The sequence below is a fragment of the Myxococcus sp. MxC21-1 genome (assembly GCF_032612255.1).
Lineage (GTDB): Bacteria > Myxococcota > Myxococcia > Myxococcales > Myxococcaceae > Myxococcus > Myxococcus virescens.
This window is the reverse complement of record NZ_CP123278.1, coordinates 3,831,888-4,062,573: the sequence shown is the minus strand read 5'-3', so window position 1 is coordinate 4,062,573 and position 230,686 is coordinate 3,831,888. Positions and strand designations below refer to the sequence as shown.

The following is a 230,686-nucleotide window of genomic DNA, read 5'->3' as shown; positions in this document are numbered from 1 at the left end:
GGAGGGCCTTGAGATAAGCCTTGTCCGTCAGGGGCCCCTTGGCCTGAGCCATGTGGAAGAGCTCCTGGCCGAAGTACGGCAGCTCCGACGGCGCGTGCGCTTCGTTGTAGCGGATGAGCTCCGCGAGCGTGCGCGGGGCCGTCCCCTGCTCCAACGTCGCAAGGTAGGCCTCCAGCCCCGCCTTGAACTCGTAGAGGAGGACCTCCAGTTCGGGGGCGTCCACCTGCGCCACCGCGGGAATCGGCGCCGGGTCCACGAGGATGGCGCCGCGGGACTTCATCAAGGCCAAGGCCTCCTCCACGAGCGCGTCGGTGGCCGGGTGGTAGCCGAAGAAGCGCTCCCGGGGCACGCCGATGCGAGCGCCCTTCAGCCCGTCCACGTCGAGGAACCGGGTGTAGTCCGTATGGGCCTTGCCCCGGCTCGCCGCCGTCGCCGCGTCCGAAGGGTCCACGCCCGCGAGCACGCTCAACAGCGCCGCGGCATCCGCTACGGTGCGCGTCATGGGGCCGGCCGTGTCCTGGCTGTGGGAGATGGGAATGATGCCGGAGCGGCTCACCAGTCCCACCGTCGGCTTGAGCCCCACCAACGCGCTGGCCGCCGCGGGCGACACGATGGAACCATCCGTCTCCGTGCCCACGGCCACGGCGCAGAAGTTGGCCGCCGTGGCCGCGCCCGCCCCCGAACTGGAACCCGAAGGAGTCCTGTCCAGCGCATACGGGTTGCGCGTCTGGCCACCCCGCGCGCTCCAGCCACTGGCCGAGCGCGTGGAGCGGAAGTTGGCCCACTCGCTCAGGTTCGTCTTGCCCAGGATGACCGCGCCCGCGGCTCGCAGGCGCTCCACGATGAACGCGTCCCGAGGCGGCCGCGCGCCCACCAACGCCAGGGAGCCCGCCGTCGTCTGCATCTGGTCCGCGGTGGCGATGTTGTCCTTGAGGAGCACCGGGATGCCGTGCAGCGGGCCCCGGGGGCCCTTCTCGCGGCGCTCCTGGTCGAGCGCGGCGGCCGTGGCGAGCGCGTCCGGGTTCAGCTCGATGACGGAGCGCAGCGGCAGGCGCCCGCGCGAGTCCCAGTCAGCGATGCGCGCGAGGTAGCGCTCCGCGAGGCCTTGCGCGGTGAGCTCGCCTGCCTTCATCGCGGCCTGGAGGTCCACCACGGTGGCCTCGGCCAGCTCGAAGGGCCGCTCCGGCGTCGGGGCCGCATGGGCGGGGACATCCAATGAAGCGAGCGCCGTTGCAGCGGCCGTTCCACGCAGGAGCGTGCGGCGGCTGAGGTCCACCGGGGAGCCGGGAGAGGCTGCGGTTTTCTTCATGGTGGGGAGGCTACAGCACCCCGGCGGCACGCGAAGAGTCGCAACCCCGGTGGGGCTTCGTTAGGTTGGCGGGCCGATATGGCCTCCCACCTCACGCTCCTGGCCGGGCCGGACGCGCTCCGGCTCATTCGCGAACGAGGCTTGCGCGGCGACGACGTGGACGTCGTCCCCGGTGCCTCCGGCGGTCCGAAGTGGCTGGTGCTGGCGGGACTGGACCGGGCGCTCTTCGCCGGCCTCTTCCAGAACCGCTCGCGCCCCCTCCACCTCATCGGCAGTTCCATTGGAAGCTGGCGGCTCGCCTGCGTGGCCCAGAAGGACCCGGTGCTGGCCTTGCGCCGCTTCGAGGCGGCGTATATCGACCAACGCTATCCGCCCAAGCCCACGCCCACCCAGGTGAGCGAGACCTGCGAGCGCATCCTGGATGCGCTGCTGGGCGAGGACGGTGAAGCGGAGATTCTGGGCCACCCCTGGGCACGGCTGCATGTCGTCACCGCGCTGTGCCGGGGGGCGGTGGGAATGGAAGGCCCACAGGCGCAGCTCTTCGGCCTCGTGCTCTGCGCCCTGGGCAACCTGGTCAGCCGACGGACGCTGGGGCTCCACATGGAGCGCGTCATCTTCCACACGGCCGGGGACACCAGCCCCTTCGCCGGGCTCAAGGACCTGCCCTCCACCCACCTGCCACTGACACGGGAGAACCTGCGGCTGGCGCTGCTGGCGTCAGGCTCCATCCCCCTGCTCTTCAGCGGCGTGCGTATTCCCGGCGCGCCCGCGGGCGTGTTTCGCGACGGCGGCGTGGTCGACTATCACCTGGACCTGGACTTCGGCCCGGGCACGGGCCTGGTGCTGTACCCGCACTTCTACCCGTACGTGGTGCCGGGCTGGTTCGACAAGTCGCTGCGGTGGCGGCGGGCACGGCCCCGGAACTTCCGCAGGGCGCTGCTCATCGCCCCGTCTCCGGAGCTGGTGGCCCGCCTTCCTGGCGGCCGGATCCCGGACCGGGTCGACTTCGAACGGATGAAGGACGCCGAGCGCATGCGCGCCTGGAACCAGGTGGTCTCCGAGAGCGAGCGCATGGGCGACGAGTTGCACGAGCTGATGGTCACCGGACGCCTCGCGGAGCACGTGCGGCCCCTCTGAGGTCTGCGGCCGTCGGCCCGGAAAAGTCGACGGCCGGCTCCTTGAATCCAGGAGCCGGCCGCCAGGAAGTTCATCTTCAGTCGGCGTTCCGCGACGCCCGGACACTCACTTCATCCGGGCCCCGCGGAGGCCTCCTCCCACCCGGAGGCAGGAGGAGGACCCGCGCGTCTCAGTTCAGACGACGGCGGCGCAGCAGGCCGAGCAGCGCCAGGCCGATCATGCCGACCGGAGCGCCCGCGCCCGTCGCGGAGCAGCCACCGCTGTCACCGCCGTTGCGGGCGGAGAACTGCACGGTGGTGCTGCTCTCGGCGCCCGCGGAGTCCTTCACCGTCAGGCGGAACGAGAACGACGCCGTCTTGTCGTCGAGGTCAGGCAGGTTGACGACCGCAACCGCCTGGTCCGCGCCGGAGATGGTCGCGTTCGGGCCGGAGACCTGCGTCCAGTGGTACGTCAGCACATCGCCGTTCGCGTCGCTAGAAGCCGAGCCGTCGAGCGTGGCCGACGTCTGGTTGCCAGAGAGCACCGCGCGAGCGGTCGCCACCGGCGCGACGTTCTCCTCAGTCACGCTGATGGACGTCACGTCGACGACAGTCGCCGTACCGTCGTTGACCAACAGGAGGAAGGTCAGCGGCTCGGAGGAGGCCGGGGCGGTGAACGTCGGCGTCAGCGAGGACGCGTCAGACAGCGTCACGGGCGTGCCGCCGATCTGCGTCCAGACGATGACGAGCGTGTCACCGTCAGCGTCGGTCGCCGTGCCGTTGAGCGTCACGGTGGCGCCCTCCGCCACGATGGCCGACTCGCCCGCGTCCGCTTCCGGAGCAGTGTTGCTCGGGTTGGCACCCGGGTCCGCCGCCACGACGACGCGCACGACGTCGCTGGTGGTCGAGGTGCCGTCGCTGACCGTCAGGATGAAGCCGAGCGTGTCACCGTTGGCCGTGCTCGGCGCGGTGAACGACGGCGTCAGGGTGTCGGCACCCGTCAGGGTCACCTGCGTGCCACCGATCTGCTCCCAGTGGTACGTCAGCGTGTCACCCTCGGCGTCGCTCGCGGAGCCGCTGAGCGCCACGGTGTCGCCGGCGTTCGCCGTGGCATCGATACCCGCGTTCACGGTCGGCGCCGAGTTCACCGGCAGAGAACCATCGATGATGGTCACCGGCACCGCCTTGGAGGCAGAGGCCGAGCCGTCCGTCGCCGTCACGGTGAACTCGTACGAGCCCGGGACCGGGGTGGCGAAGGAGATGGCGGACGTGTCGGCGCCATTGATGGCAACCGTCGAACCACCCGTCTGCTCCCAGCTGTAGCTGAGCGCATCACCATCCGGGTCGACCGCGGAGGCCGTCACGGTGACAGTACCCGCGGCGAAGGCCACGGACGTGTCGGAGACGATGGGCGCGCGGTTCGCGTTGGTGACCGTCACGGTGACCGTGTCGTTCGCCGTGGCGATGCCGTCGCTGACCGTCAGACGGAAGACCAGCGTGTCATCCACCGTGACCTCGGGCGCGATGAACGTCGCCGTCGGCGTGGTGTAGTCCTTCACCGCCACCGGCGTACCGGAGACCTGGGTCCACAGGTACGTGAGGGCATCGCCGTCCGCGTCGCTGGCGGAGCCGCTCAGCGTGTACTCAGCGCGCTCCTCGACCGTGCCGTCGAGGCCCGCGTTCACGGTGGGCGGATTGTTGGGGAGCGCCACCGTCACGGTCACCGAGTCCGTGGCCGTCTTGACGCCGTCGGAGACGGTCAGCGTGAACACCAGTGCGGTGGCCTCGGTGACCTGCGGCGCCGTGAACGACGGCGTCAGGGTGTCGGCACCCGCCAGGGTGACCGCGGGGCCAGACGTCTGTGCCCAGGTGAAGGTCACCGGCTGGCCTTCCGGATCGGCAGCCGAACCGTAGAGGCTCACCAGTTCACCCGGCGCGATGGACCGGTCCGGACCGGCGTTGGCGATGGGCCAGGGGTTCACACAGACGCCATCCTCAGCCGCGATGGTGGTGAACGGGGTGTTCGTGATGCCGTTGAACTCGAGGTCGTCCAGCAGCCAGCCCGTGTAGCCGGCGCTCATGTCCGTACCGACGCGGAAGCGGACCTGCACCGTCTTGCCGGCGTAGGCCGTGCCCAGGTCGATGGTCGCGGGGAGCATACCCGGGAACTGAGGGTTGTAGCTGGACAGCGCGGGCTTGCCAGCCAGCGGGTTCAGGTTGCCCTCGTAGTTCTCGAGAACCGTGTTGTGGATCGGATCGCCGATGTCCACCCAGGTCTGGCCACCGTCCTCGGTGATTTCGACCGTGGCGCCGTCGTAGTCGTCCTCGAAGTCCCAAGCGTGCAGGAAGTTGATCACGAAGGGCTCAGTCGCGCTGACGTGCAGCTCAGGCGAGATGAGGCGAACGTCGGCGAAGGACGGGGTGTTCTCCGCGTAGAACGTGCGGTTGCCGTCCTCGAACGTGACCACGCTGAACACGGCCGGGGTCAGGGCCTCGTCGTAATCGGTCTCCCAAGGCAGCTTGGACGGGGTGATCTGAACGTCCTCGATGTTGGAGGAGTTCGCACGCTCGTCGAAGTGCGTCGTGAGGATGATGCTGTCCGTGATGTCGCCGGGGATCGCCTGGCCCGCATCACGCGCCGCGATGTCGATGGTCACGTCCTGCTGGCCCGTCGCGCCCGTGAGCGAGACCGGGATGGAGACCGTGGCCGTACCGAACACGGGGATGACCGGGAAGCTCGCCTGACCACCGTTGCCGAACTCGAGACCCGAGAAGGCGGAGGACAGGTTGACGCTGGAGGCGGACGCAGGCAGCGCGCCCGCGTTGCGAATGGTGATCTCGATGCGGCCCGTCTCACCGTTGTCCAGGATGCCGTCGAGGTCGCACGAGCCAGCCTCGACGTCGTCGATGAACTCGGCCGACACGATCTGGATGGCCGAACCAACCACGAAGCTCTCCACGACACCGGCGTGGTTCGTGGAGTAGCGGTCCGGAGCCACGGCACCGACGCCCGCGCCGCGCTTGGCGAAGGCCGCCCAGAACCGCTCGGCGTCCGCCGGGTCGTTGGCGTAGGCCGCCGCGATGACGGCGTCACGCGCCTCCAGGTACGTGGGGGCCGCCGGCGTGAGCTTGTACCCGTTGACCAGGTAGCTCTTCATCCGGTCCTGCGCCTCCTGGAACGGATGCGCGCGGAGCAGCGACGTGTAGCACTCCCACAGCATCGTCGCCCAGATCTCGCCGGAGTTGTGGACCTGCGAGTTCGGCAGACCCGTGTTGCCGTTGAACGGCACGCCCGTGGGCAGCGCCACGCCGTCCATGATGTGACGGAACGACAGCGCGTTCTTGGTCTGGTCCGACGAGTACGTGCCACGGCGGATACCGAAGAACTCGGAGTTCGCGTCCGCGCGCGTGGCGTAGCCCGCGGCGGCGTAGGCGCCGTTCCAGTTCGCGTTGGACGGGACGTTGATGTCCTCGGCGCGAACCATCATCAGCAGAGCGGTGAAGTCACCCCAGCCCTCGCCCATCGCGCGGCCCTGGTTGTTCACCAGACCGGACGAGTTCGCGACGAGGCGGTTGCTGATGTAGTGACCCCACTCGTGCGCCACGATGGCGTTGTCGATGGTGCCGTCGATCCACGTGGTCGGGCCACGCCACAGGGTGACGTTGAGCGCCGGCAGGCCGCTGCGCAGCACGTTGCCATCATCCAGGTTCACGCGAAGCGTGGGGATGGTGATGGTGGTGGACTCGCCGCCCAGGTCGATCGTGGGACCCGCGACGTTGTCGTGGATGATGACGCCGATGGCGCCCGCGTTCTGCGCGTTGGTCACCTTGATGGTGAAGTCGCAGCTGCCGCGGTCGATGATGGCGATCTTGCCAGTGACCTCGGCCGCGTTGGTCAGCGCGGTGCAGCCGTCACGGTCCGTCGGACCCGTGGTGTTGGCCGCGTCCCGCGCCGCCACCACGTCGCCGGTGACCTCGAAGGTCTGCGGACCGAAGGAGGAGGAGACGCCACCCTCGTAGTCACCCGCGACCTCCGCCGGAGCGTTCGCCGTCAGGCGCGAGTTGCGCGGCCCGGCGAACAGGTACATCTGCATGCGCGGCGACGCACCGTCCGCCGGCGTGAGCATGTTGGCGTTGTCGGTGCCGCTGTAGTCCTGCGCCTGCGCCTGCAGACGGTCACCACCCACGCCGCCACGCCCGAAGTTGTCATGCTGGGCGTTGCCGGAGGCCTCGTCGAAGCCGGCGTCGTAGTACCAGTCGTGGAGCCAGTTGTTCAGGAAGAACAGGCTCGTCGTCGCCGCGGCGATCTGCTCGTTGTTGGCGTTCGGCTGGATGCCGAAGTCGATGGTCCGGTCGAACACGCCCGGAGCCGTGACGGAAGCGCGGAGGTCGCCGGCGTTGAAGTAGTCCGGCGCGGTGAGGTCCGCGTACGCGTCGACGTTGTTACCCACCGTCTCCGTCGCGCCGTCCGGCAGCCAGGGATCGTTCCGGCTGAACGGGAGGCTCTCGAGGGTGATCAGGTTCGCCGGAACGTACGGCGACTGGTAGCCGTCCGGGGCGCCGGTCGGGTGCGGCGTACCGCCGCTGCCGATCGGACCGTCGTGCGGGGTGTACGGCGGCGTCGTGTCCGAGAACACGCGGTAGCTGAACTCCGCGTGCGCCTTCAGGTCGTTGCGCATCAGCAACTGACCGTCGGCGGCCGAGATGACGTACGCGAAGTAGTCCGAGTTCACGCTGTTCGCGCGGCCCGTGTTGATCTCCACGTAGTACGCGGGGACCAGCTTGCCAGGCAGCGGGAAGTAGACCTGCTTCGCGCGGGCTGGGATGACAAACCCCTCCTCGAGCGGACGCGCGTAGCTGGCCAGCGTGAAGTGCGAGTACTTGTCGCCCTTCTTCGCGTCGCTCACGCGGGTGAGCAGGTTGCGGTCCAGCGCGGCGCCCGTGAGGTCCTTGTAGGCCACGGCGATCGCCTCGGTCGCGGGCAACGTGAAGCGCGCCTTGGCCTTGGGGATCTCCGCGGAACCGTGCTTGGAGAGGCTGCCGGAGATGGCAACCACCTGGTTGTGCTTGTTCAGCAGCACCTTCAGCGACTGGCGGAAGACCTCGATTCCCGAGGACTCCTGGGCCAGCGTCACGACCTTCACGCCCTGCGTGTTGGTGCTGACGTTGGTGACCGTCGCGCCCGCGGCCTCAAACGAAGAGAGACCGTAGAGAGGAGCGTGGGCAGAAATCTGCGCCAGCGCCGCCTTGGCGGGAGACATCTTCGCGTACTCGCCGCGGAGCTTCGTCTGCTCCGCGGTCGGGTGCGTCCAGATGAACGTCGGGGAACCGGTCAGCGAGTCCTTGTGGGCGACCCGCGCCCCCTTCAGGCTGCTGTTGACCGGCTTGAACCCCGCGGTGGCACGACCCGCGGGCTTCGCGTCCTGGAGTGCATCGTAGTTCGGCAGCGTCCGGGCGACGGAACTGGTACCGGACAGTACCAGGGCAAGCCCGGACAGCGTGGCAACCAACCTTCTCACGTGGGGAAACTCCATTTACGACGGCGGGGGTGGCCGCCTTCCTTACAGCCTGGGTCCAAGGTTCCGGCCCCATCGCCGAAACTCCCAGTCACGGTCAGAAGGCGACCAAGTGACAGATTGTCACCTAGCGGAGAGATTAGTGCCCGATCGGATGTAAGTTAAAAGGCGACACGCGCATTTTTTCCAACGGAGCGCAGAATTCCGCAATTACGGCAGGTTGCGTCGAACATGGGGGAGCCATGAGCGCTGGTTATGCACGCGCAGGCGTCTGGGGAGTGGTGTTTCAGGCACTTGTGCTTGGCGCGACTGGGTGTCCAGGCACCGCGGAACGCCCGTTCCCGCGCGCCGAAGCCACCATGGACCCGGGTAACGCGACACCTGAGTCCATGTCGCGCGGCAACGGAGGCGCGAAGGACTCAGGAAGCGCGACGCAATCCGCCTCCGAGGAGAAAAACAGCACGGCCACATCCCGTGGCTGCCCCTGGGGACATCTGCGCTGCTGTGATGATCAGTGCGCGCCCGCGACGCAGTGCGCCCTGCTGGCGTGCGACCCGAGCCTGCAGCGCACCACCACCGAGACGCGCTGACGCCATCGAGTGTCCGCGATGCGCTCGCGGGCTACGGCTGTGAAGCGAGTGGCAACGTCGCCCGCGCGGAGGCCGACACCCTCCACCGTGCTTCAAGGAAGTCGCGCAGCGTCATGGGCCGGAGCCGCGGGTACTCGGCATTTGCCGGATCGCGCAGTCTCCCCTTCCCCGCAAGCTGCGAGAGCAGACTCAGCTGCGCGGAAGACACCTGGACGGACACGCCTTCGGGCCGAGCGCGCACGAGTTGCCGGCGAAGGTCCTCCACACTTCCCCTGCACAGGCGGCGAAGGCGCTGACCGGTCAGCGCTTCGTACAGGGCGGCCACGTCATTCACCGTCGCCACGTCCCCCACGAACTCCAGCCGCCGGCCCGCGGCGTGAGGATCCACCACCACCTCCGCCACCCATCGCGCCGCATCCGTCATCGCGGTGACGTCGAAGGGCTCGTCTCCCGTGCCCCAGTACGAGACAACGCCGCGCTCGAAGTCGAACACCTGCGCCTGCGGCGACAACGCCGTCTCCATGAACGCGCCGCACAGGACGAAGCTGTATGGCACGCCACTCTTCACCACGGCGTCCGCGACACGGCGGTGCGCATCCATGAAGGCGTCACCCGCATCCGCGTCGGTGTAGTCCAGTGAGTAGTCCGAAGGGATGAAGCGGATGACGCCATGCCGCCGCGCGGAGTCCAGCAACCGGAGCTGCCCTTCCACTTGAACCTCGGATGGCCCGCTCACGGCGGAGACCACCGCGTCCACGCCCTCCAAGGCCGTATCGAGCGAGCGCATGTCATCCAGCGTCCCACTCACCAACGTCACCCCATGTTCCGCCAGGCGCACCAGCGCGTCGTTGCGCGTGCCCGGACGCACCAACACGTGCAGGTGAATGCCGGGGCGCGCCAGCAGCGCCGACGCCAACCTGCCGCCAAAACGCCCCGTGCCTCCGACCAGCAGGACATGCGTGATGTCGGCGTCCATGGACTCCTCCTCGTCGTTGTCGGCGGCGTGAGCCGCGCATCACCGGTGGGGGCAATCCCCTACGAGGAAGATGGACCGTGGTGCCGGGTACGCCTTCACCAGCGAACACAACGCGCTCGGCTGGACGCAGGGCAGCCGTGCCGGAGGAGGGTCGCAGTGTCGAGACGTGCAAAAGAAATCGGCCCGGCCATTCCATGAGAATGACCGGGCCGACTTGAGTTGCGGGGGCAGGATTTGAACCTGCGACCTTCGGGTTATGAGCCCGACGAGCTACCAGGCTGCTCCACCCCGCGTCATGTTTGGGTTCAACGTCTCGAAGTGCAACGAGTTGCGGGGGCAGGATTTGAACCTGCGACCTTCGGGTTATGAGCCCGACGAGCTACCAGGCTGCTCCACCCCGCGACATGTCTTGAGGCTCAACTACTCGAAACCCGACTGCGATTCCAATCAAGTTTCGAAAAACAACGAGTTGCGGGGGCAGGATTTGAACCTGCGACCTTCGGGTTATGAGCCCGACGAGCTACCAGGCTGCTCCACCCCGCGGCAGAGAGAGGCGAGGCGGTAAGTACCGTCCCTCGCCTGGACCGTCAACACCTTTCTCCAGCGCTGACCACATCAACGAAATCAGCGCTGGAGACAGGGAATTACTTGCGCGCCTTGCTGAGCAGATCCGCGAAGGTGCCGAAGCCCTTCTTGCCCGCGCCCTGCGGCTGCTGCGTCTTCTGCCAGGCCTCCACCTCGGCACGCTCCTCCGCGCGGATGGCGGCGGTGACGGACAGGCGGATCTTCCCGGACGCGTCGATGTCCAGGATGGCCACCTTCACCTCCTGGCCCAGCGAGTAGTGCTTGCGCAGGTCGGTGCCACGCTCGGTGCCCGTCTCGCTCGCGGGCAGCAAGCCCTTGCCGCCCGGGAACGCGAGGAACACGCCGTACGGTTCGATGCGATCCACCTTGCCCACGACGACCTGGCCCACCTTGGGACGGGGCGCGGCGGGCTGCGCCGGAGCGGCGGCTTCCGCGGCGGGCGCCGTGCGCTCCTCGGGAGGACGCTGCGCCTCTTCCTCGGAGATGCGGCGCAGGCCGATGCGCTTCTCCTGCGTGTCGATCTTCTCCACCGACACCCAGATGGTCTCCCCTTCCTTCACCACGTCGCGCGGGTGCGCGATGCGGCGGTCGCTGAGCGCGGAGATGTGGACCAGACCGTCCACGCCCGGACGCAGCTCCACGAAGGCGCCGAACTGCTGCAGGCGGACGACCTTGCCCTGGAGGCGGTCGCCTTCCTTGATTTCGGACAGCGCCTTCTGGAACGGATCCTCCTGGCGCGAGCGCATGGACAACGTGATGCGCTCCTTCTGCTTGGACTTGTCCGGCGAGTTGGGCTGGCCGGCCTCCATGCGGAGGATCTCGACCTCGACGTCATCGCCGACCTTCACCACGTCGCTCGGGTGACCGACGCGGGTGTACGAAAGCTCGGAGACGGGAATCATGCCCTCCACGCCGCCCAGGTCCACGAACACGCCGAAGTCGCGCACGCCGGTGACCTTGCCCTTGACGATCTTGCCCTGGGCCAGGTTCTTGCGCGTCTCCGCGGCCAGCTGCCGCTGCTCGTCCTCCAGCAGCGAGCGGCGCGACAGCACCACGTTGCGCTCGCGGACCTCGCTCACGCGGAACTGGAGCTTCTCGCCGATGAACTGGTCCGGCTTCTCCACGTAGCGCAGGTCCAGCTGGCTGATGGGGCAGAACGCGCGGATGTCGCCGATGGCGACCTCCACACCGCCCTTGTTCACGCTCAGCACCAGGCCTTCGACGGGCATGCCGGAAGCGCGGGCCTCGGCCAGCAGGGCCAGGTTCGCGCTGCCCTTGGCCAGCGCGCGGCTGAGCAGGATGCCCTTGGCCCCCACCTCCACCACGTGCGCGTCGATGGTGTCACCCACGCCGAAACGCAGGATGCCCTCGTCGTCCTTCAGCTCGCGAAGCTCGATCATCGCCTCGCTCTTGGCCGCGCCTTCCACGGACACGAACGCGGTGTCCGCGCCGAGCTGGAAGATGGTGCCACGGACCTTCTCGCCCACTCGCAGGCCCTTGCGGCTGGGCGTTCCACCTTCCTTGGCCTGCGCCTCGAACATCTCGGCGAAGGACTGGGACTCGGGAACCTCCTCATACAGCGCGCTGGTCGGCGCCGGCGTCGGCGTGACCGGACGCGGCGTGGGGGCCGGCGTCGCGGCGGAGGATTCGGCGGCGGCGGTCGTCTCCTCGGCCGTCGCGGTCGCCTCGGCGGGAGCATCCCCCACCGGGCCGCGCGTCTCGATGGCACCCGACGCCCGCTTCACGACGACCATGGGGCCCGACGGACGGCGTTCGCCTCCGCCACGGCGCTCGCTCCCGCCACGGGGCCCCCGCTCGTCGCGCGGCGCACCACCCGCCGGACGCGGCTGGGCGTCGCGCTCACCACGGCCACCGCCGCTGCGCTCGCCGCCTCGGCCACCGCCACGCTGTTCGCCCCGACCGCCCTCGCTGCGAGCTCCCCCGGAAGGGATGCCGAGCATCACGTCACCGAAGGTGGCCTTCGGCTTCTTGGGACCCATCCCGCCAGAATTGGAACCGTTCTTCTCGTCGCTCACTGCGAGACCTTCCTGAAGCGAATTCGACCCTGGCTTCCCGAGAAGCCGGGCCCCGGTGAAAAAGGCGGCGCACTCTACACGCGCGCCATGTCCGGAGGAAGCCAGATGACGCACATGCCGTTGACGCCAACGCTCCGTCCTTAACGGAGGCACCCCGTCAGAGCATCCCGGACCCAATGCTTGCAACGCCAAATAGCGGCCGTTCGGCAGGCAGGGAGCCAAGCAATCCCAGGTGGTTAGCGCACCAGACGCAGCTTCCGCCCCACTTTGCGCAACACCGCTCCCGCCTCCGGGATGCCCAGGGCCGCTGACATCCCGAAATAAACAGCACCGAACGGGAGCGCCACCGCTGCGAAGCCCAGAACGGGGTGCAGGCGCGGCGGCATCAGGAAGCCCCCACTCCGCCGTCACACCGGGCATCGGCCCGAGCAGCGAGGTGAGCCCCACCTTGATGCCCACCGCCACCAAGCCAGCCACCACCGCGGCGCCCCACAAGCGAGGCAGCAGTCCAGACGGGACGCCGACCGGCCCGAGCTGCTTCACCAGCTTGCGGCGCAGCAGTCCCGCCTCCAGCCAGGCCACCAGGCCGCTGGCGAGGGTGAGGCCCAACGCGCCCAGGTGCTGCGGCACACCGAGCCACCCTGGCAGCCGCAGGCCCAGCACCCATGCGCCCAGGGTGCCCACCAGCACGCGCACCACCGCGAAGCGCAGCGGCGTCTTCGGATCCTTCAGCGCATAGAAGGCGGAGGCATAGAGGCGCCCCACCGTGGACGCCACCAACCCCAGCGCCGCCCCCATGAGCAGGTACCAGAGGTAGCGCGAGTCCGCCGCATCGAAGCGCCCTGTCTGCAGCAACGCCGCCGCCACCATGTCCCCCAGGAAGAGGAAGGCCGCCGCCGACGGGACGACCCAGAAGCAGATGCGGCGTGCGCCTCCGTCGATGCGTTGGCGCAACCTGGCGGCCACGTCCGCGCCCTCCCCCGTGGCGCGCGACATCTCCGGCAGCTCCGCCGCGGACACCGCCATCCCAAAGAGGCTCACCGGGATGAGGTAGATGGTCTGCGCGTAGAGCAACGAGGACAGCGCGCGATTGGAGATGAGTGACGCGAAGGCCGTGTCCACCCAGGCGCTGAACTGGACCACGCCGCGCCCCAACACGACCGGCCCGAAGTTCTTCAGCACCTGCCGCACGGGCTCCGCCGCCAGCGACAGCGACGGGCGGAAGCGGCCCATCAACTTGAGGACGGAGGGCACCTGCACCGCGAACTGGAGGAAGCTGCCCAGCACCACGGCGTAGGCCAGCACCGAAACCAACGCCTCTTCCCCGTAGCGGCCTCCCGCGGCCACCAACGCGGCGATGATGACCAGGTTCCAGACGACGGGCGCCAGGTACGAAAGGAGGAAGCTCCGGTGGCTGTTGAGGATGCCCAGGCACCAGGCGCTCAGCACCAGCATGCCTGTGCCGGGGAAGAGGATGCGCACCAGGTGGATGGCCAGCTCTCGCTCCTGTCCCTGGAAGCCGGGTGCGATGGCATCCACCAGCAGCGGGGTGAACACCATGCCCAGCGCCACCACCACCGCAGTGACCAGGGACAGGATGCCGAAGACGGCGCCCGCGACCCGGTCCGCCGTCTTCGTGTCCTTGCGGCCCAAGAGCTGCGCGTAGACGGGGATGAAGGAGCCGGAGAGGACGCCCTCGCCAAACAGGTTCTGCAGGAAGTTGGGAATGCGCAGCGCCGCCTTGAAGACGGCCGCGACCTCCGTATTACCCAGGTAGTGGGCGAAGACGCGCTCGCGCACCAGGCCCATCAGCCGGGAAGCAAGGATGCCGGCCGCCACCAGCGCGGCCCCCCCTCCTGAGCGCTCGGGACGAGGAGGCGCAACCGGCGCAATCGGCGGGGCTGGAGACTCGGGCGAAGACGTGGTCACGAGAGCGGCGGACTCTACGCGGGCCGTTCGGTGTCATGAAGCCCGAAACCCCGTCCCCCTGTTTCGCTTGACGCCGAACCCCCTGGATTGCAAGGGTCCGTTCCAATGGCCGGCCCTCCCGACAGTGACTTGGACGACGTGGCGCGCATCCGCCTCGTGCTGGCACGTGAGCTGGAGACGATCAACGAGTACGAAGCCTACGCTCGTGCCTCCTCGAACCCCGAGGTCCGCGCGTTCTTCCAGCACCTGGCCGCCGAGGAGAAGGAGCACGTCTCCGAGGCCGTCCACATGCTTCGCATGTTGGACAGTGGTCAGAACGACCACTTCGCCAAGCCCTTCGTCCCCGGTCATTTCCAGGCCGCCGAGGCCCCCGCCACCGCCACCGTCCATGTGCCCGCACCGGACGGCCCGGCTTTCTCCGTCAACGGCCGCAACGGCCGGCTCCCCTCCGAGCCGCCAACGTCCCTGCCGCCCCAGCGGCTGCTGTACGGCCTGCCTGCGCCGCCGCCCGCCGTGGAGTCGCACCCGCTCACCGTGGGTTCACTGCGCCGGGGTGGCGGTGGTTCCGGCAGCGGTCGCTGAAGCTTTCTTCCCCTTCTCTTCTAGTCGATGCCTCTGGAGCCACATTTCATGCCTGACTTCCTTGGACATGCCGAGAACCCGCTCCGCGAAGAGGAGTGGGCGCGTCTGAACGAGACTGTCATCCAGGTCGCCCGGCGTTCGCTGGTGGGTCGGCGCATCCTGGACATCTACGGGCCACTGGGCGCCGGGGTGCAGACGGTTCCCTACGACGAGTTCCAGGGCGTTTCACCCGGCGCCGTGGACATCGTCGGTGAGCAGGAGACCGCGATGGTCTTCACCGATGCTCGCAAGTTCAAGACCATCCCCATCATCTACAAGGACTTCCTGCTGCACTGGCGCGACATCGAGGCCGCGCGCACGCACAACATGCCGCTGGACGTGTCGGCCGCCGCCGGTGCCGCCGCGCTGTGCGCGCAGCAGGAAGACGAACTCATCTTCTACGGTGACGTGCGCCTGGGCTACGAAGGCCTGATGACGGCCAACGGCCGGCTCACGGTGCCGCTGGGTGACTGGACGTCGCCGGGTGGCGGTTTCCAGGCCATCGTCGAGGCCACGCGCAAGCTCAACGAGCAGGGCCACTTCGGCCCCTACGCCGTCGTCCTGTCGCCGCGGCTGTACTCGCAGCTGCACCGCATCTACGAGAAGACGGGCGTCCTGGAGATTGAGACCATCCGCCAACTCGCGTCGGACGGCGTCTACCAGTCCAACCGCCTGCGCGGGGACTCCGGCGTGGTGGTGTCCACCGGCCGGGAGAACATGGACCTCGCGGTGTCCATGGACATGGTGGCGGCGTACCTGGGCGCGTCGCGGATGAACCACCCGTTCCGCGTTCTGGAGGCGCTGCTGCTGCGCATCAAGCACCCGGACGCCATCTGCACCCTGGAGGGCGCCGGCGCCACGGAACGTCGCTAGTTCCGGTCGCCCGCGGTCACGACTTCCACCATGGCCAAGGTCCTGGTCATCGACGACGAGGCGAACCTCCGCAAGGTGCTCGCCGCGATGCTGCGCCGGGACGGCTTTGACGTCACCGTGGCGGAGAACGGCGAGCAAGGGCTCGCCGAGTTCCACAAGAACGGCGCGGACATCGTGGTTACGGACCTGGTGATGCCCAAGGTGGGCGGCATGGAGGTGCTCGGCACCATCCGCACCGCCAACCCGGACGTCCCCGTCATCATCATCACCGCGCATGGCACGGTGGACTCCGCCGTGGACGCCATCAAGGCGGGCGCGTTCGACTACATCACCAAGCCCTTCGATCAGGCGGAGCTGTCTTCCGTCGTCGCCAAGGCCGCGAAGACGAACGAGAGCGCCCGCCGCTCCGTGCGCCCGGACGTGAAGGCGCGCGCGGCCATCATCGGCGACTCGTCGACGATTCAAGAGGTCTACAAGATCATCGACAAGGTGGCGGACACGCCGTCCACGGTGCTCATCACCGGGGAGAGCGGCACCGGCAAGGAGCTCATCGCCACCGCGCTGCACGGCGCCTCCAGCCGCCGCGACAAGCCGTTCATCAAGATCAACTGCGCCGCCATTCCCCACACGCTGCTGGAGAGCGAGCTCTTCGGCTACGAGCGCGGGGCCTTCACGGGCGCCGTCACATCCAAGCCCGGCCGCTTCGAGCTGGCCGACGAGGGCACCCTCTTCCTGGATGAGATCGGCGAGATTCCGGTGGAGATGCAGGTGAAGCTGCTGCGCGCGATCCAGGAGGGCGAGTTCGAGCGCGTGGGCGGCATCAAGACGACGCGCGTGGACGTGCGGCTCGTGGCCGCCACCAACCGCGACCTCCAGGCGGAGATTGAAGCCGGCCGCTTCCGCAAGGACCTCTACTACCGCCTGGCGGTGGTCCCCATCTCCCTGCCCGCCCTGCGCGAGCGCCGCAGCGACATCCCCATGCTCGCCCGGCACTTCGTGGAGAAGTACAACCGGCGCCTCAACAAGAAGATTGAAGGCATCGCCGACGACGCCATGGCCCTGCTCCAGGGCTACGCGTGGCCGGGCAACATCCGCGAGCTGGAGAACCTCATCGAGCGCGTGCTCCTGTTCGCGGACGGGCCCCTCATCACCGCCCGCGACCTGCCGGAGCCGGTCCGCCAGGGTACGAGCGTCCAGGCGAGCACCAACCTGGCCAGCGCGGTGGCCTCCATCGACGTCCCCACGGGGGAAGTTGGCCTGAAGGACATCGTCCGGATGAAGGCCGCCGAGCTCGAGCGGGACCTCATCGTGAAGAAGCTCGAGGAGACGGGTGGCAACGTCACCCGGGCCGCCCGGTTGCTTCAAATCAGCCGCAAGTCACTCCAGACGAAGATGAAAGAGTTTGGCTTGCGCGACACCACACCAGACGGGCAGGAAGACGGTCCGGACGAATAGACCGCGAGGAAGCGGAATTCCGCTTCGCGCGCGTCGGTTCCGGGCCCGCCCACCCATTCCAACTCAGGGAGCTTGTATGCGGCCGAACCTTCCCACACTCGGTGCCCCTCCGAAGCGCAGTCCCTTCGGCACGGTGGTCGCCGTGTCACTCATCCTCGGCGGTGCCGCCGGCGGCGTGTGGTGGTGGAAGCAGCGGATGGTTCAGGCGACGGAAGAGGCCGCGGCTCAGATGCCCAACGCAGTCCCCGACGCGGGCGCCGTCGCCGCGGCGCCCACGCCGGCGCCCGTGGCCACGGACCCGGTGAAGGCCGCGGGCCTGGAGCGCGTATCGGTGAGCATCAACGGCCCCCTGGAGACCGCGCTCGTCAACGCCGCTGGCTCGGACGTGGGTCCGGCGCTGGCGCAGGTGGTGACGCGCACCCTGGTGTGGTGGGTCTCCGTGCCCGGGGAGATTCTCCGCGGTGACACGCTGGAGGTGCTCTACCAGCGCCGCACCAACGAGGAGCCCCTGGTGCACGCGGTGCGCTTCACCAGCGCCAAGCTGGGCAAGACGCTGAGCGCGTACCGCTACCAGGCCAACGGCGAGCCCAATGCCCGGTACTACCTGTCCGGTGGCGACGAGCTGGAGCTGAGGCTGGAGCGCTCCCCCATCGACGACTACGAGCAGGTGACGTCCCTGCTTCGCGACGGCCGCAAGCACAAGGGCGTGGACTTCCGCACCCCGGTCGGCACGCCCATCAAGGCCCCCTTCAACGGGGTGGTGAAGCGGAAGAACTGGAACTTCAGCAGCAACGGCAACTGCATCGAGCTGGTGGAGTCGGGCGGCAAGGGGCGCCGCGCGCTCTTCCTCCACCTGGACGAGGTGGACAAGAGCGTCAAGCCGGGCACCCGGTTCTCCGTGGGGCAGGTCATCGCCAAGAGCGGCAACACGGGCCGCAGCTTCGCCCCCCACCTCCACTACCAGCTCATGACGCAGGATGACCGGGTGCTGGACCCCTACGACCAGCACAAGACCTACCGCCGCTCACTGGCCGCGCAGCACCGGTCGGGTTTCGAGGCGGAGGTGCGCCGGATGGACGGGTTGCTGAGCGCGTCCGTGGTGGCCGGCAAGTAAAAGCCACCCGTTTCTTGACACTCCTTCGACGGCACGGCTAGCTGGAAGCCCCCCGGGCTTGCCGGTAGGCCAGGGAGATTTGCCGTCGGAGGTCGGATGCACAGGCTTCGCGTCGTACTTGCCGCGCTGACGCTGGGCGCGCCGTTCGCCGCCACCGCGGCGGACATCACCCGGATTGCGTCGTCGCTCGAGGAGGACGACCCGTTCGACCTCTTCATCGACGTCGGCTTCGAGCGCACACAGAACCGCGCGAAGATCATCCGCGAGCAGTTGGCCCCCGCCGGGCAACCGGCGGGCCGACGGGATGCGTCGGAGCTCTGGTACAAGGGCGTGGACGCCCGGCTCAACCTGGAGCTGTCCGTCGGCCTCTACAGGGACCTGGAGTTCTCCTTCGCCCTGCCCGTCGTCTTCTCGCAGAACGAGCGTTGGGACTTCACGTCCAACTCGTCTCCCGAGACGTCCACCATCACCAACAACTGCCTGAACGCCAACGGCTCCGTCATCCCGGGCTGTCTGGAGGGCTCGGCACCGGGCAGCGCCCTGTTCGACGTACCGCAGGAGAGCTTCCGCGGCGGCCTGGGCAACATGCGCTTCGGCCTGGCCTACGCCTTCTTCAACCAGGAGAAGGACGAGACGAAGCCCACCTGGATTGTCGGCCTGGAGTACGAGGCCCCCACCGCGAAGCTGCGCGACGCGGCCGCGGACACCACCAACTCGGACAGCCGCGGCAACATTGGCGACCGCGTCCACAAGTACCAGCTCTACACGGCCTTCTCGCGCCGCATCGGCGCGGCCGAGCCGTACTTCAAGGCGCACTACACCATCCCCGTGCGCGGCCCGGGCGCCTACTCCAATTGCGTCCAGAAGGATTCCAACCCGGACAACCTGGGCGCCCCGGACAACTGCTTCACGGGCCCGTGGAACCGCAAGGAAACGGGCATCAACGCCCCTCACACCGCGGGCATGCTCTTCGGCGTGGAGCTAGTGCCCTTCAACCGGCCGGCGAAGTCGCAGCGCTTCGCCCTGGACGTCCGAGGCATTGGCAACTACGTGGGCAGCGGCCGCTACTACAACGAGCTGAGCGCCGCCCTGCGCAAGCTGCTCACCTCCGAGGACTACTTCCAGGTGGGTGGCATGCTGGGCGTCACGGCGAACGCGTCGCAGGCCTTCCAGATTCGCGCGTCCGGCATGTTCCTCTACAACACCAACCACGCCCTCACCGCTGAGGAGCCGGGGCGCGACGTGAACAACGATGGCGGCGTGGACTTGCGGCCCGGCTCGCCCGACCTCAACCCCAACTTCGACTGGCGCTATGACCTGGTGTCCCGCCGCTTCCTCGCGGTGGAGAGCACCACGTTCCGCTTCGACCTGAGCGCTACGTTCAGCTTCTAGCGCGACCCGGTGGGCGCCGATGACGGCGCCCACCTGGGGACTCAGCGCTTCAGCGAGAGCCCCAGCCGGTAGACGTCCTGACCGGCCCAGCCCGCGCGGCGGGCCAGCTCGGTGCTCAGCGCCTTGAGCTTCTCGCCGCGCGACAGCCCCTCCTCCAGGGCCCGGCGCAGTTCCTCCTCGGACCAGCGTGTCTCGCCGGTGCGGCCCTCCACCAACACCACCACCTCGCCGCGGGGCTCTTCCGCCGCGTAGCGCGCGGCCAGTTCGGACAAGGTGCCCCGGGCGAACTCCTCGTGCAGCTTCGTCAACTCCCGCGCCACGCACGCGCGCCGGTCGCCCCAGGCGTCGAGCAGGTCCGGCAACGTCTCCGACAGGCGGCGTGGGGACTCATAGAGCACCAGGGTGGCGGACAGCTGCGCCACCTCCTCCAGCATCGCCCGGCGCTCGGCGCCCTTTCGCGGGAGGAAGCCCAGGAAGTGGAAGCGCCCCGTGGGTAATCCAGAGGCGCTCAGCGCCGCGACCAGGGCCGTGGGGCCTGGTACCGGCACCACCGCCAAGCCGCGCTCCAGCGCCTCGGCCACCAGCTTCTCGCCCGGATCACTGATGGCGGGGCTGCCCGCGTCGGTCACGAGCGCGCAGTCCTCTCCTTCCCCAATCCGGTCCAGGATGCGTCCGGCTCGCTGCCCTTCCGCGAAGGCAGGCAGGCTCACCAGGTCCTTCCCGCCAATGCCGAAGTGGTCGAGCAGCACCCGCGAGTGCCGCGTGTCCTCACACGCGATGAAGCGCACCGCGCGCAGGGTCTCCAACGCGCGCGACGTGACGTCCCCCAGGTTCCCGATGGGCGTCGCCACCAGATAGAGCGTTCCAGCCATGGCGTCGTCCTCTCACATCCCCGCGTCGAAGGCGCCAGGGATGTGCTCCACGGTGGCGCGCTCCCCGCGTCCCACCACCGAAATCACATCGAAACGGAACATCCGTCCACGCAAGTCATGCGCGAACAGGTACCGAAGCGCCGCCTTCACCACCCGGCGCTGCTTGGCGAAAGACACACTGTGGGAGGGGTCGCCCCAGGTGGCCGTGGAGCGCATCCGCACTTCCACGAAGCACACCAGGTCGTCACGTTCGGCGACCACGTCCAGTTCCCCGAAGCGGCAGGTCCAGTTGCGATCCCGCACCCGCCACCCCTGCGCCTCCAGGAAGCGCACCGCCGCCTCCTCCCCCGCATTCCCGTACTCCCGCCGCTCAGCCGGCGCCGCCCGTCGCATCCACCCCTCCCCCTGCGGACCTCCCCCTGGAGGCAACCCGCCACGTCGCCTCAGACGTTAACGGGGCCGTCCGACATCTGCGCGAAGCCCGGGTGAGAGGTGACATGCAGCACCTGCGTCAGCGTACCCAGGTGCTTCAGCATCCGAGCGATGAGGGGCAGCTTCACCTCCTCCATTCCCGTGAAGACGTCCTCCAGCAGAAAGGGACGCTTCACGCGGGCGCTCGCCTTCTCCACCACCGTCATCCGCAGGGCCAGGTAGTACAAGTCCAAGTCCTTCGCGGGGAGCTCGCCCACCGGCACCCGCCGGCCCGAGGCCAGGGCGAAGGCCTTGCCCTCGCGGTCCCACTCGATGCCCTGGTACCGCCGGTCCGTGAGCGCGGTGAGGTACTGGACGCAGCGCTCCTTCAGCATCGCCTGCACGGACAAGATGTCCGTAGTGAACACGTCCGCCGCCTGGGACAGCAGCATGGGCGACGGGTCCTCCAGCGTCTCCACAGGCACGGATCCATCCGGGCCCGGCGCGGCCGGCGGCGGAGGCGCCTTGGCCAGGGCAATGGACTCCTTCAGCCGGCCCATCTCACGCTCCACCTCGCGTACGTCGCGGACGTACGTACCCTTCTGCGTCAGCTCCTCGTTGAGCGCTTCCGCCTCCGCCTTCAGCGCCTGAACCTGAGCGGCCGCCGCGAGGTAGTCCGGATCCGACTCCATGGTGTGCAGTTGGTCCTGCAGCTCGGCGACTCGCGCGGCCAGCAGCTCCTTGCGCTCCAGGGCCGGGGCGATGCCGTCCAGCTCTTCCACGTCGAGCGCCTTCTGAGCCATGCGCAGCGGCGCGGCTTCCGCTTCGTACTCCTCGAGGATCTTCTTCTCCCGGATGTCGAAGCGGTTCTCCTTGCTGCCATGCCGCGTGGCCTTCTGCAGGTCATCCACGTAGCGAAGCGCCAGGAAGGCGGCGACACCGAAGGCCGGGATGTCCAGCAGCGCCAGGTAGCGGAAGGTCCTGTCCACTCCAAAGCCCAGGCCCACGGCGAGCGCCAGGAACAACACGCCAACGCCCAGGCCGGCCCAGAACCCCATGTTCTGCGTCAGGGGCGGCACCGAGGTGGGACGTGCCTCCGCTTCGTTCTCCCGGTCCGCATTGAGGCGTGCCAGGGCCTCATCACGACGGGCAATCACCTTGGGGTGGCGCTTCAGGCGGTTCACGATGTCCTGAGGCAGCCCCAGGGACTCGGGCGTCGGCGCCGCGCGCCAGGCGGCCTCGGCCTCCGAGATGGCCACCTTGAGCCCCTCGGTCCCCTTCAGCCTCTGCTCGGCGTCGAAGATCTGCGAGGCAACGCCATCTGCCTTGAACTGAAGGCTGTCCACCTCCGTGGACGCAGCCAGTTCCTGCTCCAGCGCGCGCAGCTTCGCCTCGGCGGCGGGGATGTCCTCCGCGGGCAGCACCGTGGAGGCAGACGCCAATGATGGGTACCTGCCGGACGTCTTGGGGTCCACCTTCGCCGCGGCGGCAGCGGACTTCCTCGGGCGTCGTGAGGGAAGCTGCGCGGACTGAAGGCAGTACACCTGCTCGAACGTGGTCTTCGGTGGAAGTCCCGCCTGTCCGCGAAGGAACTGGCTGATCTCCGACGCATCCGACGAGACGAGCTCCGGCTGCTGCGTCGTGGGATTCATCCGGTGCAACGTCCCGGAGCCGCCGAGGTCGCGCAGCACGCGGTACGTCACCCCATCCACTCCGACGAACGTCAGGGCCGCCTTGCCCGACTTCGCACCGGCGGCGATGAAGCTGGCGTCAGTGCCGCGCCCATCCGCGAAGAGCAGCGCGAGGGAGAGGCCCGCCAGGGGGCTCGACTCCGCCGAGGGCGGTTTGAGGACGAGGTATCCCGCCTTCAGGGCAAAGCGCCCCGCGGGGGAGAAACCGCGGACGTTCTGGACGGCGACTTCGGCGAATTGCATGGCTCGCGCATGTTAGCGCGAATGAAAAAAGGAGCGTCCGGGATCGGACGCTCCTTTTCACTGCACAGGCGCTGGAAGCGCTCAGGAGGCCGAGGCGGCCTTCTTGGACGGCTTCGGCTCTTCGATGACGTCGACGCGCGCCGCCTTGCCCTTGAGGTCGCGGAGGTAGAACAGGCGCTTGCGGTTCACGTCACCGCGCGACAGGACCTCGATCTTCTCGTAGCGGGGGCTGTGCAGCGGGAACACGCGCTCCACGCCGACGCCGAAGGAGAGCTTGCGCACCGTGAAGGTGGCGCGGTGGGCGCCCTTGGTCTTCCGGATGACGATGCCCTCGAACGCCTGCACGCGCTCCTTCTCGCCCTCCTTGACCTTCCAGTGGACGCGCACGGAATCACCGGTATTGAACACGGTGACATCCTGGCGCAGGAACTTGGCCTCGATGTGCTGAATGGCGGCGTTGCGCATGACAAACTCCGGAAAACTTGAACTGACGCGATGGTCGCGTGAAGAGCGGGCCGTACTAACAGAGAGAGCGGTGTCGGACAAGCCCTGATGATCCAACCCGCTAGCAACGCTCAGGGTTACAGCTCTTCCTCCCGGCGGGCCAGAAGTTTCTGGTCAGCCTTCGACAGCACCACGCGGGCATACAGGTCCGGGCGGCGCTCGTGGGTGAGCACCAACGACTTCCAGCGCCGCCAGCGGGCAATCCGGGCATGGTCGCCGGACTGCAGGGCTGCCGGCACCTCGACGCCCCGGAAGACAGGCGGGCGGGTGTACTGGGGATGCTCCAGCAGGCCTTCCTCGAAGCTCTCCGTGACGGACGAGTCCACGTTGCCCAGCACCCCGGGCACCAGCCGCGCCACCGCGTCCACCACCGTCATGGCCGCCAGCTCGCCGCCCGTGAGAACGAAGTCCCCCAGGGACAGCTCCCCGTCGAGGTGCGCCATCACCCGCTCGTCCACGCCCTCGTAGCGGCCGCAGACCAGGATGAGGCCCGCCTCGTGACGGACCAGCTCACGCGCAGTGGCCTGGGTGAAGGTGGGCCCTCGGGGGCTCATGAGCAGCACCCGTGCGCCCGGATGCCGCGCTTTGGCCGCCTCAATCGCGGCGACCAGCGGCTCCGGCTTCATGACCATGCCGGCGCCACCGCCGTAGGGCGCGTCGTCGGTGACGCGGTGCTTGCCCTCGGCGTACTCGCGGATATCGGTGATGGTGGTGGCCAGCAGGCCCTTCTCCTGAGCCTTCCCGAGGATGCTGGCCCCCAGGTAACCGGTCACCATGCCGGGGAACAACGTGAGGATCTCCACCGGATACGGTGGGCTCATTCCGCGTCCTCCGGGCCTCCACCTGACTCGGCGCCCTTGCGTCCCGCATCCACGTACTCAGGCGGATGGATGACGATGCGCCGCGCCTCGAGGTCCACGGTGGGGACGAACTCGTCGGCGAAGGGCACCACCAGCTCCTCGCGCCCGGAAGCGCGAATGACCAGGTTGGGCACCTCGCCGGTGGTCCAGATCTCCTCCACCCGGCCCAACGCGTTCCCGTTGGCGTCCACGGCCTCGAGCCCCACCAGGTCACCCTGGAAGAACTCGCCCTCCGCGGGCGGCTCCAGATCCTCGCGGAAGACGAACACCTTGGCGCCCACGAGCGCCTCCGCGTCGTTCCGCGACTCCACGCCTTCGAGGACCACGATGTCCTCCTTGGGCGTGGGCCGGAGCGCCTCCAGCCGCATTTCCCGCTCCACACCGGCACGCGTCCGCACCCAGATGCGATCGACGGTGTCGAGCGTCTCCGACGCCGGATCCAATGCGCGAATGGCGACCTCGCCACGCAGCCCGTGAGCACGCGCGACGTATCCCAACTCCAGATAGGGACTGGTGGCCGTCACTGGGCGGAGTCCGGCGCGACCGGAGCGCCTGCTGCATTGCGCCGGTCGTCGAGAATCTCCAGGCGGACCTTCTGCCCGGACTTCTGTGCGGCGGCATTGAGCAGCGTCCGGAGGGCATTCACGGTGCGCCCGTCACGGCCAATGACCTTGCCGACGTCCTCGGCGGAGACCTTCAGCTCGAAGAGCCGGGCCCCTTCCGCCTCGGAAATGCGCAGGCTGACCTGGTCAGGATGATCGACCAGGGCCCGCGCCAGATAGTTGAGAAGCTGCTCCACGTCCACTCGGGCGTGGCTCAGACCGCGGGAGCGGGCTTGGCCTTACCGGCGACCTTGATCAGGTCCGCAACGGTCTCAGACGGCGTCGCGCCCGTCTTCAGCCAGTAGTTGAGGCGCTCCTCGTTGAACTCCACCTTCGGCGGCTCCTGGTTCGGATCGTACGCGCCCACGGCCTCGATGAACTTGCCGTCCCGGGGGTTGCGGGAATCGGTGGCGACCACGTGGTAGTACGGCTTCTTCTTGACGCCCGCGCGGGCAAGACGGAGGACAACGGCCATTGAATGCTCTCCAACAAACAGGAAACGTCTTAGGAAAGGGGTGGCGCTCTTAACGCCGCTCCCGTTGGATTGTCAAGGAAGTTCGGGAACTTATGTCGTACTATCGGCCCCGGCTTGTGTCTCGCCGCGATTGGCGAGCTGCCCGCAGGCGCCGGCGATGTCCCGGCCCCGGTTCCTGCGGATGTAGGCGGCGACGTGGCCGTCCGCGAGGATGGCGCGGAACTCCTCCGCCCGCTCCTCGCCGGTGGTGTGGAACCCCAGGCCGGGATTCTCGTTGTAGGGGATCAGGTTCACCTTCACCGGGATGCCCTTGAGCAGCTCGATGAGCCGGTGCGCGTCCTCATCCGCGTCGTTGAAGCCCTTGATGAGGACGTACTCGAAGGTGATGCGGCGGCCCTGACGCAGCGGGAACTTCCGGCAGGCGTCCAGCAAGGCCGCGATGTTCCACTTGCGGTTGACGGGCATCGTCTTGCTGCGCTGCTCGTCCGTGCTGGCGTTGAGGGAGATGGCCAGCTTGACGTCCGTCTCCTTGCCGAAACGCTCAATCATCGGCACCAGCCCCACGGTGGAGACGGTGATGTGCCGGTGGCTGAAGTTCGGCCCGTCCTCGGACTGGAGGATGGAGAGCGCCGTCTTGAGGTTCTCGAAGTTGTGGAGCGGCTCCCCCATCCCCATGAACACCAGGTTGGAGAGCGGGCGGAGCGTCTCGTGCCCCTCGTTCTTGCGGACCTCGCGGTTCACCGCGTGGACCTGGGCCACAATCTCGCTGGGCGTCAGGTTGCGCTTGAGCCCCATGGTGCCCGTCATGCAGAAGCCGCAAGCCATGGCGCAGCCCACCTGCGTGGACACGCACAACGTCCTGCGGTCCTCGGTGGGCATGTAGACGGATTCAATGAAGCGCCCGTCCCGCGTCTTCCACCGGTACTTGATGGTGCCGTCGATGCTGCGCAGCTCGCAGTCCTTCACCAGGGGGACGATCTCCGCGCGCGCCCTGAGCTTCTCGCGCAGGACCTTGGAGAGGTCCGTCATCTCGTCGAACGAGGTGGCGCCGCGCTGGTGCAGCCAGCGGTAGATCTGCGGGGCACGGAAGGCGCGCTCACCCAGTTCCTCGGTGACGAAGCGCGACAGCGCCTCCAACGACAGGCTGGCCACGTCCACCAGCTTGGCGGGCGCGGGAGCCGGCAAAGGCTCGGTGACTGGCAGGGAGGTGGCGGAGGTCTCTGACATCGTCATTGCGCTTAACGGTGGGCCCAGGGGCGTCCCTTCCCACACCTGGGCACGGCAAGTCAAAGGAGCCCATGCTCCCCTGCCCGCCTCGGGGACACTACCCGGTAGTGTCTCCTGGAAGAACAGCGGCCCGGGCCCGCGCCTTTGAGAGCGCGAACACCGGGCCTGGAACGGCGGCCCCGCAGGGGGCCGGCCGGCTACTTCTGGTACGGGTAGGAGTGGATCTCCGTCTCCCGGAAGAAGTACGCGATCTCGATCTTCGCGTTCTCCAGGCTGTCGGAGCCGTGCACCGTGTTCTTGTCGATGCTGGTGGCGAAGTCCTTGCGGATGGTGCCCTCGGCCGCCTGCGCGGGGTTGGTGGCGCCCATGATGTCCCGGTTGGCCAGGACCGCGTTCTCACCTTCCAGCACCATCAGGACCACCGGGCCGGAGATCATGAACTGCACCAGGTCCTTGAAGAAGGGCCGGGCCTTGTGGACCGCGTAGAAGCCCTCGGCCTGCGCCTGGGACAGGTGCTGCAGGCGGATGGCGACCGGCTTCAGCCCCTTCTCCTCGAAGCGGCTGATGATCTTCCCGATGACGCCCTTCTCCAGGCCGTCCGGCTTGATGATGGACAGCGTACGCTCGATAGCCATGTGACTGGCTCCTTGTCGTGTTTCCGTTGGGGTTTAGCGCTTCTTCGGAGCGCCCCGCTTGAGGGCCTCCTGAAGGGTGGTGCCCAGCTCGGCGGGGCTGGCGGCCATCAGGATGCCCGCGGCCTCCATGGCCTTGATCTTCTCGGTCGCCGTGCCCTTGCCGCCGGAGATGATGGCGCCAGCGTGGCCCATGCGCTTGCCCGGGGGCGCGGACTGGCCCGCGATGAACCCGGCGATGGGCTTGGTGAACTCGCGCGCCACGTACTCGGCGCCGCGCTCCTCGGCGTCACCGCCGATTTCGCCAATCATGATGACGGCGTCGGTGTCCGGGTCCGCGTTGAAGAGCTTCAGCACGTCCACGAAGTCCGTGCCGTTGACCGGGTCACCGCCGATGCCCACGGCGGTGGACTGGCCCAGGCCCAGCTGGGTGAGCTGGTGCACGGCCTCGTAGGTCAGCGTGCCGGAGCGAGACACCACGCCGATGCGGCCCGGCTTGTGGATGTGGCCCGGCATGATGCCGATCTTGCACAGCGCGCCCGGCGTGATGACGCCCGGACAGTTGGGACCGACCAGCCGGATGCCCGGCTTGCCCTGCAGGTAGCGCTTGGCGCGCACCATGTCGTTGACCGGGATGCCCTCGGTGATGACGATGATGAGGGCCACGCCCGCGTCCGCGGCCTCCATGATGGAGTCAGCGGCGAAGGGGGGCGGCACGAAGACCACGGACGTGTTCGCGCCCGTCGCCTTCACCGCCTCGGCCACCGTGTTGAACACGGGGACCTTGCCTTCGAACGTGGTGCCGCCCTTGCCCGGAGTCACACCGGCAACGAGCTTCGTGCCGTACTCGAGCATCTGCTTCGCGTGGAACGAACCCGCCGAGCCGGTGATGCCCTGGCAGAGGACCTTCGTGTTTTCGTTGACGAGGATGGCCATGGCGTTCTTTCAGGAAAGAGTGCGCGGGATTACTTCACCGCAGCGACGGCCTTCTCCGCCGCCTGACGCAGGTTGTCCGCCGGGGTGATGGCGAGGCCGGAGTTGCTCAGCAGCTCCTTGCCCTTCTCGACGTTGGTGCCTTCCAGCCGCACCACGAGCGGAACCTTAAGCTGGACCTCCTTCGCCGCGGCGATGATGCCCTCGGCGATGACGTCGCACTTCATGATGCCGCCAAAGATGTTGACCAGCACCGCCTTCACGGCCGGGTCCGCCAGGATGAGCTTGAAGGCCGCGGTGACCTTCTCCTTGTTGGCGCCGCCGCCCACGTCCAGGAAGTTGGCCGGGCTGCCGCCCACCAGCTTGATGGTGTCCATGGTGGCCATCGCCAGGCCGGCGCCGTTCACCATGCAGCCGATGTTGCCATCCAGCGCGATGTAGGCCAGGTCCCACTCCTTGGCCTGGATCTCACGGGGCTCCTCCTCGGCCAGGTCGCGGTACTCCAGCAGGTCCTTGTGCCGGTAGAGCGCGTTCTCGTCGAAGGTCACCTTCGCGTCGAGCGCCACCACGCCGCCATCCTTCAGGATGACCAACGGGTTGATCTCCACGAGCGAGGCGTCCGTGTCGATGAACATCCGGTACAGCGCCGAGCAGAACTGGGTGAACTTGTTCACCGTGGGGCCCGTCAGGCCCAGCCCGAAGGCCAGCTTGCGGCCCTGGAAGTCCTGGAAGCCCACGGCCGGGTCCACCGACTCGCGGAGGATCTTCTCCGGGTGCTTCTCCGCCACCTCTTCAATCTCCACGCCGCCCTCGCGGGAGGCCATGAAGGTGATGCGGCTGGTGGCGCGGTCCAGCGTCACGCCCAGGTACAGCTCCTGGCCAATGGCGAGACCTTCTTCGATGTAGACCTTGTGGACCGTCTGGCCTTCCGGCCCGGTCTGGATGGTCTTGAGCTTCATGCCAAGCATCTGCTTGGCCAGCTCCTTGGCTTCCGCGGGGCTCTTGGCCAGCTTCACGCCGCCGCCCTTGCCGCGGCCACCCGCGTGGATCTGGGCCTTCACGACGACCACAGAAGTGCCGAGCTCCTTCGCGGCGGCCTCCGCGTCGTTGGCGGAAACGGCGAGGATGCCCTTCGGCGTGGGCACGCCGTACTTCCGGAAGATTTCCTTGCCCTGGTACTCGTGGATCTTCATCGAGGCTCCGGTGGAGACGAGGGAGACAGCCTGAACAGAGGCGTCAGCGCCGGGCCCTCATTGCGCAGAAAAGGACGGAGTGCAAGACCGTTTGACCCCGGTACACCTGCATCGTCCGACAGGGTGCACGGCAGATAATCAGGGATGTCCGCGAAGATGAGCCTGCCTTCACCGCAGGGTTTTCCACGGACACCCCAACAGCGACGGCCCCGCCCGGCGTCTCGAATGGACGCCGGCCCGGGGCCGCTTAAAGCCAGAGGACGCCGGGAAGTCGCTGGCGAGCGCCCTACCCCGGACCGCTGCCGTGGCCCTTGGGGGCCTCGTCCTGGAAGAAGATGTCCTTGATCGTGAGCTTGGTCACCTCGCGGTTCATCACCGCGATGGAGGTGACGAGCGGAATCTCCTTCGGGCAGACCTTCACGCAGTTCTGCGCCTTGCCGCAGTCCTGGATGCCGCCGGGCCCCATGAGCGAACGCACGCGCTCCTCGGAGTTCATCTTGCCCGTGGGGTTCATGTTGAACAGGCGGGCCTGGCTGATGGCCGCCGCGCCGACGAAGTCGTTCTCCTGCGTCACCTGGGGGCACGCCTCCAGGCAGCTGCCGCAGGTGATGCACGTGGACAGCACGTACATCACCGACTGGTCCACGGGCGCCTGGCGCGGACCCGGCCCCAGGTTGTGCGTGCCGTCGATGGGTACCCAGCCCTTGATGCGCTTGAGCGCGTCGAACATGCGGTCGCGGTTCACCGTGAGGTCACGCACCACGGGGAACTTGCTCATGGGCTCCAGCGTGATCGGCTGCTCCAGCTTGTCGATCAGCGCCGAGCAGGCCATGCGCACGCGGCCGTTGATGTTCATGGCGCAGCTGCCACAGACCTCCTCCAGACATGCGGCGTCCCAGATCACCGGGGCCACGCGCTTGCCCTCCACGGTGACGGGGTTGCGCTGGATCTCCATCAGGCACGAGATGACGTTGGCGCCCTTCACATAGGGAACCTTGAACTCATCGAAGTGACCTGGCTTCGCGGGATCATCCTGCCGCCAGATGCGGAAGGTGATGGTCTTGGTGGTGACAGCGGATGCTTGTGCAGTGTCCATGTGGCTCGACCCTTCACTTCCAAATCGGTTGAGTGGTTCCCGTCTCAGGCGTACCAGCGCGGCTCGGGGTCAAGCACGGGCGTGGGGATGTCCTCGTAGTGGATCTTCGGGCCGGCCTCGCTGTACGTCGCGATGGTCGTCTTCGCCCACTTCTCGTGGCGCGCACGCCACAGGCTCATCCACTCCGGGTCCTGCGTCGGGTCCTTCGTCTTCGGTTCGGGCAGCGAGAAGTCCGGCTTGTAGTGGGCGCCGCGGCTCTCGTCGCGGAGCAGCGCGCTGGTCGCGATGACCTCACCCAGCTCGAACATGTTCCACAGCTGGTTGGTGTACGACAGCGCGCGGTTGGCCACGTTGCCCGTGTCCAGCACGTTGACGTTCTTCCAACGCTCCTTGAGCTCGCGGATCTTCTCGATCGTCTTCTTCAGACGGTCGTTGTAGCGCACGACGGTGCAGTTCTCCGTCATGGTGTCGCCCAGCTCCTTGGCGAGCCCATACGGGTTCTCCGGGCCGCTCATCTTGAGCATGGTGGCGAAGCGGTCCTGCCAGTACTGCCTGGCGGCCTGGAAGTGCTTCTCCGGCATCGCCGCGGCGCTGGTGCCCTGGCTCTTGGCGAAGGACGCCATGGCCGGACCGCCAATCATGCCGGAGTAGATGCACGACAGCAGCGAGTTCGCGCCCAGGCGGTTCGCGCCGTGGAAGGCGTAGTCCGCCTCGCCCGCGGCGTAGAGGCCAGGGATGGTGGTGGACTGGTTCTTGGGGCTGCCCTCGGCCGGCGTCAGCGTCTTCGGGTCGGCCTCGAAGTTCACGTACAGGCCGCCCATGGAGTAGTGCATGCCCGGGAAGATGACCATGGGCACCTTGCGCGGGTCGTCACCGACGAACTTCTCGTAGATCTCCATGACGCCCTTGATCTTGGCGTCCAGCACCGGCGCGGGGATGTGCGTGACGTCCAGGTACACGCCGTCCCGGCCGTTGATGCCCATGCCCAGCTCGCGGCAGACCATGAAGATCTCGCGGGTGGCCACGTCGCGCGGCACCAGGTTCTTGTACTTGGGGTACTTCTCTTCCAGGAAGTACCAGCGCTCCGCCTCGGGGATCTGCTGAGGCGCCCGCGTGTCGCCCTTCTTGCGGGGCACCCAGACCCGGCCGCCCTCTCCACGCACCGACTCGCTCATCAGGCGGAGCTTGTCCTCGCCCGGAATCGACGTCGGGTGCACCTGGATGAACTCACCGTTGGCGTAGTGCGCGCCCTCCATGTAGGCGCGGCCCGCGGCGGTGCCGGTGTTGATGATGGAGTTGGTGGAGCGTCCGAAGACGATGCCCGGGCCACCCGTGGCCAGGCAGACGGCCTCGGCCGGGAAGGTGCGGATCTCCATGGTGCGCAGGTCGACGGCCACGCTGCCGATGCAGCGCCCGTTGTCGTCCTTCACCGTGCCAAGCCACTCCCAATACTCGTACTTGGTGACCTTGCCCTCGGCCTCATAGCGGCGGACCTGCTCGTCCAGCGCGTAGAGCAGCTGCTGGCCGGTGGTGGCGCCGGCGAAGGCCGTGCGGTGGTGCAGCGTGCCGCCGAAGCGGCGGAAGTCCAGCAGACCTTCCGGCGTGCGGTTGAACGTCACGCCCATGCGATCCAACAGGTAGATGATGCCGGGCGCGGCATGACACATGCCCTTCACCGAAACCTGCTCCGCGAGGAAGTCGCCGCCGCGCAGCGTGTCCTTCACGTGGATGTCCGGGTGGTCGCCTTCGCCCTTGGTGTTCACCGCGCCGTTGATGCCGCCCTGGGCACAAACGGAGTGGGAACGCTTCACCGGGACGAGCGAGAGCACATCCACCTGGTGGCCCGCCTCCGCGAGCTTGATCGTCGTCATCAGCCCGGCGAGGCCGCCGCCCACCACCGTGAACCGCGCTGCTGGTGCCATCATCATCTCCTTGACTGCCGGACATCGGACACTGCTCGGTTGAGCCGGCCCGCCAGGTGGCGCGCCAGGGCCCGGACGTCCCGTGCGAGTTCTACAGGCTAGTTAACTTGGTGAAAACGCGCTGCAACGATGGCGTCCGGGGCAATTAGCCCGCGTCATCCACAGCATCAGGCACAGGGCCCGCCGGGTTTCCCCAGCGGGCCGCACGTGACTGTCCAGCGACTACAGCTTGACCGAGTCGACCGTCTTCTTGACCGACTGGAAGGACTTCTCCAGCTCGGCCTTCTCACCGTCGTTCAGCTCGACGGTGTGGATCTTCTCCACGCCGCCCGCGCCGATCTGCACGGGGACGCCGAAGAAGTAACCGTTGATGCCGTACTGGCCCTCCAGGAGGGCGGCGGCCGGCAGCACGCGCTTGCGGTCCTGCAGGAAGCTCTCCGCCATGGCGATGGCGGACGCCGCAGGACCGAAGTAGGCGCTGCCCGTCTTGTACAGACCGACCAGCTCCGCGCCGCCCTCACGGGTGCGCTTGATGATGGCGTCCAGCTTGTCCTTGGCGATCAGCTCCGTCAGAGGCACGCCGCCCACCGTGCTGTGACGGACGAGCGGGACCATGTCGTCGCCGTGGCCGCCCAGCACCAGGGCCTCCACGTCGCGGATGGAACAGCCGAGCGCCTCGGCGACGAAGCACTTGAAGCGGCTGGTGTCCAGCACGCCCGCCATGCCTGCGACCATGTGCTTGGGCAGACCGGCGATCTTGTGGAGCGCGAACACCATCGCGTCCAGCGGGTTGGCCACGTTGATGACGAAGGCGTTGGGGGCGTGCTGCTTGATGTTGCCCGCCACGTCCGTCATGATCTTCAGGTTGATCTCGAGCAGGTCCTCGCGGGACATGCCCGGCTTGCGGGGCATGCCGGCCGTGATGATGATCACGTCCGAGCCGGCCACGTCCTTCCAGTCCGTGGTGCCCTTCACGCGGCAGTCGTAGCCGTCGACCGCGGCCAGCTGGTTGATGTCCAGCGCCTTGCCCTTGACCAGACCCTCGGCCGCCGGGATGTCGTACAGCACCACGTCACCGAGCGACTTCTGCACGGCGAGCAGCGCCAGGTTGCCGCCGATCTGACCGCCGCCGATGAGGCCGATCTTCTTCTTGCCATTCTGAGCCATGGATTCGCCTCTTCCAGATCCCCGACCGGGGACTACATGTTCTTGATGATGGCCTGCCCGAACTCGGAGCACTTGACCTCGGAAACGCCGCTCTGCCCTTCCTGCTTCATCAGGCGGGCGAAGTCGTAGGTCACCGTCTTGCTGGCGATGGCGCGGTCCATGCCCTGGATCATCAGGTCGGCCGCCTCGTGCCAGCCCAGGTGCCGGAACATCATCTCACCGGAGAGGATGACCGAGCCCGGGTTCACCTTGTCCTGGTCGGCGTACTTGGGCGCCGTGCCGTGCGTGGCCTCGAACACCGCGTGGCCCGTGACGTAGTTGATGTTGCCGCCTGGCGCGATGCCGATGCCGCCCACCTGCGCCGCCAGCGCGTCCGACAGGTAGTCACCGTTGAGGTTCAGCGTGGCGATGACGTCGAACTCATCCGGACGGGTGAGGACCTGCTGCAGGGTGATGTCCGCGATGGAGTCCTTGATCAGGATCTTCCCGGCGGCCAGGGCGGCCTTCTGCTCCGCGTTGGCGGCCTCCTCGCCCTTGGCGGCCTTGGTGGCCTCCCACTGGTCCCAGGTGTAGACCTTGTCACCGAACTCCCGGGCGGCCAGCTCGTAGCCCCACTTGCGGAAGGCGCCCTCGGTGAACTTCATGATGTTGCCCTTGTGGACCAGCGTGACGCTCTTGCGCTTGTGGTCCACGGCGTACTGGATGGCGGCGCGGATCAGCCGGTCGCTGCCCTCGTGGGACACCGGCTTGATGCCCAGACCCACGTCGGACGGGAAGCGGATCTTCCCGAACTCCTTCGGGAACTCCTGCTTCAGCAGGCCCAGGAACTTCTCCGCGGCGGCCGTGCCGGCCTCGAACTCGATGCCCGCGTAGATGTCTTCCGTGTTCTCACGGAAGATGGTCATGTCGACCTTGTCCGGCGTCTTCACCGGGCTCGGCACGCCCTTGAAGTAGCGCACGGGGCGCAGACAGACGTACAGGTCCAGCATCTGCCGCAGGGCCACGTTCAGCGACCGGATGCCGCCGCCCACGGGCGTCGTCAGGGGGCCCTTGATGCCCACCAGATAGGTGCGGAACGCCTCGACCGTCTCATCGGGCAGCCAGTTGTTGACCGCCTTGAAGGACTTCTCGCCGGCCAGGACTTCGTACCAGGCGATCTTCTTCTTGCCCTTGTAGGCCTTCTCCACCGCGGCGTCGAACACCGCCTGGGACGCACGCCAGATGTCGCGGCCGGTGCCGTCGCCCTCGATGTAGGGGATGATCGGGTTGTCCGGGACGGACAGCTTGCCGCTCTGCAGGGAGATCTTTTCTCCGGATGACGGGGGCGCCATGGATGTGCTCCTGAGAAGGTGTGACCGTGTAAGAATCGGCGGGGGATAGTCGAGAACCCGCCCCGCGACGTCAAGGAGTTTGGCCACGGGCTCACGCGGAACGACTTATCGGAGCCAATGGCCGGGCGCGGAATAACGGCCGGCCTCCGCGCGAGCACGAAACGATGCGGCCGGCCTCCCCGGCGGCCCAACGAAAAAGGAGGGCCAGGCACTGGCGGCCCGCCCTCCTCTTCCTCTTCAAGTCGTGGATCAGCGGCGGGCATGGCGGCCCGCCCGGACTACCAGCTGGACATCCCCGGCGCGGGCAACTCCACCGTCACGGTGATGCCGGCGGCCGCGCTGCTGGCCACCTCCAAGGTGCCACCCATGGACTCCGTCAGCTCCCGGGCCCGGGCCAGCTTGCGGTGCAGCGGCCCGACCAACATGGGCGACAGGAAGACAGCCTGGAGTTCCCGCGAGGACAGCGACGCCCCCGCGACCTGGACCTGGAAGCGGGGCGGCAGGTCCCCGAAGTCGTCAGCGGAATCCACCATCACACGAACGCCCTGCCCGTTCGACGCATCCGCCGCGTGCGCCAACAACAGCAGCAGCACCTGCTGCAGCCGCCGGTGACTAACATTAGCGGGGACCGGATCCTCTGGAAGCTCCAGGGAAACATGCACTCCTCGCAAGCGGCGCGTGACTGAGAGGAGCTCCACCGCGCCGCCAACGACCTCCGCGACATCCACCCGGAGTACGTCTGGCGAGTCCACCGGCATCAGGCCCGCGGCGCGACCGTGAACAGGCGCTTGGAATTGCTCCAACGCCTGCGTTCCTCCCACAGCGCTCACGACAGCACTCATCCCTCACACCTCCCGCTCGCTGGACTGAGGGAACTCTAACGAGCGGGTCTGACGAACGCCATTTCACTGCGAGAAAGTACGCACAGCCTGCCAGACTTATGACATTACAGCCGCGCAGCATCTTGGCCGTATGAGTGTGCCGTCGCGGCGAATCGCTTCGTAAGACTTGGAAGTGGACTGCTGTCACCTACGACCCAGGGACGTCCATTCCGCCCGCCAGAAAACAGCCTGACTGCACAAATCCGATTTGACTGTTCCCCGGAAATCCGTATGATGCGGACCTATAGCGATTCGCCGCCTAACGCAGCACCGCTGGAGCAGGGAGGAACAACCGTGCTTGCAATTTCGACGACTGCATCAGGGGTTCCTCAGCACCGGAGAAGGGGGCGCCTGATTATGGAAGGGGGAAACCCGCTCTCCGACCGTCGGTCGGTCGAGTTCCGCAGCCGTGACGCGCTGTTCAACGTGATTCCGCTGCCGCCCGCCGAGGCCGCGCTGGATGATTCGGGCTACTCCCTGCACGGGACGGGCGCGGATGCCATCACCTGCTCCGTGGGCACGCTGGATGGCGCCATTGGCGTGGTGACGCGGCTGAGCCCCACCGTGGTGTGGGTGATGCCCCAGGGTGAGGTGGACACCTCCGACGCGCGCAGCCTGCCCGTCTATCTGTCCGGCTGTGGCGTGACGCTGGGCCCCATCCGGGGCGCCTTCATCCGCACGGACGCGGAGACGGCCGGGTCCCCGGTGGGGCTGCAGCTGGCGAACGTCTCCCTGGAGCAGGGCCGTCAAATCCTGGCACTGCTGGCGGACGCGCTGAAGCGTGGCGTCGCGGAGCCGGCCGCGTCTGCCCTTCCGGTGCAGGACACCATCGACGAGGCCGAGCGCATCCGCGCCATCCTCCTGGCCATCAGCACCGCGGGCAACAAGGGTGTGCTGCGCCGCATGGGCCGCACCGTCCGCCTGGTGTTGGAGCGCTACAACGCGGAGACGGAGCAACTGGAGTGGCACGCCGAGGACCCGGTGACCGACTGGGGCGAGGCGCCCTACGACATCGACGTCATCGGCCACAACAGCGCGTACCGCATGCGCCTGGAGGCGGGAACGCCGGACGGCCAGCGCTTCACGTCGCCGCTGCCCGACGTCCTCTTCCGCATCCGTCACCGCTGGCACCGCCGCTCGCCCGCGCCCGAGGGCGTGCGCGTCACCTTCCACCACCCGCTGTGGCGCGAGCAGGGGGAGCTGGAGCGCGCGGTGTTGGACCTGTCCTTCTCCGGCATGTGCATCCGCTGCCGCCCGGAGGACCTGCTGTTCCCGGGCCTGCTGCCGCCCCTGCTCGAGCTCCACACGCCGGACGGCCAGTCCATCAGCCTGCGCGGTGAAATCCGCTACGTCACCAGCGTGCGCGCCGACGGCACCGTGCTGTGTGGCCTGAGCGTGTCGCCCTACTCTTCCGACGAGGCGCGCTGGGTGCGCTTCGTCTCCCAGACGACCAATCCCAACACTTGCACCAGTGACGTGCAGGAAGAGGGGCTCTGGGATGTCTTCACGCTGTCTGGCTTCTTCAGCCTGGCGAACAAGTCCTCTCAGGAATTCGACGCGCTGAAGCAAGCCTTCAGCCACATGGCCAAGCGCGCCGCGGAAGTTCCGCAGCTCTTCTGCCAGGCCGTCTGGCCGTCCGAGCGCGGCCCCGAGGCGACGCTGTCCATCATGAAGTCGTACCGGCACACCTGGATGGGACACCAGGTGGCGAAGCGCCCGGGCAAGCCCGCCATCAAGGGGCTGGAGCCGGGCCGCATCATGCACGACCTGTACGTGCGCTGCTTCGAGCACCCGCAGAGCGACGCCGACTTCCGCTGGGCCGTGGCCTACGTGGAGGGCCTCAACCCGTGGATCGCGCGCGCGCACGTCCGCTACGGCGAGCGCCACATGGCGGCGAACCCGGAGCTGGCCTTCACGCGCAAGGTCCACATGATGGACGTCTACACGTCCGAGATGACGGGCCGGCTGCACGAGGGCATCACCATCAGCCCCGCCACGTCCGCTGAGCTGACGCTGCTGACGGACCACATCGCCCACTCGCGTCCCTCCTGCTACGTGGAGGCGCTCGACTTCACGCGCGACCGCATCGACATGCGCGCGGTGCAGGGACAGTGGAACACCTTTGGCCTGGAGCGCGAGCGCGAGGTCCTCATCGCGCGCCGCAACGGCGTGGCCCTGGCCGCCGCTGTCCTGGAGCTGGGCCAGCAGGGCACCAACCTCTACAGCCTGCTCGACATGGCACGGCTGTTCCCCCTGAGCGACGCGGGGCCTTCCACCTACGTCGCCCTGGTGGACGCGGCACGCCGTTGGTACGCCGCCCGCCACCGCCGTTCGTTCCACTATCTCTGTGAGGACGACGGTGGGCAGTACGTACAGGAAGCCGGGATTCACGCAGGTCCGGACCCGTACATGTGGATCATCTCCGCGAAGTTGATCCCCGACTATCTCGAACACATCAGTGAAGTCTCCATCGGGCGCCGAAGCGCGCCCAACTCTCGCCAGGGGTAATGAACATGAGCAAGCAACTCGTGGAGGAGCTGTACACACCGAACCTGACTGCCACCCGTGAGCGCATCAAGACGGATCCCCGGCTGAAGGTGCTGCTGGACGACAAGGCGGACCCCGCGCTCTTCGAGGCCTTCCTCATCACCTGGAACTCGCTGGGCGTCTACATGACGGAGCCGGTGGACGGGTGGATTCGCCGCGCCGGTGAGGCCACCGTGAAGGTGGGCCTGGACGACGTGGGCCAGAAGCTCATCGCCCACGCCAAGCACGAGGCCGGCCACCATCTGATGATGGTCGAGGACACCAAGCACCTGGTGGCCCGGTGGAACGAGCGCCGCAACCCCAAGCTGAACGCCGAGGAGCTCATCGCCCAGCCGCCCACGCAGGCGATGAAGGAGTACCGGGAGATTCACGAGAACACCATCACCGGTGAGATGCCCGCCGCGCAGGTGGCCATCGAGTACGAAATCGAGGGCCTGTCGACGGTGCTCGGCCCCGTGATTCTCGAGCAGGCCAAGCGCGTCTGTGGCGAGGACATCCTCCAGGGCATGTCCTTCCTCAAGGAGCACACGGAGATTGACGTGGGTCACACCGCGCTCAACGAGGTGATGCTCAACAAGCTCCTGTCGCAGGTGCCGGACAAGGCGCCCATCATCGCCAAGACGGGTGCCAGCGCGCTCGACATCTACCTGCGCTTCATGGGCGACTGCGTGGAGCGCGCCGGGAAGCTGGTCCAGTCCGCCGCCGCGGCCTGAGCCTCCCCGCAGCCCCACTTCGCGGTCGTAGGGCGCCCCGGCCCGGGCGCCTGTTGTTTTTCCGTTCCCCGCCTTTCAGCCCGCCCGCCGGACCTCCGCGCCATTCGGACGCGAGTGAGGGCGGACGCGGCCCTTGAGCGAGCCCAGGAGGTGGCCCCGCTTGCCACCCCCTGCGATGCCGAACACGTAGCGGTCCGGCCGGAGCACCACGAGGTCGGCCGCGTACTGCACGAACCAGGCGCCCAGCCGGCCGTCCAGGTCCACCAGCGTGTCCGGCCCGCCATTTCCCGCGCGGTCCGCCGCGGCCAGCTGCCACCAGCGTGCTCCGAGCTCGTCCGCCAGGGCCCGTGCCTCGCGCTGGGCCTCCTGGGAGGCGCCTGGACGCGTCAGCACCACGAAGCCCTCACCCAGGCAGTCATCCAGCAGCGCCGTCTCTCCGTCGGGCCGCTCCACGCGCGGCTGCGGGAAGTAGGAGCCTTCCGGCACGTCCCCCTTCGCGCGTTGGGCGCCGTGCATGAAGCCCCGGCGCAGCGGCATCTGCGGCTTCACCTTGTAGTCGCGGATGAAGTCGCCCGTCACCGGCAGCCGGTACATCACCTGGATGAGCGCGTTGCGGACGCGAGCCATCACCCGCCCGCCCGACATCATCACCCGGCCCATGGCGTCCGAGCCGCGAATCACCTCCGACACGTGGCCACGCCGCTCCTCCTCGTAGGTGTCGAGCAGCGACGCATCCGCCGCGCCCGCGAGCACCAGCCCCAGCTTCCAGGTCAGGTTCGCCGCGTCCCGGAGCCCCGCGCAGAGCCCCTGCCCCAGGAAGGGCGGCATCAGGTGCGCCGCGTCGCCCAGGAGGAACACGCGGCCCACCCGCCACTGCTCGGACATGCGGCTGTGGTACGAGAAGATCTTGACGGAGTCGAGCTCCACCGATTCCGGGTCCAGGTAGTAGCCGATCAGCCGCCGCACGTTCTCGGGCGAGCGCGCCGCCTTCAGGTCCGCATCTGGCTCCAGGATGATGTCGAAGCGAATCTCGTTCGGCGCGGTGCGCGCGATGAATCCCCGGCGCACGGGGCCGCACAGGTAGCTGGTGAAGTCGGGCTCGGGTGAGGACGTCTTCACGGTGATGGCCAGCGAGTGCTCCAGCGCCGTCGTCCCCACGAGCTTCAGGCCCAGCCGCCGGCGGATGGAGCTGTGCGAGCCGTCGCACGCGAGCAGGAAGCGCGCGCGCACGTTGACCGCACGCTCCCCCGCGACCTCCTTCACGCGGGCGGTGACGCCGTCTTCGTCCTGGACGAAGGACTCCACCTCGTGGCCCAGCCACAGGTCCACGTGCGGGAAGCGCTTCAGGCCCTGCCGAAGCACCGCCTCCATGCGCGGCTGCTGGAAGAAGGCCGCGGGCACGTAGCCGAACGGCCGGTCCAACCGGGTGAAGTCCACCTCCGCCAGCGAGCGCAGCGAGTCATTCAGGTACTGCAGCCGCTTGCACGGATAGAAGCCCGCGCCCAGGTCGCCCACCAGCCCCGCGGACTGGAAGATGCGCTGGCCCTCGTCATCCACGCTGATGGCGCGGGACTGGCCATGAGGCGTGACCTCACGCTCCACCACCAGCGTCCGAATCCCCTGCTGCCCCAGGAGGTTCGCCGCCATCGCTCCCACCGGACCACTGCCCACGATGATGACATCAACGGACTCCGGAGCCATCTCTCCCTCCCGTTGCGAGTACGCGTGCTGAGCTGCCTTTGAGTCATTTCGATATCAAAATCAGCCACGACCTGGAATGTCCTGTTTTCACTCGGAAGCCGGCGTCATTCCCTACCCTCCCCCTGCGTTGTCTCTTCAACTCTTCAACGTCGGGTGTGGAAATCCTTGCATGTTTGAGTTTTGACCTTGGGAGTGAAAGGTTGCAGCCGTATCAGCAATCACGCCGGGGGCACGGCGCGGACGACGCAAGAATGTCCACGTGTCCCAGGTCCGCGCAGGAAATGCAGGCCCCTCCTCGGAGGGCAGGCGGCCGCGCGGGAACACGACATCCCAGAGTGGCTTTTGAAAGATGGCGACCACGTCCGCGGGTTGAGACGGCGACCCTTGTCGGGAAATCGCCACTGACCGCCAGCTTCAACGCGTGGCGTCGTGATTTTCGCGACTTGAAGAGGTCGGATGTGCCCGAACACTGCGGCGCGAAGGAGCACGCACATGGAATGGCTTGAGTTCTCCCGTTGGTCCCCGGAGGTCGAAAAGCAGCTGGCGATGCAGGCGGCCCGACTGGGCACCTTCGAGCACCGGGGCCCGCAGGCCTCCCGTCGGTCCGCGGCTGCCACCACCGTGTCGGCCACCTGCCGGCTGAGCACCGTCCTGCGGCAGTTCCCGCGGACCAATCCCTGGGGCCACCCGATCTCGGAGTGCTGAGACAGGGCGCCCGCCCCACCCCCGTGGGTCAGCGGAGGGCGTGCCGTCTCAGGACGGTGCGCTCGACCTTCCCCATGGCGTTGCGAGGCAGCGCGTCCACCCACACGAAACGCGCGGGCGTCTTGAAGCCCGCCAGGGACTGACGGCACCACGCCGCCAGTGCCTCTTCCCCGGGGTGCGGCTGCCCCGGGCGCGGCGCGACGAAGGCCACGGGCAGTTCGCCCCAGCGGTCGTCCGGGAAGCCCACCACGGCGGCTTCCTGCACGGCGGGGTGGTTGACGAGTACCGCTTCCACCTCCGCGGGGTAGATGTTCTCCCCACCTCGGACGATGAGGTCCGTGCGGCGTGACAGCACGGTGAGCCGCCCCTCTCCATCCAGCACACCGACGTCCTTCGTGCGCAGCCAGCCGTCGCGAACCGCCTCCTGGGTGGCCTCCGGACGCTGCCAGTACCCGGCCATCACCGTGGGCGCGCGCACCTCGATGTCGCCCTCCGCCCCCGCGCCGAGGACTTCCCCCTACGCCGACGATGCGCACCTCGACTCCCGGCAACGGGACGCCAGCGGTGCGGCCGTCCGCATTGTCCGGGCGCTCAGTCGTGACTTGTGAGCAGGCCTCCGTCAGGCCGTACGTCTGAAGGGCTCGCAGGCCCGCGGCCCTCGCTCGTGCGAGGAGGGGCACGGGCACCGGACCTCCGCCTATCAGCGCCCATGCGAAGGAGTCCGGCATGCGCCGGTCACCTCGAGCGTCCAGCATTCGCTCCAGCGTCGTAGCCACGAGGCTTGCGTGGGACACGCCCTCCCCATCGATGGCCCGGTTGGCCGCATCGGCGTCGAAGCGTTCGTGCAGGACGAGGCAGCCTCCCTCGTAGGCAGTGCGAGTGAGCATGGCGATGCCCCCCACGTGGAAGAGCGGCAATGTGCCCAGCCAACGCGAGGCTGGATGCGCCCCCAGGTTGGCCGCCGACGCTCGTGAAGACGCCCGGAAGTTGCCTTCGGTGAGGACCGCGCCCTTGGGCCGGCCCGTTGTCCCGCTGGTGAAGAGCACGACCCGGGGCGATGACGCCTCCAGGGGCTGGCATGTGGAAGACCCCGTGGAGCCGGCCTCCGCGAAGGACTCGAGTGGCCGGGCTCCAGGGAGCCGCTCCACCAGTGCTCCCAGCGCCAGGCTCAAACGGGGCTGGATGTCCTCCACCATGGGCGCCAGCTCCGCGGACGTGAGCCGGGCATTGAGCGGCGCCAACACCGCGCCCAGCCGGCCCAGCGCCCAGAAGAGGCACACGGAGGCGACGTGGTTCGTCGCGAGCGACGCCACCCTGTCCGAAGCGCCGACGCCCTCCGCCTCGAGTGCGGCAACCCATCGGGAGACTTCCGCATCCAGCGCTTCGTAGGACCAGGAGCGGCCCGCGAACGTCAGGGCCTCCGCCTGGGGCTGATGACGAGCGCCTACTCGAATGGGACACAGCAGGACCGACATTCCGTCACCTTGAGGCTTCATTAACGGAGGCCAATCCGTGGGCTCCCATGCGTCGAGCCGTCACACCAGTGACTGGGAGCTCAGTCCGAGCCCCGGGGTGCTCGACAGGCGAATGATGCCTCGCTGCGGATGGTACGGATGACCTTCCGGCTCCTTCGCCAGCAAGCGCCCCACCGCGAGCCCGGAGGCCAGCGCTCCGGATGGCAGTGCCGCCGCGAGGTGTGCCGCGCCAGCCCGCGCCACCACGCCATCAATGGAGCTGGTGACATAGGCCTGCATTCCGAGCCGAGCCGCGCGCATCGCGACCACGAGGCACGGCAACAGTCCGCCCAGCACCATGGGCTTCAGCACCACCGCGCCCACCGCCGGGCCACCGCCCAGCAACGGGTCCACCGTCAGCAGCGCCCGGAGCGCATCGGGAGAAGCCAGGGACTCGTCCGCCGCCACCGTGCAGGGGCGCGGCGCTGAACGCGCCAGAGCGCCGCGAGGTCCTCCGGCGGCGTGGGCTGCTCCACCAACTCCAGGCCGTACCAGCCCAGCCGGTCCAGGGCGCGCTTCGCGTCGGGCTCAGCCCAGCCGCCGTTCGCATCCAGCCGGAGCTTCACGTCCGGCCCTACCGCGTCGCGCACGGCCTTCACTCGCGCCTCGTCGGCGTCCAGCGGCCGGCCGGCGACTTTCAGCTTCAACGTGCCGAAGCCCTCGGCCACGGCCTGCCGGGCCTCTTCCGCCAGGGCCTCGGGGGTATCGGCGCCCAGCAGCGCGTTCACCGCCACTTCCGTCCGCGCCTCCTCCGCCAGCAGCCAGCACAGCGGCACACCCTGGCGTTGCGCGAGCAGGTCCAGCAGCGCCAGCTCCAGCGCGTGTTCCGCGGCCGGCATGGCGCCCGCTGGCGTCACCTGACGTGCACGGATACGCACGCCGTCGCCTCGCGCCACGGCAGGGGGGAACGGCGACAACGTGTCCTCAATGGCCCGGACCGAGTCGCCCAGGAACTGGCCTTTCAGCTCGGACAGCCAGGCGTTCAGCGTCACGCCACAGTCTTCGAGCGACTCGGTGCCGAACGCGGGCAGCGGCATCGCCTCGCCCAGACCTTCGCGCCCCTCCTCGTCGACGACGCGGACGAGGAAGCCTTCTCGCACCGCGTGCACCCCGTGAGACGTCTTCAGGGGCTGGCGCAGCTCCAACCGGAGGGGAATGAGCGAAACCTGGGCAATCCGCATGGCCTCACATCATCGCAGGTAGAGGCCCAACGCGAACAGCACTCCAAACACGAGCTGCAGTCTGGCCGTGGACCCCAGCGCCGGATTCAGCGCGGCCCCCTCCTGCTTCAACACCTGCCGCAACGGGGGAACCGCCAGGGGCAGGCTCAGCAGGGACAGGAACACCCAGGGGCTGGCCAGCTTCAGCGCGTACATCGCGAAGGGCGTGGCGTACGACATCACCAGCAGGAGGAGGTACTCCGCCTTCCCCACGCCCGTGCCGAAGCGGACCGCCAGGGTGCGCTTGCCAGCCTTCACGTCCGTCGTCACGTCGCGCAGGTTGTTGACGACGATGAGCATGGTGCCGCTTGCGCCCACGGGCACCGCCGCCCACCACGCCGCGGGGTCCACCGTCCCCGCCTGCACGTAGTAGGTCCCCGTCACCGCCACCAGGCCGAAGAAGATGAAGACGAACACGTCTCCCAGGCCATTGTAGCCCAGGGGAAAGGGGCCGCCCGTGTATGCGTAGCCGCACAGCAGCGACGCCAGGCCGATGGCGATGATGGGCCAGCCGCCCACCACCACCAGGTACAGGCCCACGGCCGTAGCCAGCGCGAAGCACACGCCCGCGCCCGCCAGCACGGTGCCCGGCGCGATGAGGCCACTCTGCGTCACGCGCTGAGGGCCCAGCCGTTCGTGCGTGTCGGCGCCCTTCTTGAAGTCGTAGTAGTCGTTGATGAAGTTGGTGCCAATCTGGATGAGCACCGCGCCCAGCAGCGCCGCCAACGCGGGCAGCAGGCGCCCCACGCCCGAGCCGAACGCGAGCCCCGTGCCCACCAACACCGGCACCAACGCCGCCGTCAGCGTCTTGGGACGCGCCGCCATCACCCAGTGCTTCACCCCGGGACGGGGCTTCACCGACAGCGGGCCCGGCGCCGGAATCGACGTGCTCACGACGTCACCCTTCCCTCGCGCGCGGTCATGGGGCTGTCGAACTGCGGGGCCTCGTACCAGGGCGTCTGGAGGAACCCGAGGACTTCACGGGCATAGGCCTCCGGCGCCTCCAGGTGCGGCGCGTGGCCACAGCCTTCAAAGGCGTGGCGCCAGACCACCGGCAGCTCCGTGGCCATGCGGCGGGCAATCTGGGTGAACTTCGAATCCAAAGCGCCCGTCAGCAGCAGCGTGGGCAGCCGCTGGGCATGCAGCTCCGGCCAGAAATCCGGCTGGACGCCCAGCCCCAGACACTCCAGCGCGCCCGCGAGCCCTCCGCCGTGCAGGCGCGGCGCTGTGAGCGCAGCGCGTCCTTGCGCTCCTGCGGGAGCTGGCGCAGGCCGTCGAACAGCGGCAATTGCTCCCAGCGGTCCACGAAGGCGTCCACGCCTCGCGAACGGATGAAGGCCGCCAGCTGTCCGTCCGCCTCACGCCGGGCCGCGCGCTCCTGACGCCGATGCAGCCCTGGCGAGCCGCTCTCCATGATGAGCCGGCCGAAGCGGTCCGGCGCGCGCACGGCCGCCGCCAGCGCCACGCGGGCCCCCTGCGAATAGCCCAGCAGGTCCACGGGTCCCTGCCCCAGCGAGTCCACCAGCGCGACGAGCGCGTCCACCGTTTCCACGAAGGCCTCACGCCCCCGCTGGTCCGGCAGCGGCGTGGCCCCATGACCGGGGAGGTCCACCGCCACCGCGCGCACATCGCGGCCCAGGAGCGGACGCAGCCCGTCGAAGGCCCTGCGGCTGCCGGTGAAGCCGTGCAGCAACACGAGCGGACGGGAGCCCTCACCCCACGTCTCGTAAGCCAGCTTCACGCCCATGGTCCTTCTCCCAGTGAGGCCGCCATTCGAGCGAACAGCCGCCGGTGCTCATCCACATTCGCGTTGCGGTCCACACGCACTTCCACCAGGTGGAGCCCGCCCTCCAGGCCCTCGCGCACGGCCGACCTGAGCGCAACGGGCGTCTCCGGCCGGTGGAGCCGGGCGCCGCCCAGCGCCGCCGCGTGGGACAGGTCCACACCGTGCGGCGTACCGAAGAGCGTCTCGAACGTGTCCCGCGGCGCGACCTGGGCGATGGGGAGGAACGAGAAGATGCCGCCCCCATCGTTGTTCACCGCCACCACCGTGAGCGGCACTCGCGTGCGCGACGCGGTGACGAAGGCTCCCACGTCATGCAGCAACGCCAGGTCCCCCGTGAGCAGCACCGCGGGCCGGCCCGCCGCGGCCGCCATGCCGAGCGCGCTGGAGACAATGCCGTCGATTCCGTTGGCCCCTCGATTGGCCAGCACCCGCAGCGGCACCGTGCCCGCCGGAGCGAAGGCGTCCAGGTCGCGGATGGGCATGCTGCTGGATACGAAGAGCGGCGCGCCCGCGGGAAGCGCCGCCACCACCTCGCGAGCGATACGCGGCTCGGAGAGCACGTCGGGCTGCTCCGCGAACGCGGCCTCCAGCGCCGTGCGCACCCGTTGCTCCGCGGCCAGGAAGCCTCGTGCCCACGGCCCCGCGCCGCGCGCGAGTCCTCGCGTCAGGGCCTCACAGGCCGCCACCGCCGAGCCCTCCACCACCGTGGACGCGCGGTGCGCCGGGTCGAACAACCCGCCGCCATCACTGAAGAGGACGATGTCCGCGCCCGAGCCGTCCAGCCACTGCTGAGGCACCTTCGGCGTGAGCCCGCCCCCGAAGCGCAACACGAGCTCCGGACGGTGCGCCTTCGCGAACGGCGCGTGCCGCAACATCGCGTCGTAATAGGACAGCGTGAGCGGGCCGCCGCCATAGCGGGCCTGCGAGGTGGACTCGGCCACCACGGGATAGCCCGTGGCTTGCGACAGCGCGCTGATGGCCGCCGCGAATCCATCCATCTCATCGCGCGGACCACACACGATGACGCCGCGAGTGGTCTCGGCAATCCGGCGGCGCACCTCGTCCAAGGTGGCCGCGTCTGGTACCGGCTCGGGCGGGACGATGCGCGTCAGCGGCGCGCCGGCGCGGCCCGACTTCGCGAGCGCGCTCAAGGCGGCCTCGGGGAAGGGTTCTGCGATGGGGGCCAGCGGCTCGCGGAACGGGACGTTGAGCTGCACGGCGCCCCGCGGCGCGCGCCACGCGCTGACGACCGCGCGGGCAACGGTGGCACGCATGTGAATCAACGCCGCGTCATGCGCCTCGGGCTGACCGAGGTCCGCGTAGAAGCGCGCGTGCTCTCCGAAGAAGCGCGCCTGTGGCACGGTCTGCGGCGCGCCCCAGCCCTGAAGCTCCAGGGGCCGGTCCGCCGTCAGCACCACCAGGGGCACGTGAGACAGCGCGGCCTCGATGACCGCCGGGTAGAAGTGCGCGCCCGCGGTGCCGCTGGTCGCCACCACCACGGCCGGCGCGCGCGACTGCTTCGCGAGCCCCAGGGCGAAGAAGCCCGCGCTGCGCTCGTCGATGACGGACCACGTGCGCAGCCCCTCCGTCCCGGCACAGGCCAGGGCCAGGGGCGATGACCGGGACCCCGGACACACCACCGCGTGACGAACCCCACCGCGCACGAGCTCTTCCAGCAACGCGCGCGCCCACAGCACGTTGAGGTTAGCGTCGGACGACATCCCCGCCTCCCAAGGCCCGCAACATGGCCAGGCTCTTCATCTCCGTCTCCCGCCACTCCGAGTCCGCGTTGGAGCCAGCCACCAGCCCCACGCCGACGAACAGCCGGGCCTTCGCGCCCTTCACGCGCGCCGAGCGCAGCGCCACCATCAGGTGCGCCCGCCCAGGCCCCACCCAGCCCACCGGCCCCGCGTACCACCCACGGTCCAGGCCTTCGTGCTCCACCAGGAACGACAGTGCGCGCTCACGGGGCGTACCGCCCACGGCCGGCGTGGGATGCAGCGCCTCCACCACCTGCGCCGGCGTCACCCCCGGCCGCAGCTCGGCGCGAAACCCCGTCCGCAGGTGCACGACGTTCTTCAAGGCCAGCAGCGCGGGCTCCGCGTCCGACGACACCTGCTCCGCCAGCGGCGTCAACGCGGTGACGAGGTAGCGCACCACGGACGCGTGCTCGCGCACGTTCTTGTCATGGCCCCGCAGTCCGTCCGCCTGGCCGGGCGCGGCCGTGCCCGCCAGGGCCTCCGTCTCCAGCACCTGACCGTCCACCCGGCACAGCGTCTCCGGCGTCGCGCCCAGGAAGCACGTGTCGTCCGGCGCGCGGAACAGGAAGGTGGCGCAGCGGGGATTCTGCTCACGCAGCCGCGCCAGCACGTCCACCACGTCAAAGGGCACGGGTCCTTCCGCATCCAGCGGGCGCGCCAGCACCACCTTCTGGAGGTGCCCGGACGCAATCGCGTCCAGCGCGCGCTGCACCCGCACCTCGAAGTCCGGCCGCGACGCGCGCAACTCCAATTCCACGGGCTCGCCGCGCGCATGCCGGTACGACTCCGGGAAGCAGGCACGGACGCGCTCCAGCCGCGAGCGCACCAGTCCTCACCCCCGCGGCCTTCCTGCGCGAACGCCACCACGCACGCGCCGCGCGCCGTGCGGAACACCAGCACTTCGGGCAGCGTCCAGCGCGTCACACCGTGCGACGCCCACGCCGTGTCCACCGTGCCCGAGTCACCGAAACGGATGCCGCCAAACCAGGGGCCCGGCATCGACTCCGGGGCTTCGCCCAGCCAGCGCACCTGCGTGCGGCCCAGCGAGGCCAGCACGTCAGGAATGTCGGAGGCGTCCTGCGCCACCACCACCGCCGCCTCACCCCACCCCGCCGCTGCGTCCTGCGCCAGCGGACGCTCCCAGTAGACGGTCGGAACGCCCAATACGTCCGCACCCGCGAGCGGATCCACCACCGCAAGGGGCGTCATTCCGGCCACCCAGCGCTGGCTCTCAACGGGAGTGTGCGTCTTCATCAGCGTTCCTCATCGGCAATTGCGTCGCAATCACCTTCGGTTGTCTTCTAAGCCATCTCGGCTATACATGCACCAAGGAGTTCAAAACCTCTTGAACTCCATGAATGGGAGGGTCCGTGGGAGGCAAGCGGCCAGACGAACCAGCCGGGTCCGGACGGGCCCCGGGCGCGCTGCGGGTGCTTCGCGTGGAGCGGCCCGAAGGCACTCGCGTGCGAGTGGGCCCCGTGGAAGTCGGAGGCCCCGGGTTCGTCGTCATGGCTGGCCCCTGCGCGGTGGAAGGCGCGGAGCAGGTGCAGCACGCCGCCTCGGTGGTGGCCGCCGCGGGTGCCCATGTCCTGCGCGGTGGCGTATTCAAGCCTCGCACCAGCCCCTACGCATTCCAGGGCATGGGCGAGCCGGGCCTGCACGTCCTGGCGGAGGCCGGGCGCCGCCACGGCATGCCCATCATCAGTGAGGTGATGGAGTCGGCGCAGATTCCCCTCATGGAGGAGTCCACGGACATCCTCCAGGTGGGTGCTCGCAACATGCAGAACTACTCGCTGCTGCGGGCACTGGGGAAGGTGCGCAAGCCCGTGCTGCTCAAACGAGGCCTGTCAGCCACGTTGCAGGAGTGGCTGCTGGCCGCCGAGTACATCCTCGACGGCGGCAACGAACAGGTGATGCTGTGCGAGCGCGGCATCCGCACCTTCGAGACGGAGCTGCGCAACACGCTGGACCTGGCGGCGGTGGCCTGGGCGAAGCAGCGCTCCCACCTGCCCGTCATCGTCGACCCGTCCCATGCGACGGGCGACCCGGCGCTCATCCTCCCCATGTCGCTGGCGGCCGCGGCCGCGGGGGCGGACGGATTGTTGATTGAAGTCCACCCGAAGCCCGAGCAGGCCATGTGCGATGGGCACCAGGCCCTGACGCCTGAACGCTTCGAGACGTTGATGCGACGGCTGCCAGCCGTGCTAGACGCGGTGGACCGACACCTTTGGCGGCCGGAAAGCCCGGCCCAGGTCGTGAGGGCGCGATGAGCACTGAAGTCCGTGAGATGTTCTCTTCCATCGCCACGAAGTACGACGTGACGAATGAGGTCCTCTCGTTCGGCATCCACCGGCTGTGGCGCCGGAAGGCCGTCCGGCTCAGCACCGCGAAGGAAGGAGACCGCGTCCTCGACTGCGCTTCGGGCACTGGCGATCTGGCCCTGGCCTTCAAGCGCAAGGTGGGCGTGTCCGGCCGTGTCGTGGGCACGGACTTCTGCCCGGAGATGCTGGAGAGCGCCCCCGCCAAGGCGGAGAAGGCGGGCCTCCAGGTGGACTTCCAGGTGGCCGACGCGATGGACCTGCCCTTCGCGGCCGACAGCTTCGACGTGGCCTCCATCTCGTTCGGCATCCGCAACGTGGATGACCCGGTGAAGTGCCTGAAAGAGATGGCTCGGGTGGTCCGGCCCGGTGGCCACGTCGTGGTGCTGGAGTTCGGCCAACCCACGGGCGCCTTCGGGGCCTTGTTCCGCTTCTACAGCAAGACGGTGATGCCCACCATCGGAGGGCTGCTGACGGGCAACCGCGCCGCGTACCAGTACCTGCCCAAGACGTCCGCCGCCTTCCCGGCCGGTGACAAGTTCCTGGAGTTGATGGACCAGTCCGGGGCCTACGCGGCAAAGTCCGCGCATGCGCTCACGTTCGGCACCGCCTACGTCTATGTCGGCACCGTCCGCTGAGGAGCGGCGGCACCTCGTTGAGCAGATTCTCGCCTCGGTGGATCCCCGGCTCGCGCCGGGACTGAGGGAGGCGGTAGCCCGCCCGGGCCCCTCCCCGCTCCCCGGCTCCGGTCAGACGGTGGTGCTCGCCGGCCATCGGAGCGCGGGCAAGTCGCGGCTGTTGCCCATGGTGGCCCGCATGCTCGCGCGCCCCGGGCTGGACCTGGACGCACACCTGGAGCGCCTGCACGGGCGCCCGCTGCGCAGATGGGTGGCGGAAGCGCCGCAGGAGTTCCGGGCCGCTGAACGCAGCGCACTCCAAGCGCTGCCAGCCGGAGGGCTGGTGGCCGTGGGAGGCGGCTTCCTGTCGCACCATCCCGACGCGCTGACCGGGCTCTTCACCCTGGTCGTCCCCATCTGTTTCGACACCTACCGTGAGCGGCTGCTCAAGGACCGGACGCGCCCGCGGCTGCGCGCCGACATGTCGCTCGAAGAAGAATTGTCCGCGGTGTTCCATGAGCGCGAGGTGCTGCACGCCCGCGTCCCCACCGTGGCCCTGGAGGACTTCCTCCGAGGCTGCCTTGCCCCCGAGGTGCCCCTGTGACGCCCGCCCGGCGCGTCGTCACCCTGCCCCCACCCTGCTCGGCGAAGACGCTGTCCGCTTCGCGCGCGACGGCCAGCGCCGTGGGGCGGACGTCCTGGAAATCCGCACGGACCTGCACGCCCCTGACGCCATCTCGCCCGAGGCGCTGGCGGCGGTGCTGCCGCTGCTCGTCTCCGAGCGCGGCAAGCCGCTGCCCGCCCCTGGGTGGCCGCGGCCTGGCGCGTGGACAGGGACTTGATGGACGCGTCGGGGCAGCAGGCATCGCTGGCGGCCCCTCCGGGAAAGCTGCTCGCGTCGCACCACGCGAGCCGGCAGCTCTCCACGGAGGAAGCGCTCCAGTTGTGGGAGCGAGAGCTGCCCGCCGACGCCCTGGTGAAGCATGTGGAGCCGATGACGGACCCGGCCCACCTCGTCACACTGATGGAGACGCAGCGTCGGATGATGGAGCGCTTCGGCGCCACGCGAGTCACGGTGCTGGGCATGGGCGCGGCGGCGTTGCCCACGCGGGCGCTGCTCGCCCAGAACAACGTGTTGGACTACGTCGCGATGGGAGGCGCCTGGGTCGCGGCGCCCGGCCAGCGGCTGCTGGACGACGCCGTGAGGAGCTGCGCGGCGCGGACCGGTACACGTTGGCGCCGCCGCTGCGGCTGGGCATCCTGGGGACGTCCATCGTCCACTCGCGCTCGCCCCGCATCCACCGTCAGCCCTTCGACCGCATCGACCTGCCGGAGGACGGGCCGGTGGAGGCCGTGGTGGACGCGCTCCTGCCTCACTACGGAGGCTTCGCCGTCACCAGCCCCTTCAAGCTGCGCCTGGCGAAGCACACGGGGTCCTCGCTGGACGCCATCAACACGCTGGTCCGCCGGGGCGGCCGGTGGGAAGCCTTCAATACCGACATGTTCGGCGCCCGCACGGTGCTCGAGCGGCTCGGGGCTCGCGAAGTCTTCGTCCTGGGGGACGGTGGCGCCACCTCGGCGCTCCGGTCCGTGGCGGCGGAGCTGAGCTGCGACTTGCGCGTCTTGCGACGCGCCGACATCCAGGCGCCTCTCACAGGGGCGGGCGTCTGGACCTGGCCCGATAGGGTGCCCGCTCCTGACGACCTGCGCTTCGACGGGGCCCGTGTGGCGGTCATCGCCTACGGCGCCCCGGGTCGGCGCATCGCCGCGGAGATTGTCCGACGCGGCGGTACTCCGGTCCTGCTGGGTGCGGCGTGGTTCATCGCGCAAGCCCGGCGTCAGCGCCAACTCTGGGAGTCCGCGACATGAATACCTTCGGCGAACTGTTTCGCCTGACGACGTTTGGAGAGAGCCACGGGCCCGCGCTCGGCGCCATCCTGGATGGCTGCCCCGCCGGCGTGCCCCTGACGCGCGAGCAGATTCAAGTCGCGCTGGACCGTCGGCGCCCCGGCCAGTCCACCATCACCACCGCGCGCAGCGAACCGGACCAGGTGGAAATCCTGTCCGGCGTCTTCGTGGACAAGACACTGGGGACGCCCATCGCCGCCATCGTGCGCAACACCAACCAGCGCTCGGGGGACTACGAGAAGCTGAAGGCCGAGGACCGGCCCGGCCACGCGGACGCCGTGTGGCGCGAGCGCTTCAAGCACCGTGACCACCGCGGCGGCGGGCGCACCAGCGGGCGCGAGACGCTCTGCCGCGTCATCGGCGGCGCCATCGCCGAGGCGTACCTCGCCCGGGACGTGCCTTCCATCCGCACCGTCGCCTACGTGTCCCAGGTGGGCAACCTGGTGGCCGCCGTGCCCGCGCCGGGACTCACCCGCGTGCAGGTGGATGCTCACGCCACGCGCTGCCCGGACGTCGCCATCCGCGACGAGATGTCCCAGCGCATCCTCACCGCGAAGGAGGCGGGCGACAGCCTGGGCGGCGCCATTGACGTGCGCGTGGAGGGCCTGCCCGTGGGTCTGGGCGAGCCCATCTTCGGCAAGCTCAAGGCGCGCATCGCGCAGGCCCTGGGCAGCATCGGCGCCGTCACGGGCGTCGTCTGGGGTCCGCCGGACCTGCTCGAGCGCATTGGCCAGCCCGGCATCCAGTTCCACGCCGTGAAGGACGCGTACGGCGGCATCCAGGGCGGGCTCGCCAATGGTGAGCCGATGCAGATCCGCACCTTCTTCAAGCCGCCCGCGACGCTGCAGGAGCATGCGAAGGGTGGCCGTCACGACCCGTGCATCATGCCCCGGGCAGTCCCGGTGCTGGAGGCCATGGTGTCGCTCGTCATCGCCGACCTCGTCCTCCACCTCAACGCGAGGCCCCACGCGCCATGAGTGCTCTTCCTCCCGGGGCCTACCGTCCGCCGTCCGACCGATGGGGCACCTTCGCCCGCCTCGCCAGGAACCTGCCCGAGGGAAGCGTGGCGGTGGTGGACCGGACCGTCGCGAAGCTCCACCCCACCCTCATCCCCACCCTGGAGGCGCGCAGCCCCGCGCCATCATCCAGCTCACCGGCGGCGAGAGCGCCAAGACGTTCACCGCGCTGGAGAAGGTCCTGGCCAACGGCCTGGCCCTTCCGCGCTCCGGCACGCTCGTGGCCGTGGGCGGCGGCACCATCGGTGACGTCTCCACCGTGGCCGCGCATGTCCTCAAGCGCGGCGTGCGCCTGGTGCAGGTCCCCACCACGCTGCTGGCGGCGGTGGACAGCAGCGTCGGCGGCAAGGGCGCTGTCGACATGACGGTGCGCGGGCGCGTGGTGAAGAACCCGGCCGGCGTCTTCCACTACGCGGACGAAGGCTGGGTGTGCCCCGAGTTCTTCGACACGCTCTCCGATGCGCAGCGCCGCGAGGGCGCGCTGGAGGCCTGGAAGATGGTGGTCAGCCTCGACGCGCCGCTCTTCCGCCGCTACGTGCGCAAGCCGCCCGCGCTCGAGAAGCTCGTGAAGGACGCCCGCGCCCTCAAGGAGCGCATCTGCGCGCAGGACCCGTACGAGCACACGGGGCTGCGCCGGGTGCTCAACTTCGGCCACACCTTCGGCCACGTGCTGGAGAGCGTCTCCCGCTTCAAGCTGTCCCACGGTGACGGCGTGGGTCTGGGCATGCTGCTGGCCCTGGACGTGGGCCGTCACCTGGGCGTGACCCCGGAGCCCGTTGCCGCCGAGGTCGAAGCCGCCCTGGCCAATGGCCCCGGCGTGCAGGGCCGCGAGCGCGCCGCCGCCCTGCTCCGCCGCGCGCCGATGAAGGACGTGCTGGCGCTGCTCACCGCCGACAAGAAGGCCGGCGCCAAGGGCGAGCTGCGCATGGTGCTGCTGACGGCTATTGGCGCCACCGAGGTACGCGACGTGGACGAATCAGGCTGGCGTGCCTTGTGGCCCGCGTGGACGAAGGGGGAGCGACCATGAGCGCGGCGAAGGCTTCCCGTATCGTGGTGGACCCCTCCACGCTGCACGCCGCGCCCCTCACCCCGCCGGTGTCCAAGTCGGACGCGCAGCGGGCGCTGGTGCTGGGGCACCTCACGGGCTCGTGGCCTCTGCCCTCGGTGCAGGCCGAGGCGGACGAGGACCTCCCCGCCGACGTGCGCGTGCTGCGGCAGGGCGTCGAGGCCCTGCGTCTGCCTCCGGATGCCGTGCGCGACATCGACTGCGCGGACGGCGGCGCGCCCTTCCGCATCCTGGCCACCCAGGCGGCGGTGACGCCCGGCGCACAGGCGCGCTTCACCGGCACGCCCCGCCTGGGCGAGCGGCCCCACGGCCCGCTCTTCACCTCCCTGCGCGAGGCCCTGGGTCCCGCGGGCCTCACGCTCACCGAGGGCACGCCCTGGCCGGTGGAGCTGCGCGCGCCCCGTGACACGTCGAACGTCTCTCCCGTGTTCCGCGTGCCGGGCGCCCAGAGCAGCCAGTACGCCTCCAGCCTGCTGCTGGGCTGCGCGGCGCTGTACCTGCGCGAGCGCCGCCCCTGGCGCGTGGAGATTGACGGGCCCCTCACCAGTGCGGGCTACCTGGAGCTGACCCTCACGTGGCTGAGCCGCTTCGGCTTCGACATCCAGCGCTCCCCGTCGAGCTACACCGTGGCCGGGTACGCGGCGCCCCCGGCCGTCCCCACGCTGCCGGGCGATTGGTCGTCCCTGGGCTACCTGCTGATGGTGGCGTGGAAGACGGGCGGCACCGTGGTGCGCGCGGACACGGGCAGTGCCCACCCGGACGACGCCATTGTCCGGTTGATTGAGCAGGTGGGCCTGCGCGCGGTGCCCGCGGACGCTCCCTTCACGCTCAAGGTGGAAGGCCAGCTTTCAGGGGGCCTTCGCGCCTCCGGCGAGGAATGTCCGGACCTGCTCCCCACGCTGGCCGCGCTCGCCTGCGTGCTTCCGGCGCCCTCCACGCTCACGGAGGTGGGCATCCTCCGCGTCAAGGAGAGCGACCGTCTCGAGGGCATCCGGACGCTCGTGAAGGCGTTCGGCGGAAACACGGAGCTCCAAGGAGAACGGCTGCTGATCCAGCCACCCCGCACGCCACCTTCGGGCTTCGAGATGAGCAGCGAGGGAGACCATCGTCTCGCGATGACCGCTGCGACACTGTGTGTCCTGTCCGGCACGCCGCTGACACTCACCGGTCCAGAGTGCGTGGAAAAGAGCTTTCCTGGGTTCTGGCGCCAGTTGTCCAGGGTGGGTGTTCGGATAACTGATGCGCGATGAGACCCTCAGTGTCCGTCCAGCAGACTTATCGTTCTTTTTTGTTGAAAGCACTCTCCCCCCTGTGAAATCTCCGCCCCATGGCCAAGGACACGCTGACGATCACCGACAATCGGACCGGGAAGACCTACGAGGTCCCGATCGAGAACGGCTGTATTCGCACCAATGCTCTCCGCCAGATCAAAACGGGCGACGATGACTTTGGGTTGATGGGCTACGATCCGGCGTTCCTCAATACCGCCAACTGCAAGAGCGCCATCACCTTCATCGACGGCGACAAGGGCATCCTCGAGTACCGGGGCTACCCCATCGAGCAGCTCGCGGAGAAGTCGAGCTTCCTCGAGGTCGCCTACCTCCTGCTGAACGGTGAGCTGCCCTCGGAGAAGGAGCTGCAGCAGTTCAACCACCTCGTCACGCACCACACCTACGTGCACGAGAACGTGAAGAGCTTCATGGACGGGTTCCGCTACGACGCGCACCCCATGTCCATGGTGAGCTCCACGGTGGCGGCGCTGTCCAGCTTCTACCCCGACGCGAAGAACATCAAGGACCCGCTGAGCCGCCGCATCCAGATCACGCGGCTCATCGCGAAGATGCCCACCATCGCCGCGTTCTCCTACCGGCACACGATGGGCCTGCCGTACATCTACCCGGACAACGACCTGTCCTACGTCGCCAACTTCCTGGCGATGATCAAGCGCATCGGCACGTCGACCTACAAGGTCCACCCGGTGCTCGAGCGCGCGCTCGACATCCTCTTCATCCTGCACGCGGACCACGAGCAGAACTGCTCCACCACGTCCGTGCGCACGGTGGGCTCGTCCGAGGTGGATCCGTACTCGGCGGTCAGCGCGGGCATCGGCGCCCTCTACGGCCCGCTGCACGGCGGCGCCAACGAGGCCGTGCTCCGCATGCTCCGCGACATCGGCCACGTCTCCAAGATCCCGGAGTTCATCAAGTCGGTGAAGAGCGGCGAAGGTGAGAAGAAGCTGATGGGCTTCGGTCACCGCGTCTACAAGTCCTACGATCCGCGCGCCAAGGTCATCAAGCGCGTGGCCGACGAGGTCTTCGAGGTGACGGGCAAGAACCCGCTGCTGGAGATCGCCGTCGAGCTGGAGCGCATCGCGCTCGAGGACGAGTACTTCGTGAAGCGGAAGCTGTACCCGAACGTCGACTTCTACTCGGGCCTCATCTACGAGGCGATGGGCTTCCAGGTCGAGATGTTCCCGGTGCTCTTCGCCATCCCCCGCACGGTGGGCTGGTGCGCGCAGTGGGAGGAGATGGTGACGGACAACGAGCAGAAGATCGCCCGTCCGCGCCAGGTGTTCACGGGCGCCCCGCGCCGCGACTACGTCCCCATGGACAAGCGCGCCGCCAAGTAGGCCGCGACACAAGGCCCGCGCTTCTCGCGTGGGCCAGAAGCACGAAGGGGCGAGGAACCGCGAGGTTCCCCGCCCCTTTCGCTTTCCCGCGGCACCGGCGCGCTCAGCCCGTCTGAGAACCGCCCTGCGGGGACTCGTCGTAGAGCGACTCCACGAGGCCGGCGTACTTCTCCGCCACCACGTTGCGGCGCACGCTCAGCTTCGGCGTCAGCTCACCGCCCTCCACGGAGAAGTCCTTCGGCAGCACCGCGAAGCGCTTGATGGTCTCGAAGCGGGACAGCTTCGGGTTCACGTCGCGCTCCACGCGCTCCTGGAGGAGCTGGCGCAGGCGGGCATCCTCCGCGAGCCGAGCCGCGTCCTCCGGCCACCCCTGCGCCTTGGCCAGGGCCCGCGCCTTCTCCTCGTCCAACGTCAGCAAGGCCACCAGGAAGTTGCGGCGTTCGCCCAGCACCACCGCATGCCCCACACCGGGCAGGGCCTTCAGCAGCTCCTCGATGTTGGAGGGAGACGTCTTCTTCCCGCCCGAGGTGACGATGATGTCCTTCTTGCGGCCGGTGATCTGGACGTAGCCGTCCGCGTCCAGCTGGCCCACGTCACCGGAGTGCAGCCACCCGTCCGCCAGCAGCTCGGCGGTGGCCTCCGGGTTCTTGTAGTACCCCATGCAGACGTTGCCGCCGCGCACCAGCAGCTCGCCGTCGTCCGCGATGCGCAGCTCCACCCCCATCATCGCCCGGCCCACGGAGCCCAGCCGCGTGTGGGACTCGGTGTTCACCGTGCCGGGACCCGTCACCTCCGTCATGCCCCACACCTCGTGGATGACCATGTCGATGGAGGCGAAGAAGTCCAGCACCTCCCGGCCGACGGGCGCCGCCGCCGTGGCGAAGAAGGACACCCGCTCCATGCCGATGCGCTCCTTCAGCGGGGCGAACACGAGCCGCCTGGCGAGCAGATACTGGGCCTCCAGCGTCATCGGGACGCTCTGGTGGCGCATCACCCGCTCATGCCGCTCCGAGGCCACCCGGCGCGCCCAGGCCACCACCCGGCGCTTCGAGGGCGGCTGCGAGGCCAGCCCCTCCTCCGCCTTGGCCTTGAACTTCTCCCACACGCGCGGCACGCCGAAGAAGAACGAGGGGCGCACCTCCCGCAGGCTCTGCGGCATCGTGTCCACCGACGCCGCGAAGTACACCTGCACCCCGTTCAGCAAGGGGCTGTAGAGGGAAATGATCTGCTCGGCGATGTGCGACAGCGGCAGATACGACACGAGCGAGGACGCGGCGGGCTGGCCGAACGTCACCGAGTCCGTGAGCTGCTTCGCCGTCCACACCAGGTTGTGGTGGCTGAGCATCACCCCCTTGGGGTGTCCGGTGGTGCCGGAGGTGTAGATGAGCGTGCCCATGGCTTCCGGCTTCAGGGCGTGGACGCTGTCCCAGTAGGGCTTCTCGTCCGCGCCGGTGCCCAGGGCCATGACGTCCGCGTAACGCAGCACGCCCTCCGGGAGCACCGTGGGCGCGTCGATGACGACCACGTGGCGCAGCTTGGGCAGCCGCTCGCGCAGCGCCAGGGCGGTGCGCAGGTGCTTTTCGTTCTCCACGACCAGGAGCGTGGCCTCGCAGTGCCCCAGGATGTACTCCAGTTGCTCCGGGGCGCTGGTGGTGTAGAGGCCGACAGGGACGCCCCCCATGGCGATGGCCGCCAGATCGGCGACGTGCCACTCCTCGCGGTTGAAGCTCAGGATGCCCACCGGCTGGCCCGCACCCACCCCCAGCGCGTGCAACCCCAGGGCGAAGCGCCGCACCCGTTGCGCATATTCAAACCACGAGGTGGGCGCATAGGCACCCCCACGGCGCGTCCACAGGGCTGGGCGCTGCTCCTGCTGTGCGGCCCGGTCATGGAGCGCATGCACCACCGACTTGGGAAGGTCCATGCCCCGAACGCTAGCGGAAGCAAGGCCCCCTACCAATGTCCCCCCGTCTCGGACGTTGACAGCTGGTTGGAGTGCTTTGTATGCCGCGCCCGACCATGAGCATCGACTTCACCTGCCAGAAGTGCGAGGCGAGCTTCGAGCTGGACGCTCAGGACCTCATCGAAGGGACTGAAAAAATCGTCTGCCCGCATTGCGACGCCAAGGCGCCCGCCAACCTCACGGAGGACTTCGTCGCAGCGCTCACGGAGATGCGCGCGCAGATCGCCGCGCTCGACAAGCGGTTCGCCGTGTCCATGACGTTGGAGTCCGAGGACCTGGAGGACATGATCGAGGACGACGACGAGGAGGACGACGACGAGGACGATTCGGAGGACGACGACCTCGATGAGGACGAGGACGAGGACGTCGACGACGAGGAGGACTACGACGAGGACGAGGACGACGACGACCGTCGTTGAGCCTGTCCGCCTGCCCTCCAGCCCGGGGAGCACCCCACGCAGCAGGGGGTAACCGGGCCTGGAGCGCAACCCTCCCGACAGATGGCCGGGTGCGTAGCTTAAAGGCGTGAAAACGCCCAACCGCGCCACTTTGTTCGTCGCACCTCTCTCGGCCGTGCTTCTGGCGCTCGGAGGGCTGCTGATGTTTCCCGCCTTCACTCCACCCGTAGCGCTGGCTGCCCTGGGAAAGGCTCAGGGTCAGCCCTGCATCACCGAAGGTGAAGACGACCCCAAGGCCTGCTCCGAGCTCGTCGAGCTCGAGGTGCAGGATGTCGTCCCGCTGGAGGAGGCCCAGGCCCACGCCGTGGTCCTGGCCACCAAGGACAAGGGCATCGTCCTCCCGGTGTTCGTGGACGAGGCCTCGGCCATCTCCATCGCCTTCCGGCTGGCGGAGCGCCAGCCACCCCAGCCGCTCGCACAGGACCTCCTGGACGACGTGGTGACGGAGCTGGGCGCCAAGGTGACGGAGGTCCGCATCGACGACCTGCGTGACAACGTCTACTCGGGCCGCGTCTTCCTGGAGCAGGGCAAGAAGAAGATGACGCTGGACGCCCGGCCGTCGGACTCCATCGCCATGGCGCTCACCAGCCATGCCCGCATCCGCGTCACCCGCAAGGTGCTGACGCTGGCCGGCATCACCCGCGAGGAGATCGAGGGCCTCCAGCAGGAAGGCCCCGGCGTGGGCGGCAGCGGGCCGCTGGACGCGCCCGGCTTCCCTGCCCCGGGCGCCCCGAGCGAGCCGCCCATCGACATGGACATGGAAGGCCTGCCGCCGGGCCACTCGATGCCCAAGACGCCGCTGGGCACGGGCAAGGAAATCGAGCTCTAGGGCCTGAAGAGAAGCACTTGCAAGAAAGCCCGGCCCCCCTCCCAGGGATGCCGGGCTTTCTCTCTCTGCCATCGAGAGCGCAAACGCTCCGCGGCGCCTGATGCGAGGCCCGCGTCAGCAGAAGAGTTAGTCCCGCGGGCGCAAGGCTGTCAAGCCGGGCCCCCGGGCGCCTAGGATGCGCAGCCCTATGCGCAAGGCGAAAATCATCTGCACCCTGGGCCCCGCTTCGGACACGCCCGGGGTCATCGAAGGGTTGATCCGCGCGGGCATGAACATGGCGCGGCTGAACTTCTCGCACGGCACGCACGAGGAGCACCGCCGCCGGGTGGAAACCATCCGCAAGGTCGCGAAGCGCCTGGGCACGCCGGTGGCCATCCTCCAGGACATCCAGGGGCCGAAGATCCGCCTGGGCCGCTTCGACGGGGGGCAACTGTTGGTGAAGCAGGGCCAGTCCGTCACGGTGACGACGCGCAACGTCCTGGGCCAGGACGGCGTCATCCCCACCCCCATCAAGACGCTGGTGAAGGACGTGGCCAAGGGCCACGAAATCCTCTTGGACGACGGGCGCGTGCGGCTGCGGGTGCTGCGCGTCCAAGGACAGGACGTGCAGTGCCGCGTGGAGGTGGGCGGCGTGCTCAAGAATCACAAGGGCCTCAACCTGCCCGGCTCGCCCATGTCGGTGCCCACGATTACCCGCAAGGACGCGGTGGACCTGGCCTTTGGCCAGGAGGTGGGCGTGGACTACGTGGCGCTGTCCTTCGTCCGCACGCCCGAGGACATCAAGAAGGCACGCGCGCACGTGGCGAAGCTGAAGACGCCCCTCATCGCGAAGATTGAAAAGCCCCAGGCGGTGGAGCGCGTGGAAGAGATTGCCGCCGTGGCGGACGGCATCATGGTGGCGCGTGGCGACCTGGGCGTGGAGATGCCCCTGGCGCGCCTGCCGGCCATCCAGAAGCACATGGTGAGCGCGGTGAACCGCATGGGCGGGCTCGTCATCGTCGCCACGGAGATGCTGGAGAGCATGGTGGCCAACGCGCGCCCCACCCGCGCCGAGGTGTCCGACGTGGCCAACGCCATCCTCGACGGCGCGGACGCCGTCATGCTGTCGGGCGAGACGGCCGCGGGCAAGTACCCCATCGAAGCAGCGTCCACCATGGCGTGCATCGTGGAGGAAACGGAGCGCGGTGTGGTGAAGCACCAGCACCACTCCCCTTCGAGCGCTCCGAGGACCTGGGCACCGGCGTGGCCGCGGCGGCCGTGGCGGCGGCGACGCAGCTGGGCATTGGCACCATCGTCGCCTACACGGAGAGCGGCCACACGGCGCGCCTCATCTCCGAGTTCCGGCCCCACGCGCGCATCATCGCCCTCACACCGAGCGAGATGGCGGTGAATCGAATGGCGCTCTACTGGGGCGTGACGGGCATGCAGGTGGCGCGCGTCTCCACCACGGACGCCATGCTCACCCAGGTGCGTCAGCTGTGCCGGAAGGAGAAGCTCTGCGCGCCCGGCACGCCCGTCGTGGTGGTCGCCGGTGTCCCGCTCAACGTCCCGGGCAACACCAACCTGATGAGCATCCACCGCATCTGAGCGGGCCAGCGGGGGCCCCGGGACATGCCGTCACCGGGGCGCCGCGGCCAGCGGGCTCAGAGGACCTTCTGCTCGAAGTCGTAGATCTTCTCGACGGCGAGCTGCCGGTAGCGCTCCATGTTGAGCGCACGGCGGGCGCACTCCCACACCAGCTCGTTGGGCGTGCGGTCCGGCTCCTTCTTCTTTCGGCGCTTCACCTCCGCCTTGATGGCCTTCACGGCCATGCGGGGGTGGTAGCAGAACGCGGAGGAGAACAGCAGGTGCCCACCGAAGGGGATGAGGCGCGCCTCGATGATGTCCCCCGTCTCCAGGCCCGCGACGTGGCGGCGCTCCGTCACGTCGAAGTCCTTGCCCGAGTACAGCTCGCGCAGACGGACCTCGCCCTTGCCCAGCTTGCGGACCTCGAAGAGGCCATGGACCGTCTCCGTGAAGCTCCGGAAGGCATTAGCCTCCTCGGGCGCGGAACCGGCCAGGCGCTGCTCGTAGAACTCCGTGGCCGGCGTCTTGTTCGTCAGCGGCGAGACGCGGTCATAGAGATAGAAGTCCAGGAAGGACGCCATCCGCAGTTCGAAGAGCTTGTCGTCCTCGAAGACCTCGCCCGTCAGACGGAAGTACTCCGCCTTGGCCTGGAGCAGGTCCTCCTTGCGCGACTCGGCACTGCCAAAGGCGATGAGCTGATCCAGATACGGCTGATAGGAGAGCGGCGACAGCGACGAGGTCATATTCGGTGGTGCCATCCTACCCCGCCATCAGCTTCGCGAACCTGTCGAAGAGATAGCGCGCGTCATGGGGGCCGGGCGAGGCCTCGGGATGGTACTGCACGCTGAAGGCCCGCGCGTCCGGGACGGCCAGGCCCTCCACCGTGCCGTCGTTGAGGTTGATGTGCGTCACGACGGCCAGGCCCTTGAGGCTGGCGTCATCCACGGCGAAGCCGTGGTTCTGCGCGGTGATTTCCACCTTGCCCGTCGTGAGGTCCTTCACCGGCTGGTTTCCGCCCCGGTGGCCAAACTTCATCTTGTACGTCCGGCCGCCCAGGGCCAGCGCCATGATTTGATGCCCCAGGCAGATGCCGAACACCGGCACCTTGCCCAGCAGCGCCGCCACGGTGCGGTCCGCGCCCTTCACCGCCGCCGGATCTCCAGGGCCGTTGGCCAGGAAGACGCCGTTCGGCTTGCGCGCCAGCACCTCTTCCGCCGTGGTGGTGGCCGGCACCACCGTCACGCGGCAGCCCACGTCCACCAGGAAGTGCAGCATCGACTTCTTCAGGCCGTAGTCGTAGGCCACCACGTCGAAGCGGGGCTCGGCCGGCACCCGCACCTCTCCCAGGCCGGTGAAGACGTCCGGCGAGGGCTGGGTGAAGGTGTAGGCCTCCTTCGTGGACACGCCCGTGGCCGGTCCAGGCCCTCCATGCCGCGCGCGGAGCGGGCACGCTCCACCAGGGCCTCGGGGGACAGGCCCTCGCTGGAGATGACGCCCATCTGCGCGCCGTGCGTGCGCAGGTGGCGCACCAGGCGGCGGGTGTCGATGCCCTCGATGCCGGCGACGCCGTTGCGCTTCAGATACGCGTCCAGCGACTCCTTCGCGCGCCAGTTGGACGGCTGCGCGCTGAGGGCGCGCACCACCATGCCCACCGCGTGCACCCGAGCGCCCTCCTCGTCCTCCGGGTTGGCGCCGACGTTGCCAATCTCCGGGTACGACATGGTGACAATCTGGCCCACGTACGAGGGGTCTGTAAGGACCTCCTGGTAACCGTACATGGTCGTGTTGAACACCACTTCACCCACCGTTTCGCCCACCGCGCCAAACGCACGGCCTTCGAACGTGGTGCCATCCGCCAGGGCGAGCACTGCCCGCTTCGTCATCACCGCGACTCCTTGCTCTGGCCGACCTGGCCCTTGTCGAATACCTTGTGGCCCGCGACCCACGTCTGGATAACGCGCCCCTTCTGCTTCCGGCCGTGGAACGGTGTATTCCGGCTGCGGGAATGGAACTGGTGGGCGTCCACCGTCCACTCCACGTCCGGATCCACCACCGTGACGTCCGCTGGCGCACCAGGCGCCAGGTGACCGCCCGGCAGGCCGAACGCCTTCGCGGGCCCGTGCGTCAGCAGTTCCACCGCGCGGTTCGCGGTGAGCACGCCCGCATGCACCAGCTCCAGCGTCAGCCCCAGGGCCGTCTCCAGCCCCACGATGCCGTTGATGCCCTTCTCGAACTCCACCTGCTTGTCCAACACCCCGTGCGGCGCATGGTCCGTGGCGATGGCGTCCACCGTCCCGTCCACCAGCGCCTCGCGCAGGGCCTGCACGTCGGTGTCCGCGCGCAGCGGCGGGGCCATCTTCGCGTGGGTGTCATAGTCCCCCACCGCGCGGTCATCCAGGATGAAGTGGTGTGGCGCCACCTCGCAGGTGACGCGCAGCCCGCTGCGCTTGGCCTCGCGGATGAGCCGCACGCTGCCCTCGCAGGACACGTGCGCCACGTGCAGCCGGCCCTTCGTCTCCTCCAGCAGCACCAGGTCTCGCGCCACCATGGCCACCTCCGCGGAAGCGGGGATGCCGCGCAGGCCCAGCCGCGTGGACGTGGTGCCTTCATGCATGGCCCCGCCCGCGGACAGCGTCAGGTCCTCCTCGTGGACCATGACGGGCACGTCGAACTGGGTGGCGTATTGGAGCGTGCGCCGCATCAGCGACGCGTTCATCACCGGGCGGCCGTCGTCGGTGATGGCCACGCAGCCGGCGGACACCAGCTCGCCCATCTCCGCCAGTTCCTCTCCCTTGAGGCCCTTGGTGATGGCCCCGGCGGGATAGACATGGCACAGGCCCGCGGCCCGGGCGCGGTTCAGCACCAGCTCCGTCACCATGGCGTTGTCGTTGACCACCTTGGTGTTGGGCATGGCCACCACGGCGGTGAAGCCACCCGCCACGGCGGCGCGGCAGCCGGTGAGGACCGTCTCCTTGCCCTCCTCGCCCGGCTCGCGCAGGTGGACGTGCAGGTCGATGAAGCCCGGCAGCACCCACTTGCCGGTGGCATCCACCACCTCGGCGCTGGAGGGCACTGGCAGCAGGGACTCCGACACCTCCACCACCTTGCCGTCACGAACCAGCACGTCGCGGACGCCGTCCACGCCGTTGCGAGGGTCGATGACACGCCCCCGTCTGAAGAGCACCGTGGAGCTCATGCCGTACACACCTCCAGGATGGCCCGCCGCACGGCGACGCCGTTGGACACCTGCTCCAGGATGACGCTGCGGGCGCCATCCGCCACCGCCGGTGCCAGCTCCACGCCCCGGTTGACGGGGCCCGGATGCATCACCACCGCGCCCGCCTTCATCCGCTCCTCGCGGGCCGCGTTGAGGCCGAACAGCCGTGCATATTCACGCGTGGACGGCAGGAACGCCTGCTCCTGCCGCTCCAGTTGGACGCGCAGGCACATCACCGCGTCCGCGCGAGGGAGCACAGCGTCCAGGTTGTGCGTCACCTCCGCGCCCAGCGCCTCCAGCCCCGGCGGCATCAGCGTGGGCGGGCCGCACATCACCACCTGGGCGCCCAGCGCCTTGAGGCAGTGCAGGTTGGAGCGGGCCACGCGGCTGTGCAGCACGTCGCCCACGATGAGCACCGTGCGCCCGTCCAGCGAGCCCCAGCGCTGGCGCAGCGTGAAGGCGTCCAGCAGCGCCTGGGAGGGGTGCTCGTGGGTGCCATCACCCGCGTTGATGACGGCGCACTTCACGTGCTTCGCCACCAGGTGCGGCGCTCCGGAGGAGCGGTGACGCATGACGATGGCCACCGGCCCCGTCGCTTCGATGTTGCGGGCGGTGTCCAGCAGCGTCTCACCCTTGGACACCGAGGAGCCGGTGTGAGTCCAGTTGAGTACACTGGCCCCCAGCCCCTTCGCCGCCATGTGGAACGACGTTCGCGTCCGGGTGGAGTCCTCGAAGAAGAGATTCGCCACCACCTTGCCGCGAAGCAGGTGGGTGGTGTCGGGACCGCCAGGGAGGTGTGCCTTCGCTCGGTCGAGCAGTGACTCCAGCTCGTCCCGGCGCCAGCCTTCGATTCCAAGCAGGTGTCTCATGGCCGGGGGCGCCGCGTACCCCGGGGCGTGCGGCACGTCAAGCGTCGTGCGCGGCGCGGCGGCCTGCCTGCTTCCAGCGAACGCCTCAACGGACCGGTTCGAAGAACCGATCCACGCGGAGGCCTGTGCCACCGAACAGGCCGTGCAGCAGCCCGTGATAGCCCAGCGACAGCCACACCACCATGGCCTTGCCCTTGATGTGGCCGTAGGGGACGTACTCCGCCTTGCCGTACCCGGTGACTCCCAGGCCGTGGCGGCTGTCCGCGCTGTTGTCCCGGTTGTCACCCACGGCGAAGACGTGGCCCGGAGGGACCTCGTAGGGGCCTTCCCGGCGCGGCATGCGCGGCAGCGTCTGCAGCGCGGCGTGCGTCACGCCGGACAGGTTCTCCTCGTAGAGGGTCTCCTGCTGGTCGTACCAGCGCCCGTCGTCGGTGATGTTGTGGACGGTGAACTCGTTGGAGACGAGCTCGCGCTGCTGCGGCTGGCCGTTGATGTGGATGACGCCGTTGATGAACTCCACCACGTCGCCCGGCACGCCGACCACGCGCTTGATGTAGTCCACCGACTCGTTCACCGGGTTGTTGAAGACGATGACGTCTCCACGCTCCGGCGGCCGGACGATGACGAAGGGCACGTAGTTGAGGAACGGCAGCCGCACGCCGTAGATGAACTTGTTGACGAAGACCTGATCGCCAATCTCCAGCGTGGGCAGCATGGAGCCGGAGGGGATTCGGTACGGCTCCACGATGAAGGTGCGAAACACCAGCGCCACCAGCAGCGCCTTGCCGAACCCGCCCAGGAAGTCCATGGCGGACTGCTTGCGGAACGCGCCCAGGTGCTGCGCGGTGAGCGCCTCCAGCCCCTTGACCTCGGTGCGCAGCGCCTCCGCGTCACCCGCGGCGGAGGCCTGCTCCACGCGCAGCGCCTGCTCGGCGATGCGCTCCAGCACCGGCCCCGCCACCTTCGCGCTCACGCCGGGCTTGCGGAGGATGCGCTCGTTCTCCTCCAGCAGCTCGTTCGCATCGTGGCGCACGCCGCGCAGCGCCTTCTCCTTGGGGGAGACGTTGCGCCACACCAACAGGGCCACGAAGTAGAGGACCAGCAGCAGCCCCAGCCCCTTCATCACCGGCTGGGCCCACGCGGCGGACGCGCGCGAGTACTCGATGATCACCGTGTACGGCACGTACAGCAGCGCCAGGATGATCAACGGAGCCCAGAGGCTGGTGAGGCGCTCGCGCCACACCAGCACGTTGCGGGCGCGAAGCATCTCCGGCGTGCGGCGGGCCGCCATCGCCTCGGAGAGCTTCGCGGGAGGGGTGGCGGAAGGCATGGCCGCGTTCATGGGCTACTGCTCCGACTTGAGGACCGCGAGGAAGGCTTCCTGCGGAATCTCCACCGTTCCGACCTGCTTCATGCGCTTCTTGCCCTCCTTCTGCTTCTCCAGGAGCTTGCGCTTGCGGCTGATGTCACCACCGTAGCACTTGGCGAGCACGTTCTTCCGGATGGCGGAGATGGTCTCACGCGAGATGATCTTCGCGCCAATCGCCGCCTGGATGGCGACCTCGTACATCTGCTTCGGGATGACCTCCTTCAGCTTCTGGCACACCTCGCGGCCGCGCAGGTAGGCGCGCTCGCGGTGCACGATGACGCTGAGGGCGTCCACCGGGTCCCCGTTGATGAGGATGTCCAGCCGGGCCAGGTCGGACTCGATGTAGCCGGCCAGTTCGTAGTCGAGGCTGGCGTAGCCGCGCGAGACGCTCTTGAGCTTGTCGAAGAAGTCGAACACGACCTCCGCCAGCGGCATCTCGTAGGTGACCTGCACGCGCTGACCGCTGCTGCCCAGGTACTTCATGTCCTTCTGCACACCGCGGCGCTCCTGGCACAGCTTGAGGATGGCGCCCAGGTGGTCGTTGGGGACGTGGATGTGGCAGGTGAGGATGGGCTCCTCGAACTTCTCGATGTGCTGAACCGGCGGCAGCTTGGCCGGGTTGTCCACCAGCAGCGTTTCACCCTTGCTGGTGGTGATGCGGTACACCACGCTGGGCGCCGTGGTGATGAGGTTCAGGTTGTACTCGCGCTCCAGGCGCTCCTGAACGATCTCCATGTGCAGCAGGCCCAGATAGCCGCAGCGGAAGCCGAAGCCCAGCGCGGTGGACGACTCCGGCTCATAGGTGAACGCCGAATCGTTGAGCACCAGCTTCGCCAGCGCGTCGCGCAGGTTCTCGTAGTCCGCGGAGTCCACCGGGAAGATGCCGGAGAACACCATGGGCTTCACTTCCTGGAAGCCCGGGAACGGCTCGGCCGTGGGACGCGACTCCTCGGTGACGGTGTCACCGACCTTGGCGTCCTGCAGCTCCTTCACGTTGGCCACGAGCACGCCCACCTCGCCCGCAATGAGCTGCGGCACCGGGCGGGAGAACGGGCTGAACACGCCCAGCTCCTGAACCTCGAAGACCTTGTTGTTGCTGAACAGCTTGATCTTCTGCTTCAGCTTGAGCGTGCCTTCCAGCACGCGCACCAGCGTCACCACGCCCCGGTAGTTGTCGTACCAGGAGTCGAAAATCAGCGCCTTGAGCGGCGCGTCCGCGGAGCCGCTCGGAGGCGGCACGTTCTGCACGACGGACTCCAGGATGTCCTGGATGCCGATGCCCTCCTTCGCGGAGCACGGCACGGCGACGGACGCATCGATGCCGATGACGTCTTCAATCTCCGAGCGCGTGCGATCCACGTCCGCGCTCGGCAGGTCGATCTTGTTGATGACCGGGATGATCTCCAGGTTGTGGTCCAACGCCATGTAGACGTTGGACAGCGTCTGGGCCTCCACGCCCTGCGTCGCATCCACGACCAGGAGCGCGCCTTCGCACGCAGCCAGGCTGCGGCTGACCTCGTAGGCGAAGTCGACGTGTCCCGGCGTGTCGATGAGGTTGAGGACGTACTGCTTGCCGTCCTTCGCGGTGTAGTTCATCCGCACGGACTGGGCCTTGATGGTGATGCCCCGTTCGCGCTCGATGGCCATGTTGTCGAGGAACTGGGCTTGCGCCTCGCGCTTGGTCAGAGTCCCCGTCTTGTCGAGGAGACGATCCGCCAGCGTCGACTTTCCATGGTCGATATGGGCGATGATGCAGAAGTTGCGGATATGCGCGTTTTCAGCCGGCATGTTCAGGGCGCTCGTCGGAAGAAGCGGGCGTGCGTAACAGGGAATCGCGCGAAAATCTACGCGCACGCGTACGCCCGATGAGCAACCCACCGGGGGAGCTTGTTTGTTCCCCAGTCATCAGCGCCCGTCCCGGGCGAACACCCCTGGGACAGGCCCTGAGCCCCCTCCCGGCACGCCCGGTCCCCGGCCCTCAGGGCCGGCCCGGGTACGTCCGTGGGAAGGGGTACCACCCTCCCCCGCCTCGGCCACCAGCGGGGGTGCTGGACGCCGCTCAGCCGTGCGCGCGAGCGGGCGCGCCGGCCTTCTGACGGAAGTACTCAAGGGTGCGGCGCAGGCCCTCGCGCACGTCGACGCTCGGCTCCCAGCCAAGCACCTTCTTGGCCAGCGCGTTGTCCACGCAGGAGCGCATCTGCTCCCCCGGCTTGCCGGGCGCATGGGCGACGGAGACGCTGGAGCCCGCCGCCTCGGCCAGCAGCGCGTAGAGGCGGTTGATGTCCGTCTCCACGCCCGTGCCGATGTTGATGGCGCCCACGTAGTCGTTCTCGAAGGCGAGCCGGTTGGCGCGGGCCACGTCCGGACCAAAGACGAAGTCGCGGGTCTGCTTGCCCTCGCCGAAGATGGTGCAGCCCTGACCGGCGATCAGCCGCTGGCTGAAGATGGCCACCACGCCCGCCTCGCCGTGCGGGTTCTGCCGAGGGCCGTAGACGTTGGCGTAGCGGAGCGCCACGTAGGGCAGGCCGTACTGCGCCCGGTAGTAGCCCAGGTACAGCTCACCGGACGCCTTGGAGACCCCGTACGGAGAAATGGGCCGCGTGGGGTGACTCTCCGGCGCGGGGAACACGTCCTGCTCGCCGTAGATGGCGCCACCGGTGGAGCTGAAGATGACCTTCTTCACCCCGGAGACGCGGGCGGCCTCCAGCAGGTTGAGCATGCCGCGGATGTTCACGTCCGCGTCGAAGCTCGGGTCGTCCACGCTGCGGCGCACGTCCATCTGCGCCGCCAGGTGACAGAGCACGTCGGGCTTCTCGGACTTGATGAGCTCCGACGCCTCGCGGCTGCGGATGTCGTGGACCGCCAGGCGCACACGCGGGTCCAGGTTCTCCCGCTTGCCGCCGGACAGGTCATCCAACGCGATGACGTCGTGACCACCGCGCAGGAACTCATCGCACACATGCGAGCCAATGAAGCCCGCGCCACCTGTCACCAGGACCTTCACGCAACCTCCCGCCTGCAGGCCATGCAGGATCTTCGCGCCGGCAAACTATGCCGGGGGCCTCGTGCCGGCAACCTCTCGGAACCACGCAATGGTCTCCCGAAGACCCTCTTCCAGCGGCACCTTCGGCTCCCAGCCCAGCAGCGTCCGAGCCCGGGTGATGTCCGGCTGACGCTGCTTCGGATCATCCTTGGGCAGCGGCTTCTCGATGATGGCCCCGCCCCCGCCCGCCGCCGCGCGCACGGCCTCCGCGAACTGACGGATGGTCATCTCCCGGGGGTTGCCGATGTTCACCGGGTTCGGCTCGTCCGACAGCATCAGCCGGACCAGCCCGTCCACCAGGTCCTTCACGTAACAGAACGAGCGCGTCTGGCTGCCGTCCCCGAAGACGGTGAAGTCCTCGCCCTTGAGGGCCTGGCCCACGAAGGCCGGCACCACGCGGCCGTCATTGAGGCGCATGCGCGGACCGTAGGTGTTGAAGATGCGGACGATGCGGACCTGCACGCCCTTGGTGCGCCCGTAGGCCGCGGTGATGGCCTCCGAATAGCGCTTGGCCTCGTCGTAGACGGACCGGGGGCCAATGGGATTCACGTTGCCCCAGTAGTCCTCGCGCTGCGGATGCACCAGCGGATCCCCGTAGACCTCCGACGTGGAGGCCATCAGGAACACCGCCTTGTTCGCCTCCGCCAGCTTCAGCCCGTTCTCCGTGCCAATGGAGCCCACGCGCAGCGTTTCCAGCGGGAGCTGCGCATAGTCGATGGGCGAGGCCGGCGAGGCCATGTTGAAGACGTAGTCCAGCGGCCCTTCCACCGGGATGTGCTCGGTGATGTCCGCCTTGACGAAGGAGAAGCCCGGCCGCCCGTTCAGCGTGCGCAGGTTCTCTTCGTTGCCGGTGATGAGGTTGTCCACGGCGATGACCACCGCCGCGCCGTCATCCAGAAGACGCTCACACAGGTGCGACCCGACGAAGCCGGCGCCGCCCAGGACCGCTACCCGCTTGCCACGCATGCTCTTCACCTCACGCCTCTCTCTCACAGCTCGTCGAACGTCGACTGCCCCGGCAACTGCGCCTTGTACTTCTCCAGGACCAGGTCGATGCCCTGGCGGATGTACTCGGCCACGGGCACCTTCGTCTTCTGGTTCAGCGCCTTGAGGAGCTCGTTCTGCTCCGGGGTGATGTAGATGGTGGTGCTGACTTTCTTTCGGGCCATGGCGATATGTGAAAATATATGAAATGACGTGTCGCGCGAAAGCATCTCGTACGAATGACGTCGCCAGGCAACCCCCAGACACTGGGAGTTCTCAATGCCACGCTACAAGCAGTTGATTTTACTGGGCCTCATGACCTCAGGGGCCCTGGCTGGTTGCGCCAGCAGCAAGTCGGCGGAGCAGGATGGCGCGGGCGCCGTGCGGGGCCGGCAGGCCGGGGAGCCCATCCGCCCGGAAGCCGGGGCCAACGAGGAGGTCACGCAGCAGGACGCCAACGGCGACGGCCGCCCGGACGTGTGGACCTACACGGTGGACGGGCGGAAGGTGCGCCAGGAGCTGGACCTGAACTGGGACGGCCGCGTGGACCTGACGCGCTACTTCGACGCCAACGGCGACAAGGCGCGTGAGTCGCTGGACCTGGACTTCGACGGGCGCGTGGACGCCACCTACTTCCATGAGAAGGGCGTCAACACGCGCCGCGAGCGCGACACCAACGGTGATGGCCGCCCGGACAGCTTCACCTACTACGAAGGCGGTAAGCTGGTGCGCAAGGAGCGCGACACGCGAGGCGCGGGCCGCATCGACTACTGGGAGTACTGGGAAGGTGGCCAGGTGGATCGCATCGGCGAGGACCTGGACGGGGACGGCACGGTGGACAAGTGGACCCGCAACCCGAACAACGCGGCCCGCGAGTAGGCGGGCCGCCGCGGTGGACAGCGGCTACGGGTTGCTGGTGCCGGTGCGCCCGTAGGCATCCTCGAGCCGGACCACGTCGTCCAGCTCCGGGGTGCTGACCTCGAGGATGTCACAGTCGGTCAGCGCCACCATGCGGTGCTTGGTGAGCGGCTTGATGTGGTAGCTCTCACCGGGGTGCATCTCCTTCTCGATGAGCCCCTGGCCCTCGTCGACGACGAAGAGCAGCTTGCCGCTCTGCACGTGGATGGTCTCATCCTTGCGGTTGTGGAACTGCAGGCTGAGCTTGTGGCCCTGCTTCACGTGCAGCAGCTTGCCCACGTAGCGTTCGGTGTGAGCCCAGATGAGTTCGTATCCCCAGGGCTTCTCCACCCGCTTCGTCGTCGTCATGGCGCTTCCCGTCTTCCTCGTCCCGCTCTAGTTCGTGCCGGCCACGAATGCGTCGAGCGAAGTCTCACGCTTGAAGTCTGACAGATACCGGGTGGCCGCATCCCGGGAGGCGAAGCTTCCCATGCGGACGCGGTACCACGTGCCCTTACCGGCCACTTCGGCCGTCAGGATATAGGGGGCATAGCCCCGATCACGCAACCGAGCGGCGAAGCGGTCGGCTTCCTGCTTGTCCTGGAACGCCGAGAGCTGGAGCGTGAAGGCTCCACCCTTCACGGCCTGCGCGGGCGGCGAAGCGGGCTGCGCCGGCTGCTGGGTGGCGCGGGCAATGGCCTCCTTCAGGCCGCCACCCTCCGTGGTGGTGGTGCGCGTGGGGACGGCGGACGCCTCCACCTTGCCCGACACCGGCACGGCCTTCGCGGGAGTCGGAGCGGTGGGGGCCTCGGCGACCACGACGCGCTCCGGCTCGGCCTTGGGCTCCTCCGGCGGCAGCTCCCCCGTGTCCGGGTCCGGCGTGGGCGCCAGCGCGGCGCGCTGCGCGGAGGCCGGCTTCGGCTCGGGCGGCTTCGCGGCGGCGGGCTTCTCCGTCGGCGGCGGAGCCTTGGCGACAACGGGCTTGGGCTGCGGCGGGGCCACCGGCTCGGCAGCGGCCTTGCGGGTCAGCTCGTCCGGGAAGGTGAGCGGCTGCTCCTGCTGCACGTTCTGCAGCGCCTGCGCGTTGGCATCCAACGCGGAGAGCAGGTCCGGCGCGGCCACGGCATCCGCGTTGCCCGCGAGCTTCTTGCCGACGACGACCCCCAGCACGAAGACAGCGCCCATCACGACAATGCCGGCGATGAGCAGGCTGACGATCTGCCGGTTGTCCAGAGAGACGTCGAACTTCTCCTTCATCCGGTGAGCATCACGCATGGCTTGAAAGTCCTCGGGCGCGGTCGCAACGGCCACACGAAATCCGTGTTGCGGCCTGTAGCGACGGCATGGAGGGCAAAGTACGCCCCACCCCTGAGCCGGTCAAATTCGCGGAACGACTCCAAGCCTCACCGTCAACCCGTGACGGGCACGGAGAACGAGGCCCCCGCGGCGAGCGGCAGCGTCGACAGCGCCTCGCCGGGTGGGGTGTCCGGAATGGGGGAAGCCGCCGTGGCGGGTGGGGCATTGAGCCGCTCGCGCAGGTCCTTTCCGGCGGCGAAGGACAACGTGCGCCGCGCGGGCACCGACACGCGCTGGCCCGTCTTGGGGTTGCGGCCCGTGCGAGCCCGGCGCGTGCGGACACAGAAGACGCCGAAGCCCCGCAGCTCGATTCGCCGTCCGGCGATCAGGGCCTGGGACATTTCCTCGAAGACGGCGTGGACGATGGCTTCCACCTCACGCCGTGGAACATGCGTGGCACGCTCCACGATGCGCTCGATGAGCTCACTGCGCGTCATGCACACCTCCCGCTGGGCGACCGAGGACTCTACCGAAGCAGGCCCCCCAAGGACAAACCGCCCTCCCCGTCCCCTCACCGCAGCCGGACGTCCGCAGGCCCTTCGACTTCAATCTTGCGGCCCTGCTGCGTGCGCAGGACCACCTCCGCGCCGGCGGGCACCATCAGTCGTACCGTGCGGCCCAGCGGCACATCGCCCCCTTCCAGCAGCACGGCGGTGGCCAGGTCGTCCGTCTCCGCCACGATGAAGCCATCCTCCACGGTGGCCACCAGACCGCCCTCGCCCAGGTTGCCTGCGTGGATGTGGGGCACGCGGGGGCGGTGTGGCGGAGGCGGCAGCGGCTTGCGAGGGCCATCCCGCGACGGTTCGTCTTTGGCCTTGTTGGGCGACAGCCCGTTGGGCGTGAAGAAGGCGGCGAAGTAGCCGTTGGAGCTGTACGGGTCTTCCTGCTGGGCGCTCGCGGGCGTCACCTGCACCTGGGTGTAGCGCGCGGCAATGATGCGCAGCGGGCGCGGCGCCTCCTGGAGCTTGCCCTCGACGATGTGGCGGGACGGCAGGTTGACGCCATGGAGCTTCGCCTCGTCCGCTTCGCCCACCTCCAGCGTGTCGCCCTTCTCCAGGAAGCGCAGGCCACCGCCGAAGAACTCCAGCACGGCGGGGCCGGTGGCCTTCAGCTCGTCATGCCCCAGCAGCTGCGAGCCGACGGCGATGGGCCGCCACTCCTTGCCTTCCGCGCGCAGCACCGGCGCACCGGCGGCGAGCAGCCCCGCGACGGGTTTGTCCGAGCGCTCCTTGCAGCCAGCGGCCGCGAAGACGGTGACGACCGCGATCAGACATCCCACGAGGCGCTGCGCCATGTGCCGCACCCTCCGAGGCAACCCGGGGTCAGACAATCCAACCGCCGCCGAGCACGCGGTCCTGATCGTAGACCACCGCGGCCTGCCCGGGGTGACGGCGCGCGCGGGCGCGTCCAGCTTCACGGAGACGAGCCCGTGCGGCGAGACATGCACCCGCCCCTGTGCGCCCGAGTGGCGGTGCCGGATGCGGACCTCCACCGGCTGACTGGCCGGAGGCGGCCCGTCCACCCAGTGGGGTTGGAGCAGACCGAAGTTGTCGCGGCCGGTGCCCTCGGCGGGGCCCACCACCACGCGCTGCGTCTCCGGCTCCAGCCGGTGGACATAGCGAATCTCGCCGCCCCCCAGGTTGAGCCCCTTGCGCTGGCCCACGGTGTAGCGGTGGATGCCCTGGTGGGTGCCGAGCACGTTGCCCTCGGTGTCCACGATGTCCCCGGCCGGCTGCGGCCCGGCGACCTTCTCCACGAAGCCCGCGTAGTCGCCGTCCGGTACGAAGCAGATCTCCATGCTCTCCGGCTTCTGACTGGTGACCAGGCCGTGCCGCTCCGCGACGGCGCGGACCTCCGCCTTCGTCATGCCGCCCACGGGGAAGAGGATGTCGCGCAGCTCGTCCTGACCGAGCGTGAAGAGAAAGTAGCTCTGGTCCTTGGCGGCATCGACGGCGCGACGCAGGACGAAGCGGCCGTCCACCTCCTCCACGCGGGCGTAGTGGCCCGTGGCCAGCCGGGCGCCGAGCGCGCGGGCGCGCTTGAGGAGGAAGTTGAACTTCACGTCCCGGTTGCAGGCGACGCAGGGGATGGGCGTGCGCCCGCCCAGGTATGACTGGACGAAGGGGTTGATGACCCGGTCCTGGAAGATCTCCTCCGCGTTGGCCACGTAGAAGGGAATCCCCAGCGTCTGGGCCACGGCCCGCGCGTCATCGATGTCATCCGGACTGCAGCAACTCCCACACGTCGCCTTGCCCTCGTAGGACCAGACGCGCAGGGTGATACCGATGACCTCGTGACCCTGTTCCTTGAGCAGGGCAGCCGCGGCCGAGGAATCCACCCCGCCGCTCATCGCAACGACGACTCGCATGGTGCTCCTTCCTACACGCCTGCGCGTCCGGGCGCACGCGGGGAGGACACGGAGGGAGCCCTTTCCCGCCCCCCCGTCACTCCCTGCAGCCCGCCGGCTCAGCGAGCAACCTGCGCCTGCCACGTCTGCAACCGCTGCCGCAGGGCGTCGGCCGTGTTCAGGCCCGGATCATCCAGGACGGACTCGACGAGGAACCGGGTGGCCTCGCCCACGATGGGAGAAGGCCCCACACCCAGGGCGGCCATGATGTCGCCTCCCGTCAGCGACAGGTCCTTCGCCGTCAACGGCGGCTTCGCGGCGGCGAGCGCCTCCACGCGGGCAATGAGCGCCTCCACCGCTGGGAGCGCGTCCGGCTGGCGGACTCCGACCCGGGCGCGAACGACCGCGGCCCACTGCGGAAGCTGCGGCGGGCCCAGGCGAGCCAGGAGCCGGCGAAGCGCGGCGTCCGGCTCCCCCACCCGCGTCTCCGCCTTCGCGTGTTCGACGAGCAGCGCCACCAGATCCGCCACCTTGTTGGGGAACTTCAGCCGCAGGCCGATGTCGCGCGCCTGGGCTCGGTCCACCAGATCGGCCAGCAGCACCGCGACGCGGACCTCCACCTCCAGCGGCGAGGCCTGCACCGCGGCCCGGACGGACGCGGCGGCAGAGGCTTCCGCGCGCGCCAGCTCCGGAAGGAACACGTCCAGGAGCCCGGTGTCCGCGAGCAACAGCAGGCCGCTCTCCGCCCGGGGTGACAGGAGCAGCTTCACCAGTTCTTCACGCACCCGCTCCAGCGCGACCTTGCGGAAGACGCCGAGCGTGGCGGGAATGGCGGCGCGGGTGGCGGCATCGAGCGCGAAGCCGAGCACCGCGGCGAAGCGCACGGCGCGCAAGGGCCGCAGGCCGTCCTCGGAGAAGCGCTCCTGCGCGGAGCCCACACAGCGGATGAGCTGCGCCCGGAGGTCCGATTGTCCGCCGAACGGGTCCACCAGCTCGCGGTCCAGCGGGTTGTAGGCCATCGCGTTGATGGTGAAGTCGCGCCGGGACAGGTCCTTGACGATGTCGCGCTCGAAGGCCACCGAGCTGGGCCGGCGGCCGTCGAGGTAATCCCCCTCCGAGCGGAACGTCGTCACCTCCACGTGCGTGCCACTCTGGAGGACGGTGACGGTGCCGTGCTGGATGCCCGTGGGGATGACCTTGCGGAAGGCACCCTGGACTTCATGCGGCAGCGCGCTGGTGGCCACGTCGAAGTCCTTGGGGTGGACCAGGCGCACCATGTCCCGGACGCAGCCCCCCACCAGGTAGACGGCGTGGCCCAGTTCGCGCAGCCGCGCGATGACGTCCAGCACGGGCTGGGGGATGTCGGCGTTATGGAGGTTCGCGATCATGACAGCCGGGGCCAGGACGACATGCCCGCGGGCCCAGGGGCGCGTTGTACCGGCCAGACTCCCGCGTTCCAAGCCCCGAGACGGCTTGGGCCCTAGCGGTTGATTCGAATAGAACCCTGAATCCAAAGACCCGTTTCCGGCACTGTTCCCTATGTTCGATATGGGGCTGAACTGGCCGGAAGCGGAGTCGCATGACCGAGTGGCGCAGGCGAAATTTGCCCGGCTGGAGCGCTCGGGTCCTGGGCCAACCCGCCGCCGCGCACGCGGCCGAACAGTTGCGACCCAAGAGGCAGGCCGCTGGACACGACGCTCGCGCGGCCGAATCGCGATGCCGCCCCTCGGAAAGCGCCTCCACGCCGGGTGCTTCCGGCGTGGAGCGCCGAGACGTCACGTCAGGGGCAGTAGGTGCAGTAGAAGAACTGGGAGTTGATGGCGTACTGCGACGTCTCGCCGACACACGTCACGGTACAGTCACTGGCCGTCGTGCACCGGCCCACCTGCCCCTCAATCTCGATGGGGAAGGACGTCCAGTAGGTGGTGATCCGGGGACGGTACAGCGTCGTGCACGCCTGCGCGGACACCTCGGCGGGCGCGGAGACAGCCTCCTGCGCGGCTTCCGGGGTGGTCGGAATTGCACCTTCTTCATTCAGGTCCACGCCCTCGCCACAGGCCACCAGGAAACCAGCAGCGACCACGGACACCGCGACAGTCGAGATGTTTCGCACGGGCAAATCCTCTCAGTGAAGTTGCACGACACGCGCATCCTGCCGCAGTAGCCTGTTTCAGCCGAGGAATAAGCGTACTCCCTGGAAGTCATGCCGACCACTCGACAGGTAGGACTCCGACATACCTTGGGGGTGCGGGCGCGGCTCGGGATTGAATGGACGTGGGCCGTGTTGACATGGGGACGCACCGCTTGGGTTATCGCCGCGAAACATCCACTCACGAGCCCTTTGACAGGCTGTCCTGGGCGGTCGGCCACAGGTGTGCTAACGCAACGGCCGTCCGCTCCACGGTCCCCTGAAGCAACCGGCAGCGACCACAGGCACTCATCCACATGCCAAGACCCCGTAGCCTTCGTTCCGCCCCGTCTCATCACTCCACGCGAACCACTCGCGTTCCCGCTTCGTCCTTGCCGCCACTGGAACGCGCGTTCCGCACCGTGCTGGCCGAGGAACTCGCCGGGCAGCTGTCGCCGCTGACGGACACGCTTCTGCGCATCGCGGAGAGCCTGTCCCCCAGCGGCCTCCGGCGCCAGCCGGGGCGTGAGCTGCCGAACGCGGCCCTGGACGCCCTGGCGTCGTCGCTCGCGACCCTGGATGCGGGGCCCCACGACACCGCCGAGGAAGAAGCCGCCCCGGAAGCCCGAGCCTGCGCTGTCATCGGCTGCAAGCGGCCGGTGCGCAGCCTGGGCTACTGCGCGGCCCACTACCAGAAGCGGCGACTCATGGTGGCGTCCGGCCGCCTGCACCACGCGTGGACGGAAGACGCCGCGCCGAACAGCATTCCGGACGTCATCCTGGGCCGGAAGCGCCGCGAGTCTTCGGAGGCACCGGAGACCGCCGTCACCCCGGAGCCCGTGCGCCCCAGCGAGGGCCCCGCGTGTGGGTCCGCAAGAAGGGCGCCAGCCCCGTGGTCCCGACGCCCAGTGGCGACAGCCCGCCGGTCCTGCAGTTGGCCCAGAGCTCGGTGATTCCGACCTCGCAGCGCTCCGAGCGCGAGCAGGTGGCATCCATCGTCGAGCAGTGGGCCAGCGAGTTCCGGGCCAACAAGCATCGCTCGTGACGTGCCGTGCCCCGTCGGGCCCCATGGGCCAGGCGGGGCCACGCGGCCTCCGACGCATCGCGACATCCGTGAGGGCTGTCTGCCAATAGCACCGCCCATGACGGTCGCATGACAGTGGGCGGGCATGGTTCCAGGGACTCGAATCGACGGCAGCCGCCGCCGTGCCAGCCCTGGACTTCCGAATGGACTCCGCGACCCGCAGCAGCGCCTTCACCTCACTCTCCCGAGATGCCGAGCGGAACCTCATCGCCCGCACGCGGCCTTTCGCCGCGCAGGACACGCGGCGGAGCTGGTGGGAAGTGGGCACCACCCTCGCGGCCCTGCTGGGCGCCATGGCGCTCGCTGCCCTTCCCTCCTGGTGGCCCCTGCGCGTCGTGGGCAGCGTGTTGCAAGCGCTGGTGATGATCCGCTCCTTCATCCTGGTCCACGACTACCTGCACGGTTCACTGCTGTCGGGCTCGCGGATCGCGAAGGCCCTGTTCCACACCCACGCGGTGCTGCTGCTCACGCCGCCGCGCGTCTGGAGCGAGTCGCACAACCACCACCATGCGAACACGGCGCGGCTGGCTGCCTCCGCGTCGGGGACGTTCACCACGTGGACGGCGCAGCAGTGGCGTGAGGCCACGGCGCTGGAGCGGCTGGCCTACGTGGTGGAGCGGCATCCGCTCGTGATGATCTTCGCGTACCCGCTCGCGTTCCTGAGTGGGCTGTGCATCGTGCCGTTCGTGAAGCACCCGCTGCGCTACTGGAGCGCGGGCTTCGCCGTGCTCCTCCACGTGGCCATCAGCGTGGCGGTGTTCCACTTCGGGGGCCTGGGCGTGTACCTCACGGCGATGGCGCTGCCGCTGTCCATCGGCTACGCGCTGGGCGCGTACCTCTTCTTCTCCCAGCACAACTTCCCGGACGTCGCGCTGCGCGAGGACCAGGACTGGACGCACGCGAGCGCGGCCCTGGAGGCTTCGAGCTACCTGGCCTGCGGCCCCGTCATGGCGTGGTTCACCGGCAACATCGGCTACCACCACGTCCACCACCTCAACCCCCGCATCCCCTTCTACCGGCTGCCGGAGGCCATGGCCGCCATCCCCGAGCTGCAGAATCCCCGCACCACCACCCTGCACCCCAGGGACGTGCTGGCCTGTCTGCGACTCAACGTCTGGGACGGAGAGCGGGGTCGCATGGTCCGCTTCCGGGACGTTCCCGCGTCACGCTGAGGGCGCCCGGCAGGGTCCCTAGGGGGCGGCAGGCCGGAAACGGTGATGCTGGCGCGTTGCGCGCGCCGGGCCGCCTGCTATAAGGCACGTCGTTGTGCATGCGCCCCGGCTTGGGGGAGCATGGCTGGACCTTTCTGGCGGACTCCCTCCAGAAAGCGCAGTGACTTGAGAGCACGACCCCGTAGCTCAGTTGGATAGAGCGGCGGTTTCCTAAACCGCAGGCCACAGGTTCGATTCCTGTCGGGGTCACATCCTAACCGCCCGTCCCCACTGGGGATTCGGGCGGGAGGGATGGAGCAAGTGCCGCACCCGCTGATGGCGCCGTGGCGCGGGCGTGGCGGCAAGGCCAAAGCCAAACACTCACCAAGCCGTACCGCTGAGCGGCCTGATGATGCCCAAGGCCGCGGCGGCTTGACGCCATCCTCCCAGCCCCGCCGGAGCCTCCTGCCGACCGAGTTCACTTTGGGGTTCCGCCGCCTCGATGAGGCGGGCGAGCGCTGGGAGGTGGATTGCGGCTCGGGCATCGTCCGCGGCGAGGGCTGGCTCGCCTTGCTGCACGCCTGCCACAAGGCCCTCGCGGAGGTCCGCCGCGTCACGGACGCCGGACGGGAGTCCGCGGCCCAGGACGCTGCGCGCAAGACAGGGGGCTCGGTGGGCGCCCCGAAAAAGCACTCCAAGGCCAAGCTGCGCGTCGTCCATGGGCCCGGCGCCGCCTCCGTGGGCGTCGTCCTGCACGCTGCCCTGCAAGTGGCCACTGGCGATGGGCGCTCCCTGGTGCTGAACGCGGTGGACTGCCGCCAGATGCTGGATGCGCTCGGTCAGGGGGACGTGCCGCCGTGCGTGTGCGCTGCCCTGGGACGCGCGCGATGCATGCCCTGCCGCCTCAACGGCATGGAGCGGGACCTGGCTGTCCTCCGTGCCTTCGAGGAAGGCCAGTGGAGCATTCAGGAGCAGCTCGCCGGCGAGGACTCCATTCCCACGGAGGTGCTCACCGGCGCGTTGACGGCGCTCAACGGCCTGCTGCACGCTTCGAGGCCGCCGGCGGGCACCTCCAGCAGCCGGTGAAGCAACGCCTCCATCTCCACCGTGGCGGACAGCTTCGCGTCCCGGGCCTTCACGCCACACCCCCGCGGCGGACGGCAGGCGTCACCCGAAGGAGCCGCAGCATCTTCGCGGCCCGGTTGCGCGCCAGCGTCGTCCGCCTCTTCCGGGCCTGCTCGGCGCGGCGCACCCGCTCGGCATCCACCTCCGCGGGCGCCGCCCACTCCTGGCCCTCCAGCACCACCTCCACCCGGGCCATCTTCCTGTAAGCCCCCTCTGCGAAGGCCACGTCCCGGTACCGTCGCACCTGTTTGTCATTGAAGTACGCCACCAGCTCGAGCGCGTCCTCCAGCACCTTCAACCGGTTTCCCAGGTCGGACTCCTGGAGCGTCGGCGGGTACAGCGTGGCCGACAGCACCACCCGGCCCTTCAGCGCACGCTGGCCCATGTGGGCGGCCTTCACCCTCGCCTTGTACGCCTTGCCCTCGTCACTTCCCGCGCGGGCATCCGTGCCGGGGTGTGCCGCCCCCGCCTGGTGCCTTGTGGGGGCAAACCCTCCCAAAGCAGCAAGAACAAGATTGCCATTACTTAAAGGCTTATCCTATATGGACTCCAATTCCTGATTTTGGACGAGAGGGTCCATGACAGCAGCTCGGCTGGGACGCGTCGCAGCGATTGGCATGGCCATCGGCTGCGCCGGGGCGCCTGAACCGAGTGGCACGCGGGACTATTGGCGTTCAGGCCCCCACGTCCACGTGCGAGGCCCCTGGGAAGCCATCACCCCGTCTTCCGACGTGGACGAGGTCATCGACCAACTCTGCCCTGCCGTCATGGAGCTGCCGCGCGCGCTGGCGCGCGACTATGGGCAGGAGTACTGCGGCGCCATCTACTCACTGGGAGACGGCATCTACCACGCCAGCATGCCCTCACCTCTGGGCGAGCCCGAACCGGTTGGCCCCTCGAAGAGGAAGAAGTGCATCCCACCTCGCTACGTCGCCAACCCGAGAGGGCGAACGATAGTGCTCGGGGACTTCCACAGCCACCCGTGGGCTCCCTCGTCACTATCGCTCGTGGACCGGCTTGCCGAGACGCAAATTTGGACCATCCGCATCCAGTTCGACCGCGCCTGCACCATCACCAAGCTCGTGCCAAATCTCGGCAGCGAGCAACCCGGAGAGGTCTACCTCCGACAACGCAAGCACTGGAAGCTGGTGGGCATCATCAAGCACGAGAACAAGGCTCTCGGGCTCGTCACTGCGGTGGATGACTGAGGGCTGAGCGTGTCGATGCACATCCGAAATCGTTGCCCGCACGGAGGCCCCATGAAGCGCGTTCTGCTCCCCCTTCTTTGCGTGCTGCCCGCATGCGCCCTGTTCCAACGGCCGCCGCGCCCGGTGCATGCGCCGCCGGAAGAGGCTGCCGCCTTCGCAATCCCGCTCGCGATTCCAAGCGAAGGGCTACAGGTCATCAGCGGCACCACCCTGCGCGCCATCCAGCTCGCCATGGAGGACTACCTGCCCTGGGACCGGAAGCTGCCCAAGGACGCCACACCGCTCTATGAGTGCCTCAACCGCCGCGAGTCCTACGAGGTCGCAACAGCGCCGGCCTCCCCCGGGGTTGTGCTCGTCAGCATCATCCCGAACCCGAAGAAGTGCGACATCGGAACGGCGCCCACCCTGGAGGGAGGCGCCACCTATGCGATTGACGTGAACGCCTGGCGCATCCTCGCAATGCAGCCGTAACCACACGAAGAGCTGCCTCCGCGAATGCCGTCATGCTCCACACCCGCCTGGTGCATCTCGCTGGCACGCTGGCTTGTCGAAAGGGAGCAGGTAGCACGCGTCCAAACGGCCGGCGACTCACTAGAGCGCCGATCAGGTTACGGCGAGGGAGCAGGCAAGCGGCAGGAGATCGACGCGGGCTGTCGTCGCGTGGTCAGGTCGCCACCTTTGGAGGTGGCGCATGGAACGCTGGAAGCCGGCTGTGGAGCAGAGCGCACGGGAGCAGCGCCTGCTGAGGCTGGCGGGGAAGAGCAGGAAGCTTTTCGTCTTCCTGCGCGAGCATCGGCACGAGTTGTTCGACGAGGCCTTTCAGGACGAGCTCGAAGCGATGTACCGACAGACGGGCCAGGGCCAAGAGCCGCAGCCGCCCGCGATGATGTGCATGGCGCTGCTGGTGCAGGCCTACACGCAGGCCTCGGACGCCGAAGCCGTGTGCCTGTCGGGCACGGACAGCCGGTGGCGGATGGTGTTGGACCGACTCGGCGCGGATGAGGACGAGCCCGCCTTCTCCCAGGGCGGGCTGCAGCAATTCAGGGAGCGACTCATCGCGACCGAGATGGACCGTCGGCTGCTGGAGCGCACCGTCGAGGTGGCGAAGCGAACCAAGGGCTTCGACCCGAAGAAGACGCCGAAGACGCTGCGAGTGGGGGTCGACAGCCGCCCTCTGGAAGGGGCCGGGCGGGTTGAGGACACCATCAACCTGCTCGGCCACGCAGGCCGCAAGGTGGCCGAGAGCATGGCGCTCGTGCTCGGCACCGACGTTGAGGAGGTGTGTCAGCAGGCCGCTGCGCCATTGCTGATGGCCAGCAGCATCAAGGCCGGCCTCGACATCGACTGGAGCGCGCCCGACGCGAAGGTCGACGCACTCAATCGGCTCTGCCGACAGCTCGACCGCCTCATGGCCTGGGTGGCCAGGCAGTCGAAGTCGTGCGCCGCTGCTCCGCTGACGCGCTACATCGAAGCGCTCGCGCAGGTGAAGGCACAGGACCTCGAGCCGCGCCCCGAGGGCGGCGTGCGGATTCGACAGGGTGTGGCGGCCGACAGGCGCATCTCCATCGAGGACCCGGACATGCGCCACGGGCGCAAGAGCAAGAGCAAACGCTTCAATGGCTACAAGCAGCACATCGGCACCGACCTCGACACTGAGCTCGTGGTTGCCTGCGCCGTGACGCCAGCCAACCGCCCCGAAGAGGAGGCGACGGGCGCACTGCAGGAAGACATGGCCCACCAAGAGCTCTTCCCCGACGTCCTCCTCATCGACAGGGCGTACCTCAACAGCTCAATGACCGAAGACGTGCTGACCAGCGGTGGCGACGTCGTCTGCCGTCCGTGGCGAGGAGTCAGCGCGAAGCCCGGACTCTTCGGCAAGCGTGACTTCAAAGTGAACATCCGCGACGGCACCCTCACGTGCCCTGCTGGCGAGGTGGAGCCCTTCGAGCCCGGCGCCGTCGTGCAATTCGACCCGGAAGCCTGCGGGCCGTGCAAGCTGCGCGCGAGTTGTACCCAGGCGGCGTCCGGCAGAGGGCGCAGCGTCACGATGGGCGACGACGAGCGGCTCCAGAAGCGCCTTCGCTCACGTCTGCAGTCGCGCGCGGGCCGCGCACAACTCCGCGAGCGTGTCGGTGTCGAGCATCGCCTGGCGCATCTCGCCAACCGCCAGGGGCCGAAGGCCCGTTATCGAGGCACGCGCCGCAACCTCTTTGATCTCAGGCGCCTCGCGGCCGTCCAAAACCTTGAGGTCGCCGCGCGCTACCTGCGCGCGGCGTGACCCAAACTGTTCGACGCTCTAGCACTCCGCATGTAACCGTTCAGGGGTGGTGTTGAGCCCCTCGTCGCGGTGTGCAACCCGTGGCGGATGAGCACGAAAACCTCTGCGACGCAGGAAGCGAAGATTGAAAGACTGGTCCGCGAGCACCTGGTGGCGCAGCAACTCTTGGTGAAGGCGGCGGTGGAGCGCGCATTCGCAGCGCGGACTGCCTCGCCAGACGTGGCGACGCAGCGGCGAAGGACGGGAGTCCGGCGGCCATCGAGCGCGGTCGCCGACCTCGCGGAGCGGCTGCTCGAAGCGGTACAGGCGTGCCCAGGCGAGACGATGGCTGTCCTGGGCACTCGCATGGGCGAGAGGGCTCGGGCACTTCATCGGCCGATGATGCGCCTGAAGCAAGAGGGCCGTGTGCGCAGCGCCGGTGAGCGAAACGCGACGCGGTACTTTTCGATGGGAAAGAAGGCCGCGTAGCGCTCAGGGCGCGGCGAAGAGCGAGGGCGGGGGCATCCCCGTCCTGGCGGCGGTGCAGCAGGCCGTCAGGAATTCGAGCACATTCCTTTCCTGCTTGCGGGCGGTGTGCGCCACCGTCATCACCCTCTCGGCGAAGAGGTTCCCCCGAGTGCTCTTCGTGCCGAAGCTTCGCTTGCGCCACAGCACGAAGGCCCGCAGCTCGCGCTCCGCGTGGTTGTTGGTGGGCTCGACTCCGTCCCTGTCAACGAAAGTCCACAGCGCCGCTCGGTGCTTGAGAATGTCCTCACAAGAGCCGGAGACGTGCGGCAGCCTCGCGGCCACCGCGCGCTCAAGCAGGTCTTCCACCTGCGTGCGCACCGGGGCCATGCGCTCGCGCAGCGTGTCCCGCTGCAACTCGCCGCTGCGCAGTCGTCCCCAATAGTCGAAGAGGATGCCGATGTAGTCGAGCAACTCGCGCCCAATCGCTCCGGCTGGCCCGTCGCGCTCCGAGAAGGAAACGGCCTTCCACAAGAGGTGCCTCAATGGTCACGTGAAAACCGGCCAATGAGGGTCCCTTCAAAACCGGCCAAAGGGAGAGGACCGGATGGGCCAGGGCTGAGCCCGTGCCGCGTAAGCACTAGGGCCAATATCCATGGACTGACACGCGGAGTAGAAGTCTTCGTGTAATCTTTTATTTCGCCAGGCCTTGGCTGTCATTGGCGGCCATGTGCTCTTGCGCCAGTGCGTCAATGACTTGCGCACGCTGGTCGTCTCCAGATGCTCGCCTGACGCAAACAGGCACCAGGCCCCCAACCCCGCACACGCGAAGCCGTTGAAACGCGTACCACCCACCGCGGTGTCACCTGGAAAGGCCGATACCGCGGGGCAACGCCGCAACCAAGGAGCAAGCCACATGCGCCGTCTCGTCAAGAATGGGGCTCGCTGTCGAAGGGTGCTCGCAGTCTGTCTTTCCCTCTTCGCCGTGGGAGCAAACGCCAGCCCGCAAGGCGCCCCGTCCGCGGAGCCCTCACTGCTCCATGGCGTGGAGCACGCCCGAAGGCGCATCACTCCCGACGAGCGCTCTCCGAACCTGGACCCGGCGCTGCTGCGTCAACCGCTCGCCCCGGCCGCCGCGCCGTCGCGGGCGCTGCTGCTGGCGTGTGACGCCGGGGCGTTCGGGGCCGCGAGCGGGAACGCACTCGTCAACCTGGTGAAGGGCTCCACGCCAGAGTGCCTCACACGCTCTTCAATGTCTCCGGCACCCTCGCCGGTCAGATATTCAACGAAGGGAAGATGAACACAGTCGCCACCGCGCTCACCACGCACGCGTTGACGTATCCAGGGAACAACAACACCCAGACGCTCCAGCTCATGCGGTTCCTGCGCACTGGCTACTACGTGCAGCGCTGGAACTCAGGCTCGGTGGGCAGCTACGGCGAGGTGCTGCGTGTCTCCATCCGCCTGGTGATGACGACCTTTATCGCCAGCCTCCGCTTCCTGGACACCACGGACGCCCACGGCGAGGTGCTCACGGAGTTCGTCACCCTCATCAACGACGCGAAAGAGAACCCCCAGCATCTGGGCACCTTCAGGCGCCTCCTGGACAACTTCAACAACAACGCCCTGGCCTCGCCGTTGATGCGCAACGCCACCAATCGCGTCTTCATCAATCTGTACGAAGGCAGCTTTGACAGTGCATTCGTGGCGGCCGCGCAGTTGGACCCCTCCATCATCGACGCGCTGGACAACTTCGGAGTGCGCAACGACCACCTGCTGGGCACAAACCTCCAGTACCTCACCATCAACGCGGGGCGCGAGATGGCCCGCTTCCTCAAGTTCCCGGGGACGCTGCAGACCAAGACGCGTCCCAAGGTGAAGGCGCTCCTCACGAACCACTCCATGGTGGGGCCCACGGCCGGCATCTGGCTGGCCGCGGCGGAGTTCGTGGAGTACTACGACGGCGCGAACTGCGCCTACTACGGCACCTGTGACTACCGCCGGGCCGTGGAGCAGGCGGTGCTCCGCTACACGCACACCTGCAGCGCGACGCTGCGCATGCGCGTCCAGGGCATGGTGGCCGCGCAGTTCACCCAGAGCTGCGACCAGCTCGCCTTGCAGGAGACCTACTTCCACGACACCCTGAAGACGAACCGCATCCCCGTGGCCAATGACAACAACACGTCGCTGGAGATGATCATCTTCGACAGCAGCAAGGACTACGAGATGAACGCCGGAGTGCTGTTCGGCATCAGCACCAACAACGGTGGGTTGTACCTGGAGGGAAACCCCGCGGATTCGAACAATCAGGCTCGCTTCTTTGCCTATGAGGCGGAGTGGATGCGCCCCACCTTCAATCCGCCTTTTCGGACACCACCTGGTGGTTATTGGGGCTGGCGGAGTACATCTCCAAGAAGCGAGACAACGCCGGCGCGGGGCAGGTGGGCCGTAACAAGACCTACCAGCTCAGTGAAATCTTCCGAAATACGCTCTCCAGCGGCTCGGAGCGTGTGTACTCGTGGGGCTCTCTCGCCGCGCGTTTCATGTTCGAGCGGCACGCAAGCCAGGTGGACACCTTCGTCATTTCCGAGCGGGCAACTACGGCACGTATCGAGATGCCCTCGGCGCCCTCGGGACCTCGTACAACGCTGAGTTCTATCAGTGGATCGACTGCGTTGCCACCGCGAGCAACCCGAGCTCCTGCGCCAACACCCCTTGAGCCTCCCCTGAGAGGGCCCGCCTCCTCGGTGCTCGGCGAAGGCCGCCGCCGGGGGGCGCTGTCCGCGAGGGTATGCCCACCTTTCGTCCGCGCTCGGACTGGAAGAGCGCCCTATTTCAAGGCGTCTCGGCCCTCCTCGCCGAAACCGAGCCTGGCTCACGGGGCAGGCGAATGGTGAATGCCGCGCCGCCACCAGGCAGATTGCGGGCGCTGATTCTCCCCCCGTGAGTCTCGACGATTTCGCGCGTGATGTAGAGTCCCAGCCCGAGCCCCCCGTAGTGGTCGCTGGAGATGGCGCGCTCGAACCGGCCGAAGATGCGTGAGAGCGCTTCCGGCGGAATCCCAGGCCCTCCGTCGGCAACCTCCAGCACCACGTCGCTGCCTTCGCTCATGAGGACGACCTTCACGGGTGTCCCGCTTGCATATTTGCAGGCATTGGACAGCAGGTTCGTCAGGGCCTGCTCCACTCGCAGAGGGTCCCACACCCCCGTCACGTCTGGCTCGATGCGCGCGGACACCTCGCAGCCCGCCCGCATGGCGGTGATCTGGTGCTGTGCCAGCACCTCGTTCACCGTCTGGGAAAGATTCAGCGGTTCAGCCTTCAGCTCCAGCCGTCCGGTGGAGAGGCGCGCCACATCCAGCAGGGTCTCGACCAGGGAATTGAGCCGCGAGGTACTCCGGGTCGCCCGCTCGAGGGTGGAGAGCAATTTCGGGTCCAGCAGCTTCCCGCGGATGAACTCCAGATGTAGCTGCAACGCCGCGAGCGGTGTCTTCAGCTCATGCGAGGCGACGGAAAGAAACTCGTCGCGGAGGCGAATGGCCTCGCCGGCCTGCGCCAGCCGCAGCCGTTCCTCCTCGGCGAGCTTGCGGTCGGTGAGGTCACGCGTCACCTTGGAGAAGCCGCGCAGGACGCCCTGGGCGTCGCGCACGGCGGAGATGGCCACGTCCGCCCAGAAGCGGGTGCCGTCCTTGCGCACGCGCCAGTTCTCCTCCTCGACACGTCCGAGCCGCTCGGCGTCGGCGAGCAGGCGCGCCGGCTTGTCGGCGGCGCGGTCCTCCGGCGGGTAGAACCGGGAGATGTGCTGGCCGATGATTTCGTCGGGGCGGTAGCCCTTGATGCGCTCGGCGCCGGTGTTCCACGTCTGCACCCGCCCCTGCGGGTCGAGCATGAAGATGGCGTAGTCCTTCACGCTGTCGATGAGCAGGCGATAACGCGCCTCACTTGCGCGAAGCGCATCTTCGGCGAGCTTGCGGTCGGTGAGGTCGCGCGTCACCTTGGAGAAGCCGCGCAGGACGCCCTGGGCGTCGCGCACGGCGGAGATGACCACATCCGCCCAGAAGCGGGTGCCGTCCTTGCGCACGCGCCAGTTCTCCTCCTCGACACGTCCGAGCCGCTCGGCGTCGGCGAGCAGGCGCGCCGGCTTGTCGGCGGCGCGGTCCTCCGGCGGGTAGAACCGGGAGATGTGCTGGCCGATGATTTCGTCGGGGCGGTAGCCCTTGATGCGCTCGGCGCCGGTGTTCCACGTCTGCACCCGCCCCTGCGGGTCGAGCATGAAGATGGCGTAGTCCTTCACGCTGTCGGCGAACGACTGAAGCTGCTCTTCCGCCACGGTGGCACGTTGCTCGGCATGGCGCACGGAGGGCGAAGGAGACATTCCTGGCGCTGCTTTCTGTCCCGAAGACGTACGCGGCGACAGTGCCGCGGCCCGGGCTGTCTTCTGGTCTGAACGAGATTTCTTGGACGGAGGCATATTCACGGGGCTCATGCAACGTGTCCATGGACCGAGGCCCAAGTTCAGGGGTTTATACGAATCAGAATCCCGGTCATAGGCGGGCTTGGGCACACGCCGGTTTCCGTCGTCAAGTGCCAGGAAGTAGACGCTCGGCAGCGTGCCTCCCTCGCGGATGCGACAAGGATGTGTCCTGCGAGCCGGACCTGTTCGCCTGCTCTCCAGAGAGGCAACGTGAGGTCCTGGGGCCTTGGATGCTAACCTTGGAGTGGAAGTGAACATTCCGGCTGTCGGGGCGAAGTGCGGCTCGGGGCACGAGCCGGCCGACTCGGTAGTCGAACCCACCTCTATTCCCCCTCAAGTCGGCCGCCACGCCATGGGTCGTGTCCCTATAAGTGTGTAGATGGCGAGGAGGAACGAGCGGGAAAGAAGGAAGCTCCTCGGTGAAACCAACCGAGCCGGTCTCCTCCTGGCAGAGGAGCCGAGGAGTTCCCCGACGTGGACGTTAGCGAGTTTGAAGCCCCGGCGCACGAAGAGGTGCAGGCCGACCTGCGTGCGCTGTTCCGCGGAGCCATCCGGATGACGCGGGAGGCGCTGCTGGAGGAAGAGGTGAGGGAGTTGGTGGGGGCTGGCCGGTGGCAGCGGATGGTGGGCCGGTTGGACGTACGCAATAGCAGCTACCTGCGCACGCTGGTGACGACGGGGGCCGTGGACGTGGCGGTGCCACGCACGAGGCACAGTGGTAGCGCGGGGGACGTGCTGGGCCGCTACAAGCGTCGCAGCGGGGAGCTCGACGAGGCGATTACCAGTGCGTACGTGCAGGGCGTCTCCACGAGGAAAATGGGCAAGGTGACGCGGGCCCTCATGGGCGAGGACGTCTCGCGCTCGACGGTGAGCCGGGTGACACGGACGCTGGAGGAGAAGGTAGAGGGCTTGCGCACCCAGCCCCTCACCCAGGCCTTCCCCTCCCTCTACCTGGATGCCACCTTCCTGGATGCGAGGTGGGCCAGGGCGGTGCAGAACGTCTCTGCCCTGGTGGCCTACGGCGTGGGAGAGGATGGGCACCGGCACCTGTTGGCAATCACCCTGGGCGGCAGCGAGTCACACGACTCCTGGCTGGAGCTGCTTCGCCAACTGCTCGAGCGGGGGCTGGCGGGCGTACGACTCGTCATCGCCGACGGGCACGCGGGCCTGGCCGCCGCAGCCCGGCAGGCACTCCCCGAGGCGAAGCTGCAGCGCTGCACGGTGCATCTGAACACCCGGGACCAGGCCTCGTCCACCGCGGGCTTCACCGCATCGCTGATGCGCGCCTCGACGGCGCTCACCGCCCCTAGCGAGATGTCGATGCCCAGCACATCTCCCAGAAGCCTCACCGCCGAGCGCCGACTCAGGTGGTAAACGCCCGTCAAAAGGCCAAAGACGGCGGACAGCCGCAGGCCGAAGGGCGACGTCGGAATCGGCGCGGTGCTTGCCCACGTCTCATGCTTGCACCTGGGGCACTCCACGCCATGGCGCACCCACTGCGTGACGTCGCCCTTGAGCGGCGGCAATTCCACGGACTGGTAGCGCCGCACCCGCGTTCCGCCTTCGGGCGAGAGGGGCGCCCAGCAATTCTCACACGTGGACGGGAAGAGGTGCTTGAACTCGCTCACCTTCTCCTCGGCAACAAGCGCGCGTGTCAGGCCTTTATGTCCCGGCTGGCCACCGCGCATCTTCTCACTCCCGCTCTGCCTTCTGCCCCGGCGTATCGCTCGACGGTGGCCGGTTCGAGTTGCCCGAGTTCCGCCGCAACTGCTCCCGCAGCTCCTGCACCAGTCGAGTCAGTTCCTCGACCTGACGCTCAAGCTCCGCGATGCGCGCATCCTTGGGGTCGACCTCGGCCACGACATGCCGTGTCTCATGTCCCACGCCGCGTCAGCGAGCGACAAGCCTCCCGTCGGCTGCTGGCCTGCTCCTTCTTCAACCGCCCATCTCCCCTGAACGCTTACATTTACCGCAATGCGCCCATGCGGACGCTGCATGACTGGCGTGCTGCTTCCCCTACCCACAACGACGTTTCGCAACCGGCCCTTCGACCCAGCGCGAACGCCAGCCGACTTCACAAAGGGAGAACAGCACGCAGATCCAGACGAGACGCTTGTCCTGAAAGAGAAGGCAATGAAAGCCCACCATGACCTTCTCGTCGAACTACACGCGCTGCTGCAGAAGAATGGCTGGACGCATATCAACGAGATTCCTGGAGCTATTGATCTGTGGGCCCACAGTCCTGGGGTGGACCACGAGTCATTTTCGAAGCCAAGACGCTGGGCCGCCACGAGGTACACCAAACGCGGGCTGCCCTTGCTCAGCTATTCGAGTACCGCCATGAGCATGGAGCGAAAGAGGACGAACTCTGCCTCGTTGTGAACCGCCGACTCAGCAACAAGCGCGAACGCCTCCTGGCGGCCCTAGGCATTTCGGTCATCTGGCATGACGGACTTCGGTTCAGCACTTCCCACGGGGCCTCGAAAACCTTGTTGACGAAGATTGCAGGAGCACGCTGAACGCTCCTGGCTCCCTGACTTGAGTGCGCTCGGCCGTCGCCCTCGACCGCGTCGTCGCCTTGCGGCAGACCCGAGACATTGCCCGCGACCTGGCGTTGAACCCTGACAGCAAGCACATGCCGGAGAATGTGCTCTTCAATCTCCTCGTGCCCCTCAATGTCATGAACACCATCCAGACATGGCCCGAGGACCTCACGATGAAGGGCATCCGCCATGGAGCGGTACTCTTCCGGCGTAGGCGCCTCGTCGACAGACCGAGTGGGCCCGTTCGCATTCCGACAGTCCGCAGCCCCCAGGTGCCATTGACGCGCTCTCTAGCTATCCTGGGAACGCATCACCTTCTCACAAAAGGGGAATTCATGCGTACGGGCATCATGGTGGGTCTGCTGGCAGTAGGGCTGATGACGGGCTGTGGCGGCATCGAAGAGGAGACCGCCGCCGAGCTCGAAACGGAGGCCCAGGCGATCCCCTGTCGTGACATCACCGGCCGGGATTACGTCATCACGTACTACGCGGAACCCGCGAAGGTCACCAAGGTCGGTGAGCTCCTCTGCGGGTGCAGCACGCCGGAGACGGTCCTCAATGGCACGAAGACCTCCTACTACGAGAAGGTCTACGGCTGCTTCGCGATGTAGCGAAAACGCCCCGCACGACCCGACACGGCGGAACGGCGCGCGGGCAACGGAAACCCGTTGCTCGCGCGTCCGTGGAGGACCCGTCAGGGACTCAGTGCGCCCGGTAGCAGTAACGCCCTGGGTCACCCTGCGTGCAGTCCTCGGGACAGGTCCGGGCCGTCTCCCCAGGACAGCACGCGCCGTTTCCACAGAACTCGCCACGTGGGCAATCAAGGGGACAGCTCAGTCGCTCGCCGAATTCGCAGACACCGTCTCCACAGACCGCGAGCGTGGCTTCCGACGTGCCGAGCGCCTCATCCTGCGCGCCCTCCGAATCCATGGCGCCAACGCCACAGCCCACGGCCACTCCCACCATCAGGGCCAGCGCAACATTCCAAGCTGCCTTCATCGGGACGCTCCTTGCTCGGGTTGCACGATGAAAGGGATACGCCCGGATGCTCGCACGGTTGAGCTAACGCAAAAGATGCGCCGTGTTGGCCCCGTGCATCACCCTTCGAATCCGTGTATCTACGGGCCCCACGTTTGCCAATTTCCCGACGTTTTCCGGACCTCGCTCGGAGGAGACCGCCATGCTGGACCGCCCCATGTACCTCAAGCCGAACGTCGCCATCGAGCCGCTCTACAATCAGTGGTACGCGTGGTGGTACCTGCTGTCTCCGGCGACGGCCCCGCTGTTCGTGACGAACCTGCACCAGAAGCTGATGCAGTCCTTCGTAGCGAACCCGGACGTGCACGTGGCGGCCCTGAAGAACCCGATGCTGATGGGCGGCCCGTTCATCAACCACCCGGCGGCGAAGGCCCCGCGCGTGAAGGAGCTCCTGGAGCGGACGCAGAAGGAGCAGGCCAACATGCTCGCGTACACCAAGGCGGTGGCCGAGCTGGAGCAGCTCATGGCGCCCAACAACGGCGGCTCCCTGGAGGGCCTCTACGCCAAGGTGCCCGACATCCTCCGCGGCTACGTGGAGCTCACGTACGACCTGAGCAACCGCGCCAGCGCGCGGTACATCGAGCCGCTCCTGTACCGCAGCCCCTTCCACAAGGAGTCCTCGCAGAGCGTGACGCTCATGCAGGTGGACGGCGACTGGCGGCCCTACATCTTCAGCACGCCCCGCCTGGAGGAGGACACGCCCCTGTGGCTGCGCGTCCCCTACAAGCATGAAGGCCTGGACGCCCTCTTCCGCATGCGCCACACACCGGGCTCGCCCGGACAGGTCGCGGAGATGCTCGGCGTGCCCGCCTCCGCCGCGGACGCCTTCGCCGCGCTCTTCACGGACGTCGAGCCCCGCCGCACGGAGCGCTACAGCGGTGAGGGCGTGCGCGTGCGCTACTTCGGCCACGCCTGCGTGCTGCTGGAGACGAAGGACGTCAGCATCCTCACCGACCCTGTCATCAGCTACGAGTTCCCCACGGACCTCCCCCGCTTCACCCACTCCGACCTGCCCGAGCGCATCGACTACGTGGTCCTCACGCACGGCCACGCAGACCACCTGATGATGGAGACGCTCATCCAACTGCGGCACCGGGTGGGCTGCATCATCGTCCCGCGCAACAACGGCAACTCGCTGGCGGACCCGTCGCTGCGGCTGATGCTCCACCACAACGGCTTCAAGAACGTGGTGGAGATTGACGACCTCCAGGAGATTCCCGTGCCGGGCGGCTCCATCACCGGCCTTCCCTTCCTGGGCGAGCACAGCGACCTGGCCATCCAGGCCAAGACGGCGCACCTGGTGCGCCTGGGCGGCAAGTCCATGCTGATGGCCGCGGACTCCAACGCCATCGAGCCGCGCATGTACCAGCACCTGCGCGACATCGTCGGCACCATCGACGTGCTGTTCCTCGGCATGGAGTGCGAAGGCGGCCCGATGAGCTGGATGTACGGCCCGCTGCTGTGCAATCCCCTGCCCCGGAAGATGGACCAGGCCCGCCGGCTCAACGGCTCCGACAGCGCTCGCGCCATCGAAATCACCAACTACCTGTCGCCCAAGGAGGTCTACGTCTACGCCATGGGCCAGGAGCCGTGGCTGCGCCACGTGATGATCCTCGTCTACGACGACAAGGCCCCGCAGATTGTCGAGTCGAACAAGTTCCTGGAGCACTGCCGCACGAAGGGCATCCAGGCCGAGCGCCCCTACGTGAAGATGGAGCGCATCCTCGCCTGAGTCCGCGCCTCCGCTCCCCGAGGTGCGCGGACGTTCCGCCACCTCGGGGACGCGCTTCACGCCGCAGCGGCGGCGTCGAGCAGACCCCGCTTTCGCAGCGTCTCCAAGACGCGCCACAGGCCCGCCTCCACGGTGTCCACATCCGAGCGGACGGTGACGTCGGGCGCGTCAGGCGCCTCATAGGGGTCCGACACGCCGGTGAAGTGCGCCAGCTCGCCGGCCAGCGCCTTCTTGTAGAGCCCCTTCACGTCCCGGGCGATGAGCACGTCCAGCGGCGCCTGGACGAAGATCTCCACGAAGGGGATGCCCGCCTCCTCGGCCAGCCGGCGCACCTCGGCGCGCGAGCTCGCATAAGGCGAGATGGCCGCGGCGATGACACCCACCCCGTGCTTCGCCAGCAGCCGGGCCACATGACCGATGCGGCGCACGTTCTCCTCGCGGTCCTCGCGGGTGAAGCCCAGGCCGCGGGACAGCCAGGTGCGCACCTCATCCCCGTCCAGCACCTCCACGGGCATCGACGAGGCCAGGTGCGCACGCAGGGCACGGGACAAGGTGCTCTTGCCCGCACCTGACAGACCCGTCAGCCAGAGTATGAAGCCCGCGGAACGCCCCATGGTGACTCCAGAATGACGCCCCTGCGCGTCCCCGAAACGCTAACACGCCACGCGGCCTCCGGGACTTGACCCGTTTTCCGTGGCCATGCGACAGAGCCTTCACGTCATGCAAAGCGCGTCCAACTCGAGCCCTCATGCCCCCGACCGCTGGTTCCCCACCCGGAAGCCGTTGACGGACCCGCGGCTGCGGCTGTTCTGCCTGCCGTACGCCGGTGGCAGCGTGGCCATCTACAACCAGTGGAGCCAGGGCCTGCCGGCGGGTGTGGAGCTGTGCCCCGTCCAGCTCCCCGGGCGCGAGCGCCGCCTGTCCGAGAAGCCCATTGGCAGCCTGCCTGCCCTGGTGGACGCGCTGCTTCCCGCCATCGCGCCGCTGCTGGACCGGCCCTTCGCCTTCTTCGGCTACAGCATGGGCGCTCGCATCTCCCTGGAGCTCGCCAGGCGCCTCCAGGCCCGCAATGGCCCGCGCCCCGTGGGCCTGTTCCTGGGGGCCGCAGGGCCGCCGTCCGTCAACACCCGCGAGCCTATCCACCACCTGCCTGAACCGGAGTTCATCGCGCAGCTGCGGCGCTACGACGGCACGCCCGAGGAGATCTTCCAGCACCGCGAGCTGCTGGAGCTGGTGCTGCCCATGCTGCGCGCCGACTTCGGCATCGCCTTCACGGAGGACGGCCCCCAGCCCGCGAAGCTGGAGGTCCCCATCTCCGTCGTCGGCTCGCCCGACGACAAGCACGTCCCCACCGCGAACCTGGAGCGCTGGCGCGACGAGACGCGGAGCGAGGACGTCCGCGTCCGCCTCTTCCCCGGCGGCCACTTCTTCATCAAGTCGCAGCGGGACGCCCTCCTCGCGCACATCAGCGAGGACCTGAACCGGTGGATGGGCCGCGCGCCCTGAGCCCGCCGTCTACGCCGCCTGGAACCGGGGCGGCGTGTCCCCGGCCAGCGGCACCGTGAACTGCCAGCGCACCGTCAGCGGCTGCCCACGGGGCCGGTTCACCGCCACCGCCGCCTGGTGCCGCTCCGACGGGCGCAGCTGAACGAACTGCCACGCCTCCGGCACGTCTTGCATCCGCGGGTCGAAGGAGATGCGCGGCGCCTGTCCCGGCTCCAGGTGGAAGGCGAACTGGTCCAGCGGCAGCGACAGCCCCGCGCCGCGCGCCTTGATGTAGGACTCCTTCAGCGTCCAGTACTCGAAGAAGCGCTCCCGGTGCCGCTCCGGCGGCAGGGCCTTCAGCGCCGCCACTTCCGAGGCGGCGAAGTAGTGGTCGGCGATCTCCACCGTCTCCCCCTTCCGCTGCGCGTCCTCCACGTCCGCGCCCAGCTCCGCGTCCCAGCCCACCGCCACCAGCGCCATGCCGTCCGTATGGGACAGGTTGAAGCGCAGCTTCGGGCCCCACTCTCCCCGCACCACCGGCCGGCCGTACGTGTTGGTGTCGAAGGCCCAGGCCTCCGGCGCCACCGGCGCGTAGCGCGACAGCGTCAGCCGCACCAGCGCATGGCTCACCAGGTACTGCCGCTGGTGCCGCTCGAAGCGGAAGCGCTGCTGCTTGTCGCGCTCCTTCGCGTCCAGCAGCGCCCAGTAGGCATCCAGGAGGCGCCGGTCGTCGATGCGCTCGGGCTCGACAATCCATACATGGACCTCATCTGGACGCAGCGTGAGGGGCTGGAAGTCTGTCGGCATGCCCCCTTTCTACCACCGCCGCCTGCTCGCCCCTGCGTGCTTCTGCGTGGCATGGCCACTGATGGCCACTGTCTCTGACCCTCGAGGCAGTTGGCACACACCGTTGCCCCCGCCAACCTTTCGCTCGCTCGTGTTGGGGTTCGCGGCGGCGGGTGGGGTCGCGACGAGGGCGGCTCGTGGCGTGATGGGGGGCAGGGACGGATGGAGCTCTTTCCAATTCAGTTACTTTTCATGGTGGTTCTGATGAACCGCTATGTCCTCGGGCCATTGCTACGGCGCCTGAAGGGGCGGAAGTTCGACAGAGTCGACGACACCTACCTGCCACGAGTCGCCATCGTCATCCCGCTGTTCAACGAAGGCGAAGGCATCTACCACGGCGTTCGAAGTCTCCTGGAGCAGGACTATCCCAGCCACCTGCTGCAAATCGTGGTGGTGGATGACTGCTCCAAGGACGACAGCTACGCCTGGGCACTGAAGGCGGCGGAGGGAAATCCCAACGTCATCGTCATGCGCAACCCGGAGAACATGGGCAAGCGCAAGGGCATCAACCGCGCGGTGAAGGCCGCCACGGACGCGGAAATCATCGTGTCGGTGGACTCGGACGTCATCGTCGACAAGGCCGCCGTCCGCCAGCTGGTGCGCCGCTTCGTCAGCCCGCGCATCGCCGCGGTGGGCGGCCGAACCTACGTGACGAACCGTCATCAGAACTGGATGACGCGGATGATTGAAATCAAGTTCCACTTCGCCCAGGAGTGGCTCAAGGACCTGGAGCGCAGCTTCCGCCAGGTGATGTGCCTGTCGGGCTGCCTCACCGCCTACCGCCGCCACGTGCTGCTGGAGCTGGAGCCCATCCTCGAGGCGCGCGCCATCGCGGGCATCCCCATCAAGTACGGCGAGGACCGGTTCCTCACGCGGCAAATCGTCAAGCACGACTACGAGACCGTCTACACGCTGGACGCCTTTTGCTTCACCGCCGCGCCGTCGACGCTGGCCGGGTACTTCTCCCAGCAGCTCCGGTGGCGCCGCTCCAACCTGGTGGACCTGCTGGGCGGCCTGTCACACGCCTGGCGGCTCCACCCGGTCGTGGCGGTCCACTACGTGTCGCAGCTCGCGCTGCTCCTCTCCTACCCGCTGGTCATCGTGCACAACGTCCTGACCGGCGAGTTCTGGGACATCCTCGCCTTCCACTTCCTGGTCATCGGCTTGCTGGGGGTCATCTATCGAATCGAAACACGGCACCTTCCCGCGGACCGGCGAGTCCACGGCGCCAGTTTCCTGCCCATGGCCCTGCTGATGCCGGTGACGTACGCGCTCTTCACGCCGCTGGCACTGCTGACGCTGGACTCGGGGAGCTGGGAGACGCGGGGCAGCGCCAGCGCCGCTCCCGAGACGTCGCCGGTCGACTCCGGGGGCCGCTTTCCTCCCACCCATGCTGGTGAGGGCACTACGCCATGAACCAACGCGTCGCCAATCGCGTCAACAGCATCGCCGTCTCCGCCTACAAGTTCATCGGTTCCCTGCTGCTCGCGCTCATCATGCTCGGGCTGGTGTCCTTCCTGTCCGTTCAGGGCTTCTTCCTGGTGAGCCGCAGCTGGGTGACCCCCACGGTCATCTCGCCGACGGACCCACAGATTCTCACGCTCAATACGCAGGTGGCCGCGCAGACGTCCGCGCGCGACCACGTGCTGTCGGACCGGCGGTCGGTGGAGAACCGCATCTCCGACGCCGAGCGCACCGTCGCTGCGGAGCGCGCGTTCCAGCAACGTTTCCTCGTCGCCCTGCGTGGCGAGCGCGACGCCAGGGACCGGGTGGCACAGCGGCTGTCGTTGCTGCGCCGTGAGTACAACAACGCCCGGGCGGAGATTCTCCAGTCCAACCGTGCCTTCGCCGGACTGGCGCGCACGCGCACCGACGCGCTGTACGACGCGCGCCTGATGGAGCAGGAGGAGAAGCTCACCATCAACCACCACCTGGCGCAGCTGGCGCAGAGCAACCTGTCACTGGCGCAGTCCTCGGCGGACCTGGAGACGCGGCTGGATTCGCTCCAACGGGAGATTGCTGGCCTCTCAGCGGTGCAGTCCGGGATGGGCAAGAACGAGACGCCCCAGGGCATGACGTCCGACGTGCTGCTGCTGGAGCGCGAGTACACGCACTCCGTCCTGGAGCAGGCCCGCGCGGAGGCGACGCTGAAGAGCCTCCAGACGGACCTGGCCGCCCTGGACGAGGTGGCCCTGCGCTACGACACGCTGATTGCGTCGCTGCGTGCGTCGCCGTACCTCAAGGCGATCGAGAGGGACCTCACCGTCGCATTCGTCCCGTACGAGAACATCCCGAACGCCGAGCAGGGCACGCCGCTGTACTCGTGCGCGGCCAAGGTCATCTGGTGCCACGAGGTGGGCGTCATCGGGCGCGTGCTCGAGGGCGAGGTGTCCCTCAAGCACCCCATCCGCCAGTACATGCTCCGCGGCGTCATGGTGGAGGTCCAACTGACGGACGCGCCTTCCGCCCGGGAAGACCTGCTCCACCTGGGCCGGCCGCCGCTGCTGCTGTGAGTCCTACCACCCTTTGACTGGAGACGGCCTCGGAGCCGGAGACACTCGACCATGCGGATGACCGTCACTTGTGGCGCATTGCTGTCACTTGCCGCGCGCCTGGCGCTGGCCCAGCCGGCGCCTCCTCCCGCGGGAGAACTCACGTCGCCGTCCAGCGAGGACCGGGCCGCCGGTTACTGCGACTTCGTCCGCGGCGTGGGCAGCGCGGAGGCCGCGCTCGAACTGGCGCCCGAGCTGTTCGGGGCCTTCGGCGTGGTCAACGCGGGCGAAGCCAGCGGCGGCGCTGGTACCACGCCGCTGGGTGAGCCGACCCCGCGTGTGACGGCGGGGTTGATGTACGACCTCGTGGGCATCTACCGCGGTCGAGCCATCCACAAGCGCGCGGAGGCGGACTGCCGCCGGCAGCGGGCGATGACGGTGCTGGAGTCCGCCATTCGCCAAGGCAGCGGCCTGGGCGAACAGGCCGCGCTGGAGGCCCGAGCTCGCGTTCTGGAGGAGGCGCTGCCCCACGCCGAGGCGCTGCTCACGTCGCTTCGCAACGACATGAAGCAAGGCCTGGTGACGCTGGAGGAGCTGAACGCGGTGCAGGTCCGGCTGGATGGGCTGCGTCAGCTTTCCAGCAACACCCAGATTGCTCGCGAGCGGCTGGCGGCACGGCCTCGGCTTCAAGAAGGTCAGCGGCTGGAGAGTGTGCTGAACGAGCTGCGAGCCGCGGATGACCAGCTCGAGACGTATAACGGCGCGCTGCGCCGCTCGCGCGCCTGGCGCGTCAGCCTGCGCGGTGGGTACGACGAGCTCATCGACGTCGACCAGGACCTGCCCCTCTTCGGGCAGCTCACGCTGTCCTACAATCTGGGCCACCTGTGGCAGGGCTCGGCCAACGCACGGGCGAGGGAAGGCCGCCGTCGCGCGACGCTCGATGACGTGTCGGGCGTGCCCCAGCGGGTCAACGAGCTGGTCGCCGAGCTGCGCACCGTCCACCGCACCGAGGAGGGCCGGCTGCGTGAGGTGAGTACCCTGGTGTCGGACCTGGAAGCGCAGCTGAAGTCCATGGACGCGCTCCAGACGCGGGAGGTTCGCCGCTTCCGCGGCTATCTGATGATGGAACTCACCCGCCTGCGCGCGGAGCAGGCCTATTTGCATGCCCATGTGGAATCGCTTCAGTCCTTCCTGGGTGCCCGGTCGCCGTGACACCGCGCCGACTGTTCGTGGCCTGCGGCGTCCTGGCCGCGCTGCTGGGCGCCGGCTCCAGTCCAGCGAATGAAGGCCGGGATGGCGGTGTCGCGCCACAGCTCGCTCCGAAGGAACGGGATGAGCCGCGCCGCCCAGGGGCTCTCCGGAAGAAAGGCAGGCCCATGCTGACGCGCGTCCCATTGTCCCGACTGAAGGTCACTGAAGGAAGCCTGGAGCCCGGCCCCGGCGAGCAGCTCCTCGTCGACGGGCCGCGCATGCGCGCCATCGTGCATGGAAGCACGACGAGCAACGTGGCGCTGCGCTTCACCCTGCTAGGCCCCACTGAGCGCCAGGTGGCCCTGGCTTCGGGGGAGCAGCGCCAGCAGGTGGGTCTCAAGCTCTTCGCGGTGGATGCCTGCAACGTGCTGTACGCGATGTGGCGGCTGGCACCCAAGCCGGGCATCGTCGTCAACTTCAAGCGCAACCCGGGACAGCACACCAGCCGCGAGTGCGGAAACCGGGGCTACACCGTCCTGCGCCCCGAGCAGCACGTCCGGCTCGAAGCGCCCTCGACAGGCGAACCCCACACGCTGCGGGCCCAGGTCGACGGCAAGGTCCTCCGCGTCTGGGCGGACGACACGCTCGCGTGGACGGGCCAGTGCCCGAAGAGGCGCTCGCGCCGGATGCCCCGGTGGGCCTGCGCTCGGACAACGTCCGGCTGAGTCTTCAGCTCTCGACGCCGCCGCACTGAAGGGGGCGGACCTTCCGCGCCAGCCCACCGAACGCCCACGGCCGCTCCGAGAGGCGCGCCAGGGGCACGCCGTCACCGGCGCCGCGCTTGCGTCGTCTCCCCTGAGCGCCACGGCAACCGCGCGGCGCCCAGGGGACGCGGCACTACAGCTGAGGCTGCGGATCCGCCGCCGGCGTCTGGGGCTTCTCCTGCTCACGCTCGGGCAGCAGCTCCGCGCAGAGCGTGGACGTGTTCTGCGTGCACACGCCCCCGGCGTCCAGGTCGAACTGCCAACGGTGGCGCGGGCACACCAGGTAGCGCCCCTCCTCCACCCAGCCCTCGGACAGGTCGGCGCCCTGGTGGGGGCAGAAGCGCTGGATGGAGAAGCGCCGCCCACCGGCCTCCACCACCGTTCGCTCCCGCTGGGACTCGGTGGAGCGGATGCCCTCGCAGAACTCGCGCATGTCCTCGATCTCCACGCCCAGGAAGCCGTGCAGCACCGGCTCGTACACGTCCGGGTTGCGGCTCAGGCGCAGGCGGAACGACAGCAGGAAGTCCTCCCACGTGAGCTTGCGGTCCAGCACGCGCCCCACGTCGGCCGCGCTCGTCTTCAGCGTGTAGCGGACCTCTTCCTGGATGTCCGCCACCACGTGGACACGGCGCGCCTTGAAGTCCACGCGCAAGAGCTTCTCCGGAAGCTCCGTCAGCTCCACGTAGAGCGGCATGCCCACGCGCTCGTGCAGGTCGAGGAGGTCCAGCTTGCGCTGCAGCTCCACGCGCAGCCGCTCGTGAATCTCCGCCACCTCCGCGACGAGCAGGTTGCGCCGCCGCTCGCGGAACACGGACTCCTGCCGCTTCGCGTAGTCGTGCAGGTACGCCTTCTGGTTCTCCGGCGTCACCCGCTCGGCCACCTGCGAGACGAACTCCAGCGACTTCGCGTCCAGCACGTCCCCGGGCATCGGCTCCAGGTAGCGCGTCTTCCCCTGGGGCAGGCGCTGCCGCAGAAAAGCGAAGAGCTGTGTCGCGTTCGGGAAGATGTTCACCTTCTCGAAATTGAGGTGGAACTGCGCCGGGTCCAGGAAGGCCGCGGGCCCGGCCGCCGCGATGTACGCCCGCGGATGAATCACCTCGAGCGTGCGCGCCACCGCCTCGAACTTGCTCTCCCGCTTCTTCAGCGAGATGGCCGCGTAGGTCTCCGCCGGGTACTCGTAGCAGGTGGGGTGCCAGATGGCCCCGGAGAACTGCGCAGAGAACACGTCGATGGGCCCCTCCTCCGCGACGATGCGCCCCATCCGGTCATGGAGCTTGCAGTCGTTGATGTTGAGGAAGCACTGCCCGTCACCGCGCACCATCACCGCGGAGTCGCGGTTGGTCCCCTGCTCCGACACGAACAGCTTCACGTAGCCGCCCTTGATGGGGACCTCGCGGCCGTCCTCGCAGGCGATGACCTGCTTGCAGCCATACCTGGCGAACACGTCCTGCAGTTCGGAGCGGTGGAAGCGCGGCACCAGCACCGTGAAGTCCCTCTGGCGGATGGTGGCCAGGAACTCCGGGTCGAAGTGGTCCTTGTGCTCGTGGCTGACGTAGAGGTAGCGCTCCTTGCCGGGCGTCTCCAGCTTCTCCCGCACTCGCGGCGCCAGGTGGTGGTTGCACGGCAGCTGCATCCACGCCGAGTCGAATGCCCCGCGGGACGACAGCCACGGGTCCATGACGACAATGGCCCCCGCCGTCTCCACGACGAACCCGGCGTGGCCCAGGAAAGTAATGTGCATGGGAAGTCTTCCTCTCTGACAGCCAGTGGGCCGGCCTGAGCGCCGAGCCCCGGCGAAACAGGGCTGCCGGCGGCTGGCTGGCGCGTCGGCGCCCGCAAGGTGGGGAGGCCGAAGCCACACTCGCCACCCGCCCGGGAGGTGGACCTTCCCGTCCATGGACGCACGAAGGGCGCGGAGGACCTCGTCGGGTCCCCCACGCCCTCGTGGGACTGCGGACTGCTGTTCAGGCGCGCCCCCAATCAGCGGGCGCGCCAGGCATCAGCGGCTCACTGCTCCGGCGCGATTTCGCGCACGGACAGCCACTTGAAGTCCACGTCGTCGGTGCTGTCCCAACGGAACGTGGCGATGGGGCCACCCCACGTGAGCGGAATCGCGCCATCCGCGCCGCCGCAGTGCTCGGCGTCACCGCCCCAGTCACCGGCGTCCACGAAGTCGTAGACCTTCTCCCAGGAGACCTTGTCGGCGTTCTCGTTGAGGTACAGCTCCAGGTGCACGGCCTCCTTGCCGTTGACCTGCGTGTTCCGCATCACCGTCTTGAAGCCCACCCAGCGGCCCGTCAGCGGCTCCGTCACCTTCTTGTACGGCGCCTGCTCGTAGGAGACGTGCCACGCCTCCTTCTGGAAACGAGCCCGGCCATCGAAGTGCAGCGCGCCCTTGTAGCTGCTGCCCTCACAGCCCTCGTGGTCGTCGTTGTGCTTCCCGCCACGCGCATACATGTCGAAGTTGTCGGACTCATCGGACGCGGAGTTGAGCTTCACGAAGCCCGTCATCTCGATGTTCTTCCAGTCGTTCGGCGACTGCATGTAGCCACGGCTGGCGAGCACGTCACGGTCATACGTGGCGATCTCATTCGGCTTGTAGCCGGTGGACGTGAAGACGTTCATGCGCACCTTGTCGCTCTTGAGATTCCAGGAGCCGTCCGAGTTGCGCGTGAGGTCGTCCTGCGGATCGAAGCGGCTGTCGGACATCGCGTCGTCGGCCAGGAACCACTGCTCACCGCCGGCGACGGACGGGTGGATCATCGTCACGCCGAACTTGTCCGCGCCCGACTCGACAGGTTGCTCGGGCTCGGTCGACGGGTCCTCGGGATGGGTCGAGGGCTCGTCGGGCGGCGTGGTGGCGACAGGCCCCTCCGGCGAAGTGTCAGAGTCCCCAGGCTCCGGGGTGCCAGGGGTCTGGCCACCGGGCGTCTGCTCGGACGGAGAGGGAGCAGGCACCTGCGGAGACGGGCCAGGGGTCTCGGTCCGCCCTGGCGCGTTGGAATCCTCGTTACCAGCTTCATTCCCACAGCCCGTGATGGCGGCCAGGGCGAAGAGCGCACCACACGTCGAGGACAGAAAACGATTCCGAGTCAAAATAGCGTCCTTACTGCTTGAGGCATGAGGGTGACGAGTCCCCAGGCGCCTATCGCCTGGAGTTGGCTCGACGCGTCCTTCCGTCGGGAGGAGTAGCTGCCTCAGGGACGGTGACGCCTGGCTGGTCTCATAGCCCCGTGTTTGATTTTTCCAACCGGGACGGTTCCAAACCCATCGCCTTCAAAACCACTTCCCAAACATTTGGGATGTTTTTGACTGCCCGTATGCCCTCCAAGCGACAGAGGGAGAACGGCCGCATTTTGCCCGGGTCCTTCGGTTTTCCCGATGGAGTGTGGCTGGAATTCCTATTTGTGGAAGGCTCGGATGACTCCTATCTGACGCCCCCATATGGAAACCTTCCCAAGCGTTGGCAGCCCGGGCCTGTGGGCCGGCTTTATCGCCTTCGTCATCGCGATGCTGGCGCTCGATCTCGGCGTCTTCCACCGCAAAGCCCACGTGGTGAAGTTCAAGGAGGCCCTGGGCTGGAGCGCGGTGTGGGTCAGCCTGGCGCTCGTCTTCGGCGCGGGTGTCTGGTGGAAGTTCGGGCCCGAGCCCGGCCTCCAGTTCATCACCGGCTACCTCATCGAAAAGTCGCTCTCCGTCGACAACATCTTCGTCTTCGTCGTCATCTTCTCGGCGCTGCGAATCCCCGCGCTGTACCAGCACCGGGTCCTCTTCTGGGGCATCCTCAGCGCGCTGGCGCTGCGAGCCATCATGATTTTCGCGGGCGTGGCGATGCTGGCCCGCTTCCACTGGCTCATCTACGTCTTCGGCGGCTTCCTCATCATCACGGGCGTGAAGCTCTTCCTCCAGCGCAACAAGGAGGACAACCCGGAGGAAGGCGCGCTGATGCGCCTGGCCCGGCGGACCATCCCCTCGACGCCCAACTTCGACGGGCACCACTTCTTCACCGTGGAGAACGGCCGCAAGCTGGCCACGCCGCTGCTGATGGCGCTCCTGCTGGTGGAGGCGTCGGACATCCTCTTCGCGCTCGACTCCATCCCCGCCATCTTCGCCGTGACGACGGACCCCTTCATCGTCTTCACGTCCAACATCTTCGCCATCCTCGGCCTGCGCTCCATGTTCTTCATGCTGGCCGGCGCGGTGGAGAAGTTCAGCTACCTGAAGGTGGGCCTCTCCGCGGTGCTCGTCTTCGTCGGCGCGAAGATGGCGATCATCGACTTCGTGAAGGTGCCGCCCGAGGTGTCCCTGTCGGTCATCGCCGGCCTGCTGGGCGCGAGCATCGTCGCGTCGCTCATCAAGGCCCGGCACACGCCCACCGGCGACGCCGACGCGCCCAAGGTCTGAGCCGCACCGCGGCCTCACGCCGCGTTTCCAAGCCCACTCCGCGAAGCATGCGGGGTGGGCTTTCTTGCGTCTGGCGAGGCGGTGAAGGCGGAGCCCCCAAAAGCAGAAAGGCCGTGAGTCCCGATTCGGACTCACGGCCTTTCTTGAGTGGGCGCAGCAGGGTTTGAACCTGCGACCCCTGCCGTGTGAAGGCAGTGCTCTACCGCTGAGCTATACGCCCTTCTGCTGTCTGCTGCCCGCCGCCGGTGTTGCCAGCGGCGAACGCGGGTGTAGATGCCATTCGCCCGCTCAGGTGTCAACGCATTTTCGACTACAGCGCGCCGAGCTTCTCATCGAGCTCACGCAGCCGGCGCTTGAGGCCGGACAGCTGCTTGCCCAGGGCCTTGAACTCGCTGCGGGGCGCGAAGTTCAGCGCCTTCATCAGCTCCTCCTGCCCCCGGTCGAGCGCCTGCTTGCCGCGCTGGGCTTTCCCAATGGCGTTGGCAATGGCCATGGCGCGACGGTCGTCGGCCATGAGCTTTTCCATGGCCTTGCCTGACACGTTGAGGGCCTGCTTCTTCAGGTCGTCCTTGATTCCCATGGGGTCTCCCGCTCAGGGCTCGTCGATGAACTGCGTCTGCAGCTGCGCGAAGACGCGGTCGGCGATGCCCTTGTACTTCATGCGTTCGATCAGCGGCTGCAGGTCGCCCTTCATGGAGATGCGGCGCTTGAGCACCGCCTCTACCGGGTCCAGCGTCCCCTTGAGGAGCTGCTTCCAGACGCTGTAGGGCGCGCGGGCCAGGTACACCGGCTCCAGCTCGTCCAGGTCGTCCGGATCCGCCAGGACGCGCGCCTTCTCGATGCGGCAGTCACCGGGGACGACGTGCACCACGAAAGCCTTCGCCAGCTTGCCGGGCTCGGCTTCCACCACCGCCCCGAAGTCGCCCTTCCAGCCCTTGCCGGCCATGGCGCACTCGGGATCCTCATTGGTGAGGCGGACCGCTTCGTCCACCCACTCCTTCGACGGGAACTTCGCCATCTGGACTCCTAGCCCCTCCGGAAGATGCTCTTGATACTGGAGAAGAGCCCCCGGTCGTCGCTCCCGCTGCTGGAGCTGGGCACCTGCTGTGAGTGACGCGACGCGACCTCCTGGAGCGCCCGCTTGAGCTGCTCCGGCGTGTCGCGGGTGGCGAGGTCCACCTTGCGCATGCCGCTCGCTTCCTCCACCGTCACCTGGAGCAGACACTCCTCGGTGAGGCGGAAGTCGATCTTCCGGCCGGCGGCGGCCGAGGGCACACGAACCGTGCCCAGATATTCGTTGTCCACCAGCAGGTCACTGTCCCCCTGGTAGATGTCCAGCTCGATGAAGGGCGAGCCCGGCTCCTTGGGAGGAGGCAGGCGGAAGCTCTTCACCATGGGAATCAGCGAGTTCTTCTCGATGATGCGCTTCACGCGGCCGTTGGGCATCGCGTAGCCAATGGGCATGGACAGCGCGTCCAGCAGCGTCACCGCGTCGATGCTGCCCAGCGAGTCGCCCAGCAGCGCCGCGCCCAGGGCCACGCACTCGTCCGGGTGGACGCCCTTGCGTGGCGCCTTGCCGAAGTGCGCCTGGATCTTCTGCTGCACCAGCGGCATGCGGCTCTGGCCGCCCACCAGGATGATCTCGTCGATCTCCGCGCGGGAGATGCCCTTCTCCGCCAGCACCCGGTCGCAGATCTCGAAGGTGCGGTCCACCAGGTCGCCGGTGAGGCTGTTGAGGAACTCGCGCGTCAGGGGGATGCGCATGTCCATCGGCTTGCCCTTGCGCTCGTCGATGTAGGGCAGGTCGATGACGACGTTGGGGATCAGCGTGAGGTCGATCTTCGCCGCCTCCGCCGCGTTCTTGATGCGCTGGAGCGCGATGGGGTTCTCCGTGTTGAGGTCGACCTTGGTCTCCTCCCGGAAGCGCTCCAGCGCGTACTCCATGATGCGGTTGTCGAAGTCCGCCCCGCCCAGGAAGGTGTCGCCGCCGGTGGCCAGGACTTCGAAGACATTGCCGGCCAGGTGCAGCACGGACACGTCGAAGGTGCCGCCGCCCAGGTCGTAGACGAGGACCTTCTGATCCAGGCCCCGGTTGAAGCCGTAGGCCAGCGCCGCGGCGGTGGGCTCGTTGACGATGCGCTTCACGTCGAAGCCCGCCAGCCGGCCGGCCTCCTTCACCGCGTTGCGCTGGTTGTCGTTGTAGTAGGCCGGGACGGAGATGACCGCCCCCTCGATGGGGCCGCCCAGGAACTGCTCCGCGATGGTCTTCACCTGGCCCAGCACGAAGCTGGACACATGGGGCAGCGAGTACAGCTTGCCGCCCATCATCACCGCGGCGTCCCCGTTGGCGCCCTCGACGATGTCGTAGGGGAAGTAGCCCCGGAGCTCCTCCACCGTCTTGGAGTTGTACTTCCGCCCGATGAGCCGCTTGGTTCCCCAGAGCGTGTTCTTCGGGTTGGTGACCATCTGGTCCTTGGCCACCCCGCCCACCAGCAGGTCGCCGCGCGCCGACAGCGCCACGACGGAGGGCAGCGTGAGGTTGCCGCGATCGGTGGGGACGATCTTCGGGATACGGTTGCGGACGGACGCCACCAGCGTGTTGGTGGTTCCGAGGTCAATCCCGATGATGCGAGGTCTGTCCGCCATGAAGTGAGGGGGCTCGTGCCAAAAGACGCCGCCCCTGACTCCACTGTCTATCACGTCGCGCACGGGAGTGCGCGTTTCTGGGCGCCGGTGTCAGTCCACCGGGTCCGATCCACCCGGAGGGGGACCATCCTGCCCCACGGACGCCTCGGGCTCCGCCTCCAGGGTGGACAGGATGCACCGGTCGAACGGTGCGTCCTCCCCGCCGGGCAGTTCCTGGAGGAACCGGGACGGACGCAGGAGGATCCGCTCCCCGTCCCGGGGCAGCACCGACTGGGGGTACACCAGCGCCAGCGTGTCCCGCGCCCGGGTCAGGGCCACGTAGAACAGCCGCCGCTCCTCTTCCTCCTCCTCGGGCAGGCGCGTGGCCAATGACAGCGGAAACCGCCCGTCCGCCAGCCACAGGACGAAGACGGCCCGCCACTCGAGCCCCTTGGCCTGATGGACGGTGGACAGCGTCAGGCACGCCTCCGACCCCTCCTCCCTCAAGGCCTCCCCCGCCGCGAACTCCGACACCAGGGCGATCTCCGACAGGAAGCGCGCCACGTCCTCGAAGCGGCCGGCGAACTCCGCCAGCTGGCGGACGTCGTCCTCCCGGTGCTCCTCCTCGGAGAACTCCGCCCGGAGGAAGTCCGCGTAGCCCCCGGCGAGGACGTCCTCGATGAGGCGCCCCGGTGAAGGGGACGCCTCCGGCCGGGTCAACCGCCCCATCAGGTCACCGAAGGCCTGGAATCCCTTCTGTGCCTTGCGTGGCAGGTGCGCGCGGACGTCCGCATGGGCCAGCCCCTCCGCCAGGGGAGTCCCCTCCGGCGATGCGCGCAGAGCGGTCCAGAGGTGCTCGGCCGTCGCCGGTCCCACGCCTGGGACGCGCCGGATGACGCGCTTGAAGGCCAGCTCATCCCCCGGGTTGTTCACCAGCCGGAGGTGGGCCAGCACGTCCTTGATGTGGGACTGCTCGAAGAAGCGGACGCCGGAGCGCACCCGGAAGGGGATGCCGCGTCGGGTCAACTCCAGTTGCAGCTCCAGCGAGTGGTTGTGAGCCCGGTACAGCACGGCCATGTCCTCCAGGGACAGGCCCTGGTCGCGGAGCTCACCGATGCGCTGGGCCACGTAGGCGGCCTGCTCCCCGGCGTCCCGGGCGGGGACGATGAGCGGCTTGACGCCCGGGGACCGTGCCGCCGTCAGCACCTTGGGGAACTGGTTCGTATTGAGCGCGATGGAGGTGTTGGCCAGCCGCAGGATTTCCGGCGTGGAGCGGTAGTTGCGCGTCAGCGCATGGACGGAGCAGCCCGGGTAGCGTTCGGGGAAGCCGATGATGTTGGTGAAGTCCGCGCCCCGGAAGCTGTAGATGGACTGGCAGTCGTCCCCCACCACCGTGAGGTCCTTGCGCTCTCCGGCGAGCAGATCCACCAGGTCGCCCTGGAGCCGGTTGGTGTCCTGGTACTCGTCCACGAGCACGCAGCGGAAGCGCTCGGTGAGCTGGGCCTTCACGTCCGGGTGATGCGTCAGCAAGCGCTTGAGGTGCACCAGCAGGTCATCGAAGTCCATCAGGTGCATCTGCGCCTTTCGCTGCTGGAAGCGCGCGGCGGCGGCGAGCACCTCGGGTGCCAGCGGCAACATCTGCGGCCGGCGGTCCATCAGCACGTGTGACACGGGCTGCTGGAGGTTGGCCGCCAGGGAAACCAGGTCCAACACCAGGTCTGGCCGGGGGAAGCGCTTGTCGCTCTTGAGCCGACGCTCGGCGATGCACGTCACCATCAAGTCCCGCGCGTCCTCGCGGTCCAGCACGGTGAAGTTCGTGGAGAAGCCCAGCACCCCCGCGTACTGGCGCAGCAGCACGTGCGCGGCATGGTGGAAGGTCCCGCCGAGGATGCGCCGCACGTCCACGAAGGCGCCGGCCAGCTCCTCCACTCGGCGCGTCATCTCCCGAGCCGCCTTGTTGGTGAAGGTGAGCAGGAGGATGCCCTCGGGCGGAACACCCCGCTCCAGCATGCGCGCCACCCGGAAGGTCAGCGTGCGCGTCTTGCCGGAGCCCGCTCCGGCAATCACCAGCACGGGCCCCTCCCCCGCCTCCACCGCGCGCAGCTGCTCCTCGTTGAGGAGCGCGGCATAGTCAATCCGCAGCGAGGGCTTCGCGGCCGGAGCCTGGAGCGTATCGGTGCGGGAGGCCATGGGGACGCAGACTCTAACCGGCCCGGCGCACCGGGACACCCGGATCAGGGAACCGGCTTGAGCGCGGTCAGCCGGGCGGACGCGGCCTCGCGGACCTGGGGCGACGGATCCCGCTCCCGGGCCACCTCCAGGAGCAGCCGCCCCACCTGCGGCAGCTTCGTCGCCACCGAGTCCAGCGCGGCGGTGCGCTCCTTCACGGCGTTCTCCAGGCGGTCACGCACACCGCGGTCCGCGCACGTCTTCACGCCGGGCGACTGCTCACGCAGCAGCAGCTCCGCGTCCGCCAGCCGCGCGTCCGCCAGCCGCTTGGCGTCCGCCGCCTTGCGCTCGAACTCGGCCAGGTCCTCGGGGAACTCGGTGCTCGCGGACCGGGCGCGGGCAATGGCCTCCGCGGCGAAGTTCGCGTTGACGGCCGCCGCGCAGAGCTGCCGCGCCGACGCCAGGGGAACACGCCCTTCGGGCGTCACCGGCTCCTCCTGCGCCACCTCCAGGGACCACAGCGCCAGCTGCCGCGCCGCCACCGCCGCGGAGAAGTGCTGGCGCCGCTCCTCGCGAATCTGCACCCAGCGCCGCAGGATGACCGGATCCGGCACGCCCGACTCGGCGGCGCGCTGGTACTCCGTGGACGCCTGCGCCAACTGGCCGGACAGGTCCAGCAGCACCGCCACCGTGAGGTACATCTCCGCGCTGGTGGCGCGCTCGCGCAGGGCATCCAGGCGCGAGGCCACCTCGTACTCCGCCACGGGCTTGGGCAGCGCCGCCAGCACCGTGCGCAGGGACTCCAGGGCGTGCTGACGGATCAGCGGGTTGCGCGCCGCGCGAAGGCTCTCCAGCAGCGGATCCAACACGCGCACCGACACGTGCTGACCCAGCTCCTCCGCGGCCTGCCAGCGGTCCAGCGCGTCGGGCGCCACCAGCGCGCGGTTCAGGTCCTCCACCCCGCGCAGGTAGTGCCCCACGTGGGCGGCTTGGGCCAATGGCTCCGGCCGGGCCAGGGCGGCGCGCTCGGCGCGGGCGTGGGCCAGCCGCGCCGGGAAGGCGGTGAGCTTCGGGCCCAGGGGATGGGCCTTCACCCGGGCCTCGGCCTCGTCCACCAGGCCAGAGACGAGCAGGCCCTCCACTTCCAGTTGCAGTAGCAGGACGCGCGCCTCCTCGCGGTGCGCGCCGGCCGGGTGCTCCTTGAGGTACGCGAAGAGCTTCGTCGCGCCGGAGGCCTTGGCCTGCGCGAAGGCTTGAGCATCCAGGCGGGCCTCCACGTCCTGGCGGCGGGGATCATCCGGCGACGCGCGCAGGTACTCCGCCAGCTTGCGCGGATCCTCCGTGGTGGCCAGCTCACGTGCTTCCGCCTCCGCCAGCAGGCGCTTCGCCTCGTCGCGCTGGACGCCGTCCGGGTGCTCCTGGAGGAACTGGCGCCAGCCGGCGACGGTGTCCGTCTCCTTCGCCCCGTTGAAGCGCAGGCCCTCCAACAGCGTCTTCGCCGTGCGCGCCTGGGCCGCGTCGGGGTACGCCTCCAGGAAGCGCTTGTAGGCAATCACCGTGTGCAGGCGCTTCGCTTCCTCGAACTCCAGCTCCTCCAGCCGCGCCTCGGCCGCGTCGGTGTCCGCGTGCGTGGGGTACTCGCGAAGGAAGGCGCGATAGCCGTCGATGGTGTCCTTCTTCGCCGCGCGGTCATACGGCGAGGGGATGCAGCCAGTGGCCAGCAACAGGACGGCGAGGGCTCGGCGAAAGGAGGCCATGTCCCTGGAGCAATACCGCACCCGCGCCCACCCGGAAACCCAAGCGCGGACGGACGGCTGCCTGGGTAGGTTTTTTGACGACACGGCTTCCCGGGCGGACCATGTGCCCCCAGGACGCTACAGGGAGGTCGCACCATGAGGACAGTCACGCTGATGGGAATCCTCGCCACGCTGGCGACCGGCTGCGCCACCACGGGCGCGCCGCTGGAGCCATGGCTGGACTCCTACAGTCTTCGCTACCGCTCCGCCTCCCCGCCCGCCTTCCCGCGCGAGTCCCTTTCCAAGCAGGTGGCCACCGCGAACCGCGAAGCGCCCGCGGCGCGTCCCGGCACGGTGGCCGCCCGCCCGGCCAAGGCGTCGGGTGGCAACTCCCGCGCGACGCCGGCCCGGGCCACGCGCCCCACCCCCGTGGCCGGTGATGCCCGCGCCAAGGTGGTGACCACGGCGCGCTCGCTGGTGGGCAAGACGCAAGTCGCACTCAACGGCCGCAAGTACCCGTCCGACTGCACCGGCCTCATCGAAGGCGTCTACGCCCAGGCCGGCGTCACCTTCCGGGGAACGGTGCAGCCCGGCGACAACGGCGTCACCGCCATGTACCGCTTCGCCCGCTCGCGAGGCCGCGTGTACTCGGAAGAGCGGCCGACCCCGGGCGACCTCGTCTTCTTCAACGAGACGTATGACCAGAACCGCGACGGGCGCCGCAATGACGGCCTCACCCACGTGGGCATCGTGGAGAACGTCAGCGCCAGCGGGACGGTCACCGTCATCCACCGCGTGCGCCGAGGCGTCGTGCGCTACCGCATGAACCTGGAACGCCCGCACCTTCGGAGGGATCCGAAGACGGGCGAGGTGCTCAACGACATGCTCCGGCACCCGGGCCCCAACCGAGAGCCCGTCCTCACCGGGCAGCTCTTCGGGGGCTACGGCAGCGTGCTGCCCAAGAGCCCCAAGGCCCAGAAACCCGTCCCCGTGGCACTCCGGTAACGGGCTCCTGGATTCCGACTACGCGCGCGCCGTCCGGTCCCACGCGGCGCGCTGCGAGTTGCGCAGGAAGCGCCAGAACCCCACGACGATGGCCAGGTTCATGGTCACGAAGTAGTACGCCACCGACGCGGCCTTCTTCGCCGTGCCCCGCTTCAGCACCCCCGTCTTCCCCAGGTACGCGAGCGCGTAGAACAGCACCTGGCTGAACAGGGTGAACTGGTAGAAGAGCCGGTCCAACAGGAACAGGTTCGCCACCAGCGCCATCCCCATCAGCGCGGGGGCGCACCAGCGCAGCAGCTTGTGCGACCAGAAGGCGAAGGCCGGGAAGCCCGCGGTCGGCAGCAACAGCCCAGGCACCATGCGGATGCTCTGGAAGTTGCCCGCGGCGATGCGCGCCCGACGGCCGAACTCCTTGCCATAATCCTCCGTGGTCTCCTCGTGCGCCACGGCGTGCTCTTCGTAGACGACCTTGTAGCCCTGATCCAGGATGCGCAGCGGAATCACGAAGTCGTCCACGATGGTGGACGGCGGCAGCAGGGTGAACAGCGAGCGCCGGATGGCATAGAGGCCACCGTTGGCGCCCACCACCGCGCCGCGCCGCCCCTCGTACATCTTGATGAGCGACTCGTAGCTCCAGTACGCGCTCTCCTCGTAGTCCTGCTTCGTGGGGTTGTAGAGCCGCAGCTTGCCGCAGACCGCCCCCACCTCCGGGTCCTCGAAGTGGCGCACCAGCCGCTCGATGGCCTCGGGTTCGATCATCGTGTTGGCGTCGGAAAGAACGACGATGTCCCCCTGCGCCATGGGGATGCAGCGGTTGAGCACCGTCGTCTTGCCCGCCCGAGGCGCCGGTGACAGCCGCACGCGCGCGTCGGAGCAGGCGCGGACGATGTCATCCGTCCCGTCCGACGAACCATCCGAACCGATGAGCACCTCGAACCGCTCCGCCGGGTACGCCAGCGCGAGGCTGTTCTCCAGCTTCTGCTGGATGCACGAAGCCTCGTTGTAGGCCGCCACCACCAGACTCACCGAGGGCAACGCCCGCTGCCCGCTGGAGCCCTGATTGACTGTTTCCGCGCGCCGCACATCGCGGGCGTTCTTGAGCACCTGCGCGGCCCCTTCGAGCAAAAAAAGGCTCAAGGGATAGAGAAAGTAAGTGTGTGCTAGCAGCAGCACGGCACACCAGAAGAAGACCTCCGCCATCTACCCTGCCTCCCAGCACCCAGTCCTCGAAACGGGTCCGGGTTCAGCAAGAGGCGTGCCTCTTCCACGCGCTTGAAATCACAGGCAGTGGCGCCACGGAGGGCTCTGCACTGGGTGAAGGACTGGACTTTCTCCAGCCCTCGAGAAGGCGGAAGCAGTCGTCGTTTCAGGGCGAGGCGGCGTCCGCGTCAATCTGCGCGATCAGCCGAGCCGCCGCCTGGTGGTCCGGGTTCAGCGCCACGGCGTCGTCCAGGAGTGAACGGGCGGCTGCCGTGTCCTTCAGCTTCAGCGCCACGCGAGCACCGAGCAGGTAGGCGCGCAGCAGCGTGCTGTCGGCCTGGCGCAGCCCTCCAAATCCCTGGCCACCGCCTCGAGCGACTCCGGCGGCGACCCGGCGATCAGTGCGTACTCGGCCCGAGCCAGCGTGCTCCACGGGTACGGGGCGCTCTCCACGTTGCGCAGACGCTCGGCCAGGGCCAGGAGTCCGGCGCCGCCAGGACGGAGGCATGGAGGGCGCGTGCCTTGAGCCGCGCCGCCGCGGCACTGGGCGGCTCGGACTCCGGCGCCTTGCTCAGCTGGGCCAACTGCACGTCCAGCTCCTTGCGAAGCGTGTCGGTGGTGTCACGCAGGGACGCCATTTCGCGCGCGTTGGCATCCTGCTCCTGCTGGAGTGAGGTGCGGCGCGCCACCTGGTCGGCAAGGACGCGCATCTTCGCCGCGGCCTCCAGCCCGCGGGCGATGGCAGCGCCCCGGAGACGCAGACGCTCGGCATCCGCCTGGGCATCCGACAGACTCAGCGTGAGCGCTACCGCCAGCTCGGCCTGGACGTCGACGTAGCTGGGATTCTCGGTGGCGATGGTTCGCAGCCGTTCGATGGCCTGATGACGGTTGGACGAGTCATCCCGACGGAGCAGCACCGACGCACGGTCCGTCGCATCCACCACATGGGCGGGGATCTCCACCCCGCGGTTCTTCAGCGCAATGTAGCCCAGCGAGGCCACCACGATGAGTCCAACCAGGATGGCCAGCACCACCCGGGGACGGATTCGCTGGGAGCTGCCGTGCTCGAACGCCCGCGCTCCGTCCATCGACAGGCGGGTCGACGCAATCAGGTCCGGAGGCAGCTCCAGCGGGGCCCGGCGTGATGCGGCCCCGGCCAGAGGGCCCAGGTCCGAGGCACTGGAGTCATTGAGGGCACTCAGCCCCCTGCCCCGGCGCCCGGCGTCGCGGTGGGCTCCGAGTCTGGCGGGAGCTGGATGCCACTGTCGGCGCCGGACAGCGGTGACAGGCCGAAGGGCTCGTCGCTCGGACGCCCACGAAGGGCTCGGCGGCATCCGGTGACGACGTGGGGGCATCGCCGGACAGGCTCGCGGGCGCGGGAACGGGCGGCACGGAGCCGACGATCCGCTTCGACCCCACAGGTGCCTCGGAGGCAAGCGGCGGAACGGCGCTGAACGTCTGGCTGCGCCCCAATGGAGCCACGGAGTCGCTCGCGGGAGGCGCGGCGAATTCAACGGGGGCGCCGTCCGCCGAAGCGGAGCCCTGGGATGCAACCTGCGCCCCACCGGCGTGAATCGGGCTCACGGGAGGCGGCGTGGGCACGGAACCCGGGTCTGGCATCCTGAAAGCGCCAGCCTGAGGAGGTGCATACGCACCAAAGGTCTGGGTCGCGTTGCCGGGCGCCACGGAGCCAGGTCCGGCACTCGCTGGCGCCCCGTGTTGCTGTCCGGAAACCGTGCCGTAGGTCTGCGTCTTTCCCACGGGGGGGATGACAGGCGCCACCGGAGGAACCGCGCCGAACATCTGCGTCCCGGCTCCGGGAGTTCCGCCCTGCGACGAGGTGCCAGCATCGGCAGCCGGTCCCCTGAAAGGCATCGTCCCGAACGCCTGCGTCCTGCCCACAGGGGGCACCGCCCCGAACGCCTGTGTCGCGTTGTCAGTTCCCCGCCCAGGCGCCGGAGCTGCCCCGAAAGTCTGGGTGGTTCCCACGGGTGCCACAGGAGGCACCGCGCCGAACGCCTGCGTCGTGTTGTCGGCGCCCTGCCCCTTCGACGCCACCGCACCGTACGACTGCGTCGTCGTCACGGACGAACCCGTCGTGGCGCCAGGGGAGTTCCCGCGAAGAGCTGCGTGGACTTCATGCTCGAGCGCGCGGGCCCCGCCCCGCCCGTCACCGCCGGAGTCGAGCGCGAGGGCGGCGGCGCACCGTGTGGCGTGGCCATGAACACGTGACCACAGCGCGTGCACTGGACGGAGGCGCCCCCGGCGGCAGCAAGCGGGAGTCGAGGACGTACTGCATCGAGCACTGAGGGCACGAGATCTGCACTCGACGTGCTTACCACACGGGCCCGGCGTCGGGAGGCGCTCCAAGCGCCGTGGCCGCCCGGAGGGTCTGCAACTTGGCGGACCCCACGCCCCGGACGGCATCCACGTCATCCCAGCTCTTGAAACCGCCCTGCTCCTCGCGGGCCTCCACGAGGCTCCGCGCCAGGGAGCGCCCGACGCCCGGGAGCAAGGCGAGCTCCTCCTCGGTCGCCGAGTTCAAATCCAACGGACGCCCCAGGGCCAGCGCCTGGGCCCCGGTCGGCACGGCGCCGTCTCCACAGGTGGCCACACCATCCGGACGGATCCGCACTGACTCAGCGGCGCAGTCCAACGCGGGCGCCGTATCCGGCCAGCGCAGGCGTGCGACGACGCCCACGCCCAACACCCCCAGCGCGACGGCGGCAAGCGCGGCGGTGCGGCTCGCCACGCGCTCAGACCTTCTCGCCCATCAGGGCCGCCATCTCAGAGACGGCGGAGACGCCTTCCGGCGGCATCGGCTGATCCAACCCGAAGGCGGTGTGCAACGCGCGCACAGCCAGCTCCGTGTACTTGGCCTGGACCACGCAGGACACCTTGATCTCCGACGTGGAGATCATCTGGATGTTGATGCCCTCGGCGGACAGCGCCCGGAACATCCGCGCCGCCACACCCGAGTGATTGCGCATGCCCACGCCCACGATGGACACCTTCGCGATGTCCCCGTCCGTCTCGATACCGGACGCGCCAATCTCCTCAGCGACCTTCCGCACCAATTCCTGCGCGGCGAGGAAGTCCGCCTTGCCCACGGTGAAGGTCACGTCCGTGCGTCCGTCCTTGGACGGGTTCTGCACGATGAGGTCCACCACGATGTGCTTCTCATCGAGCGGACCGAAGATCTTCGCCGCGGCGCCCGCGACATCCGGCACACCGCACACCGTGATCTTCGCCTCGTTGCGGTCATACGCGACGCCGCGGACCAGCACATCCTCCATGGAACTGTCCTCCTCACACACGAGGGTGCCGGGGTCATCGGTGAAGGACGACTTCACCCACAGCGGCACTTTGTACTTCATGGCGAACTCGACCGAGCGGATCTGCAACACCTTGGCGCCCACGCTGGCCAGCTCCAGCATCTCCTCGTAGGTGATGCGGTCCAGCTTGCGCGCGGACGGAACCATGTTGGGGTCGGTGGTGTAGACGCCGTCCACGTCCGTGTAGATTTCACAGGCGTCCGCGTTCAGCGCGGCGGCCACGGCCACGGCGGTGGTGTCGGAGCCGCCACGGCCCAGCGTGGTGACGCTGCCGGACTCGTCCACACCCTGGAAGCCCGCCACCACGACGATGTGGCCCCGAGCCAGCGCGGCGCGGATGGGCTGCGCGTCGATGCTCTTGATTCGCGCTTTGGAGAAGGTGCTGTCGGTGACGATGCGCACCTGTTGGCCGAGGAAGCTGGTCGCCTTCCCCTGCTGGGCGTGGATGGCCATGGCCAGCAGGCCGATAGAGACCTGCTCGCCGGTGGCGACGACCACGTCCTGCTCGCGCTCGTCCGGCCGGTCGGTGATTTGCGCCACCAGTTTCAGCAGCCGGTTCGTCTCGCCGGACATGGCGGACACGACGACGACCACGTCATGCCCCGCCTCCTGGGCGGCCAGGCAGCGCAGGGCCACGCTCTTGATGCGGGCCACATCACCTACGGAGGTACCGCCATACTTCTGGACGATGAGTGCCACGGCGCCTGCAACCTCCCTCTCCAGACGGGCGGGAGCTATACGAGCCCGGCCGGCGGGTGTAAAGCGCCGGCCAGCACCTCCGCACCCGTTTACGTTAGGGTGCCCGCCCTTTCGTCGCACCCATTGGAGTCCCGAATGTCGCGCCCCCGTATCCTCATCGACGGTGACACCCTGAAGCTCGAGGAAATCCTCCAGGTGGCTCGCAACGAGGCCACCGTGGAGCTGTCGCCCGACGCCGCCACCCGCGTGCGGGCCTCGCGCGCCCTGGTGGACCGCGTCGCCGCCGGAGACACGCCCGCCTACGGTATCAACACCGGCTTTGGCACGTTGGCCGAAGTCCGCATCGACAAGAAGGACCTGCGCGACCTCCAGCGCAACCTCATCCTCTCCCACGCGTGTGGCGTCGGCACGCCCCTCCCCTTCCCGAAGCGCGGGCGCTCCTGCTGCTCCGCTGCAACGTGCTCGCCAAGGGATACTCCGGCATCCGCATGGAGACGCTGGCCCTGGCGCTGGACATGCTGAACCGGGACGTCGTGCCCGTGGTCCCCGAGCGGGGCAGCGTGGGCGCCTCCGGGGACCTCGCCCCGCTGGCGCACCGGCGCTCGTCTTCATCGGCGAAGGTGAAGCCTTCTACCAGGGCCAGCGCATGCCCGCGAAGCAGGCGCTGGAGCGCGCCGGCCTGCAACCGGTGGTGTTGGAGGCCAAGGAGGGCCTCGCCCTGGTGAACGGCACGCAGGCCATGTGCGCGGTGGGCACCCTGCTCCAGCTTCGCGCGGAGTCCCTGGCGGACATCGCCGACGTCGCGGGCGCCATGACGCTGGAAGGGCTGCTGGGAAGCCACAAGCCCTTCATTCCTGAGATTCACGACGTGCGCGCGCACCCGGGCCAGAAGGACGTCGCGGCGCACCTGCGGCGCATCCTGGTGGGCAGCGAGCTGGTGGAGTCGCACGTCAACTGCAGCAAGGTGCAGGACCCCTACTCCCTGCGCTGCATGCCGCAGGTGCACGGCGCGGCGCGCGAGGGCATCGCGTTCTCCCGGCGCATCCTGGAGGTGGAGGTCAACAGCGCCACGGACAACCCGCTCGTGTTCGCGGACACGGAGCGCATCGTGTCGGGCGGCAACTTCCATGGCCAGCCCATCTCCCTGGCCATGGACGTGGTGGCCATGGCGCTGACGCAGCTGTCGTCCATCAGCGAGCGGCGCGTGGAGCAGCTCGTGAACCCGTCGCTGTCCAACCTGCCGGCGTTCCTGGCGAAGAACTCCGGGTTGAACTCCGGCTTCATGATCGCGCAGGTGACCAGCGCCGCGCTGGTGGCCGAGTCCCGCGTGCTGAGCCACCCCGCGTCCGTGGATTCGATTCCGTCATCCGCGGGCCGCGAGGACCACGTGTCCATGGGCATGACGGCGGCGCTCAAGGGCCGTCAGGTCAGCGACTTCGCCCGTTCGTGCCTCGCGATTGAAATCCTGGTGGCGGCGCAGGCCCTGGACTTCCGCCTGCCGCTGAAGCCCGGCAAGGGCGCCCTCGCGGCGTACGAGCTGGTGCGCTCGAAGGTCCCCCACATGGACAAGGACCGCGAGCTGCACCTCGACATCGAGGCGGTGAGCCGGCTCGTCGACTCTGGCGAGCTGCTCGCGGCGGTGCGCTCCGCCACGGCCTGACGCCGTACGAGCGGCAGCGACGTCTCGTCCCATGACGAAGGGCCCGGAGCCGAGCGCTTGCTCTCGATGGCTTCGGGCCCACCACCTGTCGTACCAGCAGCCCTCGCAGCCATCGAACGCGGTCGAAGGAGTGGTGCCATCCAGCGCGCTGCCGTTCAGCTTCGCGGCCTCACGACAGGCCCTACAGGTCGAGCACGGTCCTCGGCCGCGCGTCCTGGGGGACTTCCGCCGCCAGCAACGCATAGGTGGAGGCGAATCGGCTGTCGCCCCGAATCACGGGAGTCTTCGCGAACCACCGCGCGGTCACGCCCGCGAGCCGGCGGTGGTAGTCGAGGAGGTAGGACTCGGTGTCGGAGGGAGGCATGGTGCCCCATAACATAGGCGCAGCCGTTCACCGGTTCAGGCCGTGTTCGAGACTTGCCCCACCTCCCTTGAGCTGGCTGCGCAGCGCTTCCGTCGAAATCGAAGGCGTCCCATCCGGAGCCATGAGCGTCTGTCCGTCCTCGGCATAGAGCGCCGGGCGCCGGTACAGCATCCGAAGCGCGTGCAGGTGCGGGTACACCTGTGACGCTTCGGGGTTGAGCTCGCGCAGGTGCTTGCGAAGCAGCGGCGCGAACTTCGGGCTCATGGCCGGGAAGATGTGGTGCTCCTGGTGGTGGCTGAAGTTGTAGTGCAGCCAGTCCATCACCGGATGCGTCGCCACGCTGGCCGTGTTCACGAAGGGGTTGTCCGACTCCTCGTGCGCGGCCAGCAGCCAATGGTTGGTGGCGATGTAGATCATCAAGGTGATGTTGCCGATGAGGAGCGGAAGGATGAGCGCATAGAGCGCCCCCAGCGGCCCCATCCACCAGCCCACCGCGACCCACCCCAGCAGCACGAGCACCGTGAGGACGCGCTCCCGCGTTCGATGCATGTGCACATGCTTGAACTGCGGCAGCCGGCTGTGGTGCCAGAGGAAGGCCTGTCCCTGGGCGGTGAAGAAGAAGCTGAAGCTGACGAAGCTCAGCAACGAACCCGATCCCGGGGACATCGCGTGGAACACCTTCGCGAACCACTGGGTCCGCCACTCGCTCTGACGCGGCAGGATGTCCGGGTCCCGAACCAGGACGTTCGCCGCGCTGTGGTGTGCCTGGACGTGCCACGCCCGCCAGTTCCCGGGGGTCACCAGGAACGGGCTGAAGCCCACCCAGCCCAGGAGACTCTCCAGCACCCTGCTGCGAAACACCGCGTGGTGCAGCGCCTCATGCGCCGCCAGCCCCACGGCCGTCACCATCTGCCCGAGCACGAACGAGATGAGCAGGCACGCCCACCATGGCAGCCGCTCGCTTCCCGCGGCCCACATCAAGACCACCATCACCGGAACCAGCCCGAACGCGACGATGCCTCGCAGGGGCTGCGGCTGGAAGGACTCCGGCGGCATCACCCGGCGCAGCTCCGACCGCAGCCACCGGGGGTCATCGGCGGGAATGGGACCCGCCTGGGGATTGGAAGAATTCATGCGTTCACCCGAAGGAAGGAGGTCTCAAGCCATGGGCCGCGCAAGGCCGCCCTCGAGCAACATTCGAAGCCGTCCCGCATCGTCGAGCGCAGCGACGGTGCCGCACTCCAGCAGGTCGCCATCCACTCGCGGAGGAAGTGCCTTCAACGAGAGGTGAAGCGGCGCTCCACCGCGGACGTCCACCAGGCCACGATCGAACGTGGCCCGCTGGAACTGGATGGGCGCGAACACCGCGCTCGACTCCCCATCCACATGCATCGCGCTCAGCCGCAAGGCGGCATCCAGGACGAGCGCGGGCACGGTGCTGCCCGCCTGACGAGGCTCGGTCGGCAGCCCCAATCGCGCGAACCGGGCCGACGGCTCGATGCGAATTTCCTCCAGGCAGTCGAACATCTTCCGCAGCTCGATGGGCGCACCGGCGGCGCAGTGTGGGTCGTGGACCCGCAGTGCCTGTCCCGACGGTGCCGCCGCATCCAGCTCCGGCGTGCCCCGCGGCGGCTCCGCCGTCAGCGTGAACCGCGCCTCCGCATAGACGAGGTCCTTCTCCAGCACGCCCCCCGAGGCATGGACGATGTCCCCCATCAGCCGGACCCTCACGCCATGACATCCGGGCTCATCGATGAGGGGCGTGCATTCGGCGCGCAGGTGCTGACGGCCTCCCTGCTTGACCCGGATGAAGCGTGAGAACCGGACGTCCTCGATGGTGACGGTGCGCAGCTCTGGCCGCCCGTTGCCCACCGCGGCTTGCAGCATCAAGTCCAACGCCCAGGCCCCCGGCAACGTGGGCGTGCCACGCACGAGGTGGTCCTCCAGGCACGGCACACTCGCCGCATCCACGACCAGCTCGCGCTGAACGGGCCCCGCCGACAGAGAACGCGCCTCCTCCGCGGGCAAGACCTCCAGTGCGTAGTAGGAACGCTCGCTCTCCGTGAGCTGGACGTTGATGGCCTGTCGAGGCCGCCCATCCACGAGTTGGAGGAAGAGCGCTTCCCCTTCCTCCGCTCGGATTCCTCGCAGATGCCGGCTGGCACCGAGCACGCGGTACTCCGAGCCCCGTGTCATGCCGATTCCGTCCCAAGCCAACCAGCCCACGCTGCACCAGCGGACCACCTGGCTCGCGTCGCTGACCCAGGCGCAGAGCCGGTCCAGCGCCTCGTTCGCCGCGCCGTAATCCGCCTGACCGTCATTCCCGATGTAGCTGAACGCGGAGGTCAGGACGTGGAACGGCACCGGCCGAGCAAGCCGATCCACGCAGGCGTCCCGCAGGTTCCTGAGCCCCAGCAGCTTGGTGCCCAGGTTCGTGCGCAACTCCCCGAGCTGCCTGCGATTCAACTTCTTGGACGTCTGCGTGCCCGCCCCATGCACCACCAGGTCCAGTCGCCCATGCGTGTCGACGATTTCCTGGACCACGCGGTCCACGTCCGCCGCTCGCGTGACGTCCGCGGCCCGGTAGAGCACCTCGCCCGGGAGCCGGCCCAGGCCCTCCAGCGTGGCCTTCAGCTCGCGAGCGGCCAGGAAGCGCTCGAAGCGCTTGCGCAGCTCTGGCATGCGCACGCCCCGATTGCTGGCCAGCTCCGAGGCGTAGAACTCCCGCTCCATCGCCGGAAGGTCTTCCTCACGGGCCTGGAGCACGCGCAGGGGTGCCTCATCCGGATCGCTCCGCCCCAACAGGACCACCTTGCATCCAAACCGCTTGAGCAGGGCTCCCGCGAGGACTGCCGTGACGCCCCGTCCCCCGCCCGTGAGCAGGACCACCGAGCGAGAATCGAGCGTCGCCGCCGGGTCCGCCGTGACGTCCGTCACCCGCAACACGCGGACACAGCGCACCGGACCGTCGAAGCAAACCTCGATGGAGTGATTCCCGCCCGCCTCCGAGCCCAGCTCAGCCTCGGCCAGTTCGAGCGCCTCCTGGAGCGGCATGGCCGTGGTGGAGACGGCACGAATGTTCCGGGCAGGCACTTCCCGCCCGATGGACTTGAGCATCCCCGCGAACAGTCCCGACATGGGATGCAGGCACCGCCGTGGGCCCACAGCGCCAATGCACAGACTCACCAGTTCCACCTCGCCACGAGACAGGCGCTCATAGGCGCGACGGGCGGCCAGGAAGAGCAACTCCAGGGCCCCGTGCTTCGTGGCCGTGTCCGCGACCGCAGAGGCCTCGAGCGCCCCTGCCTCGATGCGGGTGACCGCGAGGATGACCTCGGGCTCGAAGCCAAGGGCGGCCAGCCGGGCCTCCGCAGAGGTGTCGGTCGTGAGGTCGATGTACCGGAGGCGTCCCGAATCCGAACCTGTCCCCGGACAGAGAATCAGGTGCTCCGATCCGCACAGGGCCTCCGCACGAGCTGCAAGCTCGCGCGCGAGCGCCACGTCCTCCGCGATGAACAGCACCCGACGGCCTCTGAGATACGACGGCCGCGTCTTCCGAGCTGACCGCTCCACCAGCACGGGCGACAGATACTGAATGGGCGCGGCGTGGTCGAAGCCTCCCGCTGCGGCTTGCAACTCGGCTCCTGATGCGCCGTTGACGGGTGACGACGCGGATTCAACAGAGCGGGAAGGAGCAAGCCGCACTCCCTCTGACGGTCGGGACGGCAGTTCGCTCCGGCCGTCCGTCACGGCATCAGGATGCGTCCGAAGCGGTGACGTGGAGGCGTCAATCCGCCCTCCCTGCTCCGCTGCCCGAGATGACACGCCAAGCTGGCCCTCCGTTGCGGCATGGGCGTGGGCTCGCGACGAGGACTGCATTGATTCCACGGGCAGCCCGCCCTCCATCGGCTGGAGCCGCACTTCGAGCCGGACACCTGTCGCGGCATCGGGGTGGAACCGCAGCGTGCCAGCACGACCATCCGCCGCTGCGTGTACGGCGCGCAGCAACGCCAGGCTCTCCGCCGCCGAGTGCGGTGGCAGGTCGACACCCGCACCTGTCCCCTTCGCGCCACGGGTGGAAAGCTGAAGGTGGCACATGGGCTTCAAGCCGAGCCTTCGGGCCTTCTCCGCCGTCGTCACCGCGAAGAGCGCCGCGCCTTCCTCGGGCTGCTGCGCCCCTCTGACTTCACCCGGCCTGCCAATGTGCGTACTGCCCACGAGGACCAGCTCGAAGCCGCTCTCCAGCAGCCCCCGCGCAGCCTGGAGCGCCGCCGAGGACGACGCAGCCCCCGCATCCACCACGAAATTGGGCCCCTTGACGTCGAGCGCCCCCGCGACACGGCCGGGCGTGACGTTCGGCATCATCCCCTGGAGCGTGTACGGCCCCGAGGGACGGAGGCTCTCCATCACCGCCGAGTGAAGACGCTCCGCCAGGGGCAGCACCGCGGCGGATGCTGGCTCGCGACGAGCCTTCTCACTCAAGCGCCGTTTCAGTGTGAAAGCCAGGACACGCTGGACCGCCTCGACACCACGGCGCGTCTTGCCCTCGAGCCCCAGCACGATGGCCGTCCCTGAACGAAGCGCGTCGAACGCCCCCAGCTTCTGGGCGAGCGCACTCCCGACCACGAGCCCGAGGTGCTGCGTCGCATCCATGTCCTCGGAGATGTCGGGCAACAGGCGCACCGTGGGCGGCAGGCGCAGTGCCTGTAGATCGAAGCGCGCTCCTACCTCGACAGGGACACCCGCTTCGGGCCGCCCGCGTCCATCTGGGAACAAGCCCTCCGCGGCCACGACCACGAGTTCGGCCTCCGATGGGATGCCCTCGCGGGACCTCGGCGCCGACGAAGGCCCCCGGTACTCCTCCAGCACCAGGTGGGCATTGGTTCCGCCAAAACCAAAGCCATTGGTAGCGGCACGACGAGGTAGTTCGCCATTCTCCGGCCAAGGCTGCTCGCGCGTGTTCACGTCGAAGCCGGGCCCCATGGCGCGCAGCGCGGCACCGGGCGCATCGAAGTTGGACTGCACCGGGAAGATCCGGTGCTCCATCGCCTTGCACAGCTTGATGACCGAAGCAGCCCCCGCGGCCCAGCCAACGTGACCAATCAGCGCCTTGACGCTGGCGAGCTGAACGCCACTGCGCTTGCCACCAAAGACGCGGGCAATCGACCGGAGCTCGGTGGCGTCCCCCGCGGGAGTCGCCGTTCCGTGCGCCTCGATGTACTGCACGCTCGCCGGGTCAACCTGGGCCCCCGAGTAGCACGCCTCCATCGCCGCCACCTGCCCCTCCGACCGGGGCACATTCGCCGAGCTGCTCCGTCCATCACTGGAGAGCCCCGCGCCTCGAATGACGGCATGGATCCGGTGCCCCGCCGCGACGGCGTCCTTCAGGCGCATCAGCCCAACGACGCCCGCGCCTTCACCGAAGATGACGCCGTCCGCGCGCGCGTCAAAGGGCCGGCTCCCCGTGGCGGACAGTCCATTGAACTGCGAGAACAGACAGCTATTGCCCGGCCCCGGCGAGAACACGCCGCCAGCAAGAATCAGGTCCGAGTCCCCTCGCTCCAGCGCCTTCATGCCCAGCGCCATGGCATAGAGCGACGACGCACAAGCAGCGTCGAGCAGCGTGGTGGCAACACCCTGCCCCACCACGTCCGTCACCACGGCCTGCAGGGTGGGATGCGGCGCCAGGTCACGGGAGATGGCCTCCACCCCAAGTGCCTCACGCGCCGCGCACGCCAGCGCCGCGATGTCATGAACCCGCTCCCCCCGGGCACTCAGCAACGCCTCTCCAGCCTCCACGCTCAGCGCGGCGTCGTACTCGGCCGACCCTTCCGCCGTCGAACCGAGCAGGCACTGGATGCGCCCCGGCGACTTCGATGCCAGCGGCTTCAGTCCCTGCATGGCCTGCGAGAGGGCGATGGCCAGCAGCTTCTGCTCGCGGACGTACTGCTGGAAACGCGTCGGGTCGAAGCCCGGCGGCGGAACCAGGTCCTCATCCCGCACATACCCCGTGAGCAGGGTGTACGTCCGGTCTGGAGTTCCCGCGGGACCCGCGAAGTCCGTCACCAACTCGGGCTGCAACAGGCCCTGGTCGACGATGCCGCTGATGCCCTTCCGGATGTTCTGCCAGTACGTTTCCGGGTCCTTCGCGCCCCCCGGAAGGATGCAGCCCAGCGACACCACGGCAATGCCGCTTTCGTCGACCTCGGCGGCATCCACGGACTTCGGCTCGATGCCAGCCGACGGGGCAGACCGCTCCGCCGGAAGCAGCTTGCTGATGACGCTCACCTCGGCGGCCGTCTCCTCCGGGATGATTTTCTGGACGATGCGCGCCAGGACGCCCGTGGTTCCGCAGTCGACGAAGCGCGCGCATCCCGCGCGGGAGAGCGTCTCCACCGTCCCCAGGAAGTCGAACGAGCGCACCAGGTGCGATGCGAGCGCATCCGCCAATTCTGGCCGCCCGCCCACATAGGCGCGCCGTTCAATGGGCGAATAGATACGGCCGCGCGGCGCCTGCATGGGGACACGGCCCAGCATCTCGCGGAAGGCCTTCGCGGCCGGGGCCATGTCCGGATGGTGGAAGGGGTACCGGCTCGAAACGAAGGTGAATCCCTGCCCCCGGCCTTCCAGCAGCGCGCGGAGCCGCGCGAGCTGATCGCGCGCTCCCGCCACCACCGTCTGCCGCGCGTGGTTGCGTCCCGCGATGTGCAATCCCGAAGCGCCGCACTCCGCGATGGCGCGAACGGCCTCGGACTCCCCGAGCGCCACCGCCGCCAGCGTTCCGAAGTCGTCGGGAAGGACCTGAAGCGCTCGGATGCGGTGGCAGACGACCTGCGCGCCAGCGCGCAAGTCGAGCGCACCCGCCGCCGTCATCGCGGCAATCTCCCCGAAGCTGTGCCCCACGAACACGTCCGGGCTCGCCCCTGTCGCTGCATCCACCGGGCGCCCAGGACTCCGGACAGGTAGATGCCCAGTTGGTCGAGCTGAGGCAGCTCATCCAGCGCACGCCGGACGTCCGAGACGTCACGCGCGGCGAGCAACGGCTCCGCCTCCACGCCGGCCGCACGACATGCGGCGGCGACCCCCTGAAGCTCGCCCTCGAGGTCAGGGTCGAGCGCCTTCAATTGGAGATAGAGCCCTGGCTCAAACGAACCCTGCCCGGCGAACAGAAATGCCGTCGCGCCCGGCGGCAGCACCAGCGCGTCGGGGCTCTTGGCAGCGCTCGCCGCGGACGCCCCCTCCAACGAAACGACGCGGGATGTCCCCAGTGACGCAGGGTCCGCGAGCAGCGACTTCGCCAACGCCCGGATGGACTCCGGAAACACCTCCTTGAGTGCGGAGCCTCCCTGCTGGACACAGTCCCGGAAGCTCCGTGCCCCGGCGCGCTCGAAGATGCCGGACAACGAATCGAAGCACCGCAGGAACGACTCGGGAAACGAACACAGGGCGCCCGATGTCCGGTCCGCACAGAGAACCGTCTGGAAGCCGCACGCCACGGGCGTCCCATCGCTCTTGAGGGTCCGGAAGCAGAAGCGGATGGAGACCGCTCCCCGCTCCTCCAGCGTCGTCAGCACCACCAACCGATCTCCCAGGTTGGCCGGTGCCAGGTTGCGCGAGTAGCCCTCGTAGGTGAGCAGCAGCACCTGGTCGAAGTCGCGCCGGAACTCCGGCACGTCGAACACGTCCGGGCTGAAGAGCAGGTGCTCCCGCCCAGCACACTGGAACTTGAAGTTCGTGAGGAAGTGATGGCTCCCGTAGGCCATCGTGTCATCGAAATGAATGTCGTACGGGACCGCGAAGTAACCCATGGCGATTGGCTCCGGTACGAGGTTCAGGAATCGAGCGCGAGGAGCGCTCGCACGTCGTGCTCACGGCTGTGAGACCCGCGCGGCCCCCGGGACGCCGTGCCTCCGACGCGCCCGGCAGCAGCCCGTCCACCGTGCCGGAGAGCCCCCATCCACCACCCAGATGGCGCCGTTCACCCGGCGCGTCTTGGGCCCCAGGAGGAGCTCGGTGACGTCGGCGACATCCTCCGCGGTGCAGATCTCCCCGCCCGGCGTCGCCGACTCCCAGCGCGCGACCCGGCTCGCGGCGTCGGGGAACATGCGCAGCAGCTCGCCATGCACCGGTCCCGCGGACACGCAGTTGGTCCGGATGCCATCCGGTGCCAGCTCCGCGGCCAGGTAGCGCGTCAAGGACTCCACCCCGGCCTTCACCACGCCCTGGCATCCCAGGTCGTGCATGTACCGCTGGGACATGGAGGTGGACATCGTCACGATGCTGCCGCCGCCACGCCGGGCCATCAGGGGCCGCGCGCGTAGGGCGCACTCATAGGTCCCCGTGATGCAGGTGCGGAACGCCTTGTCCCAGTCGCGCGGAGTAATCCGGTCGAACGGTCCGATGAGGCCGTTGGACGCGTTGCACACCAGGAAGTCCAGCCCACCGAACTGCGCCTCGATGCTGGCGAACATCCGGTCCAGGTGCTCTTCCTGCGCGACCGAGCCCCAGGCGTGGAACGCCTTCCCTCCTGCGTCAACAATCTCCTGAACCGTCCGCTCTCCTTCGTCACGGGAGTGGAACGAGTTCACCACCACCGTCGCCCCCGCGCTGGCCAGGCGAGCCGCGATGACCTTGCCAATCCCCTTCCCAGCGCCCGTAACGAACGCGACCTTCCCCGCGAAGGGCAGCACGGCGGGCGGCGGCGACTGACGCGGCGCTCGGTCCTCGCGCACGGGCGCCGCGACCGCCAGCCGGGCGCGCGCCATCTCACAGATAGAGGAAATCGTCCGCAGCCGCTGCGATGGCTGCAGAGCATCGGTCAGGCCCAGCTCCTTGACGAGCACGGCCATCACCTCGGCCTGCTTGACCGAGTCGATGCCCAGCTCGTCCTCCAGGTCCGCCTCCGGCGTCAAGAGCGCTTCCGGATAGCGCGTCACCCGAGCGAAGACGGCACGGACCCGCGCCTCCAGGTCCTCCACCGGTGAGCCCGCTGACGACACCGGGGGCACGGGAGCCACGACAGGCGCCGGTGGAGGCGTTGCGACGGCGCCGGCCTGCGTGTCCGCGAGCAGCCGCGCCACCACGTCCGCCATCGCGCTCAACGTACGCGCCTGAGCGCCCCGTGGCAGCCGCTCGGACGGAATGTTGAACTCGCGCCCGACCACGGCCGCGATCTCCGCCAGCTTGACGGAGTCAATGCCGAGCTCGTCCTCGAGCTGCGCGTCCGCCGTCAGGATGTCCACGGGGTACCGCGTGACGTCAGCGGCACAACGGCGAATCCGCTGGAGAACGTGCTCGACCGCGTAGGTGCCCTGATGAGCTGCGTGTGTTGTCATTGCCGACCCCTGGTTTCCCGGTTCGCGGCAATGAATGCATCAAGGGTCTGACACGACTTGCGGAGGCGGATGTCGCCACACATTCAGCGCACGAAGAAGCTCGCACGCTGGAAATATTTCCAGTGGACGCAAGTTCATCCTTGCGCTGGCGCGGGCGCGTTCACTGGCGCTGGCGGCCTGGCCGCGGGGCGGACGATGAGCTGGTCCAAGGACGGCCGCCGCTTCATCGGGAATGCGTCCAGCTTCACCGGACGCCCCGTCCTCGCGGACTCCTGCATCGCGGTGATGACGCGCACGTCCGCGAGCCCTTCCCGGCCGGACGGCCCGGGCTCCTGGTCCTCCAGCACGCACTTCGAGAAGTAGAGCAACTCCGGCGCGAACTGGTCGTGCGTCGCGAAGACGCGCTCCTCCGTCTTGCCCTCCAGCGTGAGGACATGCTTGCGCTCCTTCTCGTAGCCGAACGCGGACTCGACGAGCAGATCGCCCTTCTCCCCCACCACCCGGTAGCTGGAGACCGCCGACGCGGCGTGGCTGATGCCGAACTGCGCGATGCGCCCATTCGAGAAGCGCATCAACGCGAAGGCCGTGGCATCCACGCCCTTGAAGCGAGGGTCCTGCTCCTCGTTGGTGTAGCAGAACACCTCGGTGGGCTCGTCACGGAAGAGGTAGCGCGCGGCGTTGATGGGGTACGGCCCTTCGTCGAGCAGCGCGCCTCCGCCCACGTCCACGCGCGTCCGGATGTCCCCGGTCCGCACCTGCTGCGTCAGCAGCGCCGACATCATCAGCGGCTCACCCAGGCGCCCCGAGCGCAGCAGGTCGATGGCCCGCAGGTTCGCCTCCTCGAAGTGGAGCCGGTAGGCGATCATCAGCTTGACATGATGCTCGTCCGTGACGCGAATCATCGCCTCACAGTCCTCCACCGAGGTCGCCATGGGCTTCTCGCAGAGGACGTGCACACCCGCGCGAGCGGCCCGCTCGGTGAAGGCGCGATGCTGGGTGTTGGGCAGCGCGATGTACACCGCATCCACGTCCGCATCGCGCAGCACCTGTTCAAGGTCGTCGTAGCTCGCGGTGTGGCGCACGCCGTACATCTTCCCCAGCACGTCGCGCTTCTCCGCGTCGGAGGAAATGAGCGCCACCAACTCCGAGTTCTCACGGGCGTGCTGGAAGGCCGGAAGTACAGCCACCTGCGCGATATTCCCCGCGCCCACCACCGCATACCGGATTCGCCGCGAGCTGCCCTGTGCCATCGATTGCCTCCGCGTATGAGAGACACGCTGGCCCCCCGAGGCACCCGCCACAACCCACGCTCCGGGCAACGTCGTGCCGCCCGTCCGGACAGCAGGCGGCCCCCCGAGCCGCTTCAGTCCACTTCCGCGTCGTGGCGCTGATGCCACTCCGCGATGGACTCCTTCGGGTAGCGCTGGAACTTCTTGTCCTTCTTGCCCGCATGGACGGGCACCCAGTCCGGCTTGAACTCGAGCATGATGTGGACCAGCTCGGGCGCCTGGGGAAGCGGCGTGTCGATGGCCGACGCGAACGGATGGATGAGCTCCGGCCACGTCGGGTCATACAGCCACAGCGCGGAGCCGCAGCGGCCACAGAAGTGGCGCTGCCCCTTGCTCTGGTGCGCCTTCGCGTCCTCTGGATTCTGGATGCGCGCCCGGTACACCTTGACGTGCTGCTGGCCGCGCACCTTGAGCGAGCGCGCGTCCCCCGACAGGTTGATGGCGAAGCCTCCGCCCCCTTGTGTCTTGCGGCACACGGAGCAGTAGCACCGCATGAAGGGAAACGGGTGATGCGTCTCCACGCTGAACCGCACGCCGCGACAGTGGCAGGAGCCTTCGAGCTTCATCACGGGTCCTTGGAGAAAATGGGCACGCGCTACGGCCCCAAGCTATTCAGCGCGCCGCGGGCCGGCATGCCGTCCTTGCCGTTCCACCCGCCGCCCACGTCGAAGCGCTCGGCATGGCCGAAGTCACCGGCGCATCCCAGCAGCACGTGGCGCAATTTTCCGCTGATGTCCGACATTTGACCCGACACCTTCCAGGAATGCCGTGAATGCTCGGCTCTGGCGCAGTTCGCGGAGGTGCGCGGCACGCGGTAGAACGCCGGCATGTCGGACTCGGACGACTTCCGCCTCAATGCGTTGGCGCGCTACCGCAAGACGTCGAGCCAGCTCGCGCTGGAGGTCCACAGCCATTGCGAGGTGCCCGCGGGCTGTGGCGGTGTGGTGCTTCGCTGGCGAAGGCCCGGTGCATCCATCGGCCTGTCGCTGTTCTCCTACGTGAATGGCGTCCCGGACGGCGGCCTGTTCCTCGATGGGAATCCCCTCGTGGAGCAACGGGTGCTCGTCACCCCGGGTGCTCACGTCCTGTCATTTGAAGTGAACCGTCCCGGGGACAAGGGCTTCGTCCTGATGCAGGCCCGCCTGGATCCGGAGATCGCCAGCGCGGTCCACCCGAAACTGGCATCCGCTCCGGATGGCCGATGGAAGGCCACGACACGGCCACCTCCCGAAGGCTGGCGCCTACCGGACTTCGCCGACGCGGGCTTCGCGCCGTTGGTGCAACGGCCCGTTCCCGAACCGAAGACGAACGAGCGCTGGCGGTGGCAGATGATCAAGGACGACGCCACGGGCCTGGGCCTGGCATCGAGCGCCACGAAGGCCTGGGTGCGGTGGTCCTTCCACGTGGACGACGAGGGCTTCAAATGAGCCGCCCTTCCCTGGTGCTCATCCCGCAGCACTTCGGCGCCCTCCTCTTCGACCGGCGCTCCTCTCGCTACATGCCGTTCGACGCCCCCGCGGCGGCCGTGCTGACCCGGCTCACCGAGCACACCGCGGACGACGTCATCGGTGATGCGGAGGCTGACGACCGGGACGCCGTCATCGGGCTCATCCAGCACCTGTCGATGAAGGGCTACCTCCGGATGGACGGCCGGCTCGCGGCGGCTCGCATCGACCGGGCGCCCCCACCCGACCACCTGCTGGGCCCGCTCGCCGTCCACCTGGAGGTCATTGGCGCGTGCAACCTCACGTGCACGCACTGCTTCGCGGGGGAGCTGCCGCGCAATCAATCCCCGCTCTCCGTGAAGGAGATGGACGCGCTCTTCGCGCAGCTCGCCGGACTGGGCAGCTTCCGGCTGGGACTCACCGGCGGCGAGCCGCTGATGCGCAAGGACCTGCTGGACATCCTCGACGCGGCGACGGGCCACGGCCTCCATCCCTGCATCACCACCAACGCGCTGCTCGTCGACGAACGGTGGGCGCGTGAGCTCGGCAAGCGCGAGCTGGTGTGGCTGAACGTGTCGCTGGAAGGCGCCCAGGCGGGGACGAACGATGCCGTGCGGGGCGCTGGTGTCTTCGACCGGGTGATGGAGAAGCTCGCGCTGCTCGGCCAGCATGCGCGCTTCACCCTCGCCTTCACACTGACGCGCGACAACGTGGCGGAAGTCGAGGCCTGCGTCGAACTGGCCCGGCGGGTGGGCGCGCATACCGCCGTCTTCCGCCCGCTGTACCCCGTCGGCACCGCCACCCGGCACCCAGAGCTGATGCCCACGTTCGACGGCTACGTGGGCGCACTCGCGCGGCTGGAGCGCGTCGAAGCCAATTCGGACCTCTTCGCGTTGGACCCCTTCAGTCCTTCGGCGCGCGAGGAGCTGCGCGGCGTCGTGACGGAAGGCCCGGGCTGCGGGGCCGCGAACACGGTGGCCTCCGTCTCCGTCCAGGGCAACGTGAATCCGTGCAGCTTCCTGGGCCGGGCCTTCGAGTCCGGCAACATCCGAACGCGCCCCTTCGAGGACATCTGGCGTGACGGCCAGGCCTTCCAGCGCCTCCGCGCGAAGCAGACGGGAGACCGCTTCACCGGGGGCTGCCGCGCGCGTGCGCAGTTCTACAATGGCTCCGCGTTCGCGGAGGACCCCTGGCAAGCCCAGTCCCTGGGAGCTGCCACGGAGTCACATCCACTGCCCGTGCTCGGCGCGGAGCGGGGCCAGGGGGGCGCATGTCGGTAATCCAAGCCGCGCTGGGGAAAGCCCGGGTCCAGCGCACCAGTGGAGACCTGGAAGGCGCCGCCGCGACGCTGGACGCGGTGGCCTGGCAGGCACGCGAGGACGTCCTGCCGCTACTCCAGGACGTGTTGGAGCAGCTCACCGTCATCGAGAACGGCTTCGTGTTCCGCTATGTCCCCGCGGGCACGTTCATCATGGGCAACGACGAAGGAGAACCCGACGAGCGCCCCGCCCACGCGGTGACGTTGTCCGCGTTCTGGATGAGCGACACGCCGCTGTCCTGGAGCGCCTTCGCTCGCCTCCTGGATTGGCCCGAACCGCCCGAGTTCCCCACGAACGAACAACTCGACGGATTCGCCGACAGCTTCTCGTACTTCAACGACTCGAAGATTCGTCTGCAGTACTGCGAGAACGACACCCTGCAGGCCAGTGACTGGCACGCCCACGCCAGCCACACGCGATGGGAAACCGGCGACGGCGTCATCAAGACCTCACAGGAATTGTTCGGCACGCCAGCGCGCGCGGGCGAGGGCCCGCTGCGCTTTGACCGGAAGCCCATGGTCGCGGTCGCCCCTTCGCTCGCGGAACGGTTCGCGCGGCGCTTGAGCACGCCTTCCGTCACCTATCGCCTGCCCACCGAAGCCGAATGGGAGCGCGCGGCGCGGGGCTGCTTCCGTGGCGCGGCGTACCCATGGGGGAACGAACCTCCCGATGCGAGTCGCGCGGACTTCGACCGCTTCAATGACTTCTCGCTCCGCCCCATGCGCGCCTTCCCGCCCAACGACTACGGCCTCTTCGGCATGGCGGGCGGCGTGAGCCAGTGGTGCCAGGACCACTACGACGCCGGCTATTACCGGCGCTCGCCGAAGACGTCCCCTGTCTGCGTGCTGGGCGAGGACATCCCCGAGCGCGTCCACGTCCTGCGAGGCGGCTCGTGGGCGGACTGCGCGGACGCGCTGCGGGTCAGCTTCCGCTCCGCGAGCGACACCGGGGCGACGCCCAACATCGGCATCCGCCTGGTCCGGGTTCCCTCGCGGAGGTGAGGCCAGCGGCTTGTGCGCCGCCCTACCCCACGGCGGCGACCGGCGCCGCGTCGGCGGTCTCCGGAAGCGCGTCGAAGCTCTCGAACGGGTTCTCCAGCATCTCCCGGAGCGTGTTGGCGAGCACGCCCGCGTGGAACCCGTCGATGAAGCGGTGGTCGAACGTCGCGTTGATGTTCATCACCTTGCCCGGCACCACCTTGCCGTCCTCCACCACGGGCACCTCCTTCACCGCGCCGGGCGCGACGAAGATGGGCACGCGCGTGTACGGCGCCAGCGGAACGTAGGCCGTGTCCAGCCCCAGCGAGCCCACGTTGGTGATGATGGCGGACCCGAAGGCGTCCTTCGGCATGCCGAACCGGCTCATGTCCAGGTTCAGCGTGTACATGAAGAAGGACAGCAGCCACGTGAAGGTGTTGAGGAACAGGTAGGGAATCTTCTGGATGGTGCCCTTGCCCTTCTCCAGGGCCACGTCCCGACGCTCGCGCACGCGGCGCACCGCCTCCTCCAGGTCGTTGGCAATCTCCTTCAGGTTCTTCTTGTCCGCGTCCTCGATGCGGGCCGACGTGAGGTCCACCTTTCCGCCGTCCGTCTGGACGACGAGCGTGGACAGCGTCACGCGCTGGCGCAGGTAGATGCGGTTGAAGCGGAGGATGGCGTTCGCGTCCGGGCAGCGCCGCAACGCCTCGCCCATGGCCTTGGCCACCAGGTGCGTCACCGTGAGCCGCACACCCGTGCGCTGACGGAAGGCCTCGATGTAGGCCATCGCCTTGTCCATGCGGACGGTCAGCGTTCCGTAGACGGTGGGGTCGTACGCCGTCTTCCAACTTCCAATCGCAAGCTTGCGAAAGCTCGACAGGTCCCGCTTGGGGATCAACTCCAGATGCGCCATGGCCCCAGTGTCGCCGCTTGGCCCACCCCATGGGAAGGGCGGGTCCCCCGGCTGACGCCTATGCCCGCCGCGGACTCAACATGACGCACCGGGTCGCCGTTCAAACCCGATCGGAACGGGGTCCGGACGCGGAGGCTCATCCGGCTTTTCAGGAACAACCCTGCCGGTGGGCCGCTCCCCCCACGGGCTGCCGGAGCGAGGAATTCACCGGAAGTATAAAATTCGCGGCATTCATTGCCTGCCATGCTCTCTGTGGACGTCAATTCCAAGCAACGCCAATCGATTCTCGGGAGAGGTCGGGAAGACCCATTTACATTCGGTGCCCGGGCGGAAGACCATACGCACTCCATGGCTGGCTTCCGCTTTTGTTCCGCCCTCTTGCTGATGTTTGCCCTCACGTCCTCGGCCCACGCGGCCGAGGCGGGACCTCCTGTCAACGTGCTCGACGGGTGGCGCTTCCGATGGGGTGACTCCCCCGTGGGCTCGGATGGCACGCCCCTGTGGGCGAAGGAAACGGGGGATTCGAAGGAGTGGCGGACCACGCCCGCGCTCACGGCGCCAGAGGGTCGCGGCGACCACAAGTTCATGTGGCTCAGCATCCCCATCCCCGACGGCGGCTGGACGGACCCCGCGCTGTACCTGGGCGAAATCACCCACGCGCTCGAGGTGTACGCGGACGGCCAGCGCATCTACACGAGCGGCAAGATCCGGCCGGACAGCTACGAGGTTGGCGAGAACCTGTCCTGGCACATCGTGCCCCTGCCGCGCGACGCGCAGGGCAAGCGCGTGCTGCTGCGCATCCAGTCCAGCAATCCCAACATCGGCGTGTCCCAGGCCGCGCAGGTGGGCTCGAAGTATGACCTGCTGGTCTACGTGACGCGCCAGGGCCAGGCGCCCTTCGTCATCTGCTGCCTGCTGCTGGCGGTGGCGCTCGGCGCGGGTGGCGCCTTCGCGCTCCACTGGCGGCGCCGGATGCTGGCGGGCCTGGCGGTCTCCGCGGCCAGCGGCGGCCTGATCCTCCTGGGCCTGAGCGGCATGCCCACGGCGCTGTGGGGATCGTCCGCCGCCGCCACGCTGGGCACCACGGTGGGCATCTTCCTGCTCGTCGCCGGTCTGATGGAGTTCGTCTCGGACGCGCTGCTCGACAACCGGCGCGGCTGGTTCCAGAAGGCGGCCATGGTGTTCTCGCCCGTGGCGGGCGTGTGCGCCCTGGCGACGCTCCTGGACCTGGGCATCGGGCAGCGCATCCTCGTGCCCTTCCTCCCCATGGCGATGGTGGTGCTGCTGGTGGTGCTCTCGGTGGCCATCACCCAGGCGTGGTTGGGCAACCCGGACGCGCGCCTCTTCGTCGGAGGCTTCGCGGGGCTCGTCCTCTCCATCGTCCTCACCGTCCTCCCCGTCATCGGCCTGGTGGGCTGGTCGCTGGGCAACGTCACGCACTGGGGCTACGTCGCGCTGACGCTGTCGCTGCTGGGCATCGTCACCCGCCGCTCCATCATGGTGGTGCGCACGCTCGAAGCGCACACCCACCAGCTGGAGGCGCGCGCGCAGGAAGTGCGCAACCTGGCCGAGCGCATGGGCAACGGCGCCGGCGAGCTCGCCACGGTGGTGCAGCAGCTCCGCTCGTCCAGCGACGAGCAGACCGAGGGCGTCAGCCGTCAGGCCGTAGCGCTCCAGGAGGCGGAGCAGACGGTGAAGGAGATCCGCCGCAGCTCGCAGATGACGGCGGAGAAGGCCAGCGCGCTCGCGGCTTCCGCGGAGAGCGCCGAACAGGTGGGCCGCGAGGGAACGGCCGCATTGGAGCGCACGCTGTCGGACCTGGCGGCCATCCGCACCGAGGTCTCCGACATGGCCCGGCGCATCTTCGCGCTCGACGAGCGCACCCGCGAGGTCTCCGGCATCGTGGACTCCGTGAAGGACCGGCGGACCAGTCCAACATGCTGGCCATCAACGCCGCCATCGAGGCGGCGCGCAGTGGGGAGAGCGGCCGTGGCTTCGGCGTGGTGGCCCGGGAGATGCGCGGCCTGGCGGATCAGTCCATCCAGGCCACGCACCGCATCCGCGAGGTGCTCGACGGCGTCAGCAACAGCATGCGTGAGGCGGCCCGCTCCAGTGAGAAGGGCGACGAGCGCGTGCGGATGAGCCTCGACGCCGTGCGGACCTCCAGCGCGCAGTTCCAGCAGCTGGCCGACATCATCGGCGACACCAGCTCCAGCGTGCGGCAGATCACCGCCGCCGTCAGCGCGCAGGATGCGGGCACCCACCAGATGGCCCAGGCCATCCAGGAGCTGTCCGGGCAGATGCAGCGCACGCTGAAGACGGTGCAGGAGACACAGGAAGCCACCCGCTCCGTGCAGTCGCTCGCGGAGAGCATGTCCGGCATGGCCAGCCAGACGCTCAAGGCGGAAGGGCTGTCCGTGCCCGCGGCACAGGCGCGCTGATTCCGCGGCCTTCACCTCCGAGCCCGACGGCCTTCACGGCCACGGCTCGGAGGCTCCGGCGGGCGCTGGATGCTCAGCCCAGCGCATCCTCCAGGAAGGGCGCGGTCTGGCTGAAGGGCAGGCCCACCACCTCCTCCGGTGGGCCCGCCACCACCACCCGCCCGCCCTTGTCCCCAGCGCCCGGGCCCATGTCGATGACCCAGTCGCTCGCGGCCACCACGCGCATGTCGTGCTCGACGAGGATGACGGTGTTGCCGGAGGCCACCAGCCCCTCCAACTGCGTCATCAGCTTGTCCACGTCGGAGGGGTGCAGGCCCGTGGTGGGTTCGTCCAAGACGTACAGCGAGCTGCCGCGCTGGGCCCGCTGAAGCTCCGTGGCCAGCTTGATGCGTTGGGCCTCGCCGCCGGACAACTCCGTCGCGGGCTGCCCCAGCCGCAGGTATCCCAACCCCACCTCCCGCAGGACCGCGAGCGGCCGCTGCACCAGCGGGTCCTCGCTGAAGAAGTCGTGGGCCGCGTCCACCGGCATGCCCAGCACCTCGGCGATGTTCTTGCCCCGGTACTGAATCTCCAGCGTCTTGGCGTTGTAGCGGGCCCCCTGACACGTGGGGCACGGCGCGTAGACGCTGGGCAGGAAGAGCAGCTCCACGCTGACGAAGCCCTCGCCTTCGCACGTCTCGCAGCGGCCCTTCGCCACGTTGAAGGAGAAGCGTCCCACGTCATAACGCCGGGAGCGTGCGGCGGGCGTCGCGGCGAAGCGCTTGCGGACGTTGTCGAACAGCCCCGTGTACGTCGCCAGGTTGGAGCGCGGCGTGCGTCCAATGGGCTTCTGGTCCACCTGCACCAGGCGCTTGATGCCCTCCATGCCGGAGACAATCCTGCCGCCGGTGGTGTGGATGACCGTGCGCTCCAGCGCCTCTCCCTCGTCCTCGTTCTCCGGCACCGCGTGGCCCAGGTGTCCGGCCACCAGCTCCACCAGGACCTGGCTCACGAGGCTCGACTTCCCGGAGCCGGAGACGCCCGTCACCGTGGTGAGGACACCCAGCGGGATGTCGACGTCCAGTTCCTTCAGGTTGTTGCGCGACACGCCCTGCAGGCGCAGCCAGCCCTTGGGCGAACGCCGCGTGCCGCGGTGCTTCTCCGCGTCGCCGAAGAGATAGCGCCGCGTCCGGGACGCCTTCACCGCATTCAGGCCCTCGAGCGGACCGCTGTAGAGAATCTGCCCGCCCTGCGCCCCCGCGTCGGGCCCCACGTCGACAATCCAATCCGCGTGGCGGATGACATCCACCTCGTGCTCCACCACGAACAGCGAGTTGCCTGAGCCCTTGAGCTGGTCCAGGGCCTTCAGCAGCGCCGCGGTGTCCGCGGGGTGCAGCCCAGCGGACGGCTCATCGAGCACGTACACCACGCCGAACAGGTTGGAGCGCACCTGCGTGGCCAGCCGCAAGCGCTGGAGCTCGCCGGGAGACAGCGTCGGCGTGCCGCGCTCGAGCGACAGGTAGCCCAGGCCCAGCTCCGTCAGGACGTTGACGCGCGCCAACACGTCGTGGGCGATTCGCTGGGCCACCAGCGCCTTCTCCGGATGGGCACGGGCAAGCGCCGCCACGTCCTTGGCCGTCCCATCCGCCACGGGCGCGAGCAGGTCCGTGAGTTCACTGAGCGGCAGACGCGACAGCTCGCCGATGTCGAGCCCCGCGAAGGTGACGGACAGGGACTCGCGGCGCAGGCGCTTGCCGTGACATTCGGGGCAGTCGCCGCTCACCATGTACTGCGAGACGCGCCGCTTCATCAGCGCGCTCTGCGTGGTGGCGAAGGTCTGGAGCACGTAGCGCCGGGCGCCCGTGAAGGTGCCCATGTAGCTGGGCGGCTCCTTGCGCTTGAGGGCCCGCTGCGTCTCGGCCGGGGTGAAGCCCGCGTAGACGGGCACCGTGGGCTGCTCGTCCGTGAAGAGAACCCAGTCGCGGTCCTTCTTCGGCAGCTCCCGCCACGGCCGGTCGACGTCGTAGCCGAGCGTCACCAGGATGTCGCGCAGGTTCTGGCCGTGCCACGCGGGCGGCCAGGCGGCAATCGCCCGCTCCCGGATGGTGAGCGAGTCATCCGGCACCATCGACTTCTCGGTGGCGTCGTAGATGCGGCCCAGCCCGTGGCACTTGGGGCACGCGCCCGCGGGCGTGTTGGGCGAAAAGGCATCCGAATCCAGGTGCGGCTGGCCGCGTGGATACGTGCCCGCGCGCGAGTACAGCAGCCGCAACGAGTTCGCCAACGTCGTCACGCTCCCCACGGACGAACGCGTGGTGGGCGCGCCCCGGTGCTGCTGGAGCGCCACGGCAGGGGGCAGCCCGTCGATGGCGTCGACCTCCGGCACACCCGCCTGGTCGATGAGACGGCGCGCATAGGGGGCCACGGATTCGAAGTACCGCCGCTGCGCTTCCGCGTAGAGCGTGCCGAAGGCCAGCGACGACTTGCCCGAGCCCGACACGCCGGTGAACACGACGAACGCGTCGCGCGGAATCCGGACGTCGACGTTCTTCAGGTTGTGCTGGCGGGCGCCGCGCACCTCCACGAAGCCCTGCTCGGCGGAACCGGTTGCATCTGGGTGCTGCTTCGAACGACGAGCCCTGGCCATAGGCCCCACGCTGAGTTGTCGGAAGGGATGAAATCCGGCGGCGTTGTACCCGAGGCGGATGTGGGAGACACGCGCGAACACGGACCCCGGTCCCAGGCTCGACGAACGCTCCCTGACTCACCGGCCAGGCAGTGTCAGCAGCACCCGCGCGCCCGGGCCCGGGCTCTCCACCACGCGCGCGTCGCCGCCATGGCCCCGCGCCACCTCGCGCACGAGACTGAGTCCCAGCCCCACGCCCCCGCGTCCCGCTCCAGGCGGTGGAAGGGCGTGAAGACGTCCTCTCGGTGCGTCTCCGGGATGCCGCGCCCCTCGTCCTGGACAGCGACTTCCCAATGCGCGTCCCGGTGCGCCAGCTCCAGCCGCACCTCGGACCCACGAGGCGCGTAGCGGAGGGCGTTGGCCAGCAGGTTGTCCACCGCTCGACGAACGGCCATCGCATCCATCCGGCAGTCGGCCTCGTCGGGGCCCACCACGCGCAGCGACACACCGCGCCGGTCCGCCTCCGCCCATGCCCCCGCGGCGGCTTCGTCGAGCAGCCCGCGCAAATCCCCCTGCTGCAAATCGAGGGCGCCGCCCGCCGCCGACAGCTCCAGCAGCGCACCGGCGACGCTGGCCAGCCGGTCCACCTCGCGCCGGTTCTCCTCCAGCACGGTGCGCAACTCCTCCGCGCCACGCTCGCGCCGCAGCGCCAGGTCCAAGCCGGTGCGCATGAGGGCCAGCGGCGTGCGCAGCTCGTGCGCGGCGCGCGCGATGAGGCGTTCTTGCGCTTCACGCGCCGCGCGCACGCGCACCGCGGCCTCGGTCAGCGCCAGGCGCACCTCCATGATTTCGTCCCGGGGCTCATCCACGGGCACGGGGGCCACCATGCCTCCGTCGCGCGAGCGGGCCACCTGGTCCGCGATGCCGTGAAGCCGTCGCGCCAGCCCCCTCGCCTGCCAGCCCTGGATGCCAATCAGCACCCCGCCCAGGAGCAGCGCCAGCACGGTGGCGACGGAGGTGAAGGTGCCCACCGCCTGGTCCACCGTCCCCAGGGACGCCACCAACTGCAGGACATGGGGCACGCCCTTCGGCGAGCGTACCTGCACCGTCAGCACGCGAAGCCGCAGGCCCGTGCCCAGGCGCTGCGTCTCCAGCCGCGACGTGGGCCCGTCCTCGGGTAGCACCCGTTCGTAGACGGTGGGTGACTCGGGCGGGAAGACGGAGAGCAGCGTCCCATCCGGGCCATAGAGCCGGGTCGCGGGGACGAAGGCACGCACCTCTCCCGCCAACGGGGAGGGCTCCACGTGCAGATGCGGCCGCCCATCCGGAGCGTCGAAGAGGCTCACGCTCTCCGCCGCGGCTTGCGACAGCAGGGCTTCGTCCAGGGTCCGCTCGAGCACCACGCGGAACACCTGGACGGCCACGCCCAGCGCGGCGACCACCGCCACCACGGGCACCACCGCGCCCCACAGCCACATCCGCCGGACCAACCTCACCGAGCGCCCTCAATCACCAACCGGAAGCCCACCCCACGCACCGCCTGGATGGTCACCCCTTCCGCGCCCACCTCGGTCAGCTTCGTGCGCACGTAGCCCACGTAGACGTCCACGATGTTGGGAGGCCCATCGAAGCTGGGGCCCCACACCTTCGCCAGCAGGCTGGAGCGGGTGTGGACTTCGCCCGCGCGCGAAGCCAATTCCCCCAGCAGGGCGAACTCACGGCCCGTCAAGGCCACCTCACGGTCGCCACACGTCAACATCCGCCGCCGGGCATCGATGTGGATGGCCCCTCCGCCCCAGGACTGCGTCTGGCCCTCGGAGCGGCGGTGCAGTGCCTCCAGGCGCGCGAGCAGTTCCTCGAAGGCAAAGGGCTTCACCAGGTAGTCATCCGCGCCAGCGCGCAGGCCCGTCACCCGCTCCCCCACCGTGCCGCGGGCGGTGAGCATCAGCACCGGCGTCATCAAGCCGCGTTCGCGCCAGCGCCGCAGCAGCGCCACGCCATCCATGCCGGGCAGGGCCCAGTCGAGGATGATGGCGTCGTAGGCCACCTCGCCTGCCTGGTCGAGCGCGTCCTCCGCCGTGCGGCAGGTGTCCACGAGGTGGCCCTCTTCCCCGAGCCCCCGCCGGAGCAGGTTCGCCATCCGCTCCTCGTCTTCCACCAGCAGCAGCCTCACGGCACCGGCCTCCTTCACCCCATCATGCACGCGCCTGCGTGCGCGTCCTACCCGCGAACCATGGGTAGAGTGTGGGGAGGATGACCAGGGTCAGCAGCGTGGAGGTGACGAGCCCACCCACCACCACCGTGGCCAGGGGCCGCTGCACCTCGGCGCCCACCCCGCGAGCGAGCATCATCGGGATGAAGCCCAGCGCCGCCACCAGCGCCGTCATCAGCACGGGCCGGGCCCGCTCGCGGGCCGCCATCACCACCGCCTCACCGGGAGAATGGCCGTCCGCTTCGAGCCGCTGTTCGCGCGACATCAGCACGACGCCGTTGAGCACCGCGATGCCGGACAGCGCGATGAAGCCCACCGCCGCGGAGATGGACACGGGCAGGTCCCGAGCCGCCAGCGCCATCATCCCGCCCACGCACGCGAAGGGGACGTTGGCGAAGATGGCCAAAGCGGGACGCATGCGGCGGAAGGCGAACAGCAGCACGGCGAAGATGAGGAAGGCCACGGCGGGAAGCACCAGCGAAAGCCTTTGCCGTGCCTCCGTCAAGGTCTCGTACTGACCGCCCCACTCGAGCCGATAGCCATCAGGCGGAGTAAGCGCCTGCTCCACGCGGCTCCGTGCCCGCTCCACCACCGTCCCCAGGTCCGCGCCTCGCACGTTGAAGCCCACCACCAGCCGGCGCTGGCCCCCTTCCCGGCTCACCAGCCCGGGCGAGGAGGTCAACCGCACGTCCGCCACGCGGGAGAGCGGCACCAGGCCTCCCGTCTCCGTGGGGAGGGGCAGCTCGGCCAGGGAGAAGGCATCGGACGCGCCCGTCAACCGCAGGACGATGGGCACGCGCACCGCCCCATCCCAGGTGGCGCCCACCTCCACGCCACTGCGCACCGCGCTCACCGCCTCCAGCACATCGACCGCGCCCAGGCCCGCGCGGGCCGAATCGAGCGGGCGAGGCGTCACCTCGAAGAGCGGCACCTCGGGCGGAGCGAGCACGCGCACGTCCACCGCACCTGGTTCCTGGCTCAGCAACGCCGCGGCCCGGCGAGCCAGGAGCCCGAGTTCGGTCAGGTCCTCGCCGTAGATGCTGAGCGCCACGTCCGTCACCGCGCCCCCGAGCAGTTCGTTGAAGCGCATCTGGATGGGCTGCGTGAAGGCCGGGTCTCCACCCGGGACACGGGCTTCCAGCACCTGCCCCATCTCCTCGATGAGCGACTCACGGGTGAGCCCGGGCCGCCACGCGTCCCTCGGCGCCAACGACACGAAGACGTCCGCCATCTCCAAGCCCATGATGTCCGTGGCCACCGCGGGGCTGCCCACGCGCGAGACGACCTGGCGGACCTCCGGAATCGCTTCGAGCAGGACTCGCTCCAGCCGGCCCGCTTCGCTCACCGCCGCGTCCAGGCTGATGTCGGGGACACGCGTGGTTTGAATCACCATGTCGCCTTCGTCCAACTGCGGCGTGAACTCCGTGCCCGCGCGAGCGAAGATCCACCCACCCACGGCCAACAGGAACACGGCCACGGCGGCCACGGGCACGCGCCTGCGCACGCTCTGACGCAACGCCGGGGCGTAGAGACGCTCGAACCAGCGGACCAGCAGTGGCTCACGCGCGGGGACGTGCTCGGGGCGGATGAGCCAACTCGCGGCGGCGGGGATGAAGGTCAACGACAGCAGCAGCGCGGTGGCCAGCGCGAAGACGACGGTCATCGCCATGGGCCGGAACATCTTCCCGTCCACGCCTCGCAGGGACAGGATGGGCAGGTACACGAGCAGGATGATGAGCACGGAGAAGAAGACGGGGCGGGCCAGGGACACGGCCGTCTCCTCGACATGCTCACGGGGCGGCCGCTTCTTCTCCTCCGGCGACAGATGCGCCAGCCGGTGGAACAGGCCCTCCACCATCACCACCGCGCCATCCACCAGCAGGCCGAAGTCGATGGCTCCCAGGCTCATCAGGTTGCCCGGGATGTCCAGCGCCACCATGGCGGTGGTCGCGCCCAGCATGGACAACGGAATGGCCGAGGCGACGAGCAGGCCCGCGCGCACGCTGCCGAGCAACAGGAAGAGGACGCCCACGACGAGCAGCCCTCCTTCCAGCAGGTTCTTGCCCACGGTGCGCACCGTGCCGCGCACCAACGTGGCGCGGTCGTAGACGACGTCCAGTCGCACGTCCTCGGGCAGCAGCGCTCGCACATCGGGGAGCGCGTCGGAGATGGCGCCCGTCACGGCGAGCGCATTGGCATCCCGGAGCATCTGCACCATGACGTAGACCGTCTCGCCGCGCCCATTGGAGGTGGCGCTGCCAATGCGAGGCAGCGCGCCTTCGGTGACCTCGGCCACGTCGCCCAGGCGCACGGCCATGGCCCCAGGCCGGGGAATCAACGCCTCCGCCAGGTCAGCCGGCGCCCGAGGCCGCGCCACGGCGCGAATCAGGACGTGGCGCTCTCCGACCGGAAGGCTCGCGCCCGGAGCGCTGCCGGTGGCTCGCTCCAGCGCGTCACGCAACTGCGCGAGCGTCACGCCCCGCTGGGCCAGCCGCACCGCGTCCGCGCGCACCTCCAGCGTGCGCTGGTGGCCGCCCCAGCTGTTGACCTCCACCACGCCCGGCACCGTACGCAGACGGGGCGCCACGCGAATCTGCGTCAGCTCGAGCAACTGCGCGCCCGTGCGCTCCGGCGAGGACAGCGTGAAGTGGAAGACTTCGCCCAACCCACCGGTGAGCGGCCCCAGCTCCGGTGGGTCCACACCCGGGGGCAGCGTGGAGCCGAGCACGTTGAGGCGCTCCTGCACCTGCTGCCGGGCCCGGTACGGGTCCACGCCGTCCTCGAACACGGCGGTGACGGAGGAAAGGCCATAGCGGGACAGGCTGCGCTGCTCCTCGAGTCCGGGCATGCCGCCCAGGGCCACCTCCACCGGCCGCGTCACCAGCCGCTCCACCTCCTCGGGCGTCAGGCCGGGCGCACGCGTGAGAACGAGCACCTGGTTGGTGGTGATGTCCGGCATCGCGTCCAGCTCCAGGCGGAGCGACACCGCGACGCCCGCCAGCGCGAGCACGCCCGTGAGGGCCAGGACCCAGACCCGGTGACGCACCGACCAGCGCACGAGGGCTTCAATCACGGCGTCACCTCATCGCCGGCCCCCGCCTGAGACTCCAACAGCAGCGCCGCGCCGTCAGCGGCGACCGCGTCCCGGGCAGACAGCGGCCCTTTCACCAAGGCCTCCGCGCCGGAGGTGGCCAGCACCTCTACCTCCCGGCGCACGGGCTGCCCCTCACCGCCGCGCGTGAAGACGACCGTGCGCGCACTGTCGAAGGCCAGAGCGCGTGCGGGGACCAGCACCGTGTCCTCGCCCGCCGCGGCCTGGATGCGCAACCGGCCGCCCTGCCCAGCGCGCAGCACGGCGGCAGAGTCCTCTGGCTCGAACCACGCGCGCCACGTTCCATCCGCGACGTCCACGACCGGGGACTGGCCCACCCACCGAACCGGAACAGCGATGCCCTGGGCCGACACGAAGGCGAAGCTGGCGCCCTCGGGAGGACGCACGGACAGCCGGGCCTCCAGGCGCGCGGGACCGTCGGCGGCCACCCGCACCAAGGCGGCGCTGGCCTCCGGCTGCATCTCCCCCAGCACCGCGCGCACCTCGGTGACGATTCCTCCGATGGGGCTCTTGAGCCAGACGGTGCCGCGCTCCGCCACGCCCCGGGCTTCCCCGGGAGCGATGCCCGCCACACGCAACACCGCGTGCGCCGCGACCAGGGCGGCGCGGGCCTCGGCCTGTTGCGTCTGGGCGTCGGCCAGGTCGGGCAGCTTCGCCAGGCCCTGGGCATGAAGCGCCTCCAGGCGTTCCACCTGCCGCGAATAGGCCTCCAGTCGCAGCGAGGCGGCGCTGGCGGCCCCCGCCGCCTCCACCACCTCCGGCATCAGCACCTCCACCAGCGGGTCTCCCGCCTTGACCTGCTGACCCGGCCGCGCGCGCACCTGCTGCACTCGGGCGCGGAACGGCGCGGAGAGCGCGGCGACGGCGTCCGGGCTGGACAGCACCAGCGCGGGGGCCTCCGCCAGGGCCACGCGAGACGCCGCGCGCACGGGCACCCACGCCGAAGCCGCGGAGGCGCGCGCGGGGGCGGCGGTGGAGGAACCTCCGCGGTGGAGGAACCGGACGTGCACGCCCCGGACAGGACGAGCATCGGCACAGCGACGAAACGACGGACGAAGGGCGTCATGGCAGAGCGGAGAGCAGGAGGTGGAGCCGCGCGGCGGCGAGCGAGGCTTCGCCGCGGGCGAGCGCGAGCCGGATGTTGGCGGCGGCCCGGGCGCGGCGGGCGCGCAGGACGTCAGGCAGCGTGCTCTGGCCCGCGCGCAGCAACACGTCGGCCAGCCGCGCGGCCTCTTCGGCCTTGGGCGCCAGGGACTTCTCGACGACGGAGAGCTGCGCCGCGGTGTGCTCGCGCTCACGGAACGCCAGGGCCAGCTCCGCGGCGGCGCGCAGCGCGGCTTCCTGGGCCTCGCCCTCCAGACGTTCAGCGGCGGCGAGGAGCGCGCCACGCTCGCGCTGACCCGCGTCGAACATCGGCGGCGTCACGCCCACCATCAGCAGGCCACTGAGCCCGCCGTAGTACTCACGCACGCCCTGCGCGCCCACCGTCACCTGCCAGCCCCGCGCGGCCCGGACCTCCGCCGCGCGGGCCCGCTCCGCCACACCCAGCAGGCGCCGGGCCTCCGCCTCTGGAAGCTCGGAGGCGCGCGCCAGCCACCGCGCTTCTTCGGAAGGCGGCGGCAATGCCACTTCCGGGAGGGCCTCCGCGACCACCAGGTGCGCATCGGGCTGACGGCCCACCAGTGCCGCCAACGACAGCCGCGCGTGGGTCACCTCCGCCTCGCGAGCCAGGAGCGCCAACTGGGCCTCGGCCTCGAACCCTTCCGCTTCGGCCAGCTCCAACCGGGTGGCGCCGCCCAGCGCCAGCGCATCCGCGACGGAGGTGCGCAGCGCACCCGCCAACGTCGCTTCCTGCTCGGCCGTCGCCGCGGCCTGCTGGGCCGACCAGAGCGTCAGCCAGGCCCGCGCCACCTCCAGCCGGCGGTTCAGCAGCGCGGCCACGGCTTCCCGCTCCAGCGCCCGGGTCTCCGCGCTCGCCGCGTCGCGCTGAGCCCCCGCCAGATTCGACAGGAAGAGCGGTTGCTCCACCGACACCGTCAGCTCGAAGCCTGGGCCCTCGGGCTGGGCGCGCCGCCCCGGCACCACGCTGAGCGTGGGGTTGGCGGCGAGCCACGGCAACCGCGCGTCCCACACACGCCGCGTTTCCACGGCGCGCGCCAGGCTCGCGGGCATCGCGGCTTTCGCGGCCAGCGCCTGGGACTCGGCGAAGGTGAGTGGAGGGGACTCTCGCGCCGGCGCCGCGGCGAGGAGTGTGACGAGAAGGACCCACATGCCGCGCACCCTAAGGAGGGCGCGCGCATGCCGCTTGAGGGCATCCTGAGAGAATTCTCAGAGAAGCCCTATGGGGTCTGACTGTTGCGCAGCGCGGCCGCCTGTCTGCACGCCACCAGCAGCATCACGGTGAACGTGGCCACCAGCACGAAGACCTCTTCCCAGTCGGCCAGCGGGTCCTCGTTCTCATTGAGCAGCGCCAGGCTGAGCAGGCACAGCACCAGGTGCACGGAGAACACGGGCAGGGACGCACGGCCCAGCGCCTCCAGCACGCGGGGGCGCAGCCAGCGAAACACCTTGGGGCTCAGCCAGCTCGCCAGCAGCGCCATGGCCAGGAAGTTCACCAGCCGCACGGGCGCCAGGGTCCACTTGTCGACGAGAGCGCCATACAGGTCCAGGTCGATGCTGAAGATGCCCACCTGGTAGCGCATCAGCAGCAACGCCACGCTCACCACCAGCGCCCCGCTGAGCAGCACGGGCGAGACGACCTCGCGCTTCTCCGGCGCCGTGGCACGGCCCACGCCCAGCCACACGCCCAGCACCCACAGGAACTGCCAGGCGAAGAAGTCGAAGGCCCCCGACAGCTCGATGCGCAGCGGCGGCCACGGCAGCACCGGGATGAACACCAGCAAATCGTAGAGCGCGCGCTTCAAGCCCAGCTGCGCCGACAACCACACCAACCCGCTCAGACACAGGATGCGCGTCCACCCCGCGGGCCCCCAGCAGGATGAAGGGTGTCAGCAACAGCAGGACGACATAGAGCGGGAGGATGTCGAGCAGCGGTGGACAGTAGAGCAGGAACAAGCTGCTCCACAGCGCGGTGAACGGGTCCTCGTGGAAGAAGCCCAGCAGGTTGTGGATGGCGGGACGGTGCGTCGCCATGCCCAACGTCCCGATGACCGCGAACGCGAAGGCCAGCAGCGCCACGTGGTAGCCGTAGACCTTGAGCGCCCGCTGCCAGAGGCTGCGCCACAGCACGTTCGGATCCGCCGCTTCAATCTTGTTGGCGTACACCACGCCCACGAGGAACGCGGACAGGAAGACGAAGCCCTCGGCCGCGGAGACGAATCCGAATGGCTGGTTGCTGATCGTGTTCAGTCGCGTCGGCAGGTGCGTCAGCGTCATCAACACGAGCAGGATTCCGCGCAGGCTGTCGAGCTCGGGTCTGCGATTCATGTGGACGAAGGTCGGCTTGAAGGGTTCTCGGGTCAGGTGGGCCGTTGAGGATGCCCTCAATGGAGGATTCCACACTGTCCATAACCCATTCCGACAGATTGGGCCCAACGCCCACACGCAGGGTTCCACCCTCCCAGGAATCTCCACGGCCCCATCGACGTCACCACACACGCAGTCTGTGTCACAGCGAGCACAGCGCACACGCACGCTCCGTAACTGGCTAGGCTGCGGACGCCTCGGGCCCACCGGGCGCCGCCGCCAGTGGCAGCGCATCCAGGTCAGGCCGCGCGGCTGCACGGCGGGCCGGTCATGGCCCTCTCACTGCCCGGTCTCGCCGGGTACAGGAGAACCTGGATGCTCACATCGAAGAATCCCCAGCGCTTTCTGCACGCGGCACTCCTCTGCGCCCTGTCCTGGAGCGGCCAGGCGATGGCCTCCGGCGCGGAGGAGCTTGCCCCCACCGACGCGAAGGCACGGATCCATCCCCAGAACGCGAGGGCCCTGTTGCGCGCGGAGCGCCTCCTCGCGTCCGAGCCCCACTTCCTCCCCCGCCCCTGCCTGACTGTCCCGGGATGATCGACCACGGCGTCGTCCGGCTCGGCGTCGCGCCCGCGGGGCACCTGAACCTCCCCTGCCCCACCAACACGGTCTCCAGCGGCACCTTCGGCACCCGCACGATTGGCTTGCGCTACCTCCCCACCAACGGCGAGGCCGCCGCGCCCGGGAGCGCGTGTGAGGGATGGGGCGTCGCGAGCGCCGACCTGGGCATCTCCGGCTACAGCTCCGCGGACTGCGGCGCGTCCTCCAACCTCACGGTGGAGATCAACGCGCCATCGCCCATCTCCACCATGTCGGTGGTGCGCGTGGGGAACACGTTCCGAGTGACGCACATCTACACGCCGTCGCCGGTGACGAACCATCTGTACCAGGTGGACGTCCTCATCGAGAACATCGGCACGGCCTTCATCTCCGACCTGCGCTACACGCGCGGCATCGACTACGACATCCTGCCCAACACCTTCTCCGAATACGTCACCGTCGCGGGCACCGCGGGCAACCCCTGGGTGGTGAGCGCGGTCGACAACAACTTCGTGTCACTGGACCCGCTGGCCATCAACTACTCGCTCATGGGTGGCACGGGTGACTTCACCAACGTGGGCCCGGGTGACCTGGGCGCGCAGCTCGACTTCCGGCTGGGCTCGCTCGCCGTCGGACAGGTCCGCTCCTTCCGGACGTTCTACGGCGCCGCGGGCAATCAGGCGGACGCGCTCAACGCCCTGTCGGCCGTGGGCGCGAGCACGTACTCGCTGGCCAAGGGAAATTGGAACGGCACCGGAGACCCGCTGAGCCCCACCGGCGCACCCGCGGGGACGTTCGGCGCGACCACCGGCCAGCCGAACACCTTCATGTATGGCTTCCGCCCGCCGGAGTCGCCGACGAGCTGCACGGTGGAGTGCCCCGGCATCCTGTCCCACGGTGTCTACACCGTGGACCACTCGGGCGACCTGGACCGCTGCGTGGTCAACGGCCAATACGCGAACAACACCGTGGCCGTCACCTACCTGTTCGGCGAACGCGTCGAGTTCACCTGCAGCGACTACGGCAGCCCGCATGGCAATCCGTGCAACGTCGGTCCCGGCGCCGACACCTGCAACCTGGCGGCCTTCCAGAGCCTGTGCAGCAGCCCGACCTTCGCGCAGTACTGCCTGTAAGCGGCCCCGCGCTCAGGCCTTCAAGCTCGACTGCGGCGGCGCGTCCGGAACGCGCCGCCGCAGGAGCGAAGCCCCCACCAACAGCGCGACGCCCGCCGCCACCGCCCCACTGGTGAAGGGCGCACCAGGCCCCAGCCGTGAGTAGAGGAAGCCGCTCCACACCGGCCCCACCACGCGCGCGAGCCCGCCCGCCGACTGCACCACGCCCAGCACCCCGCCGCGCAGCTCGCTCCCCGCGAACCCGGAGGCCAGGCTGGCCATCAGTGGCTGCAACAAGCCCGTTCCCGAGCCCACCAGCACCATGGCCAGCACCAACATGGCACCGTGGCCTGCGGCGGCGATGCACGTGAGCCCGGCCCCCATGCACGCGGCGCCCACCAGCACCAATGTCGTGTCCCGGACCCGGCGCGTCAGCCAGCCGATGACGAAGGCCTGAAGCACGAAGGTGACCAGGCCCATCAACGCGAAGAGCCGCCCGATCTCCTGTTCGCCCCAGCCGAAGCGCGCCTGGGCCAGCAGCCCCAGCGACACCTGGAGGTTCGTCATCCCGATGAACACCAGGAACGTCAACGCCAGCACCGCGCCCAGCCCGGGCCGGGCCAGGACGTCGGACAGCCGAACCCGGGGACGGCCTGGCTCCGCGTGCCGCTCCACCTGCGGGCGGTGTGTCTCCGGAAAGAAGAAGAGCACGCCGAGCATCGCCGCCGCCGCCATCACCGCGCCCGCCAGCGGTGGCGCCCAGGCGCCGTGCACATGGAGGAGGCTGCCGATGACGGGCCCCAGCACCATGCCCAGGCCAATGCCCGCGCCGACGAGCCCCATGCCCGCGGCCCGCCCTCGCTCGTCCGTGACGTCCGCCACCGCTGCCTGACACGCCGCCAGGTTGCCCGCGGTGGCGCCCGCGAGCAGCCGCGACGCGAACAACCACGGCAGCCATTGGACGTGGGTGGAGTACGCGAACAGGGCCATGGAGATCGCGTTGCCCAGCAGGCTCAGCAGGATGACGGGGCGGCGCCCCACCCGGTCCGACAGCCGCCCCAGCACCGGCGAGGCGACGAGCTGCGCGAGGGAGAACAACGCCAGCAGCACACCCGCCGTCGTGGCCGTCCCGCCCATGGACTCCACGTAGAACGGCAGCAACGGGATGATGAGGCCGAAGCCCACCAGGTCCAGGAACACCGTGACGAAGACGAGCGCCCGTACCCGTCGCTGCGCGTTCCGGGGCACGGGAGAAGTCCATGATGGCGGGGGCATGAGCCAGATGATTGACGGCCCCGCCCGCCAGGGGAACAGGTTTCGCGTCCGGCCCTGCCGCGGCGTCCAGGGGGTCCTGCGTGAACCGGGCCTGCGCCTATCAAGACGCCCTGCCCGCCAGGGTCCGCCTCAGCGCCGCTTCGCGGGAGGCGGGCCCACGGGCCTGGGGACCAGCAGGTCCTCGAAGAGGAGAACACCTGCTCCGCCCCGCGTTGGAGCGCCGGCACTCCGCTGTGCGCCCACTGTTCGAGCAGCCACCCATCCGTGGCCTGTCCGATGCCCATGAGGGACGTCAGCAGCAGGGACTCCGGCACATCGCCACGCACCGCGCCCAGCGCGCGCCCGTCCGCCAGGACGCGCTGGAACCACGCCACCAGCGGCCCTTCGAAGCGCAGCCACGCCTCCTGGAGCTTCGGATGGGTGCGCGCCTGCGACATGCTCCGGAGAAGCCGGGCCGAGCGCTCGTCGTTCACGATGTGCGTCGTCAGCGCGAAGTAACGCTCGCGCAGGGTGCGCCAGAAGCCGTCCGCGTCCGCGGGCCGCTGCCAGGCCCCGAATCGCTGCGCGAGCGTGTCCAACGTGAGGGCCAGCACGGCGGCATAAAGGTCGTCCTTGCCCTCGAAGTAGTAGTACGCGACCCCCTTCGAGAAGCCCGCGCGCTCCAGGATGCGGTTGTAGGAGGCCCCATCGAAGCCGTGCTCCGCGAACTCCTCTGCGGCCACGGCGAGGAGTGTCTGTCTGCGCTCGGGGTCGAGCCTGCTGGCGCGGGGACGGGGCATTGGACGCAGCGCTTCTATCAGGATGCGCCAGGCGTGTCGCCGAGCGCCGCGCGATGCAGCTGATGCCACGCGACGATGGCGCGGTCCGCCCGGATGAGCGTGCCGTGGGTCAGCGCACCGGAGCGAGGCAGGCTGGAGCGGACCATCCGGTAGTCGTCCGGCTGGATGAAGCGGAACTCGAACGCAATCGCCAGCCGGGCAGCGAGCCACCGGAGCCCCGGCAGCCGGACGTATTGCTGGCGGAAGCGCGCCGCGATCCACGTGTGCTCGGCATCCACGGGCGTGCAGACGACGGCGGCGACCAGCCGGGGCGTGAAGCGCAGGTGAATGACGCCCGGGTAGCCCACGTCGATGGCGAAACGAAACCCCGTCCCAGGCGGACGTGTCTCCTTGCGCAGCCAGCCGACGGTGCGAATGGCCCCTGCGTCCACGTGGACCTCATAGGGGTCCAACCGCGTGTAGCCCGGCGGGACGTAACGCCGGTGCGCGAAGGGAAAGTGATGGAGGTCCATCATCCCCTCCATGACCCGGGTGAAGCGTGCGTTCCAGACCTCCTCCACCGCGGCGCTGCTCGAATCAGGCTCCGGCGCGTCCGCGAGCCAGGGCAGCGGAGGAAGGGACGCGGGCGCCCTGCCCCCCAGCCACGCCCAGATGAACCCATGCGCCTCTCGCACCGGATGCATGCGCAGCGCGAGGCCGCGCGAGGGCTTCGCATCACGCCCCTCACAGGGCATGGCCAGACAGGCGCCGCCACCGTCGTAACGGAAGCCGTGGTAGGGGCATTCGAGCGCCCCCTGCCGCACGCGTCCGAGCCCGAGGTCCGCGCCCCGGTGGGGGCAGGCCGCATCCGCGCAGTGGGCCTCGCCCGCGGCGTCCCGCCAGAGCACGAGCCGCCGCCCCAGGCGCTGGACTCCCAAGGGCCGTCCCGTCCCGAGCGCCGGTGACCGCGCCACCGCGTACCAATGCGCCGCCCACTGCTCGGCGTGCTTCGAGCCTGTCGCCTCGTTCATCGAACACCCAGCTTGGACCGATGGTTGGACCACTGGTCTAATACTGACGGCCGACATGGGGGCTCGCAACCGAAAACGCGTGGGCGTGGCTGCCTGGCCGGCTCAGGACGCTTCCGGGCGCGGCGGGAAGCGCGACAGCAGCTTGTGCACGGCGTCGTTGATCTTCTTCTGGAGTGCATCGGGCGACAGGTTGCGGTGGAGCTCCGCCTGGGCCGTGCCGCGCCAGACCAGCCGCTGCTCCCGGGCATCCACGCCGTCGAGGATGAGCGTGCCCACGTCGTATTCGCGGACATAGGTGCGCGGGCCCCCCATGCCGTACGGATAGCCGTAGGGTCCGTAGAAGGAACTCCAGGGGCTCCAGTATGGGCCCCAGGGGTAGCCATAGAAGGAGTCCACCGTGTCGACAGACACCTTGGTGTCGATGGCGCCCTGCCACCCCACGAGAAAGTCCGGGTCCTCGCTCATGTCCACCCTCTGGTAGCCACGAGCCTTCAGCTCCTGGTCCACCGCCATGCGCACGCGCACGTCGATGATGTCGTTGTAGACGCGGGCGTCCTTGCCCTGGGGCTGCGGCAGCCAGGCGTACCGGCGGAAGTCTTCGATGCGCTCGACGGCCGTGGGGTCATAGTTGGTGTTGACGCGGATGCCCGAGCAGGCCGCCAGCGCCAGCCCCAGCAGCACGGGGGTGATTCGGAACAACAGCCGCATGGGAGCCTCCTGGATGTCGGGGCGCGGACACATCGCGGCCCCGGCTCCCTGCAAACCTAGGCGTCCGTCACACGCGCCTCGGGTACGGCCCGGCCGTTCGGCGACTGTGGCGGAGCCGGTCCGGGCGAAAGGTCCGCCCGCTCGGGATGAAACCGCCGAATCCGTTGTTCGGTCCGCGCCTTCGCACGCCAGACCGTCTATATCCCCGGTCTTCGGCTCGCAGCCCCCTGTTTCAGGAGCAATCCTTGACACATCCCCATCGACGTTTCCCCGGCGCCAGGCATGTGCTGGTCTCCGCGTGCACCACTGCGCTGCTCACCTCCTGCGCGTCTTCCACCTCCGCGGAGAAAGCAGAACCGCCCGCGCCTGTCGCCACGGCACCCGCCGAGGCGCCCGCGTCCAAGCCGAAGCCCACGTATGGGACCTTCGGCTTCGACACCCCCGGCATGGACCGCGACATCGTGCCGGGCAACGACTTCTACGGCTTCGCCAACGGCACCTGGGTGAAGCGGACGGAGATTCCGCCGGACCGCTCCAGCTACAACATGTTCACCACGCTGGCGGAGCAGGCGGACCAGCGCAACCGCGAGCTCATCGAGGCGCAGCGCCAGGCCCCCGAGGGCAGCGAAGCCCGGAAGGTGGGCGACCTCTTCGCCAGCTTCATGGATGAGGCGGCCATCGAGGCCAAGGGCGTGGCGCCGCTCAAGCCGGAGCTGGAGCGCATCGCCGCCATCGGGCAGCGCAAGCAACTGGCCACGGTGCTGGGCGCCACCCTCCGCGCGGACGTGGACGCGCTCAACATGGGCGACGTCACCACGGACCGGCTCTTCGGCCTCTGGGTGGCCGAGGACCTGAACGAGCCGTCGCGTTACGCCCCCTACCTGCTGCAAGGCGGCCTGTGGCTGCCCGACCGGGACTACTACCTGGTCGACAACCCGCGCTTCACGGAGCTGCGCAAGAGCTACCAGGCGCACATCGCGGCCATGCTGAAGCTGGCCGGCTTCGATGACGTGGAGACCCGCGCGGGCCGCGTCTTCGCCCTGGAGCGGAAGATGGCCCAGGCGCACGTGTCGCAGGTCGACACGCGGGACATCTCCAAGGCGAACAACCCCTGGCCGCGCGCGGAGTTCGTGAAGCGCGCGCCCGGCCTCGCCTGGAAGGAGTTCTTCGACGCCGCGGGCCTGGGCACGCAGGAGCAGGTCATCGTCTGGCAGCCGAGCGCGCTGACGGCCCTCTCGAAGCTCGCCCAGAGCGAGCCCCTGCAGGCGTGGAAGGACTACCTGGCCTTCCACGCGGTGGCCCGCGCGGCCCCGTACCTGCCCAAGGCCTTCGTCGACGAGAGCTTCGCCTTCAACGGCAAGACGCTGAGCGGAACACCCGCCCAGAAGGAGCGCTGGAAGCGTGGCGTGGACGCCACCAACCTCTCCATGGGCGAGGCGGTGGGCAAGCTCTACGTCGAGAAGTACTTCCCGCCGGAGGTGAAGGCGGAAGCGGAGGCCATGGTCCGCAACATCATCACCGCGTTCGAGAAGCGCATCGACGCGCTGACGTGGATGTCGCCCGAGACGCGGACCCGCGCCAAGGAGAAGGTGGGCACGCTCCAGGCAAGCATCGGTCACCCGGAGAAGTGGCGTGACTACTCGGGGCTCGACATCGTGGCCGGTGACGCCTACGGCAACGCCGAGCGCGCCGTCCGCTTCGAGTACCAGCGCAACGTCGCCAAGCTGGGCCAGCCCGTGGACCGGAAGGAGTGGTACATGGTCCCGCAGCTGGTGAACGCGCTGAACTCACCGCAGCAGAACTCCATCATCTTCCCGGCCGCCATCCTGCAGCCGCCCTTCTTCGACGCGAACGCGGACCCGGCCGTCAACTACGGCGGCATCGGCGCGGTCATCGGTCACGAAATCGTCCACAGCTTCGATGACGTGGGCGCCAAGTTCGACGCGCGCGGCAAGCTGGAGAACTGGTGGACGAAGGAGGACGAAGCGAAGTTCCAGGCTGCGGGGAAGGCCCTGGCGGCCCAGTACAACGAATACCGTCCGCTGCCGGACCTGTCTGTGAATGGCGAGCTGACGCTGGGTGAGAACATCGCGGACATGGCGGGGGTGGCGGTGGCCTATGACGCCTACCAGCTCTCCCTGGGCGGCAAGCCCGCGCCTGTCATCGACGGTTACACCGGTGACCAGCGCTTCTTCCTCGGCTTCGGTCAGGTGTGGCGCGCCAAGTACCGCGAGCCGTACCTGCGCCGCATCATCATGACGGACGGCCACGCGCCGGGCCCGTACCGCACCGCCACCGTGCGCAACCTCGATGCCTGGTATGGCGCGTTCGATGTCAAGCCCGGGCAGACGCTGTTCCTGACTCCCGAGCAGCGCGTCCGCATCTGGTAGACGTCAGAGGAGCCGCATGACGCGGTCGTTCCCGCCAGTCGGATTCATTCGCGGCCGGCTGGCGGTTCGAATTCAATGCCAAACACAAAGGCGTCTGAAATGTCTCTCCTGGCAAGCAATGGCCCCGTGATTGAAACACAGCGTCTCATCCTCCGGCCTCCCCGGGCCGAGGACCTGGATGGCTTCGCGGCGCTGTCGGCCGACCCGGAGTCGGCGCGTTTCATCGGAGGGGTCCAGCCGCGCTCGATGGCGTGGCGCAACCTGTGTGTGTTGGCGGGCTCGTGGTCGCTCCAGGGCTTCGCGATGTTTTCCGTGCTGGAGAAGTCCACGGGCGCGTGGGTGGGTCGAGCAGGCCCGTGGCAGCCGGAGGGCTGGCCAGGAACGGAGATTGGCTGGGGCCTGCTCCGCGAGTACTGGGGCCGGGGCTACGCCACGGAGGCGACGGCGGCGACCATGGACTGGGCCTTCGACCACCTCGGCTGGACCGACGTCATCCACTGCATCGCGCCGGAGAACACCCCGTCCCAGCAGGTCGCGCTCCGGCTGGGGTCGCGCGTGCTGGGACAGGCACACCTGCCACCGCCGCTCGACACGATCCGTGTCGACCGCTGGGGGCAGAGCCGCGAGGAGTGGCGCGCTCGGCGGAAGTAGGCGCCGCGTTGCTCCAAAGCAGGGTTTGCCTGTCCGTCCCCTGGGGTGGCTGGCACCCAAATCGCCAGGAAAGACGGGAAGTTGAGGGACCGCCCAAGCGCATGTTACGACCGGCGACGGCCAGTCCCTCCTCCCCCGCATTGGCCATTCGGAGCCGGCTTTCCATGAGCGAGCGCAACGACGTCCCGAGGACCACTGTTCCCGTGGCCCCCCTGCCTGTGTCTGGCGCGCCCGCGAGCCCGAACGCTCCGGTCACGGAGACGCAGGCCCAGGCCGCGACCACCGCCCCCTCGGCTGCCGCCAACACCCGCGCCGAGGATGAAGCGCGCGAGCGCATCGCATCCCTGGAGCGCGAGGCCAAGGCCCTCAGCACTGCGGAGCCCCACACGGCGGCGCTGCTCTTCCACGAGGTGGGCCTGCTCTGGGAGGAGCCGCTCAAGAATCCGCGCAACGCCGCGGTGGCGTTCCAGAATGCGTACAAGCTGGCGCCGCGCTACCTCGTCAACATCCGCGCCGCCCGCCGGCTCTTCGCGGACGTGGGCAACTGGCAGATGGTGCTCCAGTTGATGGACGCGGAGCTGGCGGCCACCGACGACGCGCGCCATCAGGCCGCGCTGCTCTTCGAGAAGGGCATCATCCTCCAGGAGCGCCTGTCGCGGGACGAGGAGTCCGCCGCGTGCCTGAAGCAGTGCCTGGAGCGCCGGCCCACGGACGTCGTCGTCCTCACCCAGCTCGAGTCCGTCTACGCCGCGCGAAATGACGCACTTGCGCTGGTGGAGGTGTACCGGCTGATCGCCGCCACCGTGCAGCAACCTTCGCTGCGCGCGCACTACCTCACCGCCGCGGGCCTGCTGCTGGAGGAGCGGCTGAAGCAGAAGGAAGGCGCCGCGGCCCTGTTCCGCGAGGCCTTCGCGCTGGACCGGTCGGACCTCCAGCTCCTGGCGGCAATGAAGCGGCTGGCCGAGCGCGAGGGCCGCGTGGATGAGCTGCTCGCCGCGCTGGGTGCGGAGGCGGCCGCCCTGGGCGCGCAGGCGGCGCCCGCGTACCTGCAGATTGCCAAGGTCTACGAGCGCAACGACCGCAAGGACGACGCGCTGGCCGCTTTGCTCGCCGCGCGGCAGGTGTCCCCCAACGAGCCGCTGGTGCTGAGCGAGCTAGCCGGCATCTACGAGACGCAAGGCCGCTTCGAGGAGCTGTCGGACGTGCTGCTGGCGCGCGTGGGCTCGCTCAACGACGAGAGCGAGCTGGTGGCCACCAACCTCCGGCTGGCGGCGCTGTACGAGGAGGTCCTCAAGCGCGAGTCGGACGCGGCGGCGCGGTATCAGGCCATTGTCGCCCGCATTCCCGGCCACGCGGCCGCGCTGGCGGGCCTGGGCAAGCTGTACTACCGCATGCAGGACTGGGAGCGGCTGGTCGCCGTCTTCGACGCGGAGGTCGCCGCCGCCGAGGATGCGAAGCAGAAGGCCGCGCGCATGTACAAGGCAGCCGAAATCCTGGAGGAGCGGCTGGGACGGCAGGAGGACGCCATCTCCCGCTACAACGCCTGCCTCCAGTTGCAGCCGGGCTACCTCCCCGCGCAGAAGGCCCTCACGCGCCTCTACGAGCGCCAGGGCCGCTTCGCGGAGCTGGTGGCGATGTATGAGCAGGACCTGCTCCAGACGAGCGACCGGGATCAGCTCATCACCACGTTGAACAAGATGGCGGTGGTGTACGAGGACCGCCTGGGCGACCTGGACCACGCCATCGAGTGCATGAAGCGCATCCTCGATCTTGCGTCGGACCACCTGCCCACCATCCGCAACCTCGCGCGGCTCTACGAGCGGGCCAGCCGCTTCCGCGAGCTGCTGGAGACGCACGACCTGGAGGCGTCGCTCGCGGGTGACACCAAGCAGGTGCTGTCGCTGCTGCACCGCAACGCGGAGATTCTCGACGAGAACCTCAAGGACCGCGCGGGCGCCATCTCCGCGTATGAGCGCGTGCTGGCGCTGTCCCCGTCCTACCTCCCCGCGCTCAAGGCGCTGGGCCGGCTGTACGCGCAGGATGGCCGGTGGGAGAAGCTGGTGGACATGTACCGGGCGGAGTCGGAGAGCTCCGCCTCCACCGAGCAGGCCGCCGCGCTCATCTACAAGATTGGCGAGCTGTACGAGCAGCGGCTGAACCAGGACAACGAGGCCATCGCCTCGTACAACGAGGCGCTGATGCTGGCGCCCAGCTACTTCCCGGCGCTGCGCGCGCTGGCCCGCATCTACCGCGCGCAGGCCGCGTGGGAGAGCCTGGTGGAGGTGCTGCGCGCCGAAGCCGCCAACCGCACCGACCCGCTGGAGCGCGCCAACGCCCTCTACCAGGCGGCGGCCATCTGGGAGGAGCAGCTGCTTCGGCCCGAGCTGGCCATCGACACGTATCAAGAAGTGCTGCGCCTGACGCCGGCCCATGCCGCCACGCTTCGCGCGCTGGAGCGGCTGTACCGGCGCAGGACAACGTGAAGGAGCTGGTCGGCATCCTGGACCGCGAGACGCAGGTGGGCAGCACGCCCGCGGCAAAGGTGACGGCGTACCTGAAGCTGGCGCGGCTGTACCTGGACCGCTTCCAGGAGCCCTCCCGCGCGGCCCAGTGCTGCGAGGCCGTGCTGACGCTGGACGCCGGCAACCTCACCGCCCTCACGCTGCTGGAGCGCATCCGCGCCTCGGACCGGCCGCGCCGCGCCGAGCTGCGCCAGCGCATCGCCGACCGGGTGAACGACCCGCGGCTGGCCATGGCGCTGCGGCTGTCCGCCGCGGTGGACCTGGACAAGAGCCCCGCCGAGGGCACGCTGGAGGCCTACAAGCGCGCGTTCGAGGCCGATCCGGGCGATGCGCGGCTGGCCTTCGTGCTGGAGCGCGGCTTGCGGCAGGCGGGTGACGCCGCGGGGCTGGCGCGCCTGTACACCATGCGGCTGGCATCCGCGCAGGACGCCGACGAGGCCCTGGAGATGCTGCTGCGCACCGCCGAGCTGGCGGACACGCGCTTCAACGACTTGGAGAGGGCGGCGGCGCTGTACCGGCAGGCCCTGGAGCTCCAGCCGCAGTGCCTGCCCGCGATGCAGGAGCTCGCCGCGTGGCCTTGAAGCGGGGCGACTTCGCGGGAGCCCGCGCCGCCCTGGAGGCCGAGGCCCGGGTGTCGCGCGATCCGCGTGGCGCCATCGAGGCGCTCATCGGCGCGGCGAAGCTGGCCGTGGGCCGGCTGAATGACGCGGACGGCGCCACGGCGCTGTACCGGCAGGCGCTGGAGAAGGATCCGCTGCACGCGGGCGCTCAGGCGGGCTTGGAGGAACTGCTGGCGCAGCGCGGTGGCTCCGCGGACCTGGCGGCCCTGCAGGAGCGGCGCGCCGAAGCGAAGCTGGCGCAACGGGACGGACTGGCGGCGGCCACGGCGTTCGTCAGCGCGGCGCGGCTGCACCACACCGCGCTGAATGACCGCGCGCGGGCGCTGGCCCTGCTGGAGAAGGCCCTGTCCGCGCAGCCGGGGCACCCGGAGGCGCTGGAGCTGCGTGGTGCGCTCTTGCTGGAGGCGCAGCAGTACCCCGAGGCCGCGGCCATGCTGAGCCAGCGCGTGCAGCTCGGCGGCGACCCGCGCGTCCTGGCGCAGTTCCACATGACGCTGGGGAACCTGTACGCGTCGCACCTCAATGACCCGAGCCGGGCCGCGGCGCACTACCAGACGGTGCTGGCCACCCTGCCCCGTCACCTGGAGGCGCTGGAGCGCCTGGCCGGGCTTCACACGCAGGCGCGCAACTGGGCGGGCGCGGTGGACTGCTTGCACAAGCTGCTCCAGCAGGAGCTGCCGCCGGAGCCGCGGGCCCGCTTCACGCTGGAGCTGGCGCGCACGTATGACGAAGGGCTGGGCGACGCGGGCGCGGCCACCCCGCTCTACCGCCGCGCGCTGGAGCTGTCTCCGGGCAACCCCGCCCTGGTGGACCGGCTGGTGGTCCTCTACGAGCGCGCTCGGAACCTGCCGGAGCTGGCGCAGTTGCTGGAGGCCCAGGCCGCGGGCCAGCTGGCCGTGGAGCCCAAGCGCGCCGCGACGCTGCGGATGCGGGCCGCGGACCTGTACGCGGGTCCGCTGTCCGAGCCTGCTCGCGCCACCGCGCTGTACCGGCAGGTGGTGGATGGTGATGGCACGAACCTCCAGGCCCGCGCGGTGCTCGCGGAGCTGTACGCGCGGGACTCGTCATCGGTGCCGATGGCCATCGAGGAGCACCGGCAGATTCTCCGGCAGGACCCGACGCGGGTGGACAGCCTGCACGCGCTGTTCAAGCTCTGGGAGGGCCTGAAGCAGCTCGACAAGGCATTCTGCGCGGCGGCGGCGCTGCACTTCCTGCGCTCCGCCAACGAGGTGGAGCTGGCCTTCTACATGGAGGCCCGCACGCGGCTGGCGCAGGAGGCGCGCGAGGCGCTGACGCAGACGGATGTGGACTCGGTGCTGATGCACCCGGGGGCCCGGGGCCCGCTGCTCGAGGTGCTGCGCGCGATGGGCGAGCACCTGGAGAAGGTGTACCCGCCCAACTTCGAAATCGTGGGCGTCAATCCGAAGGCGGACCGGCTCAAGCCGGACTCGGCCGTGTACAAGGCCATTCGCGCCGTGGCGCAGGTGTTCGGCGTGGAGACCTTCGAGGCCTACCAGGCGCGGCGCGGGCTGACGGTGCTGGAGACCACGGAGCCCATGTCGGTGTGCATTGGCCAGGACGTGGTGCGGCGCTTCAACGCGCGCGAGCAGAAGTTCCTCCTGGGCCGCGCGGCGCTGGGGCTGCTCAACAAGACCGCGGTGCTGGAGAAGCTGTCCCAGGGCGAGACGGCGGACCTCTTCGGCAGCGCCGTCCGCCTGCACGCGCCGCAGTTCAGCGCGCTGGGCCGGCGCAACGACGAGTCGGTGAAGCAGCTCAAGCGGGCCTTCCCGCGCAAGGCGCTCAAGGCGCTGGAGATTCCGGCGATGTCGCTGGGCGACGCACAGAAGGTGGACCTGGCGCCCTGGCTGGAGGCCCTCGACTACTCGGCGGACCGCGCGGGCCTGCTGATGTGCGGCGATGTGGCGGTGGGCCTGGGCATGGTGCTGCGCGAGGACCCGAACTTCGCGGGTGCCCGGCTGGATACGCCCGAGCCCATGATCCAGGCCGTGCGCGAAGGTGAGCGCCTGCGCACGATTCTGGCGTGGACCTTCACGGACGACTTCTTCCGCCTGCGCCAGCGGCTGGGACTGGGGCTGTAGGCACTTTCGGAACGCGGCGGGAGCCCTACTCCCGCCGCACCACCGCGCCTTCCGGCAGGCCCGTGAGGATGCGCGTCAGGGCGTCATCCACGGGCCCGCGCTGGGCGGACTCCACCGTCACCTTCACCCGGTAGTCCTTGTCCGTGTCGAACTCCGGGTAGGAGCCGATGGCCACGTGCGGCATGTCGAGCGCCACCCGGTCCAGCACGGCGGCGATGTCGCTTTCACCCAGCCGGAGGTAGAGGCAGCTCACGGCCACGGGCGACCCGCTCAGCCGCGCGAGCACCGTCTCCAACTGCATCCGGAACAACTGCGGCACACCGGGCAGCAGGAAGACGTCATCCACCGTGAGCACGGGGAACCACATGTCGGCCTGGGGAAGCAGCACGGCGCCCTCCGGGGCATCGGCGAGCCGCAGTCCCTCCGCCGTCACCGGCCGCTCCTCGGTGGCACGGGACATGATGAGGTCCAGCATCTCCTGCAGCCGAACCACGTTCCGTCCCATGGCCAGGGCCACCGCGCGCACGGTGACGTCGTCATGGGTGGGGCCGATGCCGCCGCTGGTGAAGACGTACCGCGCCTTGCGCCGGGCCCGGGCCACTGCGTCCACGATGGCGTCCACGTCGTCGAGGACCGTCTCCACCGAATGCAGCGGGATGCCCACCTCGCGCAGGCGCTTGATGAGGTGCGGCCCGTTCAGGTCATGGACCTTCGCCGTCAAGACCTCGTTGCCGATGATGACTGCCGCTGCGCCGGTCCGCTCCATAAGGGGCGGGATTCTAGTCGAATCCGACCAGGGATGGTGATGCGTCTATACGCACGCCATGCCAAGCCGCAGTTCGCGATTCCCGAACGAGCTCGAGCCCCGGTCAGTCCACTCCGATTGCAGAGCCTCCACCGCGTGCGGCGGCACTCACTGGACGCGCTTGAGGTACGCATCCGGTGCGCAGGGCCGCAGCCGGCTGAGCGCAGCCTCGGCGCCCTGCCTTGATGGCAGGAAGCTGGCCACCACCCACTTGTCCCGGGTGAGCCGCACGAAGTCGTTGGTGTCCACCATGAGCAGCGTCGAGCCCTTGCAGTCCGCTTCCAGCTGCGCCTCGGCCGCGCGGGCCGCCGGCGCCGAGTCCTCCGTACGGAGGATGACGGCCCAGGCTTCGGCAGGCCGCTCCACCACCTTCTTCCGTCCCACGTCCCAGCGCAGCTCGGAGAGGGCCCAGCTGTCCGCCGAATCGCCCACGCCGATGTCGAGTGTGCGTGAGAAGAGGAGCCTGCCGCCCTGGACCTCCACGCTGGAGGAGGTGGGGCCCTGCCCCTCGGTCCCCTCCCAGGCTCGGGTCACGCCCTTCGCGTCTGCGAGGAACAGGGCATGCTGGCGGTGCACATGTTCGTAGCCGGCCGCATGGGTGATGAGTAGCGCCGTCGGCCCTCCCTGGAGGTCCACGGCCCGCAGATGGAGGGCCCAGGAGGTCGACTCATCGCCACCGGTCCAGCTCCATCCAGGCGCCGAGGCCTTCGCCACATCGCACGTGAGTGCATCATACGGCTCGGACAGTGTCGCCGGGCGCTTCGCTCCTCCGCGGCGAACGCGCAGCGCGCGCTGGCCCTTCTTGCACGGCATCGCCACGGCCTCGATGCGCGGGTCGCTTCCCGCTGAACCCAGCACCTGCTCCTGGGCGCTCTCCGGCGCGGCTCCGCTGAGCAGCACGACGGCGGCGAGGGCGAGGATGGCGCCCGAACGTCGGCGCATGGGACTGGGAACCTGGGGCATGGGCATGGCCGTCTGGGACTCCGCGAGAAGCGCTTCACGGAACACTGCACGCACTCCGCGCCTCGCCAAAGGGGGCAGGCCAGGAGACCGGCCGCTTCACCGTGCTCACGGCATTCGCTGGTGGGCCTCCTCCACCGGCGTTGAAGCGAACCTCCGGAAGAAGCTGCCGTCCTACGGAGTGCCTTCGGGAATCAACCCCTGGCCCGTTCTCTCGACTGGGACCGCGCTGGGCGTCAACGCGCTGCTGGGCATGACCGACACGCTGACGACCCAGCAAACCTTGGTGGAATTTCTACGCTCGGTGAGCGCGACGGGTTCGAAGACGCTCATCTTCAGTGGCCACAGTCTGGGCGGCGCGCTGGCGCCGACGCTCGCACTGGCCCTGTTCAATCCATCAGGCGGGCCACTCAGCACCGGGGACTGGGACCACGTCTACGTGCTCCCGGCCGCCGGTCCCACCCCTGGCAACCAGGGGTTCTCCGAGTTCTTCGAGCAGGTGTTCCCGCCGGTCAGCCTGAACCTGCCCCAGCCCCAATACGACTGGAACCAGAACATCTGGAACAGCCTCGACGCCGTGCCACACGCGTGGGTCGTCGACAGCCTCAAGGAGATTCCCACCCTCTATCCCGCGAACTGGGATGGTGGACAGGTCCCCGCGGACATCACGAAACTGGTCAACCTCGCCGTCCTGGCCTCGGAAGCTGGCGGCGCCCTTCCCGGCCCCTACACGCAACTCCCCAACATCAAGGTGCCCGGCACCTTCCACGGCTCCAATCCCATCACGACCGAAGACCAATTCTGGGCTGAAGTCGGGTACCAGCACCTGGAGGCCTATCAAATCCTCTTTGGTGTCCAATCGCTGGTTTCCGAAGGCTCCCGGTCCGCACTCCAGAAGATGTTCAAGCGGTGGCTGGGCTCCCTCTCGCGAATGCCCCCCCAGAGCGTGAGTCGCGCCGCGGCGGCACGCTGACGGGCCCTACAGAGAAACTGCGCCGGGGAGGAGCCGCCCCATCGGCGACTTCCTCCCCGCGGTGAAGCGCACCTGTCGAAGCACTCGGCTTGATTGCGACCGACCTGGTGTCTCGACAATCCGGTGCGGTAAATAGCCGCCAATTCGAAGGAGACCATGACCGTTCATCTTCATGTCATCACAGGCGGCCCCGGCTCCGGTAAGAGCAGTCTTATCGAGGCGCTGGCGGTGGAGGGACTCGCGCACATGCCCGAAGCGGGCCGTGCCATCATTCAGCATCAGGTCGCAATCGGCGGCCATGCCCTCCCTTGGGCTGATCGGACGGCCTTCGCCGAGCTGATGCTTGGATGGGAGATGCGAACCCACAAGGAGGCCTGCGAACTACGCCGTCCTGTCATCCTGGATCGCGGCGTTCCCGACATCATCGGATACCTTCGGGTATGTGGCCTTCCAGTGCCGCCACATCTCTGGAAGGCCGCGGAGCTGTTTCGCTACAATCGACGTGTCTTCATCGCGCCGCATTGGCCCGAAATCTTCGCGCAAGACGCCGAGCGCAAACAGGCCCCCGACGAAGCGGAGGCGACCTATCGTTCGATGGTCGAGATCTACACGAGCCTCAACTACGAGTTGCTCCCCCTTCCCCTGGCATCGCTCCCGGAGCGGGTGCGATTCGTGCGCTCGAATCTCGAGTAGGCCACGCGTGCTGTCTCAACATGGGGGCGGCAAGAAACAGGTTGACGCACAAAATCCCCCCGAGAATACTCGGAGTAACAATCAGGCATTTCTACAATAAGGACGACACCATGGGACTCGCCGAGCGTCGGCGTATCGCCGCCATCAAAGACTCTCACTCCGCTCGATTTCAGTCGGAGCTCAACGCGGCGATTGGATTCGAATTGCCGTTTGAGATTGATGTTGCGAGCTTCCCCGAGGACAAGACGATCCTTGACTGCTACGACAGCTACTACGAGTCATATGGCCCGGGCCTCGTCGTCAATGTGATGAAGGAAATCTGCAAGGATGACATGGGCCGTGAGGCCGTCAAAGCCAAGTTCAACAGGATTGTTTTCCTGAATGTCGCCAAGAGTCCCGACGACCCGGGCACGAAGAGTATTGAAATCAAAGACCAGACCCTCTTCGTGCGCGAGAGCTTCTACGGCTACTCAGACCAGCTCTATGGCGACTCTGAACTTCAGTCGGCCCTCGAGGCGATGCTCTAGCGATACCCGGGCTCACTGGAGGTCTCCAGCGTTGGGCTCGAGTCAGGCCGGTGCGCCGGGATCGACCAGGGCCGGGGCGTTCACGTCGATACCGTCCCGGCGCAGCTCGTCCGAGGTGGCCGCCACCGCCAGCGTGCCGGGCGGGTTGTCGTACCAGCCTGGGTCCGCGTAGCTCTCCAACCGTTCGCGAACCTTGAGCACGGTGAACATGCCTCCCGCCGTGATGTAGTCGTGCTTGCCCTGGGCCCCCAGCATGGGAATGGAGTTGGGCGGGACGGGCATCCCCATCTCGCCCATCTCCGCCATCCCCGTCTGGCCCATCGTCATGTAGCCCGGCAGCAGCGTGCGGACCCTCGCGTCCAGGCCCCCCGGCTTCACGCCAATCATGTTGGGGAACTCATGGCCCATCTGATTCATCATGTGGTGGGTCATGTGACAGTGCATGGCCCAGTCCCCGGGCACGTCCGCCACGAACTCGATGACGCGTGTGCTGCCCACGGGGACGAGCACCGTCCCCTCCGGCTGCTGCGCGGACTCGGGGACGCGCCCACCATCCGTCTCGGTGATACGGAAGTGGAAGCCGTGCAGGTGGATGGGGTGGTGGTTCTGCGGGCTCAGGTTGCCCAGCCGGATGCGCACCCGCTCGCCCTGGCGCACCACGAGCGGCTCCGTGCCCGGGAACGCCTTCGCGTTCATGGTGAGCACGTTGAAGTCCGTCATCTCATTCGGGTTGGGCCGCCCCGTGCCGGCATCGATGCGCCATTCATGCAGGAGGATGACGAAGTCCCGGTCGACGCGGGGCCCCACGGGTCGGCGCGGGTGGATGATGAACATGCCCGTCATCCCGAGGCCAATCTGCGTCATCTCGTCATGGTGCGAGTGGTACATGTTCGTACTCGCCTGGCGCAGGGTGAACTCGTACCGGAACGTCTCGCCCGGAGCGATGGACTTCTGGCTGAGGCCGCCCACGCCATCCATACCGCTGGGAAGCAGGAGTCCGTGCCAGTGGACGGTGGTGGCCGCGGGTAGCCGGTTCGTGACGTAGATGCGCACCCGGTCACCCTCCACCGCTTCGATGGTGGGCCCGTGGACTCGGCCGTTGTAGCCCCAGCAGGAGGCTTTCAGTCCCGGGGCAAACTCATGCTCCACCTCCTCAGCCACCAGGTGGAAGACCTTCACGTTGTTCACGACCTTCCACGACAGCTTGGAGCCATTGGGCACCACCACGGGCCGGTAGTCCCGGCCGGGCATTCCGGGGCGCAGCCAGTCCTGCCGCGCATACCGCTGGCTGGCGTCCGCCGCGGAACCCTCGCGAGGCCCGCGTGCGCCTGGGACGGATGACTGGGCGCGCGCCGCCGAGCCACTCAGCAGCAGCGTGCCTCCCGTGAGCGTGGCTCCCGCCGTGACCAGCATGCTCCGCCGCGTCAGCGTTCCCTCGGCTTCAATCGCCGGAGCGTTTCCAGGGTCCCCCCTGCGCTCCAGAGGTCCAGGGGCGTCATCCTCACGGCCCGGTGCGCCCTCGGCGTCAGTCGTGCGGGTGCTCATGGGGGCTCTCCGTGCCATGGGTGACGTCCTGACCGTTCCCGGAGGGCGTCCCGGGTTGTGCTGGCTGCGCGGGTGGGCCGGGCGGCCCAGGTGGTACGTGTTGGGAAGGCTGCGAGGGCGATGACGTGGGTGCCGCACTGCCCTCCCGCAGCCGGCCTCCCACGAGTTGCTCGAGGTCTGCCCGAGCCATCCAGTAGTCGCGGACGGCCTCGATGTAGCCCTGATACGCCTCCACCTGGTCGCGCTTGGCGGAGAGCAGTTGAAAGAGGCCTATCTGCATGGCGTTGTATTGGAGTTGCGACTGCTCGACGACCTTCTCACGAAGGGGCAACACCACTCGCCGGTAGCGGTCGGCCACCAGACGAAGCGCCAGCAGCCGGGCGCGGGCGGCGCGCACTTCCGAGCGGGTGTTGACGGACAGCTCCATCAGCCGCCGCTCCCCCTGGCGGTGCTGCGCTTCCAGCCGGGAGATGAGGGCCTGGCGCTGGTCGAAGATGGGCAACTCCAGAGACAGGGTCGGGCCAAAGAGCCTGGGGCCGTCCGCGTCCTGGTGCTCGTGAACGCCCACTTCCACGCGCCCGAAGAAGCGAGCACTCCGCGCGAGCTCCAGCGCATTCCAGAGCAGCATGACCTGCTTTCGGGCGGCGGCGATGTCCAGCCGTTGACGGATGGCGAGCGACTCCAGGTGCGCCAGTGAGACCTCCTGGTCAGGCAGCGGCGGGAGCTTCTCGGAGAGCGTCCATTGCGTACGGGGCCCCCACAGCCCCATGAGGCGGTTGAGGTTCTCCCGTGCCTCGACCAAGGCGAGCTCACCCTCCGCCAGTTCGAGCCGGACTCCCTCGGCGGCAGCCTGCTCACTCGCAAGCTCCAGCTCGGTGATGTTGCCCGCTGTGCGCAGCTGGGCGGAGAGGTCCGCCGCCGCCACGGCCGCCTGGAGCGCCATGCGGCGCAGCTCCATGAGCTGTTGGAGGGCCTGCACTTCGCTGAAGGCCTTGCGCACCTTGGCCGCGGTGGCCAGCGCCTCGTGCGCCACCCGTAGCGTGTCCGCCATGAACTGCTCCCGGGCGACGCGCTTGCGCAGCGGCAGCGTGAAGAGATCCACGAAGTCCTGCACCAGCGAGACCTCGTGCTCTGACACGCCACGCCCGGAGATGGGAAAGCCGATGCTCCCGTCCAAAGTCGGGTTGGAGAGCAGGCCGGCCTGAACCATGTCGGCCTGCGAGACTCCCAGGTCCTCGTAGGTGGCCTGGAGCGCCGGATTGTTGAGCAGGGCCACCTCCACCGAATGGTCCGAGGTGAGGTCCTCCTTCAGGAGCGCGTCGAGATGGCGCGCGACCTCGGCGTCCTCCGGAGTGCCCTGGTTCCAACGCGTCTTGCGGCCCAGCCGCTCCTCGACGAGCGCCGCAACCTCCGCGTGGCCTCGCTCCTTCTGGATGGACGCGCACCCTCCTGCTAGCAGTGCCGCACCCACGAGCCAGGACAGCCTCACGGATGCCCTCCGTGCCCCGGGGCGTGGTCATGGTCGGCCGGTGCAGCGCCGGGCGCCCCTGCGTCCCCTTCCTCCGTGCCTCCAGGCTTCTCCGGAACCAGCTTCATGCCGCACTTCGGGCACCTTCCTGGCTGGCTGGACTGCACTTCAGGGTGCATTGGGCACGTGTAGCCGACAACGCCTCCATCCGAGGATGCACCGTGATGGGAGTGCCCCATCTGTCCTTGCGACATGTCAGGCGCAGGCACTTCCGGAGTGGAGGCCGCGAATGCGGTCAACTGGGGCGCAGGCGGGGCCTCGGGCGCATCAGGATTCGACGGGTCCATGGAGGCGGGCAGCCTCTTCGGCTCGGAGACACAGGCAACGAAGGAAACGATGCTCGCCAGCAGCCATCGGTTTCGGCACATGGGGCCCTCGATGGGGGTGCCGTACCACCTGCATCCGCATGCCGAAAGCCATCGGTGGCGCTCTGCCTCTTCAAGACATTGAAACTGTCAGGAATACGCAGTTTGGGCCGAGAACACAGAGCACGCTGTTCAAGAACTGAGGTCGCCTCGTCTGGATGTGTATTCCGGCGATGGCGATCAGTCGGTGTTGGCGGGCACGAAGAAGCGCCGGAATTTGGACCGGGCGTCGTCGTAGCGCGAGCCACAATCACTACGTCGAACCAAGCCGCATGAGGACTTCGGCAACGCCATCCAGGTGATGCGGGTTCTCGTTGCTCATCGTGTTGAAGCCACACTTCTCGAGGACGCGGATCGACGCGAGGTTGTGGAGAGCGACCCACGCATGAAGCGGCCGGGCGGGCTCGAGCATGAGAAACTCAGAGAGGGCCCGAGTCGCGATGCCTTTGCCCCAATGCTCGCGACCAATCCAATAGCCGACGAGGCGCATGGCATCCTGTTCCCAACTGCCGATGTTCCCAACGACCTCGCGGCCCATGACGATGGTGCGGGTGACGTTTTCAGGGCGGAGAACCTTTGTGCGCCAGTGGGTCATGAACGCATCGCGCTCCCGCGATGGAAATGCCGCCATTCGCAGCGCTTCTGGGTCACGCTGGTGTTCGAAGAAGATGGGAAGGTCCTCATCTGCGACGTTGCGTAGGATCATTCTGAAAAGGCTCCGTCCAGTCTGCGCCGAGGTTGCATTGGAGCTGCGAGGCTCCACCGCGCGACTGTAAGTCCCCGCGACGGCCTGCGTCTCCCTCTTCGAGCCGGCGATGAACGCCGCTCGATGATGGAGCCACCCGATGAACCCGAATGATGAGACCCTCCTGAAGGTCGAGGGAATGTCCTGCCGGTCCTGCGTCAGCCACGTCAACGCCGCGCTGCGGAAAGTCGAAGGCGTGCAGGACGTCAACGTGCGGTTCGAGCACGGCCAGGTCCTCGTGAAACACGACGGCGCGACCGCGAACGTCAACAGCCTCATCGAGGCGCTCCGCGACGCCGGGTACGAGTCCGCCCCTACCGCATGAGCTGCCCCCGTGTGCGGACGGGCCCCCTTGCCCGTCCGCACCACCAATTCCCTCGTGTGAGCCGCCGTCGCGGCAATGACAGCCAACATGCGCGTGAAACCCAGAAGGACTCGGGCTCCGCGCGGCCTGGCTGCGCCCATCGATTGGAACAGCCGGGCATGTCGCGTTGAAGCCGCGGTCAGGTCATGCCTTCGCGCTCCCGCAGCCCCCGGCCTTCTTCTCGGCGCTCGGCGTCGCGCACGTGCAGTCCAGACAGCCGTGCGAGGCGCACGTACCGCACGAAACCTCCAACTGTTTCTTGAGCGCCTTGCGAGCACGGTGCAGTCGCACCGCCGCGTTGTTGGACGTGATGCCCGCCTCCAGGGCGAAAGCCGGGACGCTGACGCCCTCCACCTCCACACGCCGCAGCGCCTCGGCATACTCGGGCTTGAGGGTGCCGGCCAGCCGCCCCACGCACTGGCAAACAGCCTGCGCCAGTTCCGCTTCCGGGGCATGGCCCTCCTCGAGCTCGCTGGCCAGCGAAGCCAGCGCGCGCTCCGTCGTGCCGCGACGCCGGTAATGGTCGATGACCGCGTTGCGCAGCACGCTGTAGAACCACGCCATCAGCGACTCATCTTCGCGGAGCGTCTTCGCCTTGCCCATGCCGCGGACGAACGCATCCTGAAGGATGTCCTCCGCCACCGCGCGGCTCCCAACCCGACGCTCGAGGAAGCGCAAGAACTCCCGGTGGTTCTCCACCAGGCTGGAAATGACGTCGGCGGACAGGGGCCGCACCACGCCATCGGTCTCCGTGCCCGCTCCCTCATTCATGTCACTCATGCCGTTCAGGTACAGGGACGGAGGACCTGGTGCAAGCCGTCCTCCGCCCCCTTCGCCATCAACCAAAGCGCACGTCCGGATTGATGCCGTCCGCGTCCATGCGCACCGGGTCGGCCTTTTCCGCCACCGTGCCCTTCGGGTGCACGTACCAGCCGCTCCCATCCTCGGTGTCCGGGTTCTCGCGCACCTTGAGGAGCGTGAACATGCCGCCCATGTCGATGGGGCCGAAGGGCCCCTTGCCGCCCTTCATGGGAATGCTGTTGGCCGGCATTGGCATGCCCATCTCTTCCATTCCGCCCATGCCATCCTGCCCCATCGTCATGTACCCCGGCACCAGCGCCTGCACCCGCCGGTCGATGGCCCGTGCGTCAGCGCCCAGCGTCACCGGAGCCGCGTGTCCCATCTGGTTCATCACGTGGTGGGTCATGTGGCAGTGCATGGCCCAGTCACCCGGTTCGTCCGCGACGAACTCGATGACCCGGGTGCTCCCCACCGGCACCAGGATCGAAGTTTCCGGGTAGCGGGCGGACTCGGGGACGAAGCCCCCATCCGTTCCCGTCATTTCGAAGGACAGGCCGTGCAGGTGAATGGGGTGGTGGTCCATGGCGGACAGATTCCCCAGGCGGATGCGCACCCGCTCCCCGCGTCCGATGACGAGCGGCTCGGTGGCCGGGAAGGCCTTGGAGTTGAACGTGAGGACATTGAAGTCGCTCATCGCGTTGGGGTCCGGCCGGCGCATGCCTGGAAGCACCTTCCACTCGTGCGTCATCAGCGCGAAGTCACGGACCACTCTCGGGCCGCGCGGACGCTTCGGATGGACGATGAACATGCCCATCATCCCCAGCGCCATCTGGGTCATCTCGTCATAGTGCGGGTGATACATGTACGTGCCCGGCTGGTTCAGCGTGAACTCGTAGGCGAAGGTTTCTCCGGGGGCGATGGGGCGCTGGTTCAGCCCGGACACGCCATCCATGCCATTGGGAATGATGAGCCCGTGCCAGTGCACGGTGGTCGGCTCGGGCAGCCGGTTGGTGACGTAGATGCGAAGGCGGTCTCCCTCCACCGCCTCGATGGTGGGCCCTGGCGTCGAGCCGTTGTAGCCCCACGCTTCCACCTCCAGCCCAGGGGCGAAGGTGTGCTTCACAGGCATGGCCACCAGATGGCCCACCTTCACGCCCCCCACCTTCCTCCAGGGCAGCGTGGAGCCGTTGGGCGTGGTGACGGCCACCTGCCCGCCCGGAGCGACGATGCTCCGCGTCCTGGCGCGTGCGCTGACGGGAACGGAAGGCACGGCGTGGGACTGTCCTTGCGCGAGGGCCTGGCTTGCGACCAGCGTGCCCCCAGCGAGTGCGCCGAGCTGAATGAACTGCCTGCGATCCATGGTGGTGTGTCCTCTCAATGTCGAAGTGCCGTGAATGCGAAGGTCAGTGCGCGTCCGCCGCGGCGGCCGGACCGGAGTTCGCGCTCGTCGACGAAACGCGGATGGAGCCCAGCTCCAGGCCTTGGTGACGGCCCGCCAGGAGTTGCTCCAGCGCCGAGCGGGCGCGGTGGTGGTCGAGCAGCGTCTCCACGTAGGTGCTGGCCGTGTCCGTCACGGCGGCCTGGGCACGCAGCACCTCGAAGACGCCCACCTGCATGGCGTTGTACTGGAGCACCGTCTCGTCGAGCACCTGGCGCCGGGCCGGCAGGAGCACGTCACGGACGTGCCGCGCTCGTCGCCCCGTGGACTCCACTCGGCCGCGGGCCTGACGTAGCGAGGCGCGGATGGCGGTGGCCGTGGCCTCGTAACGGGCCTTCAGGGACTCACGCGAAGAAAGGGCCGCCATGCGCACGCCCTGCTTGCGGTCGAACAGCGGCAGCCCCACCGTGAGGTGCGCCCCCATCTCCCACCGGTCCTCGTCCTTCTCGCCGTGGAAGCCGCCGGACAGGTGGGGCAGAAACCCCTCCGTCCGCGCGAGCCTGTGGCGCCGGTCGGCGGCCTCCATGCGGCCGCGCAGCTCGGCCAGGTCGAGGCTCGCCTCGATGGCGCGCGCCTCCAGCCCCTCCCCCGAATCCAGGTCGTTGACTGGGTCGGCCAGCGGCGAATCCACCGTCCACTGCGTGCGGGGACCGAAGAGGCCCAGCAACACGTTGAGGGCCTCGCGCGAGTCCAGCAGGGCGTTCTCGGCTTCGGCCACGGCCAGGCGCGCGGACTCCACGGCGGAGCGCTCGGTGGCCACCTCCAGTGCGCGGACGTTGCCTGCCTTCTCCAACTCCACCGCAGTGCCGTAGCCCGCCTGTGCGACTTGCAGCGCCCGGTTGCGCAGCTCCAGTTGCTGGTGCCGGGCCTGGACCTCGTAGAAGCCCAGGCGCGTGCGGTAGGCCGGTGCAGCACCTCACCCGCCGTGAGTGCGCGCTCGGCCGCGCGCTCGGCCTGGGCCACCCCGCGACGCTGCGGCAGGAGGATGAGCTCGGACAGGTCGTACTCGAGCCCGATGTCCCCTTGCAGAGGCTGCCCGCCACGGGTGGGATTTCGCACCTCCAGCTCCACCTCTGGATTGGGAGGAAGGCTCATCTGCACCAGGTTGCCAGTGGCGACACCCAGCGCGTGCATCGCGGCGCGCAGGTCGCGGTTGTTCAGCAGGGCGATGCGGACGGCCGTGTCGGCGGTGAGCGGCTGCGCCAGCAGCGCCCGCACGGCCGCGTCCGCGTCCTCTCCCCGGAGGGCCTCGCTGGTGAGCCCGACCATCGGGTCCCCAGGCGTCCAACGAGCGCTGAGCGTCGTGTGCACGTCACGCGCATCATTCGCCAGGGGAACGGTGACGCATCCCCCCAACGTGAGCATGGACGCAACGAGGGTGCCTGCGGCGGGCCGCTTCCAGCGTGACGATGACCAGGTCTTCATGGTGCCTCTCTCCGTCGCGGGCGGCTAGTGCTGGTGATGGTGGTGGCTGGGGGCGGGACTGCCGGCATCCGGGGCGCTATCGGAGTGCCCCCCGTGTCCATCGTGAGCGCTCCCCTGCTTCGCGCCATGCCCCGTGTGTCCGCCATGGCCCGAGTGCCCAGAGGTATGCCCAGTCGCGTCGCCTTGCCGAGCGGTGCCGCCATGACCGCCTGGGTGCCCTTGATGGCCCGCGTGGTCGCTCCCCTTGACTCCGTTCTCGGAGGCAATCCCCGACGGCGCGCGCAGCGGATCAGCATCTGTCAGCACTGCGACCAGATTCGGACGGGGGGCCTCCGGCGCACGCAGCGAAGTGGGCGACGTGGAATCCTCGTCGAGCGCGCTCCAGGGAGCGGCGGCGCAGGCGGTGAGAGGAGACAACAAGGAGAGGACGAGGAGCTGCTTCATGATGGGATTCCTTTCGGAGCAGGTGACCGGCTTCGGCCCCTTGGACGTGGCAGGGGCCGGCGACTTACAGGCCCGGGGCTCAGACCTCTGCGATGAGGCGGCCGCGCAGCATGCTCATGCCGCAGGTGAAGTCGTACGCGCCGGGCGTGAGCGCGGGCAGGTCAATGGTCACCACGCGCCCGGTGGGCAGCGTGCGCGAGACGCCGAGGTCGCCGAGCACGATCTGCTCCGAGCACGCGGAGCGGTCCGTGCGCAGGATGTTGAGCTTCACCGGCACGCCCGCGCGCACCACGATGCGGTCGGGGCGGTAGCCGCCGTCCACCATCAGGTCCACTTCCTGCGCGCCGCCGACCTCGCTCCGAGCCCGGGTGCGCTGGCGCGGGCCGAAGAAGAACAGGACGGTGGCCGCCGCGGCCAGCACGCTGCCAGAGACGACTCCCACTTCGATAGAATCCAACATGACGCGCTCTCCCTGGACGCAGGTTCCACGCAGCGGGCCAGGGAGCAGGTCGCGCCCTCATGTCCACCGCGTTCACCCCTGTTGACGGGCCAGGAGCCGGGCTCTTACAGGTGCCGTGAATGCACGAACGCCACGGTCCCGAATGGAGGACCGTGGCGCCGTGGGGACTTCGTGAGGAAGGTCTGGCTCAGGCCGCCTGGGGCGCTGGCAGGCGCAGGCGCCGCAGACGCAGGCTGTTGAGCAGCACCGATACACTCGACAGGGACATGGCCACGCTCGCCAGCATCGGTGACAACAGCCAGCCTGTCAGGCCGTAGAGCAACCCCGCCGCGACCGGGATGCCAAGCACGTTGTAGAGGAAGGCCCAGAACAGGTTCTGCCGGATGACCCGCATCGTGGTGCGAGCCAGGCCGAGTGCCGCCGGCAGTCCTCGCAAATCGGAGCGCAGCAGCGCGACGCCCGCGGCATCCCGGGCCACGTCCGTCCCCGTCCCCATGGCAACTCCGAGGTCCGCCTCCGCCAGGGCCGGCGCGTCGTTGATGCCATCCCCCACCATGGCCACGCGCCGTCCCTCCGCCTGGAGCGTACGCACCACGTGCGCCTTGCCGGACGGCAGTACACCAGCGAAGACCCGGTCGATGCCGAGCGCGCGCGCCACCCGTCCGGCCGGTCCCTCATGGTCGCCCGTGAGCATCACCACGTGCAGCCCCATGCTCCGCAGGGATTGGACCACCGTGGCGGCCTCCTCCCGCTCTGGATCCGCGATGCCGATGGCGCCTACCCAACGCCCGTCCACCGCGATGAGCACGGGCGTCTGCCCGTCCGCCGTGAGCGCGCGCTCGGCATCCTCGCTCCCGGACACGCCCTGTCCGTCCAGCATCCGACGACTGCCCACGAGCACCCTGCGCCCGCCAACCTGGGCCTCCACGCCATGTCCCGGAGTGGCGGTGAACGACTCCGGCGTGCCGATCTTCAGGCCCCGGTTCGAGGCCTCGGACACGACGGCACGGGCCAGCGGATGCTCGCTCGCCGATTCGGCGGCGGCGGCGAGGGTCAGCACTTCCTCGTCCGTCATGCCGCTCGCGGTGAGGATGCGGACCACCGCCGGGCGCCCCTGGGTCAGCGTGCCCGTCTTGTCGAGCACCACGGTGTCGATGCGGCTCGCTCCTTCCAACGAAGCGGCGCTCTTCACCAGCACTCCGAGCTGCGCACCCCGTCCCATCCCCACCATGAGCGCCGCGGGCGTGGCCAGGCCCAGGGCGTACGGGCAAGCGATGACCAGCACGGCCACCGCGTTGAGCAGGGCCATCGTCAGGCGCGTCTCTTCGGGGGCCAGGACGAACCAGGCCGCGAACGTGGCGATGGCGATGAGCAGCACCACCGGAGTGAATACGCCGCTCACCACGTCCGCGAGGCGCGCGATGGGCGCCTTGGTGCCCTGGGCCCGCTCCACCACCTGGACAATCTGCTGGAGCGCGGTGTCACTCCCCACCTTCGCCGCGCGGAAGACCAGGCGGCCCGTGCCGTTCATCGTCCCGGCGAAGACCTCCGCGCCCGCTGCCTTCTCCACCGGCAGGCTTTCCCCCGTGAGCATGGATTCGTCCACCGAGGAGGCCCCCTCCACGACGGAGCCATCGACGGGGATGGACTGCCCCGGACGCACCACCACACGGTCCCCCACCCGCACCTCAGCGAGTGGAACCTCTCGCTCGACGCCATTCTCCAGCACGGTGGCGATGGAAGGGGCCAACGCCTGAAGCCGCCGGATGGCATCCCCGGCCCGGGTGCGTGCTCGCGATTCCAGGAAGCGCCCGAGCAGCACGAAGGCAATCACCGCGGCCGCCGCCTCGAAGTAGATGGGAGGTGCGGCTCCGTGCCTACCATGACTTCCGTGGTCCCCGGTGACCATGAATGTCGGCCACACGGTGGCCACCACCGAGTAGATGAAAGCCGCGCCGGTCCCGAGCGCCACCAGGACGTTCATGTCCGCCGACCTGTGCCGCAACGCGGCCCACGCCGCCCGGAAGATGGGACCACCGCTGTACGCCATGACTGGCAGCGTCAGGCCGAGCTGCACCCAGGTGGAACCGGTGAAGTCGAGCGCTCCGTGGGACATGGCGAGGACAACCACCGGCAAGCCGAAGAGCACGGCCACGGCGAGCCGGCGCCGGAGCCCTCTCTCCTCCGCGGCGTCCGTCTCTTCCGCGGTGGAAGCCTGCGGCACCTCGGCGCGATAGCCAGCGTCGGCCACCGCATCGGCCAGTGCGCTGACGGACGTGGCCCGAGCGTCGAAGAGTACACTGGCCCGGCGGGTGGCGAAGTTGACGCTGCACTCCTGGACCCCCTCCACCTCGCTCAGAGTGCGCTCCACGCGGCGCGCGCATGCGGCGCACGTCATACCCGACACGGCGAGGTCCATCCGCTCCAGGGCGCCCGCGGGAGACCGGGACGAGGCTGCTTCAACGGCATTCATGGGGCTTCCTCCTGCCCGCGAGCTAGCGGGTCACCCCACTGACGCGCCTCCCCCGAAAGGCTTACACCTGCGAAGAGGTCCAGCCGCGGTGGCCAGCGCCTCGCGCGCCACCCCCAGCGCGTCGGCCATGAACGGCACTTCACGGCTCCGTGGAACGACGCCGCCTCACGCTCCACCTGTGACCGTGATGGTTACAGCGAAACCCATCCGGGTACTCCGGACAGGTGCCGCGCCACGGCAACCCCGCATGAACAGGCGCGTTCAGTCCTCGGCACGCGTTGTGCTCCGGCGGACCGAACCCACAGGATGCCGGACGTCCCCGAGGGCATCCTCACTCTGGGAGCAACCAAGCGATGAAGAAGAGCCTGATGGGACTCCTTGCTGCACTCCCCCTGATTGCCGCGGCCCCCGCGGTCGCGAGTGACGAGCACGCCAAGCACGGCGAGCATTCCGCGCACGGAGGCACGGCCAAGAAGGCCGCTGCGCCCGTACAGAAGCCCGCCTCGGCCCCGGCCACCAGGAACGGCGTCCAGACCGTGGACCTCACGGTGACCGCCAAGGGCTTCGAGCCCTCGGACGTGAAGGTGAAGGCGGGGCAGCCCGTCCGCCTCGTGGTCACGCGCAAGACGGCCAAGACGTGCGCCACGGAGATCGTCATGGCCGACCTGGGCATCAACAAGCCGCTCCCCATGGACACGCCGGTGACCGTGGAGTTCACCCCCAGCAAGTCGGGCACGCTGCGCTACGCCTGCGCGATGGACCACATCAGCGGGCTCGTCACCATCCAGTAGACCGCCGTTCCGGGCAGGCTGCGCACCGAGGTCGCGCTTGGCGGGCCGGGCCACGCCACCACGGCGGCCTGGCCCCCTCCTTGCCCGCACCTTCCATCATTCGTGAAGAGGCTTCATGCATCGCAATCGCTGGTTCATCGGGGCAGCGCTCGTTGCCCTCCTCGCAATGCTCGCGGCACTCGGCCTCGGCCAGGAGGATGATGCCGCCATGGCGACGCTCCGGCAGCCGCGCGTGGCACCGCCCTATCCTGAAGACGTCCCGTCCACGGGCCGCGTGCGCGAGTTCGAGCTCGTCGCGGCCCCGACAGCCCTCCCGCTCCTGGATGGCCGGAGTCTGGAGGTCTGGGCATACAACGGCCAGGTCCCCGGCCCCACCCTTCGCGCCACCCATGGCGACACGGTCCGCGTGCGATTCACCAACAAGCTGCCGCAGCCGACGACCATTCACTGGCACGGCATCCGGCTTCCGAACGGAATGGACGGCGTACCCGGGGTGACCCAGCCTCCCATCCCTCCTGGGGGAACCTTCGTCTATGAGTTCAAAGTGAAGGACGCAGGAACCTACTGGTTTCACCCGCACCTGCGCGGGAGCGAGCAAGTCGAGCGAGGGCTGTTCGGCGTGCTCATCGTGGAGGACCCGAAGCCCGGCCCTTTCTCACGCGAGCTCGTCTGGGTGCTCGACGACTGGCGACTCGACGCGGGTGGCCAGATTGACGGCCGATTCAACACGCGCCACGACCTCGCGCACGACGGCCGCTGGGGGCAGGTCTCCACGGTGAACGGCGCTGTCCAGCCAGAAGTCCCGCTGCAGCCCGGCGAGCGGGTGCGCCTGCGAATGGTCAACGTTGCAAACGGGCGCGTGTTCGCACCTTCCTTCGAAGGGCTGGGCGCATCTGTCATCGCGATCGACGGGCTGGCCACGGACCGGCCGCTGCCGGCCTCCCGCTTGGAGCTCGCTCCAGGGAACCGCGTCGACCTGGACTTCACCGTTCCCGAGGCGCTGAGCAACCCGCGCCTGGAGGTGATGGACCACTTCACACGCAGGCCGTTCCCTCTCGCAACGCTGGTGGTGTCTGGAGAGGTCGTGCGGCCGCCCGAAGTGGCAGCAGTTGCCCCGCCCCCGAGCCCTGACCTCTCTCCAGCGCGTGCACTGCTACCCGCGGAGACCTTCCGGCTGAATGCGAGGCGGGGAGGCCCCTTCGGCATCGAGTGGACCATCAATGACGAGGCGTTCCACCACGAGGGGGAGCATGCCTCTGCGCACCACAAGGTCTACCGGCTCCCTGCCCACCAATGGGCCACGCTGCGTTTCGTCAACGAGTCCTCCCGCCTGCACCCCATGCACGTGCATGGCCAGTTCTTCCGCGTGGTGGCGCGCAATGGGGCATCGGTGGACGAGGGACACTGGCGCGACACCGTGCTGATTCGTCCAAGGGAGACGGTGGATGTGGCGATGTTCCCGCAGGACGTGGGGGCCTGGATGCTCCACTGCCACATCCAAGAGCACGCCGAGGCCGGGATGATGACGCTCGTGGACGTCCATGCGGAGGGCTCCCACTAGGCGAGCCCCCGGCCCATTACAGTGTGACCAGCCTGGTCACACCCGGCCCTCTTCTCGCCAAGATGAGGGAACGCCGCCCAGGAATGAGTTCAGCCACTTGCAGCGCGCACCACATGGGCCTGCCTGTTGCTAAACCCCTACCTTCGTTCGCCAGGGGATGTCGTGTCCGGAACCGCTCGCAGGCTCTTCTACGCCTTCTCGCTCCTCGTCCTGACCTTCGGCGCGGCAGCCTATGCCGCGCTCGAGGGCATGGCGGAGATCCACGAGGCCCTGCACAGCGTGCGGCGGCAGGAAACGGCCGTGCGCACCACGCTGTCGCTCGCGACCTCGGTCAGAGACCTCTACGCACACCAGGCGCACACCGTCATCCTCGGCAACGCCAGCCACCTGCCGCTCTACGACAGCGCCTATCACCGTGCCATGGAGCGCCTCGAAGCGGTCCAGGCCCAGGCCACCACCTCCGAGGAACGCGCCCAGGTGGAGACCATGCGCCGCACCACGATGGAGCTGGACCGGCTTTTCCGCGAGGCGCTCGTGCCAGCCGTGCTGCGCGAGGACCATGCCACCGCGGCCCGTGAGCACGCCAGGGCCCTGGAACTGGTCGACGTCATCCAGGAGAGCGCGGACACTCTGGCCTCACACTACGAGCGCGCCATTGGCAACTTCGAGGAGCACGCGAGCACGGTCCAGCACGCAAGCTTCCAGTGGACGGTCGCCATCCTGGCCGCCGCAGCCCTGCTCGCGGCGGGCGTAGGCCTCTACATCGGCCGCTCGGTGGCCCGCCCGGTGTCGCTGCTGGAGGCCGGCGCGGCCCGTATCGCTGCGGGCGACCTCATGACGCGCATCGCGCTGGACCGCCCGGACGAGTTCGGAAGGTTGGCGCAGCAGTTCAACCGGATGACCGCCGCGCTCCGTGAGCACCAGGAGCGCCTGGTTCAAAGCGAGCGGCTGGCGGGCATCGGCCGCCTGGCGGCGGGCGTGGCGCATGAAATCAACAATCCCCTGGGGGTCATCCTCGGCTACGTGCGCCTGCTTCAGCGCAAGGCGGAGGGTGCGCTCGCGGACGACCTGCGCATCATCGAAGAGGAGACGCTGCGCTGCCGTGACATCGTGGAGGGGATGCTCGACCTGTCGCGGCCACTCCAGGTCCCGGGCGAGACGCTGGAGTTGCGAGAGCTGGTGGAGGAAGTCGTCTCCCGGCAGCGGGAGTCCGCCCAGCTCTCCGCGGCCTCCCTGACGGTGGAAGGCGAAGCCCGGGTGGCAGGCCATCCGCAGCGGCTGCGGCAGGTGGTCACAAATTTGGTCAAGAACGCCATGGAGGCCGCGGGCCCCTCGGGACAGGTGACCGTGGCCATCCACGCCCACGAAGACGAGGTGGCGCTTTCATTCCGCGACAGCGGGCCCGGCCTCTCTCCCGAGGCACAGAAGCGGATGTTCGAGCCCTTCTTCACCACCAAGCCCCACGGCACCGGGCTGGGGTTGGCGGTGTCGCAGGCCATCGCCCAGGCCCATGGTGGCCGCATCCAGCCGCGCAACCTGCCTGGACGTGGTGCGGAATTCACCCTGCATCTCCCCCGGAGTACGCCGTGACGGACAGACCGAGTGTTCTCGTTGTCGACGACAAGGAGAACATGCGCCACCTCATCACCCGCATTCTCGGTGACGCGTATCACGTGAGGACGGCTGAAGACGGAGGCCGTGCACTCTCCCTCATCCAGACGCAGCCGTTCGACGTGGTGGTGACGGACATCCGAATGCCGGGAGCGGACGGCTTCGAGGTGCTCAAGGCAGTCAAGCAGCACGCGCCCACCACCGAGGTCATCCTGATGACGGCGTACGCCTCCGTCCCCAAGGCGGTAGAGGCCATCAAGGAGGGGGCCTATGACTACCTGCCCAAGCCCTTCGACCCGGACGAGGCGTCCCTGGTGGTAGCCCGCGCCCTCGAGCGCAAGCGGCTCAAGGAGCAGGCCGCCTCACTGCGGCGCGAGCTGGAGGGCATCTACAGCTTCCAGAACATCATTGGCAGGAGCGCGCCCATGCGTGCGCTCTACGGCCTGCTGGAGCGCGCCTCCGAGCTGGACATCACGGTCCTCATCACCGGGGAGACGGGGACGGGCAAGGAGTTGGTGGCGCGGGCCATCCACCACCACGGCCCACGCAAGGACCGACCCTTCATCGCGGTCAACTGCGGCGCGCTGCCCTCCGAACTCATCGAGAGCGAGCTGTTCGGTCACGCCCGGGGCGCCTTCACCGGCGCGGTAGAGGCCAAGGCCGGTCTCTTCGAGGCCGCCTCTGGGGGGACCATCTTCCTGGACGAGATTGGAGAGCTGCCCCTGTCCGTCCAGGTGAAGCTCAACCGCACGCTCCAGGACAAGGAGGTGCGCCGGGTCGGAGACGCGGTTGCGCGCCGCATCGACGCACGCGTCATCACCGCCACCCACCGCGACCTCAAGGCCGAAGTGACTGCGGGCCGCTTCCGCGAAGACCTCTACTACCGGCTCAATGTCTTCCCGGTGCATCTGCCGTCCCTGCGGGAGCGGCGCGAGGACATCCCCCTGCTGGCCATGCATTTCATACAGAAGGCGGCGAAGACCTACCGGCAGCCGGTGGATGGCCTGGAGCCGGACGCGTTGCGTGCGCTCACCGGGTACAACTGGCCGGGCAACGTGCGCCAGCTGGAGAATGCCATCGAACGCGCGGTGGCCATCACCACGGGTTCCCGGGTGGGCCCTGACGCACTCCCCCCTGAAGTCACGGGCGGACAACAGGGAGCACTGCCCGCCGACCATCTGGTGAAGATGCCCTTCCGGGAGGCGGTGGACCTGGCGCGGGACCGTGCATCGCGCGATTACCTCATCGCCCTGCTGCGGGAATTCGGGGGCAATGTGACGCGGGCTGCTGAGCGCGCGGGCATGGAGCGCGAGAGCCTCCACCGCATCCTCAAGCGCTTTGGTCTGCGTTCCGATGACTTCAAGGAGTCACCCTAAGCAACACATGCAATCAGGATGCATTAACAATCAAGTACATCCTATGGAGGCCGGGGAACGACGGCCTCATGTACGTGGACAACGAGGACGGCAAGAGCCTGACCGGCATTGACGCCAGCACCCTCGATGTGGCGCGCACCTATCCGCTGGGCTTCATCACCAACCAGACCGCGGGGACGCTCAGCATCGTCGACGAAGCCTCGCACACCGTTCGGAAGCCCCCTGTGAGGTGACCTGTAACTCCGCCGCTCACAGGTGCCACGGGCCCCCTCCATGCACAGCATCCGGCGCGGCGGACGCCTCTGGCTTGTTACCCGAGCTGACAAGCCGCGCGGGTTCGCCCTCAGAGCCTTCCTGGCAGGCAGCCATGGGCCCGCTTTGGGCGGCAGGCCGCTTCGCTCGGAACTGTAAGAAGGAACGGGGTGCTGCGTGATCCCCGGCAAAGGAAGCGCGACGATGACGACTCATCTCCCCCCAGAAGCTCACACCGGACACCACCCTCCGCACCTGCCGGAGGGCAAGGCGAAGGACCCCGTCTGCGGCATGTTCGTGGATCCCCAGGCACCAAAGGGCGGCAGCCACGTGCACGAGGGGCACACGTACTTCTTCTGCAACCCGAAGTGCCGCGAGAAGTTCACGGCGGAGCCGCGGAAGTACCTCGCGCCCGAGCCCCAACCGCCGGAGCCTGCCCCCGCGGGCACCCTGTACATCTGCCCGATGGACCCGGAGGTGCGGCAGGACCATCCCGGCACCTGCCCCAAGTGCGGCATGGCCCTCGAGCCCGAGCAGCCGGTCCTCCAGACGCGCACCGAGTACGTCTGCCCGATGCACCCGGAGATCGTGCGTCCCGAGCCGGGGGCGTGCCCCATCTGCGGCATGGCCCTGGAGCCACGGACCGTCACCCTCGAGGACGCACCCGACCCGGAGTACCTCGACATGCGGCGGCGCTTCTGGGTGAGCGTCGCCCTCTCGCTCCCTGTGTTCGTCCTGGGCATGTCCGAGATGATTCCGGGCCAGCCCATCCAGCGCCTCATCCCAGGGCCGCTCATGGCCTGGGTGCAGTTCGCCCTGGCGACGCCCGTGGTGCTGTGGGGGGGCTGGCCCTTCTTCCAGCGGGGCTGGGCGTCGGTGCGCAACCGGCACCTCAACATGTTCACGCTGATTGCCCTTGGGACGGGCGCCGCCTACGGCTTCAGCGTCTTCGCCACCCTCTTCCCCGGCCTCCTGCCCCACGCCTTCACCGGCCACGGTGGCCACGTGCCCTTGTACTTCGAGGCGGCGGCGGTCATCACCACGCTGGTGTTGCTGGGGCAGGTGCTGGAGCTCCGGGCCCGTCATGCCACCTCGGGAGCCTTGAAAGCGCTGCTCGGGCTGGCTCCGAAGACGGCGCGGCTGCTGCGCGAGGACGGCCGCGAAGAGGACGTGGCGCTGGACAGGGTCCACGTGGGTGACCGCCTCCGCGTCCGACCGGGAGAGAAGGTTCCCGTGGATGGCGTGGTCCTGGAGGGCGAGAGCGCCGTGGACGAGTCCATGGTGACGGGTGAGCCGATTCCCTCCGAGAAGACACCTGGCAGCCGGGTGACAGGAGGGACGGTCAACGGCACCGGCGGCTTCGTGATGCGGGCCGAGCGTGTCGGCCGCGACACGCTCCTCTCCCAAATCGTACAGCGGGTGGCCGAGGCCCAGCGCAGCCGGGCCCCCATCCAGCGTCTGGCCGACACCGTCTCCGGGTGGTTCGTGCCCGCGGTGGTGGTCATCGCCGTCCTGACGGCGTTCATCTGGAGCATGTGGGGACCCGAGCCCCGGCTCGCCCACGCGCTGGTCAACGCCGTGGCCGTCCTCATCATCGCGTGCCCGTGTGCCCTGGGCCTGGCCACGCCCATCTCCATCGTGGTGGGCATGGGGCGTGGTGCCCAGGCCGGCGTCCTCATCCGGGACGCGGCGGCGCTCGAGGAATTGGCGAAGGTGGACACCCTCGTCGTCGACAAGACGGGCACCCTCACCGAGGGCAGGCCGAGCCTCACCACGGTGGTGACCGCCCCCGGTTTCGACGAGGCGCGGCTGCTTCACCTCGCCGGCAGCATCGAACGCGGGAGCGAGCACCCGCTCGCGTCCGCCATCGTGAAGGGCGCAGAGGCACGGGGTGCCGTCCTCACGGAGACACACGGCTTCAAGTCCGTGACAGGCCAGGGCGTGACGGGGCGTGTGGATGGTGCGCAGGTGGCGCTCGGGAATGCCCGGCTGCTCGAGGGACTCGGCATCGAGGCAGGGGCGTTCCTGGAGAGAGCGGAGGCCCTGAGGCGAGAAGGGCAGACGGTGATGTTCGTCGCCGTGGACGGAAAGCCGGCTGGGCTGCTGGGCGTGGCCGACCCGGTGAAGGCCAGCACCCCCGAAGCCGTTCAGCAGCTCCGTGCCGATGGGCTGCGCCTCGTGATGCTCACGGGTGACAGCCGGACGACGGCGGAGGCGGTGGCCCGGCGCCTGGGCATCGACGAAGTCCACGCGGAGGTGCGCCCCGAGGAGAAGAACGAGATGGTGAAGCGCCTCCAGGCCGAAGGGCACGTGGTGGCCATGGCCGGAGACGGGGTGAACGACGCGCCTGCGCTCGCTCAGGCCAACGTGGGCATCGCCATGGGCACGGGCACTGACATCGCCATGGAGAGCGCCGCCGTCACGCTGGTGAAGGGTGACCTCCGCGGCATCGTCCGCGCCCGGCACCTGAGCCGGGGCACCGTGCACAACATCCGCCAGAACCTCTTCTTCGCGTTCATCTACAACGTGCTCGGCGTCCCCATCGCGGCGGGGGTCCTCTACCCGTTCTTCGGACTGCTGCTGAGCCCCATGATTGCCAGCGCGGCGATGAGCATCTCGTCCGTCTCCGTCATCGGCAACGCCCTGCGGCTGAGGCGGCTGGACCTCTGACCGCCGCCCCGCCGGATTCTCGGCCCGGGCGGCGCTCGTGCTGGAGACGAGCGACACGAAGCAGCAGGAGGTGGATTTGCCCGCGTGGCAAGGCTTGGGTCCGCCACGCGGTCATCCCGCAACCGCCGGGCGGGAATACCGCCCCAGACCGCTCAGCGCTTGCGGGCCAGCAGCTTGCGAATCTCTACCAACGACGCGGTCGTCACGGCCTCGATGCCCTGCTCGCCGTCGATGTGGACGATGCGCTCGTGCTGCTCCCGGCGGCGGATGGCGGCTACGTACTGCTTCGCAATCCGCCGCTGAGCCTCGTCCGCCTCGAACAGCTCCGCCGTCCCGCCGCGTGCCTTGCGGCGCCGTGCCGCCACCTCCGGCGCCACGCCGACGAACAGCGTCAGGTCCGGCGACACCGCGCACGCATTCACCGCCTCCACCCATTCCATGGGCAGCGACGCGCCCTGGTAGGCCAGGGACGACAGGACGTAGCGGTCACACAGGACAATCTGGCCCGCCGCCAGCGCCGGGAGCACCCGGGCCGTGAGGTGGTCCGTCCGGTCCGCGGCGAACAGCAACGCCAGCGTCTCCGGCGCCAGCGGGCCCGCCCCACCGGGCAGTCCCAACCGGCCCGTGAGCGCCTGGCGAATCATCGTCCCCACGGGGCCGTCAGACGGCTCCCGCGTGGTCAGCACCGAGTGCCCCTCCGCGCGCAGGGCCGCGGCAAGCCGCTCCACCTGCGTCGTGGTACCCGCCCCGTCCAGTCCCTCCAGGACGATGAAACGCCCTGGACGGCGCGCGGTGGCCTTCTTCCGGGCGGCGCTCACCGGGGAAGCAGCGCCGAGGGGTCGTCCAGCCGCAGCTCGCTGCGCAGGGCCAGCATCGACTCGTATTGCTTCAGCTCATCCACCAGGACCTTCCGGCCCGAGCGGTAGCTGATGAAGGCGTAGACGAGCAGCGACACGGACACCAGGGCCGCCGCCCACGCCAGCAGGGGCGTGCGAAGAGAATCGTAGAAGAGCTTGCCCGACGCCCCTCCCACCAGGAGGGCAATGACGGTGGACACCCCCGCTCGGGCGAAGCGTGTCGTGCTCTCGCGGGTGGAAAGACTGGCCTGGAGCTGGTCGAGCCGAGCCCGGAGTTCCTGGGTATTGGAAGTCATCACGGCGCCAAGCACCCTACATCACTGCGCCCGTCACGTCGAGTCGGCGTCCACCCACCAGCCAGCCGTAGGCCCTCCAACGCCCCCCTGCCAACCTCATCCCCGCCATCATCCCCACATGCGCCCGGCTACCGGTTGGCTTGCGAGCCACCGTCGCCCACGCTACATGCGCGACTCATGCAGCCCTCCGCCCGGACCGAAACCTCCATGAGTCACGCCAGCGAGATCTCCTCCATCGACGACGCCATCCGTGACATCCAGGAGGGCAAGTTCGTCATCGTCGCCGACGACGAGGACCGCGAGAATGAGGGCGACCTCATCATGGCCGCGGAGAAGGTGACGCCCGAGCACCTGGCCTTCATGGTGCGCCACACCAGCGGCATCGTCTGCATGCCCATGCTGGCGGAGCGGCTGGACGAGCTCCGCCTCCCGCAGATGGTGTCGGACAACACCGAATCCCATCGCACCGCCTTCACCGTCTCCGTGGACTACCGCCACGGCACCCACACGGGCGTCTCCGCGGCGGACCGCGCGAAGACCATCCGTGCCCTGGTGGACCCCTCCAGCAAGGCCGATGACTTCCTGCGCCCCGGGCACATCTTCCCGCTCCGCTACCGTGAGGGCGGCGTCCTCCGCCGGGCCGGCCACACCGAGGCCACCGTGGACCTGTCCCGCCTCGCCGGCCTGTCCGCCTCCGGCATCCTCTGCGAGCTGGTGAAGGACGACGGCACCATGATGCGGATGCCGGACCTCAAGGTCTTCGCCCGCGAGCACAAGCTGTCGCTCATCACCATCGCGGACCTCATCGAGTACCGCCGCCGGAAGGACCGGCTGGTGCGCCGCGAGCCCGGCCAGCAGACCGTCAACACCCGCTACGGTGAGTTCACCGCCCTCACCTATTCGTGGCTACCCGACGGTGTGAAGTCCCTGGTCCTGGTGAAGGGTGACCCGGCGGCGCGGCCCAGCACCCTGGTGCGCCTGCACGCGGCCTGTGCCCTGGGTGACGTGTTCGGCTCCCCGACGTGCAACTGCAACGTGCTGCTGGATCAGGCGCTGGCGCGCATCGCCCGCGAAGGCTCTGGCGTGCTGGTGTACCTGCCTGGCATGCACGGGGACGACTTCGGCATCCACCACAAGCGCAACAATGACGGCAGCAGCGGCCCCACGCGTGGCCCCCAGGAGTCGCGTGACCTGGGCATGGGCTGCCAGATTCTCACGGACCTGGGCATCCACACGCTCCAGGTGATGACCAACTCGGACATCACCTACCGCGGGCTCGCGGGCTTCGGTCTCACCATCGAGAAGCGCGTCCCGCTCCAGCCGGACTGACGCGCCCCTCGCCGGGCGGACCGGCCCGTGGTTCAGCCCAGGTCCGCCAGCGCGCCCTTCACCGCGTCCAGCGTCGCGGGCAGCTCCACGGGCGGGTTGGCGAACTGGCTCGTCACCTCCGCCAGCGAGCCGCGGTGGTAGCCCACCTTGAAGTCGGCGAACTTCAGGCCGTGCGCGGTGGACACCACCGCCACGCGCGAACCCCGGGCAATCACGCCCTGCGCCACCAGCTTCTCCAGGGCCGCCAGCGCCACGCCCGTGTGCGGACAGGTGAAGGTGCCCTCGCGGTCCGCCCGCGCGGCGGCGTTGGCCAGCTCGGACTCGCTGGCGTCCTCCACCACGCCGTCGAACGCCTTGAGCACCTTCACTGCGCGCTTGAATGACACCGGATTGCCAATCTGGATGGCCGACGCCAGCGTGGGCTCGGCCTGCAGGGGCACCAGCTCCTGGAAGCCGCCCCGGTACGAGCGCGCCAGCGGGTTGGCCTTCTGGGCCTGCGCCACGGCGATGCGCGGCCGGCGGGTGATGAGCCCCAGCGACAGCATCAGCTCGAAGCCCTTGCCCAAGGCGCTGGCGTTGCCCAGGTTGCCGCCGGGAATCACCACCCAGTCCGGCGGCTCCCAGCCCAGGTCCTGGCAGAGCTCCACGGCGACCATCTTCTGGCCTTCGATGCGCAGCGAGTTCATCGAGTTGGCCAGGTACAGCCCCGTGTCCGCCGTCACCGCCTGCACCAGCTTCATGCAGCCGTCGAAGTCCGTGTCCAGCGACAGCACCCGCGCCCCATTGGCAATGGGCTGCACGAGCTGCGCGAGCGACACCTTGTCGCGCGGCAGGAACACCACCGCCGGAATCCCCGCCGCCGCGCAGTAGGCGGAGAGCGCCGCGGACGTGTCGCCCGTGGAGGCACACGCCACCGCGCGCAGCGGAACGCCCCGGGCGCGCATGTGCTTCACCGCGGAGACCAGGACCGTCATGCCCCAGTCCTTGAAGCTGCCCGTGGGCGAGACGCCGCACTCCTTCAAGTCCAGCGCGGCCAGCCCCAGCTCCGCCGCCATGCGCGGCAGCGGCTTGAGCGGCACGCGGCCCTCGCCGAGCGAGACGATGTCCTCCGCCGGCAGCTGCGGATACGCCCACTCCCGCTTGCCCCACACGCCCGAGCCATCCGGCAGGCGCGCGGAGCCGAAGCGCGTCTCGAAACGGCGCTTCCATTCCGCCGCGGAGACCGTGCGCAGGGCCTTCACGTCGTGCGCGACTTCCAGCAGGCCGCCGCAGCGCGGGCACCGGTACACCACGTCCATCAGCGAGGCGCGGAAGTCACAGCCCTCACTGCACGCGTACTCCGCGCGGAAATCCGAAGCCGACTCCTCGCTCATGCCTCCTCCTGTGCCCGCGTGCCACACTCCGGACAGGCCTTACCGGGCCGCACGCGAGTATGACACGATGCACAAGAGCGCCAGCCATCGTCGTCGCCTGACGGCCTTCCAGGCGCCGCTGCCACGGTGGGCTTCGCCCGAGGCAGGCGCATGCCGCAGTTGTCGCAGAGCAACCCCTCGGCCTGGGTGATGCGGCAGTAACGGCAGACGACGGCGCCCAGCGGCGCGGGGGTGCGAACGCCATCGTCCGGGGCACGTCCGGTGTCCAGTTCGTGCATGGGCGTCACCGGAACGGCCCCCAAGTCCCGGGCGCGTGTCAGTTGCAGGTCGGGAACCACCTGCGCCGGCAGATCGGGCCCGGAACGGAGCCGCGTCACGTCCAGGTCGGGCAACACGGCCGCGACCACCGGCGCGCGGCCTCCGGCATGCGGTGTCACCTCCAGCTCCGGCAACGTCGCGATGGGCGCGGTCTCCGCCACGGCCGCGGGGAACCGCTTGCCGCAGACGTCGCACTCCGTCCCTTCGGGCTGAACGTGGTCGCAGAGCGGACAGATGATCATGATGTGCGAACGTTAGCGGGCCGCCGCCGACATGGCGAGCAAGCGGATAGAGAGCCTGCCTCCCGCCTCGCTGGGTCAGGAGCCACCCGAGCCCAGGAGGTCACCCCTGCGACAGCGGCTGCCCCGTCATGGGAACGAAGCGAACCGGCAGCAGGGACTCCACCTGGGGCACCTCTCCGGGCCGGAGGGCGCGCTGGATGCGCAGCAGTTGCTGGGTGCCCCCCTGGGGGCCCACCGGAATGAGCATGCGTCCGCCCGGCTTGAGCTGGGAAAGGAGCTGAAGCGGAACGTCTGGTGGCGCCGCGGCGGCGAGGATGGCGTCGAAGGGCGCCTGGTCCGGCCAGCCCAGTGAGCCGTCTCCTTCCCGGAACGAGACGTTTTCGAAGCCCTGCCGCCGCAACACCTCTCGCGCCGATTGGGCCAGCTCGGGAACGATTTCCACGGAGTAGACCTCTCTGCACAGCAGGGACAGCAGCGCCGTCTGGTAGCCCGAGCCGGTGCCGATTTCGAGGACCCGCTCGTCCCCCTGCAGCTGAAGCGCCTCCGTCATCAGCGCCACGACATAGGGCTGGCTGATGGTCTGCCCATGCCCGATAGGCAGCGGCGAGTCCGCGCTCGCCTCTTCGCGCAGGCCCTCCGGCACGAAGTCCGCGCGGCTCAGCCGAGCGATGGCCTCCAGGACTCGCGCGTCCTTGATGCCGTGCCGCGACAGGTAGTCGGCCCTTCCCCAGTCACCCATGCCCCTAGCCTAGTCATGACGGGCGCCCTAACCCACCCGTGCGAGCGCGAGCCGCCCTTCCCAGCGTTCCTCGAGCGCCTTCACGAGGCCCTGGTTCTCCTTCGCCTTCATGTCCGGGTCCTTCTCCAGGATGCGCCGGGCCTCGGACTGCGCCATGGAGAGCAGGTCGCCATCCCGCGCCAGGTTGGCCACCGCCAGCTCGGGCAAGCCACTCTGGCGCGTGCCCAGGAATTCACCCGGGCCTCGAATCTCCAGGTCCTTCTCCGCGATGACGAAGCCGTCGCTGCTCTGCTCCATCACCGTCAGGCGCTCGGCGGACTCCCAGGAGCGGGCGCTCCCGGCCACCAGGTGGCAGAAGCTCGCCGCCGCGCCGCGCCCCACCCGGCCCCGGAGCTGGTGAAGCTGTGACAGGCCGAAGCGCTCGGCGGATTCCACCACCATCACGGAGGCGTTGGGCACGTCCACGCCCACCTCCACCACCGTGGTGCAGACGAGCAGGTGCAGGCGCTTCTCGCGGAAGTCCTCCATGACGGAGTCCTTCTCCTCCGCCTTCATCCGCCCGTGCAGCAGCCCCACCTTCGCGTCGGGGAACACCTTCCGGAGCTTCTCCACGCCGCGCGTGGCGTCCTCCAGGTCCAGCTTCTCCGACTCCTCCACCAGCGGGTAGACGACGTAGGCCTGGTGCCCCTTGGCCAGCTGCGCGCCCACGGACTCGTAGACGAGCGCGCGCTGCTTGTCGTTGAACACCCGCGTTTGAATGGGCGTGCGGCCCGGCGGAAGCTGGTCGATGACGGACAAGTCCAGGTCGCCGTACAGCGTCATGGCCAGCGTGCGGGGAATGGGCGTGGCCGTCATCACCAGCACATCCGGCTTGGGCCCCTTGCTCATCAGCGTGTGGCGCTGGAGCACGCCGAAGCGGTGCTGTTCGTCGATGACGACCAGGCCCAGGCGTTCGAAGGAGACGTCTGCCTGAAGCAGCGCGTGCGTGCCCACGGCCAGATGAATTTCGCCTCGGGCCACGGCCTCGCGCACCTGGCGCTTGGCCTTCGCCGTGCCCGCCGCGCTCACCAGGCCCACGCGGTAGCCCAGCGGCTCCATCACCTTGCGGAAGTTGCGCTCGTGCTGCTCAGCGAGGATTTCCGTGGGCGCCATGACGGCCACCTGGTAGCCGGCCTGCAGCGCGATGAGGGCGGAGACCATGGCCACCGCCGTCTTGCCGCTGCCCACGTCTCCCTGGACCAGCCGGTTCATGGGCTCCGGGCGCGCCATGTCCCAGCAGAGCTCCTCCACCACCCGCGCCTGCGCGCCGGTGAGTTGGAACGGCAGCGCGTTGCGCGCCTTCGCCAGCCGGGGCTCGGACACGTCGAAGGAGATGCCGACCTCCGCCTTCACGCCCTGCCGCTTGAGGGCCATGCCCAGTTGGAGGAAGAACAGCTCGTCGAAGGCGAGCCGCCGGTGCGCGGGGCTCTGGTGCGCGTCGAGCGCCTCCAGGTCCGCGTCCCCTGGCGGGAAGTGGATGAAGCGCAGCGCGTCCGGCAGGCCCATCAGGTCCAAGCGGCGGCGCAGGTCGGCGGGCAGCGGGTCATCCAGTTCGTGCGCGTACTGCTCGCCCACGCGGGAGGTCAGCTCGCGGAAGGAGCGCTGCTCGCCGCGCTCGAAGCCCGGATACACGGGGACGATGCGGTTGAAGTGGACCGATGTCGTGGACTCGAGGTCCTCCGCCGGTTCGATTTCCGGATGGGGCATCTCCCGGCCCGACATGGTGGCGCGGACCTCGCCGGAGAGGACGATGCGCTTGCCCACGGTGAACCGGCTCTTCAACCAGGGGCCCGCGTTGAAGTACGTGGCGGCGATGCTGCCCGAGCGGTCCCCCACGACGGCGCGGAACATGCGCCGGCCCTGACGGCCCGCCACGAAGTCGGCCACCTTGACGATGCCCACCGTGACGCCTCGCTCGCCGGGCTCCAGTTCGGCGATGGTGCGCAGCTGGCGGCGGTCCTCGTAGCAGCGCGGCAGCATGAAGAGGATGTCGCCCATGCGGCGCAGCCCCTTCTTGTCGAGCGCCGAGACGAGCCTGGGCCCCAGCCGCTTGCCCAGCGTCTTCAGCGGCGACGCCAGCGGCCCGGAGCGCGGCGCGATGGAGAGGAGCTTCGCCTCGGAGCGAGAGGCCTCCGCCGCGACCGCCCGCTTCTTCTTTCGCTGCGCCTTCTCCTTGCGCGTCTTCGCTCCGGGAACCGCCTCTGGCCCCGTGTCGAGCGCGGCCTGACGGAGCCCTGGCTTCGCCCGAGACGACGGCGCGCCCTGCCGCCCGGTGGCGGGCTGCGGCGCGGCGACGTTCGACTGCGGTGGCCGCGTCGCCGGCGCCATCCGCGGTGGACGGGCAGGCAGGAGGTCCGAGTCCATTCCGGCCTGCCGTCCCCGCGGCCCATCAGGACTCATGCGCGGCATGGGGCCCTCAACGCCGCTTCCGCGCGCGGGGGCCGAGGCTCCACGCGAAGCCGGTCCTCGAGGTGCGTCCGGCCGGGGGCCCGACGTGGGCAGTGGCTCCGCCGACTTCCAGGGCGGCACATACCCCGGGGGCGTCGTGCCTCCCGCGCCCACCGGAGCGCCCTGCGTGGACCTCGGCCGAGCCGGAACCGCGCCCTCCATCGTCACGCCGTGCAGCTCCGCGGGCAGCTCCACCCCGCTGACCTTCAGCCCGGCCACGACGCGCCGCAGCGCGGCCTTGCGGCGCTCGGGCATGGCGTGGTCCACGTCGGGCAGCGCGGCCCTCAAGTGGTCCAGCGCCCGTGCATCCACGCCACTGGCCCCGGCAAGCGCGCGCTCCAACACCGGGCGCAACGACTTCACGGTGGCCAGCATCGCGAAGTCGCGCTGGCACACGTACCGGAGGGGTCCAACAAGGCTGGCGAGCGGGTGGTTCACGCGGGGGTTCCGCCGTACATCCTACGGAACGAGGATGACGTCTCCCACAAAACGAGACCGGGGAAGCGAGCCCTGGCCCGCTCCCCCGGCAACTCACTGCGGCTTCCGAGGCTCAGCTCTGGCTCGCCGAGGCCTCTTCCTCGGGCTCCTCGAAGCGGATCTGCTGGACTTCCAGCTCGCGCACGCCGCCGGGGCTCTGAACCGTGGCGATGTCACCCACCTTCTTGCCGATGAGCGCGCGCGCCACCGGTGAGGTGACGGCAATCCACCGCTTCTTCAGGTCTGCCTCGATCTCCCCCACGAGCCGGTAGCTCACCGGCTTGTCGGTTTCGGTATCGAGCAGGTCCACCGTCGCCCCGAAAATGACCTTGTCGCCGCCCAGCTTCGCCGGGTCGATGACCTCCGCACGCGCAATCCAGTCGTTGAGGGTCAGGATGCGCCCCTCGATGTGCGACTGCTTCTCCTTCGCCGCGTGGTACTCCGCGTTCTCGCGCAGGTCACCGTGTGCGCGAGCGACCTCGATCTCGCGCGAGATCTTCCCCCGCTCGACGGACTGGAGGTGCTTCAGTTCCTCCTTCAGCTTGCGCAGTCCGGACGGGGTCATCGGGATGTTGTCGCTCCCGCTGCTCATCGACACAGCTCCTTCCACCACTCCCAGGTTCAAATAAGATGGAGGGCCGGCGCTCCTCTTCCGGAGCCCGGCCCCCGCGACCAAACAAAAGCCCAATGTAAGGAACCACTGACAAGTTGGTCAATGAAACCCGTACAGGGAACGGGGGGATGGGCTGGGCGCGCGCCCTTTGACCCGCTAGTCTGCCCCCGTGCTGTCCGTCCAGGAATTGCGCGGGCTCGGTGCCGCCCTGCCCTCCAGTGCCTTCCAGCGTCAACTGGGGCCTTTCGCACTCATCCAGCGCCCGCCTTCCGAGGCCTCGACCGCCGTGCTCGCCCCCACCCGCATGGCGGCGCCCTCGGAAATCGAACAGGGCATGCTGGCCTTGCTGTTCGAGTTCGAACACCTGCGCGTGGCCACCCTGCCGCCGCTCAACGCCACCGACCGGCTGCGCATTGGCCGCCGCATGGACTGCGACCTGGTCGTCGATGACGCGTCCGTGTCCAAGATGCACGCGGAGCTGCGGTGGAACGAAGCCGACCAGCGCTGCACCGTACAGGACCTGGGCTCCACCAACGGCACCTTCCTCAACGCCCGCTCCCTGGGTGGCCGCGAGGCCGTGCTGCGCGACGGCGACATCCTGAGCGTGGGCAACGTGCAGTTCTGGTACCTGCTCACCCGCACCCTGCATGAGCGCCTGCGCGCGGGCGAGGCCACCGGGCTGGGCTCGCGCAGCGGCTGAGCCTTCACACTACATACAAAGGTTGACGCCGCCCCCACGCCGTTTCCGAACGGGACAGGAGCCAGCATGTCCACACCGCCACGCGACGAGCGCGACTACTTCGAGCGCATCTACACCGTCACCTCGCAAGTGCCGCATGGGCAGGTGGCCACATATGGGGACATCGCCGCCATCGTCGGTGATGGCTGCGATGCCCGCGTCGTGGGACATGCACTGGGCGCGTTGGGCGCCCGCGCGGACAGCGTGCCCTGGCAGCGCGTCATCAACCGCACGGGTGGCATCAGCACCTCGGGTTACGGACAGCGCGAGGCCCTGGAGGCGGAGGGCGTCACCTTCGACGAGCGCGACCATGTCCGGATGGCGTCACACCATTGGACGGGCCCCAGTGAGGCGTGGGCCCGCGCACATGGATTCCAGCCGTTGCCTCCGCGTGAAGTGAAGGCTCCGGACGCGCAATTGAAACTGTTCTGAACAGGCGCTCGCCTTCCCGTCTGCTTGCGTCGAGGCACAGACGCGCGAAAGTTCGGATTCCGGCCACGGGGCCGGCGTCCAAACATGTCGCTCGCGCTGCTCCGCTGGGGAGTCTTCATCCTCCTGTGTCTGTTCGCGCCCCAAGCCGTCGCCGGCGACGCAAAGCCCCGGCGAAGTGAGGCGAAGGGCAGTCGGCTCGTTCGTCTCAAGAACGGGCAGTTGCTTCATGCCGACGCCGCGGACGCGTACCGGCGGATGAAGGCCGAAGCGCGTTCGAAGAACATCTACCTCTGGGTCCACAGCGGCTACCGCTCCCCCGCGAAGCAGCGCCGGCTCTATGAGCGCTACCGCAAGGGCAAGGGGCCCCAGGCGGCACGGCCCGGGCGCTCCAACCATCAGCGAGGCCTCGCGGTGGACCTGGTCATCGGCGGCGTCAAGACACCGACCTATGACTGGCTCGTGTCGAATGCGTGCCGCTTCGGATTCAAGCGCACGGTGCGCTCCGAGCCCTGGCATTGGGAGTACCGCCCGCGCAGCACCCGCGAGCCGAAGCCGGGACGTGACTGCGTGGGCCGCCCCTTGAAGCGTCAGCGGCCCCAGTCTCCGCCCGTGGCGAGCACCGAGAAGAGCTGAGGCGCGCTAGCTCCAATTGCAGCGTGTCGTCAATCCGGCCAAAGGGCATCCCGACCTCACGGGTTGGTGCCTTTTGTCTGGGGGGACTGATTTTTATCAGACACCTCGATTACGGTGAGCAGCCATGCTCGTCGTCACATCGAACCTCGAAGCCGTCACCGTCCACGCGGAGGGGGCGCTTTGTACGCGGGTCGCCACGATTCCCACGGCGGGGGGGATGTTGCCCACGCAGGTGCGAATCAATGGACTGCCCCTGTCGTTGCAAGCCGGCTCGCTTCGGGCGTCCGTCGTGCACGGCCCGTCGGGACTCGCCGTGCGCGACCTTCGTCCCACCTATGACGTCCAGCTTCCGCCTGAAGTCGACGTGCCCGCGGAGCACCGCGCCCTGGAGGAAGCCGAGCACCGCCTCTCCGACCTCACCCAACAGCTCGCGCGCGTGGGTCAGGAACTGGACGCGCTGTCGAAGCTGTCCCCCGGGTTTCCGCCCCGGCCGAAGGAAGCGCAGGAGCCCCGTGAGGCCCCCGTGTCCGCGATGCTATCGCTCATGTCCTTCGTGGACGCCGAGCTCGCCGCGCTGCATTCGCGGAAGCTGGACCTGGAGCGGCAGCAGCGTGACGCCGAAGCCGAGCTGCGCTTGCGGCGCAGCCGCGTCGCCGAAGCCTCTTCGTCCGTGCGAGGGCAACGCGCCCGCGTGTACCGCGCGGTCGTGCTGACGCTGTCGGGCCCCCTCCCCGCGGACCTGGGGGCGCGGCTCGCGCTCGAATACGCCGTCCAGGGGGCGCGCTGGGTGCCCACCTACGACTTGCGCCTGCCGCGCACGCTGGAAGAGGGAACGCTGCGCATGCGCGCCTCCGTGCTCCAGCGCACCGGCGAGGACTGGACGGGGGTGAAGCTCGCCGTCTCCACCGCGGACCTCGCCCGGCATGCGGAAGTCCCCGAGCTGAAGGCGCTGCGCATTGGCCGCCATCAACCGGCTCCCGCGCGTTCGGGCTGGAGGGAGGCGCCGCCGGGGCTCGAGGAGCTGTTCGCGGGCTACGACGCCATGCGGACGCCCACGCCGGTTCAGCCCGAGGCCAGCGCTGAACCCGAGCCCATGCCCGCCGTCCTCGAGCAACCCCGGAAGAAAAAGCGCAGTGCCGTGCCCGTCGCGCCCAAGCCCGACTTCGCCATGGCGGAAGCGGCCGCGCCACCGCCTCCGCCGGCGGCGGCCCCTCGAAGTGCTCCGATGCGCCCCAGTGCCGCTGCCCCCGAGGATGAGGAGACGCGATCGCGATCGCGAGGTGGTGGCCTGATGTCGCGCGCGCGCCGACCGCCACCTCCGGCCGAGCTCGAGGAGGCGCCCGAGAGTTCATTCGACGATGACGGAGACGGGCTCAGCATGGATGCCACCTCGCTGGGCGGTGGCGGTGGCGGTGGCGAGCGAACACCTCCTAGGCAGGAGCCCGCCGACGCACTGCTGGACTACGACCGCCTGACCATGCCGCCCGCGGATGACCTGGGCTCGCGTGGCAGGCTGCAACCGCGCCCCGGGCACCTCACCCAGGAGCTGGTGGCCCTGGCGGAGGTCCACGCACAGATCGACATCACCGTGCGAGTCGCGCTGAGTCTGCAGGAGACCTCTTCCATCTGGGCCGCCCCCGCGCCGGCGTGGTCCCAGCCGCCACGCACGTCCTCGCCTCACTTCGATGCGCGCTTCGATGTGGAGACGCGCGCGGACGTGCCTTCGGATGGAGCGTGGCACACCGTACCGGTGTTGTCGGTGCCCGTGGGGCTGTCCGCGGAATACGTCTGCGTCCCCTCCGTGGAGCCGCGTGCGTTCCGCACGGTGCGCGTGGAGAACCGGACGCCGTATCCGCTGCTGGCAGGTCCCGTGGACGTCACGCTGGAGAACGAGTTCCTGATGACGTCTCCCCTCCCCACCATGGCCCCGGGCTCGACCCAGCGGCTGGGACTCGGTGTGGAGGAGTCCATCAAGGTCGCGCGCAACACACGGTTCGACGAGGCGACGGGCGGCATGTTCGGCGGCTCGACGATGCTGACGCACCACGTGTCGGTGGAGCTGGCCAACCGGCTGAGCAATCGCGTCCTGGTCGAGGTGTGCGAGCGCGTGCCGACCGTTCCCGTCAACACGGAGAAGGACATCAAGGTGGAGGAGTTGGAAGTGGCCCCGCTCTGGCAGAAGCGCCTGCCCTTGCCCGGTGAAGCGAAGGTGGAGGGCGAGCGCGCGTGGCGCGTGGTGCTCCAGCCAGGTGAAGCGCAGACGCTGAAGGCGACATGGACCGTCAAGATTCCGGGCAACAAGATGCTCGGCGGCGGCAACCGGAGGACATGATGGGCACCCCTTTCACCCTGCCCGTGGTCAAGGTCACCGTCCTCGAGGACCGGGCGCTCGTCGAGCGGCGGGGGGAGATTCCCCTGTCCGTGGGAACGCAGCGGCTGGTCATCCAGGGACTGTCCCCGCTCGCCGTGGACCGCTCGCTCCAGGCGAAGGTCGCGGGTGGCACCATCTCCCAGGCACGCATCCGCCGGGCGACGAAGCCGCAACCACCCGAGGCCGAGCGCGAACACCGCACGGCGCTCGGAAAGCGCGTCGCGGAGCTGGAGCAGGAGCTCCGGCGCGTGGTCGCGGACGAAACCCGGCTGGCGGCGCGGCTGCGGCTGTTGGACACCGCGCGCGCCGATGTCCACCGCGCCATCTCCGAGCAGGCAGGCGCCGGACAGTCGCGGCCAGAGACGTGGCGGGAACAGTTGGAGACGGTGCGCCGCGAGCAGCTGTCCGCGGACTCGGCGCTCAGGAGGCTGCGCGCCGGACGCTGCGACTGCGGGAGCAGCTCGACGAAGCACGGGCCTCGCAGACGGCTGTCGAGCTCCTGGAGCCAACGGTCGACACGCAGGCCGAGCTGGAGGTGGGCCACCCCACGGGCGGGCCCGCCACGCTGTCCGTCACGTACCGGTGCCCTGCACGGCCTGGCGGCCGTCCTACCGCGCCACACTGTCCCGCGAAGCCTCCGGTGAGTCCGTCACTTTGGAGTGCGAGGCAGTCGTCTGGCAGCGCACCGGCGAGGAGTGGAAGGACGTGGAGCTGGCGTTCTCCACCGCGCGGCCCACGCTGGGCGCCACGCCGCCGCGGCTTCAGGAGGACCGGCTGTGGCTGCGGGACAAGACGGAGCGCGAGAAGCAGGTGGTGGAGGTGGCCATCCGTGAGGAGGTCATCCAGACCGCGGGCGAGCCCGGCGCTGCCCGGCGGGAGGACGCGCTACCGGGCATGGACGACGGAGGTGAACCGCTGACGGTGACGGCCCCGCATCGGGCCAGTGTGCCACCGGACGGCGAGCCCTACCGCGTGCCCCTGTTCCAGTTCACCGCGCCCGCGACCTCCGAGCTGGTGGCCATGCCGGAGCAGTCCCCCTGGTGCACCGCGTGGCCCGGTTCGACAACACGGGCCCCACGGTGTTGCTCGCGGGCCCCGTGAAGCTGGTGCGGACCCACGGCTATGTGGGGCGTGCGCAGCTGCGCTTCACTGGCAAGGGCGAGCGCGTGAAGCTGGGCTTCGGCAGCGAGGACGCGCTGCGCGTGGCGCGAACGGAGGACGTGGGGCGGGAGACCAGCCGGCTCACCGGCCGCAAGGTGACGACGCACAAGGTGCGGCTGTTCCTCTCCAACATGGGCGCGAAGGCGGTGCCGGTGGCCATCGAGGAACGGATTCCCGTCTCCGAGGTGGAGTCGGTGGAAATCCAGTTGCAGCGGGAGAGCACGAAGCCCGCGCCCGCGCGCGTCAGCGAGGATGGCATCGTCCGCTTCGAGCTGACGGCGTCGCCCCGCTCGCAGCAGGAGCTGGCGATGGACTACGTGGTGACGAGCGCGGCGAAGGTGGCCGGGCTCTGAGCAGGCCCGGGTTCCACCGCGAAACAGCCCCGGGGGGCCGGGACTTCCACCGTGGTTCCGGCGGAAGCATTCATCCCCCCGGGAGGAAGCCCCATGTGCGTCACTCGCGCGGTGTCCACCATCGGCTTGCTGATGTCTGCCTGCCTGTCCTCTCCAGCCCTGGGAGCAGAGCCGCCCCCAGAACAGGAAGCGACGCTCCCGCCGCCACAGCTCGCGGTGGAGATCGGTGGGACGCTGTCTCCGATGCGGCATCCCGCGACGGAGGTGCCAACGCTGCGTTCACGGGTGAAGACGGTGAACGCCCGAAGCGGAGCCGCGCGCCTTTCCGGCGGACTCCACTTCAACCTCCTCCGTGGCTCCGAACGGAGCGACTGGTGGTGGACGAACGGCATCGACTGGTACCTGGCGGGTGGTGACGTCCAGGTCCTGGCGCTGCGGCCGGGGCTGGAGAAGCGGTTCTCGCTGACACGACACGTGACGCTCGGCGTGAGCGCGTTCGGCAGCGCGGCGGAGGTCTCACTGCCCACGGGGCAGATTGGTCAGGTGCAGCCAGGGGAGCCGGGCTACACGCCCATTGGCGGCAACAACTTCTACGAGGGCCGCATGCGCAAGTGGGCCTTCGGCGCGGGCGGACTGGCGGCGATCCAGGTCAAGCTGAGTCGTTACGTCCATGCGCGCGTCCATGGGGGCTATGCGCGCTACTTCGAACAGGCGGACGGGCTTCAGCCGACGCCTGATGCGGCCGCGTTCACGGTTTCGCTCGACGGCCCGTTCGCGGGGGCGCTGCTTGGACTGGACCTCTAGAAACCGCGCCTCGAGCGCCCTACTCGGCGTCGCGCACCAACGCGCGGACCTGCCGGGCGGCGAGCCCTCGAGGCACGAGTTGGAAGAGCACATTACGAATGAAGCGCCCCGCTGAACTCTCCCATTGGGCCACGCGCCCCAGGCTCCAGGAACGCGTCACGAAGCTGTTGGCACGCTCGAGCCGGCGTTGCTCGTAGGCCGCCAGCGCCGCGTCCACGGGGCCCTCCGCGGCCAGCAGCTCGGCCAGCACCACGGCATCCTCGATGGCCTGACACCCGCCCTGCCCCATGTTGGGCGTCATCGGGTGCGCGGCGTCTCCCAACAAAGTCACCCGGCCTCGGCTCCAGCGGCTGGCGGGCGGCCGGTCGTGGATGTCCGTGCGGATGATGTTCGCTTCCTCCGTCGCGGCAATCAGGTCCGCGATGGGCGCGTGCCACCCGCCGAAGAGGGACTGCAACCGGGCCCGTGTCTCCCCGGGGGCATCCTGCCCTCCGGCCGGAGCATTCTGCGTGGCGAACCAGTACGTTTGCCCGAAGCCAATGGGCACCACACCGAAGCGCGCCCCAGGCCCCCACGTCTCTGAGACAAGTCCCGGCGTCGCGCTCGGGACGTCTGAGCACACGCCCCGCCAGCTCGTGTAGCCCGAATAGCGCAACGGCGCGTCGCCCAGCAGCGCCCCACGCACCACCGAGCGCAGCCCGTCCGCGCCCACCAGCGCATCGCCCGTCACCGAGCTGCCGTCCGACAACCGCACCGTCACCGTCTGGCCGTCGTCGTGAAACGCCGTCACGGTGAGCCCCATCCGGACGTTCTCCTCCCCGGCATGGGCCAGCAGCACGGACTGGAGCCGCGCCCTGTGGACACACACCAGCGGCAGCCCCAGCTCCTCCTGAATTCGAGTCACCGGAAGCCGCGTGAGCGCCGAGCCCGACGGCTTCAGAATCGCGCTGTCCGTGGGACACGCACCGGCCTGGGCCACCTCATCACACAGGCCGATGCGGCGCAGGGCCGCCGAGGCGTTCATCTGAACCGTGAGGCCCGCGCCCACCCATTTCAAGGCGTCGGAGCGCTCGAAGACAGTGACGGAGAGGCCCGCGCGCCGAAGCGCGCAAGCCAGCGTGAGTCCACCAATTCCAGCCCCAGCCACGAGAACATGCCTGGGCGATGACGTGCTCATGCGCCGCGCTTTAACAGGTATGCCGTGGCGAGTCGCGATTCATGTGCAACACAGTGACGGGAGGTCCGTGCTGCACCACCGCCATGTCGTTGCCGTACCGGGTCTGGCTCTCCGGCACGTGCTCCACGGGCGCGGCTCACCCGAACCAGCGGCCCGCTTCGGGAGCGAAGACGCGGACGCGTTCGGCCAGCGACGGCGGCAGTCGCGCGCGCAACGTGGCGTGGACGGATTCAGGAGGAAGCGCCTGGCTGAAGTGCATGAGGACCAGGGCCTCGTTGCGGAACTGGTCCGCGCGCGCGAGGAGTTCGTCCAGGTGGAGATGCGCCTTCGCCTGAGCGTCCTGCACGGAGTGGCGCGCGTCGACGAAGGTGCACTCGAGGATGAGCACGCGCGAGTCGAAGAGGCCTGGCTCCGTGTCCAGGACGCGGGACAGGGTGTCGGTGGCATAGGCCAGCTCCAGCCGCTCCACTTCGTCGAAGAGCGCTTCGCCTGATTGCCGCCGCCTGGCGATTTCCTGAGGTGGGAGTGACTGGTGCTCGAGGCGGAGCTTCGCGACACGGCGGAAGAACTGGTAGCCGAGCGACGGCACCGGGTGATGCGTCCGGAACGCGCGGACGAACAGACCTTGCCCCAGGGGCCGCACGTCCCCTGGCAACATCGGCACGGTGTGCACCTCCATGGCGGTGTGGTGCAGCCGTGACATCACGGCGAGCGACGCCTGGACGTTCGCCTCGATCTCCGCGGGCAGGAAGACCTGGGGTGCGCCCTTGCCGATGAGCCGACGGATGCCGAGCAACGAGCCGAGCCCGCTCGCATGGTCCGGGTGCGCGTGGCTCAAGAAGATGCGGTCCGAGCCACAGAAGGAACGAATGGGTAGCCCCACGTCGAGCACGACGTCCAACTCGGGGACCTGGAGCGACGTGTACACGCCGCCCACGGACACGCCTCGGACGGTGTAGGGACCTGCCTGGACTTCAGTGAGCATCGGCACGGACACTATCCTGGGCATGGACGAGACACGCGACGAAAGGCCCCTGCTGGGCCAGGATGTGCGCATCGTTGCGCCTCCCTTCCCCATCAGGGCCCCCCATGGAAACCTCATCTCTCCAGGAAGTCGTCGCGCCAGAAGGCATCTGCTACGGCTGCGGCAGCAAGAACCCTCACGGCCTGCACATCCAAAGCTACTGGGATGAGGACGGCATCCACGTGGTGGCACGCCACACGCCCGATGCCCGGTACAGCGGCTGGCCGGAGCTCGTCTACGGCGGTCTGATTGCCATGCTGGTCGACTGCCACTCGAACTGGACGGCCATGGCGTACCACTACCGCGCCGAGGGCCGCTCACCTGGCAGCTCGCCGGTCATCGAATGCGTCACCGGAAGCCTGGGCGTGAAGTTCATCAAACCCACGCCCATGGGCGTCCCGCTCACCCTCCGTGCACGCGTCGAGGGCGAAGTCGGACGCAAGAGCCGAGTCCTCTGCGAAGTCTTCGCGGGTGAGACGCTGACCGCAGTGGGTGATTCCATCTTCGTCCGCGTCGACACGGCCCAGTTGAAGGCCGCGGCGCACGGCCGCGAAGGCTGACGCGAAAGACGTCGTGCCCTATCCCTTGTCGGGCACCGGCAGCCCCAGCTCGGCGCGCAGCTCCGCGGTGCTGCGCCCCGCCTGGTACCGGCGATGGTTCTCCGCGGTGGTGAAGCTCCGTGTCTCCATCCGGTCCACGTAGAGCGTGCCATCCAGGTGGTCCAGCTCGTGTTGGAGAATGCGTGCGTACCAGCCTCGGGCCTGGACCGTCACGGGCTGGCCGTGCTCATCGAGTGCATCCACGCGCACGGCGCAAGCGCGGGGCACCAGGGCCGCGAAGCCCGACACGCTCAAACACCCTTCGTGGAACTCCGCGGGCGCCGCGTCCTCCACCACCAGCCTGGGATTGATGAGCACGTGGAAGGGAACGGGCTTCCGTCCTCGCGCCGCCCGCTCGCTCTCCGAGAGGCCTGCCTGATACTCAGGCCGGTCCTCGATGACGACGACTCGCAGGCCCACGCCCACCTGGGGCGCCGCCAGCCCGACGCCGGGTGCGTCCCGCATCGTGTCGCGCATCTGCTCGATGAGCCGCGCCGTCTCCGGACTGGCAATCTCCTCCGGCGTCAAATCGCGCGCCTTCCGACGCAGCACCGGGTCCCCTGCCTGGACAATCTTGAGCACCATGCCGCCAGCGTAGCAGGGCCCGCTAGGCTCCCGACCGACGACAATGCTCCACCCACTGCCGTCCAGGAGTGGTGTCCACTCCGCACCGTTCCAGCCCGGGAAAGACAACGTCGTGCAGGGCCTGGATGAACACCTCGAGCTTGCGCGCATGCGGCAACACGCCGTGCGCCAGGAGCATGGCCCCCTCCGCATCGGACAGGCCCCTCGCGAAGAGCCTGGGCGACACGCTTTCCTCCAGCATCGCAGGCAGATACGGCGACAGGAACGCCACGGAGCCCGATTGGGCTGCATGCGCGAGGTAGGCCCACCCCAGCCGGCTGTGCGCGACCTCGTCCCGAAGGATGTCTCGAAGCACCGCGCGCACCCGGGGTGGTCCGTCCACGGCCAGCACCGAGGTCAACCCAGCCGTGCTCTCCGTCTCCGAGATGCAGCAGGCGGCGACGACTTCGTAGAGCACGCGCTCGCGGAAGCCGAGGGCTTGCGGAGCAGTCTCCCGCGCGACCAGGGGAACGGGGGGCATGACCGCTTGTCCGTAGGTGCGCGCCATCAGCTCGCACATGCCCGCGTGGCGCCGTTCGTCCTCCGCAGCGCGGCGCGCGAGTTCCACCAGCGTCTCGGGCGTGGCCAGTTGCTCGAGCGCTCCCGCCAATCGGGCGAAGCGCAGCCCCGCCTCCAACTCCTCCTGCCTTCGGAAGACCCAGGTCTCCGCGACGAACCGCCGGAGCGCGTCTGGCATCGTTCTACCCGGTCTCCGCAGCAAGCGCGGGTCAGCCGGACAGCCATCATCAGGAGCGTTGTTCATGGTGGCCTCGAAGCACCGAGCGTAACCGACGCGCGAGACAGACGGCGGCAAAGGAGCCGCTTGTCGCAGTGAGTCATTGCGTTGGGCACCGCACGGTCGCACCCCGTGTCGTGATGGGGACTGCACGCAATGGCGCGCACGGCGGGACGTAGGCGTGTCCAGGCCAACGGCGGTGCTGGGTATGCTGGTAGGACGTGGTGACCCCGTCCCAGGGAGCGTGAGCGTCGAAATGCGGAGGATGCGACGACTCGGCGGGGCCGCGCTGGCATCGCTCGTCATCCACGTGGGCCTGCTCTTGCTGCTTGGGTCTGTCGACCCGCCGGAGCGCGCACCTCGCCGGGCCGTCACGTCGAAGCCGCTCGCGGTGGACATCGTCACCACGCCACCTGTGCTGACGCCTCCACCTCCCCCGCGGCAGCCTGCACCTTCGGCGTCCACGCCTCGTCCCAAGGGAAAGCAGGTGAGAAAGACACCGGCCGGGGACGGCCTCGTCGCAGCGCCATCCCCTGCCCCTCTTGACGCACCCGACACGGGTGCTGCGCCGGAGACCACCGCATCGCCGCCGGACGCCCCGCGCAGGCCACAACAACTCCAGATTGGCGCCGAGCCCCTGCCCTCGTTCCTGGTGCCAGGAGGAGCGCCGCTCGCCGGTCCAAGGACACCGAGTGGACGCACGTTGCGCCCTGGTGACCCGGCCCCTTCCCGTGAGGAGCTCGCCGCGCAGGAAGAGGCCACCGTCGCGGGGCGTGTGGAGGAATTCATCGTCGACGAGCAGGCCCAGCTTCGCGTCGCCAACGGTCTCATCGACCCCTATTTCAGCCGCCTTCGAGAGGCGCTTGAGAAGGGCCTCGAAGATGCGCCGGTATTCCCAGGAACCAGCCTGGTGAATCAGGCAGGGACCGCCTGGGCTTCCCGGGCCAGCAGCTTCGGAGCGGCTGGCAATCCAGGAGACGGCCCACCGCCGAAGGCGCCCACCACGACCGAACGGCTCTACGACCTCCAGCAGCGCGCCGGAGACGAATCCATGGAGCGTCCACGCCTCTTGGCCCATGCGAGTCAGGGGCTCCAACATCTGGCCACGGGTGGCGGCTCGAAGCTCGTCGTGACGCTGGAGCTGACGCAGGAAGTGGATGGCACCCTGCGCGATGCGAAGCTCATCTCGTTGAGTGGCAACCCGGCCTACGACGCCTACGTCCTGAACGCCATTCCGGCGTCACTGGCGAAGCTCGCTGCGCCACCCGCTGGCGCGCGAGGTGTCCGAGCCGACGGCATCCGTACCTTGTGGGCGGTGGAAGGCCGCGTCGTATACCTGCGCAAGCTCAAGGAACTGAAGGGACAGGACGCCTGGTACATCGCCGCGACGAGCGCTGCTGGCATCCTGGCCGGACGCTTCGAGGAGACGACGGGCGAAATCGAGGTCATCGACTTCCGCAACCCACGGTTCGTGTGCCGGTCCCACTTGTTGCGCGTCTACTGATGCTAGGCTGACGCGCCATGGCTCGTCGCAAGAAGGCCGATGAGATGGCCTCCCGCGTCCGAAACCTGCTCGCGATGGACGCCGCGGGCATCATGCGCAGGCTCGATGCCCGCCGGGATGAGATGTTCGCCCTCTTCTCCCGCCTGCGCAGCCGCGAACCGCTCCTGGGCACCATCGCGTCACGGTACGCCGACGGCGCGTTCGACCAGCTCATCCACCTGCCCGAACAGGAACAAGCCGTGGTGGACCACTTCTACGGTCGCCTGGACGAGCTGCGCTGGTACTTCACGTACACCGAGGACATGCCCGGCACCGCCCAGCTGATCTTCTCCAAGCTGCACAAGCGGCTGGAGGAGTCCTACCGGGTGCTCGTGGTGACGCTGGGCCCACCGGTTCCGCCAGATGGCTCACGCGTGGTGGATGTCGAGGCCGTCCGGCACGACGCCGCCGAAGCTCCGCCGCGGAAGACGCTGACACGCACCACGCGGCGCGCGTAGGCCGCGCCGCTCACGAACACGCTGCCGGGGCTGACCTCCACCCTGGCGAACCTCGCGGCCTACACCGAGTCGCCGGACGTCCCCGCCTCACGCCGCGGGAGCGGCCGCCGCAGACACTCCGGCGTCACGGGCCTGGCGCTTCGGCGCGAGCTTCCGCATGGACGTCTTGCCCACCACGACGTCCACCATCTTCTTCGCGCGGGTCCAGACGCTCTCCTGCACGTAGGGGATGCCGTACTTCTCGCAAAGCGCCTTCACCTGTGGCTGCACCTCGCGGTACTTCAGCATCGGCAGGTCCGGCCAGATGTGGTGCTCAATCTGGTAGTTCAGCCACAGGTGGGCGAAGTCGTTCAAGTCCCCGCCCGTGCGGTAGTTCGCGCTGCCAATCACCTGCTGCACGTAGCGCTCGCCGCGGCTCTCCGGCTTCGAGTCGAACCGGTACAGGTCCTCGCCCGTGTGGTTCGGTCCCACCACCAGGAACGTGTGCAGGCTGGTGAGGATGTCCGCCATCACGGAGTTGCAGAACGCGCTGAACGACGCCCACGGCCCCAACACCAGGTAGAGCGCCGGGAAGAGCCCGAACTGCACGGCCGAATACGGCAGATAGCAGCTCAGCAGCAGCTCCTTCAGCTCCTCGCGCGTCAGCTCTCCACCCTTGCGCCGGCCCTTGCGGCGCAGCGAACTGAGCGTCTCCGGCGCGTAGTAGCTGGCCCGCCACGTCAGCGCGAGCAGCGCGAGCTGCGCGTACCGCAGCGCCAGCGGGCGCTCCGGGTTGCGCAGCGTCCCCTCCGCGTTGCGCTCCAGGAGGTCGGGGTCCGCATCCTCGCCAGTGTGCGAGTGGTGCAGCACGTTGTGCTCGAACACCCAGGCCTCCGGCAGCATCCAGTCGAGCCAGTCCAGATAGCGGCGGTTCCCCTTCGCGAACCCCTTCCCCGTGCGAGACGCCGGAAGCCCCGGCACCCGGTCGTAGCCCCGATGCCCCACGTGGTGCATCAGCAGCCAACGCGTGGACCGCCCGACACTGAGCGCCGCCGCGCTGAGCGGGTTCGGCGCCAGCCAGCAGGTCGCCGCCCCCAGCGCGGTCGCCGCCCGACCCCAGCGCTCGATTTTCCGGAGGTGCGCCGCATCCGCCTCACCCAGCGATGCGTCCAGTTGCTCACGAAGCGCCTTCAACTCACGGTGAAACCCATCCACGTCCACGGAAGAAATGTCGAAGTCGGGGGCAGCCTGGGACGGCATGAACGGCTCTCCTCGGTCGCGGAGATGGACACGGGCGAAGGGGGGCAACAGCTCGGCGCGAACCGTAGCCGCCAGGGTCCGCGGGCGTCCAGCCACGCTTTGCCCTCGGCCCCTGCTTTCGAACGAGGCCATGCGGAGCCCCGAGGCGCAGGTTATACCCGCGCACCGGGTCCGGCCCACAGGGCGACATCGACGTCAAGGGGAAGCAGGCCGCGGCAAGGCAAGCGGCCTGGCGCCCCCATCAGCCCGAGCGAATGGACCCGCCCACTTCGAAAGCGAGATGCCGTCATGACCGACCTGTTCGCGCCCCTCGAGCTCCGAAAGGGTGTCATCGCGCCCAACCGCATCTGGCTGGCGCCCCTGACGAACACCCAGAGCCATCCCGATGGCACGCTCTCCGACGCGGAGCTTCGCTTCCTCGCGATGCGCGCCGATGGCGGGTTCGGCGTGGTGGAGACGTGCGCCGCCTACGTTTCCCAGGATGGCAAGACGTGGCCGGGCGAGCTGGGCGTTCACGACGACGCGATGCTGCCCGGACTGAAGCGCATGGCCGCCCGCATCCATGAAGGGGGCGCCCTGCTCTCCGCGCAGCTCTTCCACGGTGGACTTCGCGCCAACGCCGAGGTCAGCCAGCGCGAGGTGTGGAGCGCCAGCGCGTATGACGCGGACGGCCTCCACTGCCGCGAAGCCACCGAGGCCGACATCGAGGGCGTCATCGCGGCCTTCGCGAGCGCGGCGCGCCGCTGCGCCGAGGCGGGGTTCGACGCCGTGGAGCTCCATGGAGCGCACGGCTACTTGTTCTCGCAGTTCCTGAGCACCGTCTTCAACCGTCGGCAGGACCGATGGGGCGGCTCGCTGGAGAACCGCTGGCGCCTGCTTCAGGAGACCGTCCGCGCGGTGCGGCGCGCGGCGCCCACCCTGGTCCTCGCCGTGCGCCTGTCGCCGGAGGACGCGAGGCAGGCCAGGGCCTGGACCTGGACGAGTCGCTGGAGGTCGCGCGCATGCTCACGCGCGAGGGCGTGGACATCCTCCACCTGTCCCTGTGGAAGGCGGCCCACAACACCCTGAAGCGGCCGGACCAGCACGCGACGCCGCTCTTCCGGCAGGCCGTGGGCACCGGCGTCCGAATCGTGGTCGCGGGCGAGGTGCGCACGCGCGAGGAGGCAGAGGCCCAGCTCGCGCGCGGCGCGGATGCCGTGGCCGTGGGCCGAGCGGCCATCGCGAATCACGACTGGCCGCGCCGCGTGCAGCGAGGCGACGCGCTCCAGGTGCCGCCGCTGTCCCCCTCCACGCTCAACGCCGAGGGCCTGTCCGACGTCTTCGTGAACTACATGCGCAACTGGCGCGGCTTCGTGACAGACCCAACGGCCTGAGGCGGCCCTGAAACGCAGACGGCCCCACTCCAGGAGGAGCGGGGCCGCATGACGCACGTCAATCGAGCGCTGCGTTTCAGCGCCGGGTGCCCGGGGGCGCCGCCTTGATGCCCAGGTACTCCTGGAGCGGCTTCACTTCCAGTTCCGAGGACTTGAGCGACTCCAGCGCGCCCACCGCCATCCGCGCCGCCTGCACCGTCGTGTAGTACGGCACCGAGTGCATCAGCGCCTCGCGACGGATGGAGAAGCTGTCGGCGATCTCCTGCTTGCCGAAGGTGGTGTTGATGACCAGCACGATTTCGCCGTCGACAATCTTGTCGACGATGTTCGGGCGGCCCTCCTTCACCTTCTGCACCACCTGCGCCTCAATGCCCTTCGTCGCCAGGTAGGTGTGCGTACCGGAGGTGACGACAAGGGAGAAGCCCATGTTCCGCAGGCGCCGCGCCAGGTCCACCACCGCCGGCTTGTCGTCATCCTTGACGGAGATGAACACCTTGCCGCTCTTGGGCAGCTTCACGCCCGCGGCGAGCTGGCTCTTGGCGAAGGCGGACGCGTAGTCGTTCGCCAGGCCCATCACCTCGCCGGTGGACTTCATCTCCGGCCCGAGGATGACGTCCACGCCCGCGAAGCGCGCGAAGGGGAACACGCTCTCCTTCACCGCCACGTGCTTGAACTCCGGCTCCTGCGTGACGCCCAGCTCCTTGAGCGTCTTGCCCACCATGCAGAGCGCGGCGATCTTCGCCATCGCCACGCCGGTGGCCTTGGAGATGAAGGGCACCGTGCGGCTCGCGCGCGGATTCACTTCCAGGATGTAGATGGTCTTCCCCTGGATGGCGAACTGCACGTTCATCAGGCCCACCACGCCCAGCTCGCGCGCCAGGGCGATGGCCTGGTCCTTCATCCGCTCCACCAGGTCCGGCGACAGCGAGTGCGGCGGCAGCGTGGCCGCGGCGTCACCGGAGTGCACGCCCGCCTCCTGGATGTGCTCCAGCACGCCGCCAATCATCACCGCACCGGTGCGGTCCGCCACCAGGTCCAGGTCCACCTCGATGGCTTCCTTCAGGAAGCGGTCGATGAGCACCGGGTGCTCGGGCGATGCGCTCACCGCCTCGCGCATGTACCGCTCCAGGCTGGCCACGTCGTAGACGGTCTCCATGGCCCGGCCGCCCAGCACGTAGGAGGGCCGCACCATGACGGGGTAGCCGATGCGCTCGGCCACCTTGAAGGCCTCCGCGTGGCTGCGCGCGACGCCGTTCTCCGGCTGCTTCAGGCCCAGCTTCTCGATGAGCGCGGCGAAGCGCTCCCGGTCCTCCGCGCGGTCGATGGCGTCCGGCGACGTGCCCAGGATGGGCAGGCCGGCCTTCTCCAGCGGCACGGAGATGCGCAGCGGCGTCTGGCCGCCGAACTGGACGATGGCGCCCACCGGCTTCTCGCGCTGGGACACCTCGAGCACATCCTCGATGGTCAGCGGCTCGAAGTAGAGGCGGTCCGACGTGTCGTAGTCGGTGGACACCGTCTCCGGGTTGCAGTTGACCATCACCGTCTCGTACCCGGCCTCGCGCAGCGCGAAGGCGGCGTGGACGCACGCGTAGTCGAACTCGATGCCCTGGCCGATGCGGATGGGGCCGCTGCCCAGGATGAGCACCTTCTGCCGGTCCGTGGGCGGCGCCTCGTCCTCCTCCTCGTAGGTGGAGTACAGGTAGGGCGTGTACGCCTCGAACTCCGCGGCGCAGGTGTCCACCCGCTTGTAGACGGGCCGGATGTTGCGCGCGTGCCGGTGCGCCCGCACCTCTTCCGCCGGGTAGCCGAGCAGCCGGCCCAGATACTTGTCGGAGAAGCCGTGCGCCTTGGCCTGCCGGAGCACCTCGTCTGGGAGCTGGTCCAGCCGCCCGTACTCCTGGAGCGACTGCGCCTCGTTCACCAGCATCTGGATGTAGCGAAGGAACCAGGGGTCGATGGCGGAGAGCGCATGCACGTCCTCCACCGTCATGCCTTCGCGGAAGGCCTGGGCCACGAACCAGGGACGCTCCGGGCGAGGGATGCGCAGCGCCTCGCGCAGCACCTTCTCCCGCTCCTCCTTCTCCGCCGGCAGCTCCGGGGACTCCAGGCCCACGCGGCCCAGCTCCATGGAGCGCAGCGCCTTCATGTACGCCTCAGGGAAGGTGCGGCCAATGGCCATCACCTCACCCACCGAGCGCATGCTCGTGGTCAGCGTCCGGTCCGCGTGCGGGAACTTCTCGAAGTTGAAGCGCGGCACCTTCACCACCACGTAGTCCAGCGTCGGCTCGAAGGAAGCCGGCGTGTCGCGGGTGATGTCGTTGCGCAGCTCATCCAGCGTGTAGCCCAGCGCCAGCTTCGCGGCGATCTTCGCGATGGGGTAGCCCGTCGCCTTCGACGCCAGCGCGCTGGAGCGCGACACGCGCGGGTTCATCTCGATGACGACCATGCGGCCGTCCTTCGGATTGATGCCGAACTGGATGTTGGAGCCACCCGTGTCGACGCCAATCTCCCGGATGATAGCCAGCGACGCCTGCCGCATCCGCTGGTACTCGCGGTCCGTCAGCGTCTGCGCGGGCGCCACGGTGATGGAGTCACCGGTGTGCACGCCCATCGGGTCCAGGTTTTCAATGGAGCAGACGATGATGACGTTGTCCGCCGTGTCGCGGACCACCTCGAGCTCGTACTCCTTCCAGCCCAGCACGCTCTCCTCCACCAGGATGGTGGTGGTGGGGCTGGCCTTCAGGCCCGAACGGCAGATGGTCTCGAACTCCTCGCGGTTGTACGCGATGCCACCGCCGGTGCCGCCCAGCGTGAAGGACGGGCGGATGATGGCCGGGAAGCCGATGTCCTCCACCAGGCTCATCGCCTGGTCCAGCGTCGTCGCGTAGCCGCTCTTGGGCAGGGCCACGCCAATCTTCTGCATGGCCGCCTTGAAGAGCTGGCGGTCCTCGGCCTTGTTGATGGCTTCCAGGGACGCGCCGATGAGGCGCACGCCGTACTTCTCCAGGATGCCTTGCTCCGCCAGCGCCTTGGCGAGGTTGAGTGCAGTCTGGCCACCCATGGTGGGAAGGAGTGAGTCCGGCCGCTCCGAGGCGAGGATGCGCTCCGCCGCCTCCACCGTAATCGGTTCGATGTAGGTGCGATGCGCGAACTCAGGGTCCGTCATCACGGTGGCGGGGTTGCTGTTGAGCAGCACCACCTCCACGCCTTCATCCCGGAGTGCCTTGATGGCTTGTGTACCGGAGTAGTCGAACTCGACGGCTTGCCCGATGACAATCGGACCCGAGCCAATCACCAGAACCTTGCGGATATCGGTACGCTTGGGCATCGGGGCGCCCCCATACCAACCTCCGCCCCCACATGCGAGGACTGTGTTGAAACCGCCTGCTCGCACGGACGCCGGGCCCGCGCCCGCTGTCCTCTGCTAGGCTCCGCCGCCCACGGAGGTTCCATGCGCCACTGGTCCCTGGCACTGCTCGTTTCGCTCGCGTCCCCCGCCCTCGCCCAGGATGCCGCCGCCCCCGCGCCCGAAGGCGCCCAGCCCCCGCCGCCCGCGGTGACGGCCCCCACGCCCGCGGAGCCCACGCCCGAGGCCGAGCCCAAACAAGCCGAGGCGGTGCCCAAACAAGCCGAGGCGGAGCCCAAACAAGCCGAGGCGCCCGCGACGCCACCGGCCGCTGAAGCGCCCGCTGTGCCGGCTCCCTCTGAGGCACCCGCCAAGAAGAAAGGCACCGCCGCCGCCAAGAAGGCCGAGGCCGCGGCCCCGAAGGCCGAGGCCCCCGCCGCTCCGAAGTCGGCGGCCGCCGCCGAGTCGCCCCGCGCGGCGCCCACACCGCCCCCTGCGGACGCACCGCCGGTCGAACTGCCTCCCGGCTTTGCCGACTTCAAGCGCGACGCCATCCCGGAGGCGCCGCCGCTGTCCCCCGAGGAGCAGATCCGCAAGGACATCCAGGCGGACGCGCGCTTCCTCCTCCAGTCCCTGCTGACGGGGGACGTCCGCACCGCCTCGAACGAGCTGCTCTACCCGTTCAGCCTGGAGGCGGAGCGCTACGCCACGCCGGAGGAGCTGGTGTCGGCGTGGGTGAAGCAGCTGCGACTGAAGCGCACGGACCTCATCACCCTCTATGACATCGAGGTGATGCCGCTGGAGGCCATGGAGAAGAAGTACGGCAAGGCGCCCGCGCGGCTGGGGTTGGACCTGCGCAACCCCAAGGACGTGTGGACGGCCGTGGGTAACCTCTCCGGCCGCCCCGCCGTCCTCGTCTACCGCAAGTACCGCGACGAGTTCCGCGCCTTCGCCTACACCGACTGAGCGGTCAGCTCAGGGCCTTGACCAGCTCACCCAGCCGGGCAAGGCCCTTCTGCAGCACCTCGCGCGAGGTGACGAAGCTCATGCGCACGTAGCCGTCCGCGCCGAACGGCTCGCCGGGCACGGCGGCGACGCGGAAGTCGTCGAGGAGGATCTCCGACAGCTGCATCGCGGACGTCACCGGCTTGCCCTTGTACGACCGGCCCAGCAGGCCCCGCACGTCCGCGAAGGCGTAGAAGGCGCCCTCGGGCATCCGGCAGCGCACGCCGTCCAGCGCGTTCAGTCCCGCGATGAAGAAGTCACGGCGCTCGCGGTACTCCTTCACCATGGCGGTGATGGTGTCCGGCGGCCCCTGCAACGCCGCCAGCGCGGCCTTCTGGCCAATGGAGGAGGCGTTGGACGTGGACTGGTCCTGCACCATCTGCATGCCGGCCAACAGCGGCTTGGGCCCAGCGACGTAGCCCAGGCGCCAGCCCGTCATGGAGTACGCCTTGCTCATGCCGTTCACGACCACCAGCCGCGGCACCAGGTCCGGCGCCACGTCGCTGATGCCCAGGCGTTCGTCGGTGTAGAGCAGCTTCTCGTAGATGTCGTCCGTGACGATGAGGCAGTCGTGGGGCCGCAGCACCTCCGCGATGCGCTCCAGCGCCGCGCGCGAATAGACGGCGCCGGTGGGATTGCCTGGGCTGTTGATGATGACGGCGCGCGTGCGCGGCGTGAGCGCGCGGCGGATGGCGTCCGGGTCTGGCGCGAAGCCGTCCTCCTCGCGCGTGGGGACGATGACGGGCGTGGCACCCGCCAGCCGCACCATGTCCGGGTAGCTGACCCAGAAGGGCGCGAAGATGATGACCTCGTCACCCTCCTCCAGCGCCGCCTGGCAGAAGTTGTAGAGGCCCTGCTTGCCACCCGACGTGACGAGCACCTGGTCCGGCGTGTAGCGCAAGCCGTTGTCCCGCTCGAGCTTGGCGCAGATGGCCTCGCGCAGCTCCGGGATGCCGTTGGTCGGGGTGTACTTGGTGAAGCCCGCTCGCAGTGCGTCCACCGCGGCCTGCTTCACGTAATCCGGCGTGTCGAAGTCCGGCTCCCCCGCGGCCAGGACGACTACATCCACACCCTTGGCGACGAGCGCCTTGGCGCGCGAGTTGAGAGCGAGCGTCGGAGACGGCTTGATGGCCTGGAGCCGGTGAGCGAGTTTCATGTCCCCTGCCTAACGCGGAGCCCCACGCCGGACAAGGGGACTGCCTGCTACTTCCGTCCAGCGAACTTGGCCTTCAAACCTTCGTGCACGTTGGGCGGCACCAGCCCGGTGACGTCCCCACCGAAGGAGGCCACCTCCCGGACGAGGTTGGAGGAGATGTAGAAGTAGTCCTCCCCCGTCATCATGAAGACGGTCTCCACGTCGGGCGCCAGCTTGCGGTTCATGTTCGCGAGCTGGAACTCGTATTCGAAGTCCGACACCGCCCGCAGCCCGCGGACGATGACGCCCGCGTTGCGGCGCCGCACGTAGTCCACCAGCAGACCGTGGAAGGCGTCGACCTCCACCCGGTCGTCCTGGACGGCCTCTCGAATCAACGTGAGCCGCTCCTCCTCGGAGAAAAGCGGTGTCTTCTTCGGGTTCACCGCGATGGCCACGATGAGCCGATCGAACATCTTCAGGCTGCGCTGAATGAGGCTCAGGTGCCCGTTGGTGAGCGGATCAAAAGAACCAGGATAGATGGCGACCAGCATGTGCCGGGAAGTCTCGGATGCCCCCGGGAGCCGGTCAAGGACTGCTCACGGCGCCCGATAGAAGCTCACCAACGTGTCCCCGAAGCGGCGCTGGTCTTCCCGGTCAAGCCCGGCATGTGTGTCCGGCGCCGCCTCGCGCTTGTCGTGCTCCACCACCACCATGCCAGAGGGGGTCAGCAGCCCGGCGGCCACGATGCCGTCCAGCACCGTCTCCACCACGCGCGCGGCATACGGCGGGTCCGCGAAGATGAGCTCGAAGCGGTCGCCCCGCCGCTTCAGCGTCTCCAGCGCCCGGGCCACCGGCGCGGACAGCACCTCCACCTGCCCGGCGAGCCCCACGGCCTGCGCGTTCTCACGGCACAGGGTGAGCGCCTCGCGGTCCTGGTCCACCAGCACCGCCTGCCCCGCGCCGCGAGACACGGCCTCCAGGCCCAGCGCGCCGGTGCCGGCGTAGAGGTCCAGCACCCGCTGGCCGTCCAGGAACTGGCCCAGCACGTTGAAGAGCGTCTCCCGGACGCGGTCGGCCGTGGGACGGATGTGAAGGGAGGAGGACTTGGGGCCGGCCAGGGCGCGGCCCTTGGCGGTGCCTGCGACGATTCGCATGGGCCCCTTCTACACCGCTCCGGCCTCAATCGCCCCGCTTCTCCGCGAGGAAGCGCAATGACGCCTGCCCCGTGCGCGTGGCGCCCAGCGCGGCCAGTACCTCGGTGGTCTCCATGAAGGACAGGGCCTCCAGCTTCTCCCGCGCGGCGTCGTCCAGCGGCGGCAGCTGCTCCTCCAGCACGCTCAGCAGCTGGCCTGCGGGCAGCCCGGCGGCTGTGGCCTTCTCCTCCACGCTGGCGCGGACTTCCGGGGGCCACGCCCCCAGCGCGAGCCGCTCGAAGCCGCCCACACAGTCCACCTTGCGCACGCCCGCCGCCACGTAGGTGGGCAGCCCGCCGGCCAGCACCGCGCCCGCCTCACCCACCGACAGCACGGCGTCGTACTCCGCGGCCAGCTCCACCAGGCTCCGCAGCAGCCGCACGTCCGGCTCGCCCTCACCTAGCGCGGTCTCCGGCACACGGACGAAGTCCACCGGCACCTTCCACTGCCTGAGGCCCTCCAGCAGCGTCCGGTACGCGTCCACGAACCCGCCAGAAGCGGCCGGTCCCGTCAGCTCCAGCGCCAGCTCGCGCTCGGTCACCGGCGCCACCAGGGCATTCACGGCCTCCACGGCCTCGTAGGAGTCCAGCCGGGACAGGTCCAACGACACCAGCGAGAAGCCGGCGTCCACCACTCGGTAGATGCCATCCTTCAGGGCGTCCAGCGTGTCCGCGTCCGCCCGGGCCACCCGAATGGGCCCGGCCTGGAGGAACAGGGGTCGCGCATGTTCGGCCTCGGCGGCCGCCTGGTGCGCGGCCACGACGAAGCGCTCGGGCGCCCCCGGTCGGACAGCGGGTGTGGGCAGGCCAGCCCCAGCACGGCGTCTTCCGACCGGGCCGCGCGCAGCAGGCCGGCAAGGCGCCCTTCGCTTGGACCGGCAGACACGGCAGCGCCACCGGCGCCTCCGCCAGAGCACGCAGCAGCTCCCGGGGATTGAGCAGCGGAACGCGCGAACCCGCGCCCACCCGCGCCACAGTGTTCCCCGGCCGTAACGTCAGCACCTTGTCCAGCACGTTCATGGAGCGCGGAGAATCATCCGCCCGCGCCGCCCGAGGCAAGGCGAAGCTGCTGGGAGCGTCCGCTGGAGCACGTGGACGGGGTGCCCCGGCCGGGCCCCAGGGCCGTCAGTGGACCTCACCCAGGTGGGAGTAGGTCTCGCTCTCGATTTGAATCGTGGTGTGGTCGATTCCGAAGCGGTCGTACAGGTCGTGCTTCACCGCGGAGAGAATCTCGTCGTTGTTGCAGACCATGGGGTCCTGCACCACCAGGTGCGCGGACAGCGCGTACACGCCGCTGGAGATGGTCCACACGTGCAGGTCATGCACCGCCGTGACGCCCTGCGCGCGCAGCATCAGCTCCTTGATTTGCGCCAGGTCCACGTGCGCCGGCACCGCCTCCATCAGCACGTCCACCGCGTCGCGCACCAGCCGGACCGCGCCGATGACGATGACGATGGAGATGACCACCGAGATGATGGGGTCCACGACGTACCAGCCCGTGTACGCCATGATGCCCGCGCCCACGAGCACGCCCACCGACGACAGCGTATCCCCCAGCACGTGCAGGAAGGCCCCGCGCACGTTCATGGAGTGGGAGCGGTGCAGGAACCCCAGCGCGCCCAGGTTGGCCAAAAGGCCCACCGACGCCACGATGGCCATGGGCCCGATGTCCACTTGCGCCGGCGAGCGCACCCGCTCCCAGGCCTCATAGAGGATGAAGCCGGTGATGCCCATCAGCAGCACGCCGTTGAGCAGCGCGCTGAGGATCTCCATCCGGTAGTAGCCGTACGTCTTCTTCACGTCCGCCGGCTTGCCCGCGAACCACAGCGCCACCATGCTCAGCGCCAGCGCGGACACGTCCGTCAGCATGTGGCCCGCGTCGGACATCAGGGCCAGCGAGTTCGTCAACCAGCCGCCCACCGCCTCCGCCAGCGCGATGGTGGCCGTCAGCACCAGGGCGAAGATGAGTCGGCGCTTGTCCTTCTTCCGCTCCTCCGCCAGTCCGCCCCTCCGGGGACCGTGCCCATGGCCGTGCCCATGGCCATGATGATGATGATGGCCGTGGCCATGCCCGTCGCCGTGGTCATGCTCGTGGCCATGCCCGGATTCACCGCGGGTGTAAGGGGAAGTAGTCACGGGAGTGAGGGGTGCGGCTAATGCCCAGTCATGAGGTATGAGAGGCCGGGAATCTGGCTGCCGCCAGGCCCGGCATCCCCTGCTCCGGAGCGTGGGGAGACGCGACGGAGGTGGGGATGGACTACGGGAAGCATCTGAACCTGCACACCATCATCATGCTCAGGGATGTCATCCGCAAGTGGTGGCAGGTCGAGCTGGCGTTCGCGGACCGCCACGGCGTGGTGCATGAGTGGCAGCGCGGGGAAGTCAGCCCGCCGCCGAACGCCTTCTGCCGTGCCGCCCTGACCTCAAAAGAGGGCTTGCGGCGCTGCGGCCAGTCCGTCCGTGTACTGAACGAGAAGTTCAAGGCCAACAAGAAGGTGCGCCGCTCGCTCATCCACGACTGCCACCTCAACTTCAGCATCGTGGGCGCGCCCCTCTACATCGCCAACGAATACGAGGGGTTCCTCTTCGTCGAGGGCTTCGCCCGCCAGCCTCTTGACGCGCGCGAAGCAGACGTCCTCAAGTCGAAGGTGCGCCAGTTCGCCCCGCAGCACGTGGCCCTGGACGGGTGGAGCGAGCAGGTTCCCGTCCTGGACGGCGCCGAGCTGAGCAAGCTGTCCGACCTGCTCGAGTGCGCGGCGAATGAAATCGCCAACCACGAAGCGGCGGAGGCCTCCCGGCAGGAGGACGGCACGCCCGGGTCGTCCCGTGAGCTGAGCGACCGCTACCGCTTCGAGAAGATCATCGGGCGCTCCGGGCCCATGATGGAGGTGTTCCGGTTGATGGAGAAGGTGGCCAACTCCGACTCCACCGTCCTCATCAATGGCGAGTCCGGCACCGGCAAGGAGCTGGTGGCCCGCGCCATCCATCTCAGCGGCCCGCGCGCGCAGCAGCCCTTCGTGGTGCAGAACTGCTCCGCCTTCAACGACAACCTGCTGGAGAGCGCCCTCTTCGGCCACACCCGCGGCGCCTTCACCGGCGCGCTACGCGACAAGAAGGGCCTCTTCGAGGTCGCCGACAGCGGCACGTTCTTCCTGGATGAAGTGGGCGACATGTCCGCCGCGCTGCAGGTGAAGCTCCTGCGCGTGCTCCAAGAGGGAACCTTCCTTCCTGTGGGCGGCACGCAGCTCAAGGAGGTCAACGTCCGCGTCATCGCCGCCACCCACAAGGACCTGAGCGAGCTGGTGAAGCGGGGCGAGTTCCGCGAGGACCTCTACTACCGCATCAACGTCATCCGCGTGCAGCTGCCGCCCCTGCGGGAGCGGCGCGACGACATGCCCGTCCTCATCGACCACTTCCTGCGCAAGCACCACCGCGAGGGCCAGCGCGCGCGGGGGCTGGACGCGGAGGCCCTGGCCATCCTGGGCGCGTACGCGTGGCCGGGGAACATCCGCGAGCTGGAGAACGAAATCGAACGCCTGCTCGTGCTGGGGGGCGACTTGGAGTCCATCCCCGCAGAGCTCATCTCCAGCCGCATTCGCGACGCCGTGTTGCCCGGAGGAGGCCCCTTCATCTCTCCGCGCGCCCACGGCAAGCTGCACGAGGCCGTGGAAGCCCTGGAGCGGGAGATGATTCAGCAGGGACTGATGCGCACGCGCTACAACAAGAGCCGGCTGGCGCGAGAGCTGGGCATCAGCCGCTCCAACCTCATCTTGAAGATTTCACGCTACGGCCTGGACAAGGGCCTGCCCGAGGACGAGGCGGAGATGGGCGACGCATGAGCCCCGGCACGCGGTACTTCCACCAGGACCGCCTGCGCGTCCCGGATGGCGCGCAGCTGTATTACCAGGTCCAGGGAGACGGCCTTCCGGGCATGGTCTTCTGTGACGGCCTGGGCTGTGACGGCTTCGCCTGGAAGTACCTGGCGCCCTACCTGGTCCGGAACCACCGCGTGCTGCGCTGGCACTACCGGGGCCACGGCCGCTCCACCGTCCCCGAGGACCGCTCTCGCATCGGCATGCTGTACACCTGCGATGACCTGCGGCGGATGCTCGACGCCGTGGGGATGGAGCGCGTCGTCCTCTTCGGCCACTCCATGGGCGTCCAGGTGGCGCTGGAGTTCCAGCGCCGCTACGCCCAGCGCGTATGCGGGCTCGTCCTGGTGTGCGGCAGCTACGGCAACCCGCTGGACACCTTCCACGACTCCACCGTGCTCAAGCGGGCATTCCCGCTCATCCGCGGCGTGGTGGAGCGCTACCCGGAGCAGTCCGCCCGCATCATCCACACGGTGCTGCGCACGGAGCTGGCCGTGCAACTGGCCATCACCCTGGAGATGAACCGGGAGCGCATCGCCCGCAACGACCTGGCCCCCTACTTCGACCACCTGGCCCGGATGGACCCCGTCGTCTTCGTCCGCACCCTGGAGTCCATGGCGGAGCACAACGCGTGGGACCACCTGCCTCATGTGGACGTCCCCACGCTGGTGGTGGCGGGCGGCCAGGACAAGTTCACGCCGGGTTGGATCTCCGAGGAAATGGCCGACCGGATCCCCGGCGCCGAGCTGGAGCTCATCCCCGAAGGCACCCACACCACCCCACTCGAAGCCCCCGGGCGGGTGGAGGCCCGCGTCGAGCGCTTCCTCCGGGAGCGACTGAACGTGCGTACCGGCGCCCCCTCCCCCACGCCTACACCGGTGGTGAGCCCTCCCGCTGGCCCCTGAGCCCTCCGGAAGGGGCCGGCCCCCTGCCGTTGTTCATGGGTGACAGGAGTGAAAACCCGCTCGCACGAACGCTGGGCTTCCGGCTGCATTGCAGGGGACGCACTCGCGGCATATAAGCGCCGACCTCCCGGGTTCCGGTGGGGTTCGGAAGCCCCGGCGTCCTCGGGCGTTCCCCACCTGCCATCACAGTTCGGTTCGTATGATTCCTCGCGAAAATATTCGTAACGTCGCCATTGTCGCTCACGTCGACCATGGCAAGACCACGCTCGTCGATCACCTGCTTCGCCAGGCGGGCACTTTCCGTAGCAACGAGCACGTCGCCGAACGGGTGATGGACTCGAACGACCTCGAGCGCGAGAAGGGCATCACCATTCTCGCGAAGAACACCGCGGTCAATTACAAGGGCATGCAGATCAACATCATCGACACCCCGGGTCACGCCGACTTCGGTGGTGAGGTGGAGCGGGGTCTGCGCCTCGTTGAGGGCGTCATCCTGCTGGTGGACGCCGCCGAAGGCCCCCTGCCCCAGACGCGCTTCGTGCTCAGCAAGGCCCTGGCCATGGGCCTGAAGACGGTGCTGGTCATCAACAAGATCGACCGCCAGGACGCCCGCGCGAAGGACGTGCTGGACCTGGTGTACTCGCTCTACATCGACCTGGGCGCGGACGAGCAGCAGCTGGAGATGCCCGTCCTCTACACCATCGCCCGCCAGGGTCAGGCGTCCACGCAGCTGGAGGTCCCCGGCAAGACGCTGGAGCCCCTGTACGACGCCATCATCAACCACATCCCGCCTCCGCCGAAGTCGGAGGAGACGTCGCTGCAGCTGCTCGTCGCCAACCTGGACTACGACGACTACGTCGGCCGTCTGGCCGTGGGCCGCGTGCAGTCCGGCCGCATCACCGCCAACATGCCCGTCTCCGTCTGCCGCGAGGGCGGCAAGGTGCAGCCGGGTAAGATCGTCAAGCTGTACGGCTTCTCCGGCCTGAAGCGCGTGGAGATTCCGGACGCGGGTCCGGGTGAAATCGTCTCCATCGCCGGCATCGAGGAGATCTCCATCGGCGACACCATCGCCGACGCGGAGAAGCCGGTGCCCCTGCCCCGCATCACCGTGGACGAGCCCACGATGATGATGGTCTTCAAGGTCAATGACGGGCCGCTGGCGGGCAAGGAAGGCAAGTTCGTCACCTCCCGCAACCTGCGCGAGCGCCTCTACCGCGAGGCCTACCGCAACGTGGGCGTCCGCGTGGAGGACACCGACACGCCGGACGCGTTCCGCGTGGTGGGCCGCGGCGAGCTCGCCCTGGCCGTCATCATCGAGAACATGCGCCGCGAGGGCTACGAGCTGACGGCCTCCAACCCGGAGCCGATCACCAAGGAGATCGACGGCCAGGTCCACGAGCCCATGGAGCTGCTCTTCTGCGACGTGCCGGAGAACAGCGTGGGCGCGGTGACGGAGCGCCTGGGGCCCCGCAAGGGCCGCATGGTGGACATGGGCACCCTGGGCTCGGGCCGCACCCGGCTCCAGTTCCGCATCCCCGCGCGCGGCCTCATCGGCTTCCGCTCGGAGTTCCTCACCATCACCCGTGGCGAGGGCATCATGAGCAGCCAGTTCGATGGCTACGAGCCGTGGTTCGGCTACATCCCCAAGCGGCAGAATGGCGCCATCGTCTCCGACCGCCTGGGCGACACCGTGCCCTACGCGCTCTTCAGCATCCAGGAGCGTGGCTCGCTCTTCATCGGCGCCGGCACCACGGTGTACGAGGGCATGATCATCGGCGAGCACTCGCACGCGTCCGAGCTGAACGTGAACTGCTGCCGTGAGAAGAAGCTCACCAACATCCGCGCCGCCGGCCGCGACGAGAACGTCATCCTCACCCCGCCGCGGGAAATCAGCCTGGAGAAGGCGCTGGAGTGGATCGCCGACGACGAGCTGGTCGAGGTGACGCCCAAGTCCATCCGCATGCGCAAGAAGGCGCTGGCGGTGGGCGAGCGCTACCGCGCCGAGCGTGACCGCAAGCGCGAGGAGCGCGCGGCCGAAGGCGAGTAGGCATTCGCTCTGCTGGAGCGCTCACGGGGCGCTCCGCAGCACCAGGGCCCGTTCCCACTGCGTTGGGGGCGGGCCCTTCGTGTATGCGGGCTTCAGAACGTGTACTTCACCTTCGGGAAGATGGCGAAGGAGGTGATGTTGGGCCCGATGATGTAGCGGGCCAGCAGGTCCGCGCCGACGGAGAAGTGGTCCATGCCCGTGGCATACTCCACGCCGAAGCCCAGGCCCGCGTTGGGCGCGCTGACGGCGCGTCCCGGGTCGCCCTCGTCGGGGTCCACGGGCGCCGGATCCAGCCGCGTGTAGCCCGCAACCACCTTGGGCGTGAGGAACAGCCGGTCCATGACACGCACGTGGTAGGCCGCCGACAGGTTGAAGAAGGCCATGGTGAAGTTGTCCGACAGCGCGCACGTCTCCGTGCCGGGCAGGTAGCCCGCGAAGCAGTTCTGCGCGGACGAGCCGAGCCCGAAGTGCGCCCCCAGCGACAGCTTCTCCGTGAGGTCGTACCCCACCCCGAGCTGAAGGTACGTCTGGGCGTTGGAGTAGACGTTCTCTCCGCCCACGGTGAAGAACACGCCGATGTCCGTCTCGGTGAAGAAACCACGGCGCGGCTCGAACGCCACCCCTTCCGGCGGTGTGGCCGCGAGAACCGGAGACGACAGCAGCGCGAGCGCGGCAATCAACTGAGACTTCTTCACGGGTCCTCCCGACAGACGTGCCCTCCCAGCGCAACGCGGGAGCGCCGCAGACGTTAATGACGGCCCCCCGGAACCGGCAGTGGGGGAAAAACGAAAGTGGCGTGGACCGTTTCGTCCACGCCACTTGGGTCCTTCACAGGCCTCGACCGCCGCTCACCCTCCCGTGCCTGCGGGCGAGAAGAGCCAGGGGTACGTCACCGACACCACGCCGCCGCCCTTGGGCTCCGGGAACTTCCAGCGGCGGATTCGCGACAGCATGCAGCGCTCCGCCGCGGCGTTGTTCAGCGTCGTCTCGGCGACACTCGCGTCGGACACCGCGCCCGTGGGGTCGATGACGAAGGCCACCGCCACCTTGCCGGCGAGGCTCGGGTCCTTGTTCAGCTCCGACTCGTAGCAGTACTTGATCTCCCCCTGGTGCCGCCGGATGACCTTGGCGATGACGTCCTTGTCCAGGCCGCCCACCACCGTCGTCTTGCCGGGGATGACCTTGGTGATGGACTTGCCACGGCCGCCCAGGTCGATGCCGCCCGACCCGCCCGTGCCACGGCCGGTGCCCTGCGTCCCGAGACCACCGATGCCCAGCGCGGTGCCACCACCGCCGTTGCCCGTGCCACGCGAGCCCACGCCGCCCACGCCCTGCGCGTCACCCATGGCCGCGCCGCCCTTGAGGCCGCCCAGCGCGTCGTTGATGCCGGTGCCGAAGCCGCCGGGACCGAACACGTCCGATGCCCCACCCTTCATGCCCTTGAAGGCGCCCAGTAGGCCGGCCTTGCCCACCGCCTGACGGTCCTTCTCCTTCTTGCTCTTGTCCACCACGGGCGTGCCGGGCTTGGAGGGCGCCGCTTCCTGCTGCTTCGCATCCTCCTTGCCGAACTTGCCTTCCTCGTCCTTCGCCTTGGCGCCCTCTTCCGGCGCGGACAGCTGGAGCTTCTTCGCCTCCAGCCGCTTCTCCGGGGTGATGAGGAACTTCGCCACGCGCTGCTGGGACTCGAAGATGTCCGCGCTCTGCGGCAGCTCCTGGCGCGGCGTCAGCACCATGGCCAGCACCACCGCCAGGCCCGCCAGCATGCAGATGCTGGTGATTTTGAAGAACGTGAAGTCGGAGTCCTTCAGCGACGCGGCGGTGATGACCGGAGACGGCTTCACGTAGCGCGCGACGAAGGACACCGTGCCCAGCGACACCTCCACCCGGTCGTGCAGGCCCAGGGTGAAGCGCTGCTCGGCGCCGTCACCGGCCTGGCCGGAGAGCGCGCCCGCGGCCCGCAGCGCGTCCTTGGTGCGCACGTTGCCCTGGTTGGTGACGAAGGCGCGCGAGCCCGCGGGAGCGCGCACCTCCAGCACATCCTTCTTGCTGACGGCCAGCACGTGGCTCTTGCCCACTGACGGCGCGAAGACGTTGAAGAAGTTCTGCTTCGCCTCACCGATGGTGACGGGCACGCCGTCCTTGAAATGCTGGACCTCCAGCAGGGTGTCGCCCCACAGCAGCGCGACCTGGAGGACGCGCGCCTCGGGCGTGGGCATGGCCTCGGGAGGCAGCGGTTCCTGGAGGTGCGGCGCCACCGTCCGCCGCGGCGTGGTTGTGTTCGCCGCATTCGGCGTGGGCGTCCGCGCCGTGGAGGGCGTCGTGCGAGGCTGGAGCCCCGGAGGCGTCTGCCGGGGCGGCTCGACCGGCATCACACCGGGAGAGGCCACCCGCTCCACGCGGTTGCCCAGCGCCGTGGACACCGGCGCATGGGCGGCGGCGTGGGAACCAGTTTCGGCAGGTCCGCGCGCGTCTGCGTCTGCAGCTGCATGCCACGCGGCGGCGCCGGTGGCGTGGCCACCGGCCCCTGGAACACCGGCCCCGCCACCCGCGCACCCGCGGGAAGTGGACGCTCGGGCCGGGTCGCTCCGAAGAGGACCTCCACCCGGCTGCCGCCCACCATCAACACATCCCCGGGGTTGAGCGCCGTGGGGAGGACGAGCCGCTGTCCCCGCACCTCCGTGCCACCCTCACTGCCCAGGTCGATGGCCGTGACCGAGCCATCCTTGTCCACCTTCAGCATCACATGGAGATTCGAGACCCGCGGGTCCTGAATCTTCACTGCCGCCTGAGCGCCCGACCCCACAATGACGCTCTCGGCCTCCGACACGGCTTCCGCCGTGGAGCCATCCGGCCCGGTGATCCGAAGCGTCAAGCCGTTGTTCTTCGCCGCCGCCATGAGGATTTTCCCTCTTCCCTTCCGCCCTTAGAACGACTGCCGCCGCCCGCTGCCGCTAGAGGTTGTCGACTGACTTCTGTAGCTCTGGATCGAAGTTGTCCCGGACCTTGATGAGGCTCTGGAAGTCCGTCTTCTTCCGGTGGAGGACGTACGAGCCCTCAGGCTTCGTGAGCTCGCCTTCCACCGCGACATCCGTGAAGTCGATGACCGTCTTCTTCCGGAAGACGGTGCGGTCCTCCTCCTGGACGACCTTCACCGTGTCTCTCGGCTCCTGTGACATCGCCACCGAGGGTGCCGCCCACAGGCCCAGCACCACCACCGCTGATACCAGTCGCCTCATGCTCAACCTCCCAATGCACAGCGCGATCCAACCTCAAGTCCTTGAATCCAGAGGAGCCCGCCTGCTCATCCGGGTACTGCTGCCTGGAGAGGGGAAAAAAGTTCCGTCCCTCTTCGTCAAAACTCCAGCCTGCCTGTCCAACCCAGCCCCGCCCACTGTGCGAGCGACGAGCGCCGCGCCCCCAGGGAAGCCGCTTCACTTGCCCGCGGGCGTACCTTCCCCAGCGGGAGCAATCGGCGCCCCACTGCCACTGGAGGCATCACCCTGCGAAGCATCGTCCGGAGTGGGCTCGGAACCCGAGCCCCCCGTGGCGTCATCCTCTGGCGTCGTGCCAGTGCCTTGCTCGGGCTGGGTGGCCGCGCCACCGGTCGCGCCGTCCGCGGGCATCGCATCCGTGCCCTGCCCAGGCTGGGCGCCCGCGCCGCCCGTGGCATCGCCTGCCGGCGCCACATCCGAGCCCTGTCCAGGCGCCACGCCCTCGGCGCCCTGCGAGGGCTGCGCACCACCGCCGCCAATGGCCTCATCCGCTGGAGCGCCACCCTCTTCGCCTTCCGCGGTGGCGGGCGCGGCCTCGGGCGGTGGGGCCTTGAGCATGTTCTGCAGGCCCTGGACCTTGGCGGTGATCATCTGCTTGTCATTGTCGGTCGTCGTCTCCAGGCCCTTGCAGCGGTCGAGGAACGCGATGGCCTTCTGCCAGCCCGCGCGGTCCGACGCATACGCCCAGCCCGCGCCGCACACGGCCTCCGGCAGGTCCGAGCGCGTGGCCAGCACCTTCTCGAACGCCTCGCCCGCGGCCGTGCCCTTCTTCGGGTCGCGCCCCTTCTGCCCGTCCAGCGCCCAGGCCAGGTACAGCGTCGCGTCCGGCGAACCCGGCTCCAGCTCCACGGCCTTGCCGAAGGAGCGCTCGGCGCCCACGTAGTCGCGGTAGCTCAGCGCCAGGGCGCCCAGGTTGAGGTAGCCCGGGGTGAACTTCGCATCCAGGGAGATGGCCTTCTGGAACTGCACCAGCGCGCGCGCCCGGTCGTCCAGCTTCAGGTAGACCATGCCCAGCAGGTTGTAGAGCGCCGGGTCGTTCTCCGAGTGCTTGCGCGCGTTGCCGGCCAGCAGCTCCGCCAGCCGGTACTTCTCCCGTGCGTAGGCCACGTGCGCCAGGTTCTTGTACGCCCCCGGGTTGTCCTTGTTGCGCACCAGCACGCGGCGCGCGGCGGCCTCGGACTCGTCCAGCTTTCCGGCGACGCGATAGGTGACGGACAGGCTGTTGAGCAGCGACGCGTCGTACTCGCGCCCCGGCGTCTTCAGCGCCCGCTGGAACAACGCGATGGCTTCGTCCAACCGCCCCTGCTCCCGGTACATGACGCCCAGGTTGACCACCGCGGGCACGTGCGCCGGGTCCAGCAGGAGGACCTTCTCGTAGGCCACGCGCGCGTCATCCGGACGGCCCTGGCGCTCCGCGATGACGCCCAGGTTGAACTGCGCGTTGAGGCTCTGCGGCAGTTCGTCCACCACCGCCTCGAAGCCCTTGCGCGCGCCGTCCAGGTCCCCTGCTTCATAGGACTGGAGCGCCGCCGCGAAGGCGGACTGCGCGCTGCCGGACTTCTGCGCGGGAGGCGGCACCGGCTTCTGCTCGGGCGCGGGCTGCTGCGCCGCGGGCGGCGTCACCTCCGGCGCGGTGGTCTGCTTCTTCTGAGGCCCCGAGGCGCACGCCGCCGTAAAGGCCAGCGAGCCGACGAGGAGCGAACGGAACCAGGTCATCTGCGTCTTCCCCGCCCCAACCTGAAAGGAATCGATGCGAAACGGCTTCATCGCAGCACCTCCCCGCGCGCCGCCGTGGGTGCCTGCGCCTCGTCATCCGAGGGCTTCGAGGAATCCTCCGGGACCGGCGTCGTCGCGGTGGCGCCTTCCAGCACGCGCACCAGGTCCGAGCGGACGAGTGTGTCGCTGCCGCGGTAGTTCACCTGTCGCACCTGCGCGTAGGCCCCCGGACGCAGGCGGTTCACCTGGTCCTGCGCGGCCAGGGTCCACGGGCTGTAGACGCCCAGCTCGTAGGCCTTCTCCAGCGCCTTCTCCAGGGCCTCGGCGGCCTTGTCCTCCAGCGGCAACGCCAGGTTCTCCAGCTCGCTGCGGTACATGGCGAGCTGCTCCTCATCGAGCCCGGATGGGTCCGGCGAGTCCATGA

Annotated in this window: 179 protein-coding genes, 5 tRNA genes and 20 pseudogenes (2 of these 204 only partly in view); 79 read left to right on the top strand and 125 right to left on the bottom strand. The window is 68.8% G+C overall.

Features of this window, described 5'->3' with window-relative positions:
• Window positions 1-1,309, bottom strand: partial view of an amidase gene (locus QEG98_RS18815; protein WP_316567596.1) — the 5' portion only. 371 nt of this gene lie to the left of the window's left edge; 1,309 of the gene's 1,680 nt are visible here — the first part of the coding sequence; it begins with the start codon at window positions 1,307-1,309; its stop codon lies off the left edge, out of view.
• A gap of 78 nt (window positions 1,310-1,387) precedes the next feature.
• Here QEG98_RS18815 and QEG98_RS18810 point away from each other — a divergent pair, with 78 nt between their 5' ends.
• A complete protein-coding gene (locus tag QEG98_RS18810; RefSeq protein WP_090491474.1) occupies window positions 1,388-2,446 on the top strand; it encodes a patatin-like phospholipase family protein in 1,059 nt (352 codons plus the stop codon).
• Window positions 2,447-2,615: 169 nt separating this feature from the next.
• Here the strand turns inward: QEG98_RS18810 and mepA are convergent, their stop codons facing one another.
• The 7 genes and pseudogenes from mepA to murJ form a co-directional block, all read right to left on the bottom strand.
• Window positions 2,616-7,958, bottom strand: a complete 5,343-nt coding sequence (gene mepA / locus QEG98_RS18805) for a myxosortase-dependent M36 family metallopeptidase MepA (RefSeq protein WP_316567595.1) — start codon at window positions 7,956-7,958, stop codon at window positions 2,616-2,618.
• A 603-nt stretch (window positions 7,959-8,561) separates the two neighbouring features.
• On the bottom strand, window positions 8,562-9,506 hold the full coding sequence (locus QEG98_RS18800) for an aromatic alcohol reductase (RefSeq protein WP_316567594.1): 945 nt from the start codon (window positions 9,504-9,506) through the stop codon (window positions 8,562-8,564).
• Window positions 9,507-9,725: 219 nt separating this feature from the next.
• A tRNA-Met gene (locus QEG98_RS18795) sits at window positions 9,726-9,799 on the bottom strand.
• Window positions 9,800-9,834: 35 nt separating this feature from the next.
• Window positions 9,835-9,908 (bottom strand) — tRNA-Met (locus tag QEG98_RS18790).
• Between the two features lie 67 nt (window positions 9,909-9,975).
• Window positions 9,976-10,049, bottom strand: a tRNA-Met gene (locus QEG98_RS18785).
• A 101-nt stretch (window positions 10,050-10,150) separates the two neighbouring features.
• The gene (locus tag QEG98_RS18780) at window positions 10,151-12,091 is read right to left on the bottom strand and encodes a S1 RNA-binding domain-containing protein (protein WP_316567593.1); all 1,941 of its coding nucleotides are present in this window, start codon (window positions 12,089-12,091) and stop codon (window positions 10,151-10,153) included.
• A gap of 272 nt (window positions 12,092-12,363) precedes the next feature.
• Window positions 12,364-14,056, bottom strand: a pseudogene (gene murJ, locus QEG98_RS18775) (murein biosynthesis integral membrane protein MurJ).
• A 105-nt stretch (window positions 14,057-14,161) separates the two neighbouring features.
• Here murJ and encB point away from each other — a divergent pair.
• The 5 genes from encB to QEG98_RS18750 all read left to right on the top strand — a co-directional run bounded on the left by encB (window position 14,162) and on the right by QEG98_RS18750 (window position 19,511).
• Entirely contained in the window at window positions 14,162-14,638 is a 477-nt protein-coding gene (gene encB / locus QEG98_RS18770) for an encapsulin nanocompartment cargo protein EncB (protein ID WP_316567592.1), read from the top strand.
• Window positions 14,639-14,686: 48 nt separating this feature from the next.
• Window positions 14,687-15,550, top strand: a complete 864-nt coding sequence (gene encA, locus QEG98_RS18765; RefSeq protein WP_090491469.1) for an encapsulin nanocompartment shell protein EncA — start codon at window positions 14,687-14,689, stop codon at window positions 15,548-15,550.
• A gap of 30 nt (window positions 15,551-15,580) precedes the next feature.
• Complete coding sequence (locus QEG98_RS18760) at window positions 15,581-17,005, top strand: sigma-54-dependent transcriptional regulator (protein WP_090491468.1); 1,425 nt, start codon at window positions 15,581-15,583, stop codon at window positions 17,003-17,005.
• A complete protein-coding gene (locus QEG98_RS18755; protein ID WP_316567591.1) occupies window positions 16,953-18,119 on the top strand; it encodes a peptidoglycan DD-metalloendopeptidase family protein in 1,167 nt (388 codons plus the stop codon). Before QEG98_RS18760 ends, QEG98_RS18755 begins: the two co-directional genes overlap by 53 nt.
• A gap of 96 nt (window positions 18,120-18,215) precedes the next feature.
• On the top strand, window positions 18,216-19,511 hold the full coding sequence (locus QEG98_RS18750) for a hypothetical protein (protein WP_316567590.1): 1,296 nt from the start codon (window positions 18,216-18,218) through the stop codon (window positions 19,509-19,511).
• A 41-nt stretch (window positions 19,512-19,552) separates the two neighbouring features.
• On the opposite strand, the gene rsmI is transcribed toward QEG98_RS18750, so the two are convergent.
• The 17 genes from rsmI to QEG98_RS18665 form a co-directional block, all read right to left on the bottom strand.
• On the bottom strand, window positions 19,553-20,383 hold the full coding sequence (gene rsmI / locus QEG98_RS18745) for a 16S rRNA (cytidine(1402)-2'-O)-methyltransferase (protein ID WP_316567589.1): 831 nt from the start codon (window positions 20,381-20,383) through the stop codon (window positions 19,553-19,555).
• A gap of 12 nt (window positions 20,384-20,395) precedes the next feature.
• Window positions 20,396-20,776 carry a YraN family protein gene (locus QEG98_RS18740; RefSeq protein ID WP_201425854.1) on the bottom strand — a complete coding sequence of 127 codons (381 nt, stop codon included), beginning with the start codon at window positions 20,774-20,776 and terminating at the stop codon, window positions 20,396-20,398.
• 50 nt (window positions 20,777-20,826) lie between these two features.
• Window positions 20,827-22,728: a chromosome segregation protein SMC gene (locus tag QEG98_RS18735; RefSeq protein ID WP_316567588.1), complete on the bottom strand. Its 1,902-nt coding sequence runs from the start codon at window positions 22,726-22,728 to the stop codon at window positions 20,827-20,829.
• An 81-nt stretch (window positions 22,729-22,809) separates the two neighbouring features.
• Window positions 22,810-23,193 carry a 50S ribosomal protein L19 gene (rplS, locus tag QEG98_RS18730; RefSeq protein ID WP_316567587.1) on the bottom strand — a complete coding sequence of 128 codons (384 nt, stop codon included), beginning with the start codon at window positions 23,191-23,193 and terminating at the stop codon, window positions 22,810-22,812.
• Between the two features lie 116 nt (window positions 23,194-23,309).
• Complete coding sequence (gene trmD, locus QEG98_RS18725; protein WP_011553577.1) at window positions 23,310-24,053, bottom strand: tRNA (guanosine(37)-N1)-methyltransferase TrmD; 744 nt, start codon at window positions 24,051-24,053, stop codon at window positions 23,310-23,312.
• The gene (gene rimM, locus QEG98_RS18720) at window positions 24,050-24,616 is read right to left on the bottom strand and encodes a ribosome maturation factor RimM (RefSeq protein ID WP_090491462.1); all 567 of its coding nucleotides are present in this window, start codon (window positions 24,614-24,616) and stop codon (window positions 24,050-24,052) included. The genes trmD and rimM overlap by 4 nt, the downstream gene beginning before the upstream one ends.
• Complete coding sequence (locus tag QEG98_RS18715) at window positions 24,613-24,897, bottom strand: KH domain-containing protein (protein ID WP_011553575.1); 285 nt, start codon at window positions 24,895-24,897, stop codon at window positions 24,613-24,615. The genes rimM and QEG98_RS18715 overlap by 4 nt, the downstream gene beginning before the upstream one ends.
• Before the next feature lie 11 nt (window positions 24,898-24,908).
• On the bottom strand, window positions 24,909-25,169 hold the full coding sequence (rpsP, locus tag QEG98_RS18710; protein ID WP_011553574.1) for a 30S ribosomal protein S16: 261 nt from the start codon (window positions 25,167-25,169) through the stop codon (window positions 24,909-24,911).
• Window positions 25,170-25,259: 90 nt separating this feature from the next.
• Complete coding sequence (rlmN, locus tag QEG98_RS18705; RefSeq protein ID WP_316567586.1) at window positions 25,260-26,396, bottom strand: 23S rRNA (adenine(2503)-C(2))-methyltransferase RlmN; 1,137 nt, start codon at window positions 26,394-26,396, stop codon at window positions 25,260-25,262.
• A 197-nt stretch (window positions 26,397-26,593) separates the two neighbouring features.
• Window positions 26,594-27,031, bottom strand: coding sequence for a nucleoside-diphosphate kinase (gene ndk / locus QEG98_RS18700; RefSeq protein WP_011553572.1), 438 nt, complete (start codon window positions 27,029-27,031; stop codon window positions 26,594-26,596).
• A 33-nt stretch (window positions 27,032-27,064) separates the two neighbouring features.
• Window positions 27,065-27,964 (bottom strand): succinate--CoA ligase subunit alpha, encoded by a 900-nt coding sequence (gene sucD, locus QEG98_RS18695; RefSeq protein ID WP_141593867.1) that lies wholly within the window; start codon window positions 27,962-27,964, stop codon window positions 27,065-27,067.
• Window positions 27,965-27,993: 29 nt separating this feature from the next.
• Entirely contained in the window at window positions 27,994-29,154 is a 1,161-nt protein-coding gene (sucC, locus tag QEG98_RS18690; protein ID WP_140862712.1) for an ADP-forming succinate--CoA ligase subunit beta, read from the bottom strand.
• Between the two features lie 286 nt (window positions 29,155-29,440).
• Window positions 29,441-30,250, bottom strand: coding sequence for a succinate dehydrogenase iron-sulfur subunit (sdhB, locus tag QEG98_RS18685; RefSeq protein WP_090491458.1), 810 nt, complete (start codon window positions 30,248-30,250; stop codon window positions 29,441-29,443).
• Window positions 30,251-30,294: 44 nt separating this feature from the next.
• Window positions 30,295-32,172, bottom strand: a complete 1,878-nt coding sequence (gene sdhA / locus QEG98_RS18680; RefSeq protein WP_316567918.1) for a succinate dehydrogenase flavoprotein subunit — start codon at window positions 32,170-32,172, stop codon at window positions 30,295-30,297.
• Between the two features lie 222 nt (window positions 32,173-32,394).
• Window positions 32,395-33,339: a malate dehydrogenase gene (gene mdh, locus QEG98_RS18675; RefSeq protein ID WP_011553567.1), complete on the bottom strand. Its 945-nt coding sequence runs from the start codon at window positions 33,337-33,339 to the stop codon at window positions 32,395-32,397.
• Window positions 33,340-33,371: 32 nt separating this feature from the next.
• On the bottom strand, window positions 33,372-34,670 hold the full coding sequence (gene icd / locus QEG98_RS18670) for an NADP-dependent isocitrate dehydrogenase (RefSeq protein ID WP_171439659.1): 1,299 nt from the start codon (window positions 34,668-34,670) through the stop codon (window positions 33,372-33,374).
• Window positions 34,671-34,948: 278 nt separating this feature from the next.
• Window positions 34,949-35,500: an ATP-binding protein gene (locus QEG98_RS18665; protein ID WP_316567585.1), complete on the bottom strand. Its 552-nt coding sequence runs from the start codon at window positions 35,498-35,500 to the stop codon at window positions 34,949-34,951.
• 282 nt (window positions 35,501-35,782) lie between these two features.
• Here QEG98_RS18665 and QEG98_RS18660 point away from each other — a divergent pair, with 282 nt between their 5' ends.
• Window positions 35,783-38,059, top strand: a complete 2,277-nt coding sequence (locus tag QEG98_RS18660) for a hypothetical protein (protein WP_316567584.1) — start codon at window positions 35,783-35,785, stop codon at window positions 38,057-38,059.
• 5 nt (window positions 38,060-38,064) lie between these two features.
• Complete coding sequence (locus QEG98_RS18655) at window positions 38,065-38,811, top strand: hypothetical protein (RefSeq protein ID WP_244171933.1); 747 nt, start codon at window positions 38,065-38,067, stop codon at window positions 38,809-38,811.
• 75 nt (window positions 38,812-38,886) lie between these two features.
• Here the strand turns inward: QEG98_RS18655 and QEG98_RS18650 are convergent, their stop codons facing one another.
• Window positions 38,887-40,512: a bifunctional 3-(3-hydroxy-phenyl)propionate/3-hydroxycinnamic acid hydroxylase gene (locus QEG98_RS18650; protein WP_316567583.1), complete on the bottom strand. Its 1,626-nt coding sequence runs from the start codon at window positions 40,510-40,512 to the stop codon at window positions 38,887-38,889.
• Between the two features lie 492 nt (window positions 40,513-41,004).
• Between QEG98_RS18650 and QEG98_RS18645 the strand changes: the two genes are divergently transcribed.
• A complete protein-coding gene (locus tag QEG98_RS18645; protein ID WP_090491451.1) occupies window positions 41,005-41,217 on the top strand; it encodes a hypothetical protein in 213 nt (70 codons plus the stop codon).
• 28 nt (window positions 41,218-41,245) lie between these two features.
• Here the strand turns inward: QEG98_RS18645 and menE are convergent.
• The 6 genes and pseudogenes from menE to QEG98_RS18615 all read right to left on the bottom strand — a co-directional run bounded on the left by menE (window position 41,246) and on the right by QEG98_RS18615 (window position 48,751).
• Window positions 41,246-42,692 (bottom strand): annotated as a pseudogene (gene menE / locus QEG98_RS18640) (o-succinylbenzoate--CoA ligase).
• 60 nt (window positions 42,693-42,752) lie between these two features.
• Window positions 42,753-43,912 (bottom strand): annotated as a pseudogene (menC, locus tag QEG98_RS18635) (o-succinylbenzoate synthase).
• Window positions 43,913-43,921: 9 nt separating this feature from the next.
• Window positions 43,922-44,845 (bottom strand): 1,4-dihydroxy-2-naphthoate polyprenyltransferase, encoded by a 924-nt coding sequence (locus QEG98_RS18630; RefSeq protein WP_316567582.1) that lies wholly within the window; start codon window positions 44,843-44,845, stop codon window positions 43,922-43,924.
• Window positions 44,842-45,698 (bottom strand): annotated as a pseudogene (gene menH, locus QEG98_RS18625) (2-succinyl-6-hydroxy-2,4-cyclohexadiene-1-carboxylate synthase). The gene QEG98_RS18630 and the pseudogene menH overlap by 4 nt, the downstream one beginning before the upstream one ends.
• The gene (gene menD / locus QEG98_RS18620; RefSeq protein WP_316567581.1) at window positions 45,689-47,458 is read right to left on the bottom strand and encodes a 2-succinyl-5-enolpyruvyl-6-hydroxy-3-cyclohexene-1-carboxylic-acid synthase; all 1,770 of its coding nucleotides are present in this window, start codon (window positions 47,456-47,458) and stop codon (window positions 45,689-45,691) included. Before menD ends, menH begins: the two are co-directional and overlap by 10 nt.
• Window positions 47,442-48,751: pseudogene (locus QEG98_RS18615) on the bottom strand (isochorismate synthase MenF). The gene menD and the pseudogene QEG98_RS18615 overlap by 17 nt, the downstream one beginning before the upstream one ends.
• Before the next feature lie 104 nt (window positions 48,752-48,855).
• Between QEG98_RS18615 and aroF the strand changes: the two are divergent.
• The 9 genes and pseudogenes from aroF to QEG98_RS18570 all read left to right on the top strand — a co-directional run bounded on the left by aroF (window position 48,856) and on the right by QEG98_RS18570 (window position 57,051).
• Window positions 48,856-49,767 (top strand): 3-deoxy-7-phosphoheptulonate synthase, encoded by a 912-nt coding sequence (gene aroF, locus QEG98_RS18610; RefSeq protein ID WP_011553556.1) that lies wholly within the window; start codon window positions 48,856-48,858, stop codon window positions 49,765-49,767.
• Window positions 49,764-50,453, top strand: coding sequence for a bifunctional demethylmenaquinone methyltransferase/2-methoxy-6-polyprenyl-1,4-benzoquinol methylase UbiE (ubiE, locus tag QEG98_RS18605; protein ID WP_316567580.1), 690 nt, complete (start codon window positions 49,764-49,766; stop codon window positions 50,451-50,453). Before aroF ends, ubiE begins: the two co-directional genes overlap by 4 nt.
• 37 nt (window positions 50,454-50,490) lie before the next feature.
• Complete coding sequence (locus QEG98_RS18600) at window positions 50,491-51,036, top strand: shikimate kinase (RefSeq protein WP_316567579.1); 546 nt, start codon at window positions 50,491-50,493, stop codon at window positions 51,034-51,036.
• The gene (locus QEG98_RS18595; RefSeq protein ID WP_316567578.1) at window positions 51,014-51,274 is read left to right on the top strand and encodes a hypothetical protein; all 261 of its coding nucleotides are present in this window, start codon (window positions 51,014-51,016) and stop codon (window positions 51,272-51,274) included. The genes QEG98_RS18600 and QEG98_RS18595 overlap by 23 nt, the downstream gene beginning before the upstream one ends.
• Before the next feature lie 391 nt (window positions 51,275-51,665).
• The gene (locus tag QEG98_RS18590; protein WP_316567577.1) at window positions 51,666-52,301 is read left to right on the top strand and encodes a hypothetical protein; all 636 of its coding nucleotides are present in this window, start codon (window positions 51,666-51,668) and stop codon (window positions 52,299-52,301) included.
• A complete protein-coding gene (gene aroC, locus QEG98_RS18585) occupies window positions 52,298-53,317 on the top strand; it encodes a chorismate synthase (protein ID WP_316567576.1) in 1,020 nt (339 codons plus the stop codon). Before QEG98_RS18590 ends, aroC begins: the two co-directional genes overlap by 4 nt.
• Window positions 53,314-54,383 (top strand): annotated as a pseudogene (locus tag QEG98_RS18580) (3-dehydroquinate synthase family protein). Before aroC ends, QEG98_RS18580 begins: the two are co-directional and overlap by 4 nt.
• A complete protein-coding gene (locus tag QEG98_RS18575; protein WP_316567575.1) occupies window positions 54,380-55,672 on the top strand; it encodes a 3-phosphoshikimate 1-carboxyvinyltransferase in 1,293 nt (430 codons plus the stop codon). The pseudogene QEG98_RS18580 and the gene QEG98_RS18575 overlap by 4 nt, the downstream one beginning before the upstream one ends.
• Before the next feature lie 77 nt (window positions 55,673-55,749).
• Window positions 55,750-57,051 (top strand): citrate synthase, encoded by a 1,302-nt coding sequence (locus tag QEG98_RS18570; RefSeq protein ID WP_141258970.1) that lies wholly within the window; start codon window positions 55,750-55,752, stop codon window positions 57,049-57,051.
• 103 nt (window positions 57,052-57,154) lie between these two features.
• Here the strand turns inward: QEG98_RS18570 and QEG98_RS18565 are convergent, their stop codons facing one another.
• The gene (locus tag QEG98_RS18565) at window positions 57,155-58,975 is read right to left on the bottom strand and encodes a long-chain fatty acid--CoA ligase (RefSeq protein ID WP_316567574.1); all 1,821 of its coding nucleotides are present in this window, start codon (window positions 58,973-58,975) and stop codon (window positions 57,155-57,157) included.
• 80 nt (window positions 58,976-59,055) lie between these two features.
• On the opposite strand from QEG98_RS18565, the gene QEG98_RS18560 reads away from it, so the two are divergent.
• The 4 genes from QEG98_RS18560 to QEG98_RS18545 all read left to right on the top strand — a co-directional run bounded on the left by QEG98_RS18560 (window position 59,056) and on the right by QEG98_RS18545 (window position 61,888).
• Window positions 59,056-59,433, top strand: coding sequence for a hypothetical protein (locus tag QEG98_RS18560; protein ID WP_316567573.1), 378 nt, complete (start codon window positions 59,056-59,058; stop codon window positions 59,431-59,433).
• 181 nt (window positions 59,434-59,614) lie between these two features.
• Window positions 59,615-60,301: a bifunctional nuclease family protein gene (locus QEG98_RS18555; RefSeq protein ID WP_011553545.1), complete on the top strand. Its 687-nt coding sequence runs from the start codon at window positions 59,615-59,617 to the stop codon at window positions 60,299-60,301.
• A 187-nt stretch (window positions 60,302-60,488) separates the two neighbouring features.
• Entirely contained in the window at window positions 60,489-61,691 is a 1,203-nt protein-coding gene (gene pyk, locus QEG98_RS18550; protein WP_316567572.1) for a pyruvate kinase, read from the top strand.
• Window positions 61,577-61,888: a pyruvate kinase alpha/beta domain-containing protein gene (locus tag QEG98_RS18545; protein WP_316567917.1), complete on the top strand. Its 312-nt coding sequence runs from the start codon at window positions 61,577-61,579 to the stop codon at window positions 61,886-61,888. Before pyk ends, QEG98_RS18545 begins: the two co-directional genes overlap by 115 nt.
• Before the next feature lie 56 nt (window positions 61,889-61,944).
• On the opposite strand, the gene QEG98_RS18540 is transcribed toward QEG98_RS18545, so the two are convergent.
• The 9 genes and pseudogenes from QEG98_RS18540 to QEG98_RS18500 form a co-directional block, all read right to left on the bottom strand.
• Window positions 61,945-62,610, bottom strand: a complete 666-nt coding sequence (locus QEG98_RS18540) for a hypothetical protein (RefSeq protein ID WP_090491433.1) — start codon at window positions 62,608-62,610, stop codon at window positions 61,945-61,947.
• Window positions 62,611-62,626: 16 nt separating this feature from the next.
• Window positions 62,627-63,750, bottom strand: a pseudogene (gene carA / locus QEG98_RS18535) (glutamine-hydrolyzing carbamoyl-phosphate synthase small subunit).
• Window positions 63,750-65,063, bottom strand: coding sequence for a dihydroorotase (locus tag QEG98_RS18530; protein WP_316567571.1), 1,314 nt, complete (start codon window positions 65,061-65,063; stop codon window positions 63,750-63,752). The pseudogene carA and the gene QEG98_RS18530 overlap by 1 nt, the downstream one beginning before the upstream one ends.
• Window positions 65,060-65,953 (bottom strand): aspartate carbamoyltransferase catalytic subunit, encoded by an 894-nt coding sequence (locus QEG98_RS18525; protein WP_090491430.1) that lies wholly within the window; start codon window positions 65,951-65,953, stop codon window positions 65,060-65,062. The genes QEG98_RS18530 and QEG98_RS18525 overlap by 4 nt, the downstream gene beginning before the upstream one ends.
• 85 nt (window positions 65,954-66,038) lie before the next feature.
• Window positions 66,039-67,295 (bottom strand): signal peptidase I, encoded by a 1,257-nt coding sequence (gene lepB / locus QEG98_RS18520; RefSeq protein ID WP_316567570.1) that lies wholly within the window; start codon window positions 67,293-67,295, stop codon window positions 66,039-66,041.
• 3 nt (window positions 67,296-67,298) lie between these two features.
• The gene (gene lepA, locus QEG98_RS18515) at window positions 67,299-69,110 is read right to left on the bottom strand and encodes a translation elongation factor 4 (RefSeq protein WP_090491428.1); all 1,812 of its coding nucleotides are present in this window, start codon (window positions 69,108-69,110) and stop codon (window positions 67,299-67,301) included.
• Between the two features lie 271 nt (window positions 69,111-69,381).
• Window positions 69,382-70,326, bottom strand: a complete 945-nt coding sequence (locus QEG98_RS18510; protein ID WP_090491427.1) for an NAD-dependent epimerase/dehydratase family protein — start codon at window positions 70,324-70,326, stop codon at window positions 69,382-69,384.
• Between the two features lie 45 nt (window positions 70,327-70,371).
• Complete coding sequence (locus QEG98_RS18505) at window positions 70,372-71,331, bottom strand: UDP-glucuronic acid decarboxylase family protein (RefSeq protein ID WP_090491534.1); 960 nt, start codon at window positions 71,329-71,331, stop codon at window positions 70,372-70,374.
• Between the two features lie 23 nt (window positions 71,332-71,354).
• Window positions 71,355-71,534: a ribbon-helix-helix domain-containing protein gene (locus tag QEG98_RS18500; RefSeq protein ID WP_002640579.1), complete on the bottom strand. Its 180-nt coding sequence runs from the start codon at window positions 71,532-71,534 to the stop codon at window positions 71,355-71,357.
• A gap of 94 nt (window positions 71,535-71,628) precedes the next feature.
• Here QEG98_RS18500 and QEG98_RS18495 point away from each other — a divergent pair, with 94 nt between their 5' ends.
• Window positions 71,629-72,228, top strand: coding sequence for a hypothetical protein (locus tag QEG98_RS18495; RefSeq protein WP_090491426.1), 600 nt, complete (start codon window positions 71,629-71,631; stop codon window positions 72,226-72,228).
• A 24-nt stretch (window positions 72,229-72,252) separates the two neighbouring features.
• Here the strand turns inward: QEG98_RS18495 and QEG98_RS18490 are convergent, their stop codons facing one another.
• The 7 genes and pseudogenes from QEG98_RS18490 to QEG98_RS18460 form a co-directional block, all read right to left on the bottom strand.
• On the bottom strand, window positions 72,253-72,615 hold the full coding sequence (locus QEG98_RS18490; protein WP_090491425.1) for a cupin domain-containing protein: 363 nt from the start codon (window positions 72,613-72,615) through the stop codon (window positions 72,253-72,255).
• Window positions 72,616-72,642: 27 nt separating this feature from the next.
• Entirely contained in the window at window positions 72,643-73,521 is an 879-nt protein-coding gene (locus QEG98_RS18485) for an SPOR domain-containing protein (protein WP_316567569.1), read from the bottom strand.
• 134 nt (window positions 73,522-73,655) lie between these two features.
• Window positions 73,656-74,039, bottom strand: coding sequence for an HU family DNA-binding protein (locus QEG98_RS18480; protein ID WP_316567568.1), 384 nt, complete (start codon window positions 74,037-74,039; stop codon window positions 73,656-73,658).
• 74 nt (window positions 74,040-74,113) lie between these two features.
• Window positions 74,114-74,896, bottom strand: coding sequence for a hypothetical protein (locus tag QEG98_RS18475; RefSeq protein ID WP_316567567.1), 783 nt, complete (start codon window positions 74,894-74,896; stop codon window positions 74,114-74,116).
• Between the two features lie 28 nt (window positions 74,897-74,924).
• A pseudogene (gene mnmA, locus QEG98_RS18470) lies at window positions 74,925-75,970 on the bottom strand (tRNA 2-thiouridine(34) synthase MnmA).
• A gap of 98 nt (window positions 75,971-76,068) precedes the next feature.
• On the bottom strand, window positions 76,069-77,337 hold the full coding sequence (locus QEG98_RS18465; RefSeq protein WP_316567566.1) for a [cytidine(C)-cytidine(C)-adenosine (A)]-adding enzyme: 1,269 nt from the start codon (window positions 77,335-77,337) through the stop codon (window positions 76,069-76,071).
• 392 nt (window positions 77,338-77,729) lie between these two features.
• Window positions 77,730-78,062 (bottom strand): hypothetical protein, encoded by a 333-nt coding sequence (locus tag QEG98_RS18460; RefSeq protein ID WP_090491421.1) that lies wholly within the window; start codon window positions 78,060-78,062, stop codon window positions 77,730-77,732.
• Window positions 78,063-78,469: 407 nt separating this feature from the next.
• On the opposite strand from QEG98_RS18460, the gene QEG98_RS18455 reads away from it, so the two are divergent.
• The 4 genes from QEG98_RS18455 (at window position 78,470) to QEG98_RS18440 (ending at window position 81,398) form a co-directional block, all read left to right on the top strand.
• Entirely contained in the window at window positions 78,470-79,030 is a 561-nt protein-coding gene (locus tag QEG98_RS18455; protein WP_316567565.1) for a cell wall protein, read from the top strand.
• A 274-nt stretch (window positions 79,031-79,304) separates the two neighbouring features.
• Window positions 79,305-80,333, top strand: coding sequence for a fatty acid desaturase family protein (locus QEG98_RS18450; RefSeq protein WP_316567564.1), 1,029 nt, complete (start codon window positions 79,305-79,307; stop codon window positions 80,331-80,333).
• Window positions 80,334-80,508: 175 nt separating this feature from the next.
• Window positions 80,509-80,582, top strand: a tRNA-Arg gene (locus QEG98_RS18445).
• 162 nt (window positions 80,583-80,744) lie between these two features.
• The gene (locus QEG98_RS18440) at window positions 80,745-81,398 is read left to right on the top strand and encodes a hypothetical protein (RefSeq protein WP_316567563.1); all 654 of its coding nucleotides are present in this window, start codon (window positions 80,745-80,747) and stop codon (window positions 81,396-81,398) included.
• A 49-nt stretch (window positions 81,399-81,447) separates the two neighbouring features.
• Here QEG98_RS18440 and QEG98_RS18435 read toward each other — a convergent pair whose 3' ends face one another.
• Complete coding sequence (locus QEG98_RS18435) at window positions 81,448-81,822, bottom strand: RusA family crossover junction endodeoxyribonuclease (RefSeq protein ID WP_410478041.1); 375 nt, start codon at window positions 81,820-81,822, stop codon at window positions 81,448-81,450.
• Window positions 81,823-82,015: 193 nt separating this feature from the next.
• On the opposite strand from QEG98_RS18435, the gene QEG98_RS18430 reads away from it, so the two are divergent.
• The 4 genes from QEG98_RS18430 to QEG98_RS18415 all read left to right on the top strand — a co-directional run bounded on the left by QEG98_RS18430 (window position 82,016) and on the right by QEG98_RS18415 (window position 85,391).
• Window positions 82,016-82,645, top strand: coding sequence for a hypothetical protein (locus QEG98_RS18430; protein WP_316567561.1), 630 nt, complete (start codon window positions 82,016-82,018; stop codon window positions 82,643-82,645).
• Between the two features lie 51 nt (window positions 82,646-82,696).
• A complete protein-coding gene (locus QEG98_RS18425) occupies window positions 82,697-83,116 on the top strand; it encodes a hypothetical protein (protein ID WP_316567560.1) in 420 nt (139 codons plus the stop codon).
• Window positions 83,117-83,336: 220 nt separating this feature from the next.
• Window positions 83,337-84,923: an IS1182 family transposase gene (locus tag QEG98_RS18420; RefSeq protein WP_316564145.1), complete on the top strand. Its 1,587-nt coding sequence runs from the start codon at window positions 83,337-83,339 to the stop codon at window positions 84,921-84,923.
• 87 nt (window positions 84,924-85,010) lie between these two features.
• Window positions 85,011-85,391 carry a winged helix-turn-helix domain-containing protein gene (locus QEG98_RS18415; protein WP_316567559.1) on the top strand — a complete coding sequence of 127 codons (381 nt, stop codon included), beginning with the start codon at window positions 85,011-85,013 and terminating at the stop codon, window positions 85,389-85,391.
• 3 nt (window positions 85,392-85,394) lie between these two features.
• Here QEG98_RS18415 and QEG98_RS18410 read toward each other — a convergent pair.
• Window positions 85,395-85,907 (bottom strand): annotated as a pseudogene (locus QEG98_RS18410) (IS66 family transposase); the annotation flags it as partial.
• A 756-nt stretch (window positions 85,908-86,663) separates the two neighbouring features.
• Between QEG98_RS18410 and QEG98_RS18405 the strand changes: the two are divergent.
• Both QEG98_RS18405 and QEG98_RS18400 read left to right on the top strand, forming a co-directional pair.
• Window positions 86,664-87,662, top strand: a pseudogene (locus tag QEG98_RS18405) (collagenase); the annotation flags it as partial.
• A gap of 41 nt (window positions 87,663-87,703) precedes the next feature.
• On the top strand, window positions 87,704-88,264 hold the full coding sequence (locus tag QEG98_RS18400) for a collagenase (RefSeq protein WP_316567916.1): 561 nt from the start codon (window positions 87,704-87,706) through the stop codon (window positions 88,262-88,264).
• On the opposite strand, the gene QEG98_RS18395 is transcribed toward QEG98_RS18400, so the two are convergent.
• On the bottom strand, window positions 88,203-89,741 hold the full coding sequence (locus QEG98_RS18395) for a PAS domain-containing sensor histidine kinase (protein ID WP_316567558.1): 1,539 nt from the start codon (window positions 89,739-89,741) through the stop codon (window positions 88,203-88,205). The two genes, QEG98_RS18400 and QEG98_RS18395, sit on opposite strands and share 62 nt — an antisense overlap.
• A gap of 573 nt (window positions 89,742-90,314) precedes the next feature.
• Between QEG98_RS18395 and QEG98_RS18390 the strand changes: the two are divergent.
• Window positions 90,315-91,070, top strand: a pseudogene (locus QEG98_RS18390) (IS256 family transposase); the annotation flags it as partial.
• Here the strand turns inward: QEG98_RS18390 and QEG98_RS18385 are convergent.
• Window positions 91,055-91,724: pseudogene (locus QEG98_RS18385) on the bottom strand (DUF6444 domain-containing protein); the annotation flags it as partial. The pseudogenes QEG98_RS18390 and QEG98_RS18385 sit on opposite strands and share 16 nt — an antisense overlap.
• A gap of 994 nt (window positions 91,725-92,718) precedes the next feature.
• Between QEG98_RS18385 and QEG98_RS18380 the strand changes: the two are divergent.
• Window positions 92,719-92,994, top strand: a complete 276-nt coding sequence (locus QEG98_RS18380; RefSeq protein WP_316567557.1) for a hypothetical protein — start codon at window positions 92,719-92,721, stop codon at window positions 92,992-92,994.
• Between the two features lie 91 nt (window positions 92,995-93,085).
• Here QEG98_RS18380 and QEG98_RS18375 read toward each other — a convergent pair whose 3' ends face one another.
• On the bottom strand, window positions 93,086-93,382 hold the full coding sequence (locus tag QEG98_RS18375) for a hypothetical protein (protein WP_316567556.1): 297 nt from the start codon (window positions 93,380-93,382) through the stop codon (window positions 93,086-93,088).
• Window positions 93,383-93,563: 181 nt separating this feature from the next.
• On the opposite strand from QEG98_RS18375, the gene QEG98_RS18370 reads away from it, so the two are divergent.
• Window positions 93,564-95,153 carry an MBL fold metallo-hydrolase gene (locus tag QEG98_RS18370; protein ID WP_090491414.1) on the top strand — a complete coding sequence of 530 codons (1,590 nt, stop codon included), beginning with the start codon at window positions 93,564-93,566 and terminating at the stop codon, window positions 95,151-95,153.
• Window positions 95,154-95,209: 56 nt separating this feature from the next.
• Here QEG98_RS18370 and cysC read toward each other — a convergent pair whose 3' ends face one another.
• On the bottom strand, window positions 95,210-95,767 hold the full coding sequence (gene cysC, locus QEG98_RS18365) for an adenylyl-sulfate kinase (protein ID WP_141253439.1): 558 nt from the start codon (window positions 95,765-95,767) through the stop codon (window positions 95,210-95,212).
• Between the two features lie 106 nt (window positions 95,768-95,873).
• Here cysC and QEG98_RS18360 point away from each other — a divergent pair, with 106 nt between their 5' ends.
• The gene (locus QEG98_RS18360) at window positions 95,874-96,659 is read left to right on the top strand and encodes a thioesterase II family protein (protein ID WP_244171928.1); all 786 of its coding nucleotides are present in this window, start codon (window positions 95,874-95,876) and stop codon (window positions 96,657-96,659) included.
• A 9-nt stretch (window positions 96,660-96,668) separates the two neighbouring features.
• Here the strand turns inward: QEG98_RS18360 and QEG98_RS18355 are convergent, their stop codons facing one another.
• On the bottom strand, window positions 96,669-97,445 hold the full coding sequence (locus QEG98_RS18355) for a 4'-phosphopantetheinyl transferase family protein (RefSeq protein WP_316567555.1): 777 nt from the start codon (window positions 97,443-97,445) through the stop codon (window positions 96,669-96,671).
• A 201-nt stretch (window positions 97,446-97,646) separates the two neighbouring features.
• Here QEG98_RS18355 and QEG98_RS18350 point away from each other — a divergent pair, with 201 nt between their 5' ends.
• From QEG98_RS18350 to QEG98_RS18335, 4 genes are all read left to right on the top strand, one after another.
• Entirely contained in the window at window positions 97,647-98,900 is a 1,254-nt protein-coding gene (locus QEG98_RS18350) for a glycosyltransferase (protein WP_090491410.1), read from the top strand.
• The gene (locus QEG98_RS18345) at window positions 98,897-99,997 is read left to right on the top strand and encodes a hypothetical protein (protein ID WP_316567554.1); all 1,101 of its coding nucleotides are present in this window, start codon (window positions 98,897-98,899) and stop codon (window positions 99,995-99,997) included. Before QEG98_RS18350 ends, QEG98_RS18345 begins: the two co-directional genes overlap by 4 nt.
• 51 nt (window positions 99,998-100,048) lie before the next feature.
• A complete protein-coding gene (locus tag QEG98_RS18340) occupies window positions 100,049-101,188 on the top strand; it encodes a hypothetical protein (RefSeq protein WP_316567553.1) in 1,140 nt (379 codons plus the stop codon).
• 164 nt (window positions 101,189-101,352) lie between these two features.
• Window positions 101,353-101,892 (top strand): hypothetical protein, encoded by a 540-nt coding sequence (locus QEG98_RS18335; protein WP_316567552.1) that lies wholly within the window; start codon window positions 101,353-101,355, stop codon window positions 101,890-101,892.
• 172 nt (window positions 101,893-102,064) lie between these two features.
• Here QEG98_RS18335 and QEG98_RS18330 read toward each other — a convergent pair whose 3' ends face one another.
• Entirely contained in the window at window positions 102,065-103,672 is a 1,608-nt protein-coding gene (locus QEG98_RS18330; RefSeq protein WP_316567551.1) for a Rieske 2Fe-2S domain-containing protein, read from the bottom strand.
• A 266-nt stretch (window positions 103,673-103,938) separates the two neighbouring features.
• Complete coding sequence (locus tag QEG98_RS18325; protein ID WP_316567550.1) at window positions 103,939-105,027, bottom strand: carbohydrate-binding protein; 1,089 nt, start codon at window positions 105,025-105,027, stop codon at window positions 103,939-103,941.
• 348 nt (window positions 105,028-105,375) lie between these two features.
• On the opposite strand from QEG98_RS18325, the gene QEG98_RS18320 reads away from it, so the two are divergent.
• Entirely contained in the window at window positions 105,376-106,335 is a 960-nt protein-coding gene (locus QEG98_RS18320; protein WP_316567549.1) for a TerC family protein, read from the top strand.
• Window positions 106,336-106,483: 148 nt separating this feature from the next.
• On the opposite strand, the gene QEG98_RS18315 is transcribed toward QEG98_RS18320, so the two are convergent.
• From QEG98_RS18315 to QEG98_RS18290, 6 genes are all read right to left on the bottom strand, one after another.
• Window positions 106,484-106,555 (bottom strand) — tRNA-Val (locus QEG98_RS18315).
• 90 nt (window positions 106,556-106,645) lie between these two features.
• A complete protein-coding gene (locus QEG98_RS18310) occupies window positions 106,646-106,915 on the bottom strand; it encodes a hypothetical protein (RefSeq protein ID WP_011553508.1) in 270 nt (89 codons plus the stop codon).
• A 12-nt stretch (window positions 106,916-106,927) separates the two neighbouring features.
• The gene (locus QEG98_RS18305) at window positions 106,928-107,353 is read right to left on the bottom strand and encodes an SCP2 sterol-binding domain-containing protein (protein ID WP_011553507.1); all 426 of its coding nucleotides are present in this window, start codon (window positions 107,351-107,353) and stop codon (window positions 106,928-106,930) included.
• Window positions 107,354-107,361: 8 nt separating this feature from the next.
• Window positions 107,362-108,981 (bottom strand): Hsp70 family protein, encoded by a 1,620-nt coding sequence (locus tag QEG98_RS18300; protein ID WP_090491403.1) that lies wholly within the window; start codon window positions 108,979-108,981, stop codon window positions 107,362-107,364.
• Window positions 108,982-109,071: 90 nt separating this feature from the next.
• Window positions 109,072-111,150 carry an ATP-dependent helicase gene (locus QEG98_RS18295; RefSeq protein WP_316567548.1) on the bottom strand — a complete coding sequence of 693 codons (2,079 nt, stop codon included), beginning with the start codon at window positions 111,148-111,150 and terminating at the stop codon, window positions 109,072-109,074.
• A 44-nt stretch (window positions 111,151-111,194) separates the two neighbouring features.
• The gene (locus tag QEG98_RS18290; RefSeq protein WP_244171926.1) at window positions 111,195-112,886 is read right to left on the bottom strand and encodes a HEAT repeat domain-containing protein; all 1,692 of its coding nucleotides are present in this window, start codon (window positions 112,884-112,886) and stop codon (window positions 111,195-111,197) included.
• Between the two features lie 135 nt (window positions 112,887-113,021).
• On the opposite strand from QEG98_RS18290, the gene QEG98_RS18285 reads away from it, so the two are divergent.
• On the top strand, window positions 113,022-113,870 hold the full coding sequence (locus QEG98_RS18285; RefSeq protein ID WP_316567547.1) for a CHAP domain-containing protein: 849 nt from the start codon (window positions 113,022-113,024) through the stop codon (window positions 113,868-113,870).
• A gap of 18 nt (window positions 113,871-113,888) precedes the next feature.
• Here the strand turns inward: QEG98_RS18285 and QEG98_RS18280 are convergent, their stop codons facing one another.
• From QEG98_RS18280 to QEG98_RS18260, 5 genes are all read right to left on the bottom strand, one after another.
• Window positions 113,889-115,070: a glycosyltransferase family 2 protein gene (locus tag QEG98_RS18280; RefSeq protein WP_316567546.1), complete on the bottom strand. Its 1,182-nt coding sequence runs from the start codon at window positions 115,068-115,070 to the stop codon at window positions 113,889-113,891.
• A 166-nt stretch (window positions 115,071-115,236) separates the two neighbouring features.
• On the bottom strand, window positions 115,237-115,503 hold the full coding sequence (locus QEG98_RS18275) for a hypothetical protein (protein ID WP_316567545.1): 267 nt from the start codon (window positions 115,501-115,503) through the stop codon (window positions 115,237-115,239).
• Window positions 115,469-116,158 carry a hypothetical protein gene (locus QEG98_RS18270; protein ID WP_316567544.1) on the bottom strand — a complete coding sequence of 230 codons (690 nt, stop codon included), beginning with the start codon at window positions 116,156-116,158 and terminating at the stop codon, window positions 115,469-115,471. Before QEG98_RS18270 ends, QEG98_RS18275 begins: the two co-directional genes overlap by 35 nt.
• 1,247 nt (window positions 116,159-117,405) lie before the next feature.
• Window positions 117,406-117,822 carry a ComEA family DNA-binding protein gene (locus tag QEG98_RS18265; RefSeq protein WP_316567543.1) on the bottom strand — a complete coding sequence of 139 codons (417 nt, stop codon included), beginning with the start codon at window positions 117,820-117,822 and terminating at the stop codon, window positions 117,406-117,408.
• A 4-nt stretch (window positions 117,823-117,826) separates the two neighbouring features.
• On the bottom strand, window positions 117,827-119,104 hold the full coding sequence (locus QEG98_RS18260) for an aspartate kinase (protein ID WP_316567542.1): 1,278 nt from the start codon (window positions 119,102-119,104) through the stop codon (window positions 117,827-117,829).
• Window positions 119,105-119,239: 135 nt separating this feature from the next.
• Between QEG98_RS18260 and hutH the strand changes: the two are divergent.
• Window positions 119,240-120,764: pseudogene (gene hutH, locus QEG98_RS18255) on the top strand (histidine ammonia-lyase).
• Window positions 120,765-120,945: 181 nt separating this feature from the next.
• Here the strand turns inward: hutH and QEG98_RS18250 are convergent.
• The 7 genes and pseudogenes from QEG98_RS18250 to QEG98_RS18215 form a co-directional block, all read right to left on the bottom strand.
• Window positions 120,946-121,128 carry a hypothetical protein gene (locus QEG98_RS18250; RefSeq protein WP_316567541.1) on the bottom strand — a complete coding sequence of 61 codons (183 nt, stop codon included), beginning with the start codon at window positions 121,126-121,128 and terminating at the stop codon, window positions 120,946-120,948.
• Between the two features lie 27 nt (window positions 121,129-121,155).
• On the bottom strand, window positions 121,156-122,262 hold the full coding sequence (locus QEG98_RS18245) for a fatty acid desaturase family protein (protein ID WP_316567540.1): 1,107 nt from the start codon (window positions 122,260-122,262) through the stop codon (window positions 121,156-121,158).
• 24 nt (window positions 122,263-122,286) lie between these two features.
• Window positions 122,287-128,936, bottom strand: a pseudogene (locus QEG98_RS18240) (SDR family NAD(P)-dependent oxidoreductase).
• A 60-nt stretch (window positions 128,937-128,996) separates the two neighbouring features.
• Window positions 128,997-130,370 (bottom strand): SDR family oxidoreductase, encoded by a 1,374-nt coding sequence (locus QEG98_RS18230; protein WP_316567537.1) that lies wholly within the window; start codon window positions 130,368-130,370, stop codon window positions 128,997-128,999.
• Window positions 130,371-130,597: 227 nt separating this feature from the next.
• Entirely contained in the window at window positions 130,598-131,713 is a 1,116-nt protein-coding gene (locus QEG98_RS18225; protein ID WP_316567536.1) for a Gfo/Idh/MocA family oxidoreductase, read from the bottom strand.
• Window positions 131,714-131,826: 113 nt separating this feature from the next.
• Complete coding sequence (locus tag QEG98_RS18220) at window positions 131,827-132,318, bottom strand: GFA family protein (protein WP_316567915.1); 492 nt, start codon at window positions 132,316-132,318, stop codon at window positions 131,827-131,829.
• Window positions 132,319-132,347: 29 nt separating this feature from the next.
• Window positions 132,348-132,581, bottom strand: a complete 234-nt coding sequence (locus tag QEG98_RS18215; RefSeq protein WP_316567535.1) for a hypothetical protein — start codon at window positions 132,579-132,581, stop codon at window positions 132,348-132,350.
• On the opposite strand from QEG98_RS18215, the gene QEG98_RS18210 reads away from it, so the two are divergent.
• From QEG98_RS18210 to QEG98_RS18200, 3 genes are read left to right on the top strand one after another with little or no spacing between them, the layout of a single operon-like run.
• Complete coding sequence (locus tag QEG98_RS18210) at window positions 132,580-133,179, top strand: hypothetical protein (RefSeq protein WP_316567534.1); 600 nt, start codon at window positions 132,580-132,582, stop codon at window positions 133,177-133,179. The genes QEG98_RS18215 and QEG98_RS18210 overlap by 2 nt on opposite strands.
• Window positions 133,176-134,477, top strand: a complete 1,302-nt coding sequence (locus QEG98_RS18205; RefSeq protein ID WP_316567533.1) for a radical SAM protein — start codon at window positions 133,176-133,178, stop codon at window positions 134,475-134,477. Before QEG98_RS18210 ends, QEG98_RS18205 begins: the two co-directional genes overlap by 4 nt.
• Complete coding sequence (locus QEG98_RS18200; RefSeq protein ID WP_316567532.1) at window positions 134,468-135,517, top strand: formylglycine-generating enzyme family protein; 1,050 nt, start codon at window positions 134,468-134,470, stop codon at window positions 135,515-135,517. The genes QEG98_RS18205 and QEG98_RS18200 overlap by 10 nt, the downstream gene beginning before the upstream one ends.
• A gap of 22 nt (window positions 135,518-135,539) precedes the next feature.
• Here the strand turns inward: QEG98_RS18200 and QEG98_RS18195 are convergent, their stop codons facing one another.
• Window positions 135,540-136,406: a 2-oxo acid dehydrogenase subunit E2 gene (locus tag QEG98_RS18195; RefSeq protein WP_011553487.1), complete on the bottom strand. Its 867-nt coding sequence runs from the start codon at window positions 136,404-136,406 to the stop codon at window positions 135,540-135,542.
• Between the two features lie 1,937 nt (window positions 136,407-138,343).
• On the opposite strand from QEG98_RS18195, the gene QEG98_RS18190 reads away from it, so the two are divergent.
• Complete coding sequence (locus QEG98_RS18190) at window positions 138,344-138,847, top strand: methyl-accepting chemotaxis protein (protein WP_316567531.1); 504 nt, start codon at window positions 138,344-138,346, stop codon at window positions 138,845-138,847.
• Window positions 138,848-138,920: 73 nt separating this feature from the next.
• Here the strand turns inward: QEG98_RS18190 and uvrA are convergent, their stop codons facing one another.
• From uvrA to opgC (QEG98_RS18150), 9 genes and pseudogenes are all read right to left on the bottom strand, one after another.
• Complete coding sequence (uvrA, locus tag QEG98_RS18185) at window positions 138,921-141,473, bottom strand: excinuclease ABC subunit UvrA (protein ID WP_316567530.1); 2,553 nt, start codon at window positions 141,471-141,473, stop codon at window positions 138,921-138,923.
• A 117-nt stretch (window positions 141,474-141,590) separates the two neighbouring features.
• A complete protein-coding gene (locus QEG98_RS41950; protein WP_410478074.1) occupies window positions 141,591-141,677 on the bottom strand; it encodes a hypothetical protein in 87 nt (28 codons plus the stop codon).
• A gap of 110 nt (window positions 141,678-141,787) precedes the next feature.
• Window positions 141,788-142,183: pseudogene (locus QEG98_RS41945) on the bottom strand (sensor histidine kinase); the annotation flags it as partial.
• Between the two features lie 761 nt (window positions 142,184-142,944).
• Window positions 142,945-143,625, bottom strand: coding sequence for a response regulator transcription factor (locus QEG98_RS18175; RefSeq protein WP_011553483.1), 681 nt, complete (start codon window positions 143,623-143,625; stop codon window positions 142,945-142,947).
• 22 nt (window positions 143,626-143,647) lie between these two features.
• The gene (locus QEG98_RS18170) at window positions 143,648-146,737 is read right to left on the bottom strand and encodes a CusA/CzcA family heavy metal efflux RND transporter (protein ID WP_316567528.1); all 3,090 of its coding nucleotides are present in this window, start codon (window positions 146,735-146,737) and stop codon (window positions 143,648-143,650) included.
• Entirely contained in the window at window positions 146,734-147,786 is a 1,053-nt protein-coding gene (locus QEG98_RS18165) for an efflux RND transporter periplasmic adaptor subunit (RefSeq protein WP_316567527.1), read from the bottom strand. The genes QEG98_RS18170 and QEG98_RS18165 overlap by 4 nt, the downstream gene beginning before the upstream one ends.
• A 52-nt stretch (window positions 147,787-147,838) precedes the next feature.
• Window positions 147,839-149,047, bottom strand: coding sequence for a TolC family protein (locus QEG98_RS18160; protein ID WP_316567526.1), 1,209 nt, complete (start codon window positions 149,045-149,047; stop codon window positions 147,839-147,841).
• 68 nt (window positions 149,048-149,115) lie between these two features.
• The gene (gene opgC / locus QEG98_RS18155; RefSeq protein ID WP_316567525.1) at window positions 149,116-149,718 is read right to left on the bottom strand and encodes an OpgC domain-containing protein; all 603 of its coding nucleotides are present in this window, start codon (window positions 149,716-149,718) and stop codon (window positions 149,116-149,118) included.
• A gap of 100 nt (window positions 149,719-149,818) precedes the next feature.
• Window positions 149,819-150,172: pseudogene (opgC, locus tag QEG98_RS18150) on the bottom strand (OpgC domain-containing protein); the annotation flags it as partial.
• 405 nt (window positions 150,173-150,577) lie between these two features.
• On the opposite strand from opgC (QEG98_RS18150), the gene QEG98_RS18145 reads away from it, so the two are divergent.
• Window positions 150,578-150,799 (top strand): hypothetical protein, encoded by a 222-nt coding sequence (locus QEG98_RS18145; RefSeq protein ID WP_316567524.1) that lies wholly within the window; start codon window positions 150,578-150,580, stop codon window positions 150,797-150,799.
• Entirely contained in the window at window positions 150,796-151,935 is a 1,140-nt protein-coding gene (locus tag QEG98_RS18140; RefSeq protein WP_316567523.1) for a hypothetical protein, read from the top strand. The genes QEG98_RS18145 and QEG98_RS18140 overlap by 4 nt, the downstream gene beginning before the upstream one ends.
• Before the next feature lie 12 nt (window positions 151,936-151,947).
• Here the strand turns inward: QEG98_RS18140 and QEG98_RS18135 are convergent, their stop codons facing one another.
• From QEG98_RS18135 to QEG98_RS18120, 4 genes and pseudogenes are all read right to left on the bottom strand, one after another.
• The gene (locus tag QEG98_RS18135; RefSeq protein WP_316567522.1) at window positions 151,948-153,162 is read right to left on the bottom strand and encodes an MFS transporter; all 1,215 of its coding nucleotides are present in this window, start codon (window positions 153,160-153,162) and stop codon (window positions 151,948-151,950) included.
• 677 nt (window positions 153,163-153,839) lie between these two features.
• A pseudogene (locus QEG98_RS18130) lies at window positions 153,840-153,968 on the bottom strand (TetR family transcriptional regulator); the annotation flags it as partial.
• A 17-nt stretch (window positions 153,969-153,985) separates the two neighbouring features.
• Window positions 153,986-154,978 carry an aromatic ring-hydroxylating dioxygenase subunit alpha gene (locus QEG98_RS18125; RefSeq protein ID WP_316567521.1) on the bottom strand — a complete coding sequence of 331 codons (993 nt, stop codon included), beginning with the start codon at window positions 154,976-154,978 and terminating at the stop codon, window positions 153,986-153,988.
• A 102-nt stretch (window positions 154,979-155,080) separates the two neighbouring features.
• Window positions 155,081-155,686: a DUF4136 domain-containing protein gene (locus QEG98_RS18120; protein ID WP_090491373.1), complete on the bottom strand. Its 606-nt coding sequence runs from the start codon at window positions 155,684-155,686 to the stop codon at window positions 155,081-155,083.
• 245 nt (window positions 155,687-155,931) lie between these two features.
• On the opposite strand from QEG98_RS18120, the gene QEG98_RS18115 reads away from it, so the two are divergent.
• From QEG98_RS18115 to QEG98_RS18105, 3 genes and pseudogenes are all read left to right on the top strand, one after another.
• Window positions 155,932-158,076, top strand: coding sequence for a M13 family metallopeptidase (locus QEG98_RS18115; RefSeq protein ID WP_316567520.1), 2,145 nt, complete (start codon window positions 155,932-155,934; stop codon window positions 158,074-158,076).
• 75 nt (window positions 158,077-158,151) lie between these two features.
• On the top strand, window positions 158,152-158,727 hold the full coding sequence (locus QEG98_RS18110; protein WP_316567519.1) for a GNAT family N-acetyltransferase: 576 nt from the start codon (window positions 158,152-158,154) through the stop codon (window positions 158,725-158,727).
• A 164-nt stretch (window positions 158,728-158,891) separates the two neighbouring features.
• Window positions 158,892-163,968: pseudogene (locus tag QEG98_RS18105) on the top strand (Adventurous gliding motility protein K).
• 25 nt (window positions 163,969-163,993) lie between these two features.
• On the opposite strand, the gene QEG98_RS18100 reads toward QEG98_RS18105, so the two are convergent.
• Window positions 163,994-164,734 carry a competence/damage-inducible protein A gene (locus tag QEG98_RS18100; protein ID WP_316567518.1) on the bottom strand — a complete coding sequence of 247 codons (741 nt, stop codon included), beginning with the start codon at window positions 164,732-164,734 and terminating at the stop codon, window positions 163,994-163,996.
• Between the two features lie 147 nt (window positions 164,735-164,881).
• Window positions 164,882-165,715, bottom strand: coding sequence for a hypothetical protein (locus QEG98_RS18095; RefSeq protein WP_316567517.1), 834 nt, complete (start codon window positions 165,713-165,715; stop codon window positions 164,882-164,884).
• A gap of 199 nt (window positions 165,716-165,914) precedes the next feature.
• Between QEG98_RS18095 and QEG98_RS18090 the strand changes: the two genes are divergently transcribed.
• From QEG98_RS18090 to QEG98_RS18080, 3 genes are all read left to right on the top strand, one after another.
• Window positions 165,915-166,706 (top strand): lipase family protein, encoded by a 792-nt coding sequence (locus tag QEG98_RS18090; protein ID WP_316567516.1) that lies wholly within the window; start codon window positions 165,915-165,917, stop codon window positions 166,704-166,706.
• Between the two features lie 156 nt (window positions 166,707-166,862).
• Window positions 166,863-167,399, top strand: coding sequence for an AAA family ATPase (locus QEG98_RS18085; RefSeq protein ID WP_316567515.1), 537 nt, complete (start codon window positions 166,863-166,865; stop codon window positions 167,397-167,399).
• Between the two features lie 110 nt (window positions 167,400-167,509).
• Window positions 167,510-167,926 carry a hypothetical protein gene (locus QEG98_RS18080; protein WP_090491366.1) on the top strand — a complete coding sequence of 139 codons (417 nt, stop codon included), beginning with the start codon at window positions 167,510-167,512 and terminating at the stop codon, window positions 167,924-167,926.
• A 42-nt stretch (window positions 167,927-167,968) separates the two neighbouring features.
• Here the strand turns inward: QEG98_RS18080 and QEG98_RS18075 are convergent, their stop codons facing one another.
• The 4 genes from QEG98_RS18075 to QEG98_RS18060 all read right to left on the bottom strand — a co-directional run bounded on the left by QEG98_RS18075 (window position 167,969) and on the right by QEG98_RS18060 (window position 172,070).
• The gene (locus tag QEG98_RS18075) at window positions 167,969-169,471 is read right to left on the bottom strand and encodes a multicopper oxidase family protein (RefSeq protein ID WP_410478037.1); all 1,503 of its coding nucleotides are present in this window, start codon (window positions 169,469-169,471) and stop codon (window positions 167,969-167,971) included.
• Window positions 169,452-170,960 carry a TolC family protein gene (locus QEG98_RS18070; RefSeq protein ID WP_316567514.1) on the bottom strand — a complete coding sequence of 503 codons (1,509 nt, stop codon included), beginning with the start codon at window positions 170,958-170,960 and terminating at the stop codon, window positions 169,452-169,454. Before QEG98_RS18070 ends, QEG98_RS18075 begins: the two co-directional genes overlap by 20 nt.
• Window positions 170,957-171,118, bottom strand: coding sequence for a heavy metal-binding domain-containing protein (locus QEG98_RS18065; RefSeq protein WP_316567513.1), 162 nt, complete (start codon window positions 171,116-171,118; stop codon window positions 170,957-170,959). The genes QEG98_RS18070 and QEG98_RS18065 overlap by 4 nt, the downstream gene beginning before the upstream one ends.
• A gap of 499 nt (window positions 171,119-171,617) precedes the next feature.
• On the bottom strand, window positions 171,618-172,070 hold the full coding sequence (locus tag QEG98_RS18060) for a GNAT family N-acetyltransferase (protein WP_316567512.1): 453 nt from the start codon (window positions 172,068-172,070) through the stop codon (window positions 171,618-171,620).
• Window positions 172,071-172,209: 139 nt separating this feature from the next.
• Between QEG98_RS18060 and QEG98_RS18055 the strand changes: the two genes are divergently transcribed.
• A complete protein-coding gene (locus tag QEG98_RS18055) occupies window positions 172,210-172,434 on the top strand; it encodes a heavy-metal-associated domain-containing protein (protein WP_316567511.1) in 225 nt (74 codons plus the stop codon).
• Window positions 172,435-172,617: 183 nt separating this feature from the next.
• On the opposite strand, the gene QEG98_RS18050 is transcribed toward QEG98_RS18055, so the two are convergent.
• The 5 genes from QEG98_RS18050 to QEG98_RS18030 all read right to left on the bottom strand — a co-directional run bounded on the left by QEG98_RS18050 (window position 172,618) and on the right by QEG98_RS18030 (window position 179,514).
• Entirely contained in the window at window positions 172,618-173,253 is a 636-nt protein-coding gene (locus QEG98_RS18050) for an RNA polymerase sigma factor (RefSeq protein WP_316567510.1), read from the bottom strand.
• A 58-nt stretch (window positions 173,254-173,311) separates the two neighbouring features.
• Window positions 173,312-174,544: a multicopper oxidase family protein gene (locus QEG98_RS18045; protein ID WP_410478036.1), complete on the bottom strand. Its 1,233-nt coding sequence runs from the start codon at window positions 174,542-174,544 to the stop codon at window positions 173,312-173,314.
• A gap of 133 nt (window positions 174,545-174,677) precedes the next feature.
• Complete coding sequence (locus tag QEG98_RS18040; protein WP_410478035.1) at window positions 174,678-175,511, bottom strand: TolC family protein; 834 nt, start codon at window positions 175,509-175,511, stop codon at window positions 174,678-174,680.
• A gap of 1,149 nt (window positions 175,512-176,660) precedes the next feature.
• Complete coding sequence (locus QEG98_RS18035; RefSeq protein ID WP_316567508.1) at window positions 176,661-177,041, bottom strand: cupredoxin domain-containing protein; 381 nt, start codon at window positions 177,039-177,041, stop codon at window positions 176,661-176,663.
• Between the two features lie 187 nt (window positions 177,042-177,228).
• The gene (locus QEG98_RS18030) at window positions 177,229-179,514 is read right to left on the bottom strand and encodes a heavy metal translocating P-type ATPase (protein ID WP_316567507.1); all 2,286 of its coding nucleotides are present in this window, start codon (window positions 179,512-179,514) and stop codon (window positions 177,229-177,231) included.
• Window positions 179,515-179,867: 353 nt separating this feature from the next.
• Here QEG98_RS18030 and QEG98_RS18025 point away from each other — a divergent pair, with 353 nt between their 5' ends.
• From QEG98_RS18025 to QEG98_RS18000, 6 genes are all read left to right on the top strand, one after another.
• A complete protein-coding gene (locus QEG98_RS18025; protein ID WP_316567506.1) occupies window positions 179,868-180,305 on the top strand; it encodes a cupredoxin domain-containing protein in 438 nt (145 codons plus the stop codon).
• A 208-nt stretch (window positions 180,306-180,513) separates the two neighbouring features.
• The gene (locus QEG98_RS18020) at window positions 180,514-181,866 is read left to right on the top strand and encodes a multicopper oxidase family protein (RefSeq protein ID WP_316567505.1); all 1,353 of its coding nucleotides are present in this window, start codon (window positions 180,514-180,516) and stop codon (window positions 181,864-181,866) included.
• A 162-nt stretch (window positions 181,867-182,028) separates the two neighbouring features.
• A complete protein-coding gene (locus QEG98_RS18015; protein WP_316567504.1) occupies window positions 182,029-183,456 on the top strand; it encodes a HAMP domain-containing sensor histidine kinase in 1,428 nt (475 codons plus the stop codon).
• Window positions 183,453-184,853, top strand: coding sequence for a sigma-54 dependent transcriptional regulator (locus tag QEG98_RS18010; RefSeq protein ID WP_316567503.1), 1,401 nt, complete (start codon window positions 183,453-183,455; stop codon window positions 184,851-184,853). The genes QEG98_RS18015 and QEG98_RS18010 overlap by 4 nt, the downstream gene beginning before the upstream one ends.
• 68 nt (window positions 184,854-184,921) lie before the next feature.
• Window positions 184,922-185,086: a hypothetical protein gene (locus QEG98_RS18005; protein WP_316567502.1), complete on the top strand. Its 165-nt coding sequence runs from the start codon at window positions 184,922-184,924 to the stop codon at window positions 185,084-185,086.
• 223 nt (window positions 185,087-185,309) lie between these two features.
• Window positions 185,310-187,775: a heavy metal translocating P-type ATPase gene (locus QEG98_RS18000; RefSeq protein WP_316567501.1), complete on the top strand. Its 2,466-nt coding sequence runs from the start codon at window positions 185,310-185,312 to the stop codon at window positions 187,773-187,775.
• 152 nt (window positions 187,776-187,927) lie between these two features.
• Here the strand turns inward: QEG98_RS18000 and tmk are convergent, their stop codons facing one another.
• Together tmk and QEG98_RS17990 are read right to left on the bottom strand one after the other, a co-directional pair.
• Window positions 187,928-188,593 carry a dTMP kinase gene (tmk, locus tag QEG98_RS17995; protein ID WP_090491351.1) on the bottom strand — a complete coding sequence of 222 codons (666 nt, stop codon included), beginning with the start codon at window positions 188,591-188,593 and terminating at the stop codon, window positions 187,928-187,930.
• A complete protein-coding gene (locus QEG98_RS17990) occupies window positions 188,590-188,928 on the bottom strand; it encodes a hypothetical protein (protein WP_225888999.1) in 339 nt (112 codons plus the stop codon). Before QEG98_RS17990 ends, tmk begins: the two co-directional genes overlap by 4 nt.
• 177 nt (window positions 188,929-189,105) lie before the next feature.
• Between QEG98_RS17990 and ribB the strand changes: the two genes are divergently transcribed.
• On the top strand, window positions 189,106-190,257 hold the full coding sequence (ribB, locus tag QEG98_RS17985) for a 3,4-dihydroxy-2-butanone-4-phosphate synthase (protein ID WP_090491349.1): 1,152 nt from the start codon (window positions 189,106-189,108) through the stop codon (window positions 190,255-190,257).
• Between the two features lie 32 nt (window positions 190,258-190,289).
• Here the strand turns inward: ribB and thrC are convergent, their stop codons facing one another.
• From thrC to greA, 5 genes are all read right to left on the bottom strand, one after another.
• A complete protein-coding gene (gene thrC, locus QEG98_RS17980; protein ID WP_316567500.1) occupies window positions 190,290-191,630 on the bottom strand; it encodes a threonine synthase in 1,341 nt (446 codons plus the stop codon).
• Window positions 191,627-192,190, bottom strand: a complete 564-nt coding sequence (locus tag QEG98_RS17975; RefSeq protein WP_316567499.1) for a hypothetical protein — start codon at window positions 192,188-192,190, stop codon at window positions 191,627-191,629. The genes thrC and QEG98_RS17975 overlap by 4 nt, the downstream gene beginning before the upstream one ends.
• A 100-nt stretch (window positions 192,191-192,290) precedes the next feature.
• Window positions 192,291-192,929, bottom strand: a complete 639-nt coding sequence (locus QEG98_RS17970; RefSeq protein WP_316567498.1) for a protein-L-isoaspartate(D-aspartate) O-methyltransferase — start codon at window positions 192,927-192,929, stop codon at window positions 192,291-192,293.
• Between the two features lie 27 nt (window positions 192,930-192,956).
• Window positions 192,957-195,812: an ATP-dependent DNA helicase RecG gene (gene recG / locus QEG98_RS17965; RefSeq protein ID WP_090491529.1), complete on the bottom strand. Its 2,856-nt coding sequence runs from the start codon at window positions 195,810-195,812 to the stop codon at window positions 192,957-192,959.
• Between the two features lie 154 nt (window positions 195,813-195,966).
• Entirely contained in the window at window positions 195,967-196,485 is a 519-nt protein-coding gene (gene greA / locus QEG98_RS17960) for a transcription elongation factor GreA (protein WP_090491345.1), read from the bottom strand.
• A gap of 190 nt (window positions 196,486-196,675) precedes the next feature.
• On the opposite strand from greA, the gene QEG98_RS17955 reads away from it, so the two are divergent.
• The 6 genes and pseudogenes from QEG98_RS17955 to QEG98_RS17930 all read left to right on the top strand — a co-directional run bounded on the left by QEG98_RS17955 (window position 196,676) and on the right by QEG98_RS17930 (window position 202,999).
• Window positions 196,676-197,206 carry an FHA domain-containing protein gene (locus tag QEG98_RS17955; RefSeq protein WP_090491344.1) on the top strand — a complete coding sequence of 177 codons (531 nt, stop codon included), beginning with the start codon at window positions 196,676-196,678 and terminating at the stop codon, window positions 197,204-197,206.
• Between the two features lie 66 nt (window positions 197,207-197,272).
• Window positions 197,273-197,677 (top strand): MGMT family protein, encoded by a 405-nt coding sequence (locus QEG98_RS17950; protein ID WP_316567497.1) that lies wholly within the window; start codon window positions 197,273-197,275, stop codon window positions 197,675-197,677.
• A gap of 84 nt (window positions 197,678-197,761) precedes the next feature.
• Window positions 197,762-198,310: a D-alanyl-D-alanine carboxypeptidase family protein gene (locus QEG98_RS17945; protein ID WP_186817660.1), complete on the top strand. Its 549-nt coding sequence runs from the start codon at window positions 197,762-197,764 to the stop codon at window positions 198,308-198,310.
• 124 nt (window positions 198,311-198,434) lie between these two features.
• A complete protein-coding gene (locus tag QEG98_RS17940) occupies window positions 198,435-200,642 on the top strand; it encodes a mucoidy inhibitor MuiA family protein (protein WP_316567496.1) in 2,208 nt (735 codons plus the stop codon).
• Window positions 200,642-202,195, top strand: a pseudogene (locus QEG98_RS17935) (mucoidy inhibitor MuiA family protein). Before QEG98_RS17940 ends, QEG98_RS17935 begins: the two are co-directional and overlap by 1 nt.
• 93 nt (window positions 202,196-202,288) lie before the next feature.
• Window positions 202,289-202,999 carry a hypothetical protein gene (locus QEG98_RS17930; RefSeq protein WP_316567495.1) on the top strand — a complete coding sequence of 237 codons (711 nt, stop codon included), beginning with the start codon at window positions 202,289-202,291 and terminating at the stop codon, window positions 202,997-202,999.
• A gap of 19 nt (window positions 203,000-203,018) precedes the next feature.
• On the opposite strand, the gene QEG98_RS17925 is transcribed toward QEG98_RS17930, so the two are convergent.
• A complete protein-coding gene (locus QEG98_RS17925) occupies window positions 203,019-204,146 on the bottom strand; it encodes an FAD-dependent monooxygenase (RefSeq protein ID WP_316567494.1) in 1,128 nt (375 codons plus the stop codon).
• Between the two features lie 166 nt (window positions 204,147-204,312).
• A complete protein-coding gene (locus QEG98_RS17920) occupies window positions 204,313-205,161 on the bottom strand; it encodes an MBL fold metallo-hydrolase (protein WP_316567912.1) in 849 nt (282 codons plus the stop codon).
• 104 nt (window positions 205,162-205,265) lie between these two features.
• On the opposite strand from QEG98_RS17920, the gene QEG98_RS17915 reads away from it, so the two are divergent.
• The gene (locus QEG98_RS17915; RefSeq protein ID WP_090491336.1) at window positions 205,266-205,760 is read left to right on the top strand and encodes a PaaI family thioesterase; all 495 of its coding nucleotides are present in this window, start codon (window positions 205,266-205,268) and stop codon (window positions 205,758-205,760) included.
• An 18-nt stretch (window positions 205,761-205,778) separates the two neighbouring features.
• On the opposite strand, the gene def is transcribed toward QEG98_RS17915, so the two are convergent.
• Together def and QEG98_RS17905 are read right to left on the bottom strand one after the other, a co-directional pair.
• Window positions 205,779-206,384 carry a peptide deformylase gene (def, locus tag QEG98_RS17910; RefSeq protein ID WP_090491335.1) on the bottom strand — a complete coding sequence of 202 codons (606 nt, stop codon included), beginning with the start codon at window positions 206,382-206,384 and terminating at the stop codon, window positions 205,779-205,781.
• Between the two features lie 22 nt (window positions 206,385-206,406).
• Complete coding sequence (locus tag QEG98_RS17905) at window positions 206,407-207,120, bottom strand: ferritin-like domain-containing protein (protein WP_316567493.1); 714 nt, start codon at window positions 207,118-207,120, stop codon at window positions 206,407-206,409.
• Between the two features lie 304 nt (window positions 207,121-207,424).
• On the opposite strand from QEG98_RS17905, the gene QEG98_RS17900 reads away from it, so the two are divergent.
• On the top strand, window positions 207,425-208,663 hold the full coding sequence (locus QEG98_RS17900; protein WP_316567492.1) for a TonB C-terminal domain-containing protein: 1,239 nt from the start codon (window positions 207,425-207,427) through the stop codon (window positions 208,661-208,663).
• A 17-nt stretch (window positions 208,664-208,680) separates the two neighbouring features.
• Entirely contained in the window at window positions 208,681-209,160 is a 480-nt protein-coding gene (locus QEG98_RS17895) for a hypothetical protein (RefSeq protein ID WP_011553425.1), read from the top strand.
• Between the two features lie 87 nt (window positions 209,161-209,247).
• On the opposite strand, the gene QEG98_RS17890 is transcribed toward QEG98_RS17895, so the two are convergent.
• Window positions 209,248-210,399: a fatty acid desaturase family protein gene (locus QEG98_RS17890; RefSeq protein WP_316567491.1), complete on the bottom strand. Its 1,152-nt coding sequence runs from the start codon at window positions 210,397-210,399 to the stop codon at window positions 209,248-209,250.
• Between the two features lie 288 nt (window positions 210,400-210,687).
• Between QEG98_RS17890 and QEG98_RS17885 the strand changes: the two genes are divergently transcribed.
• Together QEG98_RS17885 and QEG98_RS17880 are read left to right on the top strand one after the other, a co-directional pair.
• A complete protein-coding gene (locus tag QEG98_RS17885; protein ID WP_316567490.1) occupies window positions 210,688-211,467 on the top strand; it encodes an NADH:flavin oxidoreductase in 780 nt (259 codons plus the stop codon).
• A complete protein-coding gene (locus tag QEG98_RS17880) occupies window positions 211,401-211,772 on the top strand; it encodes a hypothetical protein (protein WP_316567489.1) in 372 nt (123 codons plus the stop codon). Before QEG98_RS17885 ends, QEG98_RS17880 begins: the two co-directional genes overlap by 67 nt.
• Before the next feature lie 76 nt (window positions 211,773-211,848).
• Here QEG98_RS17880 and carB read toward each other — a convergent pair whose 3' ends face one another.
• A complete protein-coding gene (gene carB, locus QEG98_RS17875; protein ID WP_316567488.1) occupies window positions 211,849-215,100 on the bottom strand; it encodes a carbamoyl-phosphate synthase large subunit in 3,252 nt (1,083 codons plus the stop codon).
• A gap of 123 nt (window positions 215,101-215,223) precedes the next feature.
• Between carB and QEG98_RS17870 the strand changes: the two genes are divergently transcribed.
• Window positions 215,224-216,084 carry a hypothetical protein gene (locus QEG98_RS17870; RefSeq protein WP_316567487.1) on the top strand — a complete coding sequence of 287 codons (861 nt, stop codon included), beginning with the start codon at window positions 215,224-215,226 and terminating at the stop codon, window positions 216,082-216,084.
• A 4-nt stretch (window positions 216,085-216,088) separates the two neighbouring features.
• Here QEG98_RS17870 and QEG98_RS17865 read toward each other — a convergent pair whose 3' ends face one another.
• The 5 genes and pseudogenes from QEG98_RS17865 to QEG98_RS17845 form a co-directional block, all read right to left on the bottom strand.
• Window positions 216,089-217,279, bottom strand: a complete 1,191-nt coding sequence (locus tag QEG98_RS17865; RefSeq protein ID WP_090491328.1) for a pyridoxal phosphate-dependent aminotransferase — start codon at window positions 217,277-217,279, stop codon at window positions 216,089-216,091.
• Window positions 217,280-217,326: 47 nt separating this feature from the next.
• Window positions 217,327-217,809 (bottom strand): pantetheine-phosphate adenylyltransferase, encoded by a 483-nt coding sequence (coaD, locus tag QEG98_RS17860; protein ID WP_011553418.1) that lies wholly within the window; start codon window positions 217,807-217,809, stop codon window positions 217,327-217,329.
• 45 nt (window positions 217,810-217,854) lie between these two features.
• Window positions 217,855-218,412, bottom strand: a complete 558-nt coding sequence (gene rsmD, locus QEG98_RS17855; RefSeq protein WP_090491327.1) for a 16S rRNA (guanine(966)-N(2))-methyltransferase RsmD — start codon at window positions 218,410-218,412, stop codon at window positions 217,855-217,857.
• Window positions 218,413-218,437: 25 nt separating this feature from the next.
• Window positions 218,438-219,470, bottom strand: a pseudogene (locus QEG98_RS17850) (hypothetical protein).
• Between the two features lie 105 nt (window positions 219,471-219,575).
• Window positions 219,576-220,586 carry a cation diffusion facilitator family transporter gene (locus tag QEG98_RS17845; RefSeq protein WP_316567486.1) on the bottom strand — a complete coding sequence of 337 codons (1,011 nt, stop codon included), beginning with the start codon at window positions 220,584-220,586 and terminating at the stop codon, window positions 219,576-219,578.
• 116 nt (window positions 220,587-220,702) lie between these two features.
• Between QEG98_RS17845 and QEG98_RS17840 the strand changes: the two genes are divergently transcribed.
• The 3 genes from QEG98_RS17840 (at window position 220,703) to typA (ending at window position 225,274) form a co-directional block, all read left to right on the top strand.
• Entirely contained in the window at window positions 220,703-222,289 is a 1,587-nt protein-coding gene (locus QEG98_RS17840; protein WP_316567485.1) for a sigma 54-interacting transcriptional regulator, read from the top strand.
• A complete protein-coding gene (locus tag QEG98_RS17835) occupies window positions 222,286-223,227 on the top strand; it encodes an alpha/beta hydrolase (protein WP_316567484.1) in 942 nt (313 codons plus the stop codon). Before QEG98_RS17840 ends, QEG98_RS17835 begins: the two co-directional genes overlap by 4 nt.
• Before the next feature lie 199 nt (window positions 223,228-223,426).
• The gene (typA, locus tag QEG98_RS17830) at window positions 223,427-225,274 is read left to right on the top strand and encodes a translational GTPase TypA (protein ID WP_090491322.1); all 1,848 of its coding nucleotides are present in this window, start codon (window positions 223,427-223,429) and stop codon (window positions 225,272-225,274) included.
• 92 nt (window positions 225,275-225,366) lie between these two features.
• Here the strand turns inward: typA and cglE are convergent, their stop codons facing one another.
• The 6 genes from cglE to QEG98_RS17800 form a co-directional block, all read right to left on the bottom strand.
• Window positions 225,367-225,969, bottom strand: coding sequence for an adventurous gliding motility protein CglE (cglE, locus tag QEG98_RS17825; RefSeq protein ID WP_140862578.1), 603 nt, complete (start codon window positions 225,967-225,969; stop codon window positions 225,367-225,369).
• 153 nt (window positions 225,970-226,122) lie between these two features.
• The gene (locus tag QEG98_RS17820) at window positions 226,123-227,694 is read right to left on the bottom strand and encodes a TonB family protein (protein ID WP_316567483.1); all 1,572 of its coding nucleotides are present in this window, start codon (window positions 227,692-227,694) and stop codon (window positions 226,123-226,125) included.
• Complete coding sequence (locus QEG98_RS17815; protein WP_316567482.1) at window positions 227,643-228,146, bottom strand: FHA domain-containing protein; 504 nt, start codon at window positions 228,144-228,146, stop codon at window positions 227,643-227,645. The genes QEG98_RS17820 and QEG98_RS17815 overlap by 52 nt, the downstream gene beginning before the upstream one ends.
• 79 nt (window positions 228,147-228,225) lie before the next feature.
• The gene (locus tag QEG98_RS17810; RefSeq protein WP_143043159.1) at window positions 228,226-228,510 is read right to left on the bottom strand and encodes a hypothetical protein; all 285 of its coding nucleotides are present in this window, start codon (window positions 228,508-228,510) and stop codon (window positions 228,226-228,228) included.
• Window positions 228,511-228,705: 195 nt separating this feature from the next.
• On the bottom strand, window positions 228,706-230,313 hold the full coding sequence (locus QEG98_RS17805; RefSeq protein WP_316567481.1) for a tetratricopeptide repeat protein: 1,608 nt from the start codon (window positions 230,311-230,313) through the stop codon (window positions 228,706-228,708).
• A protein-coding gene (locus QEG98_RS17800; protein ID WP_316567480.1) for a tetratricopeptide repeat protein crosses the window boundary here: on the bottom strand, window positions 230,310-230,686 show its 3' end. Its footprint extends 3,232 nt past the window's final position; the window shows 377 of its 3,609 coding nt (coding positions 3,233-3,609); the start codon falls outside the window, past its right edge; it ends in the stop codon at window positions 230,310-230,312. The genes QEG98_RS17805 and QEG98_RS17800 overlap by 4 nt, the downstream gene beginning before the upstream one ends.

What these genes read in the sequence shown, in the direction of transcription:
- aroC (WP_316567576.1), top strand. Translation starts at nt 52,298, where the DNA reads ATGAATACCTTCGGCGAACTGTTTCGCCTGACGACGTTTGGAGAGAGC.
- QEG98_RS17975 (WP_316567499.1), bottom strand. Translation starts at nt 192,190, where the DNA reads ATGATCATCTGTCCGCTCTGCGACCACGTTCAGCCCGAAGGGACGGAG.
- ndk (WP_011553572.1), bottom strand. Translation starts at nt 27,031, where the DNA reads ATGGCTATCGAGCGTACGCTGTCCATCATCAAGCCGGACGGCCTGGAG.
- QEG98_RS17810 (WP_143043159.1), bottom strand. Translation starts at nt 228,510, where the DNA reads ATGAGGCGACTGGTATCAGCGGTGGTGGTGCTGGGCCTGTGGGCGGCA.
- QEG98_RS18295 (WP_316567548.1), bottom strand. Translation starts at nt 111,150, where the DNA reads ATGGCCTCCCGCACCGATACGCTCCAGGCTCCGGCCGCGAAGCCCTCG.
- QEG98_RS18195 (WP_011553487.1), bottom strand. Translation starts at nt 136,406, where the DNA reads ATGGCGCATCTGGAGTTGATCCCCAAGCGGGACCTGTCGAGCTTTCGC.
- QEG98_RS18245 (WP_316567540.1), bottom strand. Translation starts at nt 122,262, where the DNA reads ATGAATTCTTCCAATCCCCAGGCGGGTCCCATTCCCGCCGATGACCCC.
- QEG98_RS18355 (WP_316567555.1), bottom strand. Translation starts at nt 97,445, where the DNA reads ATGCCGACAGACTTCCAGCCCCTCACGCTGCGTCCAGATGAGGTCCAT.
- QEG98_RS18095 (WP_316567517.1), bottom strand. Translation starts at nt 165,715, where the DNA reads ATGCGCCGACGTTCGGGCGCCATCCTCGCCCTCGCCGCCGTCGTGCTG.
- QEG98_RS18800 (WP_316567594.1), bottom strand. Translation starts at nt 9,506, where the DNA reads ATGGACGCCGACATCACGCATGTCCTGCTGGTCGGAGGCACGGGGCGT.
- rpsP (WP_011553574.1), bottom strand. Translation starts at nt 25,169, where the DNA reads ATGGCCGTTGTCCTCCGTCTTGCCCGCGCGGGCGTCAAGAAGAAGCCG.
- lepB (WP_316567570.1), bottom strand. Translation starts at nt 67,295, where the DNA reads ATGAACGCGGCCATGCCTTCCGCCACCCCTCCCGCGAAGCTCTCCGAG.
- QEG98_RS18320 (WP_316567549.1), top strand. Translation starts at nt 105,376, where the DNA reads ATGGAAACCTTCCCAAGCGTTGGCAGCCCGGGCCTGTGGGCCGGCTTT.
- rsmI (WP_316567589.1), bottom strand. Translation starts at nt 20,383, where the DNA reads ATGGCTGGAACGCTCTATCTGGTGGCGACGCCCATCGGGAACCTGGGG.
- QEG98_RS18780 (WP_316567593.1), bottom strand. Translation starts at nt 12,091, where the DNA reads ATGGGTCCCAAGAAGCCGAAGGCCACCTTCGGTGACGTGATGCTCGGC.
- QEG98_RS18660 (WP_316567584.1), top strand. Translation starts at nt 35,783, where the DNA reads ATGATGCGGACCTATAGCGATTCGCCGCCTAACGCAGCACCGCTGGAG.
- QEG98_RS18465 (WP_316567566.1), bottom strand. Translation starts at nt 77,337, where the DNA reads ATGATCGCGAACCTCCATAACGCCGACATCCCCCAGCCCGTGCTGGAC.
- QEG98_RS18330 (WP_316567551.1), bottom strand. Translation starts at nt 103,672, where the DNA reads ATGCACATTACTTTCCTGGGCCACGCCGGGTTCGTCGTGGAGACGGCG.
- QEG98_RS18555 (WP_011553545.1), top strand. Translation starts at nt 59,615, where the DNA reads ATGTTTCCCGCCTTCACTCCACCCGTAGCGCTGGCTGCCCTGGGAAAG.
- QEG98_RS18205 (WP_316567533.1), top strand. Translation starts at nt 133,176, where the DNA reads ATGAGCCGCCCTTCCCTGGTGCTCATCCCGCAGCACTTCGGCGCCCTC.
- typA (WP_090491322.1), top strand. Translation starts at nt 223,427, where the DNA reads ATGATTCCTCGCGAAAATATTCGTAACGTCGCCATTGTCGCTCACGTC.
- aroF (WP_011553556.1), top strand. Translation starts at nt 48,856, where the DNA reads ATGGGAGGGTCCGTGGGAGGCAAGCGGCCAGACGAACCAGCCGGGTCC.
- QEG98_RS17890 (WP_316567491.1), bottom strand. Translation starts at nt 210,399, where the DNA reads ATGCCGTCCCAGGCTGCCCCCGACTTCGACATTTCTTCCGTGGACGTG.
- QEG98_RS18450 (WP_316567564.1), top strand. Translation starts at nt 79,305, where the DNA reads ATGGACTCCGCGACCCGCAGCAGCGCCTTCACCTCACTCTCCCGAGAT.
- QEG98_RS18310 (WP_011553508.1), bottom strand. Translation starts at nt 106,915, where the DNA reads ATGGGAATCAAGGACGACCTGAAGAAGCAGGCCCTCAACGTGTCAGGC.
- QEG98_RS18220 (WP_316567915.1), bottom strand. Translation starts at nt 132,318, where the DNA reads ATGAAGCTCGAAGGCTCCTGCCACTGTCGCGGCGTGCGGTTCAGCGTG.
- QEG98_RS18280 (WP_316567546.1), bottom strand. Translation starts at nt 115,070, where the DNA reads ATGGCGGAGGTCTTCTTCTGGTGTGCCGTGCTGCTGCTAGCACACACT.
- QEG98_RS18420 (WP_316564145.1), top strand. Translation starts at nt 83,337, where the DNA reads ATGGAACGCTGGAAGCCGGCTGTGGAGCAGAGCGCACGGGAGCAGCGC.
- QEG98_RS18125 (WP_316567521.1), bottom strand. Translation starts at nt 154,978, where the DNA reads ATGAACGAGGCGACAGGCTCGAAGCACGCCGAGCAGTGGGCGGCGCAT.
- rplS (WP_316567587.1), bottom strand. Translation starts at nt 23,193, where the DNA reads ATGCGCAACGCCGCCATTCAGCACATCGAGGCCAAGTTCCTGCGCCAG.
- QEG98_RS18335 (WP_316567552.1), top strand. Translation starts at nt 101,353, where the DNA reads ATGCTGACGCGCGTCCCATTGTCCCGACTGAAGGTCACTGAAGGAAGC.
- menD (WP_316567581.1), bottom strand. Translation starts at nt 47,458, where the DNA reads ATGTCGTCCGACGCTAACCTCAACGTGCTGTGGGCGCGCGCGTTGCTG.
- QEG98_RS17905 (WP_316567493.1), bottom strand. Translation starts at nt 207,120, where the DNA reads ATGCCAGACGCGCTCCGGCGGTTCGTCGCGGAGACCTGGGTCTTCCGA.
- QEG98_RS17900 (WP_316567492.1), top strand. Translation starts at nt 207,425, where the DNA reads ATGCGACGACTCGGCGGGGCCGCGCTGGCATCGCTCGTCATCCACGTG.
- QEG98_RS18560 (WP_316567573.1), top strand. Translation starts at nt 59,056, where the DNA reads ATGCCGCGCCCGACCATGAGCATCGACTTCACCTGCCAGAAGTGCGAG.
- ribB (WP_090491349.1), top strand. Translation starts at nt 189,106, where the DNA reads ATGCAGCCCTCCGCCCGGACCGAAACCTCCATGAGTCACGCCAGCGAG.
- QEG98_RS18005 (WP_316567502.1), top strand. Translation starts at nt 184,922, where the DNA reads ATGTACGTGGACAACGAGGACGGCAAGAGCCTGACCGGCATTGACGCC.
- QEG98_RS18735 (WP_316567588.1), bottom strand. Translation starts at nt 22,728, where the DNA reads ATGCAATTCGCCGAAGTCGCCGTCCAGAACGTCCGCGGTTTCTCCCCC.
- QEG98_RS18500 (WP_002640579.1), bottom strand. Translation starts at nt 71,534, where the DNA reads ATGGCCCGAAAGAAAGTCAGCACCACCATCTACATCACCCCGGAGCAG.
- uvrA (WP_316567530.1), bottom strand. Translation starts at nt 141,473, where the DNA reads ATGGCCAGGGCTCGTCGTTCGAAGCAGCACCCAGATGCAACCGGTTCC.
- QEG98_RS18425 (WP_316567560.1), top strand. Translation starts at nt 82,697, where the DNA reads ATGAAGCGCGTTCTGCTCCCCCTTCTTTGCGTGCTGCCCGCATGCGCC.
- QEG98_RS18075 (WP_410478037.1), bottom strand. Translation starts at nt 169,471, where the DNA reads ATGAGCACCCGCACGACTGACGCCGAGGGCGCACCGGGCCGTGAGGAT.
- QEG98_RS18490 (WP_090491425.1), bottom strand. Translation starts at nt 72,615, where the DNA reads ATGACGACGACGAAGCGGGTGGAGAAGCCCTGGGGATACGAACTCATC.
- QEG98_RS18415 (WP_316567559.1), top strand. Translation starts at nt 85,011, where the DNA reads ATGAGCACGAAAACCTCTGCGACGCAGGAAGCGAAGATTGAAAGACTG.
- QEG98_RS18480 (WP_316567568.1), bottom strand. Translation starts at nt 74,039, where the DNA reads ATGACGCGCAGTGAGCTCATCGAGCGCATCGTGGAGCGTGCCACGCAT.
- QEG98_RS18375 (WP_316567556.1), bottom strand. Translation starts at nt 93,382, where the DNA reads ATGAAGGCAGCTTGGAATGTTGCGCTGGCCCTGATGGTGGGAGTGGCC.
- QEG98_RS18300 (WP_090491403.1), bottom strand. Translation starts at nt 108,981, where the DNA reads ATGGCGGACAGACCTCGCATCATCGGGATTGACCTCGGAACCACCAAC.
- QEG98_RS18000 (WP_316567501.1), top strand. Translation starts at nt 185,310, where the DNA reads ATGACGACTCATCTCCCCCCAGAAGCTCACACCGGACACCACCCTCCG.
- QEG98_RS18750 (WP_316567590.1), top strand. Translation starts at nt 18,216, where the DNA reads ATGCACAGGCTTCGCGTCGTACTTGCCGCGCTGACGCTGGGCGCGCCG.
- QEG98_RS18645 (WP_090491451.1), top strand. Translation starts at nt 41,005, where the DNA reads ATGGAATGGCTTGAGTTCTCCCGTTGGTCCCCGGAGGTCGAAAAGCAG.
- QEG98_RS18055 (WP_316567511.1), top strand. Translation starts at nt 172,210, where the DNA reads ATGAACCCGAATGATGAGACCCTCCTGAAGGTCGAGGGAATGTCCTGC.
- QEG98_RS18505 (WP_090491534.1), bottom strand. Translation starts at nt 71,331, where the DNA reads ATGCGTGGCAAGCGGGTAGCGGTCCTGGGCGGCGCCGGCTTCGTCGGG.
- QEG98_RS18530 (WP_316567571.1), bottom strand. Translation starts at nt 65,063, where the DNA reads ATGAGCTCCACGGTGCTCTTCAGACGGGGGCGTGTCATCGACCCTCGC.
- QEG98_RS18760 (WP_090491468.1), top strand. Translation starts at nt 15,581, where the DNA reads ATGGCCAAGGTCCTGGTCATCGACGACGAGGCGAACCTCCGCAAGGTG.
- QEG98_RS18285 (WP_316567547.1), top strand. Translation starts at nt 113,022, where the DNA reads ATGAGGACAGTCACGCTGATGGGAATCCTCGCCACGCTGGCGACCGGC.
- QEG98_RS18085 (WP_316567515.1), top strand. Translation starts at nt 166,863, where the DNA reads ATGACCGTTCATCTTCATGTCATCACAGGCGGCCCCGGCTCCGGTAAG.
- QEG98_RS18430 (WP_316567561.1), top strand. Translation starts at nt 82,016, where the DNA reads ATGACAGCAGCTCGGCTGGGACGCGTCGCAGCGATTGGCATGGCCATC.
- QEG98_RS18525 (WP_090491430.1), bottom strand. Translation starts at nt 65,953, where the DNA reads ATGAGACACCTGCTTGGAATCGAAGGCTGGCGCCGGGACGAGCTGGAG.
- sucD (WP_141593867.1), bottom strand. Translation starts at nt 27,964, where the DNA reads ATGGCCATCCTCGTCAACGAAAACACGAAGGTCCTCTGCCAGGGCATC.
- QEG98_RS17880 (WP_316567489.1), top strand. Translation starts at nt 211,401, where the DNA reads ATGCTCACGCGCGAGGGCGTGGACATCCTCCACCTGTCCCTGTGGAAG.
- rlmN (WP_316567586.1), bottom strand. Translation starts at nt 26,396, where the DNA reads ATGTCAGAGACCTCCGCCACCTCCCTGCCAGTCACCGAGCCTTTGCCG.
- carB (WP_316567488.1), bottom strand. Translation starts at nt 215,100, where the DNA reads ATGCCCAAGCGTACCGATATCCGCAAGGTTCTGGTGATTGGCTCGGGT.
- QEG98_RS18270 (WP_316567544.1), bottom strand. Translation starts at nt 116,158, where the DNA reads ATGGACGGAGCGCGGGCGTTCGAGCACGGCAGCTCCCAGCGAATCCGT.
- QEG98_RS18340 (WP_316567553.1), top strand. Translation starts at nt 100,049, where the DNA reads ATGCGGATGACCGTCACTTGTGGCGCATTGCTGTCACTTGCCGCGCGC.
- QEG98_RS18650 (WP_316567583.1), bottom strand. Translation starts at nt 40,512, where the DNA reads ATGGCTCCGGAGTCCGTTGATGTCATCATCGTGGGCAGTGGTCCGGTG.
- QEG98_RS18360 (WP_244171928.1), top strand. Translation starts at nt 95,874, where the DNA reads ATGCAAAGCGCGTCCAACTCGAGCCCTCATGCCCCCGACCGCTGGTTC.
- QEG98_RS17940 (WP_316567496.1), top strand. Translation starts at nt 198,435, where the DNA reads ATGCTCGTCGTCACATCGAACCTCGAAGCCGTCACCGTCCACGCGGAG.
- QEG98_RS18020 (WP_316567505.1), top strand. Translation starts at nt 180,514, where the DNA reads ATGGCGACGCTCCGGCAGCCGCGCGTGGCACCGCCCTATCCTGAAGAC.
- sucC (WP_140862712.1), bottom strand. Translation starts at nt 29,154, where the DNA reads ATGAAGATCCACGAGTACCAGGGCAAGGAAATCTTCCGGAAGTACGGC.
- QEG98_RS18065 (WP_316567513.1), bottom strand. Translation starts at nt 171,118, where the DNA reads ATGCACCCTGAAGTGCAGTCCAGCCAGCCAGGAAGGTGCCCGAAGTGC.
- QEG98_RS18345 (WP_316567554.1), top strand. Translation starts at nt 98,897, where the DNA reads ATGAACCAACGCGTCGCCAATCGCGTCAACAGCATCGCCGTCTCCGCC.
- ubiE (WP_316567580.1), top strand. Translation starts at nt 49,764, where the DNA reads ATGAGCACTGAAGTCCGTGAGATGTTCTCTTCCATCGCCACGAAGTAC.
- sdhA (WP_316567918.1), bottom strand. Translation starts at nt 32,172, where the DNA reads ATGGCACCAGCAGCGCGGTTCACGGTGGTGGGCGGCGGCCTCGCCGGG.
- coaD (WP_011553418.1), bottom strand. Translation starts at nt 217,809, where the DNA reads ATGCTGGTCGCCATCTATCCTGGTTCTTTTGATCCGCTCACCAACGGG.
- QEG98_RS18655 (WP_244171933.1), top strand. Translation starts at nt 38,065, where the DNA reads ATGAGCAAGCAACTCGTGGAGGAGCTGTACACACCGAACCTGACTGCC.
- QEG98_RS18035 (WP_316567508.1), bottom strand. Translation starts at nt 177,041, where the DNA reads ATGTTGGATTCTATCGAAGTGGGAGTCGTCTCTGGCAGCGTGCTGGCC.
- QEG98_RS18380 (WP_316567557.1), top strand. Translation starts at nt 92,719, where the DNA reads ATGCGTACGGGCATCATGGTGGGTCTGCTGGCAGTAGGGCTGATGACG.
- QEG98_RS17895 (WP_011553425.1), top strand. Translation starts at nt 208,681, where the DNA reads ATGGCTCGTCGCAAGAAGGCCGATGAGATGGCCTCCCGCGTCCGAAAC.
- icd (WP_171439659.1), bottom strand. Translation starts at nt 34,670, where the DNA reads ATGGCGCCCCCGTCATCCGGAGAAAAGATCTCCCTGCAGAGCGGCAAG.
- QEG98_RS18350 (WP_090491410.1), top strand. Translation starts at nt 97,647, where the DNA reads ATGGAGCTCTTTCCAATTCAGTTACTTTTCATGGTGGTTCTGATGAAC.
- QEG98_RS18475 (WP_316567567.1), bottom strand. Translation starts at nt 74,896, where the DNA reads ATGGCGCAGCGCCTCGTGGGATGTCTGATCGCGGTCGTCACCGTCTTC.
- QEG98_RS18290 (WP_244171926.1), bottom strand. Translation starts at nt 112,886, where the DNA reads ATGGCCTCCTTTCGCCGAGCCCTCGCCGTCCTGTTGCTGGCCACTGGC.
- QEG98_RS18570 (WP_141258970.1), top strand. Translation starts at nt 55,750, where the DNA reads ATGGCCAAGGACACGCTGACGATCACCGACAATCGGACCGGGAAGACC.
- QEG98_RS17835 (WP_316567484.1), top strand. Translation starts at nt 222,286, where the DNA reads ATGAGCCCCGGCACGCGGTACTTCCACCAGGACCGCCTGCGCGTCCCG.
- QEG98_RS17865 (WP_090491328.1), bottom strand. Translation starts at nt 217,279, where the DNA reads ATGAAACTCGCTCACCGGCTCCAGGCCATCAAGCCGTCTCCGACGCTC.
- def (WP_090491335.1), bottom strand. Translation starts at nt 206,384, where the DNA reads ATGGTGCTCAAGATTGTCCAGGCAGGGGACCCGGTGCTGCGTCGGAAG.
- pyk (WP_316567572.1), top strand. Translation starts at nt 60,489, where the DNA reads ATGCGCAAGGCGAAAATCATCTGCACCCTGGGCCCCGCTTCGGACACG.
- QEG98_RS18190 (WP_316567531.1), top strand. Translation starts at nt 138,344, where the DNA reads ATGCTGGCCATCAACGCCGCCATCGAGGCGGCGCGCAGTGGGGAGAGC.
- encB (WP_316567592.1), top strand. Translation starts at nt 14,162, where the DNA reads ATGGCCGGCCCTCCCGACAGTGACTTGGACGACGTGGCGCGCATCCGC.
- QEG98_RS18050 (WP_316567510.1), bottom strand. Translation starts at nt 173,253, where the DNA reads ATGAGTGACATGAATGAGGGAGCGGGCACGGAGACCGATGGCGTGGTG.
- QEG98_RS17805 (WP_316567481.1), bottom strand. Translation starts at nt 230,313, where the DNA reads ATGAAGCCGTTTCGCATCGATTCCTTTCAGGTTGGGGCGGGGAAGACG.
- QEG98_RS18540 (WP_090491433.1), bottom strand. Translation starts at nt 62,610, where the DNA reads ATGACCTCGTCGCTGTCGCCGCTCTCCTATCAGCCGTATCTGGATCAG.
- lepA (WP_090491428.1), bottom strand. Translation starts at nt 69,110, where the DNA reads ATGCCGGCTGAAAACGCGCATATCCGCAACTTCTGCATCATCGCCCAT.
- QEG98_RS17920 (WP_316567912.1), bottom strand. Translation starts at nt 205,161, where the DNA reads ATGCTCACTGAAGTCCAGGCAGGTCCCTACACCGTCCGAGGCGTGTCC.
- QEG98_RS18435 (WP_410478041.1), bottom strand. Translation starts at nt 81,822, where the DNA reads ATGGGCCAGCGTGCGCTGAAGGGCCGGGTGGTGCTGTCGGCCACGCTG.
- QEG98_RS18160 (WP_316567526.1), bottom strand. Translation starts at nt 149,047, where the DNA reads ATGTGGGTCCTTCTCGTCACACTCCTCGCCGCGGCGCCGGCGCGAGAG.
- QEG98_RS18575 (WP_316567575.1), top strand. Translation starts at nt 54,380, where the DNA reads ATGAGCGCGGCGAAGGCTTCCCGTATCGTGGTGGACCCCTCCACGCTG.
- QEG98_RS18140 (WP_316567523.1), top strand. Translation starts at nt 150,796, where the DNA reads ATGATCGACCACGGCGTCGTCCGGCTCGGCGTCGCGCCCGCGGGGCAC.
- QEG98_RS17915 (WP_090491336.1), top strand. Translation starts at nt 205,266, where the DNA reads ATGGAAACCTCATCTCTCCAGGAAGTCGTCGCGCCAGAAGGCATCTGC.
- QEG98_RS18120 (WP_090491373.1), bottom strand. Translation starts at nt 155,686, where the DNA reads ATGCGGCTGTTGTTCCGAATCACCCCCGTGCTGCTGGGGCTGGCGCTG.
- QEG98_RS18110 (WP_316567519.1), top strand. Translation starts at nt 158,152, where the DNA reads ATGCCAAACACAAAGGCGTCTGAAATGTCTCTCCTGGCAAGCAATGGC.
- QEG98_RS17990 (WP_225888999.1), bottom strand. Translation starts at nt 188,928, where the DNA reads ATGACTTCCAATACCCAGGAACTCCGGGCTCGGCTCGACCAGCTCCAG.
- QEG98_RS18210 (WP_316567534.1), top strand. Translation starts at nt 132,580, where the DNA reads ATGTCGGACTCGGACGACTTCCGCCTCAATGCGTTGGCGCGCTACCGC.
- QEG98_RS18060 (WP_316567512.1), bottom strand. Translation starts at nt 172,070, where the DNA reads ATGATCCTACGCAACGTCGCAGATGAGGACCTTCCCATCTTCTTCGAA.
- mepA (WP_316567595.1), bottom strand. Translation starts at nt 7,958, where the DNA reads ATGGAGTTTCCCCACGTGAGAAGGTTGGTTGCCACGCTGTCCGGGCTT.
- trmD (WP_011553577.1), bottom strand. Translation starts at nt 24,053, where the DNA reads ATGAGCCCACCGTATCCGGTGGAGATCCTCACGTTGTTCCCCGGCATG.
- QEG98_RS17970 (WP_316567498.1), bottom strand. Translation starts at nt 192,929, where the DNA reads ATGGGTGACTGGGGAAGGGCCGACTACCTGTCGCGGCACGGCATCAAG.
- QEG98_RS18250 (WP_316567541.1), bottom strand. Translation starts at nt 121,128, where the DNA reads ATGCCTCCCTCCGACACCGAGTCCTACCTCCTCGACTACCACCGCCGG.
- QEG98_RS18080 (WP_090491366.1), top strand. Translation starts at nt 167,510, where the DNA reads ATGGGACTCGCCGAGCGTCGGCGTATCGCCGCCATCAAAGACTCTCAC.
- QEG98_RS18030 (WP_316567507.1), bottom strand. Translation starts at nt 179,514, where the DNA reads ATGAATGCCGTTGAAGCAGCCTCGTCCCGGTCTCCCGCGGGCGCCCTG.
- QEG98_RS18225 (WP_316567536.1), bottom strand. Translation starts at nt 131,713, where the DNA reads ATGGCACAGGGCAGCTCGCGGCGAATCCGGTATGCGGTGGTGGGCGCG.
- cysC (WP_141253439.1), bottom strand. Translation starts at nt 95,767, where the DNA reads ATGGGGCGTTCCGCGGGCTTCATACTCTGGCTGACGGGTCTGTCAGGT.
- QEG98_RS18495 (WP_090491426.1), top strand. Translation starts at nt 71,629, where the DNA reads ATGCCACGCTACAAGCAGTTGATTTTACTGGGCCTCATGACCTCAGGG.
- QEG98_RS18145 (WP_316567524.1), top strand. Translation starts at nt 150,578, where the DNA reads ATGCTCACATCGAAGAATCCCCAGCGCTTTCTGCACGCGGCACTCCTC.
- thrC (WP_316567500.1), bottom strand. Translation starts at nt 191,630, where the DNA reads ATGAGCGAGGAGTCGGCTTCGGATTTCCGCGCGGAGTACGCGTGCAGT.
- rsmD (WP_090491327.1), bottom strand. Translation starts at nt 218,412, where the DNA reads ATGCGAATCGTCGCAGGCACCGCCAAGGGCCGCGCCCTGGCCGGCCCC.
- sdhB (WP_090491458.1), bottom strand. Translation starts at nt 30,250, where the DNA reads ATGGACACTGCACAAGCATCCGCTGTCACCACCAAGACCATCACCTTC.
- QEG98_RS18565 (WP_316567574.1), bottom strand. Translation starts at nt 58,975, where the DNA reads ATGGACCTTCCCAAGTCGGTGGTGCATGCGCTCCATGACCGGGCCGCA.
- QEG98_RS18200 (WP_316567532.1), top strand. Translation starts at nt 134,468, where the DNA reads ATGTCGGTAATCCAAGCCGCGCTGGGGAAAGCCCGGGTCCAGCGCACC.
- QEG98_RS17945 (WP_186817660.1), top strand. Translation starts at nt 197,762, where the DNA reads ATGTCGCTCGCGCTGCTCCGCTGGGGAGTCTTCATCCTCCTGTGTCTG.
- QEG98_RS17930 (WP_316567495.1), top strand. Translation starts at nt 202,289, where the DNA reads ATGTGCGTCACTCGCGCGGTGTCCACCATCGGCTTGCTGATGTCTGCC.
- QEG98_RS18485 (WP_316567569.1), bottom strand. Translation starts at nt 73,521, where the DNA reads ATGCGTGATGCTCACCGGATGAAGGAGAAGTTCGACGTCTCTCTGGAC.
- QEG98_RS18215 (WP_316567535.1), bottom strand. Translation starts at nt 132,581, where the DNA reads ATGCCGGCGTTCTACCGCGTGCCGCGCACCTCCGCGAACTGCGCCAGA.
- QEG98_RS17885 (WP_316567490.1), top strand. Translation starts at nt 210,688, where the DNA reads ATGACCGACCTGTTCGCGCCCCTCGAGCTCCGAAAGGGTGTCATCGCG.
- QEG98_RS18740 (WP_201425854.1), bottom strand. Translation starts at nt 20,776, where the DNA reads ATGCGACGGGCGGCGCCGGCTGAGCGGCGGGAGTACGGGAATGCGGGG.
- QEG98_RS18810 (WP_090491474.1), top strand. Translation starts at nt 1,388, where the DNA reads ATGGCCTCCCACCTCACGCTCCTGGCCGGGCCGGACGCGCTCCGGCTC.
- QEG98_RS18395 (WP_316567558.1), bottom strand. Translation starts at nt 89,741, where the DNA reads ATGTCTCCTTCGCCCTCCGTGCGCCATGCCGAGCAACGTGCCACCGTG.
- QEG98_RS18025 (WP_316567506.1), top strand. Translation starts at nt 179,868, where the DNA reads ATGAAGAAGAGCCTGATGGGACTCCTTGCTGCACTCCCCCTGATTGCC.
- mdh (WP_011553567.1), bottom strand. Translation starts at nt 33,339, where the DNA reads ATGGCTCAGAATGGCAAGAAGAAGATCGGCCTCATCGGCGGCGGTCAG.
- greA (WP_090491345.1), bottom strand. Translation starts at nt 196,485, where the DNA reads ATGAGCAGCGGGAGCGACAACATCCCGATGACCCCGTCCGGACTGCGC.
- QEG98_RS17840 (WP_316567485.1), top strand. Translation starts at nt 220,703, where the DNA reads ATGGACTACGGGAAGCATCTGAACCTGCACACCATCATCATGCTCAGG.
- QEG98_RS17950 (WP_316567497.1), top strand. Translation starts at nt 197,273, where the DNA reads ATGTCCACACCGCCACGCGACGAGCGCGACTACTTCGAGCGCATCTAC.
- encA (WP_090491469.1), top strand. Translation starts at nt 14,687, where the DNA reads ATGCCTGACTTCCTTGGACATGCCGAGAACCCGCTCCGCGAAGAGGAG.
- QEG98_RS17870 (WP_316567487.1), top strand. Translation starts at nt 215,224, where the DNA reads ATGCGCCACTGGTCCCTGGCACTGCTCGTTTCGCTCGCGTCCCCCGCC.
- QEG98_RS18370 (WP_090491414.1), top strand. Translation starts at nt 93,564, where the DNA reads ATGCTGGACCGCCCCATGTACCTCAAGCCGAACGTCGCCATCGAGCCG.
- QEG98_RS18305 (WP_011553507.1), bottom strand. Translation starts at nt 107,353, where the DNA reads ATGGCGAAGTTCCCGTCGAAGGAGTGGGTGGACGAAGCGGTCCGCCTC.
- QEG98_RS18100 (WP_316567518.1), bottom strand. Translation starts at nt 164,734, where the DNA reads ATGGAGCGGACCGGCGCAGCGGCAGTCATCATCGGCAACGAGGTCTTG.